Source organism: Ruegeria sp. HKCCA5763 (assembly GCF_013034545.1).
Lineage (GTDB): Bacteria > Pseudomonadota > Alphaproteobacteria > Rhodobacterales > Rhodobacteraceae > Ruegeria.
This window is the reverse complement of the sequence record NZ_WQGF01000005.1, coordinates 57672-288357: the sequence shown is the minus strand read 5'-3', so window position 1 is coordinate 288357 and position 230686 is coordinate 57672. Positions and strand designations below refer to the sequence as shown.

The 230686-nt window shown below is 56.9% G+C and carries 221 protein-coding genes, 1 tRNA gene and 2 pseudogenes (2 of these 224 only partly in view); 102 read left to right on the top strand and 122 right to left on the bottom strand.

Going from position 1 to position 230686, the window contains the following annotated elements; translation table 11 throughout:
- The 6 genes from GOV89_RS11460 to mdoH form a co-directional block, all read left to right on the top strand.
- Positions 1–1332, top strand: the 3' portion of a protein-coding gene (locus tag GOV89_RS11460) for a thiamine pyrophosphate-binding protein (RefSeq protein WP_171238253.1). It extends 288 nt beyond the left edge of the window; the window shows 1332 of its 1620 coding nt (coding positions 289–1620); its start codon lies off the left edge, out of view; it ends in the stop codon at positions 1330–1332.
- Complete coding sequence (locus GOV89_RS11455; protein WP_171238252.1) at positions 1319–2503, top strand: CaiB/BaiF CoA-transferase family protein; 1185 nt, start codon at positions 1319–1321, stop codon at positions 2501–2503. The genes GOV89_RS11460 and GOV89_RS11455 overlap by 14 nt, the downstream gene beginning before the upstream one ends.
- Positions 2504–2682: 179 nt before the next feature.
- Entirely contained in the window at positions 2683–4053 is a 1371-nt protein-coding gene (locus GOV89_RS11450; RefSeq protein WP_171177511.1) for a tetratricopeptide repeat protein, read from the top strand.
- A 28-nt stretch (positions 4054–4081) separates the two neighbouring features.
- Positions 4082–5299, top strand: a complete 1218-nt coding sequence (locus GOV89_RS11445; protein ID WP_171238251.1) for an OpgC family protein — start codon at positions 4082–4084, stop codon at positions 5297–5299.
- Positions 5296–6795 (top strand): glucan biosynthesis protein, encoded by a 1500-nt coding sequence (locus tag GOV89_RS11440; protein WP_171238250.1) that lies wholly within the window; start codon positions 5296–5298, stop codon positions 6793–6795. The genes GOV89_RS11445 and GOV89_RS11440 overlap by 4 nt, the downstream gene beginning before the upstream one ends.
- Complete coding sequence (mdoH, locus tag GOV89_RS11435) at positions 6792–8663, top strand: glucans biosynthesis glucosyltransferase MdoH (RefSeq protein WP_171238249.1); 1872 nt, start codon at positions 6792–6794, stop codon at positions 8661–8663. The genes GOV89_RS11440 and mdoH overlap by 4 nt, the downstream gene beginning before the upstream one ends.
- Here mdoH and GOV89_RS11430 read toward each other — a convergent pair whose 3' ends face one another.
- Positions 8664–9488 carry a PHB depolymerase family esterase gene (locus GOV89_RS11430; RefSeq protein ID WP_171177519.1) on the bottom strand — a complete coding sequence of 275 codons (825 nt, stop codon included), beginning with the start codon at positions 9486–9488 and terminating at the stop codon, positions 8664–8666.
- The gene (locus tag GOV89_RS11425) at positions 9485–9958 is read right to left on the bottom strand and encodes a rhodanese-like domain-containing protein (protein ID WP_171238248.1); all 474 of its coding nucleotides are present in this window, start codon (positions 9956–9958) and stop codon (positions 9485–9487) included. Before GOV89_RS11425 ends, GOV89_RS11430 begins: the two co-directional genes overlap by 4 nt.
- Before the next feature lie 222 nt (positions 9959–10180).
- Here GOV89_RS11425 and GOV89_RS11420 point away from each other — a divergent pair, with 222 nt between their 5' ends.
- Genes GOV89_RS11420 through selD form a run of 7 tightly spaced genes read left to right on the top strand, consistent with a single transcriptional unit; the run spans position 10181 to position 18273 of the window.
- On the top strand, positions 10181–13051 hold the full coding sequence (locus GOV89_RS11420; RefSeq protein ID WP_171177522.1) for a monovalent cation/H+ antiporter subunit A: 2871 nt from the start codon (positions 10181–10183) through the stop codon (positions 13049–13051).
- Positions 13051–13410 (top strand): Na+/H+ antiporter subunit C, encoded by a 360-nt coding sequence (locus GOV89_RS11415; protein WP_170751150.1) that lies wholly within the window; start codon positions 13051–13053, stop codon positions 13408–13410. Before GOV89_RS11420 ends, GOV89_RS11415 begins: the two co-directional genes overlap by 1 nt.
- A complete protein-coding gene (locus GOV89_RS11410) occupies positions 13407–14951 on the top strand; it encodes a monovalent cation/H+ antiporter subunit D (protein WP_171238247.1) in 1545 nt (514 codons plus the stop codon). Before GOV89_RS11415 ends, GOV89_RS11410 begins: the two co-directional genes overlap by 4 nt.
- Positions 14951–15448, top strand: coding sequence for a Na+/H+ antiporter subunit E (locus tag GOV89_RS11405; RefSeq protein ID WP_171238246.1), 498 nt, complete (start codon positions 14951–14953; stop codon positions 15446–15448). Before GOV89_RS11410 ends, GOV89_RS11405 begins: the two co-directional genes overlap by 1 nt.
- The gene (locus tag GOV89_RS11400) at positions 15445–15714 is read left to right on the top strand and encodes a K+/H+ antiporter subunit F (RefSeq protein WP_170459173.1); all 270 of its coding nucleotides are present in this window, start codon (positions 15445–15447) and stop codon (positions 15712–15714) included. Before GOV89_RS11405 ends, GOV89_RS11400 begins: the two co-directional genes overlap by 4 nt.
- Positions 15715–15721: 7 nt before the next feature.
- Complete coding sequence (locus tag GOV89_RS11395) at positions 15722–16108, top strand: Na+/H+ antiporter subunit G (protein ID WP_171238245.1); 387 nt, start codon at positions 15722–15724, stop codon at positions 16106–16108.
- A gap of 5 nt (positions 16109–16113) precedes the next feature.
- Positions 16114–18273 carry a selenide, water dikinase SelD gene (gene selD / locus GOV89_RS11390; RefSeq protein WP_171238244.1) on the top strand — a complete coding sequence of 720 codons (2160 nt, stop codon included), beginning with the start codon at positions 16114–16116 and terminating at the stop codon, positions 18271–18273.
- Here selD and mnmH read toward each other — a convergent pair.
- Both mnmH and GOV89_RS11380 read right to left on the bottom strand, forming a co-directional pair.
- Positions 18264–19316 carry a tRNA 2-selenouridine(34) synthase MnmH gene (mnmH, locus tag GOV89_RS11385; protein WP_171238243.1) on the bottom strand — a complete coding sequence of 351 codons (1053 nt, stop codon included), beginning with the start codon at positions 19314–19316 and terminating at the stop codon, positions 18264–18266. The two genes, selD and mnmH, sit on opposite strands and share 10 nt — an antisense overlap.
- Positions 19317–19363: 47 nt before the next feature.
- Positions 19364–20029 carry an SOS response-associated peptidase gene (locus tag GOV89_RS11380; protein ID WP_171238273.1) on the bottom strand — a complete coding sequence of 222 codons (666 nt, stop codon included), beginning with the start codon at positions 20027–20029 and terminating at the stop codon, positions 19364–19366.
- A 54-nt stretch (positions 20030–20083) separates the two neighbouring features.
- Here GOV89_RS11380 and GOV89_RS11375 point away from each other — a divergent pair, with 54 nt between their 5' ends.
- Positions 20084–21736, top strand: coding sequence for a tetratricopeptide repeat-containing sulfotransferase family protein (locus GOV89_RS11375; protein WP_171238242.1), 1653 nt, complete (start codon positions 20084–20086; stop codon positions 21734–21736).
- A 63-nt stretch (positions 21737–21799) separates the two neighbouring features.
- Here GOV89_RS11375 and GOV89_RS11370 read toward each other — a convergent pair whose 3' ends face one another.
- The gene (locus GOV89_RS11370; protein WP_171238241.1) at positions 21800–23383 is read right to left on the bottom strand and encodes a bifunctional UDP-sugar hydrolase/5'-nucleotidase; all 1584 of its coding nucleotides are present in this window, start codon (positions 23381–23383) and stop codon (positions 21800–21802) included.
- A 107-nt stretch (positions 23384–23490) separates the two neighbouring features.
- On the opposite strand from GOV89_RS11370, the gene GOV89_RS11365 reads away from it, so the two are divergent.
- Genes GOV89_RS11365 through arsC form a run of 4 tightly spaced genes read left to right on the top strand, consistent with a single transcriptional unit; the run spans position 23491 to position 25650 of the window.
- Positions 23491–23829: a DUF952 domain-containing protein gene (locus tag GOV89_RS11365; protein ID WP_171238240.1), complete on the top strand. Its 339-nt coding sequence runs from the start codon at positions 23491–23493 to the stop codon at positions 23827–23829.
- A complete protein-coding gene (locus tag GOV89_RS11360; protein ID WP_171238239.1) occupies positions 23826–24257 on the top strand; it encodes a DUF1330 domain-containing protein in 432 nt (143 codons plus the stop codon). The genes GOV89_RS11365 and GOV89_RS11360 overlap by 4 nt, the downstream gene beginning before the upstream one ends.
- Positions 24254–25312, top strand: a complete 1059-nt coding sequence (locus GOV89_RS11355; RefSeq protein ID WP_171238238.1) for a quinone-dependent dihydroorotate dehydrogenase — start codon at positions 24254–24256, stop codon at positions 25310–25312. The genes GOV89_RS11360 and GOV89_RS11355 overlap by 4 nt, the downstream gene beginning before the upstream one ends.
- On the top strand, positions 25309–25650 hold the full coding sequence (arsC, locus tag GOV89_RS11350; protein WP_171177544.1) for an arsenate reductase (glutaredoxin): 342 nt from the start codon (positions 25309–25311) through the stop codon (positions 25648–25650). The genes GOV89_RS11355 and arsC overlap by 4 nt, the downstream gene beginning before the upstream one ends.
- Here the strand turns inward: arsC and GOV89_RS11345 are convergent.
- From GOV89_RS11345 to GOV89_RS11335, 3 genes are read right to left on the bottom strand one after another with little or no spacing between them, the layout of a single operon-like run.
- Positions 25647–26963 (bottom strand): MATE family efflux transporter, encoded by a 1317-nt coding sequence (locus tag GOV89_RS11345; protein ID WP_171238237.1) that lies wholly within the window; start codon positions 26961–26963, stop codon positions 25647–25649. The genes arsC and GOV89_RS11345 overlap by 4 nt on opposite strands.
- A gap of 2 nt (positions 26964–26965) precedes the next feature.
- The gene (locus tag GOV89_RS11340) at positions 26966–27484 is read right to left on the bottom strand and encodes a PaaI family thioesterase (protein WP_171177549.1); all 519 of its coding nucleotides are present in this window, start codon (positions 27482–27484) and stop codon (positions 26966–26968) included.
- Between the two features lies 1 nt (position 27485).
- Positions 27486–27905 carry a PaaI family thioesterase gene (locus GOV89_RS11335; RefSeq protein ID WP_171177551.1) on the bottom strand — a complete coding sequence of 140 codons (420 nt, stop codon included), beginning with the start codon at positions 27903–27905 and terminating at the stop codon, positions 27486–27488.
- A 115-nt stretch (positions 27906–28020) separates the two neighbouring features.
- Between GOV89_RS11335 and GOV89_RS11330 the strand changes: the two genes are divergently transcribed.
- From GOV89_RS11330 to GOV89_RS11295, 8 genes are all read left to right on the top strand, one after another.
- Positions 28021–28389, top strand: coding sequence for a MerR family DNA-binding transcriptional regulator (locus GOV89_RS11330; RefSeq protein WP_171177553.1), 369 nt, complete (start codon positions 28021–28023; stop codon positions 28387–28389).
- 269 nt (positions 28390–28658) lie between these two features.
- Positions 28659–29060 carry a MerR family DNA-binding transcriptional regulator gene (locus GOV89_RS11325; protein WP_171091075.1) on the top strand — a complete coding sequence of 134 codons (402 nt, stop codon included), beginning with the start codon at positions 28659–28661 and terminating at the stop codon, positions 29058–29060.
- 42 nt (positions 29061–29102) lie between these two features.
- Entirely contained in the window at positions 29103–30884 is a 1782-nt protein-coding gene (locus GOV89_RS11320) for an acyl-CoA dehydrogenase C-terminal domain-containing protein (protein WP_171238236.1), read from the top strand.
- A 53-nt stretch (positions 30885–30937) separates the two neighbouring features.
- On the top strand, positions 30938–31150 hold the full coding sequence (locus GOV89_RS11315; RefSeq protein ID WP_171091078.1) for a hypothetical protein: 213 nt from the start codon (positions 30938–30940) through the stop codon (positions 31148–31150).
- 313 nt (positions 31151–31463) lie between these two features.
- Positions 31464–32102: a glutathione S-transferase family protein gene (locus GOV89_RS11310; RefSeq protein WP_171238235.1), complete on the top strand. Its 639-nt coding sequence runs from the start codon at positions 31464–31466 to the stop codon at positions 32100–32102.
- An 11-nt stretch (positions 32103–32113) separates the two neighbouring features.
- Positions 32114–33325 (top strand): acetyl-CoA C-acetyltransferase, encoded by a 1212-nt coding sequence (locus GOV89_RS11305; protein ID WP_171238234.1) that lies wholly within the window; start codon positions 32114–32116, stop codon positions 33323–33325.
- Complete coding sequence (locus tag GOV89_RS11300; RefSeq protein WP_171238233.1) at positions 33325–33807, top strand: cupin domain-containing protein; 483 nt, start codon at positions 33325–33327, stop codon at positions 33805–33807. The genes GOV89_RS11305 and GOV89_RS11300 overlap by 1 nt, the downstream gene beginning before the upstream one ends.
- On the top strand, positions 33800–36001 hold the full coding sequence (locus GOV89_RS11295) for a 3-hydroxyacyl-CoA dehydrogenase NAD-binding domain-containing protein (RefSeq protein ID WP_171238232.1): 2202 nt from the start codon (positions 33800–33802) through the stop codon (positions 35999–36001). The genes GOV89_RS11300 and GOV89_RS11295 overlap by 8 nt, the downstream gene beginning before the upstream one ends.
- 56 nt (positions 36002–36057) lie before the next feature.
- Here the strand turns inward: GOV89_RS11295 and GOV89_RS11290 are convergent, their stop codons facing one another.
- Both GOV89_RS11290 and GOV89_RS11285 read right to left on the bottom strand, forming a co-directional pair.
- A complete protein-coding gene (locus tag GOV89_RS11290) occupies positions 36058–36831 on the bottom strand; it encodes a Hint domain-containing protein (protein ID WP_348540071.1) in 774 nt (257 codons plus the stop codon).
- Between the two features lie 226 nt (positions 36832–37057).
- On the bottom strand, positions 37058–37993 hold the full coding sequence (locus GOV89_RS11285; protein ID WP_171238231.1) for a DMT family transporter: 936 nt from the start codon (positions 37991–37993) through the stop codon (positions 37058–37060).
- A gap of 146 nt (positions 37994–38139) precedes the next feature.
- On the opposite strand from GOV89_RS11285, the gene GOV89_RS11280 reads away from it, so the two are divergent.
- The gene (locus GOV89_RS11280; RefSeq protein ID WP_171238230.1) at positions 38140–39153 is read left to right on the top strand and encodes a hypothetical protein; all 1014 of its coding nucleotides are present in this window, start codon (positions 38140–38142) and stop codon (positions 39151–39153) included.
- Positions 39154–39159: 6 nt separating this feature from the next.
- Here the strand turns inward: GOV89_RS11280 and upp are convergent, their stop codons facing one another.
- The 7 genes from upp to GOV89_RS11245 all read right to left on the bottom strand — a co-directional run bounded on the left by upp (position 39160) and on the right by GOV89_RS11245 (position 45545).
- On the bottom strand, positions 39160–39792 hold the full coding sequence (gene upp, locus GOV89_RS11275; protein WP_171177569.1) for a uracil phosphoribosyltransferase: 633 nt from the start codon (positions 39790–39792) through the stop codon (positions 39160–39162).
- The gene (locus tag GOV89_RS11270) at positions 39789–40775 is read right to left on the bottom strand and encodes an adenosine deaminase (protein WP_171177571.1); all 987 of its coding nucleotides are present in this window, start codon (positions 40773–40775) and stop codon (positions 39789–39791) included. The genes upp and GOV89_RS11270 overlap by 4 nt, the downstream gene beginning before the upstream one ends.
- Positions 40772–41983 (bottom strand): phosphopentomutase, encoded by a 1212-nt coding sequence (locus GOV89_RS11265; protein WP_171238229.1) that lies wholly within the window; start codon positions 41981–41983, stop codon positions 40772–40774. The genes GOV89_RS11270 and GOV89_RS11265 overlap by 4 nt, the downstream gene beginning before the upstream one ends.
- Positions 41980–43287 (bottom strand): thymidine phosphorylase, encoded by a 1308-nt coding sequence (locus tag GOV89_RS11260; protein ID WP_171238228.1) that lies wholly within the window; start codon positions 43285–43287, stop codon positions 41980–41982. The genes GOV89_RS11265 and GOV89_RS11260 overlap by 4 nt, the downstream gene beginning before the upstream one ends.
- A 3-nt stretch (positions 43288–43290) precedes the next feature.
- Entirely contained in the window at positions 43291–43683 is a 393-nt protein-coding gene (locus GOV89_RS11255; protein WP_171238227.1) for a cytidine deaminase, read from the bottom strand.
- 91 nt (positions 43684–43774) lie between these two features.
- A complete protein-coding gene (locus GOV89_RS11250) occupies positions 43775–44878 on the bottom strand; it encodes a cupin domain-containing protein (RefSeq protein ID WP_171238226.1) in 1104 nt (367 codons plus the stop codon).
- Complete coding sequence (locus tag GOV89_RS11245; RefSeq protein WP_171238225.1) at positions 44841–45545, bottom strand: hypothetical protein; 705 nt, start codon at positions 45543–45545, stop codon at positions 44841–44843. The genes GOV89_RS11250 and GOV89_RS11245 overlap by 38 nt, the downstream gene beginning before the upstream one ends.
- Positions 45546–45729: 184 nt before the next feature.
- Here GOV89_RS11245 and GOV89_RS11240 point away from each other — a divergent pair, with 184 nt between their 5' ends.
- The 3 genes from GOV89_RS11240 (at position 45730) to GOV89_RS11230 (ending at position 51786) form a co-directional block, all read left to right on the top strand.
- Entirely contained in the window at positions 45730–48003 is a 2274-nt protein-coding gene (locus tag GOV89_RS11240; protein WP_171177583.1) for an NADP-dependent malic enzyme, read from the top strand.
- Positions 48004–48371: 368 nt separating this feature from the next.
- On the top strand, positions 48372–50261 hold the full coding sequence (gene prpE, locus GOV89_RS11235; protein WP_171177585.1) for a propionate-CoA ligase PrpE: 1890 nt from the start codon (positions 48372–48374) through the stop codon (positions 50259–50261).
- 88 nt (positions 50262–50349) lie between these two features.
- Positions 50350–51786, top strand: coding sequence for an amidase family protein (locus GOV89_RS11230; RefSeq protein ID WP_171238224.1), 1437 nt, complete (start codon positions 50350–50352; stop codon positions 51784–51786).
- A gap of 260 nt (positions 51787–52046) precedes the next feature.
- Here GOV89_RS11230 and GOV89_RS11225 read toward each other — a convergent pair whose 3' ends face one another.
- A complete protein-coding gene (locus GOV89_RS11225; protein WP_171236476.1) occupies positions 52047–52808 on the bottom strand; it encodes an NAD kinase in 762 nt (253 codons plus the stop codon).
- A gap of 167 nt (positions 52809–52975) precedes the next feature.
- On the opposite strand from GOV89_RS11225, the gene glyA reads away from it, so the two are divergent.
- Positions 52976–54271, top strand: a complete 1296-nt coding sequence (glyA, locus tag GOV89_RS11220) for a serine hydroxymethyltransferase (protein WP_171238223.1) — start codon at positions 52976–52978, stop codon at positions 54269–54271.
- A 150-nt stretch (positions 54272–54421) separates the two neighbouring features.
- Here glyA and GOV89_RS11215 read toward each other — a convergent pair whose 3' ends face one another.
- Positions 54422–54796 carry a hypothetical protein gene (locus GOV89_RS11215; protein ID WP_171177594.1) on the bottom strand — a complete coding sequence of 125 codons (375 nt, stop codon included), beginning with the start codon at positions 54794–54796 and terminating at the stop codon, positions 54422–54424.
- Between the two features lie 90 nt (positions 54797–54886).
- On the opposite strand from GOV89_RS11215, the gene GOV89_RS11210 reads away from it, so the two are divergent.
- Positions 54887–55645: an alpha/beta fold hydrolase gene (locus tag GOV89_RS11210; RefSeq protein ID WP_171238222.1), complete on the top strand. Its 759-nt coding sequence runs from the start codon at positions 54887–54889 to the stop codon at positions 55643–55645.
- Here the strand turns inward: GOV89_RS11210 and GOV89_RS11205 are convergent, their stop codons facing one another.
- The 6 genes from GOV89_RS11205 to GOV89_RS11180 all read right to left on the bottom strand — a co-directional run bounded on the left by GOV89_RS11205 (position 55646) and on the right by GOV89_RS11180 (position 64388).
- On the bottom strand, positions 55646–55828 hold the full coding sequence (locus tag GOV89_RS11205; RefSeq protein WP_171238221.1) for a hypothetical protein: 183 nt from the start codon (positions 55826–55828) through the stop codon (positions 55646–55648).
- Between the two features lie 92 nt (positions 55829–55920).
- Positions 55921–56298: a rhodanese-like domain-containing protein gene (locus GOV89_RS11200; protein WP_171177600.1), complete on the bottom strand. Its 378-nt coding sequence runs from the start codon at positions 56296–56298 to the stop codon at positions 55921–55923.
- 78 nt (positions 56299–56376) lie between these two features.
- The gene (locus GOV89_RS11195) at positions 56377–57729 is read right to left on the bottom strand and encodes an HlyD family type I secretion periplasmic adaptor subunit (RefSeq protein WP_171238220.1); all 1353 of its coding nucleotides are present in this window, start codon (positions 57727–57729) and stop codon (positions 56377–56379) included.
- Between the two features lie 2 nt (positions 57730–57731).
- Positions 57732–59954: a type I secretion system permease/ATPase gene (locus tag GOV89_RS11190; protein WP_171238219.1), complete on the bottom strand. Its 2223-nt coding sequence runs from the start codon at positions 59952–59954 to the stop codon at positions 57732–57734.
- Between the two features lie 38 nt (positions 59955–59992).
- Positions 59993–61948, bottom strand: coding sequence for a type I secretion protein (locus GOV89_RS11185; protein WP_171238218.1), 1956 nt, complete (start codon positions 61946–61948; stop codon positions 59993–59995).
- A gap of 133 nt (positions 61949–62081) precedes the next feature.
- Entirely contained in the window at positions 62082–64388 is a 2307-nt protein-coding gene (locus GOV89_RS11180) for a hypothetical protein (protein ID WP_171238217.1), read from the bottom strand.
- A gap of 596 nt (positions 64389–64984) precedes the next feature.
- On the opposite strand from GOV89_RS11180, the gene GOV89_RS11175 reads away from it, so the two are divergent.
- A complete protein-coding gene (locus GOV89_RS11175; RefSeq protein ID WP_171238216.1) occupies positions 64985–65737 on the top strand; it encodes a response regulator transcription factor in 753 nt (250 codons plus the stop codon).
- Positions 65730–66227, top strand: a complete 498-nt coding sequence (locus tag GOV89_RS11170; protein WP_209509581.1) for a hypothetical protein — start codon at positions 65730–65732, stop codon at positions 66225–66227. Before GOV89_RS11175 ends, GOV89_RS11170 begins: the two co-directional genes overlap by 8 nt.
- A 326-nt stretch (positions 66228–66553) precedes the next feature.
- Here the strand turns inward: GOV89_RS11170 and GOV89_RS11165 are convergent.
- A pseudogene (locus GOV89_RS11165) lies at positions 66554–66712 on the bottom strand (IS3 family transposase); the annotation flags it as partial.
- Between the two features lie 635 nt (positions 66713–67347).
- Here GOV89_RS11165 and GOV89_RS11160 point away from each other — a divergent pair.
- On the top strand, positions 67348–68277 hold the full coding sequence (locus GOV89_RS11160; RefSeq protein WP_171238215.1) for an autotransporter domain-containing protein: 930 nt from the start codon (positions 67348–67350) through the stop codon (positions 68275–68277).
- Positions 68278–68719: 442 nt separating this feature from the next.
- On the opposite strand, the gene GOV89_RS11155 is transcribed toward GOV89_RS11160, so the two are convergent.
- The gene (locus tag GOV89_RS11155; protein WP_171177624.1) at positions 68720–69697 is read right to left on the bottom strand and encodes a serine hydrolase; all 978 of its coding nucleotides are present in this window, start codon (positions 69695–69697) and stop codon (positions 68720–68722) included.
- Between the two features lie 204 nt (positions 69698–69901).
- On the opposite strand from GOV89_RS11155, the gene GOV89_RS11150 reads away from it, so the two are divergent.
- A complete protein-coding gene (locus tag GOV89_RS11150) occupies positions 69902–70882 on the top strand; it encodes a hypothetical protein (protein WP_171238214.1) in 981 nt (326 codons plus the stop codon).
- Between the two features lie 635 nt (positions 70883–71517).
- On the opposite strand, the pseudogene GOV89_RS11145 reads toward GOV89_RS11150, so the two are convergent.
- The 10 genes and pseudogenes from GOV89_RS11145 to GOV89_RS11100 all read right to left on the bottom strand — a co-directional run.
- A pseudogene (locus GOV89_RS11145) lies at positions 71518–71709 on the bottom strand (transposase); the annotation flags it as partial.
- Positions 71710–71826: 117 nt separating this feature from the next.
- Positions 71827–74481 carry a nitrate reductase gene (locus GOV89_RS11140; RefSeq protein ID WP_171238213.1) on the bottom strand — a complete coding sequence of 885 codons (2655 nt, stop codon included), beginning with the start codon at positions 74479–74481 and terminating at the stop codon, positions 71827–71829.
- Entirely contained in the window at positions 74481–74813 is a 333-nt protein-coding gene (nirD, locus tag GOV89_RS11135) for a nitrite reductase small subunit NirD (RefSeq protein ID WP_171236770.1), read from the bottom strand. Before nirD ends, GOV89_RS11140 begins: the two co-directional genes overlap by 1 nt.
- Positions 74810–77245 carry a nitrite reductase large subunit NirB gene (gene nirB, locus GOV89_RS11130; protein WP_171238212.1) on the bottom strand — a complete coding sequence of 812 codons (2436 nt, stop codon included), beginning with the start codon at positions 77243–77245 and terminating at the stop codon, positions 74810–74812. Before nirB ends, nirD begins: the two co-directional genes overlap by 4 nt.
- 4 nt (positions 77246–77249) lie before the next feature.
- Complete coding sequence (locus tag GOV89_RS11125; protein WP_171238211.1) at positions 77250–78929, bottom strand: ABC transporter ATP-binding protein; 1680 nt, start codon at positions 78927–78929, stop codon at positions 77250–77252.
- 5 nt (positions 78930–78934) lie between these two features.
- The gene (locus GOV89_RS11120) at positions 78935–80017 is read right to left on the bottom strand and encodes an ABC transporter permease (RefSeq protein WP_171238210.1); all 1083 of its coding nucleotides are present in this window, start codon (positions 80015–80017) and stop codon (positions 78935–78937) included.
- Positions 80018–80089: 72 nt separating this feature from the next.
- Positions 80090–81454: a CmpA/NrtA family ABC transporter substrate-binding protein gene (locus GOV89_RS11115; protein WP_171238209.1), complete on the bottom strand. Its 1365-nt coding sequence runs from the start codon at positions 81452–81454 to the stop codon at positions 80090–80092.
- A gap of 272 nt (positions 81455–81726) precedes the next feature.
- A complete protein-coding gene (locus tag GOV89_RS11110; RefSeq protein ID WP_171238208.1) occupies positions 81727–82896 on the bottom strand; it encodes an ABC transporter substrate-binding protein in 1170 nt (389 codons plus the stop codon).
- Complete coding sequence (locus tag GOV89_RS11105) at positions 82893–83477, bottom strand: ANTAR domain-containing response regulator (RefSeq protein ID WP_171177643.1); 585 nt, start codon at positions 83475–83477, stop codon at positions 82893–82895. Before GOV89_RS11105 ends, GOV89_RS11110 begins: the two co-directional genes overlap by 4 nt.
- Before the next feature lie 725 nt (positions 83478–84202).
- Positions 84203–84568 carry a helix-turn-helix domain-containing protein gene (locus tag GOV89_RS11100; protein ID WP_171177647.1) on the bottom strand — a complete coding sequence of 122 codons (366 nt, stop codon included), beginning with the start codon at positions 84566–84568 and terminating at the stop codon, positions 84203–84205.
- A 130-nt stretch (positions 84569–84698) separates the two neighbouring features.
- Here GOV89_RS11100 and GOV89_RS11095 point away from each other — a divergent pair, with 130 nt between their 5' ends.
- The 5 genes from GOV89_RS11095 to GOV89_RS11075 all read left to right on the top strand — a co-directional run bounded on the left by GOV89_RS11095 (position 84699) and on the right by GOV89_RS11075 (position 89013).
- The gene (locus GOV89_RS11095; protein ID WP_171238207.1) at positions 84699–85307 is read left to right on the top strand and encodes an NAD(P)H-dependent oxidoreductase; all 609 of its coding nucleotides are present in this window, start codon (positions 84699–84701) and stop codon (positions 85305–85307) included.
- Positions 85294–86013 carry a glutathione S-transferase family protein gene (locus GOV89_RS11090; protein ID WP_171238206.1) on the top strand — a complete coding sequence of 240 codons (720 nt, stop codon included), beginning with the start codon at positions 85294–85296 and terminating at the stop codon, positions 86011–86013. The genes GOV89_RS11095 and GOV89_RS11090 overlap by 14 nt, the downstream gene beginning before the upstream one ends.
- A 3-nt stretch (positions 86014–86016) precedes the next feature.
- Positions 86017–86670 carry a DsbA family oxidoreductase gene (locus GOV89_RS11085; protein ID WP_171236762.1) on the top strand — a complete coding sequence of 218 codons (654 nt, stop codon included), beginning with the start codon at positions 86017–86019 and terminating at the stop codon, positions 86668–86670.
- Between the two features lie 197 nt (positions 86671–86867).
- Positions 86868–88058 (top strand): low temperature requirement protein A, encoded by a 1191-nt coding sequence (locus GOV89_RS11080; RefSeq protein ID WP_171177655.1) that lies wholly within the window; start codon positions 86868–86870, stop codon positions 88056–88058.
- Positions 88051–89013, top strand: a complete 963-nt coding sequence (locus GOV89_RS11075) for an ion transporter (RefSeq protein WP_171238205.1) — start codon at positions 88051–88053, stop codon at positions 89011–89013. Before GOV89_RS11080 ends, GOV89_RS11075 begins: the two co-directional genes overlap by 8 nt.
- Before the next feature lie 339 nt (positions 89014–89352).
- Here GOV89_RS11075 and GOV89_RS11070 read toward each other — a convergent pair whose 3' ends face one another.
- On the bottom strand, positions 89353–91455 hold the full coding sequence (locus GOV89_RS11070; protein WP_171238204.1) for an alkyl/aryl-sulfatase: 2103 nt from the start codon (positions 91453–91455) through the stop codon (positions 89353–89355).
- A gap of 344 nt (positions 91456–91799) precedes the next feature.
- On the opposite strand from GOV89_RS11070, the gene GOV89_RS11065 reads away from it, so the two are divergent.
- Positions 91800–93137, top strand: coding sequence for an adenylate/guanylate cyclase domain-containing protein (locus GOV89_RS11065; protein ID WP_171238203.1), 1338 nt, complete (start codon positions 91800–91802; stop codon positions 93135–93137).
- Positions 93138–93361: 224 nt separating this feature from the next.
- On the opposite strand, the gene GOV89_RS11060 is transcribed toward GOV89_RS11065, so the two are convergent.
- A complete protein-coding gene (locus tag GOV89_RS11060; RefSeq protein WP_256368548.1) occupies positions 93362–93943 on the bottom strand; it encodes a TetR/AcrR family transcriptional regulator in 582 nt (193 codons plus the stop codon).
- Between the two features lie 86 nt (positions 93944–94029).
- On the opposite strand from GOV89_RS11060, the gene GOV89_RS11055 reads away from it, so the two are divergent.
- Positions 94030–94503 carry a cupin domain-containing protein gene (locus tag GOV89_RS11055; protein WP_171177665.1) on the top strand — a complete coding sequence of 158 codons (474 nt, stop codon included), beginning with the start codon at positions 94030–94032 and terminating at the stop codon, positions 94501–94503.
- A gap of 259 nt (positions 94504–94762) precedes the next feature.
- Here GOV89_RS11055 and GOV89_RS11050 read toward each other — a convergent pair whose 3' ends face one another.
- Positions 94763–95404 (bottom strand): TetR/AcrR family transcriptional regulator, encoded by a 642-nt coding sequence (locus GOV89_RS11050; protein WP_217352154.1) that lies wholly within the window; start codon positions 95402–95404, stop codon positions 94763–94765.
- Positions 95405–95491: 87 nt separating this feature from the next.
- Between GOV89_RS11050 and GOV89_RS11045 the strand changes: the two genes are divergently transcribed.
- Positions 95492–96652 (top strand): efflux RND transporter periplasmic adaptor subunit, encoded by a 1161-nt coding sequence (locus tag GOV89_RS11045; protein WP_171238201.1) that lies wholly within the window; start codon positions 95492–95494, stop codon positions 96650–96652.
- A 12-nt stretch (positions 96653–96664) separates the two neighbouring features.
- On the top strand, positions 96665–99808 hold the full coding sequence (locus GOV89_RS11040) for an efflux RND transporter permease subunit (protein ID WP_171238200.1): 3144 nt from the start codon (positions 96665–96667) through the stop codon (positions 99806–99808).
- Positions 99809–100052: 244 nt separating this feature from the next.
- Here GOV89_RS11040 and gntH read toward each other — a convergent pair whose 3' ends face one another.
- Positions 100053–101252 (bottom strand): guanitoxin biosynthesis MBL fold metallo-hydrolase GntH, encoded by a 1200-nt coding sequence (gene gntH, locus GOV89_RS11035; protein WP_171238199.1) that lies wholly within the window; start codon positions 101250–101252, stop codon positions 100053–100055.
- Between gntH and GOV89_RS11030 the strand changes: the two genes are divergently transcribed.
- Positions 101200–102192, top strand: coding sequence for a class I SAM-dependent methyltransferase (locus GOV89_RS11030; protein ID WP_171238198.1), 993 nt, complete (start codon positions 101200–101202; stop codon positions 102190–102192). The genes gntH and GOV89_RS11030 overlap by 53 nt on opposite strands.
- Positions 102192–103067 (top strand): MBL fold metallo-hydrolase, encoded by an 876-nt coding sequence (locus tag GOV89_RS11025; protein WP_171238197.1) that lies wholly within the window; start codon positions 102192–102194, stop codon positions 103065–103067. The genes GOV89_RS11030 and GOV89_RS11025 overlap by 1 nt, the downstream gene beginning before the upstream one ends.
- Positions 103068–103253: 186 nt before the next feature.
- Here the strand turns inward: GOV89_RS11025 and GOV89_RS11020 are convergent.
- Positions 103254–103339: transfer RNA gene (locus GOV89_RS11020), tRNA-Leu, on the bottom strand.
- Between the two features lie 165 nt (positions 103340–103504).
- On the bottom strand, positions 103505–103771 hold the full coding sequence (locus tag GOV89_RS11015) for a DUF2312 domain-containing protein (RefSeq protein WP_171177687.1): 267 nt from the start codon (positions 103769–103771) through the stop codon (positions 103505–103507).
- A gap of 151 nt (positions 103772–103922) precedes the next feature.
- Here GOV89_RS11015 and GOV89_RS11010 point away from each other — a divergent pair, with 151 nt between their 5' ends.
- Positions 103923–104141 carry a hypothetical protein gene (locus tag GOV89_RS11010; protein WP_171177689.1) on the top strand — a complete coding sequence of 73 codons (219 nt, stop codon included), beginning with the start codon at positions 103923–103925 and terminating at the stop codon, positions 104139–104141.
- A 9-nt stretch (positions 104142–104150) separates the two neighbouring features.
- Here the strand turns inward: GOV89_RS11010 and GOV89_RS11005 are convergent, their stop codons facing one another.
- Positions 104151–104366, bottom strand: coding sequence for a hypothetical protein (locus GOV89_RS11005; RefSeq protein ID WP_171177691.1), 216 nt, complete (start codon positions 104364–104366; stop codon positions 104151–104153).
- A 244-nt stretch (positions 104367–104610) separates the two neighbouring features.
- Between GOV89_RS11005 and GOV89_RS11000 the strand changes: the two genes are divergently transcribed.
- The 4 genes from GOV89_RS11000 to GOV89_RS10985 are packed head-to-tail and all read left to right on the top strand — an operon-like array spanning position 104611 to position 106800.
- Entirely contained in the window at positions 104611–105474 is an 864-nt protein-coding gene (locus tag GOV89_RS11000; RefSeq protein WP_171177693.1) for an MBL fold metallo-hydrolase, read from the top strand.
- 25 nt (positions 105475–105499) lie between these two features.
- Complete coding sequence (locus tag GOV89_RS10995; protein ID WP_171177695.1) at positions 105500–105928, top strand: YeeE/YedE family protein; 429 nt, start codon at positions 105500–105502, stop codon at positions 105926–105928.
- Positions 105928–106359, top strand: coding sequence for a DUF6691 family protein (locus GOV89_RS10990; RefSeq protein ID WP_171177697.1), 432 nt, complete (start codon positions 105928–105930; stop codon positions 106357–106359). The genes GOV89_RS10995 and GOV89_RS10990 overlap by 1 nt, the downstream gene beginning before the upstream one ends.
- A 9-nt stretch (positions 106360–106368) precedes the next feature.
- Positions 106369–106800: a TIGR01244 family sulfur transferase gene (locus GOV89_RS10985; protein ID WP_171177700.1), complete on the top strand. Its 432-nt coding sequence runs from the start codon at positions 106369–106371 to the stop codon at positions 106798–106800.
- A gap of 13 nt (positions 106801–106813) precedes the next feature.
- Here the strand turns inward: GOV89_RS10985 and GOV89_RS10980 are convergent, their stop codons facing one another.
- From GOV89_RS10980 to GOV89_RS10960, 5 genes are all read right to left on the bottom strand, one after another.
- Positions 106814–107917 (bottom strand): FliM/FliN family flagellar motor C-terminal domain-containing protein, encoded by a 1104-nt coding sequence (locus GOV89_RS10980; protein ID WP_171238196.1) that lies wholly within the window; start codon positions 107915–107917, stop codon positions 106814–106816.
- A gap of 78 nt (positions 107918–107995) precedes the next feature.
- Positions 107996–110674 carry a sensor histidine kinase gene (locus GOV89_RS10975; protein ID WP_171238195.1) on the bottom strand — a complete coding sequence of 893 codons (2679 nt, stop codon included), beginning with the start codon at positions 110672–110674 and terminating at the stop codon, positions 107996–107998.
- Complete coding sequence (locus GOV89_RS10970) at positions 110674–110979, bottom strand: hypothetical protein (RefSeq protein ID WP_171177706.1); 306 nt, start codon at positions 110977–110979, stop codon at positions 110674–110676. The genes GOV89_RS10975 and GOV89_RS10970 overlap by 1 nt, the downstream gene beginning before the upstream one ends.
- Positions 110979–111359 carry a response regulator transcription factor gene (locus GOV89_RS10965; RefSeq protein WP_171235232.1) on the bottom strand — a complete coding sequence of 127 codons (381 nt, stop codon included), beginning with the start codon at positions 111357–111359 and terminating at the stop codon, positions 110979–110981. The genes GOV89_RS10970 and GOV89_RS10965 overlap by 1 nt, the downstream gene beginning before the upstream one ends.
- A gap of 78 nt (positions 111360–111437) precedes the next feature.
- Entirely contained in the window at positions 111438–112730 is a 1293-nt protein-coding gene (locus GOV89_RS10960) for a helix-turn-helix domain-containing protein (protein ID WP_171177710.1), read from the bottom strand.
- 211 nt (positions 112731–112941) lie between these two features.
- Between GOV89_RS10960 and GOV89_RS10955 the strand changes: the two genes are divergently transcribed.
- The 4 genes from GOV89_RS10955 to aat all read left to right on the top strand — a co-directional run bounded on the left by GOV89_RS10955 (position 112942) and on the right by aat (position 116169).
- Positions 112942–113478: a LuxR C-terminal-related transcriptional regulator gene (locus tag GOV89_RS10955; protein WP_171177712.1), complete on the top strand. Its 537-nt coding sequence runs from the start codon at positions 112942–112944 to the stop codon at positions 113476–113478.
- A 150-nt stretch (positions 113479–113628) separates the two neighbouring features.
- The gene (gene accB / locus GOV89_RS10950) at positions 113629–114129 is read left to right on the top strand and encodes an acetyl-CoA carboxylase biotin carboxyl carrier protein (protein ID WP_171235234.1); all 501 of its coding nucleotides are present in this window, start codon (positions 113629–113631) and stop codon (positions 114127–114129) included.
- A gap of 9 nt (positions 114130–114138) precedes the next feature.
- Entirely contained in the window at positions 114139–115485 is a 1347-nt protein-coding gene (accC, locus tag GOV89_RS10945) for an acetyl-CoA carboxylase biotin carboxylase subunit (RefSeq protein WP_171238194.1), read from the top strand.
- A gap of 51 nt (positions 115486–115536) precedes the next feature.
- Positions 115537–116169, top strand: a complete 633-nt coding sequence (aat, locus tag GOV89_RS10940) for a leucyl/phenylalanyl-tRNA--protein transferase (RefSeq protein WP_171238193.1) — start codon at positions 115537–115539, stop codon at positions 116167–116169.
- On the opposite strand, the gene GOV89_RS10935 is transcribed toward aat, so the two are convergent.
- The 6 genes from GOV89_RS10935 to GOV89_RS10910 all read right to left on the bottom strand — a co-directional run bounded on the left by GOV89_RS10935 (position 116124) and on the right by GOV89_RS10910 (position 119967).
- Positions 116124–116492, bottom strand: coding sequence for a DUF2155 domain-containing protein (locus tag GOV89_RS10935; protein ID WP_171177720.1), 369 nt, complete (start codon positions 116490–116492; stop codon positions 116124–116126). The genes aat and GOV89_RS10935 overlap by 46 nt on opposite strands.
- Positions 116489–116941: an outer membrane lipid asymmetry maintenance protein MlaD gene (gene mlaD / locus GOV89_RS10930; RefSeq protein WP_171238192.1), complete on the bottom strand. Its 453-nt coding sequence runs from the start codon at positions 116939–116941 to the stop codon at positions 116489–116491. Before mlaD ends, GOV89_RS10935 begins: the two co-directional genes overlap by 4 nt.
- Positions 116942–116952: 11 nt before the next feature.
- A complete protein-coding gene (locus GOV89_RS10925; protein ID WP_171177723.1) occupies positions 116953–117336 on the bottom strand; it encodes an NADH:ubiquinone oxidoreductase subunit NDUFA12 in 384 nt (127 codons plus the stop codon).
- Positions 117337–117416: 80 nt separating this feature from the next.
- Positions 117417–117779, bottom strand: a complete 363-nt coding sequence (locus GOV89_RS10920) for a RidA family protein (protein WP_171238191.1) — start codon at positions 117777–117779, stop codon at positions 117417–117419.
- A gap of 155 nt (positions 117780–117934) precedes the next feature.
- Complete coding sequence (gene clpX, locus GOV89_RS10915) at positions 117935–119203, bottom strand: ATP-dependent Clp protease ATP-binding subunit ClpX (protein ID WP_171177726.1); 1269 nt, start codon at positions 119201–119203, stop codon at positions 117935–117937.
- A 131-nt stretch (positions 119204–119334) separates the two neighbouring features.
- Positions 119335–119967 (bottom strand): ATP-dependent Clp protease proteolytic subunit, encoded by a 633-nt coding sequence (locus tag GOV89_RS10910; RefSeq protein ID WP_171177728.1) that lies wholly within the window; start codon positions 119965–119967, stop codon positions 119335–119337.
- 363 nt (positions 119968–120330) lie between these two features.
- On the opposite strand from GOV89_RS10910, the gene GOV89_RS10905 reads away from it, so the two are divergent.
- Positions 120331–120672, top strand: a complete 342-nt coding sequence (locus GOV89_RS10905) for a helix-turn-helix transcriptional regulator (RefSeq protein ID WP_171177730.1) — start codon at positions 120331–120333, stop codon at positions 120670–120672.
- 61 nt (positions 120673–120733) lie between these two features.
- Positions 120734–120871 (top strand): entericidin A/B family lipoprotein, encoded by a 138-nt coding sequence (locus GOV89_RS10900; protein ID WP_171177732.1) that lies wholly within the window; start codon positions 120734–120736, stop codon positions 120869–120871.
- A gap of 1116 nt (positions 120872–121987) precedes the next feature.
- Here GOV89_RS10900 and GOV89_RS10895 read toward each other — a convergent pair.
- The 5 genes from GOV89_RS10895 to GOV89_RS10875 all read right to left on the bottom strand — a co-directional run bounded on the left by GOV89_RS10895 (position 121988) and on the right by GOV89_RS10875 (position 126374).
- The gene (locus GOV89_RS10895; protein ID WP_171238190.1) at positions 121988–122437 is read right to left on the bottom strand and encodes a hypothetical protein; all 450 of its coding nucleotides are present in this window, start codon (positions 122435–122437) and stop codon (positions 121988–121990) included.
- Between the two features lie 107 nt (positions 122438–122544).
- Complete coding sequence (locus GOV89_RS10890) at positions 122545–122865, bottom strand: hypothetical protein (RefSeq protein ID WP_171238189.1); 321 nt, start codon at positions 122863–122865, stop codon at positions 122545–122547.
- A gap of 259 nt (positions 122866–123124) precedes the next feature.
- Positions 123125–123745 carry a hypothetical protein gene (locus GOV89_RS10885; RefSeq protein ID WP_171238188.1) on the bottom strand — a complete coding sequence of 207 codons (621 nt, stop codon included), beginning with the start codon at positions 123743–123745 and terminating at the stop codon, positions 123125–123127.
- Positions 123746–123925: 180 nt separating this feature from the next.
- Positions 123926–125725: a translation elongation factor 4 gene (lepA, locus tag GOV89_RS10880; RefSeq protein ID WP_171238187.1), complete on the bottom strand. Its 1800-nt coding sequence runs from the start codon at positions 125723–125725 to the stop codon at positions 123926–123928.
- Between the two features lie 118 nt (positions 125726–125843).
- Positions 125844–126374 carry a hypothetical protein gene (locus GOV89_RS10875; protein WP_171238186.1) on the bottom strand — a complete coding sequence of 177 codons (531 nt, stop codon included), beginning with the start codon at positions 126372–126374 and terminating at the stop codon, positions 125844–125846.
- 264 nt (positions 126375–126638) lie between these two features.
- Here GOV89_RS10875 and GOV89_RS10870 point away from each other — a divergent pair, with 264 nt between their 5' ends.
- Both GOV89_RS10870 and GOV89_RS10865 read left to right on the top strand, forming a co-directional pair.
- On the top strand, positions 126639–126947 hold the full coding sequence (locus tag GOV89_RS10870; protein WP_171177743.1) for a hypothetical protein: 309 nt from the start codon (positions 126639–126641) through the stop codon (positions 126945–126947).
- Between the two features lie 66 nt (positions 126948–127013).
- Positions 127014–127967 carry a LysR family transcriptional regulator gene (locus GOV89_RS10865; RefSeq protein ID WP_171238185.1) on the top strand — a complete coding sequence of 318 codons (954 nt, stop codon included), beginning with the start codon at positions 127014–127016 and terminating at the stop codon, positions 127965–127967.
- Here GOV89_RS10865 and GOV89_RS10860 read toward each other — a convergent pair.
- Entirely contained in the window at positions 127964–128407 is a 444-nt protein-coding gene (locus tag GOV89_RS10860; protein ID WP_171177747.1) for a low molecular weight protein-tyrosine-phosphatase, read from the bottom strand. The two genes, GOV89_RS10865 and GOV89_RS10860, sit on opposite strands and share 4 nt — an antisense overlap.
- 27 nt (positions 128408–128434) lie before the next feature.
- Between GOV89_RS10860 and GOV89_RS10855 the strand changes: the two genes are divergently transcribed.
- Together GOV89_RS10855 and GOV89_RS10850 are read left to right on the top strand one after the other, a co-directional pair.
- Positions 128435–129133 carry an NAD-dependent deacylase gene (locus tag GOV89_RS10855; protein ID WP_171238184.1) on the top strand — a complete coding sequence of 233 codons (699 nt, stop codon included), beginning with the start codon at positions 128435–128437 and terminating at the stop codon, positions 129131–129133.
- Positions 129134–129193: 60 nt separating this feature from the next.
- A complete protein-coding gene (locus GOV89_RS10850) occupies positions 129194–129802 on the top strand; it encodes an HdeD family acid-resistance protein (RefSeq protein ID WP_171235247.1) in 609 nt (202 codons plus the stop codon).
- A gap of 91 nt (positions 129803–129893) precedes the next feature.
- On the opposite strand, the gene GOV89_RS10845 is transcribed toward GOV89_RS10850, so the two are convergent.
- The 5 genes from GOV89_RS10845 to meaB all read right to left on the bottom strand — a co-directional run bounded on the left by GOV89_RS10845 (position 129894) and on the right by meaB (position 132632).
- A complete protein-coding gene (locus GOV89_RS10845; RefSeq protein WP_171238183.1) occupies positions 129894–130385 on the bottom strand; it encodes a copper chaperone PCu(A)C in 492 nt (163 codons plus the stop codon).
- A 43-nt stretch (positions 130386–130428) separates the two neighbouring features.
- Positions 130429–130779, bottom strand: coding sequence for a hypothetical protein (locus GOV89_RS10840; RefSeq protein WP_171238182.1), 351 nt, complete (start codon positions 130777–130779; stop codon positions 130429–130431).
- A gap of 68 nt (positions 130780–130847) precedes the next feature.
- Positions 130848–130997, bottom strand: a complete 150-nt coding sequence (locus GOV89_RS10835) for a hypothetical protein (RefSeq protein WP_171235250.1) — start codon at positions 130995–130997, stop codon at positions 130848–130850.
- 190 nt (positions 130998–131187) lie between these two features.
- Positions 131188–131475, bottom strand: coding sequence for a 50S ribosomal protein L28 (gene rpmB / locus GOV89_RS10830; protein ID WP_171094054.1), 288 nt, complete (start codon positions 131473–131475; stop codon positions 131188–131190).
- 185 nt (positions 131476–131660) lie between these two features.
- Positions 131661–132632: a methylmalonyl Co-A mutase-associated GTPase MeaB gene (gene meaB / locus GOV89_RS10825; protein ID WP_171238181.1), complete on the bottom strand. Its 972-nt coding sequence runs from the start codon at positions 132630–132632 to the stop codon at positions 131661–131663.
- Positions 132633–132805: 173 nt separating this feature from the next.
- Between meaB and hrpB the strand changes: the two genes are divergently transcribed.
- From hrpB to GOV89_RS10810, 3 genes are all read left to right on the top strand, one after another.
- A complete protein-coding gene (hrpB, locus tag GOV89_RS10820; protein ID WP_171238271.1) occupies positions 132806–135259 on the top strand; it encodes an ATP-dependent helicase HrpB in 2454 nt (817 codons plus the stop codon).
- Positions 135260–135410: 151 nt separating this feature from the next.
- Entirely contained in the window at positions 135411–135869 is a 459-nt protein-coding gene (locus GOV89_RS10815; protein WP_171238270.1) for an NUDIX hydrolase, read from the top strand.
- An 89-nt stretch (positions 135870–135958) separates the two neighbouring features.
- On the top strand, positions 135959–137437 hold the full coding sequence (locus GOV89_RS10810) for an inorganic phosphate transporter (RefSeq protein WP_171238180.1): 1479 nt from the start codon (positions 135959–135961) through the stop codon (positions 137435–137437).
- Between the two features lie 6 nt (positions 137438–137443).
- Here GOV89_RS10810 and GOV89_RS10805 read toward each other — a convergent pair whose 3' ends face one another.
- The 3 genes from GOV89_RS10805 to GOV89_RS10795 all read right to left on the bottom strand — a co-directional run bounded on the left by GOV89_RS10805 (position 137444) and on the right by GOV89_RS10795 (position 140412).
- Entirely contained in the window at positions 137444–138418 is a 975-nt protein-coding gene (locus tag GOV89_RS10805; protein ID WP_171238179.1) for a 2-dehydropantoate 2-reductase, read from the bottom strand.
- Between the two features lie 77 nt (positions 138419–138495).
- Entirely contained in the window at positions 138496–139458 is a 963-nt protein-coding gene (locus GOV89_RS10800) for a pirin family protein (protein ID WP_171177764.1), read from the bottom strand.
- Positions 139459–139578: 120 nt separating this feature from the next.
- Positions 139579–140412, bottom strand: a complete 834-nt coding sequence (locus tag GOV89_RS10795) for a phytanoyl-CoA dioxygenase family protein (protein ID WP_171238178.1) — start codon at positions 140410–140412, stop codon at positions 139579–139581.
- Positions 140413–140622: 210 nt separating this feature from the next.
- Between GOV89_RS10795 and GOV89_RS10790 the strand changes: the two genes are divergently transcribed.
- Both GOV89_RS10790 and GOV89_RS10785 read left to right on the top strand, forming a co-directional pair.
- Positions 140623–141111: a twin-arginine translocation pathway signal gene (locus tag GOV89_RS10790; protein ID WP_171177768.1), complete on the top strand. Its 489-nt coding sequence runs from the start codon at positions 140623–140625 to the stop codon at positions 141109–141111.
- Between the two features lie 18 nt (positions 141112–141129).
- Positions 141130–141714, top strand: coding sequence for a ferric reductase-like transmembrane domain-containing protein (locus GOV89_RS10785; protein ID WP_245222996.1), 585 nt, complete (start codon positions 141130–141132; stop codon positions 141712–141714).
- Here GOV89_RS10785 and argF read toward each other — a convergent pair.
- Both argF and GOV89_RS10775 read right to left on the bottom strand, forming a co-directional pair.
- Positions 141711–142637: an ornithine carbamoyltransferase gene (gene argF / locus GOV89_RS10780; protein WP_171177780.1), complete on the bottom strand. Its 927-nt coding sequence runs from the start codon at positions 142635–142637 to the stop codon at positions 141711–141713. The two genes, GOV89_RS10785 and argF, sit on opposite strands and share 4 nt — an antisense overlap.
- A gap of 76 nt (positions 142638–142713) precedes the next feature.
- Positions 142714–143901, bottom strand: coding sequence for an aspartate aminotransferase family protein (locus tag GOV89_RS10775; RefSeq protein ID WP_171238177.1), 1188 nt, complete (start codon positions 143899–143901; stop codon positions 142714–142716).
- A gap of 300 nt (positions 143902–144201) precedes the next feature.
- On the opposite strand from GOV89_RS10775, the gene GOV89_RS10770 reads away from it, so the two are divergent.
- Positions 144202–145083, top strand: a complete 882-nt coding sequence (locus GOV89_RS10770; RefSeq protein ID WP_171238176.1) for a DMT family transporter — start codon at positions 144202–144204, stop codon at positions 145081–145083.
- 35 nt (positions 145084–145118) lie between these two features.
- Here GOV89_RS10770 and GOV89_RS10765 read toward each other — a convergent pair whose 3' ends face one another.
- Positions 145119–145922, bottom strand: a complete 804-nt coding sequence (locus tag GOV89_RS10765; RefSeq protein WP_171238175.1) for an ABC transporter permease — start codon at positions 145920–145922, stop codon at positions 145119–145121.
- Between the two features lie 126 nt (positions 145923–146048).
- On the opposite strand from GOV89_RS10765, the gene GOV89_RS10760 reads away from it, so the two are divergent.
- Both GOV89_RS10760 and GOV89_RS10755 read left to right on the top strand, forming a co-directional pair.
- On the top strand, positions 146049–146624 hold the full coding sequence (locus GOV89_RS10760) for a GcrA family cell cycle regulator (protein WP_171238174.1): 576 nt from the start codon (positions 146049–146051) through the stop codon (positions 146622–146624).
- A gap of 5 nt (positions 146625–146629) precedes the next feature.
- Complete coding sequence (locus GOV89_RS10755) at positions 146630–147274, top strand: NUDIX hydrolase (RefSeq protein WP_216601759.1); 645 nt, start codon at positions 146630–146632, stop codon at positions 147272–147274.
- Positions 147275–147277: 3 nt separating this feature from the next.
- Here GOV89_RS10755 and GOV89_RS10750 read toward each other — a convergent pair whose 3' ends face one another.
- A complete protein-coding gene (locus tag GOV89_RS10750) occupies positions 147278–148354 on the bottom strand; it encodes a DUF2235 domain-containing protein (protein ID WP_171238173.1) in 1077 nt (358 codons plus the stop codon).
- Positions 148332–150623 (bottom strand): xanthine dehydrogenase family protein molybdopterin-binding subunit, encoded by a 2292-nt coding sequence (locus GOV89_RS10745; RefSeq protein ID WP_171238172.1) that lies wholly within the window; start codon positions 150621–150623, stop codon positions 148332–148334. The genes GOV89_RS10750 and GOV89_RS10745 overlap by 23 nt, the downstream gene beginning before the upstream one ends.
- A 112-nt stretch (positions 150624–150735) precedes the next feature.
- Here GOV89_RS10745 and GOV89_RS10740 point away from each other — a divergent pair, with 112 nt between their 5' ends.
- From GOV89_RS10740 to GOV89_RS10725, 4 genes are all read left to right on the top strand, one after another.
- Positions 150736–151464, top strand: coding sequence for a dienelactone hydrolase family protein (locus GOV89_RS10740; protein ID WP_171177795.1), 729 nt, complete (start codon positions 150736–150738; stop codon positions 151462–151464).
- A gap of 79 nt (positions 151465–151543) precedes the next feature.
- A complete protein-coding gene (locus GOV89_RS10735) occupies positions 151544–154699 on the top strand; it encodes a valine--tRNA ligase (protein ID WP_171238171.1) in 3156 nt (1051 codons plus the stop codon).
- A gap of 142 nt (positions 154700–154841) precedes the next feature.
- The gene (locus tag GOV89_RS10730; protein ID WP_171238170.1) at positions 154842–156005 is read left to right on the top strand and encodes a benzoate/H(+) symporter BenE family transporter; all 1164 of its coding nucleotides are present in this window, start codon (positions 154842–154844) and stop codon (positions 156003–156005) included.
- 39 nt (positions 156006–156044) lie between these two features.
- The gene (locus GOV89_RS10725) at positions 156045–156377 is read left to right on the top strand and encodes a DUF1992 domain-containing protein (protein ID WP_171238169.1); all 333 of its coding nucleotides are present in this window, start codon (positions 156045–156047) and stop codon (positions 156375–156377) included.
- Here the strand turns inward: GOV89_RS10725 and GOV89_RS10720 are convergent, their stop codons facing one another.
- On the bottom strand, positions 156378–157160 hold the full coding sequence (locus tag GOV89_RS10720; RefSeq protein WP_171238168.1) for a crotonase/enoyl-CoA hydratase family protein: 783 nt from the start codon (positions 157158–157160) through the stop codon (positions 156378–156380).
- A gap of 66 nt (positions 157161–157226) precedes the next feature.
- Complete coding sequence (locus tag GOV89_RS10715) at positions 157227–158297, bottom strand: SMP-30/gluconolactonase/LRE family protein (RefSeq protein WP_171238167.1); 1071 nt, start codon at positions 158295–158297, stop codon at positions 157227–157229.
- Between the two features lie 84 nt (positions 158298–158381).
- Between GOV89_RS10715 and GOV89_RS10710 the strand changes: the two genes are divergently transcribed.
- The gene (locus GOV89_RS10710) at positions 158382–159497 is read left to right on the top strand and encodes a pyridoxal phosphate-dependent aminotransferase (RefSeq protein ID WP_171238166.1); all 1116 of its coding nucleotides are present in this window, start codon (positions 158382–158384) and stop codon (positions 159495–159497) included.
- 12 nt (positions 159498–159509) lie between these two features.
- Here the strand turns inward: GOV89_RS10710 and GOV89_RS10705 are convergent, their stop codons facing one another.
- From GOV89_RS10705 to GOV89_RS10680, 6 genes are all read right to left on the bottom strand, one after another.
- A complete protein-coding gene (locus GOV89_RS10705) occupies positions 159510–160700 on the bottom strand; it encodes an alanine--glyoxylate aminotransferase family protein (RefSeq protein WP_171238165.1) in 1191 nt (396 codons plus the stop codon).
- 51 nt (positions 160701–160751) lie between these two features.
- Positions 160752–161384, bottom strand: coding sequence for a bifunctional 4-hydroxy-2-oxoglutarate aldolase/2-dehydro-3-deoxy-phosphogluconate aldolase (locus GOV89_RS10700; RefSeq protein ID WP_171177827.1), 633 nt, complete (start codon positions 161382–161384; stop codon positions 160752–160754).
- Between the two features lie 3 nt (positions 161385–161387).
- Positions 161388–163193 carry a phosphogluconate dehydratase gene (gene edd, locus GOV89_RS10695; RefSeq protein ID WP_216601761.1) on the bottom strand — a complete coding sequence of 602 codons (1806 nt, stop codon included), beginning with the start codon at positions 163191–163193 and terminating at the stop codon, positions 161388–161390.
- Between the two features lie 2 nt (positions 163194–163195).
- Positions 163196–164641, bottom strand: a complete 1446-nt coding sequence (gene zwf / locus GOV89_RS10690) for a glucose-6-phosphate dehydrogenase (protein ID WP_171238164.1) — start codon at positions 164639–164641, stop codon at positions 163196–163198.
- A 149-nt stretch (positions 164642–164790) separates the two neighbouring features.
- Entirely contained in the window at positions 164791–167034 is a 2244-nt protein-coding gene (ptsP, locus tag GOV89_RS10685) for a phosphoenolpyruvate--protein phosphotransferase (RefSeq protein ID WP_171238163.1), read from the bottom strand.
- A 46-nt stretch (positions 167035–167080) separates the two neighbouring features.
- Positions 167081–168319, bottom strand: a complete 1239-nt coding sequence (locus GOV89_RS10680; RefSeq protein WP_171177834.1) for an aspartate kinase — start codon at positions 168317–168319, stop codon at positions 167081–167083.
- 165 nt (positions 168320–168484) lie between these two features.
- Between GOV89_RS10680 and GOV89_RS10675 the strand changes: the two genes are divergently transcribed.
- Positions 168485–168841 carry a hypothetical protein gene (locus tag GOV89_RS10675; RefSeq protein ID WP_171238162.1) on the top strand — a complete coding sequence of 119 codons (357 nt, stop codon included), beginning with the start codon at positions 168485–168487 and terminating at the stop codon, positions 168839–168841.
- On the opposite strand, the gene GOV89_RS10670 is transcribed toward GOV89_RS10675, so the two are convergent.
- From GOV89_RS10670 to GOV89_RS10650, 5 genes are all read right to left on the bottom strand, one after another.
- Positions 168835–169473, bottom strand: a complete 639-nt coding sequence (locus GOV89_RS10670) for an SDR family oxidoreductase (protein ID WP_171238161.1) — start codon at positions 169471–169473, stop codon at positions 168835–168837. The two genes, GOV89_RS10675 and GOV89_RS10670, sit on opposite strands and share 7 nt — an antisense overlap.
- A gap of 3 nt (positions 169474–169476) precedes the next feature.
- Complete coding sequence (locus GOV89_RS10665) at positions 169477–169932, bottom strand: DUF1178 family protein (RefSeq protein WP_171177840.1); 456 nt, start codon at positions 169930–169932, stop codon at positions 169477–169479.
- A gap of 72 nt (positions 169933–170004) precedes the next feature.
- Complete coding sequence (locus GOV89_RS10660) at positions 170005–170466, bottom strand: NUDIX hydrolase (RefSeq protein ID WP_171238160.1); 462 nt, start codon at positions 170464–170466, stop codon at positions 170005–170007.
- Positions 170467–170602: 136 nt separating this feature from the next.
- Positions 170603–171346, bottom strand: coding sequence for an EcsC family protein (locus tag GOV89_RS10655; RefSeq protein ID WP_171238159.1), 744 nt, complete (start codon positions 171344–171346; stop codon positions 170603–170605).
- A 52-nt stretch (positions 171347–171398) separates the two neighbouring features.
- Entirely contained in the window at positions 171399–171893 is a 495-nt protein-coding gene (locus tag GOV89_RS10650; RefSeq protein ID WP_171177846.1) for a GNAT family N-acetyltransferase, read from the bottom strand.
- A gap of 71 nt (positions 171894–171964) precedes the next feature.
- On the opposite strand from GOV89_RS10650, the gene GOV89_RS10645 reads away from it, so the two are divergent.
- Entirely contained in the window at positions 171965–172570 is a 606-nt protein-coding gene (locus GOV89_RS10645) for a flavin reductase family protein (RefSeq protein ID WP_171238158.1), read from the top strand.
- A gap of 136 nt (positions 172571–172706) precedes the next feature.
- On the opposite strand, the gene GOV89_RS10640 is transcribed toward GOV89_RS10645, so the two are convergent.
- Positions 172707–174341, bottom strand: coding sequence for a SulP family inorganic anion transporter (locus GOV89_RS10640; RefSeq protein WP_171238157.1), 1635 nt, complete (start codon positions 174339–174341; stop codon positions 172707–172709).
- Between the two features lie 91 nt (positions 174342–174432).
- Between GOV89_RS10640 and GOV89_RS10635 the strand changes: the two genes are divergently transcribed.
- Both GOV89_RS10635 and GOV89_RS10630 read left to right on the top strand, forming a co-directional pair.
- Positions 174433–175068, top strand: coding sequence for a hypothetical protein (locus GOV89_RS10635; RefSeq protein WP_254451517.1), 636 nt, complete (start codon positions 174433–174435; stop codon positions 175066–175068).
- Between the two features lie 66 nt (positions 175069–175134).
- Positions 175135–176007, top strand: a complete 873-nt coding sequence (locus GOV89_RS10630) for an S-methyl-5'-thioadenosine phosphorylase (RefSeq protein ID WP_171235282.1) — start codon at positions 175135–175137, stop codon at positions 176005–176007.
- Positions 176008–176009: 2 nt separating this feature from the next.
- On the opposite strand, the gene GOV89_RS10625 is transcribed toward GOV89_RS10630, so the two are convergent.
- From GOV89_RS10625 to GOV89_RS22985, 3 genes are all read right to left on the bottom strand, one after another.
- Entirely contained in the window at positions 176010–176822 is an 813-nt protein-coding gene (locus GOV89_RS10625) for an alpha/beta hydrolase (protein ID WP_253285870.1), read from the bottom strand.
- A gap of 473 nt (positions 176823–177295) precedes the next feature.
- The gene (locus GOV89_RS10620) at positions 177296–177961 is read right to left on the bottom strand and encodes a hypothetical protein (RefSeq protein ID WP_171177857.1); all 666 of its coding nucleotides are present in this window, start codon (positions 177959–177961) and stop codon (positions 177296–177298) included.
- A 15-nt stretch (positions 177962–177976) separates the two neighbouring features.
- Complete coding sequence (locus tag GOV89_RS22985) at positions 177977–178099, bottom strand: hypothetical protein (RefSeq protein WP_256368547.1); 123 nt, start codon at positions 178097–178099, stop codon at positions 177977–177979.
- A 221-nt stretch (positions 178100–178320) separates the two neighbouring features.
- Here GOV89_RS22985 and GOV89_RS10615 point away from each other — a divergent pair, with 221 nt between their 5' ends.
- Positions 178321–178950, top strand: coding sequence for a LysE family translocator (locus GOV89_RS10615; protein WP_171238155.1), 630 nt, complete (start codon positions 178321–178323; stop codon positions 178948–178950).
- Positions 178951–178957: 7 nt separating this feature from the next.
- Here the strand turns inward: GOV89_RS10615 and GOV89_RS10610 are convergent, their stop codons facing one another.
- Positions 178958–179131, bottom strand: coding sequence for a hypothetical protein (locus GOV89_RS10610; RefSeq protein WP_171177861.1), 174 nt, complete (start codon positions 179129–179131; stop codon positions 178958–178960).
- Positions 179132–179457: 326 nt separating this feature from the next.
- Between GOV89_RS10610 and GOV89_RS10605 the strand changes: the two genes are divergently transcribed.
- Positions 179458–179997: an adenine phosphoribosyltransferase gene (locus GOV89_RS10605; protein ID WP_171177863.1), complete on the top strand. Its 540-nt coding sequence runs from the start codon at positions 179458–179460 to the stop codon at positions 179995–179997.
- A 170-nt stretch (positions 179998–180167) separates the two neighbouring features.
- Positions 180168–180650 (top strand): fasciclin domain-containing protein, encoded by a 483-nt coding sequence (locus GOV89_RS10600; RefSeq protein WP_171177866.1) that lies wholly within the window; start codon positions 180168–180170, stop codon positions 180648–180650.
- Between the two features lie 37 nt (positions 180651–180687).
- On the opposite strand, the gene GOV89_RS10595 is transcribed toward GOV89_RS10600, so the two are convergent.
- From GOV89_RS10595 to coxB, 11 genes are all read right to left on the bottom strand, one after another.
- Positions 180688–182103 (bottom strand): FAD-binding oxidoreductase, encoded by a 1416-nt coding sequence (locus tag GOV89_RS10595; protein ID WP_171238154.1) that lies wholly within the window; start codon positions 182101–182103, stop codon positions 180688–180690.
- A 38-nt stretch (positions 182104–182141) separates the two neighbouring features.
- A complete protein-coding gene (locus tag GOV89_RS10590; RefSeq protein WP_171238153.1) occupies positions 182142–182960 on the bottom strand; it encodes an MBL fold metallo-hydrolase in 819 nt (272 codons plus the stop codon).
- A gap of 102 nt (positions 182961–183062) precedes the next feature.
- Positions 183063–183647 carry a GNAT family N-acetyltransferase gene (locus GOV89_RS10585; RefSeq protein ID WP_171177874.1) on the bottom strand — a complete coding sequence of 195 codons (585 nt, stop codon included), beginning with the start codon at positions 183645–183647 and terminating at the stop codon, positions 183063–183065.
- A complete protein-coding gene (locus tag GOV89_RS10580; protein ID WP_171238152.1) occupies positions 183647–184909 on the bottom strand; it encodes a pitrilysin family protein in 1263 nt (420 codons plus the stop codon). The genes GOV89_RS10585 and GOV89_RS10580 overlap by 1 nt, the downstream gene beginning before the upstream one ends.
- Entirely contained in the window at positions 184906–186294 is a 1389-nt protein-coding gene (thrC, locus tag GOV89_RS10575) for a threonine synthase (RefSeq protein WP_171238151.1), read from the bottom strand. Before thrC ends, GOV89_RS10580 begins: the two co-directional genes overlap by 4 nt.
- On the bottom strand, positions 186291–186968 hold the full coding sequence (locus GOV89_RS10570) for an SURF1 family protein (RefSeq protein WP_171238150.1): 678 nt from the start codon (positions 186966–186968) through the stop codon (positions 186291–186293). Before GOV89_RS10570 ends, thrC begins: the two co-directional genes overlap by 4 nt.
- 155 nt (positions 186969–187123) lie before the next feature.
- Complete coding sequence (locus GOV89_RS10565) at positions 187124–187939, bottom strand: cytochrome c oxidase subunit 3 (RefSeq protein ID WP_171177882.1); 816 nt, start codon at positions 187937–187939, stop codon at positions 187124–187126.
- Positions 187940–187961: 22 nt separating this feature from the next.
- Positions 187962–188537: a cytochrome c oxidase assembly protein gene (locus GOV89_RS10560; RefSeq protein WP_171235290.1), complete on the bottom strand. Its 576-nt coding sequence runs from the start codon at positions 188535–188537 to the stop codon at positions 187962–187964.
- Positions 188537–188698 (bottom strand): hypothetical protein, encoded by a 162-nt coding sequence (locus GOV89_RS10555; RefSeq protein ID WP_171177886.1) that lies wholly within the window; start codon positions 188696–188698, stop codon positions 188537–188539. Before GOV89_RS10555 ends, GOV89_RS10560 begins: the two co-directional genes overlap by 1 nt.
- Positions 188695–189645 carry a heme o synthase gene (gene cyoE, locus GOV89_RS10550; protein WP_171177888.1) on the bottom strand — a complete coding sequence of 317 codons (951 nt, stop codon included), beginning with the start codon at positions 189643–189645 and terminating at the stop codon, positions 188695–188697. Before cyoE ends, GOV89_RS10555 begins: the two co-directional genes overlap by 4 nt.
- An 89-nt stretch (positions 189646–189734) precedes the next feature.
- On the bottom strand, positions 189735–190646 hold the full coding sequence (gene coxB, locus GOV89_RS10545; protein ID WP_171177890.1) for a cytochrome c oxidase subunit II: 912 nt from the start codon (positions 190644–190646) through the stop codon (positions 189735–189737).
- Positions 190647–190822: 176 nt separating this feature from the next.
- Between coxB and tldD the strand changes: the two genes are divergently transcribed.
- From tldD to GOV89_RS10520, 5 genes are all read left to right on the top strand, one after another.
- A complete protein-coding gene (gene tldD / locus GOV89_RS10540; RefSeq protein WP_171238149.1) occupies positions 190823–192244 on the top strand; it encodes a metalloprotease TldD in 1422 nt (473 codons plus the stop codon).
- A 238-nt stretch (positions 192245–192482) separates the two neighbouring features.
- The gene (dprA, locus tag GOV89_RS10535; protein ID WP_171238148.1) at positions 192483–193607 is read left to right on the top strand and encodes a DNA-processing protein DprA; all 1125 of its coding nucleotides are present in this window, start codon (positions 192483–192485) and stop codon (positions 193605–193607) included.
- A gap of 180 nt (positions 193608–193787) precedes the next feature.
- Complete coding sequence (gene topA, locus GOV89_RS10530) at positions 193788–196406, top strand: type I DNA topoisomerase (protein ID WP_171238147.1); 2619 nt, start codon at positions 193788–193790, stop codon at positions 196404–196406.
- 91 nt (positions 196407–196497) lie between these two features.
- Complete coding sequence (locus GOV89_RS10525; protein WP_171238266.1) at positions 196498–197202, top strand: CoA transferase subunit A; 705 nt, start codon at positions 196498–196500, stop codon at positions 197200–197202.
- On the top strand, positions 197202–197828 hold the full coding sequence (locus GOV89_RS10520; protein ID WP_050603192.1) for a 3-oxoacid CoA-transferase subunit B: 627 nt from the start codon (positions 197202–197204) through the stop codon (positions 197826–197828). Before GOV89_RS10525 ends, GOV89_RS10520 begins: the two co-directional genes overlap by 1 nt.
- A 36-nt stretch (positions 197829–197864) precedes the next feature.
- On the opposite strand, the gene GOV89_RS10515 is transcribed toward GOV89_RS10520, so the two are convergent.
- On the bottom strand, positions 197865–198731 hold the full coding sequence (locus GOV89_RS10515) for a lytic transglycosylase domain-containing protein (protein ID WP_171235295.1): 867 nt from the start codon (positions 198729–198731) through the stop codon (positions 197865–197867).
- A 353-nt stretch (positions 198732–199084) separates the two neighbouring features.
- Here GOV89_RS10515 and GOV89_RS10510 point away from each other — a divergent pair, with 353 nt between their 5' ends.
- The 15 genes from GOV89_RS10510 to pdeM all read left to right on the top strand — a co-directional run bounded on the left by GOV89_RS10510 (position 199085) and on the right by pdeM (position 214742).
- Positions 199085–199315, top strand: a complete 231-nt coding sequence (locus GOV89_RS10510; RefSeq protein WP_171238146.1) for a Flp family type IVb pilin — start codon at positions 199085–199087, stop codon at positions 199313–199315.
- Between the two features lie 309 nt (positions 199316–199624).
- On the top strand, positions 199625–199864 hold the full coding sequence (locus GOV89_RS10505; RefSeq protein WP_171177904.1) for a hypothetical protein: 240 nt from the start codon (positions 199625–199627) through the stop codon (positions 199862–199864).
- A gap of 276 nt (positions 199865–200140) precedes the next feature.
- Complete coding sequence (gene cpaB, locus GOV89_RS10500) at positions 200141–201022, top strand: Flp pilus assembly protein CpaB (RefSeq protein WP_171235296.1); 882 nt, start codon at positions 200141–200143, stop codon at positions 201020–201022.
- Between the two features lie 193 nt (positions 201023–201215).
- A complete protein-coding gene (locus GOV89_RS10495) occupies positions 201216–202622 on the top strand; it encodes a type II and III secretion system protein family protein (protein ID WP_171238145.1) in 1407 nt (468 codons plus the stop codon).
- A gap of 17 nt (positions 202623–202639) precedes the next feature.
- Positions 202640–203266: an OmpA family protein gene (locus tag GOV89_RS10490; protein ID WP_171238144.1), complete on the top strand. Its 627-nt coding sequence runs from the start codon at positions 202640–202642 to the stop codon at positions 203264–203266.
- A gap of 199 nt (positions 203267–203465) precedes the next feature.
- Positions 203466–204704 carry an AAA family ATPase gene (locus GOV89_RS10485; RefSeq protein WP_171238143.1) on the top strand — a complete coding sequence of 413 codons (1239 nt, stop codon included), beginning with the start codon at positions 203466–203468 and terminating at the stop codon, positions 204702–204704.
- A 24-nt stretch (positions 204705–204728) separates the two neighbouring features.
- Positions 204729–206171 carry a CpaF family protein gene (locus tag GOV89_RS10480; RefSeq protein ID WP_171235300.1) on the top strand — a complete coding sequence of 481 codons (1443 nt, stop codon included), beginning with the start codon at positions 204729–204731 and terminating at the stop codon, positions 206169–206171.
- Positions 206172–206182: 11 nt separating this feature from the next.
- The gene (locus GOV89_RS10475) at positions 206183–207151 is read left to right on the top strand and encodes a type II secretion system F family protein (protein WP_171238142.1); all 969 of its coding nucleotides are present in this window, start codon (positions 206183–206185) and stop codon (positions 207149–207151) included.
- Positions 207152–207160: 9 nt separating this feature from the next.
- The gene (locus GOV89_RS10470) at positions 207161–208144 is read left to right on the top strand and encodes a type II secretion system F family protein (RefSeq protein WP_171177924.1); all 984 of its coding nucleotides are present in this window, start codon (positions 207161–207163) and stop codon (positions 208142–208144) included.
- A gap of 180 nt (positions 208145–208324) precedes the next feature.
- Complete coding sequence (locus GOV89_RS10465; protein ID WP_371809073.1) at positions 208325–208732, top strand: tetratricopeptide repeat protein; 408 nt, start codon at positions 208325–208327, stop codon at positions 208730–208732.
- Between the two features lie 29 nt (positions 208733–208761).
- Positions 208762–209613 (top strand): lipopolysaccharide assembly protein LapB, encoded by an 852-nt coding sequence (locus GOV89_RS10460; protein ID WP_171238141.1) that lies wholly within the window; start codon positions 208762–208764, stop codon positions 209611–209613.
- Between the two features lie 3 nt (positions 209614–209616).
- Positions 209617–210162, top strand: a complete 546-nt coding sequence (locus tag GOV89_RS10455) for a prepilin peptidase (RefSeq protein ID WP_171177930.1) — start codon at positions 209617–209619, stop codon at positions 210160–210162.
- A 117-nt stretch (positions 210163–210279) separates the two neighbouring features.
- Complete coding sequence (locus GOV89_RS10450; protein WP_171238140.1) at positions 210280–211587, top strand: ATPase; 1308 nt, start codon at positions 210280–210282, stop codon at positions 211585–211587.
- 40 nt (positions 211588–211627) lie between these two features.
- Positions 211628–214039: a ligase-associated DNA damage response DEXH box helicase gene (locus GOV89_RS10445; RefSeq protein ID WP_171238139.1), complete on the top strand. Its 2412-nt coding sequence runs from the start codon at positions 211628–211630 to the stop codon at positions 214037–214039.
- Positions 214040–214079: 40 nt separating this feature from the next.
- On the top strand, positions 214080–214742 hold the full coding sequence (pdeM, locus tag GOV89_RS10440) for a ligase-associated DNA damage response endonuclease PdeM (RefSeq protein ID WP_171238138.1): 663 nt from the start codon (positions 214080–214082) through the stop codon (positions 214740–214742).
- 2 nt (positions 214743–214744) lie between these two features.
- Here the strand turns inward: pdeM and GOV89_RS10435 are convergent, their stop codons facing one another.
- The 18 genes from GOV89_RS10435 to ruvC form a co-directional block, all read right to left on the bottom strand.
- The gene (locus GOV89_RS10435; protein ID WP_253286247.1) at positions 214745–215338 is read right to left on the bottom strand and encodes a LytTR family DNA-binding domain-containing protein; all 594 of its coding nucleotides are present in this window, start codon (positions 215336–215338) and stop codon (positions 214745–214747) included.
- Positions 215339–215698: 360 nt separating this feature from the next.
- Entirely contained in the window at positions 215699–216589 is an 891-nt protein-coding gene (gene folD / locus GOV89_RS10430) for a bifunctional methylenetetrahydrofolate dehydrogenase/methenyltetrahydrofolate cyclohydrolase FolD (protein WP_171238136.1), read from the bottom strand.
- A 57-nt stretch (positions 216590–216646) separates the two neighbouring features.
- The gene (locus tag GOV89_RS10425; protein ID WP_171177942.1) at positions 216647–216952 is read right to left on the bottom strand and encodes a chorismate mutase; all 306 of its coding nucleotides are present in this window, start codon (positions 216950–216952) and stop codon (positions 216647–216649) included.
- Between the two features lie 58 nt (positions 216953–217010).
- On the bottom strand, positions 217011–218687 hold the full coding sequence (locus GOV89_RS10420) for a formate--tetrahydrofolate ligase (protein WP_171238135.1): 1677 nt from the start codon (positions 218685–218687) through the stop codon (positions 217011–217013).
- Between the two features lie 165 nt (positions 218688–218852).
- Complete coding sequence (locus GOV89_RS10415) at positions 218853–219428, bottom strand: MOSC domain-containing protein (RefSeq protein ID WP_171238134.1); 576 nt, start codon at positions 219426–219428, stop codon at positions 218853–218855.
- 99 nt (positions 219429–219527) lie between these two features.
- A complete protein-coding gene (gene ftsH / locus GOV89_RS10410; RefSeq protein ID WP_171238133.1) occupies positions 219528–221444 on the bottom strand; it encodes an ATP-dependent zinc metalloprotease FtsH in 1917 nt (638 codons plus the stop codon).
- A 75-nt stretch (positions 221445–221519) separates the two neighbouring features.
- Entirely contained in the window at positions 221520–222779 is a 1260-nt protein-coding gene (gene tilS / locus GOV89_RS10405) for a tRNA lysidine(34) synthetase TilS (protein ID WP_371810635.1), read from the bottom strand.
- The gene (gene ybgF / locus GOV89_RS10400) at positions 222770–223591 is read right to left on the bottom strand and encodes a tol-pal system protein YbgF (protein ID WP_171235414.1); all 822 of its coding nucleotides are present in this window, start codon (positions 223589–223591) and stop codon (positions 222770–222772) included. The genes tilS and ybgF overlap by 10 nt, the downstream gene beginning before the upstream one ends.
- 4 nt (positions 223592–223595) lie before the next feature.
- Positions 223596–224102, bottom strand: coding sequence for a peptidoglycan-associated lipoprotein Pal (pal, locus tag GOV89_RS10395; RefSeq protein ID WP_171238131.1), 507 nt, complete (start codon positions 224100–224102; stop codon positions 223596–223598).
- A gap of 72 nt (positions 224103–224174) precedes the next feature.
- Positions 224175–225494 (bottom strand): Tol-Pal system beta propeller repeat protein TolB, encoded by a 1320-nt coding sequence (gene tolB, locus GOV89_RS10390; protein ID WP_171177964.1) that lies wholly within the window; start codon positions 225492–225494, stop codon positions 224175–224177.
- Entirely contained in the window at positions 225491–226594 is a 1104-nt protein-coding gene (locus tag GOV89_RS10385; RefSeq protein WP_171238130.1) for an energy transducer TonB, read from the bottom strand. Before GOV89_RS10385 ends, tolB begins: the two co-directional genes overlap by 4 nt.
- Before the next feature lie 9 nt (positions 226595–226603).
- Complete coding sequence (tolR, locus tag GOV89_RS10380) at positions 226604–227080, bottom strand: protein TolR (RefSeq protein ID WP_152457226.1); 477 nt, start codon at positions 227078–227080, stop codon at positions 226604–226606.
- A 2-nt stretch (positions 227081–227082) separates the two neighbouring features.
- Positions 227083–227778 (bottom strand): protein TolQ, encoded by a 696-nt coding sequence (gene tolQ, locus GOV89_RS10375; RefSeq protein ID WP_171177972.1) that lies wholly within the window; start codon positions 227776–227778, stop codon positions 227083–227085.
- Between the two features lie 110 nt (positions 227779–227888).
- Positions 227889–228272, bottom strand: coding sequence for a tol-pal system-associated acyl-CoA thioesterase (ybgC, locus tag GOV89_RS10370; protein WP_171177974.1), 384 nt, complete (start codon positions 228270–228272; stop codon positions 227889–227891).
- A complete protein-coding gene (locus GOV89_RS10365; protein ID WP_171178103.1) occupies positions 228269–228892 on the bottom strand; it encodes a hypothetical protein in 624 nt (207 codons plus the stop codon). The genes ybgC and GOV89_RS10365 overlap by 4 nt, the downstream gene beginning before the upstream one ends.
- A 63-nt stretch (positions 228893–228955) precedes the next feature.
- On the bottom strand, positions 228956–229975 hold the full coding sequence (gene ruvB, locus GOV89_RS10360; RefSeq protein WP_171238129.1) for a Holliday junction branch migration DNA helicase RuvB: 1020 nt from the start codon (positions 229973–229975) through the stop codon (positions 228956–228958).
- Between the two features lie 4 nt (positions 229976–229979).
- Positions 229980–230657 carry a Holliday junction branch migration protein RuvA gene (gene ruvA / locus GOV89_RS10355; RefSeq protein WP_171177978.1) on the bottom strand — a complete coding sequence of 226 codons (678 nt, stop codon included), beginning with the start codon at positions 230655–230657 and terminating at the stop codon, positions 229980–229982.
- A protein-coding gene (gene ruvC, locus GOV89_RS10350) for a crossover junction endodeoxyribonuclease RuvC (RefSeq protein WP_171238128.1) crosses the window boundary here: on the bottom strand, positions 230654–230686 show its final stretch. The gene runs 465 nt beyond the window's last position; 33 of the gene's 498 nt are visible here — the last part of the coding sequence; the start codon falls outside the window, past its right edge; it ends in the stop codon at positions 230654–230656. Before ruvC ends, ruvA begins: the two co-directional genes overlap by 4 nt.

The following is a 230686-nucleotide window of genomic DNA, read 5'->3' as shown; positions in this document are numbered from 1 at the left end:
ATGATCGTTCTGACCGGATGTGTCGACGCAGATGAGGCCCTGACCTACACGCATCAGGTCATGGACCACGCCCAAGTATACCGCTCGATCACCAAGGGTACCTTCACGCTGACCGCCAACGGCGCGGACGTGGTGGCCGACAAGGCGGTATCTCTGGCCATGCAGCCGCGCCCCGGCCCGGTTCATGTTGATGTACCTATCTCGGTTGCTGACACGCCAGTGATCGGTGTGAAACGCCGCCGTCTTGCCAAGGTCGCGCCAGTAAGCCCGGGGGGGGAGTGTCTGGAAAAGGCCCGCCGATGGGTGGCCGAGGCCGAGCGCCCAATTGCCATCATCGGTCTGGATGTCCTCTATGATGACTCGCGCAGTGTGGTGCAGGCGTTTTTGGAACATTTTGGCATTCCCTTCGTGACGACCTACAAAGCCAAAGGCGTGGTGCCCGAGGATCACCCCCTGTGTCTGGGCGGTGCGGGCCTGTCTCCTTTGGCGGACAAACATCTGGTGCCGCTGGTCGAACAATCCGATTTGGTGCTGTGCCTGGGCTATGACCCGATCGAAATGCGGCCCGGTTGGCGCGAGATTTGGGATCCCGAAACCAAGCGCGTCATCGACATCTCTGCCGTGGTGAACGATCATTACATGCATCAGGCGGGTCTAAACCTTGTTGCCGATACAGGCGAAACGCTGGAAGCCATCGCCAAAGGCAACCCCGCCCGTACAACTTGGCCAAATGGCGAGCCCTCACAGGTCAAAACTGCTTTGGCAGAGGCTTTCCCAAATGACGAATCCTGGGGACCGGCGGCAGTCATTGCTGAAACCCGGGCGGTTTTGCCCCCTGAAACTCTGGCAACCGCAGATAGCGGCGCACATCGTATTTTGCTGAGTCAGATTTGGGGGTGCAGTGAAGAGCGCGGGCTGATCCAGTCTTCGGCGCTGTGTACTATGGGCTGCGCGGTTCCGATGGCAATCGGCCTGAAACTGGCCGAACCTCAACGCCCGGTCATCAGCTTCTCAGGCGATGCCGGTTTTCTGATGGTGGCTGGTGAATTGTCGACCGCCGCCGAAATGGGAGGCAACCCGATCTTTTTGGTCTTTGTGGATGCAAGCCTTGCTCTGATCGAACTGAAACAGCGTCAAAGACAAATGGGCAACAAGGGCGTGGACTTTGGCTACCATGATTTCGCTGCCATGGGCCGAGCCTTTGGTGGGAATGGCCAAACCGTTCGCAACAGGGCAGAGTTGCGCGCAGCGTTGGAAGCTGCTGTAAAGGCCGAGACATTTACCGTCATTGCTGCTGAAATTGAGCGCGGAGGTTATGATGGCCGCATCTGAAGGCCCCCTGAACGGCGTCAAGGTTCTGGATCTTAGCCGGATTCTGGCAGGGCCCACATGCACGCAGTTGCTTGGCGATCTGGGCGCAACCGTCATCAAGATTGAAAACCCCGCCACAGGCGGCGACGACACAAGGCAATGGGGTCCGCCCTATGTGACAGATGCCCAGGGCAACCGCTCGGACCTAAGTGCGTATTTCATGTCAGCCAACCGCAACAAGAAATCCGTCGCTCTGGATATCGCCACAGCCGAAGGCCAGGCGGAAATTCGGCGGCTGGCGTCACATGCGGATATCCTTATCGAAAATTTCAAGCCCGGCGGGCTGGCGAAATACGGTCTCGACTACGCCACCCTGTCGCAAGAGTTTCCCGATTTGGTCTACTGCTCAATATCGGGCTACGGACAGACAGGCCCCAATTCCAGCAAGCCCGGCTACGATCTGATGGCACAGGGCTATGGTGGGATCATGTCACTGACCGGCGATCCGGAAGGTGCGCCCATGAAAGTTGGCGTCGGAATCGCAGATGTGATGTGTGGTATGTACGCAACCGTCGGCATCCTTGCCGCACTACGTCACCGCGACCTGACTGGCGAAGGGCAGCAGATTGATCTGGCTTTGGTGGATGCTCAGATCGCGTGGCTGATCAATGAAGGCGTAAATTATCTGACTTCAGGCGATGTCCCGCAGCGGCGCGGCAACGGGCACCCGAATATCGTACCCTACGACGTCTATGAAACCGCTGACGGGCACGTCATTCTCGCGGTTGGAAATGACGGTCAGTTCAGAAAACTCTGCAGCTTTATCGAAAGAGCAGAACTGGCATACGACCCCAGATTTGCAACCAATCCAGCCCGTTTGGAAAATCGAGATGCGCTGAACGCGGTTCTTCGTCCTGCGGTTAAAACGTTGAGCACACAGGCCGTTATTTCTGGACTTGAAGCCGTCAAAGTTCCTGTTGGTCCGGTTCAGACGCTTGATCAGGTCTTTGATACTGAACAGGTGGCCGCGCGGCAGATGCAGATCGCAATGCAAGCCCAACCTGGTCAGGTCAACCTGATCGGGAATCCACTCAACTTGTCTCGTACGCCTGTAACATATCGCAGCGCGCCACCGGTCTGCGGGGCGGATACTCAGGCGGTTCTGAGCGCCGAAAACCCTTTCGAAGATTGAAATACTTGCACATTTAGGCAGCAACTCGCTGAAACATGCTCTTGAATCGGCGGTTTTTTTCGCCTTTTTCGCACACGGCATTTCACCAATTCGAGAGCAGGGTCGATACTGTTACGCCCCTCCCTCACACTCTGTTACATCGAACAGTGTGAAGTACCGCAATCAGATTGGACCAAAGTATGAAACAAGACGTTTTTGGACAGATGAACACCCTGACGCAGCCAGCGGCTGTGGATGCATGGAATGGTGTTCTGCTTGGGTTCATGGCGCATGCGGCAGTCACGCCCCAACATCTGGGCAAGGTGCTTGAGCTTGAGCCCGACTTTGCGCTGGGTCATGCGGTCAAAGGTCTGTTCATGGCTCTGCTGGGTCGGCGCGAGATGATGGCGGTCGCGGTAGAGGCTCTGGCTGCGGCCAATGCCGCGTCCGAGCGGCAACCGATTTCGGCCCGAGAGCAGCTGTACGTAGACTCGTTGGCGCTGTTTCTGACAGGCCAACAGACGCAGGCGGTTCAGAAATTCGAAGCCATTCTGCGCGAACACCCGCAGGACACATTGGCGATGAAACTGAGCCATGCGACACGATTCGTACTGGGTGATGCCGATGGGATGCGCCGGTCGATTGAACGCGTGATGCCATCCTATGATCCCGACCATCCCGGTCGGGGTTATCTGTTGGGCTGCCACTCCTTTGCGCTGGAGGAAACTGGTGCCTACGAAAAAGCCGAGATCGCTGGCCGTCAGGCGTTGTGGATGGTTTCGGATGATGCATGGGGTCTGCACGCGGTGGCCCATGTTCATGAGATGACCGGCAACGCACAGCTGGGTCTGGATTGGTTGGCCGGACGCGAAGACGCCTGGGCGCACTGTAACAATTTCCGCTATCACGTCTGGTGGCACAAAGCCCTGATGCATCTTGATCTGGGCCAGGTCGATCAGGTGATGGAGCTGTATGACGCCCATATCCGCAAGGATAAAACCGACGACTACCGCGACATTTCGAATGCAACCTCGCTGTTGTCTCGGCTTGAGCTTGAGGGCGTAAATGTTGGAAACCGCTGGGAAGAACTGGCTGATCTGAGTGCTGCGCGCACCGAAGATGGCTGCCTGATCTTTGCGGACCTGCATTACCTGCTGGCCTTGACGGGCGATAACCGCGCCGATTCCACCGCCAAGATGCTGAGCCGGATGAACCGTGATGCCGCCCAAGCCAATGATGACGCCACCCGTCGTATGGCTGATCCGGGTGTTTCAGCAGCCATGGGATTGGAAGCCTTCGGAGACGGCCATTATGGCACCGCCTTCGATCACCTGCTGACGGCGCGTGGATCGATGCAACTGGCCGGTGGCAGCCACGCGCAACGTGATGTATTTGAACGCATTACCATCGATTCTGGCCTGCGCGCCGGACGTCTGGACGCGGTCGAGCGCATTCTGGACGACCGCCGCGCCAAGCGTGCCGGAGGCGAAGACAATTATGCCGTCGCGCGCCGTGCCCTGATCGACGCGGCCCGAGACAGCGGCGACGTTCAAAGCGTTCCCGCAGAATAACAAGACGACCAAGAAGGACAGAAAACGTATGGCGACCATATCGCCCGCTTCTGATTTTGCATCTGCATCGGCCCCGGCCGCAGCTCCTGCCCGCACGCGTGATCCGCGATTGGATTTCTATCGTGGCATCGCGATGTTCATCATTCTGATTGCCCATATTCCCAACGATCCCTGGGCCAGGTGGATACCCGCGCGGTTCGGTTATTCAGACGCGACCGAGATCTTTGTGTTCTGTTCGGGCATGGCCTCGGCCATTGCTTTTGGCGGCGCATTTCTGCGCAAAGGTTGGTGGATGGGAACAGCGCGTGTCGCCTTCCGTATCTGGCAGGTCTACTGGGCGCATATCTGCCTGTTCTTCTTTGTAGCCATGACCATGGCCGCGCTAGATCAGACAGGGTGGTTTGAAAAGACCTATATCTCATCCCTCAACCTGCAGCATTTCTTCAACGATCCGGCCCCGCAGATGGTTGGAATTTTTACGCTGACTTATGTGCCAAACTACTTTGACATTCTGCCGATGTATCTGGTGGTCCTGGCGCTGATGCCGCTGTACATGGCGCTCTACCGTGTCAGTTTCTGGCTGATGGCAGCGGTTTGCATGGCGATCTGGTTTATCGCTCAGACCGGTGCGCTGGCATTGCCGGCCGAACCGTGGTCAGACCGTCAGTGGTTCTTCAATCCATTTGGTTGGCAGCTGCTTTTCTTCACGGGGTTCGCTTTTATGCGCGGTTGGATTCCAGCCCCGCCGGTATCAAAGGCACTGATCTGGGCGGCAATCGCCTTTGTTGTCTTGTCGGCTCCGTTCGGGTCGTGGAAGGTCTTTACCTGGATCAACACTGCCGCGCCCGAGCTTGGCGCTGTGATCCGCAAGGGCTGGCCCCTGACTGAAGAGCTGCGCGGCAAAACCGAATTTGGCCTTCTGCGCTATGTCCACTTCCTGTCACTGGCCTATCTGGGCTGGGTTGCAGCCGGCGAACATGGCCATCGCCTGATCGCAACCGGCCACAGCATGGGCGCGCGTGTCTGGCAATTCCTGCTGGCAGTTATCACAAAGGTCGGTCAGCAATCCCTTGCCGTCTTTGTGTTTTCCATGGCCGCAGCCCGCTTGATCGGCGTGGCGCTAGACCAATCTGGGCGGGATGTTGCCAGTGTCTTTATCGCCAACATGATTGGCTTTGCGATGATCATCGGCGTGGCCTATCTGGCCGCGTGGTTCAAGTCACGACCCTGGAAGACAAAGAAATGAACTTTACCCGTCGCGCATTCCTCGTCTCGACGACCGCCTTGGCCTTTGCCCCGTCTGCCTATGCAACGGGCGGTGAGGTTCCGTTTGGCCGCGACTATGTGATCAAAATGGCCCGCGACCTGGCCAGCCGCCCCTATGCAGAACGCGAGATGGTGCCGCAGGAATGGCAGGATCTGACCTATCAGCAGTACCGCTCGATCCGGTTCAGGCTGGATCGTGCTCTATGGTACGAAACCGAAACGCCGTTCAACGTCGATTTCTTCACGCCAGGTCTCTATTTCCCGCGCACTGTCAAAGTTGAAACGGTTGAGAATGGAATGACCAAACCGGTCGCCTTCGATCTGGACATGTTCGACAAGTCCGAAGATGTGCCGCAACTGCCGATCGACGACACGCTTGGCTTTTCGGGCTTGCGCCTTCGGACCGAGATGCACCGCCCCGGCAAGACAGATGAATTCTGCGTCTGGCAGGGAGCCAGCTATTTCCGCGCCATCGGCCTGCACGAAGTTTATGGCCTGTCCGCGCGTGGTCTGGCGCTGAAAACCGGCGATCCGGATGGTGAGGAGTTCCCCGAATTCATCCGCTTCTGGCTGGAACGTCCCGCACCCGGCCAGCGTAATATGGTCGTCCACGCGCTGATGGACAGCCCCAGCGTGACCGGTGCCTATCGGTTCAACGTTACCGCAGGTGCAGACTGCATCATGGATGTCGAAGCTACGCTGTTCCCACGCGAAGATCTGTCTCATGTCGGTATCGCACCGGGAACGTCGATGTTCCTGTTCGATCAGACCAACCACAGCCGGTTCGACGATTTCCGCCCGGCGGTTCATGACAGCGACGGGCTGCTGATCCGCAATGGCGCAGGCGAAGTTCTGTGGCGGCCGCTAGCCAATCCGACCCGTCTGCAAATTTCGTCTTTTGTGGACACGAACCCACGTGGTTTCGGTCTGATGCAACGCAAGCGCGAGTTTTCGGATTACGCAGACCTTGAGGCCAACTATCACAAACGTCCTGGCCTGTGGGTCGAACCCAACCAGGATTGGGGCAAAGGCACCGTGACGCTGGTTGAAATCCCGGCAGATCAGGAAATCTATGACAACATCGTCGCCTATTGGCGCCCATCAGAGCCCTATGCGGCGGGCAGTCAAGTTGATCTGTCCTATCGCCTGATCTGGGGGGAAGAACCCCAACGCACTCCAATGCCGCGTGTCATCAACAGCGCGATGGGCGAAAATACCTTTGGTGAGGGTCGTCTGGCAGTCATCGACTTTGAAGACAGTGAACTGTTCGAGGACATCGACGCGATCTCGATCTTTGTTGACTCACCTCATGCCGAAACTTCTGAAGGTGTTCTGCAACGCAATCCCGATACCGGTGGCCTGCGTCTGGCCTTTTCTTTCCAGCCTGAAGATCGCAATCATGTCGAACTGCGCGCTCAGCTTCTGAAAGACAAACAGCCTGCCTCTGAGGTCTGGCTTTACCGTTGGACCACATGAGCCGCGATCTGCATATCATGCCGCCAGAAGCCCCTCTGGCGATGCCCGCGCAGAACTTCAGCGCGCGGTTCCGGGATGCGAATGCGCCTTCCGGCAAGCGCGGCTCGTCGGCTGGGTTCTGGCGTGCTTTGGCGTTTTCCCCGGCAATGGCGGCAACACTGGGTCTGCTCTGGGTGATGAGTGACTGGTTCAGCGCCGAGGGGATCAATCTGGTCGAAGCGATACTGCTGGCGCTGATCTCGTTCAACTTTTTCTGGATCACTTTCACGGTTTGCACGGTGCTTTTGGGTATGGTGTCCCTGTCTAGGCAGGACCGTCCCCAAAAAAGCCATCGCGCGCAGCCGCTGCGTGTGGCCTTGCTGACCCCGGTTTACAACGAGGTGCCGTGGAACGTACTGGGCAACGCCCGCACCATGCTTGAAGATTTACAAACCCGTGGTGGGCGGCACCACTATGCCATGTTCATCCTTTCCGATACGCGGGACCCCGAGATAGCAGCGCAGGAACAGGCCAGTGTCGAGGCGTTGCGCACCACTTTGGCACCGGGGCTGGAGTTGTACTATCGCCGCCGTGAACAGAATACTGACCGAAAGGTAGGCAACATCGCCGATTGGGTGAGCCGCTGGGGTGCGGACTGGGATGCGATGCTGGTGTTGGATGCCGACAGCCTGATGACCGGACGCGCGATCTATCGTCTGACCGATGCGTTGGCGCGTGATCCCGGTGCGGGATTGATTCAAAGCTACCCGCAGCTCATTGGCGCGCAGTCAGTTTTTGCCCGGATGCAGCAATTCGCCAACGGTGTCTATGGTATCGCCTTTGCCGAAGGTCTGGCGCGCTGGTGCGGGCAAGAAGGCAACTATTGGGGCCACAACGCCATCATCCGCACCAAGGCTTTTGCCACAAGCGCTGGCCTGCCCAAGCTGCGTTCATTCAGCGGTCAGGACAAGCTGATCATGAGCCACGATTTTGTCGAGGCGGGATTGCTGCGCCGCGCGGGTTGGGCCGTGCGCTTTCTGCCGCGTATTCGCGGATCATACGAAGAAACACCACCCACCCTCATCGATCATGCCATGCGGGACCGCCGCTGGTGTCAGGGCAACCTGCAACACCTGAAACTGCTGGGGTCAACCGGGTTCCGCGCTGTGTCGCGCTTTCACATGTTCCATGGCGCCATCGGATATCTGATGTCACCCTTGTGGTTCGCACTGCTCTTGATGTGGGCGCTGATTGGTCAAGGTCAGGACGCATCCGTCCTACACTATTTCAGCCCTGACAATCCGCTGTTCCCCCAATGGCCCGAGATGTCGGAAACCCGTCATGTGCTGATTATTCTGGTCATGTACGCCATGCTGCTGGCCCCCAAAGTGCTGGGTGTTTTGGCTCTGCCACTCAGCGGTGTGCGCTATTCCGACTTTGGTGGTGCGCGCAAGTTTCTGACGTCGTTCCTGGCCGAGGTTCTACTTTCTATTCTGTACGCGCCTATTCTGATGGTGCAGCAGATGATTGCGGTCTTCCGCACGGCCTTTGGCATCCAACGCGGCTGGTCTCCGCAAGCCCGCGATGGCGGCAGCTATGGGCTCGGTACGTTGGTGCTGTGCCACGCATTGGAAACGATCAGTGGCATCGCGCTGAGCGTGGGTATCCTGTCCGGTCTGGTTTCGATCTGGTTGGCCCCGATTGCCATTAGCCTCGCGCTGGCCATACCGCTTTCGGCCCTCAGCGGTGTTTCGGCAAGCGCGGCCCGGAGAATGGTCGGAATGCGCGAAGACTTCAGCGAACCCGCCATCACTCGATCAGCCCGCCGTTATCGGGATGAGTTGAAGCGGTTGGTCGAAGGCAAAGGCAACATGACCCCGGCAGAATAATCAGCTGCCGGGTAACCCCTCGTACCAATCGACGATCATGTCTGCCCAACCGGCAGGAACATTGTGCCCCCCGGGAAACAGCGCGAATTCTAACGCGCTGCCTTCGGCGCAACCGGTCCAGCGGCGACGCATGAAGTCGTCCGTCACAGTGAAACTGCTTGGTTTGTGATCGACGCAGCCATTGGCTTCACGCCAGATTTCAAGCCCGGCAAAGATGTCGCCTTGTTGAAAGCGCCCACCGCCCAGCAATCGCCCTTCAAGCGGTACGACATTGTCTGTCCAACCGTGGGTGTGGAACATGCGGATCGGGCCTTCACACGTCTCAGGATGCGGACGCCAGAACCCTCCGGACACCGGTACGTAAGCGGAGAATGTATCCGGTGCGTCACAGGCCAGGTAGTTGACCATAAAGCCGCCTGCCGAAAATCCACCCAGCAGAACCCGATCAGGATCGACGCCAAACCGGTCTGCGGCATCTTGCATGACTTCGGTCAGAAAGGCGGTTTCGTCCCGATCACCAAAACCCGGATAAAAGTTCCAGCTTTTGGTGCCGCCACGGTCCGGTCGCTCCAAACCCTCAGGCGCCATAACCGCATAGCCACGCTTCAGCAGAGGTTCGACCATCGAGCGATTGCGCATCGTGCCCGATCCGCTGCCACCATAGCCGTGCAGGAACACCACCATCGGAGGGTTGTCCCCCTCGGGCAGCTCAAGATGATACGCGCCCATCGGTGTTTCGCAAACCATGTCTTGACCGGCGCATCCGGCCCAAGCGGCCTGCCCGGCGGCCGCAATGAGTGCCGCCAGACTAAGTGTTCGGATCATCCTGCATCCTCGTTAAACTTTCGAACCGGCAGCCCGGCCCTGACCCAACCCGGGCCTGCGGCCGAGCCCAGCATACCCTCGGGCACGTCAATGATCTGGGTAAAACCCGCTGCAATAAGTTGGTTGCTCAAACGCGCTGAGCGCACCCCCCGCGCACATATGAGCGCCACTGGCGTATCCAGCCTCCCACCGGTCATCTGCTGCAAGGTCTCAACGAAGTCTTCGCGCCGCATATCAAGCGGCGATGCACCTTCGCCAATGCCCGATGCGCGCCATTCCCGCGGAGTTCGTATGTCGACCAACAGTATTTTTCCTTCGCGGGCTTGTTCATGCGCCATTTCAACGCTGATCCGCCCGCCCCTGTGATCTTCGGGGATCAAACGATATTCCCGGATCGCAAAGCCCGCGGCGATCGAGACACCACCGCCGATCAACACCCACCTTCGGGTTCGGTTCACTTTTTCGATCACCGATAGCCTCCTGTTCGATGCCCATTCATCTAGCACATTTGGGTGGAAACGGATGCCTTAAAACCTATGCACAGGATCAAGATTGCGTCATTTTTTCACAGGGCTACCGTACAGTTAAATGTTTCGCTAGTTATCAGTGAAGAAGTTACAAAATCTGGACAGCCTAGGAAATATCTTTACAAAATAGGCTTCATCCTGACCGCTCAGACCGGAGTATCGCACTTGTCCCTATTCCTTATCGCGGCCCTTCCTTTCCTTGGTGCTGTATTCCCTGCTCTGCTGATCCGAGCAGGCAGAAACGCGGCAGCATCCGCTGCGGCGTTAACCACGTTTCTTGCCCTAATGGGTTTGCTGATCCACATCCCATCGGTCATGCGCGGAGACGTCGTGACCGCCCGCTTCGATTGGATTCCCGGTCTTGGCCTGAATGCCAACTTCATGTTGGACGGGTTGGGCTTTCTGTTCGCCCTACTGATATTGGGTATCGGTCTGCTGATCATCCTTTACGCGCGGTTCTACCTGTCGCGCGAAGATCCGATGGGGCAGTTCTACACTTATCTGCTGTTGTTTCAGGGTGCTATGGTCGGGATTGTTCTGTCAGACAACATCCTGCTTTTGCTTATTTTCTGGGAACTTACATCGCTCAGCTCGTTCCTGCTGATCGGTTATTGGAAGCACCTGCCCGAAGGCCGTCAAGGTGCGCGGATGGCGCTGGCCGTCACCGGAGGCGGCGGGTTGGCAATGATCGCCGGGATGCTGATCCTGGGAAACATCGTGGGCTCATATGACCTGAGTGTCATTCTACAGAACAAAGAGCTGATCCAAGCTTCGCCCTACTACCTTCCCGCACTGATCCTGATCCTGCTGGGCGCTTTCACCAAATCGGCGCAGTTCCCTTTCCATTTCTGGCTACCGCACGCGATGGCGGCACCGACACCCGTATCTGCTTATCTGCACTCGGCCACCATGGTGAAGGCCGGTCTGTTCCTAATGGCGCGGATGTGGCCGGTTTTGGCCGGGACGGATGCGTGGTTCTATATCGTGGCCACTACCGGTCTGGTGACGATGTTGCTGGGCGCGGTGATTGCGCTGTTCAAGGATGACCTGAAAGCGCTGCTGGCGTTTTCGACTGTGTCGCATCTGGGCCTGATCACCATGTTGCTGGGTTTCGGCACGAAATTCGCAGCCGTGGCAGCGGTGTTCCACATCATCAACCACGCGACCTTCAAGGCAGCGCTGTTTATGACAGCTGGGATTGTCGATCATGAGACCGGAACACGCGACGTCAAGCGGTTGGGCGGTTTGCGTCATTTGATGCCGATCACCTTCACAATCGGCACCATCGCCGCGCTTTCAATGGCTGGTTTGCCACCCCTGAACGGCTTCTTGTCGAAAGAGATGATGCTGGAAGAAACCGTGCACACCACATGGCTGAACTCAGCCTATCTGGTGCCGGGCCTGGCCTTGCTCGCATCTCTGTTTTCCGCAGCTTATTCCTTCCGTTTCGTGAGCCACGTGTTCCTTGGCCCGCAGCGCGACGATTACCCTGCACATCCGCATGATCCGCCGGTTGGGCTTTGGATTGCCCCCGCTTTCCTTGTCGTGCTGGTCGTTCTGATCGGTCTCTATTCAGCCGCCATTGTCGGTCCGTTGGTCGCCGTGGTGTCCAGCGCTGTGATCGGTGGGGAAAAGCTGCCATACTATTCGCTTAAACTGTGGCACGGCTTTGTGCCCGCGCTGTACATGTCGATCGTAGCAACGCTGGGCGGTCTGTTCCTGCTGTCGATGCACAAACGCGGAGAGCAGCTTTGGAATGCCCTGCCACGCCCTGAAGCCAAGGTGATATTCGAAACCATCATCCACGCCTTCACGCGCCTCAGCCAATGGGTTACGGATGAGCTGCACAACGGTGTCCTCAGCCGTTATGCGATCATCTTCATCGCCTTTACGGTCGGGCTGGGCTACTACGCCTATTCTACCGGTACCATTGGGGTTGAAACCCGCGTTCCACTGCCTGCGCAAATCATCCCGATCGTCGGCTGGCTCTGTCTGGTCGGCGCGACGCTGGGCATCATGTGGTTCCACCGCAACCGCCTGCTCTCGCTTGTTCTGATTGGCGTTGTGGGCCTGATCGTGTCAGTCGCCTTCAACTATCTATCCGCGCCGGACTTGGCGCTGACGCAAATCTCGGTTGAAGTTGTAACCATGATCCTGCTTCTGCTGTCGCTGAACTTTCTGCCCACGGAAACGCCGTGGGACAGTTCAGCCGCACGGCGGTGGCGAGACGCTGCGATTTCTGTCGTCGCGGGCATCGGGACCGGCGCACTGATCTACGCGATCATGCTGCGGGATTTCGCGTTCCCAACGATCTCGGACTTCCATTTGGCGAACTCCTACAAAGGTGGTGGCGGCACGAACGTCGTGAACGTCATTCTGGTCGACTTCCGGGGCTTTGATACCTTTGGCGAGATCATCGTACTGGGCATCGCGGCGCTGATCATCTTTGCCCTGACCGAAGCGGTTCTGGGTACAAATGTGCGCGGCTATTTGCTGAACCGCAAACCGCACTGGCCTCAATCTGGGGACTCACATCCGCTGATGATGGTTGTGGTCACTCGCGTCATGATGCCAATCGCATTGATGGTGGGCGCCTACATCTTCTTCCGCGGACATAACCAACCCGGGGGTGGCTTCATCGCGGGCTTGATTGTCGCGATTGCGTTCCTGATGCAGTACATGGCCAGCGGTTACACCTGGGCCATCGAACGGCAAAGGTTCTACTATCACGGAACCATCGGCTGGGGCGTGCTGATAGCTGCGGCGACCGGATTGGGGGCCTGGTTCAACGAACGCCCCTTCCTGACCAGCGATTTTGGCTACATCAACTGGCCGCCGCTGGAAGAGTTCGAGTGGGCCACGGCCATGCTGTTTGACGTGGGCGTCTTTCTCGCCGTTCTTGGGGCGGTGATGCTCGCGCTGGACAGCCTGTCACGCTTTGCCTGGCGGCCGGGCATGGCACAGGAATTCCCAATGGATATCAACCCGCTGCGGGATTCCTCTGAAGATGAAGACAAAGAGAAGGAGCAGGCCTGATGGAAGCGCTCGTAGCCTCTGCCGTAGGCATTATGACCGCCGCCGGGATTTTCCTGATCCTGCGTCGTCGGACATTCCCGGTCATTCTGGGCCTGTCACTCATCACCTATGCTGTGAACGTGTTCTTGTTTGCCACCGGGCGACTCGCGCTGAATGCGCCTGCCGTTCTGAACAAATACGAAGACGTGCCCTATACCGACCCGCTGCCACAGGCGCTGGTGCTGACGGCCATCGTGATTTCTTTTGGAATGACAGCCGTAATCGTGATGATCGCGCTCTCGGCTTATTTGTCCTCGAAGGATGACCATATCGACATGAGCCCACAGGACAGCGTAGACGCGCCGGGAGAAGACGCATGAACCACTGGATCGTTGCGCCGATCGTCCTTCCCGCGATCCTGGCCCCGTTTATCATCATGGTCCTGCGCTATCATCTGGACCTGCAGCGTATCTTCTCGGTCTCGGGCGTTATTGCCCTGCTTGGCATAGCGCTGACCATTACCGCGCAGGCTTCGGGCGGTGAAATTCTGGTCTACGAGCTTGGCAACTGGCCAGCGCCATTCGGCATCGTCATGGTGCTGGACAGGCTGTCGGCCATGATGGTTCTGCTAACGGCACTACTGGCCCTGCCGATTGTGCTTTATGCCATCGCGTCGGGCTGGGATGAGCGCGGCAAACATTTCCACGCTCTGTTCCATTTCCAGCTTATGGGCGTCTGCGGAGCTTTCCTGACAGGCGATGCGTTCAACCTGTTCGTTTTCTTCGAGGTCCTTCTAATCGCCTCTTACGGTTTGATGACCCATGGAGGCGGTTCGGTCCGGTTGAAATCCGGCGTGCAATATGTTGCGTACAATCTCTTGGGTTCGACCCTGTTCCTGTTTGCATTGGGGACAATCTATGGCGTCACCGGTACGCTGAACATGGCAGACATCGCTGTGCGCGTTGCCGAAATCCCCGCCGAGGACACCGCCCTTTTGCGGGTTGGCGCAGTGCTCCTGCTTTTGGTGTTCTGTATCAAGGCCGCCGTTTTGCCGCTGCATTTCTGGCTTCCAGCCAGCTACGCCAATGCGCCATTACCCGTGGCTGCCCTATTTGCCATCATGACCAAAGTTGGTGCTTACTCGATCATTCGCATGTATACGCTGGCCTTCGGACCCGAGGTCGAAGCGACGCAAGGTTTGGTGGGCGATTGGCTGCAACCCGCAGCGCTTGTGACTTTGGCCGTTGGGGCCATCGGAATTTTGGGATCGCAACACATAGCTCGCATGGTTGCGTTTTGCGCCATCGCCTCGATGGGGACCTTGCTGATCGCGATCTCACAATTCACGCCAGATGCGACGGCTGCAGCACTCTATTATGTGTTCCACTCGACCTTGGCGACTGCGCTGTTGTTCCTTGTTGCTGATCTGGTGATGGAGCGTCGCGGCGGGGCAATTGCACCAACAGCGCCCATGCCGCAAAGCGGCCTGATCTCGGCCCTGTTCTTTGTCGGGGCCATCGCGATGGCAGGTATGCCGCCGCTTTCGGGATTCATCGGTAAACTGCTGGTGCTGGACGCGTCTCGCGATGCATCGGACGCAACTGCGGTCTGGGCTGTTATTCTGATCGGATCTTTTGTCACCATCGTTGGGCTGGCGCGCGCGGGCACATTGATCTTCTGGAAAAGCCACGACACGCAGGTGTTTACAGTAGAAGACCCTGTCGATGGTGAAGAGGTACCCGCACCGGTTGCCCCGGAACCGCAACCGGGCCTTGCTATCACAGCCGTGTTTGGGTTGGTGGCAGGTCTGATCCTTCTGACCCTGTTTGCGGGCCCTGCATTGGAATACACAAGCAAAACGGCAGGCCAGTTGTTTGCGCCTGAAAACTACATCTCTGCCGTATTGGGAGGGGAAGAGTGATGAAACTGCTGCGCCGGATTTTTCCGCACCCTCATCTGACTTTCTTGCTGACATTCGTGTGGGTTTTGCTGGCCAATAATGGATCGTTGAATTCGTTGGTTTTTGGCCTGATCCTGGGGATCATCATCCCCTTCATAACGCAGCCCTATTGGCCGGATCGCCCCAAACTGCGTAATTGGCGGATGGTGGCAGAGTATATGCTGGTCGTGCTTTGGGACATTGTGGTTGCAAACGTGACCGTTGCCCGGATCATCCTGTTCAAGCGGGATGCCGACCGCCAACCCAACTGGATCTGCGTCCCGCTGGAACTGCGCACCCCCGAGGCGATTACCGTGTTGGCCGGAACAATCACCATGACCCCCGGCACGGTCAGCTGCGATCTGTCGGCACAAGGGCATAACCTGCTGGTCCATTGCCTTGACGCCCCCGACCCCGAGGCGGTTCGCGATCAGATCAAACAACGCTATGAACGCCGCCTGAAGGAGATTTTCGAATGATCGAATACGCCATCTACTTCGCCTTCGCCTGTTTTGGCGCCGCAATCATGATGTGCCTGTGGCGGATCATCACCGCTGACGGCGTCGGCACGCGCGTTCTGGCGCTGGATACGATGGTGATCAACACCATTGCCCTGATGATCCTTTATGGTCTGGATCAAGGTACCGAGATCTTTTTCGAGGCCGCCATGATCATTGCCATGCTGGGTTTTGTTTCAACCGTGGCCTATGCGCGCTTCATGCTGCGCGGCAACATCATCGAGTGAGGGCGACATGACATTTCTCGTCGAATTGCTGATCGCCGTATTCCTGATCATGTCGGGTATCTTCGGGTTTGTCGGCTCGTTTGGGATGATCAAACTGAAAGATCCAATGTCGCGCCTGCACGCGCCGACCAAGGCGACAACGTTGGGAGTGGGCGGCGTCTTGCTGGCTTCAATAGCGCATTCGGTGCTGCTGGAGGGCAAACTGTCCATGCACGAGCTGCTGATCACGCTGTTTCTGTTCCTGACCGCTCCGATCACGGCCCTGTTCATTGCCAAATGGCACATTCACCGTCATGAAATGCCCGAAGGTCTGCCGGATGCCGGTGAGGATGAGCTTTGGGCCACCCACGCGGTCGAGCAGGTCGAAGACGTCCCGGACCATAGCGCGAACTAATTCCTATGCATTCACCTCCGCTGCCCCTGACCCGCGATTTGGTTCTTGTTGGCGGAGGTCACACCCACGCGCTGCTTTTGCGAAAATGGGGGATGACTCCTCTTGCAGGTGCGCGGGTCACTGTAATAAATCCAGGCCCTACTGCTCCTTATTCCGGTATGTTGCCGGGATATGTCGCCGGGCACTACGACCGATGGGAATTGGACATCGATCTGGTAAAACTGGCGCGCTTTGCAGATGCGCGGGTCATACTGGGTGCCGTCGAAGGGATCGATACTGATAGCCATCAGGTGCATGTTTCCGGGCACCCGCCAGTCGGGTTCGATGTGGCTTCGGTCAATGTTGGGATCACCTCGGACATGCCCGCTCTGCCGGGCTTTGCCGAACATGCCATTCCAGCCAAACCTCTGGGCCGATTTGCCGCGCGATGGGCTGACTATCTGAATCATGATGGCCCTGCGTCTGTCGCGGTGATCGGCGGGGGCGTTGCCGGGGCCGAATTGGTCATGGCCATGGCCCACGCTCTCAAAGCAAAGGAGCGCGCGGCGCGGATCACGCTGATCGACAATGCCTCAATCCTGGCGGCTACCAAACCCAAGGCGGAGGCCACGATCCGTCGCGCCATGCAGGATCTGGGTGTGGAAGTCATCGAAAACGCAGTGATTACCCGGATCGCCGCTGATCACGTCCAACTGCAGGACGGCCGCGCTATCCCCGCCCATTTCGTCACCGGAGCCGCCGGCGCGCGCCCTTATGACTGGATCGCACGTACAGGGCTGGATCTGCAAGACGGGTACATCCGGGTGAACAGCTATCTTCAATCCAGCGATCCTGCTGTCTTTGCCGCCGGGGATTGCGCTCATCTGTCAGAAAATCCGCGCCCCAAGGCAGGCGTTTACGCGGTGCGCGAAGCACCCGTTCTTTTCGACAATCTGCGTGCTGCACTAAGTGCGGGACGGATGCGCAGATATGTCCCGCAGAAGGATTACCTCAAACTGATCTCGTTGGGCGGCAAATCCGCGCTGGGTGAGCGTTTAGGTACATCCTTGAGCGGCCCGATCATGTGGAAATGGAAGAACCACATCGACCAAACTTTCATGAACAGGTTTCGAGACCTGCCGCAAATGAAGCTTTCTGCATTGCCACACGACCGGGCCTTCGGGCTGGATGAGGCGCTTGGGGAAAAACCCATGTGCGGAGGATGCGGCGCCAAGGTCGGGCGCGATGCGTTGCAGACAGCACTGAAATCCCAGCCCGCACCTGACCGTTCAGACATCATCCCCCTGCCCGGAGACGATGCAGCCTTGCTACAAACAGGTGGCGTTCAGCAGGTCATGACATCAGATCACCTGCGGGCTTTCACCAATGATCCCGTCCTGATGGCGCGTATCGCTGCTGTTCACGCTTTGGGGGATATCTGGGCCATGGGGGCTGCACCTCAGGCCGCAACTGCGACGATCATCCTTCCTCGTATGTCTGCCAGTCTTCAGGGCCGCACCATGTCAGAAATCATGGCAGTGGCAGGCGACGTGATGAGAGAGGCCGGGGCTGAGATCGTGGGTGGCCACAGTTCCATGGGCGATGAGATGACCATCGGCTTTACCATAACCGGCCTGTGTGAAACGCCGCCCATCACTTTGTCGGGCGGGCAACCGGGAGACCGTTTGATCCTGACCAAGCCCTTGGGCAGCGGCGTTCTGATGGCTGCCGAAATGGCCGGTCTGGCAGATGGAGCCTGGGTCGCGGCCGCTTATCAGCACATGACCCAATCGCAAGGGAAAGCATCAAGAATACTGGCCAAGGCCCATGCGATGACCGACGTGACCGGGTTTGGTTTAGCCGGGCACCTGCACGGTATCTGCGACGCGTCAAACTGTGGTGCAGTACTTGATCTGAACGCGGTCGAGGTAATGGACGGCGCGTTGACTTTGACAGATCAGGGCGTGCGCTCGACCATCTTTGCCGACAACCGGGTGATTGCCATGGACCTGCCCGCCGAAGGCAAAGCCGCTTTGCTGTTTGATCCTCAGACGGCTGGTGGTTTGCTTGCCGCTGTCGATCCGTCAGTGGCCGATGCCCTGATCAAGGATTTGAAGGCCGCGGGTTATCCGGCTGTGATCATAGGCGAATTGACTGAAACACCGGGCCTGCGGCTTCAAAGTTGATCCAGCAGGCTTTCGATTTGGGACGCGGCCGCTGAAAGGCCGCCGTCGTCCAAGGACGCAATGTCGAGATTGGCCAGCACCTCAACCGACCGGGATAGCCGTGATTTGGTGTAGGCCGGGTCGTAGTGCTGTTCCATCAACGCCTGTGTCAGCGCGTGTTTTTCACCCGCATCGATCAGGCACATCCACCCGTCGACGACCTCGTGACCGCGATGAAAACGCAGCGGGGACAACCGATCCCGCAAACGATCACTGTCGGACAGGATATCGTCATAGGCCCTCACCAGATAAGCGGTCCGCGCTTCAATCGGCGCTGTGATTTGCACCCTGGGGGCCGCACACAACGCCGTCCAAAGGCTGGGCGGCAGGATCAGACTGCCGATTTTCGAAGACTCCGCCTCGACTACAACAGGACGCGCTGGATCTATTGCGCACAGCGCGCTGGACAATGCCGATTCAAACGCCTTTTGCGCAGGCTGTCCACCTGGCCTTTCCCCCAGCAAAGATCCCCTGTGATTGGCCAATGCCTCAAGGTCCAGAACCTGTACGCCGCGCCTTTGCAACAGAGCCAACAGATCCGTCTTGGCCGTTCCGGTATAGCCATCCAAGGCGATCAATCGATGCGGCAGAGGATCGTCGTACAAATACGCATTCACCAACCGGCGATAGGTGCGATAGCCGCCTTCGACCACATCAGCGCGCCAACCGATTTGCTGCAACATCCAGGTGAACGATCCGGAACGCTGGCCACCGCGCCAGCAATAGACCAAGGGGCGCCAACTGCCCTCGTGTTGGCTCAGGTGCTGTTCGATGTGATTGGCTGCATTGCGGAACACAAGCGCCGCCCCAAGTTTCCGTGCCAGAAAGGGGCTTTCCTGCACATAGATGGTCCCGACGCGCGCCCGTTCCTCATTATTCAGAACCGGCAAGTTGATCGCACCCGGCAAATGATCCTCGGCATACTCAGCCGGGCTGCGCACGTCGATAACCGTGTCAAAACCATGCGCGTAAAGTTGGGACAGATCGGGGAATTTCAAAGCCATACCAGAGGTCTAGCTTGCTGTGTTTCGAAAGGAAAGGCCACGCGCCCTCACCCGCCAAAAGGTTCATTCAGTTCAGGTCCGCTGGCCCGGTTCGAATTCACTGCCGGGTCGACGCGGTGAAAGGTCAGCACATCCTCGGCCCCCGGCTGCATCAATCGCGCGGCCCCTTTTCCCGCCTCGCCCAGCCATAATGGCCAATCTTCAGGCTCAAGGATCAAGGGCATCCGATGGTGTATGCCCTTGAGGCCTTCATTTGCACCTGTCGTCACGATCGCACAGGTGCCCTGTCGGCTTTCCTGAGGGCCCCAGTCCTGCCAAACCCCAGCAAAGGCAATCGGTGCCCCATCCTTGCGATGGATGTACCACGGCAAGCGGGTTCCCTGTTCGGTCTTGGTCCATTCATAGAACCCCGTAGCCACGATCAAACAACGGCGCGATCGGCAAGCGTCGCGAAAGGCTGGTTTGTCAGCCAAAGTCTCTGACCGGGCGTTGATCAACAATGGTCCGGCTGTTTCGGATTTGTACCAATGTGGCAAAAACCCCCAACGCAGCGCATCTAAATGACGACCGGTCTCGCCACTGCGCACCACATGTACCTGATTTGTCGGGCAAACATTGTAATTTGGAACGGCAGGTAATGAGTTTGCAGGCCGTGCAGAAAACAGCTGCGCCATGGCGTCATTGGGAAGAGTTATTGCAAACCGTCCGCACATAGGTAATGAACCATCGATATATTCTTGATACAGGCGCAGGATCTTTCGGGTCACATGAAAAACCAAACCGCTCAAACCCTCAAGAGCAAAGCAATTTCCCTTTTGGAAACAGGCAAACTGCAACAGGCCTTGAAGAAAGCCCAGTTTGGGGTCAAGAAATTCCCCAAGGACTCGGATTTTCATGCAATCGCCGGTTTTGTTCTGACAGAGCTGAAGCAGTACAAGAAATCCATACCCCACTTTTTGGAAGCCTCGCGCAAGAAACCCGATGATCCGCAATTTGCCGAAAACCTGGCAAATGCCCTGATGCAAACGGGACAAATCACGCGCGCACTGACATATGCCGAACAAAAGGTGGAACAGTTTCCCAACAACAAGGAACTTCGCCGGGTCATTGACGAGATTCAGCGCGAAGGCCGAAACTGGCGTTCGATTGTCGAGTTCACAACGCATAGCCTTGCTTCGGACCCTAACAACCCGGAACTTCTTGCAAAAAGGGCGCGGGCTTATCTTCAGATGGGCTTTGTCGAGGAAAGCACGCGTGACATAGAACGCGCTTATGACTTGGCACCGGAAAACATCATGGTCGCTTTCCAAAAGTCGCTCAATCTGCATCATTCTGGCGACAAGGAAATGGCGTTCAGTATCTTAAACGACATCCTGAACACTCAACCCCATCACGCAAATGCTCTGCTGCAAGCGGCCACAATGGCGTCAAAAGAGAACGTGCCGCAATTGATGTCTGCGGTCGAGGCTGCGGCGGCTGAAAAAGATGAACCCCTGCAAGAGCTAGAATTTGCCAAGGCGCATCTTGTCCAAAAAACCGACGGTATCGCCGCGGCTTTGCCCCAGTTTGCAAAAGCAAATGCCGTACAACACGACGCGGTGCCTTATGACTTTGCAGCAGAAGAAGAAAAGCTGCACAAAATCATCGAGCTGTTCCCCGAAGGAACATCATCCTTTGAAGGTATCCAGTCCGAAGCGCCGCTGCCGATTTTTGTGATTGGACAGCCGCGATCCGGCACGACCCTGATGGAAATGATGCTGAGTTCGGCCCCCGACATCGCCGGGTGCGGTGAGTTGATGTTGATCCCGGAACTGACAAACAATTTCCACGCAACCGACAAGGTGTTTGACGCGGAAGCCGCAAAAGACATCGCGCGCTCGTATCGGGAAAACATGCCGAACATACCGGAAAACTCGATTGGGTTTGTCGATAAGCTGCCGCACAATTACCAGCGCGTTGGGTTTATTCTGGCCGCCTTCCCCAACGCCAAGATTGTCAACATGCTGCGCGATCCCAGAGACGTCGGTTTGTCGAAATGGATCAGACGTTTTCCCGCAGGCGGCATGAACTACGCCTCAAGTCTGGACGCCATTGCACATTCCGCCAATCTCTATCGCCGCTATATAGCGCACTGGGACACGGTGTTCGAAGGTAAGATCCTAACTTTGCCCTACGAAGAGTTGGTGGCAGATCCCAAAACCCACAGCCAGCGCGTGGCTGAATTTTGCGGAGTAGATTGGCACGAGTCGATGGTACACCCCGAGAAAAACACAAAACAGGTTCGCACGGCCAGTGTGGATCAAGTGCGAAGCAAGATCTCGACCAAGTCAATTGGCGGCTGGCGCGAAGTGGCCGATCACATAACGGCAATGCTGGACGGCTTTGACCCGAAACTCTGGCCGGAATACGATTTCAGCTGACACGCAGCGAAACAAAAAAAGCCGCATCACCTGGATGCGGCTTTTTTGTTTCAGACGGTAGATTTACTTCTGCTTGATACGCCCATCCAGATAAGGCTGATACGGCGCGTTTTCCGCCAGATATTCAGCTGTGACATCGGCCAGATCGGGGCCGAAATCATAGGCATTCTTGTCGTCGCCTTCGAACATCGAGTACCCGTCGCCGCCGTTGCGCACATAGTTATTGGTCACAACGAGGTAGGTCTTGTTCGGGTCAATCGGAACAAACCCATCACCTTCGGCCACCATGACCTCACTGATGCGGCCTTCGTTCGGGGCCATGCTTGGGTCCCAAGTGTAGCTCAGGCCCGCGACTTGCGGGAAGCGGCCTTTTACTTCTTCAACTTGGCTAACACCATTCTCCAGCGCATCAATGACGGTTTGACCGGTGATCTCAAAAGTGGACAACGTGTTCTGGAACGGCAGCACCGTCAGAACTTCACCCATGGTCACGTCGCCCTCATCGATCGAAGCGCGCAGGCCACCTGAATTGGCGATCGCAATCTGCGCACCCTGATCGGCGACACGGGCCAGCATCGCGTCGGCCACAAGGTTGCCCATTTCGCATTCCTGTACCCGACAGACCGACCTGTCGCCCTGAATCGCGGCGGCCGAGCTTGCAACAACGCGTTGCTTCATCTCTTCAATTGGCGCGCCCATTTCGGCCACGCGGGCCGCGATGCCTTCGTCAGGTGTGACTGAGGCGTCCAGCAGTATGGGCTCTCCTTCTGCGGCGATCAGATTGCCATCGTCATCAAAGGTCAGTGTGATTTCGCCCAGGTATTTGGAATAGGCATACGCCTGAACAACCGGCACATCGCCGACCATCGTCGGGTATGCCCCGGCGGCGCCTTCCTGTGTATTTGACAAAAGCGTGTGCGAATGGCCACCGACCACAAGGTCAAGCCCCGGCACCTGTTCTGCAATTTCCAGATCCTTGGCCAGTCCCACATGGTTCAACGCGATGATGATATTGACGCCTTCATCCTGCAAAGCGGCCACATCCGCTTTCAGGCTTTCGATCTCGTCCTGAAACACGACATCTTTGCCGGGGCTTGACGTTTCGACCGTATCCGTAGCCAACGCCGAGATGATGCCCACTTTCTGTCCGCCGACATCAAGCACCACATGGTTTTCAACCTTGCCCTTCAGCTCGGCCGACGATGACAGGTCCAGATTGCCTGAAATCACCGGAAAGCTGACCGTTTCAATAAACGACGCCAACCCTTCCGGGCCGTCGTCAAATTCGTGGTTGCCCACGGCCATGACGTCATAGCCGATCGCTTCCATAAATTCGGCTTCTGCTGAACCTTTGTAGGTGGTGTAGAACAGCGATCCCTGGAACGGGTCCCCGGCGTCCAGCAGCAGAACATTCTGATCCGCCAGCGCATCACGGCGGGAATCAACGATCGTCTTGAGGCGCGCAACCCCGCCAAAACACTTACCTTCTGCTTCATCCTCAGCATCGCAGGTCGAGTCGTATTTGTTTATCGACTCGATGCGGCTATGAATGTCGTTGGTGTGCAGAATGGTTAGCTTGTATTCGGCCGCTGCCACGCCGGCAGTCAGGCCAAGAATTGCTGTAGACGCCAGAAATCGGGTCAACATACTGAATCTCCCTGTTTATATTTTCAGAGATCGTGCGCCTATGACGCCCAAGAGTCAAAGAGGAAATCCAGCTTGATTCCAAGCGCTGCGCGGGGCATCAGATCGATATGCTGATTTACAAAATTTTCCGGGCCGATGAATGGGCCGCCTTGCAAGACAAGGGCGCGACAGATGGCGCGCCAATTGATGTCACCGATGGCTTTGTCCATTTTTCAACGGCTGAACAAGCTGCTGAGACGGCGGCGAAACACTTCGCAGGTGTGGATTATCTGACGTTACTGGCCTGTAATGCCGACGCCATGGGCGACGATCTGAAATGGGAAGTATCGCGCGGCGGTGCCCTGTTCCCGCATCTCTATCGCCAGATCCGGCTTAGCGACGTTGTCTGGTCACGCCCCCTGCCGTTTGACGGTGCTGTTCACCAGTTCCCCGAGGATATGGAATGACGTCCTTTATCGACCCGGAACGGGATCAGTTCGAGGCATTTAAGGCTCTGGACCGGAACCAGCCAATTGAAATGCTCAATCTGGTGAAATTCCGGGCCACAGCGCAGTATCCTGCTGCGCATGAATTGGCGGGCGCGGGGCTGACCGGGGCACAAGCCTATCAGAAATACGGCGCTGAAACTGCGCCGATTGTTGCACGTATCGGGGCAAGCATTTTGTGGCGTGGGGTGTTTGAAACAACTCTCATTGGGCCGTCGGATGAAACATGGGATGCCGTCTTTATCGCACGCTATCCGACAGCACACGCGTTCCTTGAAATGGTGACAGACCCGGTGTACCGGGCGGCGGTGATCCATCGTCAGGCTGCGGTCGAAACCTCGCGCCTGATCCGGTGCGGATCAGGGGAAAGCGGAAAGGCCTTCGGATGAAACTGATTGAAAAACTGGGGCTGAACGCTCTGCACCGCATGGACCCCGAAGCTGCTCATGGCATGTCGATCAAGGCGTTTAAATCCGGTCTAACGCCCGCGCCGGGGCCTGTGACAACACCGCGCCTGAAAACCAACTTGGCGGGTGTGGATCTGCCAAATCCGGTCGGCCTGGCCGCTGGTTTCGACAAGAACGGTGAGGTCCTCGCACCTCTGTCGCGCGCCGGGTTTGGCTTTATCGAGGTGGGCGCAGTCACGCCCCGTCCGCAGCTAGGAAACCCCAAACCACGCCTGTTTCGTCTGACCGAGGACAAGGCAGCCATCAACCGCTTTGGTTTCAACAACGAAGGCATGGAGGTGATGGCCAAACGGCTGGCAGAGCGCCCCAAAGACGCTGTGATCGGCCTGAACCTTGGGGCCAATAAAGACAGCGAAGACCGAGCAGGTGATTTTGCGAAAGTTCTGGCACATTGCGCGGCACATCTGGATTTCGCCACCGTAAACGTATCGTCACCGAACACGGAAAAACTGCGCGATTTGCAGGGCAAGGCCGCGCTGACCGCGCTGTTGAATGGTGTGATCGAAATACGCGATGCACTGCCCCGCCCGCTTCCGATCTTTCTGAAAATTGCGCCTGATCTGACCGAGCCTGAGTTGCAGGACATTGCTGAGGTTGCTCGCGAAACCCGCGTGGATGCGGTGATCGCCACCAACACCACCCTGTCGCGTGACGGGTTGCGTAGCGCGCATAAAGGTGAAGCCGGAGGATTGTCTGGCGCGCCTTTGTTCGAAAAATCCACCCGCGTGCTGGCAAAGCTGAGCCAGTTGACCGGTGGAGAAATCCCGCTGATCGGCGTCGGCGGCATCAGCAACGCAGAACAGGCTTACGCCAAGATCTGCGCCGGGGCGTCTGCTGTACAGTTCTATACCGCCATGGTTTACGGTGGGATCTCACTTGCTGCTGATATCGCGCATGGGCTAGATCAATTGCTGGCGCGTGATGGCTATGACAGCGTTGCCGAGGCCGTGGGCAGCAAACGAGAGGACTGGCTGTGATCGAATACTGGCATAACCCCCGCTGTTCCAAATCCCGCGCCGGACTGGCGCTTTTGGAAGAAAAGGGTGCGCAGATCACATTGCGAAAATACCTTGAAGATGTGCCCTCGGCCGATGCGTTGCGGGCCGCTCAGAAAGCACTGGGACTGCCTGTAATTGACATGGTGCGTACCGGCGAAAAGCGGTTCAAGGAATTGGGGCTGGCAAAAACCGCATCGGATGACGAGCTGATCCGCGCCATGGCCGAGAACCCCATTCTGATCGAACGGCCTCTGGCCATTGCCGCTGACAAAGCTGCCATCGGGCGTCCGCCGGAGAACCTGTTGGCTTTGCTTTAGGCCACTTGCGCTTCAAGCTTGGGATAGCGCCAGCCCATCGTCGCACCCCGCGCGATGTTCAGAACCATCAGTGCGGCCCAAAGGCCGTGATTGCCAAAGCTCGGTACCAGAACGAACAGAGCGACCACATAGATCGCTACGGATTGAATCATTGCGTTGCGCATGGCGCGGGTCCAAGTGGCACCAATGTAGATGCCATCAAACATCCAACTGGCCACACCGACAACTGGCGCTAACGCCGCCCAAAACAAGTAGTCACGGCTGGCCAAACGCACCTCGGGCGAGGTTGACATCAGATCAATCAGGGCCGGGCCAGCCAGGAAGAACACAGCCCCCAGTAATATGGCTCCACCAAGCCCCCATTGCGATGCCATGATACTGGCGCGTCGCAGCTGGTGCCGATCCCGCGCACCGACTGCGCCACCGACCAAAGCCTCGGCCGAAAAGGCGAACCCGTCCAGGGCGAAGGCTGTGATCTCAAGGAATTGCAGAAGAACCTGATTGGCGGCCAACGTCACGTCGCCCAGATCCGCGCCGACAAACAAAAAGGTCGTGAACGAGCCTGTTAAAAGGACGGAACGGATCATGATGTCACCGTTGACTTGCATCATTCGACGCAGGCGCGCGGCATCGAAAATCCGGGCCCGGTCACGCCAGATTTTGCCTTCGAATCCGTCCCGGCACAGCCACAAGCCCAGCGCCAAGCCAGTCCACTCGGCGATCAGGGTGGCCACAGCGACGCCCTCCACGCCCCATCCCAGCCCCAGAACAAACCAAAGGTCCAGAACGATATTCAGCCCGTTCATCCAGATTTGCAGAATGAAAACGCCACGCGTCCGTTCAACCGCGATCAGCCATCCGGTCACGGCATACAAAGCAATGGTGGCCGGAGCACCCCAAATACGAATCTCGAGATAGGTGCGCGTCAATGCCTCAACCTCGGGGCTGGCAGGTGACAGGGCAAATGCCCCGGCAAAGACCGCTGCTTGCGCAAGAACAAAGAACACACCGGCCGCTGCACCCAACATCAAGCCCCGGATCAGCAAAGCACGGGTTTCCACCACGTCACCTGCCCCGCGCGCTTGGGCAGCCAAACCGGTCGTGCCCATGCGTAGAAAACCGAATATCCAATAGATCGAGGCCAGAATGACCGCGCCCACGCCAACGGCACCAATCGGTGCGGCCTGCCCAATTTGCCCCACAACGCCCGTATCGACCGCGCCAAGAATGGGCACGGTTGCGTTCGACAGAACAATCGGGACTGCGATCTTCAGCACCCGCCTATGCGTGATGGGCGCCGATGCGTCCTGCATGGTCAGCCCTTATCTCTGGGAGGTTGAGGCATCAGGAAATGCCCGGACGCTTGCGCAAAAAGTTTTGCATGGTTGTCCTGCCAGGCTTCAACCCGGACCGAGGCATAGCGCCGACCGGATCGGCTGATAAAGGCCCGCGCATAGGCATCGCGTGGCAAGCCTGAGCGTAGGTAGTCAACGGTAAAGTCGATTGTCTTGGGAAAGCGAATGCTCTTGTCCGTCACGATGGCTTCGGCGTCTATCTCTCCGCTTTCTATGCTTGGGAACATGTGTTCCCAGCTAAGCGTGATGACGGCTGTCACTTCGAGAAACGCAGCTGTCACGCCGCCGTGAATCGCAGGCAGAAACGGATTGCCAATCAGCTTGTCATCAAAGTGCAGAACACCGGTCAATTCATCACCGCGTCGGTCGAAGCCGATGTTGAGAAAACGGATGTAAGGAACACCATCAACCAACGCGCGCAATGCCGCATCACGCCTTTGCTTGACCACCTGCACGGGTTCTGGACGCGGTCTTGCCATGTTACTTCCCCTCAACCGTGAAAGAGCCGGCCGCAGTCGCCACCGGTAAGTCCTTGTCGTTATCCACTGCAGTGGCCCGAACAAAGGCAACGTTCCGCGTGATGTGATAGCAGGTCGCGCTGGCGGTAATGGTCTGACCTGGCTTTGCCGCACGCATGTAGTCGATCCGGAGGTCGATAGTTGCTGTCCCGCCGGGCGCGGAAGGGTGGCTCATGACAGCAGCGCCGCAGCATGTATCCAAGATGGTCGAGATCGCCCCACCATGGATCACGCCGGTGCGCGGATCTCCGATCAGGTCCTCGTTGTATGGCAGGGTAATCTCTGCCTCACCCTCGCCGATATGGGTCAGCGTCAGGTTCAAAGCCCGCGCATGAGGGATCGCCTCGATAAACTGGCGGGCTAAAACTGTCTTGTCGACCATCGTTATCTGTCCTGTTCTCTGCGCCCCCTTTATGAGCCGCTGCATCGGCAAAGGGCAAGCCCACCTGTTGCGCTTGGGATCGGGACCGCCTAGGTTGCTGGCGAGGAGATCAGGAATGTCCAACAATCGTTTGTCATTCAAAGAGATGTGTGCCGAGTTCGACGTAACGCCGCGCACCCTGCGCTATTACGAATACATCGAACTTTTGCAGCCGGACCGCGAAGGTCGGTCCCGCTTTTACGGTGCGCGGGAATGCGCCCGGATGAAGCTGATCATGCGTGGCCGTAAGTTTGGCTTCCCACTGGAAGAGATTCGCCAATGGCTGTTGATCTATGAAGATCAGGGCAACGCGGCGCAAATGGCCACATTTGTCGAAATGGCTGATCGTCAGATGAGCGAGCTTGAACAGCAGCGCCAGCAACTGGACGAAGCGATGGATGAGCTGAAGCGTCTGCGCGATCAGACGGCAAAGTCTCTGGAATAACCCCCCGCATTCTTAAGTCTGCTTCGCCAAGTCAGCGCGGCTCAGCACACCTCATGCGTGTGAGAACAACTTTCACACACGCAAAAGGCTGGGTTTTCGCGTGACCTTAGGGAAAGAAAATTTCATCAATCAGCGTTTACGCGTTCGGATGTTACGTCAACTTTGAAATGACGCAGCGTCTGAATTACGTAAACGTCACTCACGTGTTGTAAAGCGCAAAGCAACTGCGCAACTCATGTTTCATGACGCCAGTGACGAGAGTATGACGAATGACCGAAGATGTGATGACAATCCGCGAGATGTGCGAGACCTATGATGTCACACCACGCACATTGCGGTTTTACGAGGCCAAGGAACTTTTGTTCCCGATCCGCGAAGGCCAAAAACGTCTGTTCACCAAGCGTGACCGGGCGCGGCTGAAACTGATTCTACGTGGCAAACGCTTTGGCTTCAGCCTGGAAGAAATCCGCCAACTTCTGGATCTGTACCATGTGGGCGACCAGCAAGTCACTCAGATGACCCGCACCTATGAAATCGCGTTAGAACGCCTGGCCGACATGGAAGAACGCCGCCGCGAACTGACGCAAGCCATCGACGATCTGAAAGAGCAGTTGCGCTGGGGCGAGAAGGTTATCGCCTCGATGAAACAGGAAAAGAAGGCGGCCGAATAACCTCGACCCGCCATCCGGACATATGAATTAAGGGAGCTTCACATGCCCGTTTACAACGCGCCAACCAAAGACACGCAGTTCATCCTGCATGACGTTCTGAAAATCTCGCAGTCGGATGTGCCCGGCTATAACGAATTGGAAGCCGAATTTACCGGCGCGGTTCTGGAAGAGGCTGGCAAGGTTGCCACCAACGTCCTGCATCCGCTGAATGTCGTGGGTGACACAGAAGGATGCCGGTTGGAAAACGGTATTGTGTACACTCCTACCGGTTTCAAAGACGCCTTCGAGCAAATGAAGGAAGGTGGCTGGACTGGCCTCGACATGCCGGACGAATATGGCGGCCAGAACATGCCTTATGTAATTGGCACCGCCGTCGGCGAGATGTTCTCAGGCTCCAACCAGGCATTCACCATGTATCAGGGCCTGACCCATGGCGCGGCCTCGGCCATCCTGGCGCACGGGACTGACGAACAGAAGAACAAGTACCTGCCAAACATGGTCAGCTGTGAATGGACCGGCACCATGAACCTGACCGAGCCGCATTGCGGCACCGATCTGGGCCTGATGCGCACCAAGGCCGAACCACAGGGCGATGGCAGCTACAAGATCTCGGGGCAGAAGATTTTCATCTCGTCCGGCGACCATGACATGGCCGACAACATCGTCCATCTGGTGCTGGCCAAGATTCCCGGCGGCCCCGAGGGCATCAAGGGCGTGTCGCTGTTTATCGTGCCAAAGTTCATTGTCAACGAAGACGGCACACCGGGTGAGCGTAACGGCGTCTCTGTCGGCAAGATCGAAGAGAAAATGGGCATCCACGGCAACTCGACCTGCGTCATGAACTATGACGAGGCCACCGGTTGGCTTTTGGGCGAAGAACACAAAGGCATGCGCGCCATGTTCACCATGATGAACGAAGCGCGTCTTGGTGTGGGGATGCAAGGTCTGGCACAGGCCGAGGCCGCGTACCAGAATGCCCTGGAGTACGCCAAGGACCGCCTGCAAGGTCGCGACGTAACCGGCGTGAAGAACCCGGACGGTCCTGCCGATCCGTTGATCGTACACCCTGACATCCGCCGTAACCTGATGGACCAGAAAAGCTTTACCGAAGGGGCGCGGGCGTTCATCCTGTGGGGCGCGACGATGCTCGACAAAGCGCACCGCGCGGGTGACAAGGACGCGGATGGTCTGATCTCGCTGCTGACCCCGGTCATCAAGGGTTTCCTGACGGATCAGGGCTATGACATGACCGTACAAGCTCAACAGGTCTATGGCGGCCATGGCTACATTGAAGAATGGGGCATGTCGCAATATACCCGCGACGCCCGTATCGCGATGATCTACGAAGGCGCGAATGGCGTTCAGGCGCTTGACCTTGTCGGCCGCAAACTAGCGCAGGATGGCGGCAAGCACGTCATGGCATTCTTTGAGATGGTCAAAACATTCTGCAAGGAAAACGGTGGCAAGGACGAAGCATATGACAAGGCCTTCATCGAACCGCTGAAAGCTGCATCCAAGGACCTGCAAGCCGCTGGCATGTACTTCATGCAGGAAGGTATGAAGAACCAGAACAACGCGCTGTCAGGTTCGTACGACTTCATGCACATGTTCGGTCATGTCTGCCTGGGCCTGATGTGGGCGCAAATGGCAAAAGCCGCACAGGATGCGCTGGACCGAGGTGCGTCGGACAAAGAGTTCTACGAAACCAAGATTAACACCGGCCGCTTCTACATGGCTCGACGCTTGCCTGCGACGGCGATGCACCTTGCGCGCATCCGGACAGGCGCGGACACGGTCATGGCACTGGACGCAGCGAATTTCTGATCTCAATCTTGGCTCGGGCAAAGCTGCCCGAGCCCGCACCCGGAGGAGAAAAGATGCCAAAACGCTTTCGCCTGACCCGCCGTTTTCCCGTCGCCATGACGGAAGACGGATATCGCAAACTCAAAGCCTTCGCGCGTGAGGCCGGTTTGGACGAAGGTGAAGCACTGTCTTTTCTGTTCGAAAATTTCAACAGCGTGATTGATGAGGAAAACCTGACCCATCGCTTGCGGATTTTCAACTCTGAACTTGAAGCGCGAAAGCGGTGACGTCGGAACGCCAAGCCTATGGCACACACAAGCCAACCGATCACTCCGCCTCCGGCGGCCGTATTTGGAACAAGAAGAAGATATGGATGCGCGTCCACCCCGCCATCCGGGAACTGATCTCACTAGGTGGCACTCAGCCGGGACGGCGGGGCTTCTCCTCGTACGGTCATCGGCTCGGCAGCCTGTACCGCAAGAGGACGAAACCGCATTAACCTTAAGAAACCGTTACGAGAAAAGTGTAAACCTGCCCTTCTTCTCGTTTCAAATACGGAACTACCGACCGATCCACAAACGCCACGGGAGGGGCGATTGAATGACCATAAAGCTGCATTGCTTCGGAGAAAGCGGAAATAGCTACAAGGCCGCACTCGCTCTTGAAATGTCCGGGTTGGACTGGGAACCGGTCTTTGTCGACTTTTTCAACGGTGCGACGCGCACCCCGGAGTTTCGCGCCGAAGTGAATGAGATGGGCGAAGCGCCTGTACTGATCGACGGTGATTTTCGGACCAGCCAGTCCGGTGCCATTCAGGCTTACGTGACCGAGAAGTCCGGTAGATTCGGCGGCAAGGATCGGGATGAGAACTACGACATCCTGCGCTGGGTTTTGTGGGACAACCACAAGCTCAGTTCAATGGCCGGGCTGACGCGGTTCCTGATCAATTTCCTGCCCGAACAGCACCGAAACCCGGACGTAATTGCTTTTAACCAGGGGCGCCTGAAGGCAGCTTACCAAGTTTTGAACGCCCATTTGGACGGTCGCGACTGGATCGTCGGTGACGGCGTTACGAACGCCGATCTCAGCTGCTGCGGCTACCTTTACTATCCCGAACCATTCGGCTTTGACCGCGCCGACTGGCCCCATATCGACGCCTGGCTGACCCGGTTATCCGAGCAGCCCGGCTGGAAACACCCCTATGACCTGATGCCCGGCAACCCGTCGGATCGAGCTTAAGGAGAAGACCCATGACCGAAGCTTACATTTATGACGCCCTGCGCACCCCGCGCGGCAAGGGCCGCAAGGATGGCAGCCTGCACGAGGTTACCTCGGTGCGCCTGTCCGCCCTGACCCTGAACGCGATGAAAGAACGCAATAACCTTGAAGGCCACGCCGTCGAGGACGTGATCTGGGGCAACGTCACGCAAGTGATGGAACAAGGCGGCTGTTTGGCCCGCTCGGCGGTTCTGGCCTCGGACCTGGATCAGTCGATCCCAGGACTGGCGATCAACCGCTTCTGCGCCTCAGGCATGGAAGCCGTGAACCTGGCGGCGAACCAAGTCAAAGGCGGCGCTGGCGAAGCTTATATCGCTGGCGGTGTTGAGATGATGGGCCGTGTGGCTATGGGCAGCGACGGCGCGGCGATTGCAGTTGATCCTTCGCTGGCGATGGAGACCTATTTCGTTCCGCAGGGTATTTCAGCGGATATAATCGCTACTGAGTATGGCTTTAGCCGCGACGACGCAGACGCGCTGGCCGTTGAATCGCAACGGCGTGCGGCAGAGGCCTGGGAAGACAACCGGTTTGAGAAATCTGTCATCAAGGTGACTGACCAGAACGGCCTGACCATTCTCGATCGCGACGAATACATGCGCCCCGGTACTGACATGCAGAGCCTCGGCGCGCTTAACCCGTCCTTCCAGATGATGGGCGAGCAGATGCCCGGCTTCGACAAGGTGGCGATGATCAAGTACCCGCATCTGGAACGGATCAACCATATCCACCACGCGGGCAACAGTTCGGGCATCGTGGACGGCGCGGCGGCCGTTCTGATCGGCAACAAAGAGTTCGGTGGAAAATACGGCCTCAAGCCGCGCGCCCGTATCAAGGCAACCGCCAAGATCGGCACCGATCCGACCATCATGCTGACCGGCCCGGTTCCGGTGACCGAAAAGATCCTGGCCGACAATGGCATGAAGATCGGCGATCTGGACCTGTTCGAAGTGAACGAAGCATTTGCCTCGGTCGTGCTGCGGTTCCAGCAGGCATTCGACGTCGATCCGGCCCTTGTGAACGTGAACGGCGGCTCGATCGCGATGGGTCACCCGTTGGGTGCAACCGGCGCGATGATCATCGGCACACTGCTGGATGAGCTTGAGCGTCAGGACAAGGAAACCGGTCTGGCCACGCTTTGTATCGCGTCCGGCATGGGTGCAGCAACGATTATCGAGCGGATCTGATGCCTAAGCTGGATCTCTCTCAGATCCCGTTCAAGGGTGGCTCGTCCTATCCTGGCAAGCTGGCTGAGGCGGTCGGAGGCCGTTTCAAAAAGGGCGTTGGAGATGCGGGTGGGCTGACCCAGTTCGGGGTCAACATCGTGCGGCTTGAGCCACAAGCTCTGTCCTCGCTGCGTCATTACCACATGGAGCAGGACGAGTTTGCCATCATGCTCAGCGGTACATGCGTGCTGATCGACGACGATGGAGAGCATGAGATGCAGCCCGGTGATTGCGCCGCCTGGCCCGCTGGTGAAGCCAACGGCCATCACCTTGTGAACAAAACCGATGCGCCTGCGACCTTTCTGGTGGTGGGCACTCGGACCCCGACCGAGACCTGTTTTTACAGCGACTTAGACATGATGGTGAAGGATGAAGGGAACACCTTTACCCGGAAAGACGGCAGCCCGCTGACGGCTGACCAGATTGGAGATGACAATGACTGATTTCACTCTGAGCAAAGACGCGGACGGCGTCGCATTCGTGACCTGGGACGCCCAGGGCAAATCCATGAACGTGCTGACCCGCGAGGCGTTTCAGGAGGTCAGCCAACTGATCGATCAGGCCCTGAACGATGTTGAGATCAAGGGGATCGTCATCACTTCGGGCAAAGAGGGTTCGTTTGCAGGCGGCATGGACCTGAATACGCTGGCCACCATTCGCCAGGAGGCGGGTGAAGAACCGGCGCAAGCGCTGTTCGATTTCGTCATGGGTGGCCACCACATTCTGCGCAAGCTGGAACTGGCAGGTATGGACCCCAAGACCAAGAAGGGCGGCAAGCCTATTGCCTGCGCAATCAACGGCACATGCGCCGGGATCGGGACCGAGATCGCCCTTGCCTGCCATCACCGCGTTATGACCGACAACCCGAAATCCAAGATCGGTCTGCCCGAAATTCTGCTGGGTATCTTCCCAGGTGGCGGCGGAACCATGCGCTACAGCCGCATGGTTGGTGCGATGGCTGCCGCTCCGGTGCTGCTGGAAGGCAAGATGATGGACCCGAAGAAAGCCAAGGGTGCGCAACTGATCGACGCAGTTTCTGATGATCCGGTTGCCGCAGCCAAGGAATGGGTTCTGAACGCCAAGGATGCCGATTTGGTAAAGCCTTGGGACGCGAAAGGCTACAAGATGCCCGGCGGCGCACCTTACCACCCTGCTGGCTTCATGACCTTCGTGGGTGCAAGCGCGATGGTGAACGGCAAGACGCAGGGTGCGTTCCCGGCGGCCAAAGCTCTGCTGAGCTCGATCTATGAAGGCGCATTGGTTGACTTCGACACCGCCCTGAAGATCGAGGCGCGGTGGTTCACCAATGTCCTGATGAACCCGTCTTCGTCGGCCATGATCCGGTCGCTGTTCCTGAACAAGGAAGCGTTGGAGAAAGGCGCTGTGCGTCCCAAGGATGTACCAGATCAGCGCGTTAAAAAGGTCGGCGTTCTGGGCGCGGGCATGATGGGTGCCGGTATCGCTCTGGTTTCCGCTCAGGCCGGGATGGAGGTCGTATTGATCGACCGTGATCAGGCAGCCGCCGACAAGGGCAAGGCGTATAGCGAAAGCTATATGGACAAGGGCATCAAGAGCGGCAAAGCCACGGCTGAGAAGAAAGAAGCCCTGCTGGCCCGCATCACCGCGACCCCCGATCTGGAACATCTGAAAGGCTGCGATCTGATTATCGAAGCCGTGTTCGAAGACCCCGGTGTGAAAGCCGAGATGACCAAGAAGGTAGAGGCCATCATCCCCGAGGATTGCATCTTTGCCTCGAACACTTCGACGCTGCCGATCACAGATCTGGCGAAAGCCTCGGTGCGGCCCGAACAGTTCATCGGCATCCACTTCTTCTCGCCGGTTGAGAAGATGTTCCTGGTCGAAATCATTAAGGGCAAGGAAACCGGTGATCGCGCGGTAGCGAAGGCGCTGGACTATGTGCGCCAGATTCGCAAGACGCCGATCGTGGTCAACGATGCGCGCTTCTTCTATGCCAACCGCTGCATCATCCCCTATATCAACGAAGGTGCGCGCATGATCACCGAGGGCGTCAGCCCGATTCTGATCGACAACGCCGCGCGTCAGCTTGGCTTCCCAGTTGGGCCGATCCAACTGACTGATGAAACTTCGATTGATCTGGGCGCCAAGATTGCCCGCGCCACCAAGACGGCCATGGGCGATGCCTATCCCGAAAGCCCCTCGGACGATCTGATCTTCTGGATGGAGGAACAGGGCCGACTGGGTCGCAAGGCCAATGCGGGTTTCTTCGACTATGACGACAAGGGCAAGCGCGTCGAATATTGGAAGGGTCTGCAAGACAAGTACCCGCTGGCCGCCGAGCAGCCTGACCTGATCGAAGTCCAGGAACGCCTGATGTTCGCGCAGGTGCTAGAAGCGGTGCGCGCGCTGGAAGAAGGCGTTCTGGAAGACATCCGTGAAGGTGACGTGGGTGCTATTCTAGGCTGGGGTTTTGCGCCTTGGTCCGGTGGCCCGCTCAGCTGGCTGGACATCATCGGCACACCCTATGCGGCCGAGCGGTGCGATCAACTGGCCGCAACCTACGGCGAGCGCTTCACCTGCCCGCCGCTGCTGCGTGAAATGGCCGAAAAAGGTCAGAGCTTCTATGGCCGCTTCAATCCCGAAGCAAAAGCCGCTTGAAACAATGATGCAGGCGCGTGAAACCACGCGCCTGCATCGTTCTTGTCAGTGTTTGGTTAGATCTGCCATTCGGGCCGCAGGAACAGAACCGGCGCGTTCGGGCGCCCCGGTCGACCAGGCCGCCTGACCCCAGATGGCGGGCGGATCGGAAATATCGGGTCCTGCGGAATGGGCGCAGGCAGTGCACCCAATGGGTTTGCTAGGGCCGACATGTCGCCCTTGATAGCAATCGAATTGACAAGGTCTTCTGCGGCAGTCTCGTCCACGACCTTGTATGCTTGTACTTGGGCTGTCCCCCGCATCGAAAAGCGACCCGAAGGGCAAAACGCTTGCAAGCCCCCTTCGACAAAGATCACCTGATCCTCGTCAAAGAACAGCGAACTGACTTCAAAAGATGATCCCGGAGCTTGAGACATCATGCGCCCAGCCCCATTCAGAACACGTGCGGGCACCACCGAAATTCCTTCGGCCCCTTCATCAATCTTGGACAAGCTAAGTGCCATACCTTGTTCAGGCATCAACCAAACTGGTCGCCCGTTAAAGGCAGCACGGGCCGGTACAAAGATCGGCAGATATTCAGCGCGCCGCTCATCTGCTGGAATGACCACGGTACTGGTCGAGATGCGGCGCACCTCTTTGAAACCGTGGTCGAGTGTTCGAACCAGATCACCTACAGCGATCCGTTCGACTGGCTTCCAGCCACTGGTGGTGGCAATCTTCGTGCCCTGCAAAAATCCGCCACGGCGCGCGTTCATCGCGTGACTTGGATTGATTGGCTCAAACTCGGGCGATTGATTTAGATAAACAGAAATACTCGTAACCTCAGACACGTGCCGAACCCCCTTTGGCACAAATTGGTTATGCCCAATAGCTAGCACCAAAAAATGAAGGCTGTCTTATTTCAGACATAATTGCGCCTGATTTGAGCAATATTTGCCCCATCCCCTTGTATTTTTGTAAACATTCACTCCGTAAATTCGAGCTTTTTTGCCATTTCTGAAACGAAAGACCCGTGCGGGCTGTGGCGAATCCTCGCCATTCGGCCCTTTGTGAGCGTTAGGCCATCTCTTGCAAGGAGGAAGAGCGTTTAGCCCGCCATCCCAACAATGCGCCCGCCAATGCGATCAAGGCAATGCCCGAAACTTGCATGACGCCGATGGACTGCCCAAGTGCTACAAAAGCAAAAAGCGGGCCAAAGATCATGACTGAATACTCGAAGACAGCCACATAAGATGGCTCACCCACCTGATACGCCTTGATCAACATGAAGACCGCGACCGTCGAACCAACGGCCTGGATACCGATCCAAAGCATCGCAGGTCCGAATGCCCAAACCCAGCCCCGCGTGACAAAGCCTTCCGGTCCGTCAGGAGTGTCAAAAGGGGAAAGCGTGAAAGCCATGGCGCCGATCGCTCCGGCTGTGCCCAATGTGATAACCATGGCCGCCAACATGGCCACCGTGCTTTCTGACGAGCAATGTGTGCGTGTCAGGATCGAGCCCAACGCATAGAAAAAACCGGCCACAACCGGCAACAGCGTCCGCGTATCAAAGTCGCTCGGGTTTGGCTGCAGCACCAACAAAATACCGGTGAAGCCCATCAGAACGGCCAGAATGCGCCAGGGGCCAATCGTCTGCCTGAGCGCCAGAGATGAAATCAACAGCACGAAGATCGGCGACGTGAACAATCCTGCCAACGCTTGCGCAATGGGCATCATCGCCAAAGATGCAAAATAGCACAGCATGGCGACCGTCATCAAAACACTACGTAAAATGACGGGTCTCCAACGGCGTGGGCGCAGCCGACCCAAACCCACAACAGAAAGACCGACGATCAATGGAAACATCAGCAAGGCACGGGTCAGGTGGAACTGCCACAAGCCAACCGTTTCGGCCAACAGCACCACCACATTGTCGATCACGCCAATGATCGCCATGGAGCCAATCATCAAACCCGAAGCCAAAACCGGCGAAGTTGTTGAATGATCCTGCATGTAAGTGCCTCGATTGCGATCAAAGTTCTGGGACTTTTTCTTGTCGGGTATCCAGCACATTTTGCTTTAGCTGCGCAACAGGTTTGCGCCTAACGAATGCACCATGCTAAGCTGTAGCAAAACAATTCTGAGCAGACCCCATCAAGATGACGGCCCTGAAAAAGTACCAGCGGATCGAAGCCACCGGTCTGTGGCGCCCTTCGCCCGATGAACAGCGGCGAGAGGTTGTGGTATCGATCGGTGAAGCCACTCTGACGATTTCCGACTTCAATGACAGGGCCTTGACCCATTGGTCTTTGGCTGCACTGGAACGACAGAACCCAGGGTCTTTTCCGGCCGTTTTCAACCCCGACGGCGACCCGGACGAAACGCTGGAACTGGCGGAAACCGAAACCACTATGCTGGACGCCATTGACCGCTTGCAACGCGCCATTGATCGCGCGCGCCCGCACCCCGGTCGTCTGCGGTGGTTGAGTGTCGGGGGCGTTGTTGTCGCTGTATTGGCCCTGCTGCTGTTTTGGTTGCCCGGCGCATTGCAGAGCCACGTCGTTTCCGTCGTTCCTCAGGTAAAACGGCAGGAAATCGGTGAGACCATACTGCACAGGATCGAACGTGTCTCAGGGCGCGCCTGTTCTTCGGTGGATGCGCAGGGGACGCTGGATCGGCTGGCCAAGCGGACTGGTGTACGCCAGATCATTATCCTGCCTGCAGGCGTACAGGACAGTCTGAGCCTTCCCGGCGGCACGGTTGTGTTGAACAAATCGTTGGTGGAAGACTATGAAGACCCTGCCGTCGCCGCGGGTTATGTCATCGCGGAACGCGCCCGCATGGAACAGACGGACCCGCTTGATGATCTTCTGGATCGAACCGGTGCATCTTCGGCCTTCCGTTTGCTGACAACCGGCGGACTGACGCCTGCCATCATCGACAACTACACCGAACAAGTTGTATCAGACCCTCGGCCTTCGCTTTTGGATGACCAGCTTTTGGCGGTCTTTGCACAAGCCGCCCTGCCCTCGACGCCTTATGCATATGCCCGAGATATAACAGGTGAAACTGTCTTGGGACTGATCGAGGCGGACCCGATGGCGGGTCGCACCCTTGAACAAGTTTTGCCGGACCGCGACTGGGTCCGACTTCAGAACATTTGCGGCGAATAATCAGGCTTATTTGGTGCCGAACATGCGGTCGCCCGCATCGCCCAGGCCCGGCATGATATAGCCTTTCGAGTTCAACTCGCGGTCCAGTGCAGCGGTGACAATATGCACATCCGGGTGCGCTTCTTTCATTCGCGCCACACCTTCGGGTGCCGCCAGCAGGCAAAGGAAGCGGATATCCGTTGCGCCCGCCTCTTTCAGCAGATCAATGGCAGCGGCCGAACTGTTGCCGGTGGCCAACATCGGATCCACGGCAATGACCAAACGGTCTTTCAGGCCTTCGGGTGCCTTGAAATAGTACTGTACGGGCTTCAGGGTTTCTTCGTCGCGATACAGCCCGACAAAGCCAACGCGCGCGGAGGGCACAAGTTCCAAAACCCCATCCAACATCCCATTTCCTGCGCGCAGGATTGACACCAAAGCCATCTTCTTGCCCGCTAGGATCGGGGCGTCCATCTCTTCCATCGGCGTTTCGATATGGCGCGTGGTCAACGGGATTTCGCGCGTGACCTCGTAAGCCAGCAAAAGCGTAATTTCGCGCAGCAACTGCCGAAACTCAGCCGTTGAGGTGCCCTTGTCTCGCATGAGCGTCAGTTTGTGTTGAACCAACGGGTGATCGACGACGGTCAGGTGTTCGCTCATGATGTCTCCAGTCTTTTCTTGACCCGCGTACGGGTATCTTCATCGCAGAAGGCCGCGTTCAGGGCCATCTCATTCAGTGTCGCAAAATCCTCGGCCTCCCAGCCGAAAGCTGCGTTCAACATCTCATACTCCCGCCGCATGGTCGTGTGAAAGAACGGAGGGTCGTCTGTGGACACCGTGACCTTTACGCCTGCGTCGCGTAAGCGTGCGATCGGATGCGCTGCAAAATCCGGGAAAAGGCCCAGAACCACATTCGACCCTGGGCAGACTTCAAGAGTGATGTCCCGATCCACCAATTCGCGAACAAGGTCGGGGTCTTCGATGGCGCGAACGCCGTGACCGATGCGTTCGACCCCCAGATCACGGATGGCATCGCGCACGCTGTCAGGGCCACCGAACTCACCCGCATGTGTGGTCAGACGCAGACCGGCTTCGCGCGCACAATCGAAGGCCCATTTGAAATCACCTTGCGCACCGATGGATTCGTTCCCGCCCATACCGAACCCGGTGATCCAGTCGCCAGCGGTCTCAGCTGCACATTGGGCGCTGCGCTTGGCCTGTTCGGGGCCGAAATGGCGCACGCAGGTGATCACGCCCCTCAGCGTAATGTCAAACTTGCGCTCGGCCTCGTCTGCGGCATCCTGGATGGCGTTCAGATAATCGCACCACGCGTGCAGATCGCCGCCACCGCAGAAATCCGGGCTGAGAAAAGTCTCGGAATAAACCACACCATTCTCGGCGCTTTCTTCCAGAATGGCCAAAGTGAGCCGTCGAAAATCTTCGGGCGTTTTCAAAACTTCGCAAGCGGCCTCGTACACGCTCAGGAAATGCGCGAAGTCGCGGAAATCATAAGATCCGTCCGACTTGAAGATACCGCCCAGGTCCACGCGCTTTTCATGCGCGAGTTGACGGATGAATGCCGGAGGCGCTGCGCCTTCGTGATGCAGGTGCAGTTCGATTTTTGGAAGGTCGGCGACGTTCATAAAAAGTTCCTACCCGGCCCTTGCGCCGGAATGTTCAGGTGATGAGCAATGCTGGCGGCGACATCGGCAAAATCCACTTGTCCGATCTTCCCCGCGCCCTGCCCTGCAATCAGAACCGGCACCTGTTCACGCGTGTGATCCGTTCCGGTCCAGCTGGGGTCATTGCCATGATCGGCGGTCAGCAGCAACAGGTCTCCAGGGCGGAGTTTCGCCAGAATCTTCCCGATTTCCCGGTCGAACCATTCAAGCGCGCGGGCATAACCGCTGATGTCGCGGCGATGGCCATACAAACTGTCGAATTCTACGAAATTGGCGAAGGTCAGACTGCCGTCTTCCGCCTCGTCCACGAGATCAGACAGGTGCTGCATCAATTCGGCATCAGATCCTTTGCGCAGCGTGTCGATGCCCTGCATCGAAAAGATGTCGCCGATCTTGCCCACGGCGTGCACCTTCCGTCCCGCATCCTGTGCCCAATTGGTCAGCACTGGTGCGGGCGGCAAAATAGCGAAATCCCTGCGATTGGTCGTGCGTTCAAAGCCAGTCTCTGGCGTGCCGATAAAGGGGCGCGCAATAACACGACCCACTTTCATCTCATGCAATCGCGGCGCGAGCGTGCGGCACATGTCCAGCAGCCGGTCTAGCCCGAAGCTTTCTTCGTGGGTAGCGATTTGAAACACGCTGTCGGCAGAGGTGTAGCAGATCGGCCAACCGGTCCGCATGTGCTCGGCACCCAACTCGGCGATGATCGCAGTGCCCGAAGCGTGACAATCCCCAAGGACGCCTTCGGTCCCTGCCGCTTCAGCCGCGGCACGGCTCAGGTCCGCTGGAAAGGCTGGAACCGTGTCTGGAAAATAATGCCAGTCCCACGGCACTGGCAGGCCTGCCAGTTCCCAATGGCCCGAGGGCGTGTCCTTGCCGGGCGAATGCTCGCGCGCGCAGCCCCACAGGCCGGTGGGTTCTGCGCCCAACCCCGGAATTTCGTCCCCGGACGCCAAGCGCACAGCCGCACCCAGACCCAATGCGTCAAGATGCGGCAAGGTCAAATTGCCTGATCGCCCGCCTTCTGCCCGCCCCTCGGCACAAGCCTGTGCGATGTGGGCCAGAGTATTAGCCCCTGTGTCCGGAATACTGCCATTGAAGAACTGACTGGCATCAGGTGCCCCGCCTATACCGACGGAATCCATGACAACAAGGAACGCGCGGGTCATACGCTGATCCTTTCGCGAACCAGATCAGGAACCGATGGAGGTGTATCGCTGATCGTAATAGCGCTGAGAACGCTTTTTGCAGCCCGAAGCGCGGCGTCCTCCCGTGCTGAATGGATTACAGCGATGGGTGCCCCTTTGGATACACGATCCCCCAGCCGGAGAATACCAGAGATCCCAACCGCTGGATCGATCTGGTCGCTTTCGACCTGACGACCACCGCCCAGCGCCACCACGGCAAGACCCAGCGCTTCTCCGTCGATGGCCGAGACGTAACCATCCCTGGGGGCGGGAACCTCTTGGATGACGTTGGCCTCTGGCAGGAACCGGGCCCAGGTTTCGACAAACTGTACGGGGCCGCCGACCGCAGCCATCATGCGACCAAACCGTTCTGCGGCGCGCCCGTCCCGGATGACTGCGGCGATCTGTTCGCGTCCTTCCGCGACCGACCCGCACATTCCGGCATCCGTCAACAATACCCCTCCGAGCTCGGCAGAGATGTCTGCCAACGGTGAAGATTGCGATCCGGTCAGGACCTTCATAACTTCTGCAATTTCCAAGGCATTGCCCAACGCGGGGGCCAGTGGCTGGTTCATATCCGTAATCACCGCCGACGTCCGGCACCCCGCCGCGTTTGCAGTCTCGGTCAATGCTGTGGCAAGCTTTTGAGCATCTTCCATCGTTTTCATGAAGGCACCGCTGCCGACCTTGACGTCAAGAACCAGTGCGTCCGGGCTGGCCGCCAATTTTTTGGAAAGGATCGAAGCCGTGATCAGGTCCAAACTTTCGACAGTCGCGGTTACATCACGCACCGCATATAGGCGCTTGTCCGCCGGTGCGATCTGCCCCGTTGCACCCACAATGGCCGCACCGGTATCGCGCAAGATCTGCGCAAGGCGATCCCGCCCGATCTGTGTGCTGACACCTGGTATCGCCTCAAGCTTGTCCAGCGTGCCTCCAGTGTGTCCCAACCCACGGCCCGAGATCATTGGAACATATGCCCCGCATTCCGCCAGCGCCGGAGCAAGTACAAGGCTAACGCTATCCCCGACTCCGCCGGTCGAGTGTTTATCGATCACCGGCCCGTCGACATCCCAAGTAAGCACATCACCGCTGTCGCGCATCGCGACTGTCAAATCCGCGCGCCCCTGCGGGCCCAAACCGCCCATGCAGACGGCCATGGCAAAGGCCCCGGCCTGCGCGTCGCTGACACTGCCATCGGCCAGCCCCTGTGCAAACCAGATCAATTCTTCGCGCCCCGGCACCTCAAGCCTGCGCAGCTTTGCAATGATCGAACGGGCATCCATGCGTCAGACATCTTCCATATGAGAGGCATCAAACGCGCCAGGCAGCAATTCTCCGATGGTGGTTTCGAACTCGGCACCATCCACGGTTGCCAAAGTGACTTTCACATCACGCTTGCCGAACTCGGCCAGTTTCTGTCGGCAACCACCGCAAGGCGGCACGGGTTGCGGGCTCGAGGCGACCACATAGACCTCAGTGAGGTGCTGTTCGCCTGCGGCAACCATCGCGGCAATCGCACCGGCCTCGGCACAGGTGCCTTCAGGGTATGCGACGTTCTCGACATTGCAACCAGAATAAATCTGACCCGAGGAAGACCGCAGCGCCGCGCCTACCTTGAAGTTCGAATAAGGCGCATAGGCGTTTTCCCGGACGGACAAGGCAGCGTCTTTCAGCGACATGGCGATTCCTCATTTTTGATCATCTGGTCAGAAAATTGGACCCTACCGGAAAAAGGCGGGGGAATAGAAGCCCCCTTACCTTGTTTTTCAGTCACCCCAGTGTTGTGTTGAAGGTACCGGGCAAGGTGACTTCCAGCAATTCCATATCATCCGATGGTGCGGACAAACGCGTACGCATGCCCGGTGGAATGACAAAAGCATCCCCTTGTTCCAGCCGGTAGGGTTCGCGACCTTCGCCTTCCAGCGCAACTTGGCCGTCCATCACGAAGGTGAAATGGATATCGGTGTCATGGCTGGCCCATTCCGGTTCACCCTGCCCTTTGCGCACGACCTGAACCCCGGCGACCCCCTTAGTGTTTTCGGCAATCGTTGTGTCGCGGCAGATGTAACCTGGCAAACGGAACGGCACCCATTCGGCATCCTTCGCCTGATTGTAGACAAAGCGTTGCCCCTGCCATTCCCGATCGGGACGAAAATGCGGGGTTGGGAGCTGCATGTCATGGTCGATTTCCGTGACATGTTCTGCCGGCACACCGATCTCGATGACCTGAACATTGTCGGATGCTTCCAGCACGCGATGGCGAATTTCCGGTGGTTGGATAAAGCAATCGCCAGCCGTCAGCCGCATCTTTTCGCCCTGGTCTTCATAGACCACATCGACCCAACCGTGGATGCAAAAGATCAGTTGAAACCCAACCTTGTGAAAATGCACCATGTCAGGCACGGGGCCGCCGTCTGGAATACGAATATGGCTTGCGATGATTGAACCGCCGAGCCGATCCGGCACCAGATCGCGGTAATGCATTCCGGCGCGCCCGATGATCCAAGGAGCCTGATCCTTTAGCCTGCGCACCACAAAGGAATGAACCGTTTCAGGCATCACAAGCGGCGGGTTACGCTCTTCGATTTCGACACGGGTCCCGTTTGGCGCAACAAGAACCCGTTCACCGTTGGCGAAACCTTCTGGGTCATCGGTCAGAATACGCAGCGTTCCGGCGCTTTCAGGTGCATCCTTTTCGATGCGCAACCGCAAACCATGCCCTGAGAACACCGCAATGCGCGGATCGTCTGCGGGATAGATCATGTCCATCTTCATCCCCAACGTCTTTGTGTAAAAGGGGATGTCGTCACGCAGCTCTTGCGTGGGCAGGCGAAATTCAGCGTATGTCTGCGATGGCTCGGCTGTCTTGGTCATGGGGCGTTCCGTTGGATTGTGTTTTCGGCCATCCGATCAGAACAGAGGCCAAAAGGCCAATCGAAAAGAACATCTCGAGCGTTTCTTCCAGAACAAAAAGCCGCACTTGCATGAGGTCAGACAAGGCACCGCTGTACAGCCCGACAAATTCTTCCAACAGCTGAGCAATCACGGCCGCGCATCCCGCCGCAACGAACACAATCAATGACAGGTTGCGTTGCTTGAACGCACGCCACCCTGTTGGAATGCCGTGCCAGATCGCACCGCCCAGCACCAACAGGATCAGCGCAACCCTGACCCATACGATATCCAGAAACACGTCCAACCCATGAAGGATCGCAAATGGCAGACTTCCTTCGGAATAGATGTCAGCCTCTAACTCTCGCTCAGCAAGCAAAAGGCATGTGAGGCCGATATAGGCACGGGTCACGCCCCGGTACCGCCACAGCGCCGCAAGACCCGCGACAAACAAACCTGCGGCCGAGACTGTTTCTATCGGGCCGCCTTCGTGGTTGAACTTCGCCGCGAACTCGGGCCACACAAGAATAACGCTGACCAGAGCACCCGCCAACAACGCTGAACCCCACAGCGCCAGCCGAGCATACTGGGCACGCGACATAAAGCCGTAGGACAGGCCACCGACCTGCTCATTAAACTTGATTGTCATAACTGCTTGTTCTTGCCTGAGTGGTGTTATGGGTTGCAAAGTTGCCTAGACGTAAATGTTTTGTGACAAAAATCAAGCTTTATACACTTCACGGTTGCGACAACTCGCCGAAGTGACGCAACGTAGCCAAGCCAAAAGAAATAGTTTAAGGTTAAATTAAATTTTTCAGGGAGAAGAAACGCCGATGTCCGACACCCCTAGCCTGCGACAGGCTTCGCTTGATTATCATGCCCATCCCAAACCCGGAAAGCTTGAGATCAAGGCGACCAAGCCGATGGCCAACGGGCGCGATCTGGCCCGCGCCTACTCGCCCGGCGTGGCCGAGGCCAGCCTTGAGATCAAGGCAGATGCAGCAAATGCAGAACGGTACACTGCGCGCGGCAATCTGGTCGCGGTGGTGTCCAATGGCACAGCGGTTCTGGGGCTGGGCAATATCGGGGCGCTTGCGTCCAAGCCGGTGATGGAGGGCAAGGCCGTCCTGTTCAAAAAATTCGCAGGCATCGATTGCTTTGATATCGAAGTCGACCAACCAGACCCTGAAAAACTGGCGGATATCGTCTGCGCGCTTGAACCAACATTTGGCGCAATCAACCTGGAAGACATCAAGGCCCCCGATTGTTTCATCGTCGAAAAGCTCTGCCGTGAGCGCATGAACATTCCTGTGTTCCATGACGACCAGCATGGGACCGCCATTGTCGTTGGGGCCGCTGCCAAAAACGCCCTGCACGTGGCCGGAAAGTCCTTTGACACCATTAAGGTTGTCTCGACCGGAGGTGGAGCTGCGGGGATTGCCTGCCTGAACATGCTGGTGAAACTGGGTGTCAAGCGCGAGAACATCTGGTTATGCGACATTCATGGGCTTGTCTATGAAGGCCGCGCCGAGGATATGAACCCGCAGAAATCCCAGTTCGCCCAGAACTCGGATCTGCGGACATTGGATGAGGTCATCGGAGAAGCAGACCTGTTTCTCGGCCTCAGCGGTCCGAATGTCCTTAAACCCGAGATGGTTGCAAAAATGGCCAGCCGTCCGATAATTTTTGCGTTGGCCAACCCGACGCCGGAAATCCTGCCACAGGCCGCGCGCGACGTTGCCCCAGACGCGATCATAGCCACGGGTCGCAGCGATTTTCCAAATCAAGTCAACAATGTACTGTGTTTTCCCTTTATCTTCCGAGGCGCGCTGGATGTGGGCGCGACCGAGATCAATGATGAGATGCAGATCGCCTGCGTTGACGGCATCGCGGAAATGGCACGCGCGACAACAAGCGCAGAAGCCGCGGCCGCTTATAAAGGTGAACAACTGACTTTTGGCCCGGATTACCTGATCCCCAAACCTTTCGACCCTCGTTTGGTTGGGGTCGTTTCATCATCCGTAGCCAAGGCCGCCATGGAAAGCGGTGTCGCCAAACGACCAATCGAAGATTTTGAGGCATACAAAGAAAAGCTGAACCAGACCGTTTTCAAATCCGCCCTACTGATGCGCCCTGTGTTCGAGGCCGCTGCGGTCGCATCCCGCCGGATCGTTTTTGCCGAAGGCGAGGATGAACGCGTGCTGCGCGCCTCACAAGCCATCCTGGAAGAGACAACAGAGACACCAATCCTGATCGGACGCCCGGAAGTGATCGAAGCGCGCTGTGAAAAGCTGGGCCTGACAATACGCCCTGGAACGGATTGCCAGATCGTAAACCCGGAAAACGATCCGCGCTATTACGATTACTGGAACTCGTACCATCAGATCATGCAGCGCCGCGGCGTGACACCGGATCTGGCCAAGGCAATCATGCGCACCAACACCACCGCGATCGGCGCCATTATGGTGCATCGCGGTGAAGCGGACAGTCTGATCTGCGGTACATTCGGCGAGTATCGCTGGCACCTGAATTATGTCGAACAGGTTTTGGACGATGGCGACCTGCGTCCGCATGGTGCGTTGTCCCTGATGATTTTGGAAGACGGGCCCCTGTTCATTGCCGACACCCATGTTCGTCAATTGCCCACCCCTGAAGAGCTGGCCGAAACCACCATTGGTGCGGCACGGCACGTGCGCCGGTTCGGGATCGAGCCCAAAATTGCATTCTGTTCGCAATCCCAATTCGGCAATCAAGCCGAAGGGTCCGGCAAACGGCTGCGTGCGGCGCTGAACATTCTGGATCAACAGCCGCGTGATTTCGTGTACGAGGGTGAAATGAACCTGGATGCCGCTTTGGACGGAGACCTTCGGGCGCGCATTTTCCCGGCTTCGCGTCTTGAAGGCGCAGCAAATGTGCTGATCTTCGCTCATGCGGACGCTGCCAGCGGGGTGCGCAATATCCTTAAGATGAAAGCTGATGGAATCGAAGTTGGCCCCATTCTGATGGGCATGGGCAACAAAGCTCATATTGTAACGCCGTCGATCACCGCGCGCGGCTTGCTGAATATGGCTGCCATCGCTGGCACTCCGGTTGCGCATTACGGCTGAGCAATCGCAATGATAACCCGGACCGCACTCTGGAATGGGGTGCGGTTTACCAGCAATTTACGAATGGCCGATAACTTGTGGCCGTCTAAAGGTTGTTCTGTCGGCAGTAGTCAAACGCGCTTAACACTTCGAGTTTTGTTGAGTCGTAGCCCGTTCCTGTTTTTGCAGCGCAGGGTTTGCAGATTTGCAAACTCGACCTTGAGATCTTTGTTTCCCGCTGGCAGAAAAGAGGTTTGCAAAACTTTGCAGCCTCTTCAGCGGTTTCCTGCAAATATTTTGCGATAAACTGACGCGTCGCCATTTGACACGCTTGCCCGAAAGTTTTCTGGGTCCTAACACAATATTCAAGTCGTTGTGAGGAGAACGAGATGGCGTATCAGGACGTTTATGACAGCTGGAAAACTGACCCCGAAGCGTTCTGGATGGACGCCGCCAAAGGGATCGACTGGGTAAAAGAACCCAGCAAAGCGTTGTTCGACGACAATGCCCCACTGTATGAATGGTTCAGCGACGCGCGGGTAAATACGTGCTGGAACGCGGTAGACCGTCATGTGGAAAACGGTCGCGGAGAGCAAACGGCCATCATCTATGACAGCCCCATCACTCATACCAAGCGCGAGATTTCGTATGTTGAGCTACGCAACCGTGTGGCCAACCTTGCCGGTGCGCTGCGAGCCAAAGGTGTCGAGAAAGGTGATCGCGTCATCATCTATATGCCGATGATCCCCGAGGCGCTTGAGGCAATGTTGGCCTGTGCACGACTGGGCGCGGTGCATTCGGTTGTGTTCGGCGGGTTTGCAAGTAACGAATTGGCCGTTCGTATTGATGACGCCAAACCCAAAGCGATCATCGCCGCGTCGTGCGGGATGGAGCCCGGTCGCGTGGTGCACTATAAACCTCTGCTGGACGGCGCGATCGACCTGGCTGATCACAAGCCAGAATTCTGCGTAATATTCCAGCGTGAACAAGAGGTTGCTCAACTGATTGAAGGACGCGACTTCAACTGGCACGGTTTTCAATACGGCGTTGAACCTGCAGAATGCGTACCGGTCGATGGTAACGATCCGGCCTATATCCTTTACACCTCTGGCACCACGGGTGCGCCCAAGGGTGTTGTGCGCCCCACTGCCGGACATCTGGTGGCGCTGAACTGGTCGATGAAGAACATCTACAACGTCGATCCAGGCGATGTGTTCTGGGCGGCATCCGATGTGGGCTGGGTCGTAGGACATTCGTATATCTGCTACGCACCGCTCATCCATGGGAACACAACCATCGTTTTCGAAGGAAAACCGGTTGGCACCCCCGACGCTGGCACCTTCTGGCGCGTGATATCAGAGCATAAGGTCAAAAGCTTTTTCACCGCACCCACGGCGATCCGCGCCGTAAAACGAGAAGACCCAAAGGGTGAACTGATCGCCAAATACGACCTGTCGCATTTGCGCGCCCTGTATCTGGCAGGCGAACGTGCCGATCCCGATACGATTATTTGGGCGCAAAATGCGCTGAACGTTCCTGTGATCGACCATTGGTGGCAAACCGAAACCGGTTGGGCCATCGCTGGCAATCCCCTGGGCATCGAAGAACTGCCGATCAAGCTGGGCTCACCCGCCAAACCGATGCCGGGCTATGACGTGCAAATTCTGGACGAAGGCGGCCACCCGATGAAAGCGGGAGAACTGGGCGCCATTGCGGTCAAGCTGCCGTTGCCTCCGGGCACGCTGCCGACCCTCTGGAACGCAGAGGAACGGTTCAAGAAATCCTATCTGGAGCACTTCCCCGGTTACTATGAAACGGGCGATGCAGGCATGATCGACGAGGACGGATACCTCTATATCATGGCGCGAACTGATGATGTCATCAACGTGGCGGGTCATCGCCTTTCGACCGGCGGGATGGAAGAGGTTCTGGCCGCCCACCCGGACGTGGCCGAATGTGCTGTGATCGGTGTATCGGATCAGTTGAAGGGTCAGATGCCTGTCGGGTTCCTATGCCTGAATGCCGGCGCCGACCGGGACCACGGTGATGTGGTTCAGGAGGTCATCAAGATGGTGCGCGAAAAGATCGGCCCCGTTGCAGCCTTCAAACTGGCAGTGATCGTCGACAGGCTGCCCAAGACCCGTTCGGGCAAGATCCTGCGCGGCACGATGGTTTCGATTGCTGACGGTCAGGACTATAAAATGCCTGCTACCATCGACGATCCTGCCATCCTTGATGAAATCAAGGACGCCTTACAAACAATCGGTTACGCAAAGTGATCTTGGGGCGGCGCAGGCCGCCCTTTTCACGTCTGCCCTTGCAACCGGAACAAAGCCCCCTACTGTCGCTGTAACACAGTGAGGGCCCATGACAGATTCCGACATCTGGCGTCTCAGCGCCACAGACTTGACCACCCTGACGCGACGCGGTGATCTAAGTGCGACTGAGGTTGTACAGGCTTCGATTGACCGGATGAATGCAGTCAACCCCGACCTGAATGCCGTGGTCGAAGATCTGCGCGCAGAGGCGTTGGAACGTGCACATTTCTTGGATAACGCGCGTGCAAGCGGGCAACCGAGCGGAGCACTGCATGGTGTACCGGTCACGATAAAAGTGAATGTGGATCAGAAAGGTCACGCTACCACCAACGGCGTCGTGGCATTGAAAGACGTCATCGCGCCGGATGACGCACCGGTTGTCAGCAATCTGCAAAAGGCTGGGGCCATTGTAATCGGGCGAACCAACACGCCGGAGTTCTCGTTTCGGGCCGATACGGACAACGCGCTTTACGGGCGCACACATAACCCATGGGGCAGCCATATCTCACCCGGCGGATCATCGGGCGGAGCGGGCGCGGCCGTGATGGCAGGTATCGGGGCGCTGGCCCATGGCAATGATATCGGCGGCAGCCTGCGCTTTCCCGCAGCTGCCAACGGGGCGGTCACAGTGAAACCAGGGCTGGGGCGTGTTCCCGCCTGGAACCCAAGCCAAAAGGTCGAGCGCGGCTTGTTGGCCCAGTCAATGTCTGTTCAGGGCCTGATTACCCGGACTGCAGCAGATTTGCACCTTTCGATGCCCAGCCTGATCTCGGCAGACGCGCGCGACCCATTCCATGTGCCAATGCCTTGGCGCGGTGAATCCCCGGCTGGTCCGATCAAGGTGGCATTCACGAAAAACACTTTTGGCTATGCTCTGCATCCCGAAGTCGAAAAGGCCCTTGATACGGCGCGCGACGCGTTGGTTGATGCTGGCTATGCCGTAGATGAGGTCGATCCGCCGGACGTTTTCGAATGTGGGCGGGTCGGTTATCGCGCACTTATGGGCGAAGTGCTGACCCTGATGAAATCGGATATCGAAGCGGCCGGTTCGCAAACCATCCAAGAGATTTTCAACGTCTACTTTCAGGAATTCCCGCCGATCGTCGAAACCGAGCTGGTAAAAATGCTGGCCAAACGCAGCCACTACGCGCGCGAATGGTCGCTGTTCATGCAAGATTATCCGCTGGTTTTGTCACCCTTCTTGCCGCAGCCCTTCTTCAAGCCCGACCGCGATACGGAAGGGGCTGAAGGCGTGCATGAGGTTCTGGGCTGCGCGGTGTATTCTTACGCGATGAACTTCCTGGGGCTTCCGGCAGCCTGCGTACCCGCGCACTTGGCCGATCTGCCGAAGGGACCACAACCGATTAATGTTCAAATTGCAGCGCAGCGATGGCGCGAAGATCTGGCGGTAGACGCCGCTGCGGCAATCGAAACCCGCGTGGGTCAAATGTGCACCGCGCTTTGGGATCAAATGAAAAGCGAATAATTGGCTCCAAAAAGAAATAGACCCCGGGTCATTGTGCCCGAGGTCCAACTGCTAAAATAAGCCCGGAAATCTGATGACGAGCGTAGCACCACCCACCCTCGCCAGCGCAAAATTTGCACAATCATTCGAAAACGCCGTTCAGGTGGCCACTCACTCCCACCTTGGCGTGTTCTCCAGGCAAGTTAAGATTACTAAAACGGCAATCAATTCCATGTGAACTGGTTCACATAAACCGAAAAAAAGTGCACGGCGGCCAGCTTTTATGTGAATTGCTCAGAAATCAGGCGTTCTTCGAGCCCGTGGCCCGGATCAAATAGAATGCGGTGGGCTATTGCCGGCTCCGACCTGATCTCGACCCAGTCGATGTCCGGGAAAGAAATGGAATCGGCATCCGCCATGACCGGGCGCTTTTCGGCATCAAGAACGTCGAATCGAACCTTTGCGATCTTGGGCAGCAGCGCGCCACGCCAACGGCGGGGACGGAACGCGGCAATCGCAGTCAACGCCAAAACGTCCGAACCAATTGGCAGGATCGGCCCGTGTGCCGAATAGTTGTAGGCCGTCGATCCGGCGGGTGTCGACAGCAGGGCTCCATCGCACACCAGTTCCGACATCCGCACGCGACCGTCAACGCTGATCTTCAGCCTTGCAGCCTGTGGGCCAGCCCGCAACAGCGACACTTCGTTGATGGCCAGCGCCTCGTGCAACTTGCCTGATTGATCCATTGCGCGCATCGCCAGCGGATTGATAACCTCTTCTTCGGCATCCTCGAGACGCGCGATCAGGTCGTCTTCGTGGTATTCGTTCATCAAAAAGCCGATCGTGCCCCGGTTCATACCGTATACCGGTGTGTCGAGATGCTGCATGTTGTGCAGGGTGTGCAACATGAAGCCATCCCCGCCGAGAGCAACCACAACATCTGCGTCGCGCGGTGCAGCGTTTCCGTGTTTAGCCACCAGAGCATCCCGGGCCGTCTGCGCCACTTTGACCTCACTGGCAAGAAAGGCGATTCTCTTTTTCATATTTTACGGTTTCCGGTCCTACGCATTTGGTTCCGAAACAAACATACCTTTCCCCAATAGGCCAGTCTTGACGCGCCAGCTTAGAAATTCGTCGCTTTAAGCCTTTTGGAGAAGCAACGTTTCCGATAGGAAATCCGCAAGATTTCACCCAGCCATGTGGAGCGCCCATGAACGCCAATCTTCGTGACACCGGATTTTTCACCCAATCCCTGTCTGACCGCGACCCTGAGCTTTTTGGCTCGATCACGTCGGAACTGGGCCGTCAGCGCGACGAGATCGAGTTGATTGCCTCCGAGAACATCGTCTCTGCCGCCGTAATGGAAGCGCAGGGTTCGGTGATGACCAACAAATATGCCGAAGGCTATCCCGGTCGGCGCTATTATGGCGGTTGCCAGTTCGTCGACATCGCCGAAAACCTGGCCATCGACCGCGCCAAGCAGCTCTTTGGCTGTGAATTTGCCAACGTGCAGCCCAACTCGGGCAGCCAGGCCAACCAGGGTGTGTTCCAGGCGCTGATCAAGCCCGGAGACACCATTTTAGGCATGAGCCTGGATGCGGGCGGCCACCTGACCCACGGCGCGGCCCCGAACCAATCGGGCAAGTGGTTCAACGCGGTGCATTACGGCGTGCGCAAGCAGGACAACCTGATCGACTATGACCAGATCGAGGCGCTGGCGAAAGAGCACCAGCCTAAGCTGATCATCGCCGGCGGCTCGGCCATCCCGCGCACCATCGACTTTGCCCGCATGCGCGAGATCGCCGATATGGTCGGCGCCTATCTGCACGTGGACATGGCCCATATCGCCGGTCTGATCGCGGCAGGCGAGCATCCCAGCCCCTTCCCGCACGCGCATGTGGCCACAACGACCACGCACAAGACCCTGCGCGGCCCGCGCGGCGGCATGATCCTGACCAATGACGAGGCGATCGCCAAGAAAGTGAACTCGGCCATCTTCCCCGGCATTCAGGGCGGCCCGCTGATGCATGTGATCGCGGCCAAGGCCGTGGCCTTTGGTGAGGCGCTGCGCCCCGAGTTCGAGACCTATATCCAGCAGGTCATCACCAACGCGCAGGCGCTGTCGGATCAACTGATCAAGGGCGGTCTGGACACCGTGACCCACGGCACCGACACCCATGTGGTGCTGGTCGACCTGCGTCCCAAAGGCGTGAAGGGCAACGCGACCGAAAAAGCCCTGGGCCGGGCGCATATCACCTGTAACAAGAACGGCGTGCCGTTTGACCCTGAAAAGCCGACCGTGACATCGGGCATCCGTCTGGGCTCACCCGCCGGCACCACCCGCGGCTTTGGCGAGACCGAGTTCCGCCAGATCGCCGACTGGATCATCGAAGTGGTCGACGGCCTGGCTGCCAATGGCGAAGACGGAAACGCTGCCGTCGAAGCAAAGGTCAAAGCCGAAGTCGCAGAACTCTGCGCACGCTTCCCGATCTATACGAACTTGTAAGAAGTTCAGCATATCAGAAAACGGCGCCCCCGAGGCGCCGTTTTTTTTGTGATTATCCGCAGAACTACTGTGCGCGTCGCTGGTTCACTTGAGGGCCTTTTCAAGTCTTTTCTTCCCGCTGGGCTACAGTACGCAGCTTAAAACCCAAGATCAGATCAAGCCGCGCCACCACAGAAAGACCAGCAGCAGTGTCGTCAGGGCCAGCAGGTTAAAAGCCAAGCCACCAAGCATCCCCAGAAACCACCCCCATCTGCGGTCGGCCAGGTTGATCGCGCTGAGATGCCCCTGCACCACATCTGCTGCCCGGATCAGCTTGGGTGTGTCGAGAACCTGCCTCAGTTTCGGATGTGCCGCCATCGCCTCGGCTCGGGCCAGCACCATAGCCTGTTTGTAGACACGACGCGGTAAGCGCCGCTTGGCCTTTCGGATTGATGCCTCAAGGGTTTTGTCTCGCACGCCCAGCTTGGCACGCAACAAGGCCACGGTATCGGCAATCCGGGTCTGAATGTCTGGGTCTTGCGACATGGGTGGCCTCCTGCCGCGCAATCTAGCGACTGGTTCGTAGACCTACAATGGGGGTGGTCGTCCGCGATGTGCGCGAGTATCACTCGGGTTATGCTAAATACGATTGTACATGGCGCACCAACCGCCCTTCCCCCACTCATCATTGCACATGGCCTGTATGGTTCTGCCCGCAACTGGGGTGTGATAGCCAAACGGCTATCGGACGAACGGCAAGTTGTAGCCGTGGATATGCGCAACCACGCCCGCAGCGCGTGGGACCCCGAGCACGACTATCCTCACCTGGCGCAGGACATCGCCGAAGTGATCACACAGGTCGGCGGTAAGGCCGATGTGCTTGGGCATTCCATGGGCGGCAAAGCTGCGATGACCCTAGCGCTGCACCATGGGGCCTTGGTGAACAAACTGGTGGTCGCCGACATCGCGCCGGTGAAATACACGCACAGTCAAATCCAGTTCATCCAGGCCATGCGGGCGGTTGATTTTTCACGCATCGAACGCCGTTCGGACGCAGAACAACAACTGGCCGAACAGGGTGTTGAAAAAGCGTTGCAAAGCTTCTTTACGCAATCCCTGGACATCAATGGCAAACGTTGGTTGCTGAACCTGGATGTATTGGCGGACCAAATGCCCAATATCATGGGCTTTCCCCAGCTAACTGCATCATGGACCGGGCCTGCATTGTTCCTGTCCGGTGGTGCATCTGATTACGTCCTGCCAGAGCATCGCGACAAAATCCGCGCGCTGTTTCCCAGCGCACGGTTTGCCAAAATCCCAGGCGCTGGGCATTGGCTGCACGCCGAGAAACCGCGCGAGTTCGAAGCGGCCGTCAGAACGTTTCTGAATGCTTGATCAAGCGCCCTGATACAGCCGCTTGGCTACCATCCAAGACGCGGGCGCGGCAATCACGGCCCCTGCTGCTGCCCCAACAATTGCGCTGACCGAAACCATCCCAGCAGTCAAAACTGCGATCACAGCCGAACCCGACAGGGCAGTTGCAATCAGTGAATACAGCATTGCGGCAAGACGAAACATGTCCGGATTTCCTTTAGGTAACTTCCGGCCATATATCATGCAATTCGAATGTGTTTTGCCTTGATTTGTGTCAGATGCAGAACGGTTTTGTATCAAGCCCCCACAAGTTCACCGCCCCCGTTTACCCAGTCCGCCAAGCCGCCAAGGTTGTAGACCTGTCGATATCCCATGTCTTTCAGCAGCTTGCCAGCCAACGCCGCTCGGCCCCCCGAGGCGCAATATAGAACGATAGGGCGATCTTTACGCAGTTCCGGGTCATGGGATTGCAACGTGTCATCAGCCCGGAATTCCAGCATTCCCCGTGAGATATGGTGCGCGCCTGCGGCGCGACCCGTGGCTTGCAGCTCTGCCGCGTCTCGAATGTCCAGCAGCAGCCCGCCCTGCTCAAGAATAGTCTTTGCCTGCGCGGTATCGATCCGCGCGACCACCGCATTAGCGGCCTCCATCATGTCTTTGACCGTCACCGGCATGTATCTTCTCCTTCACCTCACCGGCAAAGGGTAACATGCGGAATTTGGAAGGTGTAGAGGTGACCTGAAAGCCCTACCCTAATGCTCGCGAAACGCGCGTGACATACTGTCTGACACGGGCTTGGCGATATAAGCGGCAAAAGTTCGTTCTTCGGTCTGGATCATAATTTCGGCCGGCATCCCAGGCGTAGGAATAAAGCCACTGACCCGTTGCAACTCATCCGGTGTCAGAGAAATGCGCGCCAGATACACTTCCTGCGGACTGCCCGAGGTCTGTTCGGGCAAAGCGTCAGCAGAAATATAGAAAACCTCGCCATATAACACTGGAGTCGTGCGTTGGTTCAAAGCAATCAGACGGACCGAGGCAGTCTGCCCGGTTATTACGCTGTCGATTTCCGTGCGGGGAATCTGTGCCTCGATGATCAGGGGCGCATCGGCGGGCAAAATTTCGGCAATGGGTTCGCCGGTTTCAATAACACCACCCGGCGTGTGATAGTGCAATCGCACCACCGTACCGGTCACAGGGGCCCGAACTACGGCTCGCTCTAGAACGTTGCGCGCTTGACGAGACTTTTCGCGCACACTTTCCAGATCGGCCTCGATCACGCCCAGTTCATCCAGCGCAGCCTCGCGATAAGCAGACCGGGTGCGCGTGATCTGTTCTTCGTATTTCAGTAGCATCTGGTTGATCTCGGCTGCCTCAGCCTGCAACCGTGCTTGTTGCCCTTCAGCTTCGGCCTGAACGCGTCGGATCGCGTTGAGCTCTCCTTTGCGAACAAGACCTTTTTCGTAAAGCTGGCTTTTGGCCTCATATTCCTCATGCAAAATCTCGGCGCGCCGCACCATGCTGTCCAGCTGAGCCTCAAACCCACTTGACCGGATCTTCAGCGCCTCCATGTTCCTCTCAAGCAAGGCGACATCGTTCAGAAGCGTCTTGCGCGATACATCAAAGCTGAGCCTTTGCCCGTCCAGAATGGCCATGACTTCGACATCCTGGGAAGCTTCAAGAAGGTCCGTAGAAAAGACAAGGCGTTCGCGTTCACCATATTCCGCCAGCAACCGTTGGGTCATGGCTTGCAGGCGTATCTTGCGGATGAACAGTTCACGCTCGTTGGCCTGCGCCGAGGTTTGGTCCAACGTCATCAGCACTTGCCCGGCCTGAACCGACTGCCCCTCGACTACTTTAATTTCTTCGATGATCCCGCCCTCGAGATGTTGAACGATCTTGTTGCGACCGGTTGCAACAAAACTGCCCTGCGCAATCACCGCAGCCGCCAGAGGGGCGCTGAAGGACCAGACCCCGAAACCGCCAAAGCACACCAGCAGCATGACCAGTCCGATGGCAATCAGCCGGTTGATCGAGCGCGGAACCTCGGCATACCAAAGTTGAGGTTCGTCGGCAGAATTCTTCACAGGTACGAGGTCGTTCATGCTCAGCCCCCCTGCTGGCCTTCAATTCGGGTTTGTTTGCGCGGCGCGTTGATTTGTTGCAGAACCTGATCGCGTTGACCGAACAAGGCCACGCGCCCATCGGTCAGCAACATGATCTTGTCGACTACGTTCAACAGCGTCGGTTTCTGCGTGATGACAACTACGGTGATCTTGCTTTCGCGCGCCTGCTCAATCGCCCGGGCCAGCGCTTTGTCACCGGCAACATCGAGGTTCGAGTTCGGCTCATCCAGCACAACCATTCTCGGGTTGCCGAAGAACGCCCGCGCCAGCGCTATACGTTGCTTTTGCCCACCAGACAAAGGCGCGCCATCTGCGGCCACCACCGTCTCATACCCTTGCGGCAGGGTCGCGATCATGTTGTGAACATCGGCTAAAACGGCAGCATCGTGGATCTGTTCGTCGGTCGCATCTGCCCGCATCCGACCAATGTTGTCCTTGATCGTGCCGGGGAACAGTTGGACATCCTGCGGAAGGTAGCCGATGCTTTCCCCAAACTGGCGCGGATCCCAGTTGCGAATATCCATCAGGTCCAGCCGCACACTGCCCGAAGTGGGCAGGATAGACCCGACCAGTGTTTTCCCCAGCGTCGTCTTCCCCGCACCGGAATTGCCGATAATGGCCAACGTTTCTCCGGGTGTCAGCGAGAATGTGATCCCGTTCAAAACCACCCGTTTGGTCCCACCGGGCACATACAGCAAGCGTTCAACATCCAAGCGGCCTTCGGGACGCGGCAGGCGCAGCTTTTCGTATTGCAGGGCAGAGGTCGACAGCAAAGCCTTGATCCGCCCATATGCGCCGCGTGTCAGCAGATAGCTGTTCCAACCCTCGATCGAGCCTTCGATGGGCGCAAAGGCGCGCCCCGCAATGATCGAAGCGGCAATCACCATCCCGCCGGTGATCTCTCCTTGCAACGCCAGATAGGCACCCCACCCCAGAATACCGATTTGGGTTAGCAGCCTGACAGCGCGTGAAACCGCTGCGAAGATCACGTTGCGGTCCTGAGCGCGCACCTGCCAAGTCAAAGACTGAGCGGTGTCCCTGCCCCAGATCCGCACAGCTTCGGGGATCATGGCCAGCGCGTTGATGATCTGGCTGTTGCGTGACATCGAATCCAGATGCTGGTTCGCCAGCGACTGCGCCTTGTTGGCTTCGGCAAAGGGTTTGGCCGTCATTTTCTGGTTGATCAGGGCAATCGTCATCAAGAGCAGCGCGGTTACGACAACGATCATGCCCAACTGCGGATGCACCAGGAAAATCATCAGGATGAACAAGGGCGCGAAGGGGACGTCCAGGAACGAGATAAGAGTGCCCGAAACCAGAAAGCCACGTAGTTGCTGCAAATCGCCTAACGTCTGGTATTCGCGCCCGTTGCCATGCAGCGACGCATGGGCCGCCGCGCTGAGAACCGGCGCGCCCAAACGGGCTGCCACTTCGACCCCGGTGCGCATCAGCATGAAACGGCGTACCGCGTCGAAGGCTGACTGAAAGATCACCGCGCCCGCAACAATTGCGGTCAGCATGATCAATGTATCCAGAGACCGGCTGGTCAGAACGCGGTCACTGATCTGAAACAGGTATATCGGGATCGCCAGGATCAAAATGTTCGTGGCGCAAGTCAGAACCAGCACAAAAGCTAGGTTGCGCCAGATCGCGCGGATCGACACCCGCAGGGTGCGCTGAAAGTCCTCGGGCGGGGTGCGCTTGTGAAAGGCTTGGGGTGGCCCTTTGCCGTCTCCGCCACCAGTCTGATTTTGCGGCAGAGGTTGGTTTGCCTTGGCCTCGATCGTGGTGCCCATGCGGTTTTCGCCGGCCGCGCGCGCAGAGGGGGTCTTGCGCGCAGTCGTTTCCTCGGCGGTTACCTGACCGGGGCCATCAGCATCAGCCACCCCATTGCCGCCACCCGTTGGGTCTTTGTCTTGCACGGGTTGCGGCTTTGCACACTGATGGGGAGGATCAGCGCGCAGTTGTTCGCGTGAGTGGTCGTGATCTTCGGATTGCTTCAGTTTCTCAGGTTTCACTGACTGTTTTGCTTTCGGGTCCGACACGCGCATCTGCTTTGTCAGATGCAGACGCGGCGCAATTTTGGGCCCTTCGGGCGTGGGTTTCACCTTTTCACCAAGATTTTGGCTTTGCGGCCTTCCTCCGCCCTGCCTGTCCAAGGGGCTGGATAAGTACGGGCGGCGCGACGTAAATACGATCGACATCTACTAACTTTCTGGTCACTCGGTAAAAAACGAAAAAATCAAGCCAGCACGGTTTGCAGGCCATCGTAGTTGGTCGTGGTATCAGTTGTTGGAGCGGTCAAAGCCAACGCTGCATCAGGCTGTGCGACACTCATATCGCTCATGATTGCGGCGATGGCTTCATTGGTCATTGCCGTTATGTCTTCATTGGTGGGCATGTCGAGCAGACTGGCCTGATGCAGAAGCAGATCCGAGTACGCTCCGTTTGCGGCCATGATTGTCGAATCCACACCCATCTTGGTCACGCTTGCGCTGTTCAACAGGGCGTTGCTGCCAGCAACCACTTCTGTCTGGGATGCATCGGGGCCGGATAGCTCTATGTCGTCCTGATCCTGCACCACGGTTGTCTGTTCCACGACATTGACCTGCACCAAATCGCCGTCGATCTTGAGAACGCGTATTTGCTCCATCCCGGCGAAATCAGGATTATTCATCAAGGCATCCTCAAGCGCGGCTATGTCGTCATCAGCCAGCGCCATAGTGTCCGACATTTCTTGGGACATGTCCTGATAGGTGTCATCCCCTACCGTTTTGACAGAGGCTTCGTTCATCACGAGGTTTTCGTCGCCACCCGCTTCGTCTTCGTCCATTGCCGGGTCCATGCCGCCGCTAATGACATCGTCGTCAACCAACACGAGTGTCTGGTTTACAACGTCCACAGAGATCATGTTTCCGTCGATGATGATCACATCATAATAATTGCCCAGCTGAATAAGGTCCGAGACGTTGTACATCTCGTTGTCGCCCAGCGCATACATGGTTGACGAAGCAGAAATTTCGGTCTCGATTTGGTCGATATCCGTGGCATCGATATCCTGCTTGATGAAATTCGCGACGACCAGATCACCCTGAACATGGTCCACGATAACAATCGGTGCCGCAGACGCAGCGCCAGATGATGCACCCAGCCAAGGTGCCGTTTTGGATTCGACCTCGATTTGCGAGGTCTGCACGATGTTTGTGCCACTGCCCGTTCCCGGCTCACCTTGATCCCAGTCGGAAACAACTGCGACCTGACTAATGGCCGTCAGGCTGACCGCCTGCCCTCCGACCGCGATAATTGGGGCATCCACCCAAGCCACAGTGGCCGCCATTGCATTGATCGCAACGTTGCCACCGGTCACAACCAGGTGCCCGTCATCAAATTCTGGGTCCTTTGACTGATCCCATTCTTCAGGATACGGCAGCTCAGCCGTGTTTTCCGTGTCATCGGGCTGATGATATTCGGGAAGCAGATCTTTCCATTCCGGAGCGTCCGTGACGTATTCGCCGTTGACGATCACACCCATCGCATCGTCGCCGTGGAATTGATGCACTGTTACGCCTTCAATGTCCGAGATCATCGGGTTCGCCATCTGATCGGCGAGTGCCGCGAGCATTTCGGTCGATTGGTAGTCCGCGAGTGAAAATGATGGCGCGGCAATGGCGTGAAGCGACAGAGCCATGTCTAGCATCTGCTCGCCCTGCACCATTAGCGCTTCGGGGTCTCGAAAATCTCCGTCGCCCACAACGTCATTGTCGCGCATGTAAACCGTCTGCACGGTAACGGTCACGGCCGATCCCAGCGGCACGGTTTCCGGTTGCAGAATGATCAGTTGGACAAAGGAAGACGGGCCTGTATCGCTTATTTCGTTTTCCGGCACATAACGCACAGGCTCTCCGGGACCGTCCAAAACAATCACCGCCTCTGACACCGGCCCAAGAGGTGCAGCCGGCAGCGGCATTTCGGGTTCAGAGGGTTGAAAACTGTAGGGCAGAGCTTTGTACTCGCCTGCCGGAATATCCAAGTCTGCCTTGATATGGATCGAGGCCGGATCGTCCAGCCCTTCGACTTCGGCTTTGCGCCTCAGCGCTGTGAATTCCTCGTACTGATCCCGCAACCGGGACTGTTCGATCGTAAGCTCAAATGTTCCAACAAAATGCGCTATCGTCTCGGAAATACTGTCAAGGGCCATGTCGGTTTTCCTTTACACCCGCACCGGCCAAAATTTCCGTTTTGGGTTCAGTTGGGCCGAGGCCGCGATAAACGGCCTCGGCAGGTTTCAAAAGACATACAAGGCCCGGAAATGCGGGCCCCGCTTTTGTGACTTAGGTGTCGGTGTCGTCGCTTGCGTACGAGGACGTCATCGAACCGCCAACCATGGTCGTATCAACCGAGTTGCCAAGTACATTGGCACCCATGACGATCGACTGGTTGAAGGCCGAGGTGTCGACAACCGCCGCAGCCGAGGCGTAGGATTCGCCGGTCACGATGCCATCGCCACCATTGTTTGCGCCCCAGTTGCCGCCCGAGCCGCCTGCGCCACCGTCACCCGAATAGGCTCCGGCTGCGCTGCCGCCCGTAATGGTGCCACCCATGGTGTCACCCGAGGTTGCGCTGCCCATCGAGGCTCCGCTGGTTCCGCCGTTTGCAGCAGACGCGCCACCGGCACCAGCATTGCCTGAATCAGCCGAACCCGTTGCGTCACCGGATCCGGTCGAGGTCGAGTCGTTGTCGGAACTACCCGCGCCACCGTAACCGGCAATGGCTTCGGCCAAGCTGTCCGCCGCACCGTTTGTGTCCGCGTCTCCGAAGACATCCGCTGCACCGCCGCCGCCTGCAGTATTGGCTGCATCGGCAGATCCAGCTCCGTTGCCGCTGGAAGTAGACGTCGGAGTGGTGCTGCCACCTGCACCGCCGTCACCATCTGCAGCTGATGTTCCGGAACCCATCGCATCTGCAGCGCCGTCAGCCGCATTTGAACCGCCGTCACCACCGCTGCCATCCGTTGCTTGCGAATTGCTGGCTGAACCGTTCACATCGCCTGGGCTTTGATCAATATCCGGACCACTTGCCGATTGATCGCCAACACCCTGGGCGTCGGAATCTGCATCTGCAGTGCCACCCGAACCATCGCCGCCCGAGCCATCGCCAGCCGTTCCGTCACCACCAGAGCCGTCTCCTCCGGTTCCGTCGCCGCCGGTTCCGTCACCGCCTTCGCCAGGTTCGGCATCAATCATGCCCAGCTGTTCCTGCAACTCCATGATCGCAGCTTCAAGCATCGCGGCAAAGCCACCTTCGCCATCACCGCCGGTTCCGTCACCACCGGTTCCGTCACCACCAGTGCCATCACCGCCGGTTCCGTCACCGCCTGTGCCATCACCGCCGTCACCATCAGCAGAACTGTCCGCACCACTGTCTGCAGTGCCATCCGCCGTGTTGTCGCCTGCCGAGGCGTCATTGGCTTCAGTGTCGCTGTCGCTGCTGTTCGAAGCTGAACCTTCTGTCGCAGCACTGCCGTCACCACCATCAGCTCCGGACGCATCCGTTGCGTTATCCGCTGTACCGGTACCGGTGCCGGTGGAATCGGAATCGCTGTCTCCACCGTCGGCGTTACCTGAAGAGCTTGCACCGGACAGACCCAGACCCAGACCCAGACCAAACGAATCCGCGCTACCACCAGCGCCACCGGTTCCATCACCGTCTACGCTTGTGCTGCCGTCGTTGTCCGACGAGGCCGAGCCGTCAGCATCTCCGCCATTGCCACCCGAGCTATCGCCGGTCGAGCTGGCATCGGATGTACCCATACCCATACTTGCGTTGGACGCGTCACCCGAAGACCCACCGTCACCGCCTGCCGAATCCGCATCGGCGCTGCCGGTGTCTCCACCTGCGGCCCACGCGTGGCTGCCAAGCGTTGACGAGTTTGCCGAACCGCCTACTGTGGTTCCACCGTCACCCGATGTTCCGCCATCTGCATTCGCCCGGATACCTTCTGCAGCCGTGGCTGTGCCGCCATTGGCGTCGCCGTTCTGGTAGAAACCTGAATTGTTCGCAACGCTCGCTGACTCCAGCGTGTCGTCATCGCTCAGGCTGGCAACCTGGTTGTTGACTGATGACATCGCGGTGCCCGCACCATCCATTGAGATGTCCAGATTCATGTCATCGCCGGGATCATAGTTCAGATTACGGCCTGCGGTGATCACATCGCCAACTGTCGCGGAATCCCCAAGATCCAGATCAACTTGATCATCGTCGCGCGGAATCCACTCGCCACCACCAAAATCGATATTGATGGCGTTGTTGTTGGAGTTGTCGTTGCTGTCGTCACCGGCATCCAGCGACTGAGACTGGTCTTGTCCCTGACCCTGATCCTGACCTTGGCCTTGGTCCTGACCCTGATCCTGGCCTTGGTCTTGTCCCTGACCTTGATCCTGGCCTTGACCTTGGTCTTGACCCTGACCTTGATCATTCGAGTTGTCGACATTCTGGTCTTGCTGCTGTTGTTGCGCTGTCAGATCGGCCTCGACAAAGGCTTCTACTACAGGGATCTCAACATTGACCGGTGCATCCAGATTTTCGACGTTAATTTCATCGACGGTCGTTACGTTTGTATTATTTACATTACGTCTCATGACAAATTCCCATTTCTGGAACGCCAGACCGCCATTCATCTACAAAGCGGTATCAGGCGCGGTTGAAACAAAAAAGCACACACAGCGAAAAAGACGCTGAATGCGGTATTCGTTTTCTTACTCTGGGCCACCTCCTTTCCCGGCTAAGCCGAAAACGTGACCCTCCAAATCAAAGCAAAAATACGCTGAGGGCGATCACGTCAGGGATAGTCACTTCTGAAATTGAAGCCCGCCCATGTTTGCAGCGACCCCGATTCGCGCCTAGCTAGTGAAAAGTTCTGACAAGTTTATTTTATTGTTTTTATTGTATTTTTTACAAAAACAATCTCAGCCAGCACATAGCCGGGGCAAAAGTTCTAGACGGAGATACTGACAAAAAATAAACACAATTGTTTCCGCCGGTTACACAAAAGAGACCGCAAAATCCTAAACGAAAGTTCTATGAATCCCAGTGTGGGCTTGCGCCATCAGGTTGTAGGCATTCAAGATTCGAGTTATAATAAAAGGACTATAATTTATTGATTAGTTAACGTTTTTTACTCGTTCCATTTTTTAAGAATCAAATTCCAGTTACGCCTGTTTTGTAGGGGGCAATAATGAGTAAGTCTTTGCAGAATGAAACTGCCACTCAGGGCAATTATTCCGAAGATTTGTCGATCGTCTTTGTCGGAAAAGAATTGTTCTATTCCAACCAAACACTCAGAAGCGTTCAAACCGAATTTGGCGTCCGCGCCGAACGCTTTGAATCCCTCGAAGCGATGAGCGCGAATGCGCAAAACAGCAACAAGATCATAGTTGTCGACCAGATGATGATCGAAGATCTGCTGTCGCGTCCCGACGTCTACACCAATTGTACAGGCTCGGGCTGTATTGCATTTGCCTATCGTAAGGAAGGTTTGGCGCGTCGCCTGTTTCAGCAGTGGGATCGGGCCCGGTTGGGTGAGATCGGTTTTCTACCTATGAATGTTGCACCGGATGCCTGGCGCGCGATCCTCAGACTGCTGATGCATGAAGAATTGTACTTGCCCAGCTTTCTGGCCGATTGCGTACAAGTCCCCCCCCAGAACCCGACCCCGGCGGCTGCACATTCGCCCTCAGTCACGCCAAATGGCACCGATTTGAATTCACGTTACGCCAAGCTGACGCGTCGCGAGAAACAGGTACTGCAATTGGTCTCGCAAGGCAAAAGCAACAAGCTGATCGCAGCCAAGCTGGGCATCACCGAACATACGGTCAAGCTGCACATGCACAATGTTGTAGGCAAGATTGGCGTCAATAACCGAACTGCAGCAGCTCATTTCTATTTCGAGGTCGCACCTCATGCGGTGCAGCAGCCCGCCCTTGACTGACACGTTCGAAACCCGGTTCGACCGCCTGATCTTATTGGTTGGTAGGTTGAACTATATGTGGACCAACACCGAAAGCCTGTTGATCCATCTGATAGCTGGCCTAACAGGGGCATCCAAAGACGTCTCCGTCATCATCTTTCTAACTCTGAACACCACCCGTGCCCGAATTGATTTGGTCGAACGCTTGGCCAAGATGGAGGGGCGTCCGCCACAAATCCGCGACCCGATCCTTGCGCATACGCAGCGTCTGACAAAGCTGTCGGGCATCCGCAACAAATACAATCATTGTATCTATTCCTTCGACCCCGAAAGCGGTAATCCAAAGACCATCCTGATGCGCATCGCGGATCGCAAAACCGACATCAAACTCGGCCGCGAAGACACAGTAGACGATAAAGCCCTGCGCGAGATCGAAGGGGTTGTTGATCAGTTGTCTGCGGCAAACAGAGACATTTGGAAGTTAATCCAGGATCTTGGGTATCCGGTCTAGATCAGACAGGTATGATCGGTTTCAGAGCAACGATCGAACTATAACAATAAAAAATGAAATTTGCGTGGTATGTGTGGCAAGCACTGCGTTGATATTTTCACGAACTGATTAAACTTGTAAACCACCGTATCTGAACATTTTTCCACTCCAGATTGTATAGAAACGAGTAAACACGCCGCCAACCAGCCCGACAAAAGTTTGAGACAGACAAATGACGGCTACCTGGCTACTTTTCCTCGCGACTAAAAGCCTTCTGTTGGGGCAAGCGCATCCAGTAGGTCGGAGTACCCTGGTGGCAGCAATGGCTTGAGGAAGAACATCGTCGGTTCCTTTGGCAGAGCGTCAGCGATGCTCTCCTCGCCACGCAAACCCTCCAGCACAATGCGGATCTTCTCCTCCGCAGAATGATGCTTGCGCGTCTTGCGGCGAATGTCCTTGACGACCCGTTCAGCCGTCGGTTTGTCTGTTCCAGCTTTCCGTCTCATCTTCACTCCTTAACGGTTCAGATGAGCCAGAAACCTTCCGTTATGCAAATCCTTCAATCAGGCCTACAGGTGCTGATGTCAGACATCCCAGAGGTATCTTTGGCCGACACAAGAAAGCAACGTGTGTATTGGGCTGGTGTTCTAGCGCTGGGGGCAGATCCAATTTCGGAACGTTAGCGTCAGCGGCTTGAAACGGAGAACAGCCAAGCGGCGCATCCTCATGCAGTAGTGGGCCGATTATGCGACCCAGACTGAGGCAAAGGTCGTGCAGCTTCGCGGTTAGATCGGTGGCGGCTCGGTTCGTTTACGGAGCAATTTTAGTGCACTCTGGGGGCAAGACCTAGAAACAAGCATTTTCAACTGCAGTTTCACACGAATCTGCGGTCGTTCGACAAAATATGTGCTGCGACTGAATTGCGGACAAAGCTGTCGTTTGCTTCGGCAACGATCAATCGGGGAGATCAACCCATCAACCCAGAAAGAACTCGAGCGGGTTTTCTTAAGGCGTCACAAACCAGGCAAAATTGACTAACAACAAAATATTTACAGCAAAAGGCGCGGTATTCTTGTTCTTGTAGTGCTAAGATGAAGAGATATCGCTTGGTCTTCTTTTTTCTGGCAAATGAGCCGATACCTTGAGACGAATTCTTGCTTTCGCCGCACTGTCGGCTGCAAATACGACCAGTCCAACCTTTGCTCAAAGTATAAACCCTGATGCCTCCGAGGCCGCTGCACAAGCGGCTTTGTCTGTCTTGAGTATCGCCGCCACCCCAAATGAGACTTTATCCTCGTTTTCTTTTCTTGATGCTTCCGGAGGTACCAAAAGTCTACGCTCGACCCAGCTGCGAGGAGGGTACAAGCCATTTGAAAACGGGCTTTATTTAGAGGGTCTTGTTGCCTACCAAAAGTACAACCCGGTAATCTTCTTCCCGGGGATCGCTACCGGCACTGAGTTGGATGTAACTTGGTCAAGCGTGGCAGCAACGGTTGGCGTCGGCTGGGAGTTTCCCTTGATAAACGAGTGGAAGATTCGGCCGGTCGGACATTTCTCACTTGGCCAAGTGACTGCAGATGCCATTTTTGCCGACTTTCCACTGCTGGGCCCGAGATCTAACTCCAACGAACTGATCGATGGGAATTTAAACGCATTCGGGATCGGTGCTTCGCTTGGCATTTTCCGAGAGGCGCAATTTGGGCCGTGGCAAGTGGAATACCGTTTCCGTCAAACATTCTTGGAATTTAACCCGATCAATGAGCCGCAGGCTGGGAACGCAAGTGCGAGTTCCAATCAAACAACCTTGTTCTCACGTCATCGCTATCCGCTGAACAACGTCAGACTTTTCGAACTCCCAACGCAACTTGTTCTGGATGCCGGTGTCGTGCTGTATCACGGTGACAGCGCAACCGTTCTTGATACCGATTGGCTAGCAACGGCTGGTTTCGGACTTGAGATTGATACTCGCTTGACCGGCCTACCGGCCGTTCGAGCGGGACGCTTAATGTTAAACGGTATAGTTGCCGAAGAATTTTCCGGTTTTTCGATAGGCTTCGGTCTACGGTTCTAAGTCGAGGCTGCTCTTGCCTGACAATAACAATTAAGCTCAATTTCATTTTGAACCGCCACTTGCGGTTGTGCTGAGTAGAAAAATGACCGAATTGGGTTCAATGCAGGCGTTCGCATAATCGGGGCGGATGCCCACTTTGCAGGGCTGAGCAGACTATTCATTGAGTTCTTACAGTCTTGGTCAAAATTGGCCGCAAAGGCCAATCGGTAATAGATTTTCTGGAAAGAATTTTTAATAGCAAGCCCGAGTTGGAGGAGACAGTCCGGCGAGCCCTATCCAAACTGGGAATGACTTTGTTGTCGACGTGGCCAGTAAATTCGGCGTCAATGTCCTCAACCAGATGAGTCTGGATCAAGGTATTTCGACGACTTGAATGCTTTACGCGCCCGCTTCGGACATTGACCGTTACAGCGCACTCTAGGTTTTTCAAAAAGTGCTTTATCTAATTGGCGTTCAGGATCGGACCATCCAACAACCTGACCAATTCTCCAAAATACCCTCCAGAACGCGCCGGATGCGTAGGATCAGATGTAATTGCGACAGCAAGGTTTCGATCAGGATGGGCCGCTATTATTTGGCCCCCATACCCACGCGCCAACTCATATCCTGAAGGGGACAGAAACCAGCCATAGCCGTAATCCAATCCAGAGAAAGGCGAACGGCCGTGTGGCTTGGTCGATTCCAAGACCCAACGCTCAGGAATGATCTGCCTGTTGGCAAAAGCCCCGCGGTCCCGAAGCAACACCGCGATCTTCAACATCGACCTCGGCGTAATCGCCATCTCATTCCCACCCAAGTAGTAACCCTGTGGATCCTTCGTCCAAGCAGGTATCTCGATACCAAGCGGTGCACCCAGCCTCTCACGCGTCAATCTCAAAAGACTTAGGCCGGTCGCCACAGTCAATGCTGCGCCAAGCAGATGGGTCGATCCGGTAGAATAGAGCATCTGTTGTCCTGGCTCTGCAACCATGGGTCGTGTCAAAGCATCCGCTATCCAGTTGGGAGAGTTGACCCATTCTCCGTAGTTGCTGCCAGAGGTTCTTTCGAGCCCTGCCCGCAGTGTCACCAGATCTTCCATTGTAATGCTCTCAGAACCGGGTGTGGCATTGGCGGGCAAGAGTTGCGGAGCGACCTCCTGCAAGGTGGCATTCACAGACGGGATTTCCTGCCGGTCGATCGCCGTCCCAAGCAACAAAGCCACAATGCTTTTCGAACAAGACTTTATATTCGCTGGTTTATCCAGGCCTGCACCCTGTCGAGCCTGAGCAAAAATGACGTCGTCTCCGCGTTGAATTTGAAGTGAATGCAACTGCTGAAGATCGCTGATTGCATCATTCAGCGCCACCGTTTGTCCACGTCCAATATACGGCGCACAAATTGCGGTTGTCGTTACCAACAGGAACTTTCGACGTGTGATCATGGCAGTCATTTGGAAGCAAATATCCGAATGTCCAGTTACTAAAGCAACATCAAAGCTTTTTTGTCGAAGATGCTCAAAATGCCTCCCAAAACGAACACGGGGATTTCAGGCAACAGAAAGCTTCGTCACACACTTGGCCGGCATTCTCGGGCGTAAGAACTGTGGTAGGCTGACCTTGAGGACATTCTAGCAGGAGATCTCCCGTTGCTACAGAATTCACTCCGTCTCACACTCTCTGCCGCGGCAATTGCCATCTCGGTAGGCTTCTTGCCGGACCGCGTCGAAGCATTTTCGCAAGATATACCAGCGTGGTTACAAAAACACGTGGGAACAGGTGATGGGCAAATCGCACCAATTGTTCTGAACAGGGCGCGTGCGCTTTACATCGAGAAAGTACGACGAGGTGAAGTAAAGAACCCCTGCTACCTTGCCAAGGATGCAACCCGCCCCAGCACTGCAAGAAACGGCAATCCGGGCAAGCGGTTTTACGTCATTTGCGAGTCACAAAAGTCCTTCCGAGCGGTTTCGTCCGGCTATGGCAATGGCAGAAAACTAAAGAACGCCAATTTTTCGAATGGTCGGCAATGCGCGAAGAACTTCAGCAATGCAGAAGGATCTAAACTTACCGCCGGCGGTGCCTATGTGACGGCTGAAACCCGCACGTCGTTCAAAGGTTATTACAGTCACTCCGGCAAAACGCAGCCGTTCTACCGCACTTTTCTTTTGTTCGATGGGGAAGGAGAAACGAGCAATGCTCGGGAGCGCGCCATCGGAGGCCATCCAGCTGTCTTCCTTAAGTGGCAATGTAGATTCAAGAATCCTAGAAGCACACATGCTGACAACGACGGCTATGTCCCCTACGGAAAACTTGTGAACTATACGGGTGGTCGTAGCAATGGTTGCACAACCTGGTCTCAGTCCGCCTCAAAAGAGATTTTGGCACTTGTTGAGGGGAACCCGACGACGCTCTACATCTACCCAGAATCCAAAGACATAAACGCTGTCGCTAAGGCGGTAAAAAAAGGCAAGTCACTGTCTCGAGCTGGAGTTTATTGGAACGCAGTTTGCCTACAAGCAATTGGCGCCCCGAAGTTTTGGCCCAAAAGCAGCCTCCAACCGATTATAAATAATTGGAGAGCATCCTTGCGCAAACAGCCGCCATTGGAGTTACCTATCTGCAATTAAACTGCACAGCAGACCCTAGGCACGCTGCCCCTCAAGCATTTCTGTTAAGGGCTCAAATTAGTCTTTCGCCGCGCTTTGCTCGAACGTCCGATTCGGCTCTTGCGTTAAGTCATGTATCAACGCTCAGCAACGGCCGTTAACGGATCGGCTTAGCCGCTTGGGATCCAAAATAACCAATTATTAAACCTTTTCGCACCGCACAGAACCCTACGCAGACTTCCGAAAAACGGTTACCCACGCTCGAATTCAATAATAGCGGTTCACTTGGCGTTGCATTTGCTTGCAATGACGCAAGATACGCACAACTGGGTGTATCATGGTTACAGCGTGTTCGGTGCGAGTGTGCCTAGTATTTAAAGCCTTAAGAAGCATTTCGACCTCCTCTTGTGACGCTACGTTAACCTGGATGAATGAGCGGTTCTGTGAACTGGGACACAGAGCGCCATTACAAATTTCCGCTACGGACCCCACCCGCCAGCACTAGCGAACACCCGCCAGCCCCCGTAACGACTCGTCAGCAGCCCGCTCTTCCAGTCACTGGCACAAGGATGGCCGAGCCTTTTCGAGTTACGCAGCCGCGTGGGATCGCAGCCTTGCTAAAGTGCGACTGGGTGGCGTCCGCTCTGCGGTACGATTCAAACGATCGATGCAACACACTCTTCGAACGTCTCTGCGGGTGAGAAGTAACTCAAGGTCTTTCTTGGCCGCTCGTAGAGTTCGCGGGCGACGGCATCAAAACGCTCTTGGGCGTGCACGGAGAGGTCAGTACTTTTCGGGAAGTACTGGCGCAGGAGTCGGTTAGAGTTCTCGTTTGTGCTACGTTGCCATCGCCTGACCCCAATAAGCTAAATTGGATATGTGGTATAGAATGAATGGAACCCATGCTTGATTTGAATGCTAACTAAAGCAAACCGCAGTCCTGCTCGAAAACCCCGCGTCTACCTTTATTGATCTAACAGGCAATTCTTCGGTCTATTGCGGTTCAACTTCGAATGCGCCCTGACCAAGTCAGCCAACTCTGGCCTGCATGAACCGCAGTTCTTTCCAGCCTGAAGAGCATCTCCGATATCGTCCACATCGATCAAACGTTTGTCGCGAATGGCGTCGATGATGGTTTTTAGTCCGACCCCAAAACACGAACAGACGATTGGTCCACAGTCTTCAGAAGCAGCAGATGACCGGCCAGACAGAATCTGATGGAGTGAGACCTCAGGCAAAGTTGCCAAATATTCTCGCATTAGTGTGATAGGTTGGCGGGAGATGAAGAGCGCCGCCAAAAGGCGCTTTCCGTCCGACAGCGCGATCCTGTGCGAGCCGCGTTTGGAATCTTTGATTGAAGTCACTACGGCATCGGGCAGTCCAAACCACTCGCGGGCTTTGTGTTCCCAATCGTCAATGTCTTGCTTCCCTGCTAACTCGATCCTGTAACCTTTGGCCGTTTTGCTCATTGCCCAGTATTCTGCCGTTGGTGAGGCCGCGTCGACGGACACGGCGAAACCGTACCACGAAGCATTCACACGTCGCACCGAAACAGCCGCCGCCTTGCTCTCAGGTTGTCCAGAGACTGGATCAACTACACTTGGAACAAGCGCATCCACACGGGCTGTTGGCGCCGTTTCACCTGTCCAGTGAATAGGAGCAAACACTTGACCTGGCGCGACTGCGTCTGTGATGCGAAGTCGAAAGATACCGCTTCCTACTACGCTGTTGAGTTCGACCAAATCTGCGGCAGCAAGGCCCAACCGATCGACATCATTCGGATTTACCTCGACATATGGTTCGGCCAAATGGGCCGAAAGACGGGGTGACAACCCAGACCGGGTCATAGTGTGCCACTGATCCCGGTTTCGTCCCGTATTCAACATAAACGGGTATTGTTCAGAAGTCGTCGCTTGAGGTGCACGATGGGTAACAGGGACAAAACGTGCTTTACCATCAGGATGAAAAAATTGCGCATCACCGAAAAAACGACCATCCGATTTGCGAGATGTCGTCGGCCACCGTGTCGGGCTCAGCGCTTCGTAGCCCGCGTCATCAATGTCCGAAAATTCTGTAATGTCCAGGTCTTTGCCAAATGCCACGGCAAGCGAGGTCATATTTGCGAATTCTCGAAAAATCTGCGCCGGTGTCTCATAACTGAATGCCTCGGCCCACCCCATGCGGCGGCCCACCTCGGCCATAACATCCCAATCTGCGCGTGCTTGTCCCGGAGGTGACAGAACGGCGCGTTGTCTGCTGATTGTGCGGTCTGAATTGGTTACTGTACCCCTTTTTTCGCCCCACCCCGCAGCGGGCAACAAAACGTCTGCACCGCGTGCGGTGTCTGTTTGGGCAGTCAGGTCACTTACAACTGTGAATGGACATTTTTCGATAGCCGCCATCACTCGGTCTGCATCAGGCATGGTAGCCGCCGGATTGGTGTGGATGATCCAAAGTGCTTTTATCTGACCGCCTTCGACAGCGCGAAACAGGTCAACAGCTTTGAGCCCCTGCTTCTCTGGCATCTTTGGCGCCTTCCAGAAGTCCTGGACGGCTGATCTGTGTGCTTCGTTTTCGATATCCAAGTGACATGCGAGCATGTTGGCCAAGCCACCGACCTCTCGGCCCCCCATAGCGTTAGGCTGACCGGTGACCGAGAACGGACCCATCCCTGCGCGCCCGATCCGCCCGGTGGCCAGATGGCAGTTCAGGATCGCGTTAACCTTGTCTGTTCCGCAAGAGGATTGGTTTACGCCCTGACTGAAGATCGTAACAACGCGCTCAGTCCCAATCCACAGGTCACAAAAAGCCTCAATCTCATCGGGGTTGAGCCCGGTCGCGTCAGAATCGTCAAGCTGCGCCAGCTCGAGTGCTTCGAAGAATCCAGTGCTGCGATCCAGAAAATCCACTGCCACATGCCCGGTCTGGTGAATTCTGCTCAACAACCGGTTAAATAGCGCAACGTCGCTGCCGGGTTGCAATGCCAAATGCAAATCGGCTTGATCGCAGCTAGCGGTTCGGCGTGGATCAACGACAACAATCTTCGTGCCGCGCGCCTGACGCGCAGCCTTGACGCGCTGGTAAAGAACGGGATGGCACCAAGCGAGATTCGAGCCAACCAAAACAACCAGATCAGCCTCGTCCAGATCCTCATAGGTTCCGGGTACTGTATCTGTCCCGAAGGCGCGTTTGTGCCCGGCCACGGTTGAAGCCATGCAAAGCCGCGAATTGGTGTCGATATTCGCCGAGCCCATGAAGCCTTTCGTCAGCTTGTTGGCAACATAGTAGTCCTCGGTCAGCAACTGTCCTGAAACATAAAAAGCCACGCTGTCCGGACCATGCTTCTTGATAGCTGCAGAGAACCGATCTGCGACCAATTGCAAGGCATTGTCCCAACTGGTGTCTTGGCCAAAGACGCGAGGAACCAGCAACCGGTGTTCCAGCCCGACGGTTTCACCCAAAGCCAGTCCTTTCGAGCACAAACGACCGTAGTTCGCCGGATGATCCGGATCGCCGCGAACGGTCAAACCTCCGACCCCATCGGGCCGTAGAAGCACACCGCAGCCGACCCCGCAATAGGCGCAGGTCGAGCGAACCTCGGGCAGACCACTTCCATCCATCAGGCTGCGCTCCGCCGGGTAATCGCGCCGTCGTCCAGTAGAATACGGCCATCCTCAAGGCGCACCGGATAGGTGGTGATGCGGCCATCATCAGCGCCCTGTGCCTCGCCGGTATTAAGGTCGAAGACCCAATTGTGCAAAGGGCAGGTCACCGATTGCCCGTGCACGATACCCTCAGACAGTGGACCGCCGTTGTGCGGACAGCTGTTGGTTGCGGCATAGACATCCGCCTCGGCTGTGCGGAAGACTGCGATGCAGCCGATATGTGTTTTCACCAACCGCGCCCCGCGTAGGGGCACCTCGTCGATATGTCCAATGTCGATCCAGCTCATTCAGCGGCCTCCAGTGTGAAATCAGCAATCGGCGCGTAAGTCTGCGCTTTTTCTTTGACGTGTTCGGCCCATGGATCTTTTCGGTAGATGCTTTGCGACAGTTCGAACCGGGCGACCAATGCGGCGCGGTTTTCAACGTCGTCGACGACCTGAGCTTTGACCCAATCCATGCCCACCTTGCCCAGCCATTTATACAGGCGATCCAGATATTTACCGCCTTCTCGATAGGCCTGCGTGACGGCCATCACGACCTCGGTCGCTTCTTCTTCGGTGGGAACTTGACAGAGTAACTCGGTCTCTTTGACATCCATCCCTGCGGCCCCGCCGATGCTTATCTGATAGCCAGAGTCGACGCAGACGACGCCGATGTCCTTACAGGTCGCCTCGGCGCAGTTTCGAGGGCAGCCGGATACGGCGAGCTTCAGCTTATGCGGCGTCCACGACCCCCAGAGAATTTTCTCTAGCTTGATACCCAGACCAGTGCTGTCCTGCGTGCCAAACCGGCAATGATCGGTTCCAACACAAGTTTTGACCGTGCGCAGACCCTTGGAATAGGCATGGCCCGAGACCAGACCGGCCTGGTTCAGATCCGACCAGATCGCAGGCAGGTCTTCCCCTTTCACGCCCAGCAAATCGATGCGCTGACCACCTGTAACCTTCACGGTCAGTACATCGTATTTGTCCGCCGCATCGGCGATAGCGCGCAATTCATCGGGGGTGGTTATGCCACCCCACATACGCGGCACAACGCTGAACGTGCCGTCTTTCTGGATGTTGGCGTGCTTGCGCTCGTTGACGAAGCGGCTTTGCGGGTCGTCTTGATACTCCAGTGGCCAATCGGCCAGCAGGTAATAGTTGATCGCCGGTCGGCAGACATGACAGCCATCGGGCGTTTTCCATCCCAGCTCCTGCCAGACAGCGGCCTGGCTTTTCAGCTCTTGGCCCTTGATCAAACGCCGCACATCCTCATGCTTGAGGTCGGTACAACCGCAGATCGGTTGCGCGGTCGGTAATTGGAAAGCGTCGCCCAAAGTGACTTGCAAGACCTGTTCGACCAGCCCCGTGCAAGTTCCGCAAGACGCGCTGGCCTTGGTGTTTGCGCGCACTGCGCCCAAATCGCCGGCCCCGGCATTAATCGCCTCGACAATCTCGCTTTTGCATACGCCGTTACAGCCGCAAATCTCCGCCTCAGGCGGCAATGCTGCAACGGCTGAGAGAGGGTCCGCGGTGTCGCCCCCCTGATAGGCCGGGCCGAAGATCAGCGTTTCTCGCATCTCCTCTATGCTTGTGCCATCTTTGATCAGGCCGAAGAACCAACTGCCATCGGCTGTGTCCCCATACATGACAGCGCCGACGAGACGATCCTCTTCGATAACAAGGCGCTTATAGACACCGCGTGAAGGATCGCGGAAGACGATGTCCTCACGTCCAGGTCCGTCCGCGAAATCCCCCGCGCTGAACAGATCACAACCGGTGACTTTCAACTTGGTCGAGAGGGTCTTTTGAACGAATGCCGCCTCTTCCTCGAGCAACGACTGCGCTGCTACCTTGGCTTGATCGTAGAGCGGCGCAACAAGGCCGAAGACTTCTCCGTCATGTTCGACGCATTCGCCGACAGCATAGACATCCGGGTCTGAGGTCAGCATCTGGTCATCCACATGAATGCCGCGCCCGGTGGCCAGACCAGCCTCTTGTGCCAGCGCCGTATTGGGGCGGATGCCCACCGCCATGACCAGCAGATCACAGGGCAACTTGGTCCCGTCATCCAGCAACAGAGCGCGGACCTTGCCGTCTTCCCCAAGGACTTCCTTGGAATTCGCTTGCAGGCAGATTTTGATGCCTTTGTCTTCCAGCGACTTCTTCAACAGGTAGCCTGCGGCTTCATCCAGCTGACGCTCCATCAGATGACCCATGATGTGGACCACGGTGACGTCTACTCCTTGCGCGGCCATGCCCGCCGCAGCCTCGAGACCCAACAAACCGCCGCCAATCACAACGACCTTGTTGTCCGGGCCCATGCCCATCATCCGCTGGGTGTCTTCCAGATCGCGATAGGCAATCACGCCTTCTAGATCATGACCGGGCAAAGGGATCATGAACGGGGTCGACCCGGTGGCAATTACCAGCTTGTCGTAAGGCACATGTCCGTTCTCGCCCTCGACCACCTTCATCTCACGGTCGATTTTCTCAACCTTCTCACCAAAGCGACAGGCAATACCACGCGCGGCGTACCAGGCATCGTCATGGGTTACGATCTCTTCGTATGTCTTCTCACCCGATAGAACCGGGCTAAGCATGATCCGGTTGTAGTTCCCGCGCGGCTCGGCGTTGAACAGGGTGATGTCGAACGCATCCGGCGCGGCGTCGGTCAGGTGTTCCAGCACCCGGCCCGAGGCCATGCCTGCGCCAATGACTACAAGTCTTTGCTTCATGATTTCACTCCGCTGCAATCGCCTTGGGGGCGGGTGTTTTGGGTTTGGCGCCATGTTCGTATTCTTCCAGAAAATCGAGGACTTCCTGCCGGTACGCGTAGTAATCTGGGTGCTCCAACAAGGCTTTACGCGTGCGTGGGCGTGGCAGGTCGACCTTGGTGATCTTGCCGATGGTCGCTTGCGGGCCGTTGGTCATCATCACCACGCGGTCGGCCAGCAGGATCGCCTCGTCCACATCATGGGTCACACAGATCGCGGTGACTTTGGTGCGGGACCAGACCTCCATCAGCACTTCCTGCAATTCCCAGCGGGTGAGGCTGTCGAGCATTCCAAAAGGTTCATCCAGCAACAGGAGTTTGGGAGATAGGGCAAAAGCGCGGGCGATGCCGACGCGCTGCTTCATCCCGTTCGACAGGTCAGAGGCGGATTTGTCCATCGCATCGGCCAATCCGACGCGTTCCAGATAGTACTCCACCACGTCCTGCCGCTCGGCCATGCTGGCCTTGGGATAGACCTTGTCGACACCGATCGCGACGTTCTCCTTGGCGGTTAGCCATGGGAACAGGTTGGGCGATTGGAACACCACAGCACGTTCGGGATCGGCCCCTTCGACGTGACGGCCGTCCAGCTTGATCGCACCTTTCGAAATGTCGTTCAGCCCAGCGGCCATGGTTAGGACCGTGGATTTGCCGCAACCCGAATGGCCGATCAGCGAGATGAACTCGCCCTTGTCGATCTTCAGGTCAAAATCCTCGACTACGGTCAGAGGACCTTTGGGCGTCGGATACACCTTGTGTAGCTGTGAAAAGTCGAGGAAGCGGCTCTCGATCATCCCCTTTTGGGCCTCGGCGACCGCCGTTGGAACTCCGTGGATCGGGGTGACATCCGGCAAGATGCGCGAGCCTTCGACCTTGGCCTCGATCCCCACATCCATCAGGTATTTAGTGACTTCAGCGCGCAGGTGTTTGAAGGTCTCATCGTTGTTCATCGCCCCACGTTCACGTGGGCGCGGGATCGACACGCGGAACTCTTGCCCCAATGTCCCATCAGGGTTCAGAGCGATGATACGGTCCGCCAGAATGATCGCCTCATCCACGTCATTGGTGATCAGCACGCAGGTCTTCTTGTCGGCTTCCCAGATATTTTCGATCTCATCGGCCAGATTGGCGCGGGTAAGGGCGTCGAGCGCCGACAGCGGTTCATCCAACAACAAAACTTCGGGGTTCATCGACAGGGCACGCGCCACGTTGACCCGCTGACGCATCCCTCCCGACAGTTCTGCGGGGCGGCGCGAAGCGGCATGGCTGAGTCCTACCATCTTGACGTAGTGCGCGACTTTATCGGCTTTCTCGGCCTTGCTGAGGCCTGGAAAGACCGTATCCACTGCCAGACCCACATTGCCGCTGACCGTCAACCACGGCATCAAAGAGTAGTTCTGGAAGATCACGCCGCGTTCGGGACCCGGCCCCTTGATCGGGGCACCTTTAAAGGTGACCTCGCCATTCGACGGCATATCCAGGCCGGCCATCAAGTTGATCAGGGTCGTCTTACCGGTGCCCGAAAACCCGAGGATCACCAGAAATTCGCCCTCTTGCACGTCCAGATTGATGCCCTTCAAAACATCTGTGCGCGCGGTGCCTACACCAAAGGATTTCGAGGTGTTTGTGAAGCTCAGAATGCTCATCGCGCTCACCGATTATTCGTGAAGGTAAACAGGGATTGCAGCGCGTACATCACCCGGTCCAGCAGGAAGCCGATAATGCCGATGGTGAAGACTGCAACCATGATCTTGGCGAGCGAGCTGGACGAACCGTTCTGGAATTCATCCCAGACGAATTTGCCCAGACCGGGGTTCTGCGCCAGCATTTCTGCGGCGATCAAGACCATCCAGCCGACACCCAGTGACAGGCGCAAACCGGTGAAGATCAAAGGCAAGGCCGAGGGCAGCACCAGCTTGGTGATCTTGGTATAAGTGTTCATTTTCAGAACTTTGGAGACGTTCACCAGGTCCTTGTCGATGGACGCTACACCCAGTGCAGTGTTGATCAAGGTGGGCCACAGCGAACACAGCGTCACGGTAATGGCCGAGATCAGGAAGGATTTGGCAAACCAGCCGTCATTGGTCACGTATACCGCCGAGACGATCATGGTCACGATCGGCAACCATGCCAGAGGTGAGACCGGTTTGAAAATCTGGATCAGCGGGTTCAGCGCCGCATTTGCGGTCGGCGACAGACCGGCGGCGATCCCAAGCGGAACGGCAACAACGGTCGCGATCAGGAACCCGAAAAACACGGTTTTGATCGAAGTCCAGATTTGCTGATAGTAGGACAGCGCACCGGTGTAAGCGACTTGCTTGACCTCATCTGCGCGGCCTGCGTCGATCAGTTTTTGATTCCGTTTCTCGACCATCGCCTCAAACTTGGCGCGTTTGACAGCCTTCGCCTGCGCGTCCTCGTTCAAGTTGATCATTTCTTCCCAGACCTGAGCCGGTCCGGGGACCGCACCCAGAGAGGTTTGCACTTTCGGGGCAAGCGTCCCCCACAGCAGCAGGAACGCGCAGATCGACAGCAGGGGGACGACCAGAAGACGCCATATCTCGGTCATCTGGGCGCGCGGGTTGTCCCCGGCGGCGGCTTTCAGAACAGGCGTGGCCCAGCTGAGGCCCAGCACTTGGAACCATTTGTCGGCCGCGTTGATGCGGGTGAAAAGGCGGGCGCGACGTTCCTCTCGGGCTGCGTCAGCGTTGAATTCGGGATCGACCGTTGTCATCTGATGTGTCCTTGCGATGGCGGGGCACTTTGGAATCCGCACCCAGCGCTGACCGGGCGCGGCGCTTCGGGCTTAGCCTTGTACGTCCGAGCCGACGATCTTCTGATCGCCTTTCAGACCGATGGACAGGCTTTCGAGATAGGCGTTGGGGGTACGACCGTCATAGGCGATGCCGTCGATGATATCCTCTGCCGGGGTCGGCGCTTTGTAACCATCGCTTTCCCAGGGAAAGTCGGCTTCATTCGCAAGGCCTTCCTCGACCAGCAGGCGCGCGGCCTCCAGATAGATTTCTGGCTTGTAGACGGACTTAGCAACCTCGTCATACCAGCTGTCTGGCTTGGCGTCGGCGATCTGACCCCAGCGGCGCATCTGGGTCAGGTACCAGACCGCGTCCGAATAGAAGGGATAGGTCGCATTGTAGCGGAAGAACACGTTGAAATCGGGAACCTCGCGTTTGTCACCTTTTTCATATTCAAAGGTGCCGGTCATCGAGTTGGCGATGACGTCGTAATCCGCGCCCACATATTCCGGGCGGCTCAGGATTTCGACCGCTTCAGGGCGGTTGGCGTTTTCGTTTTCATCCAGCCACATCGCGGCGCGGATCAAAGCCTTGGTCACGGCCAACGTGGTGTTGGGATACTCATTGGCGAACTCGGCAGTGATGCCAAACACCTTTTCAGGGTTGTTCTTCCACAGCTCATAGTCCGTGATCACCGGTACACCGATACCCTTGAAAACAGCCTGCTGGTTCCACGGTTCACCCACGCAGTAACCGTAGATCGTGCCGGCCTCCAACGTGGCAGGCATTTGCGGTGGAGGCGTCACGGACAGGAACACATCCGCGCCAATCTGACCGGTCACGTTTTCGGGGCTGTAATACCCCGGGTGCAGACCACCGGCGGCAAGCCAATAGCGCAACTCGTAATTGTGGGTCGAAACCGGGAAGACCATGCCCATGTTGAACGGCTTTCCTTCGGATTTGTATTTCTCAACCACCGGGGCCAGAGCCTCGGCGCTGATAGGGTGTTGCGGGCGGCCGTCATCCATCTTTGGGATGTTGGGCTTCATTTCTTCCCAAATCTCGTTCGAGACGGTAATGCCGTTGCCGTTCAGGTCCATCGAAAACGGTGTGATGATATGGGCTTCGGTCCCGTAGCCAATAGTGGCCGCCAGCGGTTGACCGGCCAGCATATGCGCGCCATCTAACTGGCCGTCGATCACGCCATCCAGCAGTACTTTCCAGTTGGCCTGCGCCTCAAGCGTGACGAAAAGGCCCTCGTCCAGAAAATAACCGTTCTCATAGGCCACGGCCAGCGGCGCCATATCGGTCAGTTTGATAAAGCCAAAGGTCAGTTCGTCTTTTTCCAGTTCCAATTCAGCCAATGCCGGAGATACAATCGCTGTAGACGCTGCGAGGCTCAGAAGAAGCTTTTTCATATCGATCCCTTTCGGTTTAGCCCAACCCCTTGGGCAAACAAAAAAAAACCGCCGACACACACCGCCAGGAGGAGTTGGCAGTTGGTCGAGCGGCTTTGCTCTCGTGAGGTGCCCAATACTTTGGGCGAATTCTGTCGGTGGGCGTCGTTGCCTGCCGATGTCCTGATTTAGGCATCCCTGAACCGGGCCGTCATCCGCTTTTGGGCATCAGGATGCGAATTTTCTGCGATGCGGCATGAATTCATGCTGCATTGCAAAAAAATTAGGCACTCTCAACCAGCGGGCTCGAAAATGCGACGGTCGAAAAAAACATTGGGCGGCAGAATCAGGCTTCCGTTTACCGAGGCCACCGCGGTCGACTCGGGCAGCGCACCTTCGAGCTTCTCCGACGCGCCGGGAGTTTCGACACCCAAGCCGACAAGCTCGCGTCGATACAGATCGCTGCGAAAGACTCGGGCGGCCTGACGTTCGGCAGTGCTAACATCGATCCCATTCCGTTTCGCCAGTTGATGCGCGATCCACTTGGCCTGACTGCGCCATGGGAAACTCGCGGCACCGTCAAAGAATTCAACAAAACCGTCCACCTGTCGCTGCTCACCGCTCGCCGAGATGGTGAACTCTCCCATAAGGGCGCGGTCAATCAGTTCCGGTGACACGTTGAGGTATGCCTTGCGCGACAACATTTCGGACGCGGTGGTCCGGCTGTCGGCCTTCGACAGCCAGCGCCCGGCTTTCCAAACCGCGCGCATGAGGCTACCCAGCAGGTGCGGTTCGGTCTCTGCCCAATCGTTTCGGACCGCCAGCACCTTTTCCGGTGCGCAGGTCCAAATCGCTTTACCCGGTAGCAACAGTGCACCAACATTATCGTCCGCGGCGTAAGAGCCCCACGGCTCGCCCACGCAGAACGCATCGATCTCGCCACCGGCAAGGGCCTGCGCCATCAATGGCGGCGGGACGGTGCGGATTTCGACCTGTTTCGAGGCCAACTCGGTTCCCGCAACCCAATAGCGCAACAATTCGACGTGCATGGAAAATGGAAAAGGCACACCAAAGACCAACACGTCACCGGTGGCTTTTGCCAACGCGGACCCAGCCGCAGCGGCATCTGAGAAATCGAAGCCGTAGCCTTGGTCGGTTAACCGCCCAGCCAGTCGAGTTCCAACGCCTATAACATTGCCATTCAGTGACAGGACGGACACAGCAGATAAAGGTGTCGCAATGCCACCAAGACCCAAGGCCATCGCAACAGGGACCGGTGACAGCAGATGCGCGGCATCCACATGCCCAAAGGCAAGCATATCTCGCAGAGATGACCATGACGGAGCTGGACGCATATCCAGCGAAATCCCTTCTGCATGATCAAACCCCATCTCGCGCGCAACGATCAGCGGGGCCGCGTCGACCAAGGGCATGTAGGCAACAGGCAGAGTTACGGTTCTCATGATAACAACCCCGAAGCAGTGACCAGAGCTTCTGCCACATCTGCGACCCGGCGGTTCTGGTTCATCGCGGTTTTGCGCAGCAGGGCATAGGCTTCGTCCTCTGACACGCCCTTTGCTTTCATCAACAGCCCTTTGGCACGGTCGATCACTTTTCTCTCTTCCAGCGCACGGCGGGTTTCGGCCAGTTCGGTCCGCATTTGGCGTAGGACCTGAAAGCGGGCGATAGCCGTATCGATCACAGGTTTGATGCGTTCGGCCTGCAATCCGTCGACCACATAGGCTGACACCCCAGCCTCAACAGCGGCTTTCGCCAATCCGCCCGCTGCGCCCGAGACGAACATAGCTACTGGACGTTCCAATGGACCCGACGCAACGGTCAGCTCTTCCAGCATATCGCGCGAGGGATTGTCGATATCAATGAGGACAATGTCTGGGCCATGCGTTGCGATTTTGCGTGCCAGCCCAGAGACGTTGCCGATCACAAAAACCTCTACGTCACCGGACTCTTTTAAGGCATCTACTATTGCAAAAGCACGATCTTGATTCTGCTCTACTACAACGACAGTCAGGTGTTGTTTCATAGAAACTCAAGTGAGCCCAAGACTCATTGATCGCAATTACAAGGTCATTGAATGCAGTCATCGGACTGCCGGTTCGCCCAATTTCTCAGCTCATTTTTGCGTGTAGCGGAATATTTGCTCAGTTTTCTTGCATGCTATCAAAGAAAGCTGCCGTGAACACCGCGGTGGTGCATTGGAACGACTCATTGTTTTTTCATTTGGGCCACTTGTTGGTTCTGGGGTATTCAAATGCACTTCCATAGAAGATCCAATTCGAAGGCCAGCTTTGACAGCTGGAACCATGTCATTCCGCGCGCGCAGCGACCCCCCGCTTTCCGCCCTAAACGACACATGCTGCGCTCATCACCTAAGTCGCCTTTGGACTCCAACGCTGTCATTCGCTGCACTTGGCATGGACGACCACTTTGCGGACAGATTGGAAATCGCAATGCATATCGACTGGCTTTCGCTGCCGTTTACTTGGCAAAGCAGCCATTCGCTGAGGATGCCAGAACTTGGTTCAACAAAACTCGTGGCCTGCGGGACAGCTGTTACGTCACCTGTCGGTTCAAATGGCACTGAGCGGCCCGCAGAAATTTATTCGCACTACTTTCTTGGGGAAAACAAACCCTTGGATTGCTTTTCTAAGTAACCTTGTCACTTCATCCTCAGATTGGTGAAAACCTCGTTCGGTACGCCGTCAGAAAAACTCTGACTTTCAGATCATTGAACACGGACTAAAGTCATCACTTTAAGCCGTTAGGCAATTCCTCGCTCCACTTTCGCAATTCGTCGAGAAACCCAAGTGCCGTGCGGCCAAGGTCAGTGATAGAATACTGCACGGAAACCGGCGCGGTATCCATCACGTGTCGGCTCACCAACCCCTGATCCTCTAGCTGGCGCAGCCGCTCGGCAATCATCTTTTTACTGGCCCCACCCAGCAACCGAGCAAGATCGTTGAAACGCACCGGACGATCCTTCAGGTGCCATAGGATGGACCCGGTCCATTTACCACCGATGATCCGCATGCCCCGTTCAATTGCGCATGGCTCCTGGCAGGCCTCTGTCACAATTCGGCGCCCTTTCACATCTTCGTCCACCCGCGCCCGCATCGTTATCCTTCCCCTTATTTTTTAAGGTTACTAAAAGTATACTGGTTGATTTTCCACACCTCAATACTCAAATGCTCCCGACCCCCTCCCACGTCAAGGGGTTCACACAGTGCACATATAGGATATGGACATGAGTAAAATCCTCATCGTGAACGGCACCCAGCCCTACGAATTCGCCCCCGGACAGTTGAACGCCAGCCTCGTCGAACGCGCACGCAGAACGTTGGCCGCAATGGGCCACGAAGTACGCATGACCACCGTTGCTGATGGCTATGACGCAAATTCAGAGGTCGAGGCGCATGTTTGGGCAGATACGGTCATCATGCAGTTCCCGGTAAACTGGATGGGCGTCCCATGGATCTTCAAAAAATATATGGATGAGGTCTACACAGCCGGAATGGATGGCCGCTTATGCGCTGGCGACGGTCGCACCGCCGACGCACCAAAAGCCAACTACGGCATGGGTGGATCACTGCACAGCAAGACATACATGCTGTCGGTGACATTTAATGCGCCGAAAGAAGCATTCGACAACCCCGCCGAGCCGTTCTTTGCCGGAGCAAGCGTTGACGATCTGCTGCGCCCGATGCATCTGAACGCCAAGTTCTTCGGTATGCAGGCCCTACCGACATTCGCGGCATTCGATGTTATGAAGAACCCCGAAATCGAGGCCGATTTCGCTCGATTTGACGCGCATCTGAAATCCACTTTTGTCGAGGTTGAACATGTCCCAGCCTGATATTCACCTGTATACCGCAGGCACGATGAACGGCTACAAGCCGGTCATTTTTCTGGAAGAGGCAGGTATCCCCTACGAGCTGACCCATATCAACTTTTCCAAACAGGAACAGAAGGCGCCGGATTACCTGGCGCTGAACCCAAACGGAAAGATCCCAACGATTGAGGACCGTTCGGAAGGCCGTGCCATCTTCGAATCCGGTGCGATCCTGTGGCATCTGGCCGAGAAATATGGAAAATTCCTGCCGTCGGACCCGGTCAAGCGGTCCGAGGTTGTGCAGTGGATGCTGTTTCAGGTCGGCCATGTGGGGCCGATGATGGGACAGGCGATGTATTTCCAGCATATCGCCGCGCCAAATGGCCACGAAGAGCCCTTCTCGATCCGTCGCTACGTGGACGAAAGCCGCCGATTGATGGAGGTGATGAACACACGGCTGGACGGGCGTGAATGGATTGCAGCGGACGAATACACCATCGCTGACATGATGCTGTACCCGTGGGCGCGTGCCTATGTCTGGGCCCGGGTGGATGTGTCGGACCTTCCGCATCTGAACGCCTGGTTTGACCGTATCGATGCCCGGCCCGCTGTGCAGAGAGCGCTGACCATCCCCAAGGCCAACCCACAGTTCTGGGATGCTAACGCGGATGCCAGCGCCTTTGCCAAGGAAAACGCGGGGCGTTTTTCCGGAGATGTGAAAGGAACCTGAACCGTGCCAGATGCGCCCTCTTTCCGTGTCGATGTCGTGTCAGACGTTGTTTGTCCGTGGTGTGTGATTGGCTACCACCAGCTCGCCAAGGCCGCACGCGACACCGGCGTCGAACTGGATATCCGCTGGCACCCGTTCGAGCTGAATCCTCAGATGGCAGAACGCGGAGAGAACCTGCGCGACCATCTGGCATCGAAATACGGGACCACGTTGGAAGGGTCGATCCAGGCACGAGCCCGCCTGACCGAGATGGGCGCAGCACTGGGGTTCACGTTCAATTACGCCGATGACATGCGGATATATAACACCTTCCGCGCGCATCAATTGATTGACTGGGCCGCCGAGCAAGGCAAGGGCCACGAAATGAAGCAGGCCCTTTTTTCGGCGTTCTTTACACGCCGCGAAAATGTCTCGGACATACAGGTTCTGGCCGGCGCGGCTGCTGGCATCGGGCTGAACCGCGCGGATGCGCTGGACATGTTGCAAAGCCAAGATCGGGCCAATCACGTGCGCCAGAAAGAGCAAATCTGGATCAACCAAGGTGTTCGAGGCGTGCCCGCAATGATGTTCGACCAACGCCACCTTGTGACCGGCGCGCAGGGCGTAGAAAACTACACCCGCATCCTGCTGCAACTACGAGACGACAGGGCCGCGTGACACCCGTGAATGCCGTGTCCTTCCGGCACAAAAAATCCACGATCGGACGGATGTTGCCCGGCATGCCCTCGCTGAACAACCATTGTGGGGGTTGCATGACGTAGGTCTCCGCGACAACCTTCCGTTATAGAAAAAATTCAGTCGGGGTGGCTGCATGTCGGCCACTACAGCCTTTCAACCTTGAAGAGTTCTAATTTATGGCACTGCATGACCACCCCATGTGGCGAAAGCCCCAACATCACCGGGACCTTGACCACGCACATGATCATGTCCACTGGGCCGAGCTGTTCTATGACCTGATCCATGTCGTGACGATCTTTCTGCTGGGCAATTACCTTTCGCATCATCTCGATCTGCATGGGTTTCTTGTGTTCGCCGGGGTGTTCATCACGCTCTGGTACGCGTGGGGCGAACTCAGCATATTCAACTCGATCTACGTCAGTACGGATTTTTGGCATCGCCTGATCATGTCCGTAATGATCTGTACCGTGATGTTTATGGCAGCGGCGATCCCGGCTATTGACGGAAAGGGTTGGGTTTTCTTCGCGTTAGGATTTGCCGCGAACAGGGCCATGATCGCGGCGCTGTACTATCGAGCCCGGCGGGCCAATTCTTCAGGCGAGTCGATGTCGACGGCCCAGATCCGCAATTTCTCGGTCTTTGCGGTAATCTTTGCCATCGCGGCTTTTTTGCCCACTCCGCTTGCCTATTGGGTATTCGCGGCAGCTATGGTGGCCACGCAGGCAATGTACATGATCCCCGGTGTCACCGTCCTGCGTTTTGAGCGGTTCGTTCCCCGCCTTGGCCACATGGCCGAACGGTTTGCTCTGCTGACACTGATCGTTTTGGGCGAAGGGTTCTTCAAACTGGTCGTCACCCTGTCCGAGAAAGGCATCTACAAAGTTTCGCCCGACGTGCTGGTCAATTTTGTCATCGGTGGTGTGTCGATGTTCGTCATGTGCTGGATCTATTTCGACTTTGTCGGCAATGCCAAACCAAAGGACAAAAAGGTGTCGACATTGGTCATCTGGTGGCTTGCGCATCTGATCTTGATGCTTTGCGGCGTCATGGTCGGCGTCGCTCTTGCTGCCGAGGTCAAAGTCGGATTTTGGGAACCATATCCAACCGAATATGCCGCCATTGGCTGTTTCGGTCTTGCTGGTTATATCGCAATGCTTTGGGTGCTTCAGAGCGTCACAGAACACCGTTTGGCATCGGATTTCGGCCGTTGGGATGTACGGGTGTTTGGGATTGTTCTGGCTATTGCCTGTTTCTATGTCGTCCCACATGTCCCCTCATTGGTTGGCAATCTTATTTGGGGGACCGCTTTGCTATCGCAAATCGCAATCCCCTTGACGCGCGCCTGGACGAAGTTTCGACATGAGTGAGGCTGTGACAAGTTCGGGCTTTCTAAGGCAGAAAGTGTATTGGTGGCTCGAGCGCCCGGACCGGGCGGCCACCGGTCCCTGGTTGCTTGAAATAGCTCTAATTGCCCTAATCACGCTGAACGTGGCCGCCGTTATCCTGGAAACGGTCGACTCCATATATTTCCGTTGGGGCCTGGCGCTGAACCTCTTTGAGGGTCTTTCTCTGTTTGTTTTCGTGGTCGAATACGCGGCAAGGCTGTGGGTCGCCACCGAAAATCCAAGTTACAAAACGCGCGCCGCCTGGGCCGTCTCGCCGATCGCCATCATCGATTTACTAGCGATATTACCTGCGCTGCTTTACCTGATTTTCCCGGTTGATCTGCGTCTTCTTCGGACATTTCGAATGCTTCGACTGCTCAAGCTCACGCGGTATTCGCCCGCACTCGGCATGTTGCTTGCCGTGTTCGAGGAAGAGGCCGGCGCTTTTTTTGCAGGTTTCTTCATCCTGATGGTGATGCTGATCTTTGCCGCAAGCGGCGCTTGGCTGGCAGAGCACGAGGCGCAGCCAGAAGCGTTTGGCTCCATCCCCGCGGCTATGTGGTGGGCCATGGCAACGCTGACGACCGTTGGCTATGGCGACGTGACACCTGTTACTGTGGCCGGAAAGATCTTCGGTGCTGCGATCACAGTGATTGGCATTGGAATGGCGGCATTGCCGGCAGGTATCATCGCCAGCGGGCTAAACGACCAGTTACACCGCCGACGTGCGAGCTTGGAGCTCGAATTTCGAAGAGCACTGGAAGATGGCGATATCTGCGAGGCTGATGAGAAGGAAATTGACGCCGTTCGCAAGCAATTGGGTCTGTCGCGCCGCGCTGCAGATCATATCCGAAACCGCGTGCACACCGAAGCAATATCACAGTTCGATCACTGTCCCACATGCGGTCAGCCAACGGGGCAAAATACAAAGCCCTAAACGTTCACTTGCGTTCTGCACTCGTCCGCTTTCCGGCCCCCAACAAGCTGTCTACCGTGACCGAGATTTGCTTGGAAACCCAAGCCATCTATTCGGACGTTTCGAAGGTGCGTTACACCGATTCAACACGTGAGTCGAAGAAATGCCGACAAGTTAAAGACATTTGACCCTCTTGTTAGCGGCCTTGAAACGCACGGTTACGTCGGGCTCGAAGCGGTCGTTCGGCAGAATTCAATGAATGCCTGCTAAGCGGACAAAGCTACCGTTCGAAATCTAGTCATTTCCAAAAGACAGGGAAATTGAGGCAAGGTGACATAGTCCACCTTGCCTTAAGCTGAGTTATTCAGGGATTGTCGCGCCGGGAACAGCCTCATACGCATTGGACGCCACGACTTGGGCCTCCCCAGCCGCGGTGCCGGGCAAGATCTCGAACAATGGGTCAAAGTCAACCATGGTTGAGGCAAGTTGTGAGAGAACGTTGGCATCGCCTTCAATCTTAGCAGTGCCATCTGCAATCTGCTGCTCCAGCTCTACCGCACCCATCATCGTCATTTCGAGGTCTGAGCGATTGATCACAAGCGTCAGGTCCGGATCATTCGCTTGATACCCCTCGATGTTGGTCAGGGTGGCATTTTCCAGTTCGATGATGAACTTCTCTCCATTGTCCGGTGTGACCAAGTTGATGGTGAACCGCATGCCTTCGGCTTTGCGGCTGTCCATCTTGATGCCGAGGTAGTTCAGGAACAGCTCGGTGGACATTGCGCGGATTACGTCGGGGCTGGTCGAGCTAAGCACCGGCGCATCTGAGATGCCGGAGCGTAATTCATAAGCACCCGACAAGAAGCTATTCCGCAATCCGGGATTTTCTTGTTGGTAGCCAAGCTGTTCATAGCAATCTGCCAAGAGATCACGAGCTAGCTGATTATCGTTTTCAGCCAGGAAAAGCCTGTTCAGGATTTCGACGGCCATCTTGTACTCGCCCGCACCAAAAAGTTCCTGCCCTTTGGCCGTGATCTTGTCCGATCCGCCCATCATCTCGACATAGAGCGGCGCTGAGTCTTCCGGAGACGGCGGGATAAGTGTCGCGGGATTGGCATCCCAAAACCCGAGGTACCGCTGGATTACCCCTCGGCTGTTGTGCTCGGGCGAGCCGTGATAGCCGCGGCAATGCCATTCGTTCTGCAAGCTTTTGGGCATCTCGTAGACGTTCTGGATCTGGTTGATCGTTACGCCCTGATTGGCAAAGTGCAGCACCTGATTATTGAAATGCGCGTACATATCGCGCTGCGCCCGCATGATCTCTTGAATGCGGTCGTTGCCCCAACGAGGCCAATGGTGCGATTGGAACATCACCTCTGCTTCTTCGCCAAATAGGTGCAACGCACGCGAGATGTACTTAGACCAGCGCAGCGGATCACGCACCGGCGCGCCGCGTAGGGTGTAAATGTTGTGCAATGTGCCGGTAATATTCTCGGCCATCCAGAGGGCCTTCATATCAGGAATGTACGTATTCATATTAGAAGGCGCTTCAGTGCCCGGTGTGTTTTGGAAGACCATTCGCACGCCATCGACGTCGATGTATTCGATGTCTTCTTCGATTATCTTTGTCGGCGCGATCAGCCCAAGAGCGCCCAGCGAAACGCGATGCCCTAGACCCTGACCGGCAAAGCCAAACGGGTTAATAGGAAGCTGTTGTCCATACTGGTAGGACAAGCGGCGGTTCATCGCGTTACCAGCGTAGACGTTTTCAGAAATTGTGAACTGCATGAAGTCGCGTGGCGCGATAATTTCTACCTTGCCCGCGCGTACGTCGGCTTCGTCAACTATCCCGCGGACGCCCCCCCAGTGATCTCCATGTGAATGCGAATAGATAACGGCTGTGACTGGAAGGCCATCACCGACATGTTCTTGAAAAAGGTTCCACGCTGCGCGAGCGGGCTCAGTCGTGAGAAGCGGATCGATGACAATCCATCCGTTGTCACCACGTACGAAGGAAACATCGGATAAATCCAATCCGCGCACCTGATATATACCTGGTACCACCTCATAGAGGCCATAGTTCTGATTGAGCCGTGAGACACGTTGCAAAGAAGGGTGAATGCTGGGCCAGTCCTTGTCCTCGTCGAAAAAGCGGAAGCTTGCCATGTCCCAAGCAATGTTGCCCGCATCCGCCATTATCTCGTCTTCGGGCATTGCCGCAATAAAACCACGAGCCTGCTCGTCGAAATCGCGGGTATCTGAGAACGGCAGCGCCTCCCGCGCTTCGGCGAGGATTTTCAAAGTGTGCTCGGATGGTGCTTTGCCTTTTGGATGAAAGTGCCCTTCGGCAGGTGTGGCGCTCTGAGCTTGCGCGGAACCTTCCTCTGAAAGGAACGTTGGCGCGACGGCAAAAGCGGCTCCCATCGCCGGAACGGTTTTCATGAAATCACGTCGGGTCGTCATAAGTAATCCCCTCCCAATTACTTTTGGATTGGAGAAGATTGAGGTACAAATAGTTTCGGCGCCTTGATCCATGACAATCAAATTTGAATATTAGAATGACTGCTCAGGACTCGAAGCGATCGTTCGTTGCTACTTGTTTGTATGAATGATTTGCGGACAAGTGCAGACCTTCAGTTTTCTTAACCTGATTATCACAGTTAAGGCATGACGCACGTTGCGCTCAACCAAAGAGATCATTGACCGATAGGCCATTCGAACCTCAATATGATCACGCGCTGGCCCCGCGGCGAACACCATTGAAAACATGGGCGGAGCATCGGCCAAAGAACGACTGGGAGGGGCGCATGACTGCCAATGTGGAGACCCTTTTCACCGAAAGCGACGGGCTTTCCATCGCCTATCAAGTTTGGGGCGATGGGCCACGCAATCTTGTTTTGGTCCCCGGAATGATTTCGCACCTGGAAGCGTCCATGGAAAACCCGGGCTATCTGCAGTGGATGACTGCTCTCAGCTCGGTGGGAAGATTGGTTACTTTCGACAAGCGCGGCAACGGCATGTCAGACCGCATTCAGGGGACACCAACCCTTGAAGAGCGCGTCATGGATATAGAGGCTGTGATGGATGTCACTGAAATGACCTCAGCCACGGTCATTGCTTTCTCCGAGGGGGCCTCCCTTGCCTGTGTCTATGCCGCGATGCGCCCCGAGCGCGTCGAACGTCTGGCTTTGTGTGGTGGGTACGCTCAAGGCCGTCTAACTCGCGGTTACCTGACCCCCGAAAGCCTTGAAATCGCGTTGAAACAGTTCCGTGAGAATTGGGGGAAGCTCTATAAACCTCACCCATTCTCGGCTTTCGGCCCAAGTGAGGACGATGCTGAAGCTCACGAAGCATGGGCGCATTTCCAAAGGATGAGCGCGACCCCTATTACAGTCGCCAACCTGTTCGAATTGGCGGCCCGGATCGATATCCGGGAATTGCTGCCTTCTATTTCACAACCCACTTTGGTCATACATCGCGAATTTGAAGAACCCAACGGGGCTGATTGCGCCCAAGATTTTCTGCGTTTGATGCCATCCACTAAATACAAAACCATACCCGGCCACGAGCATGTGCCATGGGAAGGCGACGTGGACAGCTATTCGGCCGCAATCGTCGAGTTTGTCACCGGCGAAGCACCGGCGACGATCCAACCCAAGCGCACCCTTGCTACCGTTCTATTCTCAGATCTGGTCGCGTCCACTTCGCAACAAGCACGCATCGGTGATGAGAGTTGGCGCAACTTGATGAACCGCCACGATGACATTTGCGCAAACCAGATCTCTCGACACGGTGGTCATCTGGTGAAATTCACTGGCGACGGCGTGCTGGCGACGTTCAGTTCTCCTACAAACGCGCTGGCCTGCGCTGGTTCTGTGAAAGAAGCATTGTCTGCAATCGACCTTAACGCACGCTTCGGCGCTCACACTGGTGAGATTGAAATTCGCGGTGAGGATATCAGCGGCCTTGGCGTGGTCATAGCAGCGCGGGTGATGGGCCAAGCCAAGGAAGGACGGGTTCTGGCATCCGATCTCACGCGGCAACTGATGCTTGGTGCGCCGTTCGAGTTTCAAGACTGCGGTGAGCACGAGTTGAAGGGCGTTCCAAATACTTGGCGACTGCACGCGGTCAGTCCTGCGAACTAGACAACGCGGAACACTGGCCTTGCCTACTGTTCTTTACCACGGGATCCGATTGTGGGCTTTGCGCTCGAAGCGGTCCTTCGCCAAGTCGCAACGGATGTCCACTTTGCGGACCTTTTTGTCATTGGCGTGTGGGGGGCCAAGGGCGGCGACCAGCCCAAAACGGAGGTTGAACAGTTGTCTATTTGCCAGCAGTTTTAGGATAAAGTCGGCATCTGAATCATGCCTCAGTTTTTTGGCAAGTACCGATCCAAAAGAGCGTCGACCAACCCTTTCTGAAGTTGGTAACCAGTAGCTTCGTCCACACGTAAAATGTCTTCAAGAATGACAAGTTGTTCCATGCCCGTCGTCATGGACAATCGCTTTGCTAGGTCGTCAATTTCCTTCGGCTCCATCAATGGGTGAACTGGCGCAAGTGCTTCCGAAAAAGCCGCTAATCTTCTGGCCCCACGCATTTTGACCGTTCCATCCTCAAGAGATGCCTTGAGTGATTCCGCCAGAAACTGCCGGAAGTGCGCCTCATTAACCCGAGAAAATTCCAGATAGTAGCGCGCGACCACATGTACACGGCTCCTAACGTTATTCAGCCCCTCGAGAAGTTCTGACGTTGGAGTAACTTCAAGATCGAGCGTCGCATCCAAAGCCAAGACACTTGGGTCAGAAAAGTAGCGATAGACCGTCGCACGACTGGTTTTGGCGCGTTCAGCGACTTTTGCTAGCGTGACCTCCTTGCCTTCCGACATCAGGTCACGTGCAGCCGAAAGAAGTACTTCTCGCGTTCGGTTGATTTGATTTGTACGAGGCGCCAATTCCAAACCCTTTATAATACACTTGTCTCATAAGTGGATATGTGTATCATAAGGGCAGTTTGTTTCAAGTAAAGGGAGTCGCAATAATGACTGAATCTCGCCCGCGAATTTATCATCTACTTGGGAACCTTTTGACCTTTCATGCCTTTCCCAGTGAGACTGGAGATCGTTGCACAATTGTTGAGATAAAGACGGCACCGGGTGCCGGTGCACCGCCCAATCATCATGCTGGTGAAGATGAGAGTTTCTATGTGCTCGATGGTGAATTCGAGTTCTTTTTGAATGGTGAGACAGTCAACGTCAAATGTGGTGACTTCGTTAAGGTTCCGGACGGCGCAGTGCACGCCTTTACATGCACCGGAGAGCGGCCTGGCCGGTTACTTTGTATAAATGCCCCCGGCGCGATGCATGACACTTTCTTTACTGAAGCCGGTGAAGCAATGCCTGACGGCACGACCGATATTCCGGCGCCAGATGCACCACCAGACATTCCGGCGATCATGTCCGTGGCAGGTCGAGTGGGAATGACGATCCTGGCGCCTGCGGACGTTCCTAGCTAACTAGTCTGCTTAAAGTGCGCCAGCCTACGAACCGGAGGCTTTGAACTAAAGATTCTACGGTACACCATATCTGCTACTACTAGCTCAATACGAAGGCGACATTCACGAATAGACTTTGCATTTCGGATAGCGGACATTCGCTGCGCTTCCGGAGAGTGTTATTTGCCTGAACCAAAGCAGTCGAATAGGTGTAGGCGATCTAATGCTTGGGTTTGTCCGCCACCAAAGGTGGGTCGTGTTTGTTTTGTCCCGAGAACGATCATCTGAGCATTCTTTCCGAAACGTCCTCGAGAAGAGTACGCAAATCGAACTCTCCTCCTTTGTCCGCAAGTCCTTTGTCATGCAGAATGAACGACAGCCCGTGCACGAAACTCCATAGCAAAAAACCGCGGCGGCGAACTTCGTCTGTGATTCCCGGTTCGCCGAGACACTTTGCAACCTCAGCTAGCAGAATCGCAAAGCTTTGCTGGCCGCCTTCCTTCAGCCGGGGATCCGCGATGCGGTCTGTGAAGCCGCCAAATTTCAGCCTGAAGATCCCGGGCTCATTTAAAGCGAAGGCTATATACTCCATCCCGATGGCGGTAATGCGGTCGGGGGATCCTTCAGGAACGCCTTCCAGTGCGGCAAGCATTTTGTCTCGGTGCCGATCCATTCCCTCAAGGACAGTGGCGACCAGCATTTCTGTCTTGTCTTTGAAGTGCTTGTACGGTGCCGCAGTCGAGACGCCCGCGCGTCTGCACGCCTCAGATACGGAAAAACTGTCAGGTCCTTTCTCTTCAACCAACTGTCGGGTTGCTTCGATCAGCGCAGCACGGAGATCGCCGTGATGGTAAGCCTTCTTGCTCATTGAATGACCGGTCGCCTGGATGGTTGTTGAGTGATTTTTTTCGGTGCTGCTCATGATCCAACATGTGCCAGATCACGTACCCCTTGTCAAAGTGAGAACTTCTAACATATGTTAGAGACGCTAACTTGATGAGGTTCCCAAATGCCGAATCCTGCAAATTCATCTACTAAAGCGATCAAACCGAACCTATTTTCGCTTTTGCTGCGCGGCACTACGCGTCTCGGCATGACCGTCAGCTTCATAGCCGTCGCAGCGGCCGCAGTTTACTTCGGCGCGTCCGAGCTCACTCGCAGGGCAGATGCTGTTCCCTCACCGGAAGCGGCCGCAGTGACCCCGGTTTCCGCAACGCTGATCACGTCGGAGAGCGCTTACACGGTCGGACGTGTATTCATCGGACAAGTCGAACCTCAACGTTCAGCGGATATCTCTTTCGAATTGAATGGCACGCTTGACCAAATCCTGGTGGATGAGGGAGACGAGGTCGCTAAGGGCCAGCTTCTCGCAACATTGGACGTCGCTCTGTTGGAGGTCGAACGCGACCGTCTCACAGCGTCACGTGATGCCATTGCAGCCCAGCTTGCATTTGCCAAGAAAACGGTCGAGCGAAACGCTAAACTCATCGAGCAAGGCTTTACCAGTCAAGCCCGCCTAGATGAGGCAGTTTCCCAACAAGATGAATTGCTTTCCAGAATTGGCGAACTGGATGCGGCCTTGCGTGATGTAACCGTTCGGATCGAGAAATCCAGTATAGAGGCTCCGTTTGCCGGTCAGATAACCGCTCGAAACGTGGACGGTGGAGAAACTCTGCGCTCAGGCGAGCTGGTTCTGGGTATGGTCGAGGTCGAGTCGCCGCAGGTTCGGATCGGTGTTCCTCTCGATGTTGATCCGGTTCTGCTGACTTATGTTGAGATCGAAGTAGCAGGTCAAAGATATAGGGCTGAGCTTACAACTTTGCGGCCTGATATTGACCCGGTGACCCGAACCCGAACCGCGCTGTTCGACCTTAAGAAAGCGCCGGACGTTGCTTTCGGACAAACCGCACGTGTGCATGTACTCGAACCTGTCCAAAGTGCGGGAACCTGGGTGTCCACAACTTCACTTAAGGAAGGAACACGCGGGCAATGGACCCTGCTCGTTGCCGACGCGCAAAAGACTGTGCGGCTAGCGGCGGTCGAAGTGCTGCATGCCGAAGACGACCGTGTCTTTGTGCGTGGAGTGTTTCCGGAAGGCACAGTCTTGATCGATCAGGGGCCGCAGCGAGTCAGCGTTGGTCAGCGCGTCGCCTTCGACACTGGCGAGTAACGGAGCGATCTGATGGAAACCCTTACCTTTCGCCACCCCCGGCTGGTTGCCCTCATCATTTTGGTGCTTGTATCTGCAGGCCTGTCTTCGTTCCTATCTCTTGGGCGACAGGAAGACCCTACGATCACCAACCTCTTCGCAACTGTAACGACACAGTTCCCGGGTGCAGACCCAGAACGGGTTGAAGCGCTGGTTACAGCAGAAATCGAAGAAGAGATGCGGAAAATCGCCGAGGTGGATGAGATCAGTTCAGTCTCCCGCTCGGGTGTGTCGGTCGTTTCGGTAGAATTGCTGGAAACGCTAGACGAAGCCACCATTGAGCAGGTTTGGGCCGAGGCTCGGGATGCCGTCGAAGATGCGCGCCAGAATTTTCCCATAGGAGTTTTGCCACCGGAATTCGATGCCGAGGGCATTTCTGCCTATTCTGCGGTCATTGCAGTTGCGGCCGAGGATCCAGACTTTCCGTTAACTTTGTTGTCACGTCATGCCGAAGCACTGGGCGACAGATTGCGTGCGATACCTGATACACGCGCAGTGGACTATTTCGGTCAGCCAGAAGAAGAGGTGCTCGTAAGCGTCGATATGGACAAGGCCGCTGCGCTTGGGCTTGGCGTAGCCGAGATTTCCCAACGGATCGCCGAAGCAGATGGGAAGGTCCAGTCTGGGCGTTTGCAGTCCGATGTCGACCTGACAATAGGCATCAGCGGAGAAATTGAGACTTTGGACCGCATTCGAAGCATCATCCTGCGTGAAAACGCAGGTGGTGCCGTGGTGAAGCTCGGAGATATTGCCAGCGTAGATCGTGGCGCACGCGAACCGCAGTCCTCAATCGCGTTCGCCAACGGAAAGCCCTCAGTTTTGGTCGGGATTCTGGCGCAGGACGGCGTACAGATCGACCGTTGGACAGGCTTCCTTCGGGATGAGCTTGATGCCGGCGCCGCGTCGGTTCCTTTGGGCATGCAGGAAATACTGCTATTTGATCAAAGCCAGTACACGACGGATCGTTTGTCAGAGGTTGGGGTCAACATGGCCATTGGCGTGGCTCTGGTCGTGGCAGTTTTGTTTGTTACGTTAGGGGTTCGGGCAGCCGCGATTGTGGCTTTGGTTTTGCCGGTTGTCTCCTTGGCGACCCTGGCGACGATGAACATGATTGGATTGCCAATTCATCAGATGTCTGTGACCGGACTGATTGTTGCCCTCGGACTGCTCGTTGACGCAGCCATCGTGATGACCGATGAAATCCGACGTCGTCTGCAGGATGGGATGGAGCGACTTGCAGCCGTGCGAGATGCTGTTTGCAGGTTGGCCGCGCCACTGCTGGCATCGACCGTGACAACGGCGCTTGCCTTCACGCCGATGATCTTGCTGCCGGGACCCGCAGGCGATTTTGTCGGCGCCATCGCTATCGCCGTGGTTCTTATGCTTGTCTGGTCCTTGGTTGTGGCCTTGACTGTGACTCCGGCGATTGCGGGCTGGCTACTGTCCGATCGCCCAGACGCAGGAATGCTGAGCCGCGGTATCAGCATCCCGCCACTTGCCCGTATGTTCGAGGCCTCAATTCGATTGTCTGTTGCTAATCCCGTGCGATCCATCGCGTTGGCATTGATCTTGCCGGTGCTTGGCTTTGCGGCCTTTCCAACGCTGACCGCGCAATTCTTCCCGGGCGTCGACCGCAACCAATTCTATATCGAAGTCGATATGCCGGGTGGAACGTCAATTGCCACCACCGAAGCAACCGCCCGCCAGATCGATGAAATGCTGATGGCTGACGACGGCGTCAAAAGTGTCTACTGGACCGTCGGAGAGTCCGGTCCGGCATTCTACTACAACATCGTTGGAAACCGCTCACGCGAGCCTGGGTTCGCACAAGCTATGATCACGACCGACACGGCCGACGACGCCTCCCGCCTTGTTGGAACGTTGCAGAGTCGTCTGGATACTGGCTTTCCTGACGCGCAGATCATCGTTCGCAGTCTTGTTCAGGGCCCTCCGGTCGCCGCACCGGTTGAAGTCAAAATTCAGGGCCAAGACATCACGGTATTGCGCAATCTGGGCGACGAGGTGCGTTCAGTCATGGCCAATCTCGATTTGGTGACTCAGGCACGCGCCAGTGTGAACGGCGGCACCCCTCAAGTCCGGTTCGAGATTGATGAAGTCAAAGCCCGTCTGCTGGGGCTGGACGTGGCGGATATAGCTGGCCAGCTGGACACGGCGCTGGTTGGCATTACCGGTGGATCGCTGATCGAAGGAACCGAGCAGTTACCAGTCCGCGTTCGCTTAGGTGACGAGGTGCGTTCAGATCTAAGCACGATTGTCAGTATGCCTATCCTACTGCCAAATGCAGCTGCGATATCTGCGACTGGAGCCTTCCCAGCGGTACCGCTGTCGGAATTGGCCAAGCCCGTGATTGAACCGGCAGAAAGCGTAATAACTCGAACGGATGGCGTGCGCGAAAACACCATACAGGCGTTTATCGTACCCGGTGTTTTACCCGAAGAGGCATTGCAGGACATACTAGAAGCGCTTGATGCGTCCGGGTTTGTGTTGCCGCAAGGCTATTCGATGTCCTTAGGCGGCGACAGTGATGCCCGATCCAACACCGTGGGCAATCTGCTTGCCTCTGTTGGTTTGATTGTCACACTCTCCTTCGCGACCATCGTTCTGACCTTTAACTCGTTCCGACTAACACTGGTGACCTTGGTCGTGTGCGTGTTGTCTGCAGGCCTTTCAATGCTGTCGCTGGCGGTTATGCAATTCCCGTTCGGTATAACAGCAATCATCGGGGTCATCGGCTCGATCGGGGTTTCGATCAACGCGGCGATCATAATTCTGACCGGGTTGCAACAAGACGTTGACGCAAGCCAAGGCGACCGAGCGGCCGTGGCGCGCGTTGTGACTGGTTCAAGTCGGCACATCATCTCGACAACGGTCACTACCTTCGGCGGGTTCCTACCCCTGATCATGGGTGGAGGCGCATTTTGGCCGCCATTCGCCGTTGCAATCGCCGGAGGCGTTTTGTTGTCGACTGTCGTATCCTTCTATTTCACCCCACCCGTGTTCGCGTTGGTGTATCGTGGCAAGCTCAACAAACCGCTTGAGGCAAACAACCAACATTCCCAGCCTCGAGAAGCAATTGTCGCACTTGTGGCAGAATGAGGATTGAGACTACTTCTCCTTGCGAGTTGGTATGTTTCGAAGCCGTCGTTGTTCGAAGCACGGTTCAAGTTCTGTTATGGGCCGCACACGGACTTAGCAAATTCTGGTTTCTGCGCATTACCACCATTCGCCACTGGTGCAGGATCTGACGCTCTTGGGCTCCAAGTAGACCTTAACTGCACCGGGCATGAATGACTGCTCTGCGAATTAAGCGGCCGCTAGTCCCACTGAAGCGCATTGCAGGCTAGTCTCCGTTAAGATTTAGGCGACCCGCATTAAGCCAATCCGACAGCTCTGTTCTTTCGCTGGGGTCAGGTGGGCCCGCAGGAGTTGGAGGGTCAACAGGCAACGGACTGTCTGATCCGACGATCTCTCTAACACTTACGGCATCTTCCGAAACATTCCAAACAAGCATGTCCTGAGCCAAAGTGAGCGGGCCGTCATACGTCTTTCGGATTGCTGCAATTGTGTCCGGAGCAATATCGAAATCGGCAAATGTATGGTAGGCAATCGCATGCCGCGGCTCAATCATCGCGAATAGTTTTCCGCACGCGTCTGGTGGCGTGTGAACCACCGTTGCCACCAATCGGGCGCGTTCAGGGTCGTAGTTTTTGATATCAATGAATTGTTGGATCGTTAAGTAGCATTCGTGAATGACAAGATCCGCTTCTTTAGCGTTTTCCACGAACCACTTGTTTGGGTTGGTGTCACCTGAGTAGACGAATTTAAGTCCTTTCCACTCCAAGCTGTAGGACACTGAACCGTCTATGCCGTGAATCGCGGGCCAAGATCGAATGACAACACCATCGCTTTCATAAACTATCTGTGTCTTAGAATAGTCGAACTCAGTCACCGAGAGGTGTCCACCTGCCGAGGGCATATTCCCGCGCCGCCCTGCCAAGTCCCAGCCCAACATTTTGAGGAGGCCATCCATGGCCGCAGCGGTCCCGTATTCTGGCTTTAAGCCACTTGGTCCCCATACCTGCAGGGGAACCGTTCGGTTTGACACCCAGCCACCCACAAAAAGTGCATCGAGGTCTCCAATATGATCTACGTGCAGGTGGCTAATGAACACTTTGTCCAGATAAGTGTATGGGATTTCCAACGCGGCCAAATTTGCTAACGAACCAGTTCCGACATCGAAGAGGAACTTGTCGCCATTGCCAAGTTCAACCAACCACGACGCTGACGCTTGAGAGTGTCGAAAATTAGGTGTTCCGGTTCCCAGCGAGATAACTCGCATCTCCGCTTCACCGAGCGGCTCTGCGTTTGGATAATAGAACTTTCGCTCTCCGGACGAACCAGCTGAAGCTGCGCCGCACCAAATCGACGCAAATACAAAACTCAATACCGGCAACAACCTTAGGCGCACGGTTTTCTCCGATTTGCTGATGAAATCTATTGTACAAGAAAATTGCTTCTGTCCAAAATCGCGCGTCTGCATTGGGCTAAATGCGGTCAACTTGCTTAAACCTCTACTTAGCGGAAAAACCCGACATTTGCTTTTTTCCGCCAAACGCCTTCACAATGCTCATATGCAAGATAACCAAGCACAGGCTGACTACTGGAGTTCGAAGAGCGGACTTAAGTGGATAGATTTCGAAAGCGAACTTGATGTGGTATTTGGCGCGGTCGACAAAGCGCTGGTTGAGCGGTCGAAGCCTTCGCCAGGCGAGCGCGTCTTGGACATAGGTTGCGGTACTGGAGCTACGAGCAGGACGTTTTCTTCGCTTGTCGCACCAGGCGGAACAATATGCGCAGTCGACATTTCTGCACCCTTGATCGAACAGGCCCGCCAGCGTGCAAAAGAAGCAACGGTTGAAGCACAGTATCTGTTAGCGGATGCGCAAACCGACCAGTTTCCTGACGCGCCGTTTGATTTGGTGATCTCTCGCTTCGGATCAATGTTCTTTGCCGATCCCGTTGCTGCCTTCGTCAATATTCGGGGCCAGATCAAGCCATCGGGCCGAATGGCTCTTGCTGCATGGGCACCGGCCAAGGGAAATCCTTGGTTTGACGTGCCCAAAGACGGTGCGGTTGACAGGCTGGGACCTTTAGAAAGCTCAGACCCCAACGCCCCTGGACCGCTGGGCTTTCAGAACGCTGGCCATGTCGCTGGAATTCTAGAAGAGGCTGGTTTCAAAGACGTGAACGGCGAAACGATCAGGGTAAACCTAACTCATCCCGGGCCCTTGGAGCGTGTTGCGGCTTTGGCTTCGAATATCGGCCCGGCAGCGAGGATACTCAAGAAGTACTCCGGGAGCGAGGAAGATATCGAGGCGATAACCGATTATGTAATCGCCAATTTTCGCTGCTTCGAAGTCAACGGAGGCATCCGCATCCCGGCAAATCTGAATTTCTTCACAGCCAGAAATCCGGGCTGATGACCTCAACTGCAACTTTGCGAGTATTGGAGCCAGCCCCCAATATTTTGGCGTTTTATGACGGTCGGGTTGCAGGGGCCCGACTTCATTCTCCGTCGTGGAATTGGATGGACGACGCGGCATATACACTCGGGGTCGCCAGCTATGCCATCCTCAATGGCACTGACGCTGTGGTCTATGACACGCACATCTCGCTTGATCACGCTCGTTGGATACGAAGCGAGCTGCAACGTCGTGGGGTGACGTCAATTCGGGTTGTGCTTAGCCATCATCACAAGGATCATATCGCAGGAACCGAGGTGTTTGCTGATTGCGAAATCATTGCGGGCAACAAAACGGCAAAGGCGCTGGTAGAAAAAGAGGAAAGTTATTCGAAGAGCGATCCGCCGATCAAGCCGGTAGTGATGCCCACAACTGTGTTTGACGGTGAAATGGCGTTGAGTGTTGGGACGACCGACATTGAACTACGTCCTTTGGATATTCACAGTCATGACGGTGTCGCGCTCTACCTTCCAAAGTCCAGGATCTTGCTGCCGGGTGATGCACTGGAAGATAGCGTGACCTATGTCGCCGAACCAGATCGCCTTGATATTCACCTGGCCGAACTTGACCGGCTTTCCACCTGGGATATTTCGGCCATCCTGCCCTGCCATGGTGACCCCGATCGGATCGCAGGAGGTGGATATGATCGCTCATTCATAACGGCTACGAGGCAATATGTTGCAAAGCTCTTGCAGTGCCGCGATGGGGCAGGATGGAGCAATCTTACGCTTCGGGAATTTGCGAAAGTCTGGTTCGAAGAAGGCTCGTTGACCTACTTCGATGCCTATGAGGGCGTGCACCAAGACAACCTGCAGTCTGTGACCGGCGTCTAAAAACGGCGAACTGTTTTGGTCCTGAATGACGTCCGTTGTGGGCTCGAAGCCGTCATAAGGCGGTGCAGGCGCGAGGCTGTGACCTCTGCCGATCCTTCCGCATATCCGGCGCAGATTGCGGGGCCTAGTTGGGGGATTGATGCGGAAGGTTCTTTTTCATTTGTTACAGAGTGTTAGATAAAATTTTGGTGCGGGCGGTGGGACTCGAACCCACACGGGCATACGCCCTTCAGATTTTAAGTCTGATATGTCTACCATTCCATCACGCCCGCACGGCGTGGCCTTGTCGGGCCCTGCATTCCCCTTACAATCACAACCGGATGAGAACAATGCACTTTGATGCAAATGCGGCTGTAAATATGTCGGGAAATCCAGTTACAAGACATCCCTCTTCCCGATTAATAAGGGCGTGGCGCTGCCCCGCCCTTTTGGAAGGCTCACATGCCCAGCGCTTCTTTATACATTTCCAAAACCGCCTCTTCCTCAGCGATGTCATCCTTGTCCCGCTTTCGCAACGCGATCACCTTACGCATGACCTTGGTGTCGTAGCCCCGCGCCTTGGCTTCGGCCATGACTTCCTTCTGTTGCTCGGCCAGGTCCTTTTTCTCGGCATCCAGACGTTCAAACCGTTCGATGAACTGGCGCAGCTCGCCTGCTGTTACGCGATAGTTGGCGGCGGCCTGATCTTCGGTGATATCTTCCATATGCGTCTCTCCCAAAGGCTGAAAATCTGATGCAAGATGCCGGATACAGTGCTGCCGCCCGGGTCGCAAGCACCCAATCCCCGGTCGCACTTGTACGATCTGATTCGATCCGTTAAGCGCGGTGTCAGTTCACGATGAGATGTGGGGAACCATGTTCGAATTCATCACCTGGGGCGGTGCAGCCCTTTCCCTTGCCGGGCTCTTTGGTCTGGTCTGGTGTATTCTTCGCGTGATGAAAGCGCGCAAGGCCGGTTTGTCGGATGACGAGTTGCGCGCGGTGGTTCAGGGCGTTCTGCCCTGGAACCTGGCCTCTTTGTTCTTGTCTGTGATTGGACTGATGATGGTTATCCTAGGGATTTCCTTCGGATGACCCCCCTTGTCAGATCGGCAGGTTGTCGAACTGCGCTTCCATAGCGTCTTCACACAACGCCGCATCGAGACGCCGCAATCGAGATGGCACATGCATCCCCTGCTGGCGCATACGATCTACAACCTTGCTTACACTCGGTTGAAGCGCCAACCGCGTGTCCAGACACGCGCCTTCCAGTTTCTGCTCAAGCTGTTCTGCTTCGGAATACAGATTAGTTGCTGTCATAACCATCCTCCCAAGTGTTGCCAGTATTCCAAATATAGGTAACGGGAATACGACCCACAGATATTAACCTGAACTTGTGCGGGAATTTGCCTGACGTATTCGTAATTTCGGCAATTCGGCGCAGATAGGTTAAAGTTTAAGCCAATTTAACCGAACCTGCCTTGACGGGCATCAAATTCAGATTGGCAGTTGTGTCACATTCCAAATTACATATATGATATACACAACGGAAACGGAGGACCTCATGACGCCCGCAGTGAAAGCGTTTTTCGACGATCAGACCTTTACGGTGTCCTACGTCGTTCACGAACCACAAGGGCGCGCCTGCGCCATCATCGACAGTGTTTTGGATTTCGATCATGCCTCGGGTCGAACAGCGACCACATCTGCAGATCAAATCATCGACTATGTGCGCAGTCGCGATCTCAAGGTCGAATGGGTTTTAGAAAGCCACGTTCACGCCGATCACCTGTCTGCGGCCCCCTATCTGCAACAGGAACTTGGCGGCAAGATCGGGATTGGTGCCCAGATCGTTACTGTTCAGGACACGTTCGGCAAGGTCTTCAATGAAGGAACCGAATTCCAACGCGATGGCAGTCAGTTCGATGCGTTGTTCTCGGAAGGTGACAGTTTCCACATTGGCCAGATGCGCGGCGACGTGCTGCACACTCCGGGTCACACACCTGCCTGCCTAACCTATGTCATTGGCGACGCCGCCTTTGTGGGCGACACACTGTTCATGCCTGATTTTGGTACAGCGCGCTGCGACTTCCCCGGCGGCTCTTCGGCAACCTTGTATGAGTCGATCCAGAAAATTCTGGCCCTGCCTGATGAAACGCGCATCTATGTGGGCCACGATTACAAAGCGCCGGGCCGCGAAGAATACGCTTGGGAAACAACGGTAGGTGAGCAAAAGGCGCTGAACGTGCACATCGGACAGGGGCGTAGTATCGAAGAATTTGTGGAAATGCGCGACGCACGTGATGCGACCTTGGCGATGCCGCGCCTGATCTTGCCCTCCTTACAGGTGAATATGCGCGCAGGGCAGATGCCTCCGGCGGATGAGCAAGGTGATGTCTTTCTGAAACTGCCGGTCAACAAGCTCTGACGCGAGTTAAAAAAGGATATAACTTATGGAAATAGAATGGGTCTGGGGCCTGTGCGGCGGTTTACTGATTGGGCTGGGCGGCGCAGTTTACCTGCTTGGGAATGGCCGGGTTATGGGCGCAAGCGGCATTCTGGGCGGCCTTGTTGACGGCAGCGCCCGCGATACGAAGGCCGAGAAGTTGGCCTTTGTTGCAGGCCTGATCGGCATGCCTCTTCTGCTGCGACCGCTGATCGCGCCCGAGGCCCAAACGCATCTCACCAGCAACTTGGGCCTTGTTGTCATAGCTGGTTTGCTGGTTGGCATCGGCACACGTATCGCCAATGGCTGCACATCTGGTCACGGGGTCTGCGGCATCTCTCGGTTCTCACTCCGCGGCATTGTGGCCACCGTCTTCTACATTCTCGCCGGGGGCGTGACCCTTGTTCTGCTACGCCATATCTGGGGATTGATCTGATGCGCCTTCTTGTTGCCCTAACAGCTGGATCACTATTTGGTGCCGGATTGTTGATTTCTGGCATGACCGATACGACAAAAGTTCAAGGATGGCTGGACGTATTCGGCAACTGGGATCCGACTTTGGCGTTTGTTATGGGGGGCGCCATTTTGCCAATGCTGGTCGCATGGCGACTGACGACCGGGCGCAAGCCTTTGACCGGGAATGAATTTCCGCCTCCTGCGAAGCCCGAAGTGGATCGTAGACTGGTTGTGGGTTCAGTCCTATTCGGCATGGGTTGGGGGCTGGTTGGGCTCTGCCCCGGACCGGCCATGGCCTCGCTGAGTTATGGTGGGCTTGGAGGACTGGTTTTTCTGGTCGCAATGGTGGTTGGTATGTTCCTGGCCCCGACCTTTGGCGCGCAACTGGACAGAGCAGCAAACGCAGCCTAAGGAATTGGCATGGAGATTCGACCGATCACCCCCCGCTATGCCGTCTCACCGCAGATCACAGTTGATGATGTGCCAGCGATAGCTGCTGCCGGCTTTGTCAAAGTGATCTGCAACCGACCCAACGTCGAAGTTCCACCCACAATGCGATCCGACGCGATCGGTGATGCAGTGCGCGCTGCGGGCATGGAATACGAAGTGCTTGAGTTGACCCATCAGACCATGACGCCCGAGAATGTGCAGCGTCAGCGCGATATGGCGGAAAATTGTAGCGGACCGGTCTTGGCCTATTGCGCTTCGGGCACGCGATGTTCAGTGATTTGGGCTTTGGGTCAATGCGAACATATGAGCACGGATGACATCCTGACCGCGACCACAAACGCCGGATACCAGTTGGACGGTCTGCGCCCTGCTCTCGAGCAACTTCGCAGTAAGGCTGGTTAGACCTAAAGCGTTATTACTGTTCACCCAGCCCTGGTTCTGATGCGTTCAGACCGGCCAGCTGCGAGATTTCCGCCACCATCTGCTCAGACTCGCCAAGGACCAGATCCCCCGAAAGGATCCCGCCGGTCTCGGCCAAGGGCACCGGGGGCGTGATTTCAGCGGCGCTGTCAATTGGCGCGTCCAGGCTGCCCTGAGGGTTTAGCCCTCCCCGGCTTTCGATAAACTCCTGGGCTTCTGCTCCGCTCAGCGCTGGTAAAGCAGCATGCTCGTTTAATCGAATGGCCCTTAGACCACCGCACTGCCCCAAGCGACCAACACCTGCTCGCGTTCGTTCAATCGTCAGAACCTCAGTTAGATCCAAGCGCGCGCCGCGTAACGGCAGGACATCACCAACCTGCATCCCAGACAACGCGGACAATGGCAACGTCATCCGACACAAGGCCGCATTCAAATCCGCCCTTACCATACCCGAAGACTGTTCAATGCGGGGGCCTGCAGGGCTTGGGGTTTCCTCCACAACTTCTGGCGCAACCGGTGCTTCGGGTAAAATGACCGAAATCTGCCCTTGCCGTACCCCGTTGGCCAAATCGACGGTCAGGTCGAAGATGCGATACTCGTCTTCTGTCATGGCCAGAGACAAGCCCCGCAAATCTGAAGCGCGTGACGAATACTCGTTCCCCTCAAGGCAAACTTGTTCTGTCGTCGGGTCGATTAGACCCGCAGATCGAGCCAAAGCCGCTTCGACCAGTGGCGCAACCATGGCGGCGTCGGTATCTGTAAAGGCCCGTGGTGTTGGCGTGCCCGACATCACCTCACCGATGGTTTGCGTTTGAACGATGGCGGACACCAAGTGCGGGTCCAAGCACGTGGCTGCACGTCCCTGTGGCCCATCAAACACCAGTAGCAACCAGTCTTGACCAATCGCTTCAACCAGATGTTCAGCAGACTGACTGGTTTGTCTGGCCCCGATCACTGCAAGCGGCAAGTTCAGGCGATCCCCCGCGGCCCGCGCGAACCCCAAGCGCAGCGCCCGCAGAACCGAGCGCGGCCGGTCGTCCAAATCCTTTTGCCCAGCGGACAGTTTGCGCACCAATGCGGCATTGACGGGTTCTGACATAACGCCTGATCACCAATTGTTTCAGCAATTGGCAACAGGTTTACACCGTCGGACGTTACGAAGTTCTTTATGACCGCTTCACTGAGCGGCCTGTCGGTGCGCCAATGGCAGGCTGACTCGGAACGCCGCCCCGCCCTGCCCCGGTAAATAGCTGATCTCGCCCCCCAACCGCTGCATGATTTCGCGGCAAATTGCCAAGCCCAGACCTGCCCCTCCGGCCTTGTCGCCGCCGACGCGGGCAAATTTCTCGAACACCATCGAGCGCGCGCCGGGCGGAATGCCACTGCCATTGTCGATGAAATCTATGATGACGCGCCCGCCAACATCATATGCGGAAATGGTCAGAACGGGCTCGTCCGCGTCACAGTATTTCTGTGCGTTTGAGATAAGGTTAATGAACACCTGCCCCAACCTGTCCAGATCCGTGTGCAAGACAATCCGTTCGGCCGCACGGGCGCGACGCACGCTTATCTTGCGGCCAGCACCAGCCAATGCGCTGGACACGGCCCGATCCAGGACCGAGCGCAGACTATCATAACCCAAGTTGAGATTGACTTGCCCGTTTTCCAGCACGCTCAGATCCAACAGATCATCCAGCAAGCGGGTCAAACGCAGCGCTTCGTCTTGGATGATCGTCGCGTATCGGGTCTGCTCATCCCTGCTCAGCCCTTCGGTATCGCGCATGATTTCAGAAAACGCGCGGATCGAGGTCATCGGCGTCCGTAACTCATGACTGACCTGACTCAGAAAGTTGTCCTTTTGCGCCGACACCTGCGTGAGTTTGGCATTTGCTTCGCGCAGTTGCCGTGCCGTCCGGCTGAGTTCAGAGGACTTCACCTCAAGCTGACTGGAATACTCCAGCAACTGCGCCGACTCATCCGCAACAGCCAAAAGGTCTTCGACCGAAACCGACGAGCCGCCGACGATCTGCCCAATCATCGCGTGAGCCGTGGCCGTTCCAACTGATCCGCTCAATTCGCGTTCAAGGCGGCCCAGGAATGCTGGCGTGGGCTCGGGCAGATGCGATCGACCTCCTTGTTTCTTGGCCTCGGCCTGGAAAAACTCCTGCGCGGGCCCGGTGCCTAGAATCCGCTGGGTCATGATCATCAAATCTTCGCTTTGCGCGACCGATCCGGACCAGCCACGGGGTGCGACCGAATGATCGAATACATTGACAAATTGCGCGCCCTGCAACCGTTCCAACGGGCTGGGAAAACTCAGCAAAGAGGCCACACAGAACGCGATTGTGTTCAGCAAAAGTGACCACATCACGGAATGGACCATTGGATCGATCCCCTCGATCCCGAACAAGGCCTGTGGGCGCAGCCAGCTTATGCCGAACAACCCGTTCTGCAGCACCGACTCCGGCATCGACGCGCCGCTCATGCCGGGCAACAACAAGGTGTAAATCCACAAAACAAAACCGACCGTCAGCCCCACCAGAGCTCCGGTTCGCGTTGCCCCGCGCCAAAACAGACCGCCGACCAAAGCCGGTAGAATTTGAGAGATCCCCGCAAAAGCGATCAATCCGATTGAAGCCAGCGCTGCGCCGCCACCAGACAAGCGGTAGTAGAAAAAGCCCAACGCCATAACAGCCGCGATGGACACACGACGGGCCATCAAAACGATATTGCGCACATCGCCAGAGACCGAGCCAGTACCTTCTTGTGTGTTCAACCAGATGGGCATGACAACATGGTTCGACACCATCGTGGACAAAGCCATGGCTGTTACGATCACCATCGATGTCGCGGAAGAAAATCCGCCAATGAAAGACAGCATCGCCAGCCAGTCATTGCCTTGCGACAACGGTACGGTCAGGACGAACAGGTCGGGGTTAGCCCCTTCGGGCAGCAGGTCCAGACCCACTACGGCAATCGGTACTACAAACAAGCTCATTAACAGCAAGTAGAGGGGGAAAGCCCAGGCCGCGGTTCTAAGGTGGCTTTCATCATCATTTTCGACCACCATCACCTGGAACATGCGCGGCAAACAGATAAAGGCCGCCGCCGACAGGAATATAAAGGTCGTCCACCGCCCGGCATCAACATGCCACTGCCCGATTTCCGACGCGTCGATCCGCTCCATCATCGGGCCGATACCGCCAGCGATGCCCCACACGACAAAAACGCCGACCGCAATCAGCGCAAACAGCTTAACGATAGCCTCCACCGCGATGGCCGTAACAACCCCGTGGTGGCGTTCGTTCACGTCCAGATTACGCGTTCCGAAGAGGATGGCAAAAACGGCCAAGCCAGCCGCAACCCAAAATACACTGGACCCTTCGCGATACAGGCCCGATGGGTCAGCTTCGGCAAAGATCGAGAAAGACAGGGTAATCGATTGCAGCTGTAGCGCGATATATGGCGTTCCGCCCAATACCGCCAGAATGGTTACGCAGACCGCCAGCGTGTTTGATTTACCATAGCGAGACGACAGCAGGTCCGCGATTGAGGTCACTCTTTGACTGCGCCCCACACGCACCAGTTTGCGCAGCCCCCACCACCAGCTGACCATGACCAGTGTCGGGCCAAGGTAGATCGTAACAAACTCCAACCCTGACCGCGCGGCGTTGCCCACGGCGCCATAGAAGGTCCAGGCGGTGCAATAGATCGACAGCGACAAGGTGTAGATCAGCGGCGAGCGCAACCATTTCCCACGCCCAGCAGCAGCCATGCGATCCGCAGCGAAGGCGACGGCAAACAGAAAGACCACATAGCCCAGACAAACCAGAATCAGAACGTTTACGGTGGTCATCACTCGGCCCCTGTTTCAGGGTCCTCGGGCGTGCGCATACGGCGCGCGGCAAAGCCGAAAATCACGCTGATCAAGATCAGCGCGCCCCAGCAGACGAAGATGTAGAAAATTGCCGAAGAAAGCGGTACGGCCGCATCTCCGCTGGACCGGTCGGGCCAAAGAAGCGGCAGTGCGAACAAGAGCGCCCCAAGAAACGGCAAAAACCGGGCCGCATCCGTCAGTCTGCGACGGCGATAGCTTTGACGTTCCAGAAAAAGCGAGGGTCTGGGGCTGGATGGCTGACCTTTGTCGCTCTCGTCTGACATTACATTTGCGTCGCCTGCGCGTGAAGATCACGCACAGCCGTCAACACTTCGGCGTTGGAAAACGGTTTGGTCATAAAGCGGCTAACGCCTGCATTTTCCGCCATTTCCCGGTCGCGCGACTGCCCGCGCGCCGTCAGCATCAAGACCGGAAGGCTTGCCAGTTCTTCCATCTCTCTGAGATCGCGCAGAATATCCATGCCGTTTTTACCCGGCAACATAACATCCAGAATAACCAAGTCGGGCTGAGCCCCCTGGATAACCTCAAGCGCATCGGTGCCATCGCCATGAATCTCGACCTGCCACCCCTCGCGGGATAACAGGAACCGGATTGCTTCGGCAATGTTCGGCTCGTCCTCGATCAACAGAACCTTGCGGCTCATATTTTCTGTTCCTCCCCAAAACCGGTCGTCCGTCCCGCAACCGATTAGGATCAGATTAAGCGTTCTGTCAGGAAAGTGTCAAAAACCTTCGCTCAAAATCGACGGTTCGCGGCGAGCGGTGCATTCGTTGCGGGGGCAGACCCGGCAGTTCGGCCCAACTTGCGTAACCGGTGCATCACCGGCTTGCTCTTGAACCGGCCGTACCAGCATGACGGATCGATAAGCCGGATCCTGATCATAGCCCGGCACCGCATGGGGCCACGCATAGGCAAAGCACTCGAACTCAGCCGAAGCCCGCCCGGTTTGCTCGACTTGCTTACGCACCGGAACCAAAGGTCGGTTCAGCGCCGTGAAAACAGGCCAAAGCGGACAAGCCTCGCCATGTCTGGGCATGGCAAATCCTGGTGTTGGTTTTAGAAACAAGATGCTGCCGGATGCATCGCACAACACCAACCCCGCCGGTTCAGAAACAACACTTTCTGGCAAAAAAGCCAAACGCCGCAGCACGGTCGCCATGTCGACAGAAAAATGATGGGCCAAATCAACGGGGTCTGGTTGGGCGCCCCGAACACGAGCGGCGACAGCATCCAGTGGCATTGCCCGGGCGTCAGCCCTGTAAATCTCCAACATCTCGCGTGCCAAGGTTTGGGCTGCTGTGGTATTTAGGCTGCTCAGATCGACGGCATCCGTAGCGCCCCCCTCTTCCAGTTCCGTGAAACTATAATCGCGGGCCTGGAAAAACGCTTCGACCTCCTCCAACGGCACGCCACGCGGGTCGACGGCTGCGTCGCTTTCATCCAGAAATGTCACCAACGCCTTGGAGCTGTCCGCCAACCGCTCGGCATCCTGGTGCAGGTTTTTATGGAACCGTTCGCGCCATTCAGCCTCGATGTCTTCAGTATCCGCAAGAATCGCGGCCGTAGATCGAATCGCTGCCGCGGTCGACAAAACCTCGTGCATCGAGGCCGCCAGATGAGGGTCATGAGTCAGCCGGTCCGATAGGATCTCAACATTTCGTTCGAGCGAGACGACACGGCGATGCATCTGCGCCAGAACACCTGCCCAGCCGGTAAAGCGCCCTGCGAACTCCTCCAAGCTGTCCAACTCTGCATTCTGGCCAACCGCATCATCTGCCGCTTCGCGCAAGGCCGACACCAGCGTGGCTTCTATCCCTCGCGTCAACACCGATGGTTCAACCGACAGGGCCGCAGCAATATCCACCAGCAACTTACCCCCGATCCGACGGCGATTGTGCTCGATAAGGTTCAGGTAAGAGGCCGAAATCCCCGCCAAACGGGCCAGTTCTGCTTGCTTAAGCCCGGCAATCTGCCGCCGCTCGCGAATGCGGCTTCCAGTCAAAGCGTCACGCATGTTAGTTGCCTCCTGACCCGCGACAAGCTAAGCACCCCAAGTTATTTTCGAAACATACTATATTTCTCATTTAGTTAGGTCAAAATTTTCTATTTCGATTTACATAGTTTACACAATCCAGACACACTCCACGACAGCGCAACTTGTCATCATCATGTAAGAAGTTGCTTCACCCCTTCTCTTCCGTGCTGTTTCCCGGCACGATACCCACATGAGCGACCCCGCCTTTGAATACGCACCCATCGGCCTTGTAGAGCTGGAAAACCGGATTATCCGGCGCTGCAATCTGCAGTTCTCGCGCACGTTCGGTGGTGAGGAAGCTGACTATCGCAATATGCCTTTGCTGCACCTCTATCCCTCGGTCGCCGATTGGGAGCGGATCGGAGAGCGCAGCCTGCAAGTGATGCGCGACACCGGATACTACACCGATGAACGCGTCATGCGGCGGCGCAATGGCGATCTGTTCTGGTGCCGCGCTCGGGGCCGCTCACTCACCCCTGATGACCCGTTCCGACACGGTATCTGGAGCTTTTCCGACATCTCGGAAGAACGGCCTCTGGTTGAGTTGACGGTACGTGAACGCGAGGTGGCCATCCTGTCGTGTCGCGGCTTGTCGGCTAAGGAAATCGGTGGGGAACTGGGGCTGAGTTATCGGACAATCGAAGCCTATCGTGCCCGCTTGCTTGAAAAGTTCGGCGCTCGAAAACTTTCTGAGTTGGTCGCAAAGCTGTCGGGAATGCCATTGTGACCCATTCGGCCCCTTAATTTAAGCGGCAAACCAGCTCGCGATGGTGCGAGTCGGCGCTTTTCATGCACGGCTGCTTGGCCTATAACGCTGCGTAATTTGATTAGAGCCCGCAAAAACAGACGGGCCAAAGGGGAACCGTCGAGGACACTCATGACAGATACCAAACACGAAGCGGATGTGGCATTCATCAAGGCTCTGGCTGAATTGCTGCGCGAAAACGACCTGACGGAACTGCAGGTCAAACGCGAATATGGCGAGGAAGACAGCCTCAACGTGCGCGTCAGCCGCATGACACAGGCCGCAGCCGCTCCGGTTCAGGTCGCAGTACCCGCCGCGGCCCCCGCACCAGCCGTCGCCCCTGCGGCTGCCCCTGTCGCAACCGAAACCCCCGCAGCGCAAGAAGACCCGGCCAATCACCCTGGCGCTGTCACCTCGCCTATGGTTGGAACGGTCTATATGCAGCCCGAACCCGGCGCGCCTGCATTCATTAGCGTCGGTGCTTCTGTTTCTGAAGGCGACACACTGCTGATCGTCGAAGCGATGAAAACCATGAACCACATCCACGCCCCCAAATCGGGCTCGATAAAACGCATTCTGGTTGGCGATGGCGACGCAGTGGAATTCGGCACCCCTCTGGTCATCATCGAGTAAGGCGGGCCCATGTTCGACAAGATCCTGATTGCCAACCGAGGCGAGATCGCCCTGCGCGTCATCCGCGCCGCCCGCGAGATGGGGATTAAGACGGTCGCCGTCCATTCCACCGCTGACAGCGACGCGATGCATGTGCGCATGGCAGACGAATCGGTCTGCATTGGCCCCCCGCCTTCACCGCAAAGCTATCTGTCCGTACCGGCGATCATCTCGGCTTGTGAGATTACAGGTGCGCAAGCGATCCACCCGGGCTATGGCTTCCTGTCAGAGAATGCCGAGTTCGTGCAGATCGTCGAAGATCACGGCATCACCTTTATCGGCCCCACCGCGGAACATATCCGCGTGATGGGCGACAAGATCACCGCCAAGGACACGATGAAGGCGCTGGGTGTGCCCTGCGTGCCCGGCTCGGACGGTGGCGTTCCCACGCTGGAAGATGCCAAGCGTATCGGTGAGGAATTCGGCTATCCCGTCATCATCAAGGCTACCGCTGGTGGCGGCGGTCGTGGCATGAAGGTCGCGATGAACGCTGATGAGATGGAAAGCGCCTTTATGACCGCGCGCGCTGAGGGCAAGGCCGCCTTTGGCAACGACGAGGTCTATATCGAGAAATACCTGACCACTCCCCGCCATATCGAAATTCAGGTCTTCGGCGACGGCAAGGGCAAAGCCGTGCATCTGGGCGAACGCGACTGCTCGTTGCAGCGCCGCCACCAGAAAGTGTTTGAAGAGGCCCCCGGCCCCTGCATCACCCCCGAAGAGCGCGCCAGGATCGGCAAGATCTGTGCAGATGCCGTGGCCAAGATCAACTATATCGGCGCGGGCACAATCGAGTTCCTCTATGAAAACGGCGAGTTCTATTTCATCGAAATGAACACCCGCCTTCAGGTGGAACATCCTGTGACCGAAGGCATCTTTGGCGTCGATCTGGTGCGCGAGCAAATCCGTGTGGCCGCAGGCGAACCGATGTCATTTGGGCAAGAGGATCTGGAAATCAACGGCCACGCCATTGAGGTTCGGATCAACGCGGAAAAGCTGCCCAACTTCTCGCCCTGCCCCGGCAAGATTACGGCCTATCACGCGCCGGGCGGTCTGGGCGTGCGGATGGATTCAGCTCTCTATGACGGCTACTCGATCCCACCCTACTATGACTCGCTGATCGCCAAGCTGATCGTTCAGGGCCGCGACCGGGCCGAAGCTCTGGCCCGTCTGGAACGCGCATTGGGAGAGTTGATCGTGGACGGCATCGATACCACAGTCCCTCTGTTCCATGCCTTGCTGCAGGAACCCGACCTGCACAGCGGCGATTACAACATCCACTGGCTGGAGCGCTGGCTTGCGGAGAATATGGAATAGTAACCTCCAAGAACCGGAGGGCGCACGCCTTCCGGTTCCCTCTTACCCAAAATGAGCCTATCCGCTGAACTTTTGCTGCACGGGTACTCCATCGGCATTTTCCCGATGGCCGAACATCGCGATGATCCCGAGTTGTTCTGGGTCAATCCAAAGTTTCGCGGCGTCTTTCCGTTGGACGGGTTCCATGTCTCGCGTAGTCTTTCACGCCGCATCCGCAATTGCGGGTTCGATATCACGATCAATCAGGACTTTTCAGGCGTCGTGGATGGCTGTGCCGACAGGGCCGACACCTGGATCAACGCAGAGCTGCACGATCTGTACCGCCAATTGCACCAAACAGGCTATGCCCATTCTCTTGAAGTCTGGGACGGAGCCGCACTTGTGGGCGGTGTCTATGGTGTAACCTTGGGGGCTGCATTCTTTGGGGAAAGCATGTTCTCACGCCGCACGGATGCGTCGAAAATCGCCCTTGCCTATCTTGTGGACCGCCTGCGACAAACCGGATTCCACCTGTTCGATACGCAGTTTCTAACCGCACACCTGGCCTCATTGGGTGCCATCGAAATTCCACGCAGCGCTTACAAAAAGGAACTGGAAGAGGCTCTGAATCTCAGCGCCGATTTCACAGCATCAATAGATCAGTCCGCAGCAGGTGTAATACAGCGGATCACCCAGACATCATAACGCGCATGATCCAGCGCGTTCAGGGCTGGGGATGTTGCAATCATCCAGCCGTCAAACAACTGATCAGCTTTCCCCGTTTCCCAAATCGTCAAATAGGCAAACGCGTCACCCGTCGGGTTGTCAACCGGATAGCGGCAATCCCCCAGGGCAACGTCCAAGCCAAAAACAGCTTCGGTCTCACCGCTTTGCATTTCAACATCAACGGTTTGACCGCTGACTTTGTCCAGCCCGCGCAGCATGGCCCCCGGACCGGACTGAACCTTTTGTTGAGCAACAGCACTGGTCCCGACCATAAGAAGGGCAATTAAAGCAGCGCGGATCATTCGCTGCCATCTCCGGCCACAAACTTGACCAGCAGAGAGATCAGACTGACCGCGCCTTGCGTATCCTCAATCTCGTCTCCGGGTTCGAAATAGAATGGTGACCCGCCGGGCATTACCTCGACGAAATTACCGCCCAGCAGCCCCTCGGACGAGATCACAATGGCGCTGTCATCCGGCACCAGGACGCCATCGGCAATGGTGAAGGTCGTGTCTGCGCGATAAGTATCCGCGTTCAGCGTCACGCCGGTCACGGTTCCAATCTTGACACCTGCAAGACGAACATCCGTCCCGACACCGACCCCTTCCAACGATCTGAAAGACGCGCCAAGTTCATATCCGGCCGCGCCCTTCGACAGGCCCGTCGATTGGCTGGCGTAAACACCAAATGCCAGCGCACCGGCCAACACGACGCCACCGACAACAACTTCGGTCCAATTATGGCTCGACATCTTTGCCTCGCTTATTCCGGGCTCCAGGCCTCATAATCTTTGCGCTCAACCGGTTCAGCCCGACGCAGCGATCCGGCCGGCGTATAAGCCAGCGCAGTACCCGTCAGGTTTTCCTGATGTGGTTTTTCCCAGGATTTATGCGGTAAAGGTTTGTCCGTCGGAGGTTCGTCCCAGGTGCGGTGCAACCAGCCGTGCCATTCCGGGTCAACTCGACTGGCTTCAGCCTCGCCGTTGAATATCACCCAGCGCTTGCTGTCATCCGCCGTTCGATAAAACACATTGCCTTCATTGTCTTCGCCAACTTTGACGCCCTTACGCGACGTATAGATCTGCGTGTTCAGAGTGGACCCGTTCCACCAGGTCACGGCTCGCAAAAGACTGTTCAGGATTCCCATCGGGTGCCTCCGGCATTTCGGTCGAGGAAAGGTATGGACCAAAGGCTCGCCAAGGTCCAGTGCCACTGGGGTCGCCTGCGTCACTCCGGCAGAAACGCGGTCACTTCAATTTCGATCCTGTATTTTGGGTCGATCAGCCCACACTCAATCATAGTCGCAGCCGGAGGATTTGCGCCGAAGGTTTCAGCCAGAATGGGCCAACACGGCTCAAACTCTGTACGATCCGGCAACATGTATGTCACCCGCACAACATCTTTAAAACTTGCCCCGGCATTTTGCAGAGCAGTTTCGATGGTCGCCAGCGCGGAACGGCACTGCGCAACAATATCTTCACCTTGCCCAACTGTGCCGGCCACGTGAACCCACCCGCCGGCAACGACCGCGCGGCAGTAACCAACTTTTTCCTCAAATTCGCCGCCTGATGAGATCCGCTGGATCGCCATATCGCTCCCTCTTTGTTGTTGGCAATCCGCAAACCGCCATGCCCATCGCAGAACCCCTGCGTTCATTTGGCCTGACTTTTTTCCGAGAAAATCAACTGCGGCGGGGGCAAAGCCCCCAACCGCATTGTCAAAAACAATAGCCGCGACAGGGCAGCTTACCCAGCAGAAGCTGATTCAGGAGCCGCATCCGCATAGATGAACAAAGGTTGAGACTCGGACGCGACGGCCTCTTCGTTCACCACAACTTCGCTGACATTCTTCATGCCAGGCAGTTCGAACATGGTATCCAGCAGGATGTCTTCTAGGATCGACCGCAGTCCCCGTGCACCGGTTTTGCGCTCGATGGCCTTCTTGGCAATCGCTTTCAATGCGTCATCGGTAAAGTCGAGTTCGACATCTTCCAACTCGAACAGGCGCTGATACTGCTTGACCAAAGCGTTCTTGGGTTTTGTCAAAATGGTGACCAGAGCATCTTCGTCGAGATCCTCCAGCGTTGCCAGAACTGGCAAACGCCCAACAAATTCTGGGATCAGACCAAATTTAAGCAGATCCTCGGGCTCCAAATCCTTGAAAATCTCGCCAACGCCACGATCATCATTGTCGCGCACATCGGCTCCGAAACCCATGGCCGAGCCTTTGCCACGCTGCGCGATGATCTTATCCAGACCCGCAAACGCGCCGCCGCAGATGAACAGGATATTGGTGGTATCCACTTGCAGGAATTCCTGCTGAGGATGCTTGCGCCCTCCTTGCGGCGGAACGCTGGCCACGGTGCCTTCCATCAGCTTCAGCAGCGCTTGCTGCACGCCCTCGCCCGACACGTCGCGCGTGATCGATGGGTTTTCGGACTTGCGCGTGATCTTGTCGACCTCGTCAATATAGACGATGCCGCGCTGCGCGCGCTCAACGTTGTACTCACTGGCTTGAAGGAGCTTGAGGATGATGTTTTCGACATCTTCGCCCACATAGCCAGCTTCGGTCAACGTCGTTGCGTCAGCCATGGTGAACGGAACATCCAGGATGCGGGCCAGTGTTTGAGCCAGCAGAGTCTTGCCGCAACCGGTGGGACCGATCAGCAAAATATTCGACTTCGCCAGTTCAATATCGCTGCCAGCTTTCTGAGCATGATTCAAACGTTTGTAGTGGTTGTGAACCGCCACCGACAAAACACGCTTGGCTGTGGCCTGACCGATCACGTAATCGTCGAGAACCTCGCAAATATCCTTTGGCGTTGGAACGCCATCAGACGACTTCAGCCCGCTGGCCTTGGTCTCTTCGCGGATGATGTCCATGCACAGCTCGACACATTCATCACAGATGAATACGGTCGGGCCTGCGATCAGTTTTCGCACCTCGTGCTGGCTTTTCCCGCAGAAACTGCAGTAGAGCGTGTTCTTACCGTCGCCGCCTGAATTCGTCGCCATGATCTACCTTTCGGGCCTCGTCCCTGCACCCCGTCAGGGATGCGCTTACGCCTGTTTGTGCAGCTTAGGCCAGCACTCTGGCGGCTACAATCTCAAAATGAACCCCGCGCCCAAGGCGCGGAGTGTCGGTCTCAGGCCTCATCTGTGTCCATTTTTGCACGGTTTTCGACGATTTCGTCGATGTGGCCCCAGTCTTTCGCCTCTTCCGGGCTCATGAAATTGTCACGGTCCAGCGCTTTTTCAACCGCCTTTTTGGTCTGCCCGGTATGACGCACGTAAATGTCATACAGGCGATCCTTCAGCTTTTGCGTCTCGGCTGCGTGAATCATGATGTCGCTGGCTTGGCCTTGGTAGCCACCGCTGGGTTGGTGAACCATGATACGGCTGTTGGGCAAGGAGAAACGCATTCCCTTCTCGCCACCAGCCAACAAAACCGACCCCATCGACGCCGCCTGACCGATCACCAATGTGGAACATTTCGGCTTGATGTACTGCATTGTATCGTAAATAGACAAACCGCTTGTTACTACACCACCAGGCGAGTTGATGTAGATCGAGATTTCCTTGTTCGGATTCTCGGCCTCAAGGTGCAACAGCTGCGCGACGACCAAATGGCTCATTCCATCATGAATCGGGCCGTTGATGAAGATGATCCGCTCTTTCAGCAGACGTGAGAAAATATCGTAAGCGCGTTCGCCCCGGCTGGTCTGCTCGACGACCATGGGAACGAGCGTATTCATGTAGGTATCTACGGGATCGAACATTCGGAACCTGCCTGCTTTGCTATGGATCGGGACACTACCCCAACAAGTATTACCCAAGTCTTAGTGTTGGCTCGAGGGGGCTGCAAGGGGGGGCAAGCGAGAACGATGAAGGAATGTAGGATGACACCAATTCCGCACAGCTCGACCCGTTGTTCGCGATCCGGAATACTTTTGAGCCACCGCCTAAACCACACAGCCTTAGTATACGGGGAAAAGCGGCGAGGGTTCCCCTTTCACTCATCACGGTATTTTGATTTATACATATGGAACAAAATGCACGAAACATGTAGGTGAGTGAACGGCGTAGTTGCGCCGTAATATGATAACGTTACCCATTGACGGGGTTAGCAAGGAACTAGAACGATGGCACTTCCACAGTTGTCCCAGGACATGCCCCAAGAAGACATGTATCGCATGGTAGAAAACGCCGCGCTTGCATCTAATTTTCTAAAGGCAATTAGTCACGAAGGACGCCTGATGATTTTGTGCCATCTGGTATCTGGTGAGAAGTCCGTCACAGAACTGGAAGGGCTTTTGTCCGCGCGGCAAGCCGCCGTATCCCAGCAGTTGTCGCGTTTGCGCCTTGAAGGATTGGTCGTACCTCGGCGGGAAGGCAAAGCAATCTACTATCGTTTGGCAGACGATCGTCCACGTCGGATTCTTGAAGTTGTCTACGAGCTATTCTGCGACAGAGACGCCTCCTAACTACTGGTCTGGTCAGTAGAAAGCTGCTACCGAAAATTTATCGAGCACCAAGGAGACGACTATGATCCGTGTATTTCTGATTGGCCTGAGCCTGTTTGCCCTGACCGCCTGCGAAACTGCAAAAGGCGCTGGCAAAGACATCGAAAAAGCCGGGGATGCCATCCAGAACGCTGCAACAGACGTGCAGGAAAACCTGTAAGCGTTTCTGACCCTGATCACCAAGCATCGGCATTTCAAGAAAGACGGGCTCCTGTGTCACTACCAAGCATCCGCGCTTGGACGCTTGGCCCTACGACTTGATCACAAGCCAAATACCGGGGCTCTTTTGTTCGCGCAAAAGAGCCCCGTTCCCGTTCAGCAGAGGGGTGAGTGGTAGCCTGTATGAAACCGTGATCCGGCAAAGGAAAAGGCGTCAGGTGCGCAGACGCGGTCTTTGCATGTACCCTTTCGGATACGCCTGACGCCTTACCGGGTCGGCGCGCCCCGAGGGACGTTCCGATCCTTTTGCCTCAGCCCCACCAGGGGCTTTGGCGATTGCTGAGAATCCATAGGGAAACACAGCATGCATCGGTAAACCAAGAGGATGATCAACTGACGTGGGCGGACTGCCCGCAATCACCTGACCTCAACGGTAAGTCTTTGAAGTTCAGAGAAAATCCCAAGACCCTCTCAATCACTCCAACCCTCCGGCCCTTTGCGTACCGCCTTTGGCTCCGAGGATCCTGGGCGGTGTCAGGACTTTGGCATTCCGGCCGGCTTCGGACAAGAAAATAGCACTGCAGCATGAAAAATTGACGGGGATAAAATGTTGATATCCGCAGGGACACTTCTGTGGATAATCCGAGAAAGCACGGCACTGCGCACAGTTGATGGAGCATTTGTCAATACGGGTAGAAACCGCCCTTTTTCCGCGCAATGCTGCAAGCGCGAACGCCAACATGCACTCTGTAGGCCGAAAAACACCGGGTTTGACAAGTTCTCAGCGCCTCAAACTATCGAATCGCGCACTCAGACTCGAGAGAAACAGACTATCGCATGAACTGGGACCGGATGGCGCGTAAGTCACCGCACGCAACGCCGCGCTGAAGGTCCGCGAGGTCCAGATGCCCGTGGGTCGAGGAACACCGCATTCTGACCCAAAACCAACCGAACCCTGTCGCGGGCAATGCGCGCCACCCGGCCCACCTCCCCTGGTGGAGACAATGGTTGCTTTACTGAGAAGCGGCCCGGCCCGGCTGGCTAACCTACACCTCCGCCGCGCAGACAATCGGGCGGCGGTCCATACCCCCTACTGTCCGGCCGGGCCGGAACCGCTTCAGTTCACCTGACGTTCCAGAACGGTGCTGTAGGTCGTTCCATTCCGCAGGCTACGGAAATCCGCATAGATCTTGCCATCCTCATACCGCGCATCGATCAGCGCATTGGCTCCGATCACCAGCGGTGAGGTTTCAACGATGCCAATAGACCCCGAGCCATCGAGACTTATGGTGCCGGTGGCCTCGTACTCATTCCATTCTGTATCGCCATCACGGCGCCACTTGCTGGGCCCCCAGAAGACATTGTCTTCCTGCATCTGGACGTCGAGCATCCATTCGGCCTGATTAAACCGGGGTTGATCGCCCTTGTAGTAGTGGCTGGGTTGAACGGTCGTGTAAGACCCCAGCCACGTGCCGCGCAGGTCGGGCGTGGTATCGGCCAGAGCGGCCGTTCCAAGGGTGAGGGTCGTGGCCAAAGCGGCTGCTCCGACAGTCATGTATCTGGTCATGGGCTCTCTCCTTTTCGTCTGGTCAACAGATTGGGAGGGCGCTCACAGGTTACAACTTACCTAAGGGAAACTTCATGATTGGTTCACCGGGAGCTTAGAATGGGGCATCAGGCCCAGGCCAGAGCTGTCCCAACAATGACCAGCGCGATGCCGACCCCCTCGCGATAAGAAAAGTTCTCGCCAAACAGGAAATATGAGGCGATGGCGATCAACACGACCTCAGCCCCCAGAATGCCGGTATAGATGATGCCCAACCGTTCATTGCGCAGCGCGGCGAGTTCCAGAGTTGCGGCGGCCAGCAGCGTGGCGACGATCAGAAGGGTCAGGCCAACACCGGGGAGTTTCCACCAGAACTTCATCGAGATCATGGCCACAGAATAAAGACCCGCCGATCCGAGGGCGATGAGTGGGATCATGGATGTGGACATAGGGGCCTCCCGCCGAGGTTGCCGTAGGGTCAAGTATAGCAGGTGGGAGGACTATGGGCTGTGAGGTTGGTCACAGTTGGTAGGTCATCAGAACTGAGGGCAGCGCCGGCCCGAGGGGGTGAGCGGCGTCTTGGAATTCGTCCAGTGGACGAATTCAGCCGCGAACGGGCGGAGCCACGGGGCGCAAACGCTCCGCCCCATGGGGGCAGGTCGGCGCGGCCCGGCGGTAAAGTGGTTAGAGTTCGAGAGATTGAAGAGGTTACTTTTGAGTTTCCGCCGAAAACTTCAAGTGTGGCCACATCTCGTGTATCCAGGCAACAAACACTGCTAACATGAATACCGAATATGTCACCGACCAAAATGCGCCACTGGTCTGAGCTGCCTCGAAAAAGCGTCCTTCATCACCAACTTCTCGAAACCAAAGTCTGGAAGCGAAAACTAGAGACGAGAATACAAAATACACGGCCATCAAGATCAGAAAGCTTGAGTTTGCGACCTTCACGACCGAAGGCGTCAGCTCGTTTGCGGCTTTTAGGTCCTTCAGGTAGTGCTCCCAGCCCGCTACGTTCTTAAACCGGTTTTCAATACGCAATTCAATGAAACGTCCGGCTCTCGCGATGCCATTAACTTCAATGACAAACAGAAATGACATTGCAACAACAACAAGTGGAACGATGTACAAAAATGTACCTTCCATTACACCGGCAATTTTCAAACCTGAAACGCTAGGTATTCCTAACGCAGCGCCAGCAACAATAAAGAAGCGTCTCTGTTGCCGATCAAGGATTTCTCTACGGAGAGATCTGTACTGTTCTTCGAACACTACAATTTCATGGTCGCGTGTTTCGGTTAGCTTAAAGTGCCGATCATAATCACTCATTGGAAACGCCTAAAATATTTGTATTTCAATAAGTTATCACAGTCTGCACTTTCACTCAAGCACACTCTTTGCATGAGGAATTGCAAGTTGCGGAAAGAAAAATCGCGGCACAATGGCCCCGCCGCGTGGGCACGCAGTTGGCTGCGCCAAACGCTTTCGCGCACTCGCACTTAAAATGGATTAAGAATCCATTTTAAGTGCGGAAATAAACGCCTCCTGCGGGATATCGACCTTCCCGAACTGACGCATCTTCTTCTTACCCGCCTTCTGCTTGTCCAGCAGTTTACGTTTCCGCGTGGCGTCGCCTCCGTAACACTTCGCGGTCACGTCCTTGCGCAGGGCGCTCAGGGTCTCGCGCGCGATGACCTTGCCTCCGATGGCAGCCTGAATCGGGATTTTGAACATGTGGCGCGGGATCAGGTCCTTGAGCTTTTCGCACATCGCCCGGCCCCGCATCTCGGCCCGGTCGCGGTGAACCATGGTCGACAGCGCGTCGACCGGTTCGTCATTCACCAGCACCGACATCTTGACCAGATTGTCCTCGGTATAGCCGGTCATCTGGTAGTCGAACGAGGCATAGCCTTTGGTCACTGATTTCAGGCGGTCGTAGAAGTCGAAGACGACCTCGTTCAGCGGCAGGTCATAGACGACCATGGCGCGGCTACCGGCATAGGTCAGGTCCAGTTGGATGCCGCGGCGATCTTGGCAGAGTTTCAGTACGTCACCCAGATACTCGTCGGGCACCAGAATAGTCGCCTTGATACGCGGTTCCTCGATATGGTCGACCTTGGACGGGTCGGGCATGTCGGCGGGGTTGTGCAGCTCGATCATCTCACCGTCTTTCATGTAGACGTGATAGATCACCGACGGCGCGGTGGTGATGAGCTCGATATCATATTCGCGTTCGATGCGGTCGCGGATGACCTCAAGGTGCAGAAGCCCCAGGAAGCCGCAGCGGAAGCCAAAGCCCAGCGCGGCCGAGGTTTCCATTTCAAAGCTGAAGCTGGCGTCGTTCAGCGCCAGCTTGTCGATCGCATCCCGCAGGTCTTCGAATTCGGCCGAGTCCACAGGAAACAGGCCACAGAACACCACCGGCTGCGCGGGTTTGAAGCCGTCCAGCGCGTCCTCAGTCCCGTTACGATCATTGGTGATCGTGTCACCCACTCGGGTGTCGCGGACCTGTTTGATGGATGCGGTCAGAAAACCGATCTCACCGGGGCCGAGGCTGTCGACCATCTCCATCTCGGGACGGAAAACGCCGACGCGGTCGACATGGTGCAGCGTGTTGTTCGACATGAACTTGAGCCGCATCCCCTTTTTCAACGTGCCGTCCATGATGCGGACTAGAACGATCACGCCGAGATACGCGTCGTACCACGAATCCACCAGCATCGCCTTGAGCGGCGCATCCAGATTGCCCTGCGGTGCGGGCAGCTGTTTCACAATGGCTTCCAGCGTTTCGTGGATGCCCTGCCCCGTCTTGGCGCTGACCTGAATGGCATCAGTCGCGTCGATGCCGATCACATCCTCGATCTGTTCGGCCACACGGTCACAGTCGGAGGCCGGCAGGTCGATCTTGTTTAGCACCGGAACGATCTCATGATCGGCATCGATGGCTTGGTACACATTCGCCAAAGTCTGCGCCTCGACTCCTTGAGTCGAGTCCACAACCAGCAAAGAGCCTTCGACCGCGCGCATGGACCGGCTGACCTCATAAGCAAAGTCCACGTGACCGGGCGTGTCGATCAGGTTCAGAACGTAATGCTCACCATCATCCGCCGTATAGTCGATGCGGACCGTGTTGGCCTTGATGGTGATGCCACGCTCGCGCTCGATATCCATGCTGTCGAGCAGCTGTTCCTTCATGTCGCGATCCTTGACCGTTCCGGTCTCTTGGATGAGCCGGTCAGCAAGGGTGGATTTGCCATGGTCGATATGCGCGACGATGGAGAAATTGCGGATATGAGCGAGGTCTGTCATGGGTTGGGGATATGTAGAGGAATCGTGGGTTGGTCAAGGTGGATTGAGTGCGCCGACGATACTATACAACGTCCTTCGACTTGTTCACCTCGGCAAGCCGTTTGACAATTGCTTGAGCCTACGATGAATTCCCGCAATCTGAAGCCAGCTTATAGTCCCGCTCTCGATCAAGAACGCCACGCCAATCAGCTTTCAAAATTAGGTCCCTAAGCAAAGGAACATGGCAAGTTCGATCCCGAGCATAGAAGTGGCGCCGGTTAATCACGAGGATTGGGAATGGTGTTTCATCCCCCTCAAACTCCGCCGTCAATACGGTTAGAAAATTGTCTTCATCATTACTTTGAAAGTCGCTTTCGACAAATCCGAGCGCCCTTACGATTTCTTCATCGAGAGCCTCAAAAAAATGGTCGGTAAAAATTACCATAAGGTCAAAATCAGAAAGTTGTTTTGAAGGATAGTTGAAGTCGATCTTCTGATTGAAATCCCCGCCGGTTACTTCAGTGGCGAGTTGACCGGAGATGCCTGAAATGAGCACTCTGACAGGTCTATCCAGGTCGTCTGATCGATCTTGAGCAGTGCTTTGCTCTGCCATGCCGAACACAAACATCAAAGTCGCGATTAAGAATAGTCCTGTTGTTTTTAGTTTCATTAAAACTTCCGCGTTCATAAACTTGAGTGTTGGAACAACCGTATAGCCAATAGTCCAGCAATCAAGCTATGTCGCGATGGGTGCGGGTTACACTCTTTCAGATGAATGCCGAGTTGAAGCCCGCCCTGCGGGCTAGGCGTTTCCGACTCGTGCAATCACTTTTTTGCAACGTACGATTGATCCGTTAACCACTTTGATTCATACTCCCGCTCAGACTGAGAGGGGCACAAGATCCCTCAGGGCAGGCAAAAACGAGGCATGAGCATGAAACAGTTCCTCTTAATCGCTTTCTGTGCCGCAACGATGACGGCCATCGCTCCGCAGGTTGAGGCCGCGCAGATCAAGCGCGCCTGCCTGGCGTCGGATCGGGCGGCGGCCACACGTGATCGGTGCAGCTGCATTCAGCGCGTGGCAGATCAGGCACTGACGCGCAGTGACCAGAAGACCGTCTCGAAGTGGTTCGAAGACCCCCATCAGGCGCAAGAGCTGAAAATGTCGCGCACGGCGCGTGATGATGCGCTGTGGGATCGGTATCAAAACTTCGGCCAGATGGCGCAGGCGATCTGCAGCTAACGCACCGCAAATCCTTGACCTGATCCACGCTGCGCCTCAGAAAAGTTGCAGCGAAAGGGATGTGCGATGGTGATGAAAGGGCTGACCCTGCGGGGCCTTGAGGTGTTCGAGGCTTTGGCGCGGACGGGATCGGTAGCGCAGGCCGCCGAGATCACCGGGCTCAGCCAGCCGTCCGTATCCCAGCAACTGCGCAATTTGGAAAAGGCGCTAGGCACCGATCTGGTTGATCACGGGCGGCGGCCTATGCGGCTGACCCAGGCCGGGCGCAGCTTTCTGGCGCGGGCCGAGGCTGTGCTGGCCGAATTGCAGGTGGCCCAAAGCGAGCTTTCGGTCATGGAGTTGGGTCATCTGACCACGCTTTCCATCGGGTTGATCGACGATTTCGACAATGATCTGACTCCACGGTTGGCCACATTGCTGGCCGATAGCCTGACCCGTTCGAAATTCAAACTGATCACCTTGTCGAGCCTCGATCTGTTTGAAGCTTTGGCCGAGCAGCGCCTCCACATGGCGATCACCGCCCATAGCGGTGAGGCGCTGGAAGGCGTGATCGAGTATCCTTTGGTCCGCGATCCGTTCATTCTGGTGGCCCCAAAGGGTTCGGGCGCGGTCGAGGCCGTGCAAGAGAGCTTGCCGTTTCTGCGTTACGCGCGCGAGCAACTGATCAGCCGCCAGATCGAAGCGCATATGGCGCGCGACGGGAAAGAGTTCGAGGAACGGTTCGAGATCGGCTCACACATGGCTTTGATGGCCATGGTCGCGCGGGGTTTGGGTTGGGCAATCACGACGCCGCTGGGCTTCATGCGCGCGGCACGCTTCCATGACGGGTTGGAGGCGCACCCTGCCCCGTTTGGAGATTTCTCTCGCACGATCTCGCTTTTGGCCCGCACCGATTGGTCGGATCAGGTCCCGCAGGAGGTCGCAGGTATGACACGTCGGCTGATGCAAAACCAGATCATCGAACCGGCCCTTAACAAACTGCCCTGGCTGAACGGTCAGTTGAAGGTGATCGGCGGCTAGCGCTCCAGATGAGCGGCCAAGCCGGCTACTGCTGTTTCGATCAGATCCAGCGCACCATCGAAATCCCGCGTATAATAGGGGTCAGGCACATGATCAGACTGGGTTTCATGGGCAAAGTCGGTCAGCAGGCGCACAGGCGTGGCGTTGCCCGTAGGACGCAGATCCTCAATATCCGCGATGTTGTTGGCATCCATGCCAATGATCAGATCGAACCGATCAAAGTCGGCGGCTGTAAACTGTCGGGCACGCAGGTCGCTAAGGTCAAATCCTCTGGCTTTTGCGGCGGCCTGCATGGGGCCGTAAGGCGGGTTGCCTGCGTGCCAACCCATGGTTCCGGCACTGTCGGTTGCGTGATGCGGCGCGCGATCGCGAAAGACGCCTTCGGCCGCAGGGGACCGGCAGATGTTGCCCAAACAGACAAAGAGGATACGGTGTGACATATGCAAGCTGTACCGTGTGGAGAGGACATGGAAAAGATTGTCATTCTGACCGGAGCCGGAATTTCCGCTGAAAGTGGGCTAGGTACCTTTCGCGATGAGGGCGGATTGTGGGCCAAGCACCGGATCGAGGATGTGGCCACGCCCGAAGGCTTTGCCCGCAATCCGGCCTTGGTTCAGGGATTTTACAATGCCCGTCGCGTTCAGGCGGCTGGCGTGAAACCCAATGCCGCCCACAAAGCACTGGCCCGGCTACAATGCGACTGGCCCGGTGAAGTGGTGATTGTCACTCAGAACGTCGACAGCCTGCACGAAGCCGGTGGTGCACGGAATGTCATTCACATGCACGGCACCTTGGCCGGCGCGTTGTGTTCGAACTGTGGGCACCGCTGGACTGCCCCGCCCGAGATGGCGGTCGCAGAACCCTGCCCCTCCTGCAACCGGCCAACAGCCCGTCCTGATGTAGTCTGGTTCGGAGAAATGCCTTACCACATGAATGAGATTTACGACCATCTGGCCAGCGCGTCGCTCTTTGCAGCCATTGGCACATCGAGTCAGGTCTATCCAGCAGCGACCTTTGTGCACGAGGCACAAGCGGCAGGCGCGCAAACTGTCGAGATTAATCTGGAGCCAACGCTTGGGGCCTCGGGGTTTGACACATATATCCTTGGCAAGGCGTCAGAAACGGTGCCTCACTGGGTAGAGCAATTGCTGGCACGACCCTCATAAGATGCAGACAACACTATATTTTTTGCTTAGATTGCGCCCGAAACGATTGGAGGATCAGCCATGGCCGACCAAGAACCCAAAACCGGCGAAATCCTGGAGGATGGCAGCATGGCCCAGCGCGACTTGCTGGGCGAGCAGCTATCCAATCTCTGGTGGACCTTTTTACTGCGTGGAGCATTGGCGGGGATTGTTGGCATAGCTGCGCTGTTCTGGCCCTCTGGCAGCATCGCCGTGCTGTTGCAACTGGTCGGAGTACTGTTGATCCTGGATGGCGGCCTGACTCTTTTTGGGGTTGGACGCCGTGGTGTTTTAGGAGGTGCCGCGATCGGCGCGCTAGTGATCGGTCTGATCCTGCTGATCTGGCCGGAAGGCACGGTCAAGCTTGCCTTTTTCCTGTTGGGTGCATGGGCGCTTATCATCGGGATCGGTTCACTGGCCGCCGCTCAGCAGATGCACCAGCGAGACCCGCAACGCGGATCAATGCGGGTTTCGGGCTTTGTTGCCTTGGTTGTCGGGCTGGTTCTGATGATCTGGCCAGCGGTGGCATTGGTGGCGCTTGGGTGGGGTATCGCATTTTCGGCGCTTGCAATTGCTGCTGTCATGTTCTGGCTGGCCTCCCGGTTCCGAAAAGCGGGTGATCGGGTCGGACTAAAAACCGTGAATAAATAAAAGCCACCCCCCTGAACAAACGCACTCAGGCCGGGCAATGCCCGGCCTGATGCATGGAAAAGGTGCAACGTGGCGCAAAGACAGGCGCGCTTTAATCCGTGCTCTCTCCGTGAGATCCGTGACCGCCATGACCACCTTTGTCTTGACGTTCCAGATCAACGGGTATCTCGATCTCGACCTCACCGGCATTCTCGAAAATCAGAGTGACGGGCACCATTGCGTCTTGCTCGAACGGCACTGTCAGGCCCATGAACATCACATGAGCCCCGCCGCGTTTCAGCATGTAGGTTTCGCCAGCGGGAATGACAAAGCCTTCTTCCACATGCACCATCTTGGCCACGCCGTTATCGCCGACCTCGTGTGTATGCAGCTCAACACGGGCCGCGGCGTCCGAAGTTGCGCCGATCAGACGGTCATCTGCGACGCCCTGATTCTCGATCATCATGAAAGCGGCACCAGCCTTGGCCGTTTTGCCCGAAGAGCGGGCATAAGCGTCATCCACCTTGATGGTGCCATCGGCCAGAGCGGGAACGGCCAGCGTGACTGCAGCCAAGGTTGCAAGCAGTTTGGATTTGAGGGACATCGCGCCTCTCCTTGTTGTTCAAAACTTTAGAAAAGATGGGTTTTTAAACAATAGAAGGCGGCGCGCGGGCCGGAGCGCGCGGCACCGGCAATGCGATCTGGTTGCCCACATCTCGCAATGGCGCGGGTTGCGCAAGTTCCGGCGCTGCGGGCAATGTGGGATGGGTCGCGGCAATTGCCCCCATGAGGGACAGCGCGTAATCCGGGCAATAGTGCGGTGGCGCAGTAGGTTGCCCACTTTCATCCATGTAGACAGCGACCGGGCCATTTCCGGTGCACAATACCATCTGGCCAACAGCACTATTCATGCCGCGCGACATGGCAAGACCCTGCCCGGTCAGCACCAGAAGCAGGGATAAAACAAACGGCAGAATACTGGCGGTCTTAGGTCTCATCCTGACCTTGGTATAGGTCAGCGTGCAAAGGCGCTTCAAGCGCTAAAGGGTCGCGCTTGAAGCGGTTTTCAGTAGTCCACCCCAGGTCGTTTCACTTCGCTTGCAGTAAAGCTGGTGTGCGACCGGTTCACTTTGCGCTGCATCTGCGCACAGGCTGCAATTGCCTTGCGGAGCACAGCGGCCAGAAACAGAAAAATGTAGAAACTTTTTAACGACATATTCGGGCCCCCGCCTGATGAATGACCTAACGTTAAGTCAGATTCGAATCTCTGTATGTGAAGAAATTCACCAATCGAAAAAATTATTTCGAATTCGGGAACAATGCGAATTGCCGCCATATAGCCACAGAACAAAAAAGCCCCGCACCAAAAGGGTACGGGGCCTTGAATTACGTAAGAGAATAAAGGCTTAGGCCGAGGCTTGCGCCTTGGCGATTTCCTTTTTCACTTTCAGAGCGTTTGCCGACAGCTCTTCGTCCTTGGCTTTAGCCAGGAACGCGTCCAGACCACCGCGGTGGTCGACCGAGCGCAGCGCAGCTGCCGAGATGCGCAGTTTAACACCGCGACCCAGGGTCTCGGACTGCAGGGTGACGTCGTTCAGGTTCGGCAGGAAACGACGTTTGGTTTTGTTGTTGGCGTGGCTGACATTGTTGCCAGTCATCGGGCCTTTTCCGGTCAGTTCGCAACGGCGCGACATGGTTTCTTCCTTTGTTTCTGGAGGCCGGGCTTCAGACCCTTGGCCAAATCACAAGGGGCGCAACCCGAAGTCGCGCCCGAAAACTGGTTGGATGCGTGTAGTGGGAATCGCCGGGAGGGTCAAGACAGGCCGCGCGAAATCTTTTATTTTGCACAGCCCGTAGGCTCCCCGACCAAACCCGACCATCAGGTCAGCGCACCGAGCAGTTCCTCTGCCGCTTTTGCCGGGTTCAAATGCCCTGCTGAGACTTCGGCGTTCAGACGCTCCATCTCGGCCTTGGCCTGCGGTGTGTCGAGGCGCGCAAGAAGAGCATGACGCACCTCTTGGTCGAACCAATACCGTGCTTGCGCCGCGCGATTGGCTTCCCAAATGCCATTGTCCCGACGCCATTGGGTCAAGGATTGCATTTCGTCCCACGCCTGCTCCAGCCCATGTTCTTCAACCGCTGATACGGTCATGGCCTTGGGAAAACCCTCGGGATCTTGCGGACGTTTACGCAGCAGTCGCAACGCTCCTGCATAGTCCGCGCAGGTGCGTGTGGCGGTGGCCTTCAGGTCGCCATCAGCCTTATTGATCAGGATGATGTCGGCCATCTCCATTATGCCGCGTTTCACACCCTGCAATTCGTCTCCGCCCGCAGGGGCCAACAACAGCAGGAACAGATCCGACAGCTCGGAAACAACCGTCTCCGACTGCCCCACACCAACCGTTTCGATGAGCACCACATCATAACCCGCCGCCTCGCACAGGGCGATGGCCTCACGGGTGCGACGGGCTACGCCGCCAAGGTGGCTTTGGCTGGGAGAAGGCCGGATAAAGGCATTTTTTTCCCGACTCAGGCGTTCCATCCGGGTTTTGTCGCCCAGAATCGAACCACCCGAACGTGCCGAGCTCGGATCGACCGCCAAAACAGCCACACGCATTCCTTGCCCAGTCAGCATCATGCCGAAGCTTTCAATAAAGGTGGACTTGCCAACCCCGGGTGTCCCCGACAAACCGATCCGCAACGCCTGACGTCCCGATCCCGCAAGCTGAGTTAAAAGCTCGCTGGCTTGCGCCCGATGATCAGCACGATTGCTTTCGACAAGAGTGATGGCACGCGCCAGCGCACGACGCTCGCCGTTCAATATCCTGTCACTTAAACTGTCTGTCTGCATGCTTGTTCCGTTCCCAGAGGCAGGAATAGTTGCCGTGGTCGGGGGGTATTTGTCCAGACCGAAGAGCACGGGAATTGCGCGCAACACAAATCCTGCGGCATTTCGTTCATGGCCTGCTGCTTGTGCAAGTGCGGGAACTGGACGCCGCCAGCACGATGGCGGATAAGGTGCGCATGACCAATCGCCTGCCCATAGATGACGCCGTTCCCGCCTTGCGGAATGCCTTGCGTGCCCGTGGACGCGCTGTGCTGCAGGCACCGCCAGGCGCAGGCAAGACCACGCGGGTGCCGTTGGCGATGCTCGAGGCCGATCTGTGCGACGGCAAGATCGTGATGCTGGAACCCCGAAGGCTGGCAGCGCGGGCAGCGGCAGAGCGGATGGCGGAGACTTTGGGAGAGCGCGCGGGGCAGACCGTGGGCTACCGTGTACGTGGCGATGCGAAAGTGTCCAAGGACACGCGGATCGAGGTCGTCACCGAAGGCATCCTGACCCGAATGCTGCAATCAGACCCTGACCTGCCCGGTATCAGCGCGGTGATTTTCGACGAATTCCACGAACGCTCTTTGAACGCTGATCTGGGGCTTGCGCTGTGCCTCGAGGTGGCAGGTGCGCTGCGGGATGACCTAATCCTGCTGGCCATGTCTGCCACCTTGGATGCCGAGCCCGTTGGCCAATTGATGGACGCCCCGCTGATCACGTCCGAGGGGCGCAGCTTTCCTGTCAAGACCCGCTGGCTGGATCGCCCCTTGGGGCTACAAGCACGTCGTTTGGATGCGCTGGTAGAACTGGTGGTACAGGCCGAACGTGAAACGCGCGCCACAGGAGGTGGTCTTTTGGTGTTCCTGCCCGGTGAAGGCGAAATCCGGCGGGCCGAGGCCGCCTTGAAAGCCAGACTATCTGAAGCCTGTGCCGTGTATCCATTGTTCGGGGCAATGCCCTTTGCCGCCCAGCGCGCAGCGATTGCCCCCGCTAAAAGCGGGCGCAAAGTGGTGCTGGCGACGTCGATTGCCGAAACCTCTTTGACCATCCCAGATATCCGCGTGGTCGTGGATATGGGGCAAGCGCGGCGGGCACGGTTTGATCCGGGCTCGGGCATGTCGAGGTTGGTCACAGAACGCGTGACGCGGGCCGAAGCGACGCAACGCGCGGGTCGCGCGGGCCGTGTGGCCGAAGGCGTGTGTTATAGGCTGTGGTCAAAAGGTGAAGAAGGCGCGCTGGCCGCCTACCCGCCCGCCGAGATCGAGGCAGCTGACTTGACCGGACTGGCGTTGGAACTGGCGTTGTGGGGCGCGGACGCCAATGATCTGGCCTTTTTGACACCGCCGCCCGACGGAACACTGGCCGAGGCACGGGCATTGCTGACGATGCTTGGCGCACTGGACGATAAGGGGCGGATCACTGATCACGGGCGAGCCTTGGCCGCGTTACCTCTGCACCCCCGGCTGGGTCACATGTTGGAAAGCGCAGGTTCGCAAGCTGCGCCATTGGCGGCACTTATGGCTGAACGTGACCCCTTGCGCGGCGCCCCGGTCGATATCGCGCTACGGCAAGAGGCGTTGCGCGACGTGCGGGCGTTTCAGCGTAACCGCGTATGGCAGGTGAATATGGGCGCCATAGACCGTATCCAGGCCGAAACCAAAAGACTGCGGGCGCAGGCCAAGAACGTGTCCGAGCGCCTGAGCCCTGCGGCCATGGTCGCCCTGGCCTACCCTGATCGCGTCGGACAGCGGCGCATAGGAGAAGCACCGCGCTATTTGCTGTCGGGCGGCAAGGGCGTTGTTCTGGACAATGGTGACACGCTGGCGGGCGCGCCTTACTTGGTTGTGAACGATACGGATGGCAACCCGCGCGAAGCAAAGGTACGCATGGCCACGCAGATCTCGGAACAAGAGATCCGGGATTTGTTTTCCGATCAAATCGCCTGGGTTGACAGTTGCACGTGGTCGAAACGCGAACGCCGGGTTGTGTCACGACGACAGGAACGGTTCGGTGCGATCACCTTGGATGATCGTATCTGGAAGGAAGTCCCGGATGAAGATGTCGCGCGGGCCATGCTGGACGGGGTCCGCGACCTAGGGCTGCGACTGGACGGGGCCGCCGGTCGACTGGCAGCCCGGGTCGAACTGGTGCGCGCAGACGGGACCGACCTGCCCGATTTCTCGGTCGAAGGCCTGATGGCCGACTTGGAGGATTGGCTGCTGCCGATGCTCTCAGGCGTCAAAAGCGCGGAAGATTGGAAGCGCTTCGACCTGTTACCCGCCCTGCGCGCCCGTTTGGATTGGGCACAGACGCAAGAACTGGACCGCCGTGCACCGGGATCGTTTGAAACACCGCTAGGACGCAAGGTGCCGATTGACTACAGTGCAGCGGTGCCAGAAATCTCGGTCCGGTTGCAGGAATTGTTCGGCGTTTCGATTCACCCGGTTGTCGGGGGCGCGCCGCTGAAAATTACCCTTCTGTCACCTGCGCAACGTCCGATCCAGATCACCCGCGATCTACCCGGATTCTGGGCTGGCTCTTACGCGGACGTGCGCAAGGATATGCGAGCCCAGTATCCAAAACACCCGTGGCCGGAAGACCCAACACAAGCCGACCCAACGTTGAGGGCAAAGCGCAGACGCGGCTAAGGCAAGACCGGCCGGGGCTGAAACAGTGTTCAGCCACTCGAACCGAAAACCGCTCACGAATACTGAAAATCTGAAGACTTAATTGAAATTCAACATTTCCACTGTTACGTCCCTTCAGTTCCGATGACAGGATATGGTTGATACGCTGCGGATGGGTTCAAAACTGCGAAATATCTGGGAAGAGGTTGGTCGGCCTTTGTTCCTGCGCCCCAGACGGGTGCAGTTCGCGGCTTTGTGCACCCGAAAACACAAAGGGCAAAATGAGGTACTGTTGATCACCAGTCGGGATACCGGGCGCTGGATCATTCCAAAGGGCTGGCCGATTGACGGTCTGGACGGGGCCGAAACGGCGCTGCAGGAGGCCTGGGAAGAGGCCGGAGTGCGAGCGGACAAGGTGGACAAGAAACCCATCGGTCACTTTACTTACGACAAAATCCTCAAGGACGGGTCGACGCAACCGGTGCTGACCAATGTATACCGGATTATGGTGCGCAAACTGGTCGAAGACTTCCCCGAAGCCCATCAGCGGACACGAAAGTGGTTTTCACCGGCCGAAGCCGCCACGCAGGTGCAGGAACCTGAACTACAGTCGCTGCTGCGTCAAATGTAACAACTTCGCAACAAATTGATGACATGCGGCTTGTCCTTGCAGCATCGAAACGTTAGCTGCGGGCCGTCTTTGAAAAACTGATCAAGCCCATGTCTGACACAAACCCCAAGCCGCGCTGGCAGGCGCTGGACAGCGACCTGCATCGCATTTCTCGCGTTGAAAACGCCAACATACACGTGTCCCGTCCTTTGTTGGCACCGGGAATCGCGTTGGCGTTCATGGTCGTTGCAGGACTGACAGCGGCCGTTCTGTTTGGTCAGGCCGATGGCAGCTACATCGTGGTCGCCGCTGCCGCTTTTGGGGCCTATATGGCGATCAACATTGGCGCAAATGATGTGGCCAACAACATGGGTCCAGCCGTTGGTGCAAACGCACTGACCATGGGCGGGGCCATCTTGATCGCGGCCATCGCCGAAAGCGCAGGTGCGTTGCTGGCAGGTGGTGATGTGGTTTCGACCATTTCCAAGGGGATCATTGATCCTGCGTCTGTTCAGAACAGCAGCGTTTTCATCTGGGCGATGATGGCAGCACTGATTTCGTCTGCCATGTGGGTCAATCTGGCAACTTGGGTCGGCGCGCCTGTGTCGACTACGCACTCGGTTGTCGGAGGCGTCATGGGGGCCGGGATTGCAGCAGCGGGGCTAAGTGCAGTCAATTGGGGCACGATGAGCGCAATTGCGGCCAGTTGGGTGATCTCGCCTGTACTGGGTGGTTTGATTTCCGCCGGTTTTCTGGCGCTGATCCAGACCAAGATTCAAAATCAGGATGATAAGATCGCGGCGGCCCGCAAATGGGTGCCCATCCTTGTGGCATTGATGGCAGGGGCCTTTGCCACTTATCTTACCGTAAAGGGGCTTAAACGCATCGTTAAAATCGAACTTGAGATGGCGCTGTTAATCGGGTTGGGCGCAGGTCTGCTGTCTTGGTCCGCCACCGTCCCATGGGTGCGACGCAAGTCCGAAGGGCTTGAAAACCGAACGCGGTCACTGAAAGCTCTGTTTGGCTTGCCGCTGGTCATCTCGGCCACGTTCCTGAGTTTCGCCCATGGCGCAAATGACGTGGCCAATGCGGTTGGCCCTCTGGCCGCGATTGTGCACGCGGCAGAATTCGGGGATTTCGCGTCGAAGGTCTCAATTCCGCTTTGGGTAATGATTATCGGCGCGTTTGGGATTTCCTTTGGTCTGTTCTTATTTGGCCCCAAACTGATCCGGATGGTCGGTAGCCAGATCACCAAGCTGAACCCTATGCGGGCTTTCTGTGTCGCCCTTTCGGCGGCGATCACCGTGATCGTGGCCAGTTGGCTGGGGCTGCCTGTCAGCTCGACCCATATCGCAGTTGGCGCAGTTTTTGGTGTGGGCTTTTTCCGCGAGTGGGACTCCGAACGGCGACGTAAACGCGCCAACCTGCTGCGTGCAACAGGGCATAATCTGGCACCCGAAGAGTACCGCCGTCGTAAACTGGTGCGGCGCTCGCATTTTATGACCATCGTAGCGGCCTGGGTCATCACCGTACCTGCTGCCGCGACCATGTCAGCCATAATCTTTTGGATGCTAACTGCTTTCGCCTAAGGGGTCTTACAACCTGATCTGATCCGGGGTCAGCGGGTGATCAGGCGCGTGTTTGATCAGGTCGGACACTTGTATGCAGATGGGCGTCGGCACCCCGGTTTCATGGCCCAACCGTATTATGTGGCCTTGCAAACTGTCGATTTCCGTTTGTCGTTCAGCCATCAGATCATAGGCCATAGACGTCCGGGCACTGGGATCAATCGTCAGCATCCGGGCGGCGACGCGGGTAAACAGCGGAGTCGGCAGCCGCAGGATATGCGGGGTCATCCAAACCGGAAGCGGCGTGGTCGATGCCACTGGGTGCCCCGCCGCCTTGAGAACCAAAAGCGCCTCGGCCATCTGATCCGCAACAAGTAAACGCCAGTCGCGGCTTTTCAGTTGATCCACGATCGTCAAACCCGACAGCGCATTCAGCGCGTTGTTCAGATTGATCAACAGTTTGCCCCATTGCACGGCCTCGATCTGATCACTCGCCAAAACAGGCAGATCCGGGCTGCTGAGACGCTCGGCCAGATCTCCGGGCCCATTTTCGATGACGACTTCGCCCGAGGTGGCCCGGTGATAGGTAGTAGGTCCACTAGGCACCACGTTAAAGGGCACCATTCCGGCACGGACATCTCGCCCCTGCAAGGCAGCACGCAAGGTCGCAGCGTTTTCGATCCCGTTCTGCCAGGACAGAATCGGCGCGTCCGACGATGCCTCAGCAGCGATCTGTTCGGCCATATCCGCAGTGGCACCCGATTTGACAGTGACGATGACCAATTCTGCATGAGCCAAACAAGTTGGATCTTGGCTGAGGTCTGGGGAATTGGCTGGTGCTGTGTAATTAAGCCCATCGAAATCCGTAACCGTCAGCCCGTGTTGGCGGATCGGGTCAAGCACACGGGCGCGGCCCAGCAGGGTGACGGAATGGCCCGCTCGAGCCAGTAATGCTCCGCAATAACAACCAATGCTGCCCGCACCTGCAATTACGAGTTTCATAATGCCCCCTCAGAAATACCTGAAAGGATCACCGCAAACGACCTGTTACACAACCCCGCCGCTTTTCGGGGCACTTGTCAACGTGCCAACCGAGGTTTGGTCCGTTCAAGCTCTTCAGAAATAGGGATAAACTCCTGATCGTCACCCGGTGGCAAATGGAACGCACCATTGGCCCAATCGGCGCTTTTCCACTCACGCGTTGCGGTTTCGATCTTTTCTTTCGAAGAGGAAACGAAGTTCCACCAGATATACCGGTCCTCGTTCAGCGTCGCGCCGCCCAGCAGCATCAGCCGCGCACCCAAGGGGCCCGCTTTGACCGACAGCTTGTCGCCGGGGCGGAAAACCATCATACGGCCTTCGTCAAACGTGTCGCCTGCGATCTCGACCGAGCCTTGAGTGACATAAACGCCGCGATCCTCTTGATCATCGGGCAGCGGGAACGAGGCACCGGGTTCAAGCTGCACGTCCAGATAGAAGGTTTCGGACAACATAGTCACCGGACTGGTTTCGCCATAGGCCGAGCCCAGAATCAACCGGGCGCTAGCACCCGCGTCCTGAAGATGCGGCAGCGCGGCCTGTTTATGATGTTCGAAATCAGGGGCCATATCCTCATGCGCTTCGGGCAAGGCGATCCACGTCTGGATTCCAAAAAGACTATGCTTTTTACCACGCGTTTCGTCGCTTGTGCGTTCGGAATGTGTAACACCTCGCCCCGCGACCATCCAATTGACCTCACCCGGATAGATCATCTGATGGGTTCCAAGGCTGTCGCGGTGCTCGAACTCGCCCTGATACAGATAGGTCACTGTGCCCAGTCCGATATGCGGATGGGGGCGCACGTCGATACCGCCTTCGGTGATGAATTCGGCCGGACCCATCTGATCGAAAAAGATGAACGGGCCAACCAATTGTCGTTTCACTGAAGGCAATGCGCGGCGCACTTCGAACCCGCCCAGATCGCGGGCACGCGGGATGATCAGCGTGTCCAGCGCCGGGTTTTCCGAGACGCAATCAGGATTATGGGTCGGATTCCAACTCATTTCAGCACTCCCTTGGTTGCAGATGGCAAAGCCATCCATCGTTCGCTCAAACAAGAGATAGACGCTTATTCCGCCCAATAAAGTGCGCAAACGCACAGATTGGGTGCATTGCCCCCCCGCTTAGCGAGGCCATAAGCGGGGGAAAAAGGGGCCGTCGATCTTATCGCCTTCGCCATAACCCGCGGCTTCGAACTGCGCGCGCTCATCTTTGGCCCAGTCGCCGCGGTATCGGATGACTCCATCTGGTGCAGTCATGCGAAGGGTGAAACGGCGGACCGTTTCCGACGGGGTCGTCGCGGATAGCCCGCCATGTAACGTTCGCATATCGAAAAAGATGCAGTCCCCAAGCTCCAGATCCCATTGCAACAGGTCATACGCTTCGGGGTCCGCGTTTACATCAGGTGGCGGGTGATAGGTTTGCCCGGCAACTTCAGTCGGTTCATAACTCGGATGCCCATCAGCAAAGCGCACCCGCATGAAAAGCTTGTTCCAGAGGTGTGATCCCTTGACGAAGGCGATACCGTTTTCCTTCGTCACCTGCTCCAGCGGCAGCCACAGCACGCACATTGTGCCCTCAAAATCGAAGTAGGACAGATCCTGATGAAAAGGTGGGCGCGAGGTTGATCCCGCTTCGCGCAAGAACCAGTTGTCCATGACAAGATTGACAGACGGAGCCCCAAGCAGTTCAGCAGCAAGTGGTGCACAGGGAGAGTGATGAACGAATTCGGTAAATTGGGGAATTTTGTTCCAGGCCCAGTAATCCTCGAAATAGCCGGGAGCGCTTGGGTCCTTGGTATGGCGTGTGAAATTGTCGGTCGGATTTTCAAGGTCGGCGTCGATGCCTTCGCGCAATAACGACAACCAGTCGTGCGAAAACTTTGACCGAAGGACAACAGCACCGTTGCGCCGGAAGGCAGCTATGTCCTCGGCTGAGACTTTATCCACTTGTGTCATGGCACGACCTTTCGTTTCAGACACGATGAATACAAACATCGCACCTTGTAAAACGAAACGTCAAAGAGATTCGGTGCCGCTGCCCCTGTCCGTCTCACAGAACCGTGAGAGTAGGATTTTATGATCCGGTGCGCCTCGGAATCCATCGGAACCATGCTATCTTGAGTATCGTTGTCGGACCGAAAAGGGTCGCGGATTGGAGGTTTCTCAATGGCTGACGCTTTGCTCTCCCGTCGTTCACTGATTACCCAAGCTGCCGCTGTTGTGGCAACTGGGGCCTCGGGGCTTTTGTTACCAGCACGTGCGAGCGGGCTTGCACCAACGCCATCGATGCGGGGCGGATCGAACAATTACCGTCCCGGAGCACCTATCGTGAACCAGATCGGTGGCGGTGGGTTCTGGATGACCGGCACAGTGCGGCGTGCAGGCGATGGAGCCCCCCTGCCCGGCCAACGCATTCAGATCTGGGCGCACACGACCGAGGGGCACGAGCGCGATCCGCACAGCCATGGCGCGACGTTGACGGATGCGAAGGGTGAGTTTCGGCTGGAGATGCCGCAGATCGTGCCCGCCTTCGGTCAACCTCACGGGCATTTGGCCTATGACAGCGGGGAGTTCGAGACCGTTTTCCTGCGCCCCGTGATGTCGAGTGCAGATGACTTGACACTAGCCGCGCATTTTGTATTGCAGCCGCTTTAAGAAGTGTTGAGGCGCAGTTTGATCTGGGTGCTGTTAAGTGCCGCGCTTGCTATCCCGATCATCGCAGCGGCCTATAGCCCTTATCTGGCGTGGCGTGATCCGATCTACATTCTCGCCGGATTTGCGGGCATTATCGGAATGTGCCTTTTGCTGCTGCAACCGCTGCTGGCCGGGCGCTGGTTGCCTGGACTTTCCCCTGTGTCCAGCCGCCATTGGCACAGGCGGTGTGGTCTGGCACTGATCGTGGCCATATTGATCCATGTGGGAGGTCTATGGATCACCAGCCCGCCAGACGTAGTCGACGCCTTGCTTTTTGTTTCAGCCACCCCGTTTTCGAATTGGGGTGTCATCGCGATGTGGTCAGCTTTTGCAGCGGCTCTGTTGGGTGTCATGCGCCAACGTTTGAACCTGCGGTTTCGCCTTTGGCGGCTTAGCCATACCGGTCTAGCAATGGTGACGATTATCGGCAGTGTTGTTCACGCGATGCTGATCGAGGGAACGATGGAAACCATGACCAAGACCACGTTATGCGTTCTGGTTCTATTGGCGAGCGCACGGACGCTCGCCAAGCTAAAGGTTTGGGATATCCGCCGACGAGCCTAAACGCCCAGGCACCAACGCATGACAGCTTTTTGCGCGTGCAGGCGGTTTTCGGCCTCGTCAAAAATGACCGAGTTCGGACCATCCATCACCTCGGACGTTGCCTCTTCCTCACGGTGCGCGGGCAGGCAGTGCATAAACAACGCATCTGGTTTGGCGTGTGACATAAGTTCCGTGTTGACCTGATAGGGGCGCAGCAGATTGTGGCGGCGTTCTTTGGCCGATTGGGAATCATGCATGGAAACCCAGGTGTCCGCGACCACCAGGTCCGCTCCTTCAACGGCTTTGAACGGGTCGCGTTCCACCACGATTTGCGAGCCTTTCTGGCGCGCAAAGCCCATAAACTCTTCCTCGGGATCAAATTGCGCCGGACCTGTGAATGTCAGATCGAACCCGAACTGGCCCGCCGCGTGCAGGAACGACGCGCAGACGTTATTCCCATCTCCGGTCCAGACCACTTTTTTTCCTGCGATGGGGCCGCGATGTTCTTCGAACGTCAGCACGTCGGCCATGATCTGGCAGGGATGGGTCCGGTCGGTCAGGCCGTTGATCACCGGTACATCCGAATATTCCGCCATCTCAGTCAGGATGGTTTCATCAAAGGTCCGGATCATGATCATGTCGACATAGCGGGACAGGACGCGCGCGGTATCGGCAATTGTCTCGCCATGCCCCAGCTGCATGTCTTTACCCGAAAGTACCATGGTCTGTCCGCCCATCTGGCGCACACCCACGTCAAAGGACACGCGCGTCCGGGTTGAAGGCTTTTCAAAGATCAGCGCAACCATACGATCTTTGAGCGGTTGTGCCTCATCAAGTGCTGCCTTGGGGCGACCCAGGCGGGCCCGCTTCATTGCGCCCGCCTGATCAATCATGGCCCGCAGGTCGTTGGCGTCGGTTTTATGGATATCGAGAAAGTGGTTCATGTCGTTTCGCTTTTGGCTGAGCGGTGCGTGGGGGCCAGCCCCCACACCCCCGCCGTATTTGGAACAAGAAGAAAGGTCAGGCGCTGGTGAGTTGTGAGTTGACCTGTGTTGCCGCCTTGTCCAGGCGGATCAGGGCTTGGGCGATGTCGTCCTCGGACAGCGTCAGCGGCGGCAGCAAGCGGATGACGTTGTCGGCGGCGGGGACCGTAATGACCTCGTTTTCATAGCCCGCATTGACCATATCGATATTGGACGTCTTGCATTTGAGACCCAGCATGAGACCTGAGCCACGCACCTCTTCGAAAACGTCGGGGTGATCTGCGACCAGACCTTCGAGTTTCTGCCGCAACAGACCCGCCTTGCGATTGACTCCTTCCAGAAAAGCGGGTGTTGCGACCTGGTCAATCACTGCGCAGCCGACAGCGCAACCCAAAGGGTTGCCGCCATAGGTCGAGCCATGGGTGCCAGCGGTCATTCCGCTGGCAGCGTCTTCGGTGGCCAGTACAGCGCCCAGAGGGAAACCACCGCCAATGCCCTTGGCAACCATCATGATATCCGGAGTAATGCCCGCCCATTCATGGGCGAAGAGTTTGCCGGTGCGGCCAACGCCACATTGCACTTCGTCAAGGATCAGAAGCAGGCCATTTTTGTCACAGATCTGGCGCAGCGCCTTTAACTCAGCATCAGGCACGGGGCGGATGCCGCCTTCCCCCTGTACCGGCTCGATCATGACCGCGGCGGTGCGCTCGGTAATCGCGTTGGTAACGCCATCAAGGTCCCCAAAGGTCAGGTGTACAAATCCCGGCAAAAGCGGACCGAAGCCTTTGGTCATTTTTTCCGATCCGGCCGCGGCAATACCTGCCGACGAACGTCCATGAAATGAGCCGTCGAAGGTGATGATTTCAACCCGCTCGGGCTGACCTTTGTCATAGAAGTATTTGCGGGCCATTTTCACAGCCAGCTCGCAAGATTCCGTACCGGAGTTGGTGAAGAAAACCGTGTCGGCAAAGGTGTGTTCCACCAACTTGTCCGCCAGCGCCTGCTGCTGTGGGATGTTATAAAGGTTCGAGACATGCCACAGAGCATGAGCCTGTTCGGTCAGAGCGGCCACCAGCGCAGGATGGGCGTGGCCCAGCGCGTTGACTGCGATCCCGGCGCCCAAGTCCAGAAAACGTCGGCCATCCGCCTCGGTCAGCCAGGCGCCTTCGCCCTTCACAAATGTCAGGGGCGCGCGATTATAGGTCGGCAGAACGGACGGGATCATCGGATCATCCTTTTCGAATTGCTTGAGCCCTGTGAGTGATACACCAGAGCCTTGGTCGTCAACATATTTGGTGGGATTTGCGCGGATTTTGAACACGCAATAGATCAAAAGGGCCGGTTACGCGGTCAGGCGTCGGCGTCGGAGTCGCAGGATATGTGCGGTTTTGATCATGCTGGTCGTATAGCGGCGTAAGCTCGATCTGGGAACCCTTTAAATGAATCGTCGATAATTATCTCCACGCGGTGCTCGAAACAGGATTTCCTTCTTGTCTTTCGCGCCTATCTGCCGCACCGCTGAGACATGACGCCTGCACGCCAAAACCCCGCCCTTGCAGCCCTGTTGATCTTTGCCGCCAGCGCTCTGTTGGCTGGCACAACACTGCTGGCAAAGGCGCTTGGGACGGATGCGTTGGGCCCGCCGCTGCACCCTATGCAGATCAGCCATGGACGTTTTTTGTTTGCTTTTCTGGTGATCATCAGTGCGGTCGCGATATTGCGTCCACAGCTCAAACGCCCGCATTGGGGATTGCATATCGGGCGCTCCAGCTTTGGATGGTTGGGAATTACGCTTATGTTCGCATCGGTCGCGTATATCCCGATTGCAGATGCCACCGCGATTTCCTTCTTGAATCCGGTCTTCGCCATGGTTTTGGCGATCCCGCTTCTGAAAGAGGGGGTCGGTCCCTGGCGTTGGCTGGCCGCAGCGGTCGCCCTTGTAGGTGCATTGATTCTGTTACGCCCGACCCCTGCCAGCTTTCAACCTGCTGCCTTGTTAGCCTTGACCGCGGCCGCCGTGATTGGAATGGAGCTGATTTTCATCAAAAAGCTGTCTGGCCGCGAAATTCCAATCCAGATTTTGCTGGTGAACAACGCGATGGGATTGGTAATTGCCTCTGTCGCGGTGATTGCGGTGTGGCAGGCGCCAACATCGGAACAATGGGCAGCATTGGCTGGAATCGGTGCTTTGATGGCCTGTGCGCAAGCCTGTTTCGTCAACGGCATGGCCCGGGCGGATGCCTCTTTTGTGGCGCCGATCAGCTATGCCACGCTGGTTTTTGCAGCGTTCTATGACTTTTTGGTATTCGATGTGATCCCGGACCGGATCAGCCTGATCGGGTCTTTAACCATTCTGACCGGAGGGTTGATTCTAGTTTGGCGCGAAGCGGTTAGGCGCCCAAAATGACCGGTAAAAGACAGTTTGCACGGGGGGGGGGCTGTTCAAGCCTTCAATCTGTACCCTGTGCGAAGCATGTGCCAGGTGATCACTCCGATCAAAAGGGTTGCAAAGGAACAAACCACCATACCCAACCAGGGTGAGCTGTCTGAGACCCCGATCATGCCATAACGCAACCCGTCGATCAGATAGAAGACGGGGTTCAAGTGGGTCAGACGGTTCAGCACAGGTGGCAGCGCCTGAACCGAGTAGAATGTCCCTGAGAGGAAGGCCAGCGGTGTAACGATGAAGTTTGTAATGGCCGCCATCTGGTCGAATTTGTTTGCAAAAATCCCAGCAAACAAACCAAGCGCGCCCATGAAAGCCCCGCCCAAAACGACGAAGATCATCGCGATAATGATGTTTTGTGGCACGATGCCAAGAACCAGTGCCAGCGCAACAGCGACGACGCATGCAATCAGGATGCCTCGGGCAATTCCCCCCGCCAGATAGCCAAGCAAGATCTCAAGCGGCGACAGAGGTGGCATCAGGGTATCCACGATATTGCCCTGCACCTTGGAAATGACCATCGAAGACGAGGTGTTTGCAAAGGCATTCTGGATCACGGTCATCATCATGATCCCCGGTGCCAGAAAGACCAGAAACGGCACGCCCATGACATCCGGTCGGCTGGGGCCGATAGCAATATTAAAAATCAGCAGAAACAACCCGGCCGTCACAAGCGGTGCCAGAATGGTCTGGGTCCAAACCGCCAGAAAGCGCAACGTTTCACGCTGCGCCAGCGTGTAAAGGCCCATCCAGTTGACGGCTCCAAAGCGGCGCGCGGTCTGATCTGCGGAATTCTGCATGATTTGCCCCAAACCTGATTCGAAGACAGCTTGTAACTCGGGCTGCAGTGTTTAGAATAGGGGGCTGAGACGATTTCCCAAGGCGGCCCGAATCCGGGGCCGCTTTCCGCTTTTGAAAGGCTAACGATGTCCTGGACAGACGAGCGCGTAGAACTGCTGAAGAAGATGTGGGGCGAAGGCCAGTCGGCCAGCCAGATTGCCAAGGAACTGGGCGGCGTGACCCGCAACGCGGTGATCGGCAAAGTGCATCGCCTGGGCCTGTCCAACAGGACAGCGGGCGCGTCCCCTGCCAAATCCGAGCCTAAGGAAAAACCGGCCCCCGCACCCAAGGCCGAGGCCAAGCCTAAACCTGCACCAAAGACTGAACCGGCGCGCCCGGCCCCTGCCCCTGCCGCCGAGGCGAAACCTGCCGTACCGGCACGTCGTCAGATCATCCCGGCCGGTCAACCACTGCCTCCTCAGCCGTCGGCCAATGAGATCAGCCCCGAGGCGCTGGCCAAGGTCAACGAGATCGAGAAGAAGGCCAAGAAGCTGAGTTTGATGGAACTGACCGAGAAGACCTGCAAATGGCCTGTGGGCGACCCCGCGACCGAGGATTTCTGGTTCTGTGGTCTGCCAGTTGAAGCAGGCAAACCCTATTGCGAAGCGCATGTGGGCGTGGCCTTCCAACCCATGAGCGCGCGCCGCGACCGACGCCGGTGACACAGATGCGCCAGGATCCGACAGCAATGGAGGATACCTGGCTAGCCCGTGCAAAGCGCCTGCTGGCCCTGTCTGAAACCGGCCAGCATTTCACCAAAGACCCTTTTGACCGGGAACGTTACGACGAGATCGCCGCCATGGCCCGCGCCATGCTGGCTGATCTCGGTCAGGTGCCGATTTCGCGGATAGAAGGGCTGATCACAGACCATGCGGGCGGCTATGCAACCCCTAGTATCGACATTCGCGGCGCGGTGATCCGGGATGACCACATCCTTCTGGTGCGCGAACGTAGTGACGGTCGGTGGTCGATGCCCGGCGGCTTTGCCGATATCGGCAGCTCTCCGGCGGAAAACATCGAGCGTGAGGTCTGGGAAGAAGCAGGGCTTCGGGTTCAGGCACGACACCTGTACGCCTTGCGCCATAAGGCGCGACACCCTTACCCGGCAGATGCGCGTGATTTCTATAAGCTGTTCTTTTTATGCGATGAGGTAGGACAGGACGACCCTAAGACGGGAAGCGAAACCAGCGCGGTCGGGTTTTTCCCAATGTCTCAGCTGCCTGACTTATCCCTAGCGCGAAACATCGAACGAGACATTGCAGAAGCATTTGAAACGCTATCCAACTCGTCTGCAACAGTGCTTTTTGACTAATCCCTACTGCGCAGGATGTGACGGCAGGTTCGGCATCGCCACCCAACTGGGCAGTTCGTCTGGTGAAACCGAGACGTGCAGACGCTCGGATTGGTCGCGGCCTACTTTGCGGTGTTTGCGCAGAAGGAAAATCTTGCCCCAACCGCGCCACGTGCCCACCGAACGCGCATGTGGATCAATGGGGAAGCGATCGCGCCAGCCCTCAGGCAGCGGCAGCCCGTGCATCTCGGCCTTGTCCAGCATCCAGATCAAAGAGATGTTGCTGAGCGGTCGCGCCTCTTCGTACCCGTTCAACTGCCCGCCGACATCGCCATGAGTTCCGCGGAACCAGACCTGTTCTACGTGACCCTTGAACTCAGGCGTGCATTTCCAAAACACCGGGTCGAAAACCTCGCGTGTCTCGTCCAACGCCATCGCGTGATAGCCGTGGCGGGTGGAAGGGCCCAGTTGATGGTTGTGAAAGGCGTGGCGCTCTTCGGCCCAGCGCCACAACAGCGGCAGCCGCAAACCCAACGCCTTGACGGTGTCCCAGACCCCAATCATCTCGATCTCAACCCCGTCGTGGCAGAACTTGCGGCGAAAATCTCGCGCGGCGGTGCCACTGGGATTGCATTCATAGTGGCGATAGGCTTGCTGGATGTTGCGCTCGGTCGCGTGTTCAGCCTTGAGCAAACCGATCATGTCGATCACTCCGGCCAGACTGCGCACGCCATAAGCTCCACGCGAATAGCCGATGAAATAGATACGGTCCCCAGGTTTGTAGCGTGAGGCAAGATAGCCATAGGAACGGCGGATCTGGCGGTTGATACCCCGCCCCATCATCACATCCAGCGAGGACTTCCAGCTTTCCCACTGCACGCCCGCCTCATAAAAAACCGAAACCTTGCTGCCCATTTCGCAACACAGCCGCAAGGTTTGCCCCGCATGGGTCTCGAACCCCGGTTCGAGCGTCGACATAGTGCCGTCAAGGATGATGACATGGCTGAGCGGTTCGCGGTGAAGAACCTCGGCAGAATGTTCGGACCGCAGGGGCCGTCCGAGCCATCCCAGAACCTTTCTACTCAGCCGCGACAGATTCATGCGTCAGCAATTCCCATACTCTTTGAGGTGTGAAAGGCATATCCGCCCGCCGCACCCCGTGATCCCAGAGCGCGTCCTGAACCGCGTTTGCCACCGCGGCCAGCGCGCCCACTGTACCAGCCTCGCCGCACCCTTTCATGCCCATCGGGTTCGAGGTTGACGGAACCGGCACCGAGGTAAACTTAATCATGGGTATGTCAGTCGCACGGGGCAAGGCGTAATCCATAAACGAAGCCGTGAGCAGCTGCCCGTGTGCATCGTGCACAACACGCTCGCTCAGCGCCTGTCCGATGCCCTGAACCACCCCGCCATGAACCTGCCCTTCCGCCAGCATCGGATTGATAAGATTACCAAAATCATCAACGACCGTATAGCGATCAACCCACGTTTCCCCGGTGTAAGAATCGATCACGACTTCGGCAACATGCGCGCCATTGGGATAGCTTCGGGCATCCAGGTTAGCGCGGGCTTCATGCTGTAGCAAATCCATACGCCCGTCGATGCGCGCCATCTCGGCCGCCTCGGTCAGGGTTGGCGTCAGGTTGGACCCCGGCGCGCGGAATGTCTCGTGGTCAAAACTCACATCGTTTTCCTCGACCCCCATCTTATCGGCAAGATAAGGCGTGAATGCGGCGATCATCTTGTCGATGGTCGCCAGGGTCGCCGTGCTTTGCACTGTGACCGAACGCGAGCCACCCGTGCCGCCGCCATGGCCAAGCCTGTCTGTATCGCCCTGAATGACAGAGATCTTGTCCATGGGAATGCCGGTCTGATCGGACAAGAAATGGGCATAAACCGTCTCATGCCCCTGTCCGTTCGACTGCGTGCCCACGTAAAGGTTCACTCTGCCATCCTCGCAAAACTCGACCTTTGAGTTCTCGGAAGGATCACCCAAAATACTTTCGATATAGTAACAAAGGCCCTGCCCCCTGATCAGGCCGCGCTCGGCATCCGCCGTTTTGCGGGCCTCAAAGCCGATGGTCTGGCTGGCTGCGCGGCTGAGGATCATGTCGAAATCGCCGACATCATAGGTTTCGCCAGTGGCCGAGGTGTAAGGAAAATCGTTGGGGCGGATAAAGTTCTTGCGCCGCAGCTCCCACGGATCAACCCCCAACTCACGCGCTGCACGGTCCATAACGCGTTCCAACACATAGATCGCCTCGGGGCGGCCCGCACCGCGATACGCATCGACCTGCGTTGTATTGGTATAGAACCCCTCGACCCGCAGATAGGTGGTTTGCACGTCATAGACGCCCATCAGCACCTTGCTGAACAGGCTTGTCTGAATCGCCTGACCAAAATGGCTGTTGTAAGCACCAAGATTGACCTTGCTGTGAACACGGTAAGCCGTGATCTTGTGATCAGCGTCAAAGGCCAGTTCGGCCAACGAGTGCAGGTCGCGGCCATGGTGATCGGACAGCATCGCCTCGGACCGGTCCGACATCCAGTGCACTGGCTGGCCCAACTTCATCGCAGCGACAGCGACGCAGAAATATTCAGGATATGGCATCACTTTCATGCCGAATCCGCCGCCCACATCCGGCGTGGTGACCCGGATATCCTCAGCATCAAGCTTCAGCTTTTGAACCAGTTGCGCCTTCATCGCCCAGACGCCCTGCCCGCCGTAAGAAAAATGCAGACGACCATCGGACCAATCGGCCTGACATCCGCGTGGTTCCAACGAGCTGATGATGACCCGGTTGTCCTCCACGTTCAGCGACACGGTATGAGCCGCGTCCTGAAAAGCGGCCTCGGTGGCGGCTTCGTCACCCAGCCCCCAATCAAAGGCCCGGTTGTCGGGGGCTTCTGGGTGCAGAATCTCACCGCCTGCCTTCACGTCCAGCTTGGCAGGGCGCTCTTCCGTGTCCATCCAGATCAACTCAACCGCGTCCTGCGCCTGTGCCAGCGTGTCCGCGATAACAACCACCACCGGCTCGCCGACAAAGCGCACGCGGTCCTTGGCCAGCATGTGCCGCTCCGGAGCCGCAGCCTTCGATCCATTGCGGTTTTGTAAAACGGCGGCGTTTAGCACCGTGTCGATGCCCGAAGCTGCCAGATCATCCAACGTCATCACCAGTCGCACACCTTCGGCAGAGCGCGCATCCTCAAGATCTAAACTTGTAATTTCCCCATGGGCCACCGGGCTGCGGAAGAAGGCAGCAAACAGCGCATTTTCAGGCACGGCATCAGCCATGTAACGCCCCTGCCCAGTCAGGAACCGCTGATCTTCGGTCCGTTTGACGGGCTGGCTCCTGCCGAATTTTTCCATGGACGGTCCTCCTTATGGATCTTGCGGCCGAGCCTAGCCCGTGCCCCGACGATGTCCAGCGGGGCTCACGGAAATTCGTTTGTGCCTGCCAGATGTTGGAGTAGGTTTGGTCATGACCTGGACCCACGACACCGTTTTTCCTTTTTCCGCTCCGCTAACTGGCGGTCAGAGCGTGACACATGACGTCTATGTCGGCGGAGAGGGGCCACCGATCCTGATCCTTCAGGAGTTGCCCGGAATCGGACCAGAGACTTTGGCGCTGGCAGCAAAGCTGAACGCATCCGGTTTTCGTGTCTACCTGCCACATCTGTTCGGCACCTACGGCAAGGTCGAGATGGCCAAAAACACCGCCCGTCTATTTTGCGTTCGGAAAGAGTTCAACATCTTCGCCAGAGGCAAACAAAGCCCCATCGCAGGGTGGATGCGTGCCCTAACTCATGAGATCAAACAGCGCGAAGGTAGCGCCGGTGTAGGTGTCATCGGTATGTGCCTGACAGGCAGTTTTGCCCTGACTTTGATGGCCGAAGACGCCGTTGTTGGTGGGGTCGCCAGTCAACCTGCTTTGCCAATATTTGGTGGTAAGCATCTTCACATGAGCACGCAGGATATCGGCGCAGCGTCGGCAGGCATGGCCGCGAAGGGGCCCGGGCTGGCGATGCGGTATTCCAAAGACAAACTGGCACCTAAGAAACTGATGCACGCGTTGGAGCGGGCTTTCGGCGATCTGTTGGAGACAGTGGAATATCCTGGCAGGGATCACTCGCTGCTGACGCTGGATTTCCACGAACCTGCCTATCAGCGCGTGGACGCCTACTTCAAAGCCCGCTTTGGCATGAGCTAAGCGCGCAAGGCCTTTCCCTTCCTGCCTCCATTCGCTATTGCAGGCGCTGACCCGAATTTGTTGACGCAGGACGCACCCCATGGCGATGGAAAAGACATTCAACGCGGCCGAGGCCGAGGCCCGCATCTATGAAGCCTGGGAACAGGCCGGAGCCTTCAAGGCAGGCGCGAACAAATCGCGCGACGAAAGCTTTACCATCATGATCCCGCCGCCCAACGTCACGGGTGCGTTGCATGTGGGTCATGCGTTCAACAACACGTTGCAGGACATCCTGATCCGCTGGCACCGAATGCGCGGGTTCGACACGCTGTGGCAACCCGGTCAGGACCACGCGGGCATCGCCACGCAGATGCAGGTCGAGAAGATGCTGGCCAACACGCAGCAGCCCGGTCGGCGCGAGTTGGGCCGTGAGAAGTTCCTGGAAAAAGTCTGGGAATGGAAAGGCGAGTATGGCGGTACAATCATCGAACAGCTGAAGCGTCTGGGGTCATCGTGTGACTGGTCGCGGAACGCCTTCACCATGGCCGGTGCTGCAGGTGATCCACGCACCGGGCATGAGAACTCGGCCAACTTCCACGACGCCGTGATCAAGGTTTTCGTCGATATGTACGAAAAGGGCCTGATCTATCGTGGCAAGCGTCTGGTCAACTGGGACCCGCATTTCGAGACCGCGATCTCGGACCTTGAGGTCGAGAATATTGAGGTCGCCGGTCATATGTGGCACTTCAAATACCCCTTGGCCGGTGGCGAGACATATGAGTATCTGGAAAAAGATGAAGATGGGAATGTGATCTTCCGCGAGGAGCGGGATTATATTTCCATTGCCACGACCCGCCCCGAAACCATGCTGGGCGACGGCGCGGTGGCGGTCCATCCGTCGGATGAGCGTTACGCGCCAATCATCGGGAAACTTTGCGAAATCCCGGTTGGTCCGAAAGAGCATCGCCGCCAGATCCCGATCATCACTGATGACTACCCCGATCCCGATTTCGGCTCGGGCGCGGTAAAGATCACCGGTGCGCATGACTTCAACGACAACATGGTGGCCAGGCGCGGCGGCATTCCGATGTACCGCCTGATGGACACCAAAGGCGCGATGCGAGCCGATGGCGCGCCTTACGCCGACGAAGCCGACAAGGCGCAGGAATACGCGCGCGGCAAAGCATTCACCGAGAACGAAATCGACACGATCAACCTGATTCCCGATCACCTGCGCGGGCTTGATAGGTTCGAAGCGCGGGCGAAGGTGGTGGAAGAAATCTCCGCTGACGGCCTGGCCGTGATGACTCGCGCGGATGACCCGCGTCTGGGCACCAAGCTGGGCGAGGATGACGACCCGGCTGCGTTGGTCCCGCTGGTCGAGAGCAAACCGATCATGCAGCCCTTTGGCGACCGCTCGAAAGTCGTCATTGAGCCGATGTTCACCGACCAGTGGTTCGTCGACGCCGCCAAGGTCGTCGGCCCCGCGCTGGATGCGGTCAAGGACGGCACGGTCAAAATCATTCCTGAATCGGGCGAGAAGACCTATTACCACTGGCTGGAAAACATCGAGCCCTGGTGCATCTCACGCCAACTGTGGTGGGGGCATCAGATTCCGGTTTGGTATGGCCTTGATCTCTCGGCTGAGAACTTCGAGGACGACGAAAACGACGGTGATCTTGATTTGGTCGAACTGGGCCGTTTGCTGAACGAAGGCGGCATGCTGCACCGCGGCAACGTCATGGAGTGCGCAGCGAACCTGAAAGCCGTTACCGAGAAGTTCCTGGATGATAATGCCAACATTCCAAGTCCATTGAGCCACGCGACGGTTATCGAAGTCGCTGACAAGCAGGAAGCCATCCATCAATTTGCGGAAAGCCTGGCTCAATATGCAGTCGAACAGGATCCAACCAAGCTGGTCTACCCGGTTTGGCGCGACCCCGACGTCCTCGACACATGGTTCTCCTCCGGCCTCTGGCCCATCGGCACGCTGGGCTGGCCCGAACAGACCGAGGAACTGGAGCGCTACTTCCCCACGGACGTTCTGATCACCGGCTTCGACATCCTGTTCTTCTGGGTCGCCCGGATGATGATGATGCAACTGGCCGTGGTCGATCAGATCCCGTTCCACACCGTCTACCTGCATCAGCTCGTCCGCGACGAGAAGGGCAAGAAGATGTCGAAGACCACCGGCAACGTCATCGACCCGCTGGAGATCGTGGACGAATTCGGCGCCGACGCGCTGCGCTTTACCAACGCCTCGATGGCCGCGATTGGCGGCGTGTTGAAACTGTCGCGCGAGCGCATCACCGGCTATCGGAATTTCGGCACCAAACTGTGGAATGCCGTCCGCTTTGCCGAGATGAACGAGGTCTTCACCGACGCCGTTCCTCAACTAGACGTGGCCGATCTGAAGCCTAAAGCCGCCGTGAATCGCTGGATCATCGGTGAAACCGCCCGCGTGCGCGAAGAGGTTGACGCGGCGCTGGAAAGCTATCGTTTCAACGATGCGGCCAACGGGCTTTACGCCTTTGTCTGGGGCAAAGTCTGCGATTGGTATGTGGAGCTGTCAAAACCCCTGCTACAAGGCGACGACGCCGAGGCACAGGCCGAAACCCGCGCCACCATGCGATGGGTTCTGGATCAGTGCATGGTCCTGCTGCACCCGATCATGCCCTTCATCACCGAAGAGCTGTGGGGCCTGACCGGCGCGCGAACCAAGATGGTTGTCCACGCTGAGTGGCCGAATTATTCCACCGCTGATCTGGTGGATGCCGATGCAGATCGTGAGATGAACTGGGTGATCTCGGTGATCGAAAACACCCGTTCGGCCCGTGCGCAGATGCGAGTACCGGCTGGCCTCTACGTCCCGATGCTGGTGACCGAAATCGACGCCAACGGCCAAGCCGCGTGGGACCGAAACGAGGCTCTTATCAAACGCCTGGCGCGGATCGACAGCCTGACCAAGGCCGACGAACTGCCCAAGGGCACCATCTCTATCGCCGCCCCCGGGGCCTCCTTCGGACTGCCGCTGGCCGACATCATCGACATCGGTGCAGAAAAAGAACGGTTGGAAAAAGCCAAAACCAAACTGGCCAAGGAACTCGGCGGTCTGCGCGGACGTCTGAACAACCCTAAATTCGTGGCCTCGGCCCCGGAAGAGGTTGTCGAAGAAGCCAAAGCCAATCTTGCCGCCCGTGAAGAGGAAGAGGCGAAACTGAACGAAGCGCTCGCCCGCCTGGCAGAAATCGCCTGATCTTCTTCTCGTTCCAAATACGGAATTCCCAGCCTCACCGCCCTAACCGGCGGTGAGGTTTTTGTTTGCGTTCAAAGCTTTCCCCTTGTTCGCAACACCAAGCAGTTGCTAGCAATTCAGCACCAATACTCCCGAGGCCCCGATGGCAAAGCCCCTTCCCCCAGTGCAAACCATTTCAACCGGGCTGGTCGTTTCAGTGGTCGGGTTCTTCAGTTCCTTCCCCATTATTCTGCAAGGGCTTGAAACCATGGGAGCTTCGGAAGCCGAGGCTGCCTCGGGCTTGATGAGTGCAGCGATTGCGATGGGGTTGGCTGCGATCTTTCTCAGCCTACGCTATCGGCAGCCGATCAGCGTCGCCTGGTCTACTCCGGGTGCTGCCCTTTTGGCAGTGTCCGCCACCCCGGCAGAAGGCTTTTCGGGCGCAATCGGGGCCTTCCTCTGCGCCGGCGCACTGACGGTATTGGCCGGTCTCTGGAAACCGCTGGGACGTTTGGCCGCCGCAATCCCGACGACGCTGGCCCAAGCTATGCTGGGGGGTGTGCTGCTGCCGTTGTGCATCGTCCCATTTAAGGCGGCAGTCGAACTGCCCTGGCAAGCCCTTCCCGTTATCCTGACATGGTTCATCGCGGGGCGTTTCAACAAACTGTTCGCAGTACCCGCCGCAGTGGTTGCCGCAGCACTGGTTGTCGTCTTCAGCGCCGAAGGCACCTCCGTGCGGCCCGAAAGCTTTCTTGCGCCCCCCGTTTGGACGATGCCCACTTTCTCGCTCGCGTCGGCCATCGGCATTGGTCTGCCCCTTTTTGTCGTCACGATGGCCACGCAGAACATCCCCGGCATCGCGGTCATGCGCGGTTTTGGCTACACGTCTGAACCGGGTAAGCTGTTCTCGTCAGTGGGTGGCGCAAGTCTGTTGTCCGCCCCATTCGGGGCACCCGCGACCTGCCTTGCTGCCATCACGGCCGCCATGTGCTCCAACGAAGACAGCCACCCGGATCGGGCCTTGCGCTATTGGTCAGCGATCATGGCGGGGCTGTTCTATTGCCTGTTTGGTGTCTTCGCCGTGGCCATCACTGGTTTCGCTGCTCATGCCGACCCACTGCTGATGGGGACGCTGACCGGTGTCGCTTTGATCGGAGTGATGGCCAACGCCACCTTCGCCGCGCTTGAAGTTCCAGCCGAGCGCGAAGCGGCAATCCTGACCTTTGCCATAACAGCTTCGGGCATTACTGCGTTTGGTCTGGGCGCGGCTGTTTGGGGGCTGCTGGCGGGCGGGGTCGCCTACCTGATCTCGCAACGCATCAGATAGATGGTTTGTCTGGTATCACAGATCGCTTAAAGTAAACCCATGTTTGGAGCATTGGCAAAACTGGTCGAACGCCAGATCAAAAAGGCTCAGGCTGAGGGCCAATTGCAGGGGCTGGAGGGTGAAGGCCAACCACTGCCTGACAGGTCGCCTGAAGCGATGAGTGATCCGGCCATCGCCGCAGTTCACAGGATCATGGCGCAAGCCGGTGTGTTACCGGAAGAGTTCGACATAAAAAAGCAGCTCGACGCAGCGCGGCAGACCTATGCCAACCTGACTGACCCGGCCAAGCGAAAAGCCGCGATGGCCCACATTGCCGATTTGGAGATGCGCTACAACATGGCCCGCGACGCACGCCGGGCCTTTATGCGCTGATTACTTGAACTCGGGCTTGCGGCCCTGCATCTGCGCCATCACAACCTCCATCTGGTGGGGCTTGCCGATCAGTCCGACCTGTTCGGCGGATTCTGCCATCAGAACGTCGGCACGCGCCTGCGACTCGGCAACTTCGATAAGGCGTTTGGCGGCGCGGATAGCCGAAGGGCTTTGACCGGCGATATTCTCGGCAAGGGCCAAAGCTTCGGTCAGCGGATCATCAGAAAGCTGCGTCACCAACCCCCAATCCGCCGCCTGCTGCGCGCCGATGGGACGCGCGGTGTAGGTCAGCAGTCGCAGCACATCCGAACGAACCAGGCGCGGCAACAGAACCATACCGCCCATGTCGGGAATGATCCCCCATTTCATCTCCATCACGGCCAGTTTGGCCTCTGGATGCGCAATTCGAATATCCGCGCCCAGCGCGATCTGCAGGCCACCACCGAAAGCCACGCCCTGAATGGCGCAAATTACAGGCACCGGGACGCGTCGCCAGATCAGTGCCAGCTCCTGCATCTCGTTGGCGTCCTCGTGGCTTCGGGTCATCAGCCATTCAGTTGGGTCCATGTGCGCCATCTTGGCAAAGCTCGCCATGTCGAGCCCTGCGCAAAAGCTCTTGCCTTCACCCGATAGCACCACGGCGCGGGCGTCCGAGGCCGCGACTTCTTGCCCTGCGGACAGAAGCGCCTTGATCATCGCATCATCCAACGCATTCATCTTGTCGCCCCGGGTTAGGGTGACATGGGCAACATGATCTTGGTAGGTGACGGATACGCGTGACATGGGGAACCTCCCGTAATATTCGTGTTGCAACCATGCCCGGGCCGACGGCCAAATACCACTGCGACGTCAGGGCAAATCGCTGACGGGCATCCGCGCAAACCACGGGGAATCGAGCGTCATGACGTAGAACTGATCCGCCACGATCTTACCCCCGGTCGTGATTCCCAAACGACCCTGCGGATCCTGCAACGTGCGCAAAATACGACCTTCACCATCGAACTGCACCATCATGCCACGATGGATCGGTGCAGGGCGGACGGCTGGACCCAGCCGCCAGATGATCTTACGCAAAAACGGATACGGCATCAGTGCCTCTGACGGTACACGTGGGCTGGCGAAGGCCATCCAATAGGTGCCATCGCCTTGCGCCTCGATGTTGTCTGGATAGCCGGGTAGGTTATCCATCAAGACGTTCTGCTGCCCGGCCTTCGGACCGGTCAGCCACAGTTTGTGCACCCGTGCCCGACCCGTTTCGGCGATCAGCAAAAAGTCTTCTTCCGGGGACAGGGCGACACCGTTGGTGTAGACGAACCCTTCGGCGATCTTCTGGGTGGTACCATCGGGCGTGCGACGGGCGACATAGCCTGTTTCGGACTGCTCCCAAATGGTCAGAACCGAGGTTGGTTTTGTCCCACCCATGGTTTCGGGATCGAAACGGTCAGAAGAGTTCGAGAAATAGATCGTGCCATCCTGTGCCACATCCAACTGGTTGGCATAGATCACTGGCGCACCTTTGATGTCACCTACCACCGTTTCCAAGGTACCCGGCCCAGTCCAGCGCATCACGCCGCGAAAGCTGTCAGCAACATAAAGCGCGCCGTCAGGCCCGGCCTTGAGACCCAAAGGGCGCCCGCCCAGACGGTCGACCTCTACAGGTTCTTCTTCTTCGATGCGGTAGAGGGTACCCGCCCGACTGGTGGTATAAACCGATCCATCGGGCATCACCGCGATGTCTTCGGGGCCGACCTCATCCCTCGGCAGGCGGACTAGCTGTGCGGAATCCAGCGCCGCATTTTCAGCGAAATCTCCTGTAAACCCAGCATCTTCCGGCATTTCAACTGCGACGGGCGTTACCGGAACGGGCCAGAACAAAAGATAGGCGAGGCCCAACAGAATGACAGCTATGAGAATGCGCATCTGCGCTCCTTTATTCAAAGTCTTTGCTGGCGCGCCGGATGGCACATGCTTGCTCAATCTTCGGGCTTAGGGTTATCTGCGCACATGACCGGACCTCGATACACCCCGCTTGCCCAATCCCTGCCCGCCACCGTGCCCTTTGTCGGCCCTGAAACGCAAGAGCGGCAACGCGGTGCGCCGTTTGGTGCGCGTCTGGGTGCAAATGAAAGTGTGTTTGGCCCCTCGCCACAGGCTATCGACGCGATGGCGCAAGCTGCGTCTGAAATCTGGATGTATGGCGACCCCGAAAACCATGACCTGCGCGACGCCCTGGCAAAGCACCATGGCGTGATGCCAGAAAATATCGTGGTGGGCGAAGGGATTGACGGGCTTCTGGGTTATCTAATCCGACTGCTGGTCGGTCCCAAAGATACGGTGGTGACATCGGACGGGGCTTACCCGACCTTCAACTATCATGTGGCCGGATTCGGAGGTGTTCTTCACAAAGTGCCCTACTCCGGCGATCACGAAGACCCGACAGCGCTGTTTGCCAAGGCGGCTGAAGTCGGGGCCAAGTTGGTTTATCTGGCAAACCCGGACAACCCGATGGGCAGCTGGCATTTGGGTGCCGATATCGTAAATGCGATGAAGGAATTGCCGGAAAACTGTTTGCTGGTACTGGATGAGGCTTATGTGGAATGCGCACCCGAGGGGACGGCGGCACCAGTCGACGCAAATGATCCCCGCGTCATCCGGATGCGGACATTCTCAAAAGTTTATGGCATGGCAGGTGCGCGCGTTGGATATGCCATAGGCGCGCCGGACCTGATTTCGGCCTTCAACAAAGTGCGCAATCATTTCGGCATGAACCGCGCAGCGCAGGCAGGTGCTTTGGCCGCACTCCAGGATGCAGACTGGCTGTCGCATGTCCAGAACCGGATCGCGGACGCGCGAGAGCGTATCGGCGCGATTGCACGCGACAATGGATTGCAGCCACTGCCGTCGGCCACCAATTTTGTTGCGATCGACTGCGGGCACAATGGGGATTTCGCCAAAGCGGTGTTGGATTCACTGGTCGAACAGGGAATTTTCGTACGCATGCCGTTTGCCGCGCCTCAAAACAGATGCATTCGAGTAAGTTGTGGAGAGGCGGCGGATTTGGACGCATTTGCAGCGGCTTTGCCCAAGGCTCTGGCGGCAGCTCGGGCGCAAACCGCCTGACCGCTGCCCTGATCAGGCAGCGAGCACAGCCGCGGCGGCCTCGAGCGCCCCAGTGCCACGGGGGATGTCCAGCGCGGCCAAAGCTGTTTCAACACCGCCCAGCATTGCCATGATCATCTGCCCGTTGACATGCCCCATGTGACCTAAGCGGAAATATCCGTCATAGTCCGCCATCCCCAGGCCGATGCCCAGCGTCAAACCCAACTGGTTCTCCGTAAAGGCGCGCAGCGGGGTGCCCCGGCCATCACTAAGGCGCAGGGACGTGACCGCGCGGCTGCGATGGGCACGATCTGTCACGTTAAGATGCAATGCACCGCCTTCTGACCAAGTTTCGCACGCTTTCCAGATTGCTTTGGCCAAGTGCTCGTGGCGCGCCCAAACCTGCTCGATCCCTTCTGCATGGATCAGATCCAGCGCGGCACGCAGGCCATAGAGGTGGTGCGTGGGTGCTGTACCATTGAAATACTGATAGAACAGGTCCGGGTTCGCGCGCGGCTGCCAATCCCAATATTGCGATACGCGCGGCATTGTAGCCCGTTTCGCCTGTGCTTTGTCGTTAAAGAACGCAAATCCCATACCTGCCGGGGTCATCAGCCCCTTTTGACAGGCACTGACCGTCACATCGACACCCCATTCATCCATCTCGAACCGGTCACAACCCAGAGACGCGATGCAATCGGCCATCAGCAACGCCGGATGACCAAGATCGTCCAGAAGTTTGCGAAGCCCGGGAATGTCGTTGCGGATCGAACTGGATGTATCCACATGGACCGCCAGCACGGCCTTGATCTGGTGGTCTTGGTCGGCGCGCAGCGCATCAGCGATTTTGTCTAAATCCCACGCCGAAGCCGTTCCAAAGTCGATCAATTCAACCTTTGCCCCGATCCCTTCAGCCATTTCGGCCCAGCCGTGGGTAAAGCGGCCCGACGCCGGAGCCAGCACCGTTTCACCCGGTGCAATCACGTTGGAAAGCACAGCTTCCCACGTGCCATGGCCGTTGGCGATGTAAATCGCCACATTATGCCGGGTTCGTGCAACACGCTTAAGGTCGTTGGTCAGCGCGGGCATCATTTCTATCAACTCACCGTCATAGATATTCGGTGAAGGACGGTGCATGGCTTGTAATACGGCATCGGGCATGACCGACGGGCCAGGAATAGCCAGATACTCGCGCCCTTGCGCAAGCGAAACTTTGTTTGTCATGAGGTCAACCTGTTTGAATTGACGCCCAACCTAGCAAGGGTTCTGGCGGCGTCAATCCATCAGCTTGGATGCTTCGCTTGCCAGCGCCTCGATCCCAGCCCAATCGCCCGCTTCGACAAGATGTTTCGGTGCGACCCAGCTGCCACCGGCACAAATCACATTGGACAACGACAGGTAATCGCGCGCGTTAGACGGAGAGACACCACCCGTCGGGCAAAAGCTGATCTGCGGCAGAGGCGCGCCAATCGCCTTGAGCGCGGGTGCGCCGCCCGACGCCTCGGCCGGAAAGAATTTCAGCATGTCATAACCCTTTTCCAGCAAGGCCATCGCTTCGCTTGCTGTGGCAGCGCCTGGTAGCAGCGGCAGGCCTTCGGCCTCACAGGCCGCGATTAGTGTTTCGGTTGCACCCGGAGAGACCCCGAATTGCGCACCTGCGTCCTTGGCGGCGCGGACGTCTTCGGGCGTGACCAGCGTGCCTGCGCCCACGACGCCCCCCGGCACCTCAGCCATTGCCCGGATCGCGTCGAGTGCAGCCGGAGTGCGCAGAGTGACTTCCAGCGCGGGCAGACCACCTGCAACCAGAGCTTCAGCCAGAGGGCGCGCCTGTGCGGCATCATCGACGACGAGCACCGGAACGATGGGCGCCAGCGCGCAGATTTCGCGGGTGCGTTGGGTTTTAGACATGTCTTAAGCTCCGAATATGCTGGCACCTGTGTCGGCAGACCCGACGTTCTGCCGGAACGCACCGAAGAGGTCGCGACCGACACCGTGATGGTTGGATGAAAGATCGGCGGTGGCCGGTGCCCGGTCCAAAACGCCGGGAGTGAGGATTTTCAACGCGCCCTTGACCGCATCAACGCGCAGCATGTCACCGTCTTGCAGATAGGCGATGGCTCCACCGTCCAAAGCCTCAGGGCAGACATGGATTGCCGCGGGCACCTTGCCGGACGCGCCGGACATGCGACCGTCGGTGACCAGAGCCACCTTCTGCCCCCGACCTTGCAGAATTGAAAGGATAGGCGTCAGAGAATGCAGCTCGGGCATCCCGTTCGCCTTGGGGCCTTGGAAACGCACGACAACGATGACGTCATCCGTGAACTCTCCGGCCTTGAAGGCCGCTTTGACGTCATCCTGATCATGGAACACACGTACAGGTGCTTCGACCACCTGATGTTCGGGGGCAACGGCTGAAACTTTCATGACACCGGTGCCCAGGTTGCCCGTCAGGCGCGACAGACCTCCGGTTGGTTGGAACGGATCATTGGCCGGGCGTAAAATCTTTTCGTTCAGGCTGCGGTCAGTCCCATCCTGCCAGACGAGGTCTCCATCGAGCAGCTTGGGTTCTTTGGTGTAGTTCTGGAGGCCCTGCCCCGCGACGGTCAGCGTATCGGGGTGCAACAACCCCTCGTCCAGCAATGTGCCGATTGTATACCCCAGCCCCCCAGCAGCGTGATAGTGGTTCACATCCGCCAGACCGTTGGGATAGACCCGCGCAACCAAAGGCACGACGGCAGAGATGTCGGAAAAATCTTCCCAATCCAACACGATACCACCTGCCCGCGCCATAGCGATCAGGTGGATCAGCAGGTTGGTCGATCCCCCTGTGGCCATCAGACCCACGATGCCGTTCACAAAGGCACGTTCGTCAAGAATCTGGCAGACCGGTGTGTAGTGGTTGCCCAGCGCGCTGAGCGACAGGGCGCGGCGTGCGCCTTCCTCGGTCAGGGCATCACGCAAGGGCGTATTTGGATTGACAAAGCTAGAGCCCGGCAGATGCAAGCCCATGAACTCCATCAGCATCTGGTTGGTGTTGGCCGTTCCGTAGAAAGTGCAGGTGCCGGGGCCGTGATATGCGGCCATTTCGGCAGCCATCAGGTCTTCGCGGCCGACCTCTCCGGCGGCAAATTGTTGGCGGACCTTGGCTTTTTCGTCATTCGGCAAGCCACTGGTCATCGGACCTGCCGGCAGGAAGACGGCAGGCAGATGGCCAAAGGCCTGTGCGCCGATGACCAGCCCGGGGACGATCTTATCGCAAACGCCAAGGAACACCGCCGCGTCATAGGTGTTGTGGCTCAGCGCTACGCCAGTCGCCAATGCGATCACGTCGCGCGAAAACAGCGACAGTTCCATCCCGGCCTCACCTTGCGTGACGCCATCGCACATCGCCGGAACTCCACCTGCGACCTGCGCGGTGCCTCCGGCTGCGCGGATCGCCTGACGGATCAGTTCGGGATAACGCTCAAACGGCTGATGCGCCGACAACATGTCGTTATAGGCGGTGACAATTCCCAGATTGCCTGCCGTGCCAGTTGCCATCGATTGCTGGTCTTCCCCCGAACCCGCATAAGCGTGGGCCTGCCCGCTGCAAGACAGATGCGCACGGGCCGGGCCCTTGGATTTGGCCTGTTCCATTCGGTCCAGATGCGGACCGCGCAGATCGGCGCTGCGGTCGATGATCCGTTTTGTGACGTCGGCAATAACTGAATTTACCATGATTACCCTCCGATCTGACGCCACCGGCGTCCATCGCGATGCATCAGCATCAGTGCTTCTTCGGGACCTGAACTGCCCTGATCGTAGCGGGACGGGCGGTCTCCGCGCTGTTCCCAGCCCTGAATGATGGGATCGACCCAGGCCCAGGCGGCCTCGGCCTCATCACCGCGCATGAACAATGTTTGATCGCCTCGGATGACATCCATGATCAGACGCTCATAGGCATCTGGGGCTTGCGCCTCGGCCCCAAGCGCATCGGCAAAGCTCATGTCCAGCGCCACGTCCGACAGGCGGAACCCGCCCGGCCCCGGATCCTTGATCGTGGTGCGCAGGGTAATGCCTTCGTCGGGTTGCAGACGGATCACCAGCACGTTGCCGTGCAGAGGGCCGACATTGGGGAAAATGGTATGTGGCGGATCGCGGAAGAACACCGCGATCTCGGATTCGCGCGCGCGCAGACGTTTGCCGGTGCGCAGATAGAAAGGCACACCCGCCCAACGCCAGTTACCGATATGAACCTTGAGGGCAATGAAGCTTTCGGTTCGGCTGGCGGGGTTGCCGACATGATCGACATATCCGCCCTCACCCTTGTCCGCCCGGTATTGGCCGCGCGCGATATCCTTGGGTTCGATCGGTTCCAGCGCTTCGATCACCTTGACCTTTTCATCACGTACGGCGTTGGGCGCATATTTCGAAGGCGGCTCCATCGCCGTCAGACAAAGCAATTGAACCAGATGGTTCTGGATCATGTCCCGCATTGCACCGGATTGATCGTAATAGGCCCCGCGCCCTTCAACACCCACGGTCTCGGCCACGGTGATTTGTACGTGATCGATATGGGTGGAATTCCAAAGCGGCTCGAACAGCGAATTCGCAAAACGAAGCGCCATCAGGTTCTGCACGGTTTCCTTACCCAGATAATGGTCGATCCGATAAATCTGATGCTCTTCAAAACAGGCGCGCAAACCTTCGTTAAGTGCCTTGGCCGAGGCGAGATCATGACCAAACGGCTTTTCAACGACGATGCGGCTGTCAGGCGTGGCCAAGCCGGTGTCATGCAAACGCTGCGCGATCCCAGCGAACAGGCTTGGACCCACTGACAGATAAAAAGCCCGGACAACCTCGTCGCGCAGCAACTTTTTGAGACCGGACCACCCAGCTTCACCCAAAGCATCCACGGGCACGTATTCGACATGTGCCAGAAACTGGTCCAGCGTCTCAGGAGAAAAGTCTGGTGCAAATTGCTGCATCGACTTGCGGACCTGATCACGGAACCCATCGTTGTCGATTTCTGATCGTGCCGTACCGATGATCCGCGCGCCTTCGGGCATCTGTCCAATCGCGAAACGATGGCACAGGCCCGGCAGTATCTTGCGTTGCGCCAGATCGCCGGTTGCCCCGAACAGAACCAGGTCGAATGGTTCTACCGGAATTACACGTGAAACCATCATGGGCTCCTTCTGAGTGTGTCGATACCAACCCAGCATGGTACAAAACTGCACAATACCGCGACTGTTATCGCTAACATTGCCCGCGTATTAGAAAGACCCCACGCAAAAATCAAGCAGAGTTTCCGAAAACCCGCGCGTTTTGCGCGTTATCCTTGATTGCGCAGCCATTCCATCACAGCCGGGCGTACGCTTTGCTCACCTCGATGCCGGGCATCGGCGATGATTTTACGTACCTCTGACAGATCACAGCGCAGCAACAGGCTTTTGACCGGGCCAATCGAAGCAGGGCGCATCGACAATGTCCGAATGCCCATCGCCGCCAAGCACAGCGCTTCGACGGGGCGCCCGGCATCTTCACCGCAGAAACTGAGCGGAGTGTCCGAGATATCGCAGCGCTCAACAATCCGCTCCATCAAACTCAGGAAGCTGACATTTAGCGTGTCGTAACGGCGCCGGACCAGTTCATTTTCACGGTCGGCAGCAAAGAAGAACTGCTTTAGGTCGTTGCCGCCGATCGAGATAAAGTCCACCTCGTCAAAGAACTTCTGGGGGGCAAAGGCCAGCGACGGGGTTTCCAGCATCGCGCCAACCTCAAGCGTTTCAGGCAGGATATGACCCAGCCGTTTTTCGCGATCGATGGTTTTGTTCACCTCCCACCGGGCTTCGCGGAACTCGTCCGCCTGCGCGACAAATGGAAACATGATCGTCAGCTGTCGTCCATTCGCAGCCCGCAGAAGCGCTTGCAACTGCATCCGCATGACCCCGCGTTTATCCAGCCCCACCCGAATAGCGCGCCAGCCCAGCGCAGGGTTCGGTTCAGCAACATGCTTCATATAGGGCAGAACCTTGTCTGACCCGATATCCAGGGTGCGGAACACAACCCGCTTGTCCCCTGCCGCATCCAGAACGCGCTGATACTGGGTGACAAGTTCCGACCGTTTCGGCATCTGGTTTCGGATCAGGAATTGCAGCTCGGTGCGGAACAGGCCCACGCCTTCGGCACCTGATGTGCCCAACGACGGCAGATCAGCCATCAGACCCGCATTCATCACCAGATTGATGCGCGCACCATCCCGTGTGACACAGGGAGTTTCTCGGATCGACGCATAGCGTTCCTGCGCCTTGGCCTGCATGGCGATCTTGTCGCGAAAGGCGCTGACCACGGTATCTTCAGGACGCAAATGCACCACGCCCTGATCACCATCGACCAGTATATGATCACCGTTCAACGCTTCGGTCGTAATCCGACCCACATGCACCACAAGCGGGATCGCCAGCGCCCGCGCCACGATGGTGGCGTGGCTGCCAACCGAGCCCTCTTCGAGCACAATCCCCTTCAGCGCGCGCCCATATTCCAGCAGATCACCCGGGCCGATATTGCGCGCGATCAGAATCGGATCCGGCGGCAGATCGGAACTGTCGGTCTTGCCCTGACCGGTCAGGATCCGCAGCAGGCGATTGCTGAGATCGTCCAGGTCCGCCAGCCGTTCGCGCAGATACGGGTCCGTGACCTGCCCCATGCGCGCGCGCGCCTGCGATTGTTCCTTTTCGACCGCAGCTTCGGCGCTGAGGCCAAGGGCAATGTCCTCTTCCATCCGCCGCATCCAGCCTTTGGAATTGGCAAACATGCGATAGGCTTCAAGCACTTTAAGCTGCTCGGTGTCACCGTCCCGAGAAATCTCGAGCATCTTGTCGACCCCGACGCGCAACTCATCTACCGCCCCGATCAGACGCTCGCGTTCTTTGTGTGGGTCTTCTGCTATTGGGTTCGTGACGACCACGCGGGGCTCATGAAGCCAGACATGTCCTTCAGCGGATCCTTCCTGCGCGGGACCACCACGCAGTAGAACCGATTGCTGGTGAAGCGGTGACAGTGCCGCACCCTCGCCCACAAAAGCACCAAGCTCGGCCATTTCGGCCAAAACCATAGCAACCACTTCCAAGGCATAGACTTCGTCAGCGGAAAATTCGCGCGCTTCACGCGACTGAACCACCAAAACACCCAGCTTTTCCCCAAGGCGCTGTACCGGGACCCCAAGAAACGACGAATATCGTTCCTCGCCGGTTTCCGGCATATAACGGAACCCTTTTTCGGATGGCGCATCCGCTGTATTGACCACCTTACTGAATTTGGCAACGCGCCCCACCAGGCCCTCGCCCATACGCATCCGCGTCTTGTGGACCGATTCAGGAGAAAGACCTTCGGTTGCACAAAGCTCCAGCGTCTCATCATCGCGGAACAGGTAGATCGAGCAAACTTCGGCCCTGATGCTGTCGGCAATCAGGTGAGTGATCCGGTCAAGACGTTCCTGACCGGCGGCTTCGCTCGCCATCTCTTCGCGCAACCGCCGCAGCAGCTTGCGGGATTCTGTTTCGGTGCCGTCCGCCATGGCCCACCCAGTTTAGTGTGTCAGGCGAAACCCTTGGCTGAAAAGCTCAGGCCGCCTTGTCCAGTTCAAAGGCATCATGCAGCGCCTGAACAGCAAGTTCCATGTATTTCCTGTCGACCAGAACGGAAATTTTGATCTCAGAGGTTGTAATGACCTTGATGTTGATCCCCTCATCCGAGAGCACCTTGAACATTTTGGCCGCAACACCCGACTGCGAGCGCATACCGATTCCCACAACCGAAACCTTGCAGACGTCATTGTCCGCCACCAGCTCGGCATAGTTCAACTCGCCAGCTTCCTTAATTGCCATCAGCGCTTTTTCTGCGCGGGCCACCTGGTCGGTCGGGCATGAGAACGTCATGTCCGTGCGCCCCTCGTCCGAGATGTTCTGAACGATCATGTCGACGTTCACACCCTCATCACTGAGCGCGGTAAAGATGATCGAGGCGATACCGGGGCGGTCGGCCACCGATACGACGGTCATCTTGGCTTCGTCACGGGAATAGGCCACACCGGCCACAACATTGGATTCCATGATATCCTCCTCGTCGCAGACCAAAGTACCGGCCTCGTCGGATTGTTCTTCGAAACTTGAAAGAACGCGCAGTTTCACCTTATAGCGCATCGCCAGCTCGACCGAGCGGGTTTGCAGCACTTTCGCACCCAGCGAGGCGAGTTCGAGCATCTCTTCGAACGATATGCGGTCCAGCTTGCGCGCCTTTTCGCAGATGCGCGGATCGGTGGTGTAGACCCCATCCACATCTGTGTAGATGTCACAACGCTCCGCACCGAACGCTGCTGCAAAAGCCACGGCCGTGGTGTCCGAGCCGCCACGACCCAACGTGGTGATACGGCCCTCGGGGCTGAGACCCTGGAAACCCGCGACAACCGCTACTTTCATACCTTCGCCGAATTTCTGGTTCAGGTTTTCGGTCGGGATTTCCTCGATCCGGGCCTGGCTGTGGGCGCTGGTGGTCAGCAGCGGCACCTGCCAGCCCTGCCAGCTGCGCGCAGGGATGTCCATTTCCTGCAAAGTCAGAGCCATGAGCCCAGCAGTGACGTTTTCACCCGAAGACACAACGGCATCGTATTCACGCGCGTCAAACAGCGGCGATGTCTCATTCACCCAGCCCACAAGCTCGTTGGTTTTTCCCGACATGGCCGAGACGATGACGATCACGTCATAACCCTTGGCAACTTCGACGCCGATGCGCTTGGCGGCACGGCGGATACGGTCCAGATTGGCGACAGATGTGCCGCCGAATTTCATTACGAGTAAGGGCATGGGGGCAAAAGTCTCCGCGCCTTGGATTGTAGGTTCCGTGCCTCATATGCGAGGGGCACACCAAGAGCAAGGGCGCAAAAGGCACCAGCCTGCGGCGCAGGGCCGCTTTACATTGTGCAGACGCGATGTCAGCCTACGGGCAACAACCATATCAAGAGGTTCTTCATGTTTCGCCTAGCCCTTGCCGTCGCCCTAATTTCGTCGCCAGCCTTGGCTCAGGTCGCAAGTGTCGCTGGAACCGACGGTCAAAACGCACTGGGCACGGTACCTTGCGCCGCAAACGCCGGTGATCCTCTGCAAAGCTGCCATGCAGAGTTGCGCCGCCACGACGAAGGCAACATCACACTTGCAGTCGGCCTAGGCGGCGGGCAGGTGCGTAACATCTATTTCAAAGATGGTGTGCCTGAATCCAGCAGCTCGACCTCAAAAATGTCCTATGAAACGCGCGGCGATCTGTTGGTGATCTATATTGATCCTGGCGAAGTCTACGAAATCCCCAAGGCTGCGCTGAGCTCTCAGTAAGCGTGTGGCTGCCCATCATAGGTTTCGAAGCACCCTGTGGTGGCCAGTGACAAATCATCGAACCGCTCGATCAGGCCCGATACGGCCTGTTCCACGTCGATTTCTGCTGCGTCTCCGCCCATGTCCGTCTGGACCCAACCTGGATGATAGATTCCAACGGCGATACCGTCGTCTTTGAGGTCGGTCGCCAGATTGCGCCCCAAATTCAACACCGCCGCCTTGGACGCGCGATAGATATAGCTGCCACCCGGTGCGCGGGTATGCGAGGCCATTTGCGATGATAGGATGGCCACCTTTCCGCGCGACGCTTGTAGATTGGGCAACAAAGCCTGAACCGTCAGGAATACCCCAGTAACGTTGGTTGCAAAGCTCTGCGCCCACATGTCGGCCGGGTAGTCGTTGATCGTGTGACCTTTGTCCAAATATACGCCCGCGTTACAGATCAGAATATCAACGGGTTGGTTCCTCAATTGCTCTGCGAATGCAGCGTGTTGCGCGGGATCGGTTACATCAAGGCGCAGCTGTGCGCTGCCATCGCGAGAGGTTCCTGTAACGGTGTCGCCCCTGTCACTATAGCGCGTGGACAACGCCAGGCCGATTCCGCGATTGGCACCGGTAATCACGATGTGCATGTTTCAGTTTGTCTTTCTGCTGGGTACAAAGGGCAATGGCGCCACAGGCACGCCGTCTTCTATCAGCGACTTTGCCTCATCTGGCTTGGCCTCGCCATAGATTGCACGGTCCGGAGCCTCACCCAGATGAATTTTGCGGGCTTCACTGGCAAAGTCCTTGCCCACGTAGTCCGAGTTCTCTTCGACATGGCGCCGCATCTCGGACAAAACCTTCTCAATCTCGGGCGAAGGTGTGGCCACGTCGATCTTTTCATCCGCAGCAGGCGGCACTTGAAGCTTGGGTTTCGCGTTTCGAGCCGGACGGACACGCGGTGTCATGATCGCCTTTTCGACGTGCACGCACCCGCATACCGCGCAGGTAACCATCCCTGCCGCAGCCAATTTGTCGTAGGCTTCGGCGGATTGGAACCAACTGTCGAACGTGTGGCCTTCACTGCATTTCAACGCGTATTGAATCATGTTCAGTCCAAAAAATCGATTGGCGAATAGATACCGACCCGAATGACAATATCAAGCCTCTCTGGCCCGATCTTAATGTGTGTAAGGCTTAAAGTCTCGTAACAGTTCGGCAAGGCCCGGAGAATGAACCTTCAAAGCCGCCTTTTTGAGCGGATACCACTTGCGTTTTCGCATCCCCTGTTCCGGGAAATCCTGCGAAACGGACCGCACAAGAACCGGGAATACATCCACTAGAATCGGTACAGGCGGGCGATTCAGCCGGTGCTTGTGGTGCAGAAACTGCCCCACCTGCTCCCCAAAACTCTGACCGGCTACACCTGCTTCTTCCCACGCTTCCTGCAGTGCCGTGTCAGCCCGTGACAAGCCGGGGATAAGCCAGCCTTTGGGAATAATCCAACGTTGCGCCCTGCGTGTCGTGATTAGCAAGACCTCGGGGCGATTCCCCTTGATCCGGTAACACAGCGCTGCAGCTTGCTGCAAAACGGGTTGTTCCGCAGATTTGAGATGTTCAACACGCAGCAGCCGTGGCTTCATCGCTTGATGGCCCCTTCAGCCAGTACCATGTCCCTTCGCACATGAGATCCGAGTACACTCATTTTGTGGAAGGCTGCCACAAGTATACCACATGATGTGGATTTCGCCAAGCCAGGTGCGTCTGCTGAAGTGTGATCTACATACGGGCCGCGAGTTGCCGCACCAGATCATCATGCGGAATATCGGCATCGATTGCCAGCCGCCGCAAACCGAAATGCACGCGCGCGATCTGCTGATAATAACGCGTGTAAACATAATTCGTCCCGCCGCCCGCCAAAGCCCCAAGTACAGGAACCGACTGAGCCGCCAGCTTTTGCCCCAGAACAATCGAAAAGCGCGGCGCAACAGCAGCGATCAGGCGCTGTATAGCCGGTCCTGTCAGGGTCAGGCGCACCGAAAAAAAGCCAAGATCCGCCCCATCGTCATGCGACAAAGGACCAGAAGCGGCTAAAACCCGCACGCAATCGAATTTCACATTCTCCGCAGCGGGATCGAACCCTTCGCGGGCTGCAGCCCCTTGAATGGCGCGCAGCAGCAAGGCGGTTGTTGCGGGCAGTTCCATCAAAGCTGTCGAGACACCACCCATCCCGCCAGCCGCACCCATGGCCGTGGTCACGGCTGTGTTCACCCAGGGCTGCTGATCAGGGACAGCGCGCCGCGAACCCTGTGCAGCGTGCATCGCGAGCCACAAAGCCTGCTCGGTTGCTCCGGTCAAGCCATGCCGCACCGGTTCCGGCAACTGCTCAAGCAAAGACTCGGCTGATCCGCCTAGCTTGTTCAAGAGTTTCACACCAGCACCACCGGCAGATCGGTAGTGATCCGCCAGACGATCCAGTTCGGCCTCGGCATCCACGTTTTCGACAAGAACCACGTTCTGCATCTACGCCCTCCTGCCTATCAACATCGGCGTTGCGCGGCGCCGATTCAATAGGTCAGCGGCTCCAACGGGTCACTGCACCCTGCACCCCGGACCATACGCCGGGTCTCAATTCCAATCCCAAAACCCTGTCAGGGTTGGTGGGTGGCGGCATCTCGACCCCACTCAAACGCGCGAATCCGAAACGTTTGTAGTAAGGTTCATCGCCCACCAGCATGACCCGCTGCCACCCGCGCGTGCGCCCTGCGTCAACACCTGCGTGGATCAGATACCCGCCCAGCCCCTCGCCCTGATGAGTAGGGTGTACGGCAACCGGCCCTAGCAGTAAGGCATCGTGGTCGCCGACATGAACGGGCCAGAACCGGATTGCACCGGCCAAAATACCCTGACCATCCCGCGCGACCAAAGACAGCCCCGCAACCGGCGGTACATCATCGCGCAACCGATAAGACGACAAAGCCTCACGACCCGGCGCAAAGCACAGGTCATAAAGGGCCTCAACCTCCCACCAATCGTCTGGCTCTTCCGGCCTGATCCCGAATTGCTGCACCCTGCCCTCTTTTCCTTGCTGGAAATCGCCCTAGCACTTCGCTACGCCTTGGGCAAACGCTTGGAGATCAGATGTTCTATCGCCCCAAAGACGGCCACGGCCTGCCGCACAACCCGTTCAACGCCATTATCACACCGCGTCCAATCGGCTGGATTTCAACCCGGGATGCAAATGGGATCAACAATCTGGCACCTTATTCCTTTTTCAATGGCGTCGCCTACACGCCACCGCAAGTGATGTTTGCCACAACCGGCACCAAGCACGATCAGAACGGAGGCAAGGACAGCATCGCCAATATCGAAGCGACCGGCGTTTTCTGTGTCAACGTGGTGGCCCATGCGCATCGGGACGCGATGAACGCCAGTTCGGCCGGACTGCCGAAAGACGTTGATGAGTTTGAACATGCCGGGTTGTCACCCATCGAATGCGAAACCATTCCGTGTTCCCGGATTGCAGGGGCTCCTGCTGCACTGGAATGCAAGCTCACCCAGATCGTCACTCTACTCGGTGAAGCCAATCGAGTTGTATTTGGCGAAGTAATTGGCGTGCACCTGCACGACGATCACATCCGGGACGGCAAGTTTGATGTGACGTCGTTTCAACCATTGGCACGCCTTGGGTACCGGGATTACTCGGTCGTGTCCGAGTTGTTCTCACTCAATCGCCCAGACGATTGACGTGATCCGGGGGCGCTGCCCCCGCCGCCCGTTCCGGGCGACTCCCCCGAGGTATTTGACGCCAGATAAAAAATAAATCCCCTGCTTCATCTGGCCAAAAATACCTCGGAGCGCGAGGCAGAGCCTCGCAAAAGGCCTAGTGTCCACCCAAAATGCCGGTACGGACAGAGTAGTCGACCGCCAGCTCGTAATCCGGATCATCATCACTGTCGATCATCAGGTGGCCAGCTTTGTTCAGCAGCTTGTGACAATCGCGGCTCAGATGACGCAGCATGACCCGTTTACCTGCCGCCTCGTATTTCGAAGCGATGTTTTCGATGGCCTGCAGGGCTGACTGATCCACAACACGGCTTTCGGCGAAATCAACAATCACGGTTTCCGGGTCGTTCGGGACGTCGAACAGTTCGATGAAACCATCAGAAGATCCAAAGAACAGCGGCCCCTGGATTTCATAGACTTTCGCGCCTTTTTCAGTTTCCGAGTCCCGGGTAACGGCGTGAATACGTTTGGCGTTATTCCAGGCATAGGCCAGGGCCGAAACGATGACACCGACCACAACGGCAACTGCAAGGTCCTCCATCACCGTCACTACTGTCACCAGAACAATCACGAAGGCGTCCATCAGCGGCACCTTGCGCATGATCTTGAACGAGTTCCACGCAAAGGTGCCGATCACCACCATGAACATCACACCGACCAGAGCGGCAAGTGGGATTTGCTCGATCAGGGGCGATGCGAACAGGATGAAGATCAACAGGAAAACCGCAGCTGCGATACCTGCAATACGGGTGCGTCCACCGGATTTCACATTGATCATCGACTGACCGATCATTGCGCAACCGCCCATGCCACCGAAGAACCCTGTCACGATATTGGACGCGCCCTGAGCGATACATTCTTGCGAGGCTCCGCCGCGCTTGCCCGTGATCTCGCCCACCAGGTTCAAGGTCAGCAGGGACTCAATCAGGCCAATGGCCGCGAGAATGACGGCATAGGGCAGGATGATCTCAAACGTTTCCCAGTTCAAAGGCACCATCGGGATGTGGAACGCAGGCAGACCGCCCTCAATCGAGGCCAGATCGCCAACGCGCGGTACATCCAGACCCAGACCTATTACCAGTGCAGCGACCACCAGAATACCGGCCAGCGGTGCCGGAATGATGCGTGTGACACGCGGCATCACCCAGATCACAGCCATCGTCAGCGCCACAAGACCCAGCATGGTATATAGCTGCATCCCCGACAGCCATTCACCACCGCTCATACCATGTCCGGTGTTTTCCATAGTGCCCGGCACTTTGAATTGACCCATCTGAGCCAAAAAGATCACGATGGCCAAGCCGTTCACAAAGCCCAGCATCACCGGATGCGGCACCAAACGGATAAAACGCCCCCAATGCATTGCCCCGGCAATGACTTGGAGAATCCCCATAAGAACTACGGTCGCAAACAGATATTCGACCCCGTGCTCGGCCACCAGCGCGACCATGACAACCGCCAGTGCGCCGGTCGCGCCCGAGATCATACCGGGCCGTCCGCCGATCAGTGCCGTGATCAGGCCCACCAGGAACGCCGCATACAGACCAACCAGAGGGTGCACGCCCGCCACAAAGGCAAAAGCCACAGCCTCGGGCACCAGCGCAAGGGCCACGGTCAGGCCGGACAAGAGTTCGATCCGCAGGCGAGAGAAGGTCAGCCCCTCATCAGGCACCCAGCGCAGATCGGGCATGGCGACGCGGTTGGCAAAACTTGCCAGCAAGGCTCGGGGCATTGGTCAGTCCTATAGGGTTTTATGTTCGCGCGAAGGCGACGTTGTAGCGGACACGAGGGTTTTAAGCTACTGCACCAAGTGGGATGCAGCCATGTGCTTGACGCATACCTCACCCTCGCAGCAACGTGATTTGCGGGACTGTGGCCCAGCAACCAAATCTGAGATCATGCGCTGGATCATACTCTTTCTCTTCTCTGCCCTTCCCGCCCTTGCGCAGGACTTGCAAGGCAACGACACGGCCGGAAACTGGCGCGTGACGCATCATGAGATTTTCGGGATCTGGAATTCAATCTGCGACGAGCGCAAACAAAATAGTGCGTTGAAACAGCGGTGCTACATCCGGCGGGCAGAAGTTTTCTCATTTCGGCCGAAGTTTGCGGCTCAGTTCGTGTTCATTACGCCAGAACCTGAAGGCTTCAGAATTGAATTCGGAATGGAGCCCGGCACCATTTTCAACCCGTCAGGGTTTCGCATCGACAAAGATAACGAAACGATATGGCGCACGCGGCGTCCGGGATGCCTGACAGGGCTTGGCTGTACCTTTGCAGACCAACGCGCACAAGACCTGCTGGATGCTATGCAAACCGGGGATGCGTATCGCTTTGTTTTCCGCGACAGGCACGGACAATCGCAGAATCTGACGTGGCCACTGGACATGTTCGACGCAGCTTGGGCTGACTTCACCGCGCAGTCTCAACAACGTAACCTGTTGCCAAAACAGGACTAGGCCTCTTGTCAAACTGTGCGCAAGCCCGCACAAATCCAATAGCATTGCAAGACGTGGAGCAGGACAGTGACCCAAACCAAGATTGCCGTCATTGGCGGATCAGGCATCTATGAAATTGATGGGCTGGAAAACGCCGAATGGGTCGCGGTTGAGACCCCATGGGGAACGCCGTCAGACCAAATCCTGACCGGATCGCTGGGCGGTGTCGAAATGGCTTTTCTGCCGCGTCATGGCCGCGGCCACGTGCATTCGCCGACCGATGTGCCCTATCGCGCCAATATCGACGCGTTGAAGCGGCTGGGCGTGACGGACGTGATCTCGGTTTCAGCCTGCGGATCGTTCCGCGAGCACATGGCACCCGGCGACTTCGTGATTGTCGATCAGTTCATCGACCGGACTTTTGCACGTGAGAAAAGCTTTTTCGGCTCGGGGTGCGTCGCCCATGTAAGCGTGGCCCATCCCACCTGCCCGCGCCTGTCGGATGCCTGCGAAACCGCCGGCAAGGCCGCTGGCATCACCATCCATCGCGGCGGCACTTATTTGGCGATGGAAGGACCGCAGTTCTCGAGCCTTGCTGAATCGAAAATGTATCGTGAGCAATGGGGCTGCGACGTGATCGGCATGACCAATATGCCCGAAGCCAAACTCGCCCGCGAGGCCGAGCTTTGCTATGCCTCGATCGCGATGGTCACGGATTATGACAGCTGGCATCCCGACCACGGAGAGGTGGACGTTGCGACCATCATTGCCACTCTGACAGGCAATGCCGACAAGGGTCGCGCTCTGGTCAAGGGTCTGCCCGCGTTGCTGGGGGCTGAACGTGAACCTTGCCCGCATGGCTGTGATAGTGCCTTGGAATACGCAATCCTGACTGCCCCTGAAAAACGCGACCCGGCGCTTTTGGCCAAGCTGGACGCGGTCGCCGGGCGAATTCTCTGAAATCAGTACTGTGGCAGGCGGTCTTGAACGGTCTGCCACAGGCCGTATGACCACAACTCGTTGTGGGTTCCGCCGGGAATCAAGAAAAACTCAACCCTCTCGCCGCCCATCTTGGCAAGGCGCGCGCCGTGATGCACTGGAACGGTTTGATCACCTGTGCCGTGGAAGATCAACGTCGGCACCTCGATTGTCCCGATGATGTCGCGGGTGGCAAACTGGTCGTGCATCAGGGCCGATACCGGCAGCCACGGATAGCGTTCCGCCGCCACATCTACGGTTGCAGTGAAGGGCGCTTCCAGCACCAACATCGTGGCTTCGGGTCGTTGTGCCGCCACTTGCGCCGCGACCGCCGTACCGAGGCTTTGGCCGTGCAAAACAACCGCCTCTCCGGCGTCGTAAAGTTGGTCAAACAGCTCCAATCCGTCCGAAACCAAGGTCGCTTGGGAAGGTGTGCCTGTGCTGCCGGGGTATCCGCGATAACTGGGTGCCAGCAGCCCATACCCGCTGTTCAGTATCTCACGCAACCTGTCCGCGCGGTCACCCAAATTACCGCTTTGGCCGTGAAAGAACAAAACGGTCGGTGCACCTTGAGTGGCCGCGGGCGCCGCCCAGACGGTCAGTTCTGTCCCATCCTCCATGGACTTCGTCATGACATCGATATCGACCAATCCGACAGAGGCAGGCTCGGGAAGTACTCCCGAAGGTTTGAACAGCAGCGCGCGCTGGTTCAGATACATGTACCCGACCACAGCGGCGTAGAGCGTTGTGATCAGAACAATGGATACAATGCCCGCGATTTTCCATCGGCTGGTCATCAGACCCGTCCTGGGAACCTTACCGGGAGTTGCGTATTCGCTATGTTCCATCACAGCCTCATTTAGACTTGTTCGCACCATAGACTGGTAGAGGGCGTTTGCAATTCAAGGAAGATGGAGGAGACTTAATCTTGGCTTTAAGGCGAACCTAGCTGGCGTTGAATCGGAAGCTTCCTCCGCAGAACGCATCAATTAGCCGGGAACGAATACGCCCGGCGTCAAAAGAATGGGATTGCTTACTGGACAGGGATGCATTCTGTCCTCGGACAACTGGATTGAGCCTCGAAATGGTCAATGGCCTACTCGCCAACTGGGATCTAGCACGCGTCTGGCCTGCATGGCAGCGATCAGGCAACGGAATAGCGATACTATCCAAGCCGGATCAGCGCCAACTGGCGTTGGTAGCCAAGCTAGATGAAATCACAGGGCGGTCTTTTAGTCCCAGTTTGAGGCAATCAAGGGAATGCTTGCGACTAATGGATACGCACGATACCCCATTCGTCCTTGGACCGCGTCAACCAACCGGGATTGAGTACTGATTTGACCGGCACCGGCGCTTGGCATTCTGGTTCGCATCCGCTGAAGATTATCGACGTTTGCGACAATTGCACCATTTCCATGTCGTCAAGGGCCTCCTGATCGAAGAACAGTGTTTCGACCAAGAATACCGAAAAGTTCGGATCCCTGGCTAATTCCTCGACCTTTGAACGGCAGGACTCATCGAATGATGTACCGTTCTTTGCCTTCCAGAATTGTTTCTGGAATTGCCATTTGGCGTCAGCACCAGAGATCTGCATAGCTTCACCAATCTTGTCGCCGACATATTCCGTGATGGAATCCCATGCACCGTTCCAACCTAGGGCAATCAGACTTGAACTGTGGATCGAAACCGGATGCGGCCCAACTTGGTTGCCACCGACAACAAGTTCACAAATCATCTGTGGTTCGAATTCTTCCGAAATGTGGTTATACGCAAATGCACCACCCAGCACCGGACCGTTCAACTGACCTTCGGATACGCTGAACTTCTGATACCGCAAATCCGATTCGTTGGCGTTGAACAGGAGTGCTTTACCAGCACCAAACGCAGCTAAACCAACAACGACGACGGCGGCGTACCGCAAATTGAATTTAGGCATGTCATATCCTCTGAACTAGTTCTGAGGATTGGGGCAGCACAGGTCTCCGCCGCAATTAAAGTAGCCGTCCGGGCACGCAGAGGCGACAGTCGGGATCAGCAATATGCCCAACAGAAAAACGGAAACGATAAGTTTCATGACGAACCTCCTATTTTAAAATCGAAACAAAAAAATGCGGCGCAACCATAACACAAATTGAATGTTTTGTCGCGAAACTAATAAAACCCGAGTAAGTATTTGAGTATTTTTGTGTTTCACAGCCAAGCGCGAAAGGCATGCTGCTGATACGTCGTGCATATGCGACTTGATTCCTGAAGCTGATTCTCTCAATCTCAGACCGTCAAATCAGGACTTCTGCGATGCAATTTGATCTTTGGCTGGCCTTTGTTGCCGCCTCCACCGCTTTACTGCTTATCCCCGGCCCGACCGTTTTGCTGGTGCTTAGCTATGCCCTGTCCAAGGGGCGCAGCGTCGCGGTTGCTTCGGCGACCGGGGTCGCTGTGGGTGATCTGGTGGCCATGACAGCCTCATTGCTGGGGTTGGGCGCATTGGTGCTGGCCTCGGCGACCTTGTTTTCGGTACTCAAATGGGTTGGGGCCGCCTATCTGGTGTGGCTCGGGATCAAACTGTTGCGCAGTGCACCTGCCGGAGGGTTAGGCACAATTGATACCGCGCGCGACGTGACTGCGCGCAATGTGTTTGGGCACGCTGCGGCCGTGACCGCGCTAAACCCGAAATCCATTGCCTTCTTCATCGCTTTTGTTCCGCAGTTTCTGCGCCCGACCGAACCGCTGGGTCCGCAATTCGCCATCCTGATCGTGACATTCGTGGGGCTGGCCTGGCTGAACGCATTAGCTTACGCGCTGTTGGCCGATCGACTGCGGCGCCTGATTGGCCGCGCGAGCGTCATAACAGCAATGACACGGTTTGGCGGGCTGACCTTGGTAGGGATGGGAGTCGCCACGGCAGTTCTTCGCCGCCCGGCCTGAGGTCATTCTAATCCTCAGCGTGTTCTTTCATAAAGCCACGGATAAACCGGCGAATTTCTCGCGCGGCTGAGGTATCCAGCTCTTTACACAGTTCGACAAAAGCGTCCCGTTCGTCTTTATCCAGACGCAGGACCAACTGACTGTTTTTCTTGTTTGATCCCTTGCCGTCTTTCTTTGCCACGCGCGTTGCCCCCCAACAGACCTTGCAATTTTCGGCGATGCATTGTATATACATAGCATAGTGATTGTCGTTATCGGGCACTTAACAACAATAAAAGGAATATGGCAATGAACCTTCATACTGCTCAGGCATTTCTATTGCGAGATCAACGCAATTGGCGCAAACCGCACCTGTCCTGGTTACCCGCTGCGCTCTATCGTTACAAAAGCTTGCCTCGGGCAATCATGACCCCTCGCTCATGAAAGTTGCGCCGGATTAGAACCTTGCGCGGGGCTGTTTGATGGGCCAAACACCTTGGTGTGTTTTGACGCTAAAAGGGTTGGCCCATGTCCAGAAACAAATCTGTCAAAGATTACATCCGAACCATTGTCGATTTTCCCCACGAAGGGATCATGTTTCGCGATGTGACAACCTTGTTTGCCGACCCCCGCGGGTTTCGGATGGCGATTGACCAGATGTTGCACCCCTATGCCGGTGAGCGGATAGACAAGGTGGTGGGGCTGGAAGCGCGGGGCTTTATTCTGGGCGGTGCGATTGCGCATCAGCTAAGCGTTGGCTTTGTGCCGATCCGCAAAAAAGGTAAGCTGCCCGGCACCACAATCAGCCAGGACTACAAATTGGAGTATGGTGAAGCGATTGTTGAGATCCACGACGACGCCATCCAACCCGGCGAAAAGATTCTGGTTGTCGATGATCTGCTGGCCACAGGCGGCACAGCGGCGGCGGGCATCAAGCTGATCGAACGGCTTGGGGGCGAGATCGTCTCATGCGCGTTCATCATCGACTTGCCCGATCTCGGAGGTCGTAAAGTTCTGGAAGAGATGGGAATGGACGTGCACATACTGTGCGAATTTGAGGGGCTCTGACACAGAAATCTTCACAAAAGCGTGATTGGACTATGGAAGCCACGCTGGCTTAGCGCGGCTTTCGGTTCCTTCAACCCACAATTCGGCGCAAAACAAGTGATCTTGCTGTGAGGATGCCGCGTACCTCGGTTGATGCTGTTTCGAGCATTCTTACCAAGGGAGACCCTCATATGTTCCGCAAATTCGCCGCCGCTGGTGTCGCCACGATCCTGTTCAGCACTACCGCTTTGGCCGACGGCCATGGCAAAGACATTGTTGATACCGCTGTCGCCGCTGGCAGCTTTGAAACTCTCGTAGCCGCCGTGCAAGCGGCCGAACTAGTTGACACGCTGAAAGGCGAAGGGCCATTCACCGTATTTGCCCCAACAGACGACGCGTTTGCCGCTTTGCCAGAAGGCACAGTCGCAGACCTGCTCAAGCCGGAAAACAAGGACCAGCTTGTTGCTATCCTGACTTACCACGTCGTACCGGGCAAAGTGATGTCCGGTGATCTGACAGATGATATGACTGCCGCAACCGTTCAGGGCGGTGATATCACAATCGATCTGGACTCGGGTGTGATGGTGAATGATGCCAACGTTGTTCAGGCTGACATCGAAACCAAGAACGGTGTGATCCACGTGATCGACAAAGTGATCCTGCCTGCGTCGTAACACCGTTTAAAGACACGGCCCGTATCATGGGCCGTGTTCACCCTTTCAGGACCGCGCCCGGGTTCATGATCCCCTGTGGGTCCAAAGCTGCCTTGATGGCCCTCATGGCACCCAGCTTTACCGGGTCGCCATAGCGTTCAAGATCGTCCGTTTTCAAACGCCCCACCCCATGTTCAGCACTGACCGAGCCGTCAAAAGCGTCAACCAGATCATGTACAGCCTGCTTGATCGCGCCCCTTTCCGTGTCAAACTCTGATCGGCTTTGCCCTTTGGGCGGGAACACGTTGTAATGCAGATTGCCATCGCCAAGGTGTCCGAAACAATTGATCCGAAACGGTCCGAGGCCAGCAATCACCTGCCCACCTTTGCGAATAAAGTCTGGAATCCTGGAAATCGGTATCGAGATGTCATGGCTCGAAACAGATCCGATCAGGCGGTTGGCCTCGGGAATGCGTTCGCGAACCGCCCACAGATCAGCGCGCTGCGCTTCACTTTGCGCAATCACCCCATCTTGAACCAGACCGCGCTCTTCAGCGCGGATGTAAATCTCCTCCAACGCGGCTGACGATGATTGCCCCTTTGAAAGTCCCAACTCAATCAACACGCTCCACTCTGGCGGTGTGTTGAAAGGTTGGCGAACTTCCGGAAGGACATCGGTCAGGAAATCGAGCCCTTGCCGATGGATCAGCTCAAACGTGCTGACAGTCTCGCCCACCTGATCTCGGGCCAACGCCAGCAGGTCGATGGCCGCCTCGGGTGAAGTCACCTGATACATCGCTGTGCCCAGCGCAGCGGGTTTTGGAAACAGCTTAAGGGACGCTGCCGTGATGATCCCCAGCGAGCCTTCGGCCCCGATCAAAAGGTCCCGCAGATCGTAGCCCGTGTTGTCCTTTCGCAACCGGCTCAGCCCATGCCATATCTCGCCATTGGGCAAAACCGCCTCAAGCCCCAGACACAGGTCACGTGCGTTGCCATAGCGCAAGACATTAACGCCCCCGGCATTGGTCGAAAGGTTGCCCCCGATCCGACACGACCCCTGCGCCGCCAATGACAACGGAAACAGCCGATCCGCATTCTCAGCCGCTGTCTGAACGTCTTGCAAAATGGCCCCGGCTTCGGCGATCAGGATGTTCTCGGTCGGGAAAACAGACCGAATGGCTGTCATTCGCTCCAAAGAGACCAACAAAGGGAGTGGGCCATCTGACATCACCTGCCCGCCTACCAATCCTGTGCCACCGCCATAGGGTACAACCGGCACCCGCTCCTCCGAAGCCAACCGCACCAGTGCGGAAACCTCTTCGGTGCTGTCGGGAACAGCCAACACCCCGATCTGGCCGGAAAACCGCCCGCGCGGTTCTTCCAAATACCGATCTTCAACGGGGCGCAGGACATCGTCGCGTATTGTCGATTGGATCAGCGCGGCAAATCGGGCATCGGCGGGGTTCAAATTCATACGTTTTCAATGCCCAAGCGACGCGGCTGCGGCAAGCCCTATTCCAAATCAATCAGATATTGCGGCTCCAGAACAATCACCGTAGGTCGGTCGGGAAGATCGCGAAGCGAGACAGTGATTTCCGAAATACCGTTGCGTTCAACCGGAAAAGTATCCCGAATATCAACAAGGAACCGGTCAAGCGAGAATCCAGAAAACCAGTGCATCGGAATGATGACAGAACTTTTCAGTCGCTTCAGAACCGAGATCATGTCTGGCAAGGGCATTGTCGTCCCGCCATCAACCGCAGCCATTACAACATCCAGCCGCCCCAACGCGGCGAACTGCTCGTCTGACGGCACATGATGCAAATGCCCCAGATGACCGATACATAGCCCTTCAACCTCGAACACGAAGATCGAATTGCCCCGTTCTTCGACACCGCCATAAGCCGAACGAATATCGGTCGAGACATTCCGCACCAGCATCTCACCCAGATCAAGATGATGCTCAATGCCCTGACCAAACTCACCCCATCCCGGCAGAACATGTGGGATCGCCGGATCGGGATGGGCCGTCCAATGCGTGCTGTGGGCATGGTTCATCGTCACCACATCAGGGATCAAATCCGCACTGCCGATAAAACCGGTGAAATCGGTGACTGCATTCAACCCGCCCCGCGTCTGGATCAGAAACGACGCGTGCGCGATATAGCTGATCCGCACAGAAAATTCCGGCACCGGATCTTGCCACGCAGCTTTGTGAAGGTACTCAATCCCCGGCGCGGCATCAGCAATGGCGATGCAATGGCTTGGCCGCCGCTCTTGCGCTGCAGCTCCACCAGAAATCACCATCAATGCCGCAACCAACCAGCGCATAACTTAACTTTAGCGCAGAACACGCCCAAGTCATGCCCCTTGTTCATCTGGCGCCAAATACCTCGGGGGAGGCGCGGCCTGCCGCGACGGGGGCAGAGCCCCCTAACCCGCGTCGGTCTTTCCGCGCCTGTCGGACCGCAGGCTTGCATACAAAACATGCGTTCGCCATCGTCCGTTGATCTGCAGATAGGACTGCGCCACACCTTCGTATTTGAAGCCAGAGCTTTCCAGCAACCCGCGCGATGCCCGGTTTTCAGGCAAACAAGCGGCTTCGATCCGGCTCAGGTCCAGCCGAGTAAAGGCGTGATGGACCATGGCACCAATTGCCTCGCGCATGTAACCTTGGCGGGCAAAAGCTTGACCGGTCCAGTATCCTAAGGTTCCGGCCTGCGCGGGACCACGCCGAATGTTGTCCAGCGTGATGGCCCCAACCAGCGCGTCGTCTTCGCGACGAAAAAGGAACAGAGGTATCGCAGTCCCACTGGCGACCGAGCGCTGCGCCCAATAGACCCGATTGGTAAAAGACTTGCGGCTCAGGTGATCCGCTGCCCAGACCGGCTCCCACGGTGTCAGGTAATCCTTTGAAGCCCGCCGCAATGCGCACCAGGTATTGAAATCGGAATGTACAGGCGGGCGCATGCTGAGCCGCGCGGTTTCGAGTTTCAGCTTGCGTCTGCCCAACAGCATCACGCCGCCCGCCTCTCCTGCAGTTCGGTCAAGCTCGGCGCGCCAGCCACAGGCCCATAAAGCGCCAGAGCTGCCGGAGCCTGTACAGCCATGGTTTCTGCAAATGCTTTCACATCTTCGGTGCGGACCGCATCAATCTTGGCAACGGTATCCTCTAGCGAAGGCACCCTGCCCCAGATCTGCACCAGCCGCGCCAGACGTTCGGCCCGGTTTGAAGGGCTTTCCAATCCCATCAGCATCCCGGCCTTCATCTGAGCACGGGCGCGGGCAACCTCTTCCGCGCTCATGTCCTCGGCCGCGCGCTTCATCTCATCAATGGTGATTGTCGCCAACTCACCAACCTGATCCGCCGAGGTTCCCGCATAAATCGTGGTTGTACCAGTATCAGCGTAAGCACCGGTCTGAGCAAAGATTGTGTAGCACAGCCCGCGCGTTTCTCTCACCTCCTGGAACAAACGCGAGGACATGCCGCCGCCCAAAGCCGTCGAATAAATCTGCGCCGTATAAATCGCATCGTCGCGGTACCCGGGGCTTTCCAGCGCCAGGGCAAAGTGCGCCTGCTCCAACTCTTTCTCTTGCCGTGCCTCACCCCCGGTGAACCGTGCAGCGTCCGGGATCAGGCCCTTGCGCGGTTGCAGATGGCCAAACATCTCTTCGGCCATTTTCATCAGCGCATCGTGATCCACGGCACCGGCAGCCGACAGGATCATCTGCTCGGGGCCATAATGCTCGGCTACAAAGCCCGACAGATCCTCGCGTGAAAACGCACTGACCTTTTCAGTTGGCCCCAGAATAGTGCGGCCCAGGGGTTGGTCGTGATAGCTCTGCTCTTGCAGCCAGTCAAAGATCACGTCGTCCGGCGTGTCATAGGCCTGACCGATTTCTTGCAGGATCACCCCACGCTCGACCTCGATCTCACGCGGATCGAAAACCGGGTTCAGAACGATGTCGCCGATCACATCCATGGCCAGCGCGACGTCGTCTTTGAGAACACGCGCGTAGTAGGCCGTCACCTCGCGCGAAGTATAGGCGTTGATATAGCCGCCCACATCCTCGATCGCTTCAGCGATTTGCAGCGCAGAACGACGCTCGGTTCCCTTGAACGCCATATGTTCAAGGAAATGCGCGATGCCGTTTTGTTCGATCCGCTCATGCCGCCCACCGGCGGTCACCCAGATGCCGATGGCCGCTGATTGCAGCCCCGGCATATGTTCACTGACGATACGAAAGCCGTTCTTCAGTTGGTCTTGTCTGACTGTCACTCAGCGATATGCCTTCTGATATGATCCTCAAGGGTACCCAGTTCGTTTGCAATGCGGGTCACCCGTTCCGAACGTTCATACAGATCAGACATGCGGGATGGAAGAGGCGGATGTACGTCGCTTGCCTTCTCGACCGCCGCCGGGAACTTGGCGGGATGCGCCGTTGCCAAAGTGATCATAGGTGTATCGGCGGCGCGGTGGTCTTCCCCAACCTTGACCCCAATAGCGGTGTGGGGGCAAACCAGCTCCGCACTATGCGCCAGCGTATGCTTGATCGTTTCCAGCGTCTCGTCTTCGGACACGCGACCCGAATCGAAACTCTCGCGCAGTGCCTCCATCGCGCCCTGGCTGACGTTGAAGCCACCATTCTTGAGCTCGTCCATCAGCTGCGCCACAGCGCTACCGTCCTCGCCATAGGCGTAATACAGAGCCCGCTCAAAGTTCGAGCTGACCTGAATATCCATCGACGGGCTGATCGACGGGATGGTGTCGCCCTTGAAATATCCCTCGCCTGACAGACAACGATGCAGAATGTCATTCTGGTTGGTTGCCACCACCAAACGGTCGATGGGCAGGCCCATACGTTTGGCCAGATAGCCCGCGAAAATGTCACCGAAGTTCCCGGTCGGCACGGTGAAGCTGACCTTGCGATGCGGCGCGCCGAGACTGACGGCGGCAGAGAAATAATAGACAATCTGCGCCAGAACGCGGGCAAAGTTGATCGAGTTCACACCCGCCAATTTCACCCCATCGCGGAAATCAAAATCGTTGAACATATCCTTCAGCGCGGCCTGGCAATCGTCGAAGTCTCCGTCGACGGCCAGAGCGTGAACATTGCTGTCCGCAGGCGTTGTCATCTGACGGCGCTGCACCTCGGATACACGGCCATGCGGAAACAGGATAAACACGTCTACCGCATCCAGCCCCCGGAAAGCTTCGATAGCGGCAGAACCCGTATCACCGCTGGTCGCACCCACGATGGTTACACGGTCGCCACGGCGTTTCAGAGCCACCTGGAAAAGTTGGCCAATCAACTGCATGGCAAAATCCTTGAAGGCCAGTGTCGGGCCGTGGAACAGCTCTAGCAGAAAATGGTTTTCGTTGAGTTGCTTCAGAGGCGCGCGGGCGTCGTGGCCGAAACCCTCATAAGCGCGGGCGATGATCGCCTTGAACTCTTCCTCGGTAAAGGAGCCGCTGACATAGGGCCACATCACGCGAAAAGCGATCTCTTCATAGGGCAAGCCCGCCAGCGCCGCGATCTCGTCTTGCGACATCACCGGGATCTCGGCGGGCAAGTACAAGCCACCGTCTCGGGCCAAACCCGTCAGCATCGCCTCTTCAAAAGTCAGTTCGGGCGCCTGCCCACGGGTCGAGATGTATTTCATATCGTGTCACTCTCAGAATTGGCACGGCTGCGCCATAGGAAGTACCCGGTCATTGCGGCCCAGACCAGAGCCAGACCAAACCAGGTGATTGCATATTGTAGGTGATCGTTGGGAATGCCCGCCGTATCTACCGGCAAAGGCGTAATGTTTGGGTCCGTTTCCGACCGGGCGATCAGAAGCACAGGTTCGGCACCCAAAGCTGCGGCCAAGTTCGGCACGTCGCGAGCAAACCAGATATTGGCGTCAATGTCGGCTTCGGGCGTATAGCTGTCGATCTCGTCCGGCCAGTGCAAATTACCGGTGATCTTCATCGGGCCGGTCAATCGCTTTGCGTCTTTGGCAGTTGTTGGAACAAAGCCCCGATCCACCAATATTGTGCGGTCCCCGGCGGTGAAAGACTGAATGATGCGGTACCCTGCGCCAACCTGCTTTACGGAAACCAGAACGTGGATTTCCCCGGGCTCCATATCGCCCGAAATGGTGACTGGCAGGTATTTGTCAGTGTCTTCTGACACCCGCCCCGGCAAGTCCACAGGATCCGCCGAGATACGGCTTTCAATCTCGGCCAACACCTCTTGTTTCCATGACAGACGCTGCACCTGCCAAATGCCCAGCGACAGCAGCACACCCAAACCGGCGAGGCCGAAGATCAGCAGAAACAGAATGCGGCGCATGGCAAGATCAAACCTCGTTGCAGGAACCGGCGCCTTGTTAAGGGCGGAGCGGTCGAAAACGCAACCACACAATTGTATTGGGTGCAATCTTGCGCCGGGAAAAGCAAAAAGCCGCCCCCAGAGGCGGCTTTCGCAATCGGCTCATTTGACCGGTTTTACATCAGCGGAGCTTGGCCCCAGATGTAGACGGCAAAGAACAGGAACAGCCAGACTACGTCAACGAAGTGCCAGTACCAGGCCGCGGCTTCAAACCCGACGTGCTTCTCGGGTGTAAAGTCGCCCTTAAGCGCCCGTATCAGACAGACAGTCAGGAAGATGGTGCCGATGATCACGTGCGCGCCGTGGAAACCGGTTGCCATGAAGAAGTTCGAATAGAACTGATCACCACCGAACTCCCAGCCTTCATGGGCCAGCAGCTCGTAATATTCATAACCCTGCAGGAAGGTGAACAGCACGCCCAGAACGATACCGATGGCCAGACCGTTTATAAGCGCCTTGCGGTCATTGTCATGCACCAGCGCATGGTGGGCCCATGTGATCGCGCAGCCCGACAGCAGCAGGACCAGAGTGTTGATCAGCGGCAGGTGGAAAGGGTCAACCGCGTGGATGTCTGGCTGAATGTATTCGGTGCCCGCATAGTCGTACATCGGGTACATGCGATGCTTGAAGAACGACCAGAACCAGGCAAAGAAGAACATCACCTCGGACATCACAAACAGGATAAAGCCGTAACGAAGACCGATGCGGACGACAGGTGTGTGATCGCCTTGACGGCTTTCAACAACCACTTCAGACCACCACGCGAACATGGTGTACAGCACCGCGACCAATCCAGCCCAGAACATCCACGGCGTAATGCCATGCATCCAAAGGACGGCTCCGAGCAGCATCACAAAGCCACCGACGGCTCCGATCAGAGGCCAGATCGACGGGGCCAGAATGTGATAATCGTGGTTTTTAGCGTGTGCCATCAGCGTCCCTCACCTACAGGCGTTAGTTCGTGTTTGTGTCTGCCTGCGTTTCAAGGGCGGCATAGCCCTCGGGCAGGTCGATTTCGTAGAATGTATACGACAGAGTGATCGTATGAACATACTTTGCTTCAAGATCCTCGACCAGTTCCGGGTCGACGAAGAAAGTTACTGGCATTTCAACCCGTTCGCCGGGTTGCAGCACCTGCTCTTCAAAGCAGAAACAGGCGATTTTCTGAAAATACCCACCGGCCGAATATGGGGCAACGTTGTACGAGGCCTGCCCCGCGATGGGCCGGTCGGTTGGGTTATATGCTTCGTAGAATGCCAGACCGGTCTCGCCGATGCGCACTTCCATCTCGCGTTCAATCGGCTTGAACTCCCACGCCATGCCTTTGGCCTTGGACGCGTCGAACCGAACGGTGATGGTGCGGTCCAGAATGTCTTCGGGCGCTGCTTCGGCTACACCCGTGGTGCCGCCAAACCCCGTCACCCGACAGAACCAATCATAAAATGGCACAGCCGCCCAGGCCAAGCTGCCCATCAGAACAACCACACCCACAGTCTGAACAACCGTTTTCTGGGGACCAGTCAATGCCATCAGTTCTGAACCTCCTGTGTTGCCATACCGAAATCCGTGCCCGACACCTTTACGACCGTCAGCCCAAAAATGATCACGATAAAGGCGGCCAGTGTCAGGCCAACCCCCAGATTGCGGCTGAATCGCCGTTGGTGCAGCTCGTGGTTCTTTCGAAGGCTCATGACCAGCCTCCCAACCCATAGGGTTTCAGCAACGCCTCAACCAGAATGGCGCCGAAATGCAGGAAGAGGTAGAGCAGCGAAAGCTTGAAAAAGCTGCGCTCGACCTTGAAATTGTCGGCTTCCGAGTCCTCCTCGGTCCGGCGTGAAATCCGCCATGCTCCGTGTAGGAACAGCGCGTTCAACACCAAAGCAACGGTCAGGTAAACTGGGCCACCGATACCAGAGAATGCGGTTCCCAATGCCAAAATGGCCAGCAGTGCCGTGTAAACCAGAATATGTACCCGCGTCGCACGGCGACCATGCGTCACGGTCAGCATCGGGACACCCGCATCGTCGTAATCTGAGCGCATGAACAGAGCCAGCGCCCAGAAATGCGGCGGCGTCCACATGAAGGTCAGGGCGAACATCAGCCAAGGTTCAACTGACATCGATCCGGTTGCCGCAACCCAACCAATGACGGGCGGGAAAGCACCTGCGGCGCCACCGATCACGATGTTCTGCGGCGTCGAACGCTTCAGCCACATCGTGTAAACGACAACGTAGAAGAAAATGGTGAAGCCCAAAAACGCGCCTGCAAACCAGTTGGTTGCGAGACCCAGCATGATCACCGAAAGGCCCGAAAGCGCCAGCCCAAGCGCCAGCGCCTCACCCTCTTCCACTTTGCCGGAAGGGATCGGACGACCCTTGGTGCGTTTCATAACGCGGTCGATATCCGCGTCCCACCACATGTTCAAAGCGCCAGAGGCACCGCCTCCAATGGCAATGAACAGAATGGCGCAAAAACCCACAAACGGATGCACGGAAACAGGTGCCGCCAGCAAACCCACCAGCGCCGTGAAAACAACCAGAGACATCACGCGAGGCTTCAGCAGGGCGAAGTAATCGCCAAAGCTGGCCTCGTCCGCCTGAGCGGTCGCAGTGCTGGCATTGATACTTGCGTCGGTCATTTCCGGTCCCTTTGGGCGAAAGCTGCGCGATCACGCGCGCAGCCTGCGTCATGTCTTAGGCTGGGTCTACCCCGCCCATGTCGCTTCGATTAGTTCGAGGCAACCTGATAGTTTTGCGGCAGACCCGCATATTCATCGATCGCGCCCTGCAGCCATTCGTCGTAGGCTTCCTGGCTGACCACTTTGACAGTGATCGGCATATAAGCGTGGTCTTTGCCGCAAAGTTCAGAACACTGACCGAAGTAGACGCCCTCTTTCTCGGCTTCGAACCACAGTTCGGCCAGACGTCCGGGCACACCGTCCTGCTTCACGCCAAAGGACGGAATGGTCCAGGAATGGATCACGTCAGAGGCGGTAACCTGCATCACGATGACCTTGCCGACAGGTACGACAACCGCGGTGTCGGTGGCCAACAGCCATTCGTCATCGCTGTACCCGGCATCGGCCAGCTTGGCACGCATGGCGTCATCCAGAACAAACGGGGTCACGTCCGCATCTGCTGGGCGCGCACCTTCATCCAGAGTTGCCGGGTGGCCCAGAAGATAGCTGTCGAAGGCAAAATCGTGATCAACATATTCGTAAGTCCAGTACCACTGGTTGCCGACGACTTTGATGGTGATGTCACCTTCTGGAATTTCCTGTTGCTTGAACAGAACCGGCAGCGAGAACGCACCAATGAAGACCAGAATCAGGATCGGACCGAGGGTCCAGGCAATCTCGACCGGGGTATAGTGCGAGAACCGAGCCGGTGTCGGGTTTGCGCGCTGGTTGTAACGCACGATGCAGTAAAGCAGCAGGGCCGCAACAAACAGACAGATCACGGTGATGATCACCAGAATCATTGTGTCCAGCCGCTGAATTCCATCGGCCAAGCTTGTGGCCGCAGGCTGGAAGCCCATACCGCCGTCGACCGGCTTGCCAATAATCTCTAGCTCCTGAGCCATGGCGGGAAGGCTGGAGAGGGCTGTCATAAACCCTGAAAGCATCAAAGCATTCTTCATTTTCTGTCCTGATCGTTTGATCTTTGCGTCCCTGGCGAAAAGGTGTGAATCGGTCGCACCTCTCCCGTTGTCTTTGGCCGCGTTAAAAACCATATTCCGTCGGGTAGATAAAGCAAAATGCTTGCGTCAAACAGACGCTATTTTTGATCTGGATCAAACCCGAAAGGTCACAACTCATGTCCGACGCCCCATTTCGCCCCTTTGAAAGCGCTCTTGCGCATGACGAAGCGCTGTCTGTATTGCAATCGGCGACCGCTGGGGCCGAGGACGGAGAACTGTTTGTCGAACGTCGAAAATCCGAGTCACTGGTGTTTGATGACGGTCGGCTGCGCACCGCATCTTACGACGCTTCCGAAGGATTTGGCCTGCGCGCGGTTCAAGGGGAAGTCGCTGGTTATGCACATTCTACTGATGTTTCCATTCCCGCGCTGAAACGGGCAGCCGAGACCGCGCGGCTGGCCGTTGGGGATGGCGGCGGAACCCTTGCCGAAGCACCTCGATCCACCAACACACGTCTTTATACCGACGAAGATCCCATCGATTCTGCCGCGTTTCCTGTCAAGATCGAAACCCTGCGCGAGATTGATGCATTTGCCCGCGATCTGGATTCACGCGTTGTTCAGGTCAGCGCAATGATCTCGGCCGCCACTCAGGAGGTCGAAATACTGCGACCTGATGGAGTGATGGTGCGCGATGTTCGCCCGATGACACGCGTGAATGTTTCAGTGATCGTGGAACAAAATGGACGCCGCGAAAGCGGTTCGGCGGGTGGCGGCGGTCGCGTGGGCCTGAGCGGATTGATTGATCCGGCAGACTGGCAGGCCAAGGCCCGCGAAGCCTTGCGCATTGCGCTGGTCAATCTGGACGCGATCCCGGCTCCCGCGGGTGTGATGGAGGTGGCGCTTGGCCCCGGCTGGCCCGGGATTTTGCTCCACGAGGCCATCGGCCACGGGTTGGAAGGGGATTTCAACCGCAAAGGAAGTTCTGCCTTCGCCGGTCTGATGGGGCAACAGGTCGCTTCAAAAGGCGTAACCGTGGTCGATGATGGCACGATCGCTGACCGGCGCGGCTCGATCACTGTAGACGATGAGGGCACGCCCAGCTCACGTACGGTGCTGATAGAAGACGGCATCCTCACCGGATATATGCAAGACCGTCAGAACGCGCGTCTGATGGGCGTTGCGCCCACAGGCAACGGGCGGCGGCAAAGCTATGCGCACAAGCCGATGCCGCGCATGACCAATACAATCATGCTGGGTGGCGAGTCCGACCCAGCGGCCTTGGTCGCAGATATCAAAGACGGCATCTGGGCCGTGGGATTCGGCGGCGGTCAGGTGGACATCACCAATGGCAAGTTCGTCTTCTCCTGCACCGAAGCCTATCGCGTTGAAAACGGAAAAATCGGCGCCCCGGTCAAAGGCGCGACGCTGATTGGCGATGGGCCATCCGCTTTGAAACGGATCCGGGGGCTTGGCAACGACATGGCGCTGGATCCCGGTATGGGCACCTGCGGCAAGGACGGGCAATGGGTGCCGGTGGGCGTCGGACAACCCACCGTTCTGATGGATGGACTGACAGTTGGGGGGTCGGCAACCTGAGTCGCAAAAGACCAAGTTACACGGGCGCATGGTTAACCTTGCGCCCATGCGTAAAGCGCCCAAACAGTTGAAAATCCCTTTGCATCAAAAAGGCCGATTTTTATTTTTCCTTTTATTTCATAAGCATGCTTCTGCTGGATAGAACAAGTTCGAACAAAAACACATCTAATTTTCCACGATTTACAAGCTGTTAACCCGCCCGCCTGTAAACCAGTTTTGCAACAAGGCGGAGCAACGGATGACCGAAGAGCAGCTTTCTTCCAATCACCCCCCACTCCCACCCACCACGGAAGAGGACCGGTTTTCGTGGCTTCGCCTTTTGCGTTCTCGCAAGGTCGGTCCGGCGACGTTTCGTCGGCTTCTGCGGGAACATGGCTCGGCGCAGAACGCGCTGGCCGCGTTGCCGGAAATGGCACGCGCTGCCGGAATAGAAGGGTATGAAATCTGCCCCCCCGGCGTGATTGAGGCGGAGCTCAAGGCCGCAAAAGCCGCAAAAGCGCGGCTTTTGTGCCTTGGGTCCGCCGATTTCCCAGCAGCTCTGAGTGATCTGAATGATGCGCCCCCTATGCTTTGGGCAATCGGTGACGTGTCTCTCTTGCAAAAACCTGCGGTTGCAATGGTTGGTGCACGGAATTGTTCTTCGCTCGGTGCTCGAATGGCCCGGGGTTTGGCGACTGACTTGGGCAGCAAAGGCTATGTGATTGTCTCAGGCCTGGCGCGCGGCATTGATACGGCGGCACATATAGCGACCCTTACATCCGGCACCATTGCCGTCATGGCCGGCGGCGTGGATGTCGTCTATCCAGTCGAGAATACAGAGCTGGCTCATGACATCGCTTCCAACGGGTTGCGCGTGTCGGAACAGCCGATGGGCGTGACACCGCAGGCTCGGCACTTTCCCCGCCGAAATAGGATCATCTCTGGCCTTGCGCAAGCTGTTGTCGTGGTCGAAGCCGCAGCAAAGTCTGGCAGCCTGATCACGGCACGCGATGCCTTGGATCAGGGGCGCGAGGTTCTGGCCGTACCCGGCCACCCCTTCGATGCGCGGGCCGCCGGGTGCAATCTGTTGATTCGGGATGGGGCTATCTTGGTCCGGTCCGCGGAGGACGTGGTTGAAGCCTTGCCCCACAAGGACAACCTGCCTTCACACCGCCCCCAGCAGCCACCTACCCCGGTCGCACACCCTGCCCAAGACTTACACATTCAAATCCTTGAACGACTTGGCCCCTCACCCATCGCGGAAGACCAGTTGCTGCGAGACATCGCGGCATCGGCTGGCGAGCTTGGCCCCGCATTGGTCGATCTGGAACTGGATGGACGAATCCAGCGCCAGCCCGGGGGTCTATTGTCCCTGGCAGGCTGATCGAACCACTTCCATGAAACATGGTGTCGGCCCTTCCAGAGACACGGCACCTTGAATAATGACCTGAAATTAAGGCGTTTTTCGACCTGCAAAAGGAACGCATTGACAATTCCCGCTTGCCCCACACATTTTGCACCACCATAGAAGGCGCCAAATTCGTCGAGCGAGGTTTCCCCTTAAATGCCTGTAGTTGTTGTAGAATCTCCGGCCAAAGCAAAAACAATCAATAAATATCTCGGCCCCGACTACACAGTTTTGGCCTCTTACGGCCATGTTCGGGACCTTCCACCAAAGGATGGGTCGGTCGATCCCGAGCATGAGTTTTCCATGAAATGGGAAGTTGGCAATGACAGCCGCAAACATGTCAAAGCCATCGCCGATGCCCTGAAAGAAGATAACGCACTGATCCTCGCCACTGACCCTGATCGTGAGGGCGAGGCGATCAGCTGGCACTTGCAAGAAGCTCTGACCAAGCGCCGTTCGATCAAGAAAGATACGCCGGTCAGCCGCGTAACGTTCAACGCCATCACCAAAGAAGCCGTCACCCAGGCGATGCAGAACCCGCGTCAGGTCGACATGCCGCTGGTCGAGGCCTATCTGGCCCGCCGTGCGCTGGACTATCTGGTGGGCTTCAACCTTTCTCCCGTCCTTTGGCGCAAGCTGCCCGGTGCAAAGTCCGCCGGTCGCGTGCAATCCGTCTGTCTGCGCCTGATCGTCGAACGCGAGATGGAGATCGAGGCGTTCAAGCCGGTCGAATACTGGTCGGTTAAGGCGCTTTTCGAAACACCGCGCGGCCAGACCTATGAGGCGCGGCTGGTTACTCTGGCCGGCAAGAAACTGGACAAGCACGATCTGGCCAACGCCACGCAGGCGGAGCTGGCGGTTCAGGCTATCACAAGTCGGGCGCTCAGCGTCACCTCGGTCGAGGCGAAACCGGCAGCACGCAACCCCAGCGCGCCGTTCATGACATCAACCTTGCAGCAAGAGGCCAGCCGCAAGTTCGGCATGGGTGCGCGCCACGCGATGCAGGTGGCGCAGCGGCTATATGAGGCTGGCTACATTACCTACATGCGGACCGACGGTATCGATATGGCCCCCGAGGCCGTGGCCGCCACCCGCGATACAATCGCGGAGCGCTATGGCGCCGAATATGTGCCGGACAGCCCGCGCATGTACAAGAACAAGGCCAAGAACGCACAGGAAGCGCACGAATGTATCCGCCCAACGGATATGTCACGCGATGCCAAGGCCCTGAAAGTCACCGATGAGGATCAGCGCAAGCTTTATGACCTGATCTGGAAACGCACCATAGCTTGTCAGATGGCCGCCGCCCGACTGGAGCGGACCACCGTAGAGATCGGCAGCGATGACGGTCAGGTCGGCTTGCGCGCCACTGGTCAGGTAGTCATGTTTGACGGGTTCATGCGTGTTTATGAAGAAGGTCGCGACGATGTAGCCGACGACGACGAAAAGCGCTTGCCGCAGATCATGCAGGGCGATCCGGCGCGTTTTGCCAAAACCTCACTGAAAGGTCAGTTCGCGAAGGCCGAGGAAAAAGCCGCAATCCTGTCCGAAAACGAATCCGTTCTGGCGCAGCAGCACCACACGCAGCCTCCGCCCCGCTATACCGAAGCCACACTGGTCAAGCGCATGGAAGAACTTGGCATCGGTCGCCCCTCGACTTACGCCTCGATCGTGACCACGATTCAGGATCGGGAATATGTGCGCAAAGACAAAAACCGACTGATCCCCGAAGAAAAGGGCCGGATCGTCACGATCTTTCTGCTGAACTTCTTCCGTCAATATGTGGGTTATGAATTCACAGCCAATCTGGAAGAAGAACTGGACGACGTCAGCGCAGGGGACCGCGATTATAAGGACCTGCTGGGCAAGTTCTGGCGCGATTTCTCGGCCGCAATTGGCGAGACGTCCGAACTGCGAATTTCCGAAGTACTGGACAAGCTGGACGAAGCGCTCGCGCCGCAGCTGTACCCGCCGCGTGAGGATGGATCGGATCCGCGGATATGCCCGAAGTGCGGCACTGGGCAATTGCACCTGAAAACCTCGCGCACGGGCGGTTTCGTTGGTTGCGGCAACTACCCCGAATGCACCTATACGCGTCCCATCGCAGGTGAAGGTGCCGAAGGGGATGAACGCTTGTTGGGCGAAGATGCGGGTGATGAGATCTGGCTGAAGTCTGGTCGTTTCGGTCCTTACGTTCAGCGCGGCGAACCCACGCCCGAGAACAAGAAGCCACCGCGCGCCTCTTTGCCGCGCGGGTGGAGCAAAGATGACATGGACCTTGAGAAAGCTCTGACGCTGCTCTCTCTGCCACGTCAGATCGGCGAACACCCTGAGGGTGGCATGATCAGCTCGAATTTCGGGCGGTTTGGCCCCTACCTGATGCACCAACTGCCGGAAGAGGCAAAGCCGGTTTACGCCAATCTCAAAGACCCCAACGATGTGTTCGAGATCGGCATGAACCGCGCGGTCGAGTTGCTGGCTGAAAAACGCGCCAATCCAGGGCGCGGACGCCGCGCGGCTGCGAAACCGTTGAAGGAGTTGGGCGAACATCCTGACGGCGGCGCCATGCAAGTTCTGGATGGTCGCTATGGGCCATATGTCAAATGGGAAAAGGTCAATGCGACCATTCCCAAGGACATCAAGCCAGAAGACGTGACGCAGGAAATGGCCATCGAACTGGTGAATGAACGCGCCGCCAAGAAAGGCACCAAGAAAAAGGCGGCCCCAAAGAAGAAGGCCGCAGCCAAGAAGGCAACCAAGAAGGCGGCGGAATAGGTAGAAATACCAACACACCCTTGGTTTCATTGACTTCCCCATGACGTGGCGGCACAACCTGCCCATCACCATGTCATTGGGGGAGTTTTCCATGAAAAAAATCTATGCCAATGCCTCTGAAGCGCTCGATGGGGTTCTGACAGATGGTATGCTGATTGCCGCGGGCGGCTTTGGCCTGTGCGGCATTCCGGAACTATTGCTCGAAGCTATTAAAGAGTCTGGCGTCAAAGACCTGAGCTTTGCATCGAACAATGCCGGTGTGGACGATTTTGGAATCGGCATTTTGCTGCAAACAAAGCAGGTCAAAAAGATGATCAGCTCGTATGTCGGCGAAAATGCTGAATTCATGCGCCAGTATCTGAGCGGTGAATTGGAACTGGAATTCAACCCGCAGGGAACCCTGGCCGAGCGGATGCGCGCAGGTGGTGCCGGTATTCCCGGCTTTTATACCAAGACAGGCGTGGGCACGGTGATCGCCGATGGCAAGGAACATAAGGACTTCAATGGCGAGACCTACATCCTAGAAGAAGGGATCTTCGCCGATCTGGCCATCGTTAAGGCGTGGAAGGCGGATGACACCGGAAACCTCGTGTTCCGCAAGACCGCCCGTAATTTCAATGTGCCTGCGGCGACCTGCGGCAAAATTTGCGTAGCCGAAGTAGAAGAGATCGTTCCGCGCGGCTCACTTGACCCGGATTCGATTCACCTGCCCGGCATCTATGTGCATCGCATCATTCAGGGCGAGCACGAAAAGCGCATCGAACAACGCACCACCCGCAAGAAGGAGGAAGCATAATGCCCTGGGACCGCAATCAGATGGCCGCGCGCGCGGCAGAGGAACTGGAAGACGGCATGTATGTGAACCTCGGCATCGGCATTCCGACGCTGGTGGCGAACTATGTTGGCGACAAGGACATCACCCTGCAATCGGAAAACGGCATGCTGGGCATGGGGCCCTTCCCGTTTGAAGGCGAGGAAGACCCAGACCTGATCAATGCAGGCAAGCAGACGATCACAGAACTGTCCCGAACGGCCTATTTCGACAGCGCCACTTCTTTTGCCATGATCCGCGGCGGCAAAATCGCTGCGGCGATTCTGGGCGCCATGGAAGTGGATGAGAAAGGCGACCTGGCAAACTGGATGATTCCAGGCAAGCTGGTGAAAGGCATGGGTGGAGCAATGGATCTGGTCGCGGGTGTCGGCCGTGTCATCGTTGTGATGGATCACACCAACAAGCACGGCGACAGCAAGGTTCTGAAAGAATGCACCCTACCCCTGACAGGTAAAGGCGTGGTCGATCGCATCATCACCAATCTCGGTGTATTGGATGTGGTCGAAGGCGGCCTGAAGATCGTCGAACTGGCCGATGGTGTCAGCGAAGACGAGATGCGCGCAGCAACACAAGCGACACTTGTTTCTTAAAAGAACAAAGGCCCGCCGAATCGAGGCGGGCCTTATTTAGTTTGAGGTCTGGAACACGCAGCCGTCAGAAATCAGATCAGGCGGGGTGGCACACAAGGCCTTTGCGATCTGGAATGCAGCCAGAACTTTGGGCACATAGTCCCGGGTTTCCGTATAGGGTGGCACACCGCTGTGTTTACGCACTGCACCTTCACCTGCGTTGTATCCGGCCAATACCAGAATTGGATCGTTCCCGAACTCTTCCATCAGCCAGTTGAGGTATTTCACCCCTCCGGCGATGTTCTGTGCTGGCTGAAGGCTGTCTTTCACCCCGAAGCGTGCCGCCGTGGCAGGCATGAGTTGCATGAGCCCCTGCGCTCCGGCAGAGCTGATCGCATCCACCCGCCCGGCGGACTCGACCGAGATCACTGCCAAGACCAGCGCTGGTGAGACATTGGTACCGACAGTTGAGCGCAGAATCTCTTTACCCTGCTGCTGCGCAATGTTCTGAAGGGTTTGAAGTCGGGGAGACCGCACACTCGTGGCTGCAAGGGCCGAGATGGCGGCATCTAAACGTCCTGCACCACCCTGACCTATCTCGGGCGAGATCCTGTCCCAGAAAGCTTTATAAGACCCTTTGGGATTACGCTTGTTTTGTGCCTCTGGAGGAATCGGCTGGGCAACTTCTGTGCGCGCAATGACATCTGGCACCGATAGGTCGGCCCCTGTGCTGGGCGCAGAAGGTTGTGTTGCATGTTCCTCCGCAGTGATTTGTACGGTCACGCGGGGGCGTTCACCCGGCTGGGGTGCTTTGATCCGTTTGTACACGCCGCGCGGTTCTACTTCGGTTGCGTCTGCATATGTGACACTCGAAACTAGAAACGCGAGTACACCGGCGCATTGGAGTGCGGTCCGGAGGTTCATTTGCCTGCCTCATGTTTTCTTTTTAGGCGATTTGAACCTCGAATCTTCGCGCAAAGCCAGAAAAACAAAGCGAAATGGGGCAATTTCGCCTCATTTGACGCAATTTTGCACCGTCCAAACAGGTATGATCTGACCATTGCATTTTTTTAATCGTTTTATTTCAGTTGCTTATGCATTTTCTAACTAAAAAGTTAAGCTGCACGAAAAAAAATCTGTGTTTGGCCCAATTCCTGCCACGCACCACAGGCAAACATAGATGCATACCGAGACGGACGGGAGCGGACTGAGAGAGGAAGCTCTGGAAGACGCCGAGGTTCATTAGACTTATTTAGATCCTTTAGGAGGGACGTAACATGATCAAGTTCATCAAGAACTTCCGCAAAGACGAAGACGGCGCAGTAACAGTTGACTGGGTTGTTCTGACCGCAGCAGTCATCGGCCTGGCCGCAGTTGCTTACCAGCAGATCGAAACCGGCGCCACTGGCCTGGCAACCGGCGTGAACGAAGCGCTGAACGGCGCGGCACTGAGCACCGGCAGCAACACCACTTCGGGCGGTATCACCTCCGAAGGCACAAGCAACTAAGTTGTTGACATAGAGAATTTTCGAGGCCGCGCCAGTCTGGCGCGGCCTTTTTTGTCCAGGGCGACCTGCAAACTAACTTAATGCTCACATCAAGACTAAGCAGGCAACGTCTTGGATTAGAACTTGGAAACACCCGACACCACGCGCAACCTGGCTTTGTTCCCAAAGCTTCTTAAATCTCGCGCGAAAACAGCGTTTGTCCAAGTTCAATCCTAAAAAGCCTATTATTGCCCAATTTCCGCCATTCCCGCGCAATCTTTTGAATAAAAGCTGCCAGCAATATGGTTAAAATCAATTGGAGTAGAGAACATGGTCAAGTTCCTAAAACGCTTCAAATCGGAAGAAGCGGGCGCGGTGACAGTCGACTGGGTAGTGCTGACGGCTGTTGTCATTGGCCTGTCCGGTGCGACATACCTCGTCATCAGTTCCAGCGTTGACAGCTTAGGCGGAAATGCAAACGAAGCCATGAATGCTGCCGTAGTCAGCACCGGCTCAAACAGCGCTCCTGGCGGGATCGTCACCGAGGGTACCGCGGGTGGCGGCGGTTAAATCACGCAGCTTGGTGCTTTTGGCGGCCTGAGCAAAGCAATTCCCCAAATTAAAAAACGCGACGTCCATTGGGATGTGGCGTTTTTTGCGTCAAACCCAAATGTCGGGTGAAGCTCGATAGATCATGTGCAGAATTGTGTGGATTTTGGCAGAGAAACTGACAATCAGACATATTTGTCCCACATTTCGACACAATTTGCATTTAAGGATTAGGCTGTTTCAAAGCGCCCTTGCGGCAGCTTAGTATTCGACCAAACTAAATAAAGAGGTACTCGCATGCGAGCGGTATTCGGACTTGTCCTAATTGTCGGCGTAGCTCTGGCCGGAGGCGCAGTCTATATGGCGCGCAACTATATCTCGGCTTACCAAAACGAGCTGGCCCGTCAAAGGCTTGCCGCAGAAGAGGCTCTGGCCAACGCACAGGTCGAGGTAATTCCTACGGTAACAGTATATGTGTCGAATCGCGCACTTAAGTACGGCGAGCGTCTAACGCAGGAAGACATCCGCGCTGTGGACTGGCCGGAAAACGCGATTCCGGAAGGCACCTTCACTGAACTCACAGCTCTGTTCCCTGAAAACGGTCCTACAGAACGTTTTGTTCTGAGAACGATGGAAAAAGACGAAGCGATCATGGGCGTCAAGATTACCGAGCCTGGTGAAAAAGCTGGCCTGACCTCGCGTCTTGAAAAAGGGATGCGCGCCTTTGCAATCAGTGTTGATGTTGCGTCGGGCGTTTCAGGCTTTTTGCGCCCTGGTGATAATGTGGACATCTACTGGACAGGCTCCAGCGGCACTCTTGAAGGCACTGGCAACGGGGGCATTACCCGCCTGATCGAAACCAATGTACAATTGATCGCCGTTGACCAAACAGCGGGGTCCGACGTCACCAACACAACGATCGCACGGACCGTCACAGTTGCGGTAACTCCGCAACAGGTCGCCGCTCTGGCACAAGCTCAAAATTCCGGCCGACTGTCACTGGCACTGGTTGGTGTAGCAGATGAATCTGTCGCATCTACGATTGAAGTTGACCAGCGCAAGCTGCTTGGCATTCAAGCTGCAGCACCGGAACCGGAACAGAAAGTAGAAGAAGTTTGCACGACCCGCATCAGACGCGGCGGCGAGATTGTCAACGTGCCTATCCCTTGCACAAATTGACGCTAATTCAGAACCTTACAAGATCAGAGCCGCGCCTAGGGTGCGGCTCTTTTTTTGTGGTTGTTGCCAATTCTCCACATAAGGAACATTCCGGAAACCATTGATTATTGCAATAAATTTGGAATTCGCGCAGTCTGCTTTGGTATAGGGCATAAGACCCAAAAAACGAGGCGTGATCGGAGAGGCAGGTCACATGACAATACGTTCCTGGATCAGCGCAACCCTGCTGGGGTTGTCGCTTGTTATTAGTCCGGTTGGCGACGCCGCCTGGGCTGAAACTTTGCGCGTGGTTAAAAAGGGTACGGTGGAAACACTGGATGTCCCTATGAACCGCGCAATCGTCGTTGAAAGCGAGCAACCGTTTGCTGAACTCAGCATTGCCAACGCAGGCATTGCGGACATCTCGTCGTTGTCGGACCGGACCATTTATGTTCTGGGTAAGGCTCCGGGCTTAACGACATTGACCCTGTTTGACGGGGCCGGCAACCTGTTAGCCAACGTCCGCGTACGCGTTTCACCCGATGTTTCGGAGTTCAAGGAGCGTCTGCGTCAGATTCTGCCTGAAGAACCCATTGAAGTTCGCACCGCCAATGATGGCATCGTGCTGTCCGGTACGGTTTCCAGCTCGGCCAAACTGTCGCGTGCACTGGAGTTAGCCGAACGCTATGCGCCTGATCGCGTCTCGAACCTCATGTCAGTTGGTGGCGTTCAGCAGGTGATGTTGAAAGTGCGCTTTGCCGAGATGAATCGGTCCGTTGCCAAGAGCTTGACCGCTTCACTGGGTTTCGGCGGCAGTGATGTGACAGGTGGTTTCAACACTCTCAACAACCAGCTTTCACTTAATAATGCCCTCAACAACAACATACCTGCGATTCAAACAAACACAGGCGCGATCCTTTTCGGGTTTGGTGCCGGTTCAACTCAGGTTCGCTTGTTGCTGGAGGCGCTTGAAAGCAAGGGGCTGGCCCGCAGCTTGGCTGAACCGAACTTGTCAGCCCTATCTGGTCAGCAAGCAACATTTTTGGCCGGTGGCGAAGTTCCGATTCCAGTACCACAGGATGAAGGCGTCATAACCATTGAATACAAAGCGTTCGGTGTCGAGATCGATTTCATCCCTCGCGTCGTAGATGGAGACCTGATCAACCTTGAAATGGCAACAGCGGTTTCAAGCATTGATCAAAGCTCTGACTTCACGCTTAACGGTGACCCCGTTCCCAGCTTCATCACGCGCCGGGCAACTACGACGATTGAACTGCGTGACGGCGAAAGCTTTGCTATAGCGGGATTGATCCAGGATGATTTTGCAGACCTGAGCAACCAAGTTCCATGGCTGGGCGACGTTCCGGTTCTTGGGGCCCTGTTCCGCAGCGCCAACTACCAGCGTGAGCAAAGCGAACTCGTTGTTATCATTACTGCGCACCTGGTCTCGCCAACGCGCGGCGAAGCGCTGGCCCTTCCAACCGACCGGGTCAAGCCGCCCAGCGAATTTGATCTGTTCGTGAATGGGCAGATCGCACGCACTCAGCGTGCCGGTTCCGGTGGAGCATCCGAAGTTGCCAAACAAGATTTCGGCAGCTCGTACGGCTACGTCCTAGATTGATCAGGAGGATAGGACCAATGCAAAAGTGGATCATCACATTGGGTCTTACGGTCGCAGTTGCCGCATGTACGCGCGAGGCCGGATACGAGATCGATGCTGGAACTTTCGGCAACGCAACGTTGAACAACATTCAGGTACAAAACGGTGAACTGACTTACGCTCAGATCCTCGGCCAACGCTTTGCGGCGGATGTACCAAGCCAGGTGAACTTTGCCTTTAACAGTTCACAGTTGGACGCGTCGGCACAGCGAATCCTGTTGCAGCAAGCAGACTGGATCAAACAGTTCCCTGAAGCGCGCTTCCGGGTATACGGCCATACCGACGCTGTGGGTTCGACCAGCTACAACAAAAGCCTCGGCTTGCGCCGTGCCCAGTCGGTTGTGGCCTTCCTTGAGCGCCAAGGAATCTCGCGTTCGCGACTTGAAGCAGTTGTGTCCTTTGGCAAATCGCAGCCTTTGATTGCCACACAGCAGCGCGACCGCCGGAACCGCCGGACTGTGACCGAGGTTTCAGGCTTTGTTGACGGCAACCGGCAGCTTCTGGACGGCAAATACGCAAATGTGATCTACCGGGAATATGTGGAAAGTGCGACATTCAAGAGCACGGTCCAAGAAGTGACCGCGTCAGAAGGCGATGATGGATAATACATCCGAAATGGGCGGCATCGTCGCCCATTTCCCTACAATTGGTTCTTTTGCGCCCAATTCTTGCCCAACTTCAAAGCAACATTGTGAACAATAGGGTGACCTGCGGCCAAATTTGACCGTATTGGGGCGACAGCACATCAATCTGGCGGATTTCGTTCATATGACATGCTGAGCCCTCACGACGAGGATAGTGTTTATGACCAGCGCGACGCCGCAAGATGACAATACAGCAATTTTGGCCTGCACCATCAGCCGGGATGTCCAAAATTTCGATCTTTTGATCGAAGACATGGAGGCCATTCTGGGTGAACGCTGGGGAGATCTGGGCTTTGCCGAGGCGCTGGCCTTTTTCAGCCAGCCAGAAGCTGAATCTCTTGAATTTGTGGCGTTGGCAATTGATGGAGAGGACGAAGACAACCTTTCTTTGATGGGTGAGATCATCACCCAGGCCAAAGAAAAGAAAATCAAAGTTGTCCTGATCGCTGAAGACGTCACACCAGCCTCACTGCATCAGCTATTGCGCAAAGGCGCAGACGAATTCGTCCCCTACCCTCTTCCGGAAGGCGAACTGCAAGAAGCGATCGAGCGCATGAAGCAGCCCGATCCTGTCGCAGTGGCTCAGGCCGCCGCCGTTCCTTTGACAAGCGGTGAGGCAAAGGAAGGGGCTTTGTTCGTTGTACAAGGGCTGGCTGGCGGTGTGGGTGCGACCACAATGGCCGTCAACCTGGCTTGGGAGTTGGCCTGTGCGTCGGAAAAAGATGCCCCTTCGGTCTGCCTGATCGATCTGGATCTTCAATACGGTACGGTTTCCACCTATCTGGACCTGCCGCGGCGCGAAACGGTTTTTGAAATGTTGTCAGATACCGAATCGATGGATAACGAGGTTTTCTCGCAAGCGCTTCAAACTTATGAAGAAAAGCTTCAGGTTCTGACGGCACCATCGGATATGGTGCCGCTGGATCTGATTACACCAGATGATATTCAGCGCGTTATCGACATGGCCCGCACACATTTCGACTATGTGATCGTCGATATGCCCAAGACGCTGGTTCTGTGGTCTGAAACGGTCTTGCAAGCGGCACATGTGTATTTCGCGATGATCGAATTGGACATGCGCTCTGCGCAGAACGCGCTGCGCCTGAAGCGCGCCTTACAGGCCGAGGAGTTGCCCTTCAATAAACTGCGTTTTGCTCTGAACCGAGCGCCCAAGTTTACTGATCTCAACGGAAAGAGCCGAGTAAAGCGTATGGGTGAAAGCCTTGGGATCTCGATCGACTTGCAATTGCCCGACGGGGGTAAGCCGGTCATGCAGAGCGGTGACCACGGTCTGCCACTGGCAAATTCGGCCGCCAAGAACCCGTTGCGCCGGGAAATCGCGAAACTGGCAAAATCGCTTCACAGCCTTGGTAGCGGCAGCGCCGAAGAAGCTGCGTAACATCTTTGCAAAGGGGTACCTGCCGTGTTTTCAAGATATAAGAAACCGTCCGCTGCACAGCCGGTAAAAGCGCCGGCACAAGCCACCGAACCGGCAGCGCCCGTTGCACAGGCCGCTGCCACAACGACAGCGGTTGCACGCAAACCCCAAAAAAAGAAGCCCGGCGAGGTCGTTGGATCCGATCGTGATCGCAAGCGAAAGGAACGACTGGGCGAAATCAAGATCGAGCTGCACAAGGAATTGTTGGAAAACCTGAACCTTGCGGCTTTGGAAAACGCGGGCGAAGCCGAATTGCGCGCAGAAATCAGCGCAATTGCCAGCGAGGTTCTGGAAACCAAGAACATCGTTCTGAACCGCGAAGACCGGTCTCAACTGAACAAAGAACTGTATGATGAGGTGACAGGTCTCGGCCCGCTTGAGACCCTGCTACAAGACGACACGGTCAACGATATTCTGGTCAACGGCCCGCAACAGATTTTTGTTGAACGCGCGGGTAAGCTGGAACTCAGCGACATCACGTTCAAGGATGAAAAACACCTGATGCGGATCATCGACAAGATCGTGTCCGCTGTGGGTCGTCGTGTTGATGAATCAAACCCTTATGTTGACGCCCGTCTGGCCGACGGCTCGCGTTTCAACGCCATGGTCCCGCCAATTGCGGTGGATGGATCGCTGGTCTCGATCCGTAAATTCAAAAAGGACAAGCTGGGCATTGACGATCTGGTCAATTTCGGCGCTTTCACGGAAGAAATGGCTGCCTACCTGCAGGCGGCGGTATCAACGCGCCTGAACATAATCGTTTCGGGCGGTACCGGTTCCGGTAAAACAACCACTTTGAACGCACTGTCCAGTTTTATCGACGATGCCGAGCGCATCCTGACCATCGAGGATACGGCGGAACTTCAGTTGCAGCAGACCCATGTGGGACGAATGGAAAGCCGCCCGCCCAACGTGGAAGGCAAAGGCGAAGTCAGCCCGCGCGACTGTTTGAAAAACGCCCTGCGTATGCGGCCTGATCGCATCATCGTGGGTGAGACGCGAGGCGCCGAAGTGATCGACATGTTGCAGGCCATGAACACCGGCCACGATGGGTCGATGACCACGATCCACGCCAACTCGGCGCGTGACGGTATTTCGCGACTAGAGAACATGATTGCCATGGCAGGGATCGAGATGCCGATCAAGGCGGTCCGCAGCCAGATCTCATCTGCTGTGAACCTGATTGTGCAGGCCAGCCGCTTACAGGACGGTTCACGCCGGATGACCTCGATCACCGAGATCACAGGGATGGAAGGCGATGTGATCTCGATGCAGGAAATTTTTCGTTTTCAACGCGTTGGACTAACACCCGACAACAAGATCATCGGTCATTTCACCGCAACCGGCGTGCGCAGCCACTATTCGGAACGCTTCCGTCTGTGGGGCTTTGATCTACCAGCGTCGATCTACGACCCAACCACGATGTAGGAGAAACACGCATGAATGTGCCTATGGAGGCGATTATCTATGTCGCCATCTTTGTGGGGGTTCTTGCCCTGGTCGAGGGCATCTATCTTGTCGCCTTCGGCAAATCCATCAGCCTGAACAGCCGGGTTAACCGCCGTCTGGACATGCTGGAAAAGGGTGCCGGGCGCGAACAGGTGCTTGAGCAGCTGCGCAAGGAAATGCAGCAGCATATGAAATCGCAGAGCATCCCTCTGTATTCACTGCTTGCTGACAAGGCTCAGAAGGCGGCGATTGCGTTTTCCCCGCGTCAGTTGATCATGATCATGGCTTTGGTGTCCAGCGTGGCGTTTGTCGGGCTCAGCATTGGCACTGCCACAGATACCGCACTGCGCGCCGTAATCTCTATCGCGATTGGCATCGGAGGCGTTTACGCATGGGTCAATCACAAGGCCAAGAAACGCATGGGTATGATTGAGGAACAACTGCCCGACGCGGTTGAATTGATGGTGCGTTCGCTGCGTGTGGGTAACCCGTTCGTGTCGACCATTCAGGTGGTTTCAAACGAAGTTCAGGATCCGCTGGGCACTGAATTTGGCGTCATTGCGGATGAATGTGCCTATGGCCGCGATGTTGGTGAGGCCTTGAAAGATATGGCCGAGCGGCTGGACATGCAGGACTTGCGTTTTTTGGCCGTCGCTGTGGGTATCCAACAGCAATCCGGTGGTAACCTCGCTGAAATTCTGGCCGGTCTGGCTCAGGTCATCCGGGCCCGATTCCGCCTGTTCCGCCGGGTAAAAGCCATCACCGCCGAAGCGCAGTGGTCAGGAAAGTTCCTGTCTGGCTTTCCGATTGCCTGTCTGGTTTTCATCCTGGTTAAAGACCCAGGCTATTATGACGAGGTGTTGGACCATCCCTGGTTCATCCCCGCCTGTTTCGTTGTCGCCATCATGCTGACACTGAACCTGATCGTCATGAAGATCATCACCAACATTAAGGTCTGAGGGCGCATCATGGAATTTCTGACCAGCATCAATGACCTTTTGACACAACACCTGGGTGAATTCGGACCGCTTATCGTTGTCGGCATTCTGGGTCTGATAATGATTCTTGTGGCCGTCTCGCTGATGATGAATCAGCCCGAAGACCCGCTGAAAAAACTGCAAAGATCAAACTCAGCCCCTAAAAAGCAAACAAAAGACAAAAAAGAACGGCTTCGCAACTCAAGCCGTAACGAGCAGCTTGAGAAATTTGCAACGTTCCTTGAGCCTAAGAACGAAGAAGAATATTCGGCGGTCGAACTGAAACTGCGGCAGGCCGGGTATCGGTCGAAAGACTCGGTTCGGTTCTTCCATTTCGCTCAGTTTTCGCTGGGTATTCTTGGGATTCTCGTCGGAGTCCTGTTGATCACCGTCTTTTCCGGTGGACAGGAATTCACCGGTCAGCAGATGATCATCCGGGTTTTTGTTCCGGGCGCGATCGGCTACTTCGCCCCCAAATACTGGATCTCACGTCGAGTGGAAGAGCGAAAAGAAGCCATTACCGCAGGATTTCCCGACACGCTTGACCTGATGCTAGTATGCGTCGAAGCCGGGCAATCCCTGGATCAGGCAATCGTCCGTGTGGCCAGCGAAATGAGTGCCTCCTACCCTGACATCGCGCAAGAATTTGAAATCGTCGCCTACGAAATGAAGGCCGGTAAGGACAAAGATACGGTTCTGCGCGACTTCGGTACGCGGTGCGGTGTGCAGGATGTGAATTCATTCGTGACCGTGATGATCCAATCGGCGTCATTTGGTACATCCATTGCCGAAGCTCTGCGGGTGTATGCCGGTGAGATGCGAGACAAACGCGTCATGCGCGCCGAAGAGGCCGCGAACAAGTTGCCGACAAAGATGACTCTTGTCACAATGGCGCTGACAGTGCCGCCATTGCTGATCATTCTGATCGGTCCGTCGGTAAGGGTCATTTCGAGTTTTGGACGCGCGGGCGGATAGAACCCTATGAAAGCTGAAAACAGGTGCTTCCCTTTCGGGTTTCGCCGAATACTTTGGGCCACCACAGTTTGCGCTGTGGTGGCTTCCTGCACGGAAGAGTCGTCGTCAAACGGCTTGGACGCGCCGGGGTTTGATCCCAAAGGTGAGGCTGAAGACAACATAACGGTCGGAAACAGATTGATGGCCGCTGGCGAATACGAGCTGGCATTAGAGTCGTTTTCCCGCGCCGCGCTGGATCAAGGTATGACCACACAGGTGCTGACGTCACTGGGAACAGCCAATCTTGGCTTAAGAAGGGTGGGCCAGGCTGAGACACTTTTGCGCCGCGCTGTTGAGAACGAGCCCGACTGGCCCGTCGCCTGGAACAATCTTGGTGTCCTTCTGATGGAAAAACAGGAATATCCCGAGGCCGCACAGGTGTTTCAGCGAGCGTTTGCATTGGACAATGGCGAAAGTGACGCAATCCGCGACAATCTGCGCTTAGCACTCGCAAAAATGGAAAATCCTGTTAATACTACTACTCAAGAACAAGAATACACACTGGAACAGCGTGGCGACGGGCAATTTACGCTCCGCAAGATCCAGTAATTGAGGCAAGAGCAGTAAAGGACGCAAAAATGCGCCAGCAATTCTTGATTCCGACTGTCATTATCAGCGGTCTGATCCTTTCGGCCTGTGCAAAGGAAACCGAAGAGGAAAAAGTCGAACGCACGTTTCAAGAAGTGAACGTGATTGACGAAACAAACTTGAACGATGTGCTTCTGAACGCGGCTGACCCAAACGAAGCTGTTACCTATTTTCAGGGTGCCGCGCTAAAAAATCCCGACCGGATCGACCTTCAACGCGGATTGGCCATTTCTCTGGGACGTGCCAAGCGCACGACTGAAGCCGCAGCCGCGTGGAAGCGCGTGACGACAATGAAGGGCACGAACGCCGCGGACAGGGTCGAGTACGCGGATGCATTGGTCAGGAGCGGCGACTGGGCAAAGGCCAAATCAGTTCTGGATACAGTTCCCCCAACCTTTGAGACCTTCAAGCGGTATCGACTTGAAGCAGTGGTCGCGGATTCGCGCAAAGAATGGAAGCGTGCTGACCACTTTTATGAAACCGCAGTCGGCCTGACCACCCGGCCCGGCAGCGTCATGAACAACTGGGGATATTCGAAACTGACCCGCGGTGAATATGCCGAAGCTGAGCGCCTGTTCACTGACGCCATCCGTCAGGATAGCTCATTGTTCACCGCCAAGAACAATCTGGTATTGGCCCGTTCGGCACAGGGCAACTATAGCCTACCAGTCGTTCCGATGACCCAGATCGAGCGGGCGCGGCTGCTGAACACAATGGCAATTTCAGCTGTTAAACAAGGCGACGTCACAACCGCAAAGAACCTGTTCCGCGAAGCAATCGCTACCCATCCACAGCATTTCGACGAAGCGGTCCGCTCGCTTCGTGCGCTTGAAGGGGCCTGATACATGCACATTCCAGCAGCCGCTGCGGCCTGGTTTCTGCCGTTTGTGCTGCCGATCTGTTTTTATGTCGCCTTCACCGATATGCGTGACATGCGGATCAAGAACCATGCCGTTTACGCGCTGACGCTGGTCTTTGTTGTAATCGGCCTGATCGCAATACCACCCTGGTCGACAGACTGGCTAAGCGGCAATCTGGGTCCTTTGTCGGTGTCGTTGCCGATTTATGCATGGCAACTGCTCCATATCGTGGTGATCTTGCTTCTGGGTATCATCCTGAACGCTGCAGGGGTCATGGGTGCGGGCGACGCCAAGTTCATGGCTGCGGCATCTGCTTTTATCTGGTTGGGTGATCTCAGGGTGATGATGCTGATCCTTATGGCCTGTATTCTGGCCGCTGTTGTGACACACCGGCTTGCTAAACATACACCGCTGCGGGCCATTGCGCCGCATTGGGAAAGCTGGGATCGCGGCAAACAGTTTCCAATGGGCCTTGCTCTGGCTGGTTCCCTGGCCATGTACTTGATTTTGGGTACTGTTCTCGGATCGTAAACTATCATCAGCACGCCTTGTCATTGCCTTTGTCCCGCCACAAAGCTGGGTCATTTTTCCTCCAAACCGCCCTCATTCGGGTATTTGGCGTGACACTTTGACAAACGAGCAACGCGCATGAATATGCAGACTTCCGCAGTTATGGCCCCCCCTGCCCCAAAAGGCCTGGGCGAAATGAAACTTCCGCTGGTGATGATGCGGGATATTCTGCTGAAAACCGTCTTCCGCAAAAATGCCAGCACCGTTTCCGAAATCGCAGCGGCCATTTGTCTGCCCGGTTCGGTAACGCAGGAACTAGTGGACATCGCACGCGATCAGAAACTGCTGGAGGCGACCGGGACCCTGAATGCTAACAGCGGCAACGAGATGGGCTATCAGCTGACCGATGCAGGCAAGGCCCGCGCCTTGGACGCGCTGAGCCAGTCAGAATACTTCGGTGCCATGCCCGTGCCGCTGGACGTTTACCGCGAGCAGGTTAAACGCCAGTCAATCCGCAACATTCAGGTCACACGAGAACAACTGGTTGGCGCAATGGGCCATCTGGTGCTGCCCGACAGCCTGCTGGATCATCTGGGCCCCGCGGTCAGCGCCGGTCGTTCAATCCTGATGTATGGCCCTCCGGGCAACGGTAAATCCTCAATTTCGAACGGTATACGCGACGCGCTTGGGGACAATGTATATGTGCCTTACGCCATCGAATATGCCGGTCAGGTGATCACCGTCTATGACCCGATCGTACACACTGCGATCGAGCAAGAGCCTGACGACCCCAACAGCCTGCGTCGCCGCAAACGGTTTGATTCGCGCTATGTGCAATGCGAACGACCCACGGTTGTGACCGGTGGTGAACTGTCGCTGAGCATGCTGGATCTGGTCTACAACCCGACCGCGCGGACCTATCAGGCTCCGTTGCAGCTGAAATCGACCGGCGGCATCTTCATCGTGGACGACCTTGGCCGTCAGGCTGAACCGCCGCAGGCGCTGGTCAACCGTTGGATTGTTCCGTTGGAAGAGAACAAGGATATCCTGGGCCTGCAATCGGGTGAGAAATTCGAAGTGCCGTTTGACACGTTGGTCATCTTCTCGACCAACTTCCACCCGAATGAGATCTTCGACCAAGCGGCCCTGCGCCGGATCTTCTTCAAAATCAAAATCGACGGTCCGAACCAGGAAAACTTCCTGAAAATCTTTGCCATGGTGGCCCGCAAACGCGGCATGCCACTGGATGAGGCGGCACTGGTGCATCTGCTGAAGGTTAAATACCCGACCATCAACAACATCTACGCCAATTATCAGCCGATCTTCCTGATCGATCAGATGATCTCGATCTGCGAGTTTGAGGGCATCCCCTATCAGATGAGCCCCGATCTGATCGACCGCGCCTGGGCCAACATGTTCGTAAAAGACGAGAACATCGTCAAATAACGCTGTGCCAATTCCTCTGCCGCGCGGGTAATCTGTGTTCATGACGCAGATTCCCGCTCGGATCGGTACGTGGTTTTCCACCAAAGGCTGGTCCATCCACCCGCATCAGCATGAGATGTTCGACCGGGCGCAAGACCCCGCAACCTTGCTGATCGCGCCCACTGGTGGTGGCAAGACCATGGCCGGCTTTCTGCCAACACTGGCCGAGCTGGCCGACGGTGCCCATACCGGTTTGCACACGATCTATGTTTCACCGCTCAAGGCACTGGCGGCCGATATCAAACGTAACCTGCGCACCCCGGTGGACGAGATCAACCTGCCCATACGGATCGAAGATCGCACCGGCGACACATCGGCCACACAAAAGAAACGTCAACGCGCCGATCCGCCCCATATCCTGCTAACCACACCCGAAAGCCTGGCACTGCTGACCTCTTACGAAGATGCGCCACGTATGTTCGATGGTGTGCAACGGATCATCGTCGATGAAATCCACGCGCTGGCAGAAAGCAAGCGGGGTGATCAGCTGATGCTGGCGCTGGCACGACTGCAACGCCTCAACCCTGCTCTGCGTCGCGTCGGCTTGTCAGCCACCGTTGAAGACCCCGCAGCAATAGCCCGCTTTCTGGCCCGCCACCCAGACCCCTGCCAGATCGTGCAGGCAGATCCGGGGCCGGACCCGGATATCCAAATGCTGGAAACAACCGAGATGCCGCCCTGGTCCGGTGGTGGCGCAGCCTATGCGATTCCGGCGGTGCTGGATCAAATCCGGCAGCATAAAACCACACTGATCTTTCATAACACGCGCGCTCAGGCCGAAATCTTCTTTCACAACCTGTGGCTGGCCAATGAAGACGGCCTGCCCATCGGCATTCATCACGGCAGCCTTGACCGGCAACAACGCGAGAGGGTTGAGGCTGCGATGGTCCGGGGGGATCTGCGCGCCATCGTTTGCACTGGTTCTTTGGATCTGGGCATCGACTGGGGCGATGTGGATCTGGTGATCCAGATCGGTGCACCCAAGAATGTCAAACGTCTTGTTCAACGGATCGGGAGGGCCAATCACCGTTATAACGCGCCCTCAAAGGCGCTGCTGGTGCCTGCCAACCGGTTTGAAGTGGTCGAATGCGTCGCTGCGCTGGAGGCGGTAAAAGCCCATGATCTGGATGGCGAACCCCGCGGCCCTGGCCCCCGCGATGTCTTGTGCCAGCATATTCTGATTGCCGCCTGCGCCGGACCGTTTGAGGCTGGTGATCTGTACAAGGAAATGACGGCTGCGGGGCCTTACGCGCACCTGAACCGTGCCGAGTTTGACGCCTGTCTCGATTTCTGCGCCACCGGTGGTTACGCCTTGAAGGCATATGATCGCTGGCAACGGCTGCAACAACGTGCTGACGGGAAATGGCAGCTGCGTGATCCCCGCGCAGCGTCGCGCATTCGCATGAATTTGGGCACAATTCAGGACACTGACACGCTCAAGGTCCGTCTAAAGCGCAGCCGGGGCGGCAAGCCGTTGGGAGAGGTTGAGGAAGCCTTTGCCGCCTCTCTGACGCCTGGCGACACTTTTTTGATAGGTGGACAAATTGTGCGGTATGAGGGCCTGCGCGAAATGGTGGTCGAGGTCAGCCGTCGTGCTGATCGCAAACCCAAGATCGCGACCTTCTCGGGTACGAAATTTGCAACCTCCACCCAGCTCAGCGACCGCATTCTGCGCATGTTTGCCCAAGAAGATTGGCCGCAACTGCCCTCTCATACCGAGGAATGGCTGGCCTTGCAGCGGCAGATCTCGCGCCTGCCTCAGCGCGACCGCTTGCTGATCGAAAGTTTTCCAAGCGACGGTCGGGAACATCTATGTGTTTACGGATTCGCCGGTCGTAACGCGCAGCAAACACTGGGTCTGCTGCTGACGAAACGGATGGAAGATACTGGCCTGGCCCCGATGGGCTTTGTTGCAACGGATTACGCCACGCTGATCTGGGGGCTGGATGCAGTTACAGATCCCAAACCGTTGTTTCAACGCGACGCGCTACGTGACGGTCTGGACACCTGGTTGGCTGGCAATGCCGTGATGAAACGCACCTTTCGCGCCTCTGCCACCATAGCGGGCCTGATCGAACGCAACACGGTTGGCCAACGCAAAAGCGGGCGGCAGGCAACGTTTTCGTCGGACATTCTCTATGACACTCTGTGGAAATACGACCCGGACCACCTGTTGATGCAGATCACCCGTGAAGAAGCAATGCGCGGGTTGGTCGATTTTGGCCGGATTGAAGCCATGCTGGAGCGGATAGGCGACCGTATGGATCTGCTGCGGCTGGATCGCATATCGCCGCTGTCAGCCCCACTTTTCCTTGAGGTCGGAAAAGTGCCCGTGAAAGGCGCTGCAGAGGAACGCCTGCTGGCGGAAGAAAGCGAGCGTTTATTGCAGTCAGCCGGGCTTGATCAGCTTTGATCCCCTTGCGTCGGGCAACGAAACACGCCAAGAACGTATCATGAACGTGTGCGAATTTTCCTTTGCAGGTCAGCGCCTCGGCGCTCTGCCTTCGGGTGCTCTGTGGTGGCCCGAACGGAAAATGCTGTGTGTCTCGGACCTGCATTTGGGCAAATCCGAACGATTGGCGCGGCGCAACGGGCTTGCATTGCCCCCTTATGACACCCGCGAGACACTGGATCGATTGGCGGATGATTTGGAGCGCACCAACGCGGAAACTGTTCTATGCTTGGGTGACAGCTTTGACGACCTTGAAGCCGCCCAAGCGCTGCCTTCAGCCGAAAGACTTCGGATCGCAGCATTGCAAGCTGGGCGCAAATGGATATGGATCGAAGGAAACCATGATCCCGGCCCAATTGAGCTAGGTGGAACTCACCTGTTCGAATGGCGCAACGGCCCGCTTGTCTTTCGCCATATCGCAGAGGACCAGGCGCAAGGAGAAGTTTCCGGCCATTACCACCCAAAAGCGCGGATCAGGGTAAGAGGGCGGCACATTTCGCGACCCGCTTTTCTATTGGATCAAAAACGCCTGATCCTACCGGCTTACGGTACCTTCACAGGCGGGCTGCGCAGTTCGGATCAAGTTCTGGCAGACCTCATGGATCAAAGCGCCATGGCTATTCTAACCGGCCCGCACCCGCAGATGATGCCGATGCCGCGCTAACGTCAGATCAAACCGTCCTGTTCCAACATCGGTTTGTACTTTCGGCTGACTGGCACCAGATCGCCGTTGACCAGCTTTAAGAACGTTTTGCCATTTGTCTTTTTAACACCGGCGATAGAAGCATCCGTCACCCAATGTGAGCGATGCAAACAATGGCCGGGAACCGGTTCCATCTCGGCAATGGCGTCCGTGAAACGCGACCGGAGCGTGAAAACACCTTCCGAAGTCACAACATCCACATTGTGATCCCTTACGGTCAGGCGGTAAATTTGACCATTGAAGCCAGCAGGTAAGCGTTTGGCAAGACGCGGCTTTTCAATTTCTGGCGACAACGCCACTGCAGCTTGCAAGTCGTTGCGTTGCACAAAAACCAGCCCTGCCACCAACAACACCCCATAAACAGCAACTGTTTGCGCACCTGGTGCCATATGACCACCGATAGTGAACAAAATCCACGCCAGCAACCAAAGCGACGGTGTGAAAAAGGACAGGATCAGACCGGCGTAAGCTAGATCCCGGGCTGGAATGTTCAAAAGCAATGGGCTGTTGAGCATCAGCTTTCGCACTAAACCGGTCACTGAAAGTGCCAAGACCATGACACCGACCCAAAACAGAAGGCGCAAACCAAAGCTGAGTTCGGCAACCAGAAATGGTGGGAACGCATAGGCAAGCAAAGGAAGAAAAACGACGCCCGCTGACACCCTTTGCAGGGTGCAAGCTTTTCGAATTGAATTTAACTTAGACGACATACTGCTTTTGCGCGTGCATAGCCCGAGCGCGATAGGCACAAGGGAAAATAGACCTGTAAACAACTGGAAATACAGGCTTATCAAGATAATTCAAGCTGGGAAACCCACTCATGAGTACGTCGCTCATGTTGTCTTGGGTGTAGTCCTGGCGTGTCACGCAGTCAGGTTAGGCGACGGGCCGTCTGTAACGGCCCGACCCAAGTTGGTTTAGGCTGTCAGACCTTCCGGTTCTGGCAATCCGTTGGACCGGCAGCAGGCGGTCAGCGTGTTGGCCAGCAAACACGCGATAGTCATCGGGCCTACGCCGCCCGGAACCGGAGTGATTGCGCCCGCACGTTCAGCCGCGCTGGCGTAATCTACGTCTCCAACCAGCTTGTTCTTGCCGTCACGCTCGATCCGGTTGATGCCTACGTCGATGACGGTGGCACCTTCCTTGATCCAGTCGCCCGGCACCATCTCAGGACGGCCAACAGCGGCGACAACAATGTCTGCGCGACGCACGACGTCAGGCAGGTCTTTGGTGCGCGAATGCGCAATCGTTACGGTGCAGCTGTCGCCCAGCAACAGCTGTGCCAAAGGTTTACCAACGATGTTTGAACGGCCAATCACAACCGCATCCATGCCCGACAGCGAGCCGTGATAGTCGCGCAGCATCATCAGGCACCCAAGCGGCGTGCAGGGAACCATCGATTTCTGCCCGGTGCCCAGCAGGCCCACGTTCGAGATGTGAAAACCATCGACATCCTTGGCAGGATCAATCGAGTTGATCACAAGATCTTCGTTCAGATGCTTTGGCAGAGGCAGCTGAACCAGAATGCCATGGACGGCGGGATCGTTGTTCAGCTTATCGATCAGAGCCAGCAGGTCCTCTTCCGAGGTGTCGACGTCCAGCTTGTGTTCATACGAGTTCATGCCGACCTCGACGGTCTGCTTGCCCTTCGAGCGGACATAAACCTGGCTGGCGGGGTCTTCGCCTACCAGAACCACGGCAAGGCCGGGGGTGATGCCGTTTTCTTCTTTCAGCTTGCCAACCTGATCGGCCACTTGCGCGCGCACTTTTGCCGCGAATGCCTTACCGTCGATAACCTGCGCTACCATCCTTTGATCCCTTCTTTCAAAAAACGGATCGGGCGCAAGATGCGCCCGGTCAGTCAGTCAGTCAGAGCCGAGCACACGCTCTTCGCGGGCAATCGACCAATCTATCAAAATACGCCAGAGTTCTTCAGCAAGTTCAGGGTCCATACCCAGTTCATCGGAACTCTTGCGCACGCGCTGCACCACCTCTTCAACACGATCCGGGATTCGGGCGGGCAGCCCCTCGCCGGGTTTCAGCTGGGACGCACGGTCGATGTAACTGGCACGGTTCACCAGCATTTCGATCAGTTGGCGGTCCAGCCTGTCGATCTGAACCCGCAATTCCTGCATAGTGTCACAGTCTTGCGGCGGTGTCAGAGTGGGCATCGCGGTCTCCTCATGGCCCGGGGAAATCCCCGGACCACGAGATGGTTCAAAAAACGGCTTAGAACAAGCCCTCGATCTCACCTGCGTCGTTAAGGCAGATGGTTTCTGCAGCCGGTTTGCGGGGCAGACCAGGCATGGTCATGATCTCACCGCAGACAACTACGATGAAACCGGCACCTGCGGACAGGCGAACCTCACGCACCGGAACCGAGTGGCCGGTGGGCGCACCGCGCAGGGTCGGATCGGTCGAGAACGAGTACTGAGTTTTCGCCATGCAGACCGGCAGGTTGCCATAGCCCGCGTCTTCCCACTCGCGCAGTTGGTTGCGGATCTTGTTGTCGGCCAGAACTTCGTCAGCGCGGTAGATGCGCTTGGCGATGGTTTCGATCTTTTCGAACAGCGGCATTTCGTCGGGGTAGATCGGCGCGAAGTTTGCGGTGCCACCTTCAACGATTTCGACCACTTTCTCGGCCAGCGGAGCCGAGCCTTCCGAGCCCAGTTCCCAGTGACGCGACAGAACTGCTTCGACACCGTGATCGGCGCAGTAGTTCTTGACGGCCTCGACTTCGGCATCGGTGTCGGTGACGAAGTGGTTGATGGCGACAACAACCGGCACACCGAACGATTTCACGTTCTCGATGTGGCGGCCCAGGTTGGCGCAGCCCGACTTAACAGCGTCAACGTTTTCAGCACCCAGATCAGCCTTGGCCACGCCACCGTTCATCTTCATCGCGCGTACAGTGGCAACCAGTACAACAGCCGACGGGGCGATGCCCGCTTTACGGCATTTGATGTTCATGAACTTTTCGGCGCCAAGGTCCGCACCAAAGCCAGCCTCGGTCACAACATAGTCAGCGACTTTCAGCGCGGTCTTGGTCGCGATGACCGAGTTACAGCCGTGCGCGATGTTCGCGAACGGGCCACCGTGAACAAAGGCCGGGTTGTTTTCCAGCGTTTGCACCAGGTTCGGCTGCATGGCGTCCTTCAGCAGAACGGTCATTGCGCCTTCGGCCTTGATGTCGCGGCAATAAACCGGGGTTTTATCGCGGCGGTAAGCAACGATGATGTCGCCCAGACGCTTTTCAAGGTCTTTCAGATCGTTGGCCAGGCACAGGATCGCCATGACTTCGGATGCCACGGTGATGTCAAAGCCTGCTTCGCGCGGGAAGCCGTTCGAAACACCTCCCAAGCTGGCGGTGATCTGACGCAGGGCACGGTCGTTCATGTCGACCACACGACGCCATGCAACACGGCGCGTGTCGATTTCGGCTTCATTGCCCCAGTAAATGTGGTTGTCGATCATCGCCGACAGCAGCGAGTGCGCCGAGGTGATGGCGTGGAAGTCGCCGGTGAAGTGCAGGTTCATCTCTTCCATCGGAACAACCTGCGCGTAACCGCCACCTGCAGCACCGCCCTTCATGCCGAAGTTCGGGCCCAGCGAGGCTTCGCGGATACAGATCATCGCATTCTTGCCGATGCGGTTCAGGCCGTCACCCAGACCAACGGTGGTGGTGGTCTTGCCTTCGCCTGCCGGGGTCGGGTTAATCGCGGTCACCAAAATCAGCTTGCCGTCTTCGCGGTCCTGAACCGAGTTGATGAAGTCCTGACTGACTTTAGCTTTGTCATGGCCGTAAGGCAGCAGATCCGCTGAGTCGATGCCGATCTTGGCACCGATTTCCTGAATCGGCTTTTTGTTCGCTTCACGAGCGATTTCGATATCGGATTTGTAGCTCATTGGCCGGGGTCCCTAATTGAATGCCGTGCAATACCGACGCGATACGTCGGCGCTGCGCATTCCATACCCTTGTGTACAATCTCAATAGCCATGGATTCCGACATTCTGGTGTCGCGAAGCGTCGTAAGGTCATTTCATCGGTTTCTAATCGGAAACCTGACGCGTTTAAGGAGCCCAGGCGGGCTGGTCCGGAACAAACAACGTCAGATGATCCCCAAGCTGAATACGCCCCGGGCGTTCGACCCATCCGGTTATGCCGCGACGCCCCACCGCTGCCGGTTTGAACGCGGCACCATACCCGGGCTGATCCGCCTCGACCTCGCGCCCCGGTAACACGCAGGGAGCGTTTTCCATGTCGACGGTGATTGTTGCACCTAACGCGGCCTGCAAGCGTGATGATGGCGGAATGTGCGAGAAATCGGGAATGCCTTTCAGGACAATTGATGCGCCAAGATATGCGGGGTCTAGCGCCTCCAAACCCATACCCTGCGCGATCTGGTCAAGCTCTTCCACTGACAGAACCGACAACTGACGTACATTGCGGATCTCTGTTCCAGTGGAGTAAAGGTTCTTGACCCGCACACAGGATGCCCGATTGAGCCCTTCGTGCCGTTCCCCAGCCACACCATCAAATGCCAGGTCCAACTCTTGCACGGCTGTCGCACGAAGCGACTTCCCAGCAGGAACATGGCCCAACCAAACCACTTCGCCTACATATTCAGTTTCACGCAAAAACGGCATAATGGCATCCCTTTTCCGCTGGAGTTCGAAAGGCATATTGCCCAGCAAACGTCAGATGAAAAGAGAAAAGACCCGAGCGTTCGCCCGGGTCTTTGTGATTTATGCGGTAGGTTCTGGCTCCATCCCACCCTCAGGAGGGGATTTCTTGGCCTTCGTCTTAGGAATGGCCGTAACGCTGGGTGCGCTGCCCTGATCCGGGCTGTCCCCTTCGTCATCGCCTTCGGTCGGCGATTCACCATTCATGACACGCTTGATCTCGTCCCCGGTCAGGGTCTCGTATTCCAGCAGGCCTTGGGCCAAACGCTCCCATTCTTCGTTCTTGTCGGTCAGAATCTTGTGAGCGCGCTCATAGCCTTGCTGGATCAGGCGCTTTACCTCTTCCTCGATCAGCTCTTTGGTATGCGCCGACACTGAGAAACCAGCAGTGTTGCCTGAATATCCCTCATGCGCCTCGGCATAATCGATATTGCCGACTTTATCGGACATACCCCAGCGCATCACCATGGCGCGGGCCAACTGGCTGGCCTGCATGATGTCACCGGCGGGGCCGTTCGAGACGTGGTCTTCACCGTATTTGATCACCTCGGCCGCTTTGCCCGCCATGGTCATCGCCAGCTTCTGCTCACACTCGTCCCTGTGATAGTTCAGCTGATCCATTTCGGGCAGGCTGACAACCATGCCAAGCGCACCGCCACGCGGGATGATCGTCGCCTTATAGACCGGATCACACAGCGGCAGGGTCATGCCAACGACGGCGTGGCCCGATTCGTGATAGGCGGTCTTTTCTTTCTGACCCTGAGTCAGCACCATCGACCGGCGCTCGGCCCCCATCATCACCTTGTCCTTGGCGTTCTCAAAATCTTCCATGGTGACAAAGCGACGACCCACACGCGCTGCCATCAGCGCAGCCTCGTTCACTAGGTTCGCCAGATCAGCGCCCGAGAAACCCGGAGTACCACGCGCGATGATGCGCAGATCGACATCGGGGCCCAAAGGTGTCTTGCGGGCGTGCACGCCCAGAATCTTCTCGCGGCCTTTGATGTCGGGGTTGCCAACTGTCACGTTGCGGTCAAACCGGCCCGGACGCAGCAGCGCAGGGTCCAGAACATCCTTACGGTTGGTCGCCGCCAGTATGATCACGCCTTCGTTGGCCTCGAACCCGTCCATCTCAACCAGCAGCTGGTTGAGCGTCTGTTCGCGTTCATCATTACCACCACCGTAGCCGGCACCACGGTGACGGCCCACGGCATCGATCTCGTCGATAAACACGATGCACGGCGCGTTCTTCTTGGCCTGTTCGAACATGTCGCGCACGCGGGATGCACCAACACCCACGAACATCTCAACGAAGTCCGAACCGGAAATGGTGAAGAACGGTACACCTGCCTCACCTGCAATCGCACGGGCCAGCAGTGTTTTACCGGTACCCGGAGGGCCAACCAAAAGCGCGCCTTTTGGAATTTTTCCACCAAGCCGCGAAAACTTCTGCGGGTTGCGCAGGAATTCCACGATCTCTTCCAGCTCTTCCTTAGCCTCATCAATGCCAGCAACATCATCGAAGGTCACACGGCCATGCTTTTCGGTCAGCATCTTGGCCTTGGACTTGCCAAAGCCCATCGCACCGCCTTTGCCGCCGCCCTGCATGCGGTTCATGAAGTAAACCCATACGCCGATCAGCAGCAAGAAAGGCAGCAGCGTGATCAGGAAGGACTGGAACCCAGACTGCTGTTGCTTGACCGCTTGAACCGGGATGTTCTCATCGATCAGCAGCTTGGTGACCTCGGCGTCGCCTGGTTTGATCGTGACATAGGTCGCGCCGTTTTCAGTGGTATAGCGAATCTGCTCTCCATCCAGCGTCACGTTTTTGACTTCACCGCTTTGGACGGCACCGACAAAGTCGGAATATGTTCTCTCATTGCTCTGAAGCGTTCCACCCGGTCCACTGAACAGATTGAACAGTGCCAGAATAAGCAGGAACAGAACGACCCAAAACGCGATATTGCGAGCGTTGCCCAAGGAAAATCTCCCAAAAGTTTCGGCAGGTGAGGAACTGCCAAGTTGTCTCTTAAAATAGAGAGGATTGTTCTATGTTCAATGCGATAAAAAAGATGCGTGAAATGCAGGCCAATCCGAGACCGGTTCCGCACGCCATCCATTGGCAAATCCCGCAAGCGGAGCCGCAACAACCGTTTCGCCCGCCCAAACCGCAGGGGTTGCAGTCAAAGCAAGCCTGGGACGCCCTGTGTTTCGCCAATTTACGACCTGGTGCAGCCCTTTTTCGCCCAGCGCTCGAATTTCCGCGCCTTCCGTTTCTGGGCCGGTCAGCACCCATTTGCTGTCCCAGGCGGTGCCAGATGCGGCAATTTGGCCCTCTACGGACTTAAATTCCCTGCAAATCCAAACACTCGCGCCTTTCGGCACCAGCAGACACCCGGCAATTGACCCGGCTTGACCGCAGGCAATAGCATCCATTGCCTGCTCTACAGTCGCCTGACGCGGGGGATAGCCCTGCCCGGCAATCCATTCGAGAATTCCCAGCAGAACACGCCTTTGAATCTCTTTCGGCAGTGCAGCAAACCCAGCCCGGTCCACCCTCACATCGCTTTGATCGACCCGTGTCACTTTCCGCGCGGATTCCTGCGCAAAAACACCCAAAGCCTCATGCGCCTGCGCCAGATTATTTGCTACGCGTGACAAAGACAGTGCATCGATTCCCAAGGGTTCAAGACCGTGAAGAGCTTCACGAGCCTTGATCCGGTCAAATTGCGCGTCCTGATTCGATGGGTCCTCGACCCAACTCGCCTCGATTTCTGTTAGGTAAGTGCGCAGCCTGTCTCGGGTGATACCCAGCATTGGTCGCAACAACGTCACCCCATCCTGTTGCCGCATGGGCGACATACCTGACAGGCCTGTGACGCCAGAGGACCGCCCCAGTCGCATGAGCAAAGTTTCGGCCTGATCGTCTGCGGTATGCCCCAAAGCGATTGCACCAATACCATTGTCCTTTGCCCAATTGGTCATCAGGTTGTATCGCGCCTGACGCGCTTGATCTTGCAGGTTGCCCACACCGTCCCAGCCCGACCATCGCAGAATGTCGTGCTGCAAGCCCAGGGTCGCAGCCTGACGGGCAACGGCCTCGGCCTCCTGCGCCGCCTCGGGGCGCAACCCGTGGTCGACTGTGACAGCATAGAGTGTGATCGCTTCTGTTTGGGCGACAGTGTGCAACAGATGCATCAGGGCGACGGAATCTCCGCCACCTGATACAGCAACCCCCAGCTTGCGGGGCAGATTGTCCGGCAACCTTTTGCGAAGATCGGAAATCAGGCTGTCTGGCTGAGTGCTCAAGAACACCCCAGCGCGGTCATCTCTTGCGTGGCGTTTGCCAGCGCAGGCGCAGAGGGGAATCGCACCCCGACCTCATTCAGTGTGATGCAAGCCTGATCGGTTTGTCCCAATCGGCCCAGAGCCGCGCCCAGCTCGTACAGGGCTTCGGGGGCAAAGGCACCTTCGGAATCGCCGGTGAAGCTGGCCAAAAAGGCGCGAGCCGCTTCGCGAGTGTCACCCAGTCCCTCAAGGGCGTGACCCCGTTTCAGGTTCGCTTCAGGGGCCAGTGGGCTACCGGGATAGTTTGCCTCGAACTGCGCGAACATGGTGGCGGCCGTTTGGAAATCACCATCGACCAAAGCTTGCGACGCCGTATCGAAATCCGCGCGTTCGCCTACGGCAAGCTCGGTTTGATCCGTTACCGGTGGAGTTGCAACGCTTACGGTGCCCGTGTCAGACGCCGTATCACCGCCCAATGTCGACGTTTCCTCAAGCGCCGACAGGTCTCCGCCTTCAAGTTCGACCAGTCGAAACTCCAGATCGCCTATGCGGTTTGTACCGTCGGTGACTATGTTCTGGACCCGTTGGTTCAATTGCTCGGTCTGGCGCGTCAGGCGCTGCAACTCAGCCTCGATCGCGTCAACACGCTCAAGCACTGAACTGCCGGACAGGTTGGGTGCAGGCGACCCGGTGGTGGAAAACTCGCGCTTCAGGCGCTGTATCTCGACATGCAGTACCGTCAGCTCCTGACGAATATCCGCCAGGGTCTGCTGGTCCTGTGCCTTTGCCACACCCGCCGTCGCCACGACGGCCGCCAAAACCCATCCTGCAATACGCATCATCTTACCCCAGAGTTGACCCTGTCAGCACCGTCACCGCACGGCGGTTCTTGGCGTAGCAGTCCTCGGTGCTGCAAATCTCGATCGGGCGTTCCTTGCCGTAGCTGACTGTTTTAAGACGGTTGCCCGCCACCCCGCGGGAAATCAGATACTCGCGCGCGGCATTTGCGCGCTTTGCGCCCAAACCAAGGTTGTACTCCCGCGTACCCTGTTCATCCGCGTGCCCTTCTATCGTGGCGACAAAATCGGGGTTAGCCAACAACCACTCTGCCTGCCCCTGCAGAACGGTTTGTGCCTGCGGTGTAAGGGTCGACTGATCAACAGCGAAAAGGACACGGTCGCCAACTGTTTGCTGGAAATACGCCGGCGAACGTGGGTCGCTTGGCGAACCCGGCACGATAGCGCCAGTGCCACCTGCGCCACCGCCCCCCAAAGCGGAAGGGTCATTATTTGAACAGGCGGCAATCATACTCAGCGCGCCCAGCGCCAGAACTTTGCTCAATACGTTCATTTCAAGTGCCTCGTGTTTTGTTTATTGCCGCCTGTCTACCACAGGCGCGATTCGTTGTGAACTTTGCTGCGATCAATTCTGCAACGGGCCCCATGACGGGTCGCTGCCACCATCCGGAGTGCGCACCGGGCGCAGATTTCGGCCCGATATATCCACTGAATATAGCGAGGCCCGACCGCTTGCCCCCTGCGTTTCGCGGGTGAACATGATAACGCGTCCATTGGGCGACCAGGTGGGACCTTCATCCAGGAACGAAGCAGTCAGCAACCGTTCTTCCGACCCGTCCGTGCGCATGACGCCAATGTGGAACCGGCCTTTGTTTTGCTTGGTAAAGGCGATTAAATCGCCGCGCGGCGACCAAACCGGGGTGCCATAACGCCCCGCGCCAAAGCTGATCCGCGTTGCCTCACCCCCATTTGCAGGCATCACATAAAGCTGCGGTGTGCCCGACCGGTCGCTTTCAAAAACGATGCGGCTGCCATCCGGAGAATAGCTGGGCGCTGTTTCAATCGCGGGCGTGTTGGTCAGGCGTGTACTTTGACCCGAGGCCAGATCCATCTTCCACAAATCCGTGTTACCGCCCTGAATCAGCGAATACACAATGGACCGACCATCGGGCGAGAAACGGGGTGAGAAGCTCATGGTGCCGTCCTGAGTCTTGAGTTCTTGCCGTTTCACGCGCCCCACATCCAGAACATAGATGCGCGGGCTGCCGCTTTCGTAGCTGGTATACAGCAACCGGTCGCCCGTGGGCGAAAAGCGCGGCGCCAAAACGATGGCGGAACTGTCGGTCAGGTATTGTACATTTGCGCCGTCGTAATCCATGATCGCCAACCGCTTGAGGCGTTGATCCTTGGGTCCGCTTTCCGACACAAAGGCCACGCGACTGTCGAAATACCCTCCTTCACCTGTGATCCGGCTATAGACCTGATCGGCAACCTTGTGCGCCATGCGGCGCCAGCCCTCGGTTGTACCTGCCAGTTGCAGGCCGGTGCCCAGTTCCTGACCCGAGAACACATCCCAGACACGGAACCGGACCGTCAATCGTTTCCCCGAAACATTGACTGCCCCAGTAACCAACGCATCAGCATTAATCGCTTTCCAGTCAGCGAACTGAACCGGCGCTTCAAAACTGCTAACCCGACTGATGAACGCATCCGACGAGATTTCGCGAAACAGACCTGTTCCGGTCAGATCCGCTGCCACCACGCGCGAAATATCCTGCGCATATTGCGCGGCCGAAGGGCCATCGGGCACGAAATTGGGAACCGCAAAGGGCAAGGGCTCGATTATGCCTTGGTCCAATTCCAGCCGCAGGGGGCCGTTTTGTGCGTAAACCGGCGCGGACATCAATGTCAGGCCGACAAAGAGGCTGGTCAGAAGTTTCATCATTTGATCCGCATCCTCTCGGGATTGAATGTAATCTCAACATCCTGCCACTGAGCGTATTTGTCAGCAGGCAAGTCATATCCTTTGGCTCCGCAGCGCAAAATCGCGCGTCGCGCGGCCTGGTATGCCTGATTGGCGGCACCGGCAGACCCGCCAGAGCTGTCCAGCATCCGAATACTGCCGCCTACAACTGTACCATCACGGTTCAGCGAAAACGCAACCACGACCACCGTTTTCAGCGCATCCGTAGACAGTGAACCTACGTTCCAACACCTGGATACAGCCAGTCGCATTGCATCTTTCTCACCGCTGGTGAGCGGCGGGCCCGAGGGCTCGGTGCCAGCACCCAGAGCTTCAGCCAAGGCATCGTTTATCGCAGTCTCGTCTGTCTGCGTTTCGGGTTCCGGGGTCGTCTCGGGCGTTTCAGCAACTTCCGGTTCCGGCGGCGGGCTGGGCCGATTGGGGCGTGTGCGCGGGCGGGGTGAACTGAGCAGGGGTTCCTTGGTTTCTTCCGCCTCGGTCACAATCTCTGGCGCGGCCTCTTCCGGGGCGGTTTGATCTTGCTGTTCCTGCTGCACCTCAGCGCCCTCATCCAAGGACACCGGAGGCGTTTCAAACTCATCCGGCGTTGCCTCGGGCGGTGGCGGCGCAATCGCCTCGGGCGCAACGCGATCGGCAGGGCGCGGCTGCGCTTCTGGTTCGGGCTGCACGGGCTGTGCAACGGTTTCAACCTCAGGCTCGGCCAATGAAGGCGGCTCCTCCGGAAGCTCGGGCTCGGGCGGGGCTTCAACGATAACGGGCGCGGGTTCAGGGTCGGGTTCAGCAGGCGCCACGGGTTCGGGGCGCGGCTGTTGCTCAACCACCGGTTCCGGCGGGCTGGTTTCCGCCTGCTCAGGGTCGGGCGGTTGTTGCAAAGCGGCAGGCACTTCGGAGACGTCGGGCGCGTCGCGCTGCGCGGTCATAGCCGCGAATTGATCAGCGGTGATCACGGAAACATCCTGGACAGCCATCGGCAACGGCTCGGACCGAAAGGTGCCGCCAAAAAGTGCGACGCCAATCAGGCTGACATGCGCAATCGCCGAAATCTTGGTGCCGGTATCCACCGTGCGACCTCACTCTCCACCTTCATCCAGCGTTGGCCCGCCCGTATCGGTTACAAGGCCAACGTTAGAAAACCCGCCCGCATTCAGCGCGCCCATGACCTGCATCACCTGTGCATATGGAATCGCACCATCAGCGCGCAGGAACACACGGTCACTGCTCCGCTCTGCCGCAATCGCGCGCAGCTTGCCAATCAACTCTTCGCGCAAGACATCAGTCGTCTGGATTTGCACGCGCCCATCTGCGGTGAGCGTCACGGTCAATGGTTCCTCGTTGTCACCGGGCAAAGCGCTTGCCGCGGTCTTAGGCAGATCGACAGGAACACCCACGGTCAGCAGCGGTGCCGCGACCATGAATATGATCAGCAACACCAGCATCACGTCCACAAACGGCGTCACGTTGATCTCGGCCATGGGTTGAGCGCGCCCGCGACGCCGTCCGCGTCTGCGCCCGTTACCACCCGAAGATTGCTGAACCGCCGCGCCCATGGTCAGCTGTCCAACTGACGCGACAGAATGGTGGCGAACTCATCGGCAAAAGCTTCGTAGCCACCAACAATCCGGTCACTATCCGCGCTAAGCTTGTTATAGAAAATAACCGCAGGGATCGCGGCCAACAAACCCAGGCCCGTCGCCAACAGCGCTTCGGCGATACCGGGGGCGACAACGGCCAGATTGGTGTTCTGCTGCTCGGCAATCTCGATAAAGGCATTCATGATGCCCCATACGGTACCGAACAGGCCAATAAACGGCGCGGTTGATCCCACCGTGGCCAAAATGGGCAACCCTTTCTGCAAGGTCTCTGCCTCTTTTGCGATGGCAACATCCATCGATCGGTCGATCCGCGCAGTTGCACCGGCGATCAGCCCACCATCATTTCGGTGCGACCTTCGCCATTCGATCATGCCTGCGGCAAAGATCTTTTCAGAACTGCCGTCCGGTTGCGCTCCGATCTGCTCAAACAGCTCATCCAAAGGGTTGCCCGACCAAAAGCTTTCATCAAACACCTGCGCCTCACGACGTGCGGCCCGATAGTTGATCAGCTTTTGGATGATAATGCCCCAGGACCAGATCGATGCACCGATCAGCATCAACATCACCAATTTGACGATAAAGGTCGCGCGGGCATACAGCCCCCACATGGAGAAATCGATCTCCTGCGCCAGCGCCAGCGTTTCAGCTTCCATGAACCTGCTCTTTGTTTTTGCCTGACGGCCGTTTGTTTGGCCTTGTTTTGCCAAACGCTAACGCAATTGGGGTTGAAAAGCCAATAGAACCACCCTTGGCCCGCAAATTGTTACATCAATGCGCGAATCTCTGCCGGAAGGCGGATCGGCTTGCCTTCCTTGTTGATGCACACAGCCGTAACTGAAGCGCGAAAAATCTCGGTTTCCCCCCGCCGAACCAACTGCGCCATCGTCAGGCGCACGCCGGAAATCTCAGTCACTTCGGTTTCAACGATCAACTCGTCATCAAACTTGGCAGGCGAAAGGTAATCGGCCTCAACGCGCCGCACGACCCAAACAATGCCCTCGTCCCGCATGGCATTCTGATCATTGCCCAGATTGCGCACCCAGTCCGAGCGGGCACGCTCAATGTACCGCAGATAATTCGCGTGATAGACGACACCGCCCATGTCGGTGTCTTCATAGTAAACGCGAACCGGGTACACGTGTTTCATTGTGGCAGCTCCAGCCGGGCAAACAGCCTGAGTGCATGAGACGCATCCTGCGCCGCCCCGGGCAGGACCGGATCATAGGCGGCCCGGATCAATGCAGCAATGTCAGGGCGCAGGATCGTTGCCTCACCGGCGACAGCCAGCGGCGATTGCGTCCGAAACGCAGTATCGGACCAAAGCAAGACAGTCTGCACCACCTGGCTAAGGGCAAGCGTTTCCGCCGGAACCTTGGACAATTCCTTGTCCATACGCAGGAACACAAACGCCGCACGGATTGCGCCATCTTCTTCGAACCGGAATATTCGATACTGATTGGCATCCGCAGCCACCAGGCGTTCCACCAAAGGCCCAAGGTCCGGGACCAGCCGATCAAGATCAGGCACTTCCAGCAGTTCTTGCCAGTCGCGAAAAAAGAAGACCATGCAATTGGCACCAAGCTCGGGATCGGTCTCGGCCATCTTATGCCCAGCCAAAGTTACAACGGCTTCGAACGCGCCCTTGACGGTCACCAGCGTCTCGTCTTCGACACCAAACACGATTGGCACGATGGGACGTCCCCAACGCGCAAACAGGAACTCACCGCTTTCGCGTGTAAACAGCGCCTCAATTTCTTCTGGTGTCACACCCAGTCCTTCTTCTTGTTTCAAATACGGCCGCCGGAGGCACAAAACCCTGATCGCACCGCTTCAACCAAACAGATCGCTCTGCCGCTTCGGCGCAGTCATGCCCAAATGAGTCCACGCCTTCTGCGCCAACATCCGTCCACGCGGGGTTCGTTGAATCAAACCTTGCTGCAACAAGAAGGGTTCGATCACTTCTTCCAGCGAGTCGCGGCTTTCTGACAAGGCTGCCGACATTGTTTCAATACCGACCGGGCCGCCCCCATAGTTTTCGGCGATCAGTTTTAGATACCGGCGGTCCGCCCCATCAAGCCCCAGGTGGTCCACACCCAGCCGCGTTAAGGCTCCGTCCGCCAGTTCGCGTGTTATCCGACCGTCGCCTTCAACGATGGCAAAATCCACAACCCGCCGCAGCAACCGCCCCGCAATCCGAGGGGTGCCACGTGACCTGCGCGCAATCTCGCGCGCGCCGTCATCATCTGCCGGAGCCCCCAGCTTTCGCGCGTTGCGCGTAACGATCTCGTGCAATTCATCGACTGTGTAGAACTGCAATCGCGTCGGGATACCGAAACGGTCGCGCAAAGGGGTTGTCAGCAAACCCATTCGGGTCGTGGCCCCCACCAGCGTGAACGGCTGCAATTCGATCCGCACGGTTCTGGCCGCAGGTCCTTCGCCGATCACCAGATCCAGCTCAAAATCTTCCATCGCGGGATACAGCACCTCTTCCACCGCCGGATTCAAACGGTGGATTTCATCGATGAACAGAACATCGCGCGCTTCCAGATTGGTCAGGATCGCCGCCAGATCGCCAGCTTTGGCCAGAACCGGGCCGGAGGTCATACGAAAGTTGACACCCAACTCACGCGCCATGATTTGTGCCAGGGTTGTTTTCCCCAATCCCGGCGGGCCATGGAACAAGGTATGATCCATCGCCTCGCCCCGTTGCTTGGCGGATTGAACAAAAATACGCAGGTTGGCCCGCGCCTCGGCCTGACCGATGAACTCGTTCAGCCCTTGCGGACGCAATGCACGATCGTTGTCCTCGGGCAGAGGATCCGGGCGCAGGGTGGGATCAGCATCTACCATTTAACTACCCTTTCGGAGCCAACAATCTGAGCGCGGCACGGATCAGATCAGCCTCGCCCGCTTCAGGTTGGCTTGCCGCCGCCTCGGCCACGGCTGCTGCCGCGTCAGACGGTCCATATCCAAGATTGGCCAGTGCCGACAATGCACCGGCGGATGCCGCAGCAGCCCCCGATGGCGGTTTCGATGACCGTTTTGGAGCGGGCGCGGGTTCGGCCAGTTCCACTACCTCAAGCGCGGGCCCATCCAGCGCCTCGGCGACCGTCCCGCCCATGGCCATGACCCCCGGCGCTTTATCCTTGAGGTCCAGCACAATCCGCTGCGCCGTTTTCGGCCCTACGCCTTTGGCCGCTTTGACGGCGCCCCAATCGCCCAATGCAATAGCGCGGCTCACGCCATCCGGCCCTAAGGCGCTGAGGATGGCCAAAGACACTTTTGCGCCAACGCCCTGAACCGAACACAAAAGGCGATGCCATTCCTTCTCGACCAACGAGAGAAACCCGTAAAGCTGCATCAGATCTTCGCGCACGACCATGTCGGTATAGATCGAGACTGCCTCGCCGACGCCCGGCAACGCCGCCAAAGTCCGGTCGGAACAATAGACGATATAGCCAACGCCTCGCACATCGATCAGAACGTGATCTGCTGCGCGATAGTCCAGCCGCCCTGTCAGTTTGCCAATCATGCCCGCACCTCTTTCACACGCGCCTGTTG

Coding starts and splice junctions, on each gene's coding strand:
- GOV89_RS11230 (WP_171238224.1), top strand. CDS start 50,350: ATGACAGATTCCGACATCTGGCGTCTCAGCGCCACAGACTTGACCACC.
- GOV89_RS10730 (WP_171238170.1), top strand. CDS start 154,842: ATGGCAAAGCCCCTTCCCCCAGTGCAAACCATTTCAACCGGGCTGGTC.
- GOV89_RS10750 (WP_171238173.1), bottom strand. CDS start 148,354: ATGAATCTGTCGCGGCTGAGTAGAAAGGTTCTGGGATGGCTCGGACGG.
- GOV89_RS11210 (WP_171238222.1), top strand. CDS start 54,887: ATGCTAAATACGATTGTACATGGCGCACCAACCGCCCTTCCCCCACTC.
- GOV89_RS10925 (WP_171177723.1), bottom strand. CDS start 117,336: ATGGGAATCCTGAACAGTCTTTTGCGAGCCGTGACCTGGTGGAACGGG.
- GOV89_RS10590 (WP_171238153.1), bottom strand. CDS start 182,960: ATGCGCTGGTTGGTTGCGGCATTGATGGTGATTTCTGGTGGAGCTGCA.
- tolQ (WP_171177972.1), bottom strand. CDS start 227,778: ATGGAAGCTGAAACGCTGGCGCTGGCGCAGGAGATCGATTTCTCCATG.
- GOV89_RS11070 (WP_171238204.1), bottom strand. CDS start 91,455: ATGACGACCCGACGTGATTTCATGAAAACCGTTCCGGCGATGGGAGCC.
- GOV89_RS10775 (WP_171238177.1), bottom strand. CDS start 143,901: ATGATCCCGTCCGTTCTGCCGACCTATAATCGCGCGCCCCTGACATTT.
- GOV89_RS10920 (WP_171238191.1), bottom strand. CDS start 117,779: ATGGCGATCCAGCGGATCTCATCAGGCGGCGAATTTGAGGAAAAAGTT.
- GOV89_RS10470 (WP_171177924.1), top strand. CDS start 207,161: ATGGAATTTCTGACCAGCATCAATGACCTTTTGACACAACACCTGGGT.
- GOV89_RS10855 (WP_171238184.1), top strand. CDS start 128,435: ATGGAAAAGATTGTCATTCTGACCGGAGCCGGAATTTCCGCTGAAAGT.
- GOV89_RS10570 (WP_171238150.1), bottom strand. CDS start 186,968: ATGCGCCGCATTCTGTTTCTGCTGATCTTCGGCCTCGCCGGTTTGGGT.
- lepA (WP_171238187.1), bottom strand. CDS start 125,725: ATGACAGACCTCGCTCATATCCGCAATTTCTCCATCGTCGCGCATATC.
- GOV89_RS10495 (WP_171238145.1), top strand. CDS start 201,216: ATGACAATACGTTCCTGGATCAGCGCAACCCTGCTGGGGTTGTCGCTT.
- zwf (WP_171238164.1), bottom strand. CDS start 164,641: ATGGTTTCACGTGTAATTCCGGTAGAACCATTCGACCTGGTTCTGTTC.
- GOV89_RS10795 (WP_171238178.1), bottom strand. CDS start 140,412: ATGACACAAGTGGATAAAGTCTCAGCCGAGGACATAGCTGCCTTCCGG.
- GOV89_RS11440 (WP_171238250.1), top strand. CDS start 5,296: ATGAACTTTACCCGTCGCGCATTCCTCGTCTCGACGACCGCCTTGGCC.
- tolR (WP_152457226.1), bottom strand. CDS start 227,080: ATGGGCGCGGCGGTTCAGCAATCTTCGGGTGGTAACGGGCGCAGACGC.
- pal (WP_171238131.1), bottom strand. CDS start 224,102: ATGAACGTATTGAGCAAAGTTCTGGCGCTGGGCGCGCTGAGTATGATT.
- GOV89_RS10605 (WP_171177863.1), top strand. CDS start 179,458: ATGTCCAGAAACAAATCTGTCAAAGATTACATCCGAACCATTGTCGAT.
- GOV89_RS10990 (WP_171177697.1), top strand. CDS start 105,928: ATGCGCCTTCTTGTTGCCCTAACAGCTGGATCACTATTTGGTGCCGGA.
- GOV89_RS11370 (WP_171238241.1), bottom strand. CDS start 23,383: ATGTTGACCCGATTTCTGGCGTCTACAGCAATTCTTGGCCTGACTGCC.
- mnmH (WP_171238243.1), bottom strand. CDS start 19,316: ATGGCTTTGAAATTCCCCGATCTGTCCCAACTTTACGCGCATGGTTTT.
- GOV89_RS11015 (WP_171177687.1), bottom strand. CDS start 103,771: ATGGAAGATATCACCGAAGATCAGGCCGCCGCCAACTATCGCGTAACA.
- GOV89_RS11045 (WP_171238201.1), top strand. CDS start 95,492: ATGCCGAATCCTGCAAATTCATCTACTAAAGCGATCAAACCGAACCTA.
- GOV89_RS11295 (WP_171238232.1), top strand. CDS start 33,800: ATGACTGATTTCACTCTGAGCAAAGACGCGGACGGCGTCGCATTCGTG.
- GOV89_RS10835 (WP_171235250.1), bottom strand. CDS start 130,997: ATGTCGTTAAAAAGTTTCTACATTTTTCTGTTTCTGGCCGCTGTGCTC.
- hrpB (WP_171238271.1), top strand. CDS start 132,806: ATGACCAATCGCCTGCCCATAGATGACGCCGTTCCCGCCTTGCGGAAT.
- GOV89_RS10740 (WP_171177795.1), top strand. CDS start 150,736: ATGACCTGGACCCACGACACCGTTTTTCCTTTTTCCGCTCCGCTAACT.
- GOV89_RS10745 (WP_171238172.1), bottom strand. CDS start 150,623: ATGGAAAAATTCGGCAGGAGCCAGCCCGTCAAACGGACCGAAGATCAG.
- GOV89_RS11030 (WP_171238198.1), top strand. CDS start 101,200: ATGAAATCTATTGTACAAGAAAATTGCTTCTGTCCAAAATCGCGCGTC.
- GOV89_RS10660 (WP_171238160.1), bottom strand. CDS start 170,466: ATGAAGCCACGGCTGCTGCGTGTTGAACATCTCAAATCTGCGGAACAA.
- GOV89_RS10770 (WP_171238176.1), top strand. CDS start 144,202: ATGACGCCTGCACGCCAAAACCCCGCCCTTGCAGCCCTGTTGATCTTT.
- ptsP (WP_171238163.1), bottom strand. CDS start 167,034: ATGGCGGACGGCACCGAAACAGAATCCCGCAAGCTGCTGCGGCGGTTG.
- GOV89_RS10565 (WP_171177882.1), bottom strand. CDS start 187,939: ATGGCACACGCTAAAAACCACGATTATCACATTCTGGCCCCGTCGATC.
- GOV89_RS11395 (WP_171238245.1), top strand. CDS start 15,722: ATGACATTTCTCGTCGAATTGCTGATCGCCGTATTCCTGATCATGTCG.
- GOV89_RS11455 (WP_171238252.1), top strand. CDS start 1,319: ATGGCCGCATCTGAAGGCCCCCTGAACGGCGTCAAGGTTCTGGATCTT.
- GOV89_RS10995 (WP_171177695.1), top strand. CDS start 105,500: ATGGAAATAGAATGGGTCTGGGGCCTGTGCGGCGGTTTACTGATTGGG.
- GOV89_RS10615 (WP_171238155.1), top strand. CDS start 178,321: ATGCAATTTGATCTTTGGCTGGCCTTTGTTGCCGCCTCCACCGCTTTA.
- GOV89_RS10490 (WP_171238144.1), top strand. CDS start 202,640: ATGCAAAAGTGGATCATCACATTGGGTCTTACGGTCGCAGTTGCCGCA.
- GOV89_RS11080 (WP_171177655.1), top strand. CDS start 86,868: ATGGCACTGCATGACCACCCCATGTGGCGAAAGCCCCAACATCACCGG.
- rpmB (WP_171094054.1), bottom strand. CDS start 131,475: ATGTCGCGCCGTTGCGAACTGACCGGAAAAGGCCCGATGACTGGCAAC.
- GOV89_RS10465 (WP_371809073.1), top strand. CDS start 208,325: ATGGCCGCTGGCGAATACGAGCTGGCATTAGAGTCGTTTTCCCGCGCC.
- thrC (WP_171238151.1), bottom strand. CDS start 186,294: ATGAAATACATCTCGACCCGTGGGCAGGCGCCCGAACTGACTTTTGAA.
- GOV89_RS10960 (WP_171177710.1), bottom strand. CDS start 112,730: ATGCGTGACGCTTTGACTGGAAGCCGCATTCGCGAGCGGCGGCAGATT.
- GOV89_RS10435 (WP_253286247.1), bottom strand. CDS start 215,338: ATGGTCTTGGCACTTTCAGTGACCGGTTTAGTGCGAAAGCTGATGCTC.
- accB (WP_171235234.1), top strand. CDS start 113,629: ATGACAGATACCAAACACGAAGCGGATGTGGCATTCATCAAGGCTCTG.
- GOV89_RS10805 (WP_171238179.1), bottom strand. CDS start 138,418: ATGAAACTCGTAATTGCAGGTGCGGGCAGCATTGGTTGTTATTGCGGA.
- GOV89_RS11065 (WP_171238203.1), top strand. CDS start 91,800: ATGACTGCCAATGTGGAGACCCTTTTCACCGAAAGCGACGGGCTTTCC.
- GOV89_RS11415 (WP_170751150.1), top strand. CDS start 13,051: ATGGAAGCGCTCGTAGCCTCTGCCGTAGGCATTATGACCGCCGCCGGG.
- GOV89_RS10635 (WP_254451517.1), top strand. CDS start 174,433: ATGTGCTTGACGCATACCTCACCCTCGCAGCAACGTGATTTGCGGGAC.
- upp (WP_171177569.1), bottom strand. CDS start 39,792: ATGAGCGAACACCTGACCGTCGTCGATCACCCGTTGGTTCAACACAAA.
- GOV89_RS11185 (WP_171238218.1), bottom strand. CDS start 61,948: ATGGCCCTTGACAGTATTTCCGAGACGATAGCGCATTTTGTTGGAACA.
- GOV89_RS10790 (WP_171177768.1), top strand. CDS start 140,623: ATGGCTGACGCTTTGCTCTCCCGTCGTTCACTGATTACCCAAGCTGCC.
- GOV89_RS11255 (WP_171238227.1), bottom strand. CDS start 43,683: ATGTCGCTGAAAGACGCTGCCTTGTCCGTCCGGGAAAACGCCTATGCG.
- GOV89_RS10445 (WP_171238139.1), top strand. CDS start 211,628: ATGACGCAGATTCCCGCTCGGATCGGTACGTGGTTTTCCACCAAAGGC.
- nirD (WP_171236770.1), bottom strand. CDS start 74,813: ATGAGCTGGATCGACATTGGACATATCGACGAGGTGCCCCTACGCGGG.
- mlaD (WP_171238192.1), bottom strand. CDS start 116,941: ATGTCGAGCCATAATTGGACCGAAGTTGTTGTCGGTGGCGTCGTGTTG.
- glyA (WP_171238223.1), top strand. CDS start 52,976: ATGAACGCCAATCTTCGTGACACCGGATTTTTCACCCAATCCCTGTCT.
- GOV89_RS11340 (WP_171177549.1), bottom strand. CDS start 27,484: ATGGCAAGACCGCGTCCAGAACCCGTGCAGGTGGTCAAGCAAAGGCGT.
- GOV89_RS10460 (WP_171238141.1), top strand. CDS start 208,762: ATGCGCCAGCAATTCTTGATTCCGACTGTCATTATCAGCGGTCTGATC.
- clpX (WP_171177726.1), bottom strand. CDS start 119,203: ATGGCGACGAATTCAGGCGGCGACGGTAAGAACACGCTCTACTGCAGT.
- GOV89_RS10975 (WP_171238195.1), bottom strand. CDS start 110,674: ATGACCACCGTAAACGTTCTGATTCTGGTTTGTCTGGGCTATGTGGTC.
- GOV89_RS11005 (WP_171177691.1), bottom strand. CDS start 104,366: ATGACAGCAACTAATCTGTATTCCGAAGCAGAACAGCTTGAGCAGAAA.
- GOV89_RS11260 (WP_171238228.1), bottom strand. CDS start 43,287: ATGGATGCCCGTTCGATCATTGCAAAGCTGCGCAGGCTTGAGGTGCCG.
- GOV89_RS10505 (WP_171177904.1), top strand. CDS start 199,625: ATGGTCAAGTTCCTAAAACGCTTCAAATCGGAAGAAGCGGGCGCGGTG.
- GOV89_RS11125 (WP_171238211.1), bottom strand. CDS start 78,929: ATGAGCATTCTGAGCTTCACAAACACCTCGAAATCCTTTGGTGTAGGC.
- GOV89_RS11195 (WP_171238220.1), bottom strand. CDS start 57,729: ATGAACGACCTCGTACCTGTGAAGAATTCTGCCGACGAACCTCAACTT.
- GOV89_RS10870 (WP_171177743.1), top strand. CDS start 126,639: ATGAAACAGTTCCTCTTAATCGCTTTCTGTGCCGCAACGATGACGGCC.
- GOV89_RS10800 (WP_171177764.1), bottom strand. CDS start 139,458: ATGAGTTGGAATCCGACCCATAATCCTGATTGCGTCTCGGAAAACCCG.
- coxB (WP_171177890.1), bottom strand. CDS start 190,646: ATGAAGAATGCTTTGATGCTTTCAGGGTTTATGACAGCCCTCTCCAGC.
- GOV89_RS11240 (WP_171177583.1), top strand. CDS start 45,730: ATGTCCGACACCCCTAGCCTGCGACAGGCTTCGCTTGATTATCATGCC.
- GOV89_RS11345 (WP_171238237.1), bottom strand. CDS start 26,963: ATGCAGGACGCATCGGCGCCCATCACGCATAGGCGGGTGCTGAAGATC.
- GOV89_RS10640 (WP_171238157.1), bottom strand. CDS start 174,341: ATGCCCCGAGCCTTGCTGGCAAGTTTTGCCAACCGCGTCGCCATGCCC.
- GOV89_RS11250 (WP_171238226.1), bottom strand. CDS start 44,878: ATGACCAAGACAGCCGAGCCATCGCAGACATACGCTGAATTTCGCCTG.
- mdoH (WP_171238249.1), top strand. CDS start 6,792: ATGAGCCGCGATCTGCATATCATGCCGCCAGAAGCCCCTCTGGCGATG.
- ruvB (WP_171238129.1), bottom strand. CDS start 229,975: ATGGTAGATGCTGATCCCACCCTGCGCCCGGATCCTCTGCCCGAGGAC.
- GOV89_RS10420 (WP_171238135.1), bottom strand. CDS start 218,687: ATGAGCTACAAATCCGATATCGAAATCGCTCGTGAAGCGAACAAAAAG.
- GOV89_RS11380 (WP_171238273.1), bottom strand. CDS start 20,029: ATGTGCGGACGGTTTGCAATAACTCTTCCCAATGACGCCATGGCGCAG.
- GOV89_RS11025 (WP_171238197.1), top strand. CDS start 102,192: ATGACCTCAACTGCAACTTTGCGAGTATTGGAGCCAGCCCCCAATATT.
- GOV89_RS11300 (WP_171238233.1), top strand. CDS start 33,325: ATGCCTAAGCTGGATCTCTCTCAGATCCCGTTCAAGGGTGGCTCGTCC.
- pdeM (WP_171238138.1), top strand. CDS start 214,080: ATGAACGTGTGCGAATTTTCCTTTGCAGGTCAGCGCCTCGGCGCTCTG.
- GOV89_RS11365 (WP_171238240.1), top strand. CDS start 23,491: ATGCTGATTTACAAAATTTTCCGGGCCGATGAATGGGCCGCCTTGCAA.
- GOV89_RS11050 (WP_217352154.1), bottom strand. CDS start 95,404: ATGAGCAGCACCGAAAAAAATCACTCAACAACCATCCAGGCGACCGGT.
- GOV89_RS11100 (WP_171177647.1), bottom strand. CDS start 84,568: ATGCGGGCGCGGGTGGACGAAGATGTGAAAGGGCGCCGAATTGTGACA.
- GOV89_RS10450 (WP_171238140.1), top strand. CDS start 210,280: ATGAATATGCAGACTTCCGCAGTTATGGCCCCCCCTGCCCCAAAAGGC.
- ruvA (WP_171177978.1), bottom strand. CDS start 230,657: ATGATTGGCAAACTGACAGGGCGGCTGGACTATCGCGCAGCAGATCAC.
- GOV89_RS11325 (WP_171091075.1), top strand. CDS start 28,659: ATGACCGAAGATGTGATGACAATCCGCGAGATGTGCGAGACCTATGAT.
- GOV89_RS10760 (WP_171238174.1), top strand. CDS start 146,049: ATGTCCTGGACAGACGAGCGCGTAGAACTGCTGAAGAAGATGTGGGGC.
- GOV89_RS11180 (WP_171238217.1), bottom strand. CDS start 64,388: ATGAGACGTAATGTAAATAATACAAACGTAACGACCGTCGATGAAATT.
- GOV89_RS10620 (WP_171177857.1), bottom strand. CDS start 177,961: ATGCCTAAATTCAATTTGCGGTACGCCGCCGTCGTCGTTGTTGGTTTA.
- GOV89_RS10955 (WP_171177712.1), top strand. CDS start 112,942: ATGAGCGACCCCGCCTTTGAATACGCACCCATCGGCCTTGTAGAGCTG.
- GOV89_RS10555 (WP_171177886.1), bottom strand. CDS start 188,698: ATGAGCCTTCGAAAGAACCACGAGCTGCACCAACGGCGATTCAGCCGC.
- GOV89_RS10510 (WP_171238146.1), top strand. CDS start 199,085: ATGATCAAGTTCATCAAGAACTTCCGCAAAGACGAAGACGGCGCAGTA.
- accC (WP_171238194.1), top strand. CDS start 114,139: ATGTTCGACAAGATCCTGATTGCCAACCGAGGCGAGATCGCCCTGCGC.
- cpaB (WP_171235296.1), top strand. CDS start 200,141: ATGCGAGCGGTATTCGGACTTGTCCTAATTGTCGGCGTAGCTCTGGCC.
- GOV89_RS10710 (WP_171238166.1), top strand. CDS start 158,382: ATGACCGGACCTCGATACACCCCGCTTGCCCAATCCCTGCCCGCCACC.
- GOV89_RS11320 (WP_171238236.1), top strand. CDS start 29,103: ATGCCCGTTTACAACGCGCCAACCAAAGACACGCAGTTCATCCTGCAT.
- GOV89_RS10585 (WP_171177874.1), bottom strand. CDS start 183,647: ATGCTGTTGGGCAGACGCAAGCTGAAACTCGAAACCGCGCGGCTCAGC.
- GOV89_RS10670 (WP_171238161.1), bottom strand. CDS start 169,473: ATGCACATCGTGATTACCGGTGCCAATCGCGGAATCGGCCTGGCGTTG.
- GOV89_RS10860 (WP_171177747.1), bottom strand. CDS start 128,407: ATGTCACACCGTATCCTCTTTGTCTGTTTGGGCAACATCTGCCGGTCC.
- GOV89_RS10675 (WP_171238162.1), top strand. CDS start 168,485: ATGTTTCGCCTAGCCCTTGCCGTCGCCCTAATTTCGTCGCCAGCCTTG.
- GOV89_RS11140 (WP_171238213.1), bottom strand. CDS start 74,481: ATGGATGGAAGTGGTCTGCCCGAGGTTCGCTCGACCTGCGCCTATTGC.
- ybgC (WP_171177974.1), bottom strand. CDS start 228,272: ATGAAACACGTGTACCCGGTTCGCGTTTACTATGAAGACACCGACATG.
- dprA (WP_171238148.1), top strand. CDS start 192,483: ATGACCGAAGAGCAGCTTTCTTCCAATCACCCCCCACTCCCACCCACC.
- gntH (WP_171238199.1), bottom strand. CDS start 101,252: ATGCAGACGCGCGATTTTGGACAGAAGCAATTTTCTTGTACAATAGAT.
- cyoE (WP_171177888.1), bottom strand. CDS start 189,645: ATGACCGACGCAAGTATCAATGCCAGCACTGCGACCGCTCAGGCGGAC.
- edd (WP_216601761.1), bottom strand. CDS start 163,193: ATGGTAAATTCAGTTATTGCCGACGTCACAAAACGGATCATCGACCGC.
- GOV89_RS11225 (WP_171236476.1), bottom strand. CDS start 52,808: ATGAAAAAGAGAATCGCCTTTCTTGCCAGTGAGGTCAAAGTGGCGCAG.
- GOV89_RS10520 (WP_050603192.1), top strand. CDS start 197,202: ATGCCCTGGGACCGCAATCAGATGGCCGCGCGCGCGGCAGAGGAACTG.
- GOV89_RS10655 (WP_171238159.1), bottom strand. CDS start 171,346: ATGCAGAACGTGGTTCTTGTCGAAAACGTGGATGCCGAGGCCGAACTG.
- GOV89_RS10700 (WP_171177827.1), bottom strand. CDS start 161,384: ATGTCTAAAACCCAACGCACCCGCGAAATCTGCGCGCTGGCGCCCATC.
- GOV89_RS11095 (WP_171238207.1), top strand. CDS start 84,699: ATGAGTAAAATCCTCATCGTGAACGGCACCCAGCCCTACGAATTCGCC.
- GOV89_RS10840 (WP_171238182.1), bottom strand. CDS start 130,779: ATGAGACCTAAGACCGCCAGTATTCTGCCGTTTGTTTTATCCCTGCTT.
- GOV89_RS11190 (WP_171238219.1), bottom strand. CDS start 59,954: ATGTCGATCGTATTTACGTCGCGCCGCCCGTACTTATCCAGCCCCTTG.
- GOV89_RS11375 (WP_171238242.1), top strand. CDS start 20,084: ATGAAAAACCAAACCGCTCAAACCCTCAAGAGCAAAGCAATTTCCCTT.
- GOV89_RS10765 (WP_171238175.1), bottom strand. CDS start 145,922: ATGCAGAATTCCGCAGATCAGACCGCGCGCCGCTTTGGAGCCGTCAAC.
- GOV89_RS10735 (WP_171238171.1), top strand. CDS start 151,544: ATGGCGATGGAAAAGACATTCAACGCGGCCGAGGCCGAGGCCCGCATC.
- GOV89_RS11305 (WP_171238234.1), top strand. CDS start 32,114: ATGACCGAAGCTTACATTTATGACGCCCTGCGCACCCCGCGCGGCAAG.
- GOV89_RS11430 (WP_171177519.1), bottom strand. CDS start 9,488: ATGATCCGAACACTTAGTCTGGCGGCACTCATTGCGGCCGCCGGGCAG.
- GOV89_RS11200 (WP_171177600.1), bottom strand. CDS start 56,298: ATGCCGGTGACGGTCAAAGACATGATGGAGGCCGCTAATGCGGTGGTC.
- GOV89_RS10625 (WP_253285870.1), bottom strand. CDS start 176,822: ATGACCAGCCGATGGAAAATCGCGGGCATTGTATCCATTGTTCTGATC.
- topA (WP_171238147.1), top strand. CDS start 193,788: ATGCCTGTAGTTGTTGTAGAATCTCCGGCCAAAGCAAAAACAATCAAT.
- GOV89_RS10515 (WP_171235295.1), bottom strand. CDS start 198,731: ATGAACCTCCGGACCGCACTCCAATGCGCCGGTGTACTCGCGTTTCTA.
- GOV89_RS10980 (WP_171238196.1), bottom strand. CDS start 107,917: ATGTCAGAACCCGTCAATGCCGCATTGGTGCGCAAACTGTCCGCTGGG.
- GOV89_RS11445 (WP_171238251.1), top strand. CDS start 4,082: ATGGCGACCATATCGCCCGCTTCTGATTTTGCATCTGCATCGGCCCCG.
- GOV89_RS10415 (WP_171238134.1), bottom strand. CDS start 219,428: ATGCCGTTTTTGCGTGAAACTGAATATGTAGGCGAAGTGGTTTGGTTG.
- GOV89_RS10720 (WP_171238168.1), bottom strand. CDS start 157,160: ATGTCACGCGTATCCGTCACCTACCAAGATCATGTTGCCCATGTCACC.
- GOV89_RS22985 (WP_256368547.1), bottom strand. CDS start 178,099: ATGAAACTTATCGTTTCCGTTTTTCTGTTGGGCATATTGCTGATCCCG.
- GOV89_RS11310 (WP_171238235.1), top strand. CDS start 31,464: ATGACCATAAAGCTGCATTGCTTCGGAGAAAGCGGAAATAGCTACAAG.
- GOV89_RS11405 (WP_171238246.1), top strand. CDS start 14,951: ATGAAACTGCTGCGCCGGATTTTTCCGCACCCTCATCTGACTTTCTTG.
- GOV89_RS10970 (WP_171177706.1), bottom strand. CDS start 110,979: ATGTCAGACGAGAGCGACAAAGGTCAGCCATCCAGCCCCAGACCCTCG.
- GOV89_RS11280 (WP_171238230.1), top strand. CDS start 38,140: ATGACGGCCCTGAAAAAGTACCAGCGGATCGAAGCCACCGGTCTGTGG.
- ybgF (WP_171235414.1), bottom strand. CDS start 223,591: ATGCGTATTGCAGGATGGGTTTTGGCGGCCGTCGTGGCGACGGCGGGT.
- GOV89_RS11010 (WP_171177689.1), top strand. CDS start 103,923: ATGTTCGAATTCATCACCTGGGGCGGTGCAGCCCTTTCCCTTGCCGGG.
- GOV89_RS11040 (WP_171238200.1), top strand. CDS start 96,665: ATGGAAACCCTTACCTTTCGCCACCCCCGGCTGGTTGCCCTCATCATT.
- GOV89_RS10680 (WP_171177834.1), bottom strand. CDS start 168,319: ATGCCCTTACTCGTAATGAAATTCGGCGGCACATCTGTCGCCAATCTG.
- GOV89_RS10905 (WP_171177730.1), top strand. CDS start 120,331: ATGGCACTTCCACAGTTGTCCCAGGACATGCCCCAAGAAGACATGTAT.
- nirB (WP_171238212.1), bottom strand. CDS start 77,245: ATGAAGCAAAGACTTGTAGTCATTGGCGCAGGCATGGCCTCGGGCCGG.
- GOV89_RS11215 (WP_171177594.1), bottom strand. CDS start 54,796: ATGTCGCAAGACCCAGACATTCAGACCCGGATTGCCGATACCGTGGCC.
- GOV89_RS10560 (WP_171235290.1), bottom strand. CDS start 188,537: ATGGCATTGACTGGTCCCCAGAAAACGGTTGTTCAGACTGTGGGTGTG.
- tolB (WP_171177964.1), bottom strand. CDS start 225,494: ATGATGAAACTTCTGACCAGCCTCTTTGTCGGCCTGACATTGATGTCC.
- GOV89_RS11285 (WP_171238231.1), bottom strand. CDS start 37,993: ATGCAGGATCATTCAACAACTTCGCCGGTTTTGGCTTCGGGTTTGATG.
- GOV89_RS11075 (WP_171238205.1), top strand. CDS start 88,051: ATGAGTGAGGCTGTGACAAGTTCGGGCTTTCTAAGGCAGAAAGTGTAT.
- GOV89_RS11335 (WP_171177551.1), bottom strand. CDS start 27,905: ATGGTCGACAAGACAGTTTTAGCCCGCCAGTTTATCGAGGCGATCCCT.
- GOV89_RS11120 (WP_171238210.1), bottom strand. CDS start 80,017: ATGACAACGGTCGATCCCGAATTCAACGCTGACGCAGCCCGAGAGGAA.
- GOV89_RS11115 (WP_171238209.1), bottom strand. CDS start 81,454: ATGAAAAAGCTTCTTCTGAGCCTCGCAGCGTCTACAGCGATTGTATCT.
- folD (WP_171238136.1), bottom strand. CDS start 216,589: ATGGTAGCGCAGGTTATCGACGGTAAGGCATTCGCGGCAAAAGTGCGC.
- GOV89_RS10525 (WP_171238266.1), top strand. CDS start 196,498: ATGAAAAAAATCTATGCCAATGCCTCTGAAGCGCTCGATGGGGTTCTG.
- GOV89_RS10595 (WP_171238154.1), bottom strand. CDS start 182,103: ATGAATTTGAACCCCGCCGATGCCCGATTTGCCGCGCTGATCCAATCG.
- tldD (WP_171238149.1), top strand. CDS start 190,823: ATGTCCGACGCCCCATTTCGCCCCTTTGAAAGCGCTCTTGCGCATGAC.
- aat (WP_171238193.1), top strand. CDS start 115,537: ATGAGCCTATCCGCTGAACTTTTGCTGCACGGGTACTCCATCGGCATT.
- GOV89_RS10815 (WP_171238270.1), top strand. CDS start 135,411: ATGGGTTCAAAACTGCGAAATATCTGGGAAGAGGTTGGTCGGCCTTTG.
- GOV89_RS10715 (WP_171238167.1), bottom strand. CDS start 158,297: ATGCGCATTCTCATAGCTGTCATTCTGTTGGGCCTCGCCTATCTTTTG.
- GOV89_RS10600 (WP_171177866.1), top strand. CDS start 180,168: ATGTTCCGCAAATTCGCCGCCGCTGGTGTCGCCACGATCCTGTTCAGC.
- GOV89_RS10890 (WP_171238189.1), bottom strand. CDS start 122,865: ATGTCCACATCCATGATCCCACTCATCGCCCTCGGATCGGCGGGTCTT.
- GOV89_RS10845 (WP_171238183.1), bottom strand. CDS start 130,385: ATGTCCCTCAAATCCAAACTGCTTGCAACCTTGGCTGCAGTCACGCTG.
- GOV89_RS10755 (WP_216601759.1), top strand. CDS start 146,630: ATGCGCCAGGATCCGACAGCAATGGAGGATACCTGGCTAGCCCGTGCA.
- GOV89_RS11105 (WP_171177643.1), bottom strand. CDS start 83,477: ATGAAACAACACCTGACTGTCGTTGTAGTAGAGCAGAATCAAGATCGT.
- GOV89_RS10645 (WP_171238158.1), top strand. CDS start 171,965: ATGTTCTATCGCCCCAAAGACGGCCACGGCCTGCCGCACAACCCGTTC.
- selD (WP_171238244.1), top strand. CDS start 16,114: ATGCATTCACCTCCGCTGCCCCTGACCCGCGATTTGGTTCTTGTTGGC.
- GOV89_RS11355 (WP_171238238.1), top strand. CDS start 24,254: ATGAAACTGATTGAAAAACTGGGGCTGAACGCTCTGCACCGCATGGAC.
- GOV89_RS10705 (WP_171238165.1), bottom strand. CDS start 160,700: ATGACAAACAAAGTTTCGCTTGCGCAAGGGCGCGAGTATCTGGCTATT.
- GOV89_RS11055 (WP_171177665.1), top strand. CDS start 94,030: ATGACTGAATCTCGCCCGCGAATTTATCATCTACTTGGGAACCTTTTG.
- GOV89_RS10665 (WP_171177840.1), bottom strand. CDS start 169,932: ATGATTCAATACGCGTTGAAATGCAGTGAAGGCCACACGTTCGACAGT.
- GOV89_RS11315 (WP_171091078.1), top strand. CDS start 30,938: ATGCCAAAACGCTTTCGCCTGACCCGCCGTTTTCCCGTCGCCATGACG.
- GOV89_RS10455 (WP_171177930.1), top strand. CDS start 209,617: ATGCACATTCCAGCAGCCGCTGCGGCCTGGTTTCTGCCGTTTGTGCTG.
- argF (WP_171177780.1), bottom strand. CDS start 142,637: ATGAACCACTTTCTCGATATCCATAAAACCGACGCCAACGACCTGCGG.
- GOV89_RS11265 (WP_171238229.1), bottom strand. CDS start 41,983: ATGACCCGCGCGTTCCTTGTTGTCATGGATTCCGTCGGTATAGGCGGG.
- GOV89_RS10810 (WP_171238180.1), top strand. CDS start 135,959: ATGTCTGACACAAACCCCAAGCCGCGCTGGCAGGCGCTGGACAGCGAC.
- GOV89_RS11205 (WP_171238221.1), bottom strand. CDS start 55,828: ATGTTTCGTCTTGCCGCAATGCTGTATTCACTGATTGCAACTGCCCTG.
- GOV89_RS10865 (WP_171238185.1), top strand. CDS start 127,014: ATGGTGATGAAAGGGCTGACCCTGCGGGGCCTTGAGGTGTTCGAGGCT.
- GOV89_RS11330 (WP_171177553.1), top strand. CDS start 28,021: ATGTCCAACAATCGTTTGTCATTCAAAGAGATGTGTGCCGAGTTCGAC.
- GOV89_RS10985 (WP_171177700.1), top strand. CDS start 106,369: ATGGAGATTCGACCGATCACCCCCCGCTATGCCGTCTCACCGCAGATC.
- GOV89_RS10965 (WP_171235232.1), bottom strand. CDS start 111,359: ATGAGCCGCAAGGTTCTGTTGATCGAGGACGAGCCGAACATTGCCGAA.
- GOV89_RS11090 (WP_171238206.1), top strand. CDS start 85,294: ATGTCCCAGCCTGATATTCACCTGTATACCGCAGGCACGATGAACGGC.
- GOV89_RS11155 (WP_171177624.1), bottom strand. CDS start 69,697: ATGATCACACGTCGAAAGTTCCTGTTGGTAACGACAACCGCAATTTGT.
- GOV89_RS10475 (WP_171238142.1), top strand. CDS start 206,183: ATGAATGTGCCTATGGAGGCGATTATCTATGTCGCCATCTTTGTGGGG.
- GOV89_RS10850 (WP_171235247.1), top strand. CDS start 129,194: ATGGCCGACCAAGAACCCAAAACCGGCGAAATCCTGGAGGATGGCAGC.
- GOV89_RS11410 (WP_171238247.1), top strand. CDS start 13,407: ATGAACCACTGGATCGTTGCGCCGATCGTCCTTCCCGCGATCCTGGCC.
- GOV89_RS11450 (WP_171177511.1), top strand. CDS start 2,683: ATGAAACAAGACGTTTTTGGACAGATGAACACCCTGACGCAGCCAGCG.
- GOV89_RS11270 (WP_171177571.1), bottom strand. CDS start 40,775: ATGAACGTCGCCGACCTTCCAAAAATCGAACTGCACCTGCATCACGAA.
- GOV89_RS11360 (WP_171238239.1), top strand. CDS start 23,826: ATGACGTCCTTTATCGACCCGGAACGGGATCAGTTCGAGGCATTTAAG.
- GOV89_RS10900 (WP_171177732.1), top strand. CDS start 120,734: ATGATCCGTGTATTTCTGATTGGCCTGAGCCTGTTTGCCCTGACCGCC.
- GOV89_RS10895 (WP_171238190.1), bottom strand. CDS start 122,437: ATGACCAGATACATGACTGTCGGAGCAGCCGCTTTGGCCACGACCCTC.
- GOV89_RS11245 (WP_171238225.1), bottom strand. CDS start 45,545: ATGACAATCAAGTTTAATGAGCAGGTCGGTGGCCTGTCCTACGGCTTT.
- GOV89_RS10725 (WP_171238169.1), top strand. CDS start 156,045: ATGTTTGGAGCATTGGCAAAACTGGTCGAACGCCAGATCAAAAAGGCT.
- GOV89_RS10875 (WP_171238186.1), bottom strand. CDS start 126,374: ATGAAACTAAAAACAACAGGACTATTCTTAATCGCGACTTTGATGTTT.
- meaB (WP_171238181.1), bottom strand. CDS start 132,632: ATGCAGACAGACAGTTTAAGTGACAGGATATTGAACGGCGAGCGTCGT.
- GOV89_RS10935 (WP_171177720.1), bottom strand. CDS start 116,492: ATGATCCGCGCTGCTTTAATTGCCCTTCTTATGGTCGGGACCAGTGCT.
- prpE (WP_171177585.1), top strand. CDS start 48,372: ATGGCGTATCAGGACGTTTATGACAGCTGGAAAACTGACCCCGAAGCG.
- GOV89_RS10425 (WP_171177942.1), bottom strand. CDS start 216,952: ATGCCCACTCTGACACCGCCGCAAGACTGTGACACTATGCAGGAATTG.
- GOV89_RS11110 (WP_171238208.1), bottom strand. CDS start 82,896: ATGAGAACCGTAACTCTGCCTGTTGCCTACATGCCCTTGGTCGACGCG.
- GOV89_RS11000 (WP_171177693.1), top strand. CDS start 104,611: ATGACGCCCGCAGTGAAAGCGTTTTTCGACGATCAGACCTTTACGGTG.
- GOV89_RS10485 (WP_171238143.1), top strand. CDS start 203,466: ATGACCAGCGCGACGCCGCAAGATGACAATACAGCAATTTTGGCCTGC.
- GOV89_RS11400 (WP_170459173.1), top strand. CDS start 15,445: ATGATCGAATACGCCATCTACTTCGCCTTCGCCTGTTTTGGCGCCGCA.
- GOV89_RS10910 (WP_171177728.1), bottom strand. CDS start 119,967: ATGTTCGATCCCGTAGATACCTACATGAATACGCTCGTTCCCATGGTC.
- GOV89_RS11175 (WP_171238216.1), top strand. CDS start 64,985: ATGAGTAAGTCTTTGCAGAATGAAACTGCCACTCAGGGCAATTATTCC.
- GOV89_RS10885 (WP_171238188.1), bottom strand. CDS start 123,745: ATGAGTGATTATGATCGGCACTTTAAGCTAACCGAAACACGCGACCAT.